Source organism: Wohlfahrtiimonas chitiniclastica (assembly GCF_002252325.1).
Taxonomy (GTDB): domain Bacteria; phylum Pseudomonadota; class Gammaproteobacteria; order Cardiobacteriales; family Wohlfahrtiimonadaceae; genus Wohlfahrtiimonas; species Wohlfahrtiimonas chitiniclastica.
In genome coordinates this window covers 1-177,914 of the sequence record NZ_NEFL01000004.1, presented here as the reverse complement: position 1 = coordinate 177,914, position 177,914 = coordinate 1, and the positions used below count along the sequence as shown (strand labels likewise).

General features: G+C 44.6%; 149 protein-coding genes, 4 tRNA genes, 1 pseudogene and 1 riboswitch. Of the genes and pseudogenes, 68 read left to right on the top strand and 86 right to left on the bottom strand.

The features are described 5' to 3' along the window. Window positions 1-500 precede the first annotated feature (500 nt). Complete coding sequence (locus B9T10_RS10085; RefSeq protein ID WP_094538391.1) at window positions 501-2,504, top strand: TonB-dependent copper receptor; 2,004 nt, start codon at window positions 501-503, stop codon at window positions 2,502-2,504. A 6-nt stretch (window positions 2,505-2,510) separates the two neighbouring features. Further along, window positions 2,511-3,269, top strand: a complete 759-nt coding sequence (locus B9T10_RS10080; RefSeq protein ID WP_094538390.1) for an energy transducer TonB — start codon at window positions 2,511-2,513, stop codon at window positions 3,267-3,269. A gap of 53 nt (window positions 3,270-3,322) precedes the next feature. Here B9T10_RS10080 and tsaB read toward each other — a convergent pair whose 3' ends face one another. Genes tsaB through ettA form a run of 3 tightly spaced genes read right to left on the bottom strand, consistent with a single transcriptional unit; the run spans window position 3,323 to window position 5,910 of the window. Further along, entirely contained in the window at window positions 3,323-4,039 is a 717-nt protein-coding gene (gene tsaB, locus B9T10_RS10075; protein ID WP_008316129.1) for a tRNA (adenosine(37)-N6)-threonylcarbamoyltransferase complex dimerization subunit type 1 TsaB, read from the bottom strand. Next, window positions 4,036-4,212 carry a zinc-finger domain-containing protein gene (locus tag B9T10_RS10070; protein WP_008316128.1) on the bottom strand — a complete coding sequence of 59 codons (177 nt, stop codon included), beginning with the start codon at window positions 4,210-4,212 and terminating at the stop codon, window positions 4,036-4,038. Before B9T10_RS10070 ends, tsaB begins: the two co-directional genes overlap by 4 nt. Window positions 4,213-4,242: 30 nt before the next feature. After that, window positions 4,243-5,910: an energy-dependent translational throttle protein EttA gene (gene ettA / locus B9T10_RS10065; protein ID WP_008316127.1), complete on the bottom strand. Its 1,668-nt coding sequence runs from the start codon at window positions 5,908-5,910 to the stop codon at window positions 4,243-4,245. Between the two features lie 211 nt (window positions 5,911-6,121). On the opposite strand from ettA, the gene B9T10_RS10060 reads away from it, so the two are divergent. The 4 genes from B9T10_RS10060 to B9T10_RS10045 are packed head-to-tail and all read left to right on the top strand — an operon-like array spanning window position 6,122 to window position 11,574. Further along, the gene (locus B9T10_RS10060) at window positions 6,122-7,195 is read left to right on the top strand and encodes an HlyD family secretion protein (protein ID WP_094538389.1); all 1,074 of its coding nucleotides are present in this window, start codon (window positions 6,122-6,124) and stop codon (window positions 7,193-7,195) included. An 18-nt stretch (window positions 7,196-7,213) separates the two neighbouring features. Beyond that, window positions 7,214-9,940, top strand: coding sequence for a ribosome-associated ATPase/putative transporter RbbA (gene rbbA / locus B9T10_RS10055; protein WP_094538388.1), 2,727 nt, complete (start codon window positions 7,214-7,216; stop codon window positions 9,938-9,940). A gap of 1 nt (window position 9,941) precedes the next feature. Further along, the gene (locus B9T10_RS10050; protein WP_008316124.1) at window positions 9,942-11,072 is read left to right on the top strand and encodes an ABC transporter permease; all 1,131 of its coding nucleotides are present in this window, start codon (window positions 9,942-9,944) and stop codon (window positions 11,070-11,072) included. A 22-nt stretch (window positions 11,073-11,094) separates the two neighbouring features. Beyond that, on the top strand, window positions 11,095-11,574 hold the full coding sequence (locus tag B9T10_RS10045) for a hypothetical protein (protein ID WP_094491838.1): 480 nt from the start codon (window positions 11,095-11,097) through the stop codon (window positions 11,572-11,574). A gap of 23 nt (window positions 11,575-11,597) precedes the next feature. Here the strand turns inward: B9T10_RS10045 and queG are convergent, their stop codons facing one another. Continuing rightward, complete coding sequence (queG, locus tag B9T10_RS10040; protein ID WP_008316122.1) at window positions 11,598-12,668, bottom strand: tRNA epoxyqueuosine(34) reductase QueG; 1,071 nt, start codon at window positions 12,666-12,668, stop codon at window positions 11,598-11,600. After that, window positions 12,665-13,162 (bottom strand): pantetheine-phosphate adenylyltransferase, encoded by a 498-nt coding sequence (coaD, locus tag B9T10_RS10035; RefSeq protein ID WP_063455441.1) that lies wholly within the window; start codon window positions 13,160-13,162, stop codon window positions 12,665-12,667. Before coaD ends, queG begins: the two co-directional genes overlap by 4 nt. Window positions 13,163-13,206: 44 nt before the next feature. On the opposite strand from coaD, the gene B9T10_RS10030 reads away from it, so the two are divergent. From B9T10_RS10030 to uvrC, 4 genes are all read left to right on the top strand, one after another. Then, window positions 13,207-13,974 carry a methyltransferase domain-containing protein gene (locus tag B9T10_RS10030; protein WP_063455440.1) on the top strand — a complete coding sequence of 256 codons (768 nt, stop codon included), beginning with the start codon at window positions 13,207-13,209 and terminating at the stop codon, window positions 13,972-13,974. A gap of 88 nt (window positions 13,975-14,062) precedes the next feature. Next, the gene (locus tag B9T10_RS10025; RefSeq protein WP_008316118.1) at window positions 14,063-14,377 is read left to right on the top strand and encodes a HesB/IscA family protein; all 315 of its coding nucleotides are present in this window, start codon (window positions 14,063-14,065) and stop codon (window positions 14,375-14,377) included. Window positions 14,378-14,389: 12 nt separating this feature from the next. After that, window positions 14,390-16,171 carry an N-acetylglutaminylglutamine amidotransferase gene (locus tag B9T10_RS10020; RefSeq protein ID WP_094538387.1) on the top strand — a complete coding sequence of 594 codons (1,782 nt, stop codon included), beginning with the start codon at window positions 14,390-14,392 and terminating at the stop codon, window positions 16,169-16,171. A gap of 3 nt (window positions 16,172-16,174) precedes the next feature. Next, window positions 16,175-17,980: an excinuclease ABC subunit UvrC gene (uvrC, locus tag B9T10_RS10015; protein ID WP_094538386.1), complete on the top strand. Its 1,806-nt coding sequence runs from the start codon at window positions 16,175-16,177 to the stop codon at window positions 17,978-17,980. A 21-nt stretch (window positions 17,981-18,001) separates the two neighbouring features. On the opposite strand, the gene B9T10_RS10010 is transcribed toward uvrC, so the two are convergent. The 18 genes from B9T10_RS10010 to ndhC all read right to left on the bottom strand — a co-directional run bounded on the left by B9T10_RS10010 (window position 18,002) and on the right by ndhC (window position 36,044). Continuing rightward, a complete protein-coding gene (locus B9T10_RS10010; RefSeq protein WP_094538385.1) occupies window positions 18,002-18,580 on the bottom strand; it encodes an anthranilate synthase component II in 579 nt (192 codons plus the stop codon). 2 nt (window positions 18,581-18,582) lie between these two features. Then, window positions 18,583-20,379: an aminodeoxychorismate synthase component I gene (gene pabB, locus B9T10_RS10005; RefSeq protein ID WP_094538384.1), complete on the bottom strand. Its 1,797-nt coding sequence runs from the start codon at window positions 20,377-20,379 to the stop codon at window positions 18,583-18,585. Window positions 20,380-20,384: 5 nt separating this feature from the next. Further along, entirely contained in the window at window positions 20,385-20,843 is a 459-nt protein-coding gene (locus B9T10_RS10000) for a hypothetical protein (RefSeq protein ID WP_094538383.1), read from the bottom strand. Window positions 20,844-20,982: 139 nt separating this feature from the next. Then, a complete protein-coding gene (gene mog / locus B9T10_RS09995; protein WP_094538382.1) occupies window positions 20,983-21,546 on the bottom strand; it encodes a molybdopterin adenylyltransferase in 564 nt (187 codons plus the stop codon). Between the two features lie 9 nt (window positions 21,547-21,555). Further along, window positions 21,556-23,001: an NADH-quinone oxidoreductase subunit N gene (locus B9T10_RS09990; protein WP_008316104.1), complete on the bottom strand. Its 1,446-nt coding sequence runs from the start codon at window positions 22,999-23,001 to the stop codon at window positions 21,556-21,558. 16 nt (window positions 23,002-23,017) lie between these two features. Next, entirely contained in the window at window positions 23,018-24,541 is a 1,524-nt protein-coding gene (locus B9T10_RS09985; RefSeq protein ID WP_008316103.1) for an NADH-quinone oxidoreductase subunit M, read from the bottom strand. 10 nt (window positions 24,542-24,551) lie between these two features. Continuing rightward, complete coding sequence (gene nuoL, locus B9T10_RS09980) at window positions 24,552-26,552, bottom strand: NADH-quinone oxidoreductase subunit L (RefSeq protein WP_008316102.1); 2,001 nt, start codon at window positions 26,550-26,552, stop codon at window positions 24,552-24,554. Window positions 26,553-26,556: 4 nt separating this feature from the next. Continuing rightward, window positions 26,557-26,889, bottom strand: a complete 333-nt coding sequence (gene nuoK / locus B9T10_RS09975; protein WP_008316101.1) for an NADH-quinone oxidoreductase subunit NuoK — start codon at window positions 26,887-26,889, stop codon at window positions 26,557-26,559. A 2-nt stretch (window positions 26,890-26,891) separates the two neighbouring features. Then, the gene (locus B9T10_RS09970; protein ID WP_008316100.1) at window positions 26,892-27,557 is read right to left on the bottom strand and encodes an NADH-quinone oxidoreductase subunit J; all 666 of its coding nucleotides are present in this window, start codon (window positions 27,555-27,557) and stop codon (window positions 26,892-26,894) included. 12 nt (window positions 27,558-27,569) lie between these two features. Beyond that, window positions 27,570-28,061, bottom strand: coding sequence for an NADH-quinone oxidoreductase subunit NuoI (gene nuoI / locus B9T10_RS09965; protein ID WP_008316099.1), 492 nt, complete (start codon window positions 28,059-28,061; stop codon window positions 27,570-27,572). A gap of 14 nt (window positions 28,062-28,075) precedes the next feature. Further along, the gene (gene nuoH, locus B9T10_RS09960) at window positions 28,076-29,119 is read right to left on the bottom strand and encodes an NADH-quinone oxidoreductase subunit NuoH (RefSeq protein WP_008316098.1); all 1,044 of its coding nucleotides are present in this window, start codon (window positions 29,117-29,119) and stop codon (window positions 28,076-28,078) included. 3 nt (window positions 29,120-29,122) lie between these two features. After that, window positions 29,123-31,423: an NADH-quinone oxidoreductase subunit NuoG gene (gene nuoG, locus B9T10_RS09955; RefSeq protein WP_094538381.1), complete on the bottom strand. Its 2,301-nt coding sequence runs from the start codon at window positions 31,421-31,423 to the stop codon at window positions 29,123-29,125. Beyond that, a complete protein-coding gene (gene nuoF, locus B9T10_RS09950) occupies window positions 31,423-32,706 on the bottom strand; it encodes an NADH-quinone oxidoreductase subunit NuoF (RefSeq protein WP_063455431.1) in 1,284 nt (427 codons plus the stop codon). The genes nuoG and nuoF overlap by 1 nt, the downstream gene beginning before the upstream one ends. Further along, a complete protein-coding gene (locus B9T10_RS09945; RefSeq protein ID WP_008316093.1) occupies window positions 32,706-33,221 on the bottom strand; it encodes an NADH-quinone oxidoreductase subunit NuoE family protein in 516 nt (171 codons plus the stop codon). The genes nuoF and B9T10_RS09945 overlap by 1 nt, the downstream gene beginning before the upstream one ends. Window positions 33,222-33,250: 29 nt before the next feature. Beyond that, window positions 33,251-34,501 (bottom strand): NADH-quinone oxidoreductase subunit D, encoded by a 1,251-nt coding sequence (locus B9T10_RS09940; protein WP_008316092.1) that lies wholly within the window; start codon window positions 34,499-34,501, stop codon window positions 33,251-33,253. Beyond that, window positions 34,501-35,196: an NADH-quinone oxidoreductase subunit C gene (locus B9T10_RS09935; protein WP_063503845.1), complete on the bottom strand. Its 696-nt coding sequence runs from the start codon at window positions 35,194-35,196 to the stop codon at window positions 34,501-34,503. The genes B9T10_RS09940 and B9T10_RS09935 overlap by 1 nt, the downstream gene beginning before the upstream one ends. 9 nt (window positions 35,197-35,205) lie before the next feature. After that, complete coding sequence (locus tag B9T10_RS09930; protein WP_008316088.1) at window positions 35,206-35,691, bottom strand: NuoB/complex I 20 kDa subunit family protein; 486 nt, start codon at window positions 35,689-35,691, stop codon at window positions 35,206-35,208. After that, on the bottom strand, window positions 35,682-36,044 hold the full coding sequence (gene ndhC / locus B9T10_RS09925) for an NADH-quinone oxidoreductase subunit A (RefSeq protein ID WP_026165777.1): 363 nt from the start codon (window positions 36,042-36,044) through the stop codon (window positions 35,682-35,684). Before ndhC ends, B9T10_RS09930 begins: the two co-directional genes overlap by 10 nt. Window positions 36,045-36,224: 180 nt before the next feature. Between ndhC and B9T10_RS09920 the strand changes: the two genes are divergently transcribed. The 3 genes from B9T10_RS09920 (at window position 36,225) to B9T10_RS09910 (ending at window position 39,770) form a co-directional block, all read left to right on the top strand. Beyond that, window positions 36,225-37,424 (top strand): amidohydrolase, encoded by a 1,200-nt coding sequence (locus tag B9T10_RS09920; RefSeq protein ID WP_094538380.1) that lies wholly within the window; start codon window positions 36,225-36,227, stop codon window positions 37,422-37,424. A gap of 58 nt (window positions 37,425-37,482) precedes the next feature. Further along, window positions 37,483-37,974, top strand: coding sequence for a DUF4124 domain-containing protein (locus tag B9T10_RS09915; RefSeq protein ID WP_246782113.1), 492 nt, complete (start codon window positions 37,483-37,485; stop codon window positions 37,972-37,974). A gap of 92 nt (window positions 37,975-38,066) precedes the next feature. After that, entirely contained in the window at window positions 38,067-39,770 is a 1,704-nt protein-coding gene (locus B9T10_RS09910; RefSeq protein ID WP_094538379.1) for a proline--tRNA ligase, read from the top strand. Window positions 39,771-39,881: 111 nt separating this feature from the next. Here B9T10_RS09910 and tsf read toward each other — a convergent pair whose 3' ends face one another. Further along, window positions 39,882-40,757 carry a translation elongation factor Ts gene (gene tsf, locus B9T10_RS09905; protein WP_008316080.1) on the bottom strand — a complete coding sequence of 292 codons (876 nt, stop codon included), beginning with the start codon at window positions 40,755-40,757 and terminating at the stop codon, window positions 39,882-39,884. A gap of 108 nt (window positions 40,758-40,865) precedes the next feature. Continuing rightward, window positions 40,866-41,621 (bottom strand): 30S ribosomal protein S2, encoded by a 756-nt coding sequence (gene rpsB / locus B9T10_RS09900; protein ID WP_008316079.1) that lies wholly within the window; start codon window positions 41,619-41,621, stop codon window positions 40,866-40,868. Between the two features lie 280 nt (window positions 41,622-41,901). Here rpsB and hemE point away from each other — a divergent pair, with 280 nt between their 5' ends. The 4 genes from hemE to argA all read left to right on the top strand — a co-directional run bounded on the left by hemE (window position 41,902) and on the right by argA (window position 45,161). Beyond that, window positions 41,902-42,960 carry a uroporphyrinogen decarboxylase gene (gene hemE, locus B9T10_RS09895; RefSeq protein WP_008316078.1) on the top strand — a complete coding sequence of 353 codons (1,059 nt, stop codon included), beginning with the start codon at window positions 41,902-41,904 and terminating at the stop codon, window positions 42,958-42,960. 11 nt (window positions 42,961-42,971) lie between these two features. Next, window positions 42,972-43,430 (top strand): NUDIX domain-containing protein, encoded by a 459-nt coding sequence (locus B9T10_RS09890; protein ID WP_008316077.1) that lies wholly within the window; start codon window positions 42,972-42,974, stop codon window positions 43,428-43,430. A gap of 100 nt (window positions 43,431-43,530) precedes the next feature. Beyond that, window positions 43,531-43,917 carry a response regulator gene (locus B9T10_RS09885; RefSeq protein ID WP_008316076.1) on the top strand — a complete coding sequence of 129 codons (387 nt, stop codon included), beginning with the start codon at window positions 43,531-43,533 and terminating at the stop codon, window positions 43,915-43,917. Then, the gene (gene argA / locus B9T10_RS09880) at window positions 43,917-45,161 is read left to right on the top strand and encodes an amino-acid N-acetyltransferase (protein WP_246782193.1); all 1,245 of its coding nucleotides are present in this window, start codon (window positions 43,917-43,919) and stop codon (window positions 45,159-45,161) included. The genes B9T10_RS09885 and argA overlap by 1 nt, the downstream gene beginning before the upstream one ends. Here the strand turns inward: argA and rsmD are convergent. The 7 genes from rsmD to B9T10_RS09845 form a co-directional block, all read right to left on the bottom strand. Further along, window positions 45,144-45,710, bottom strand: coding sequence for a 16S rRNA (guanine(966)-N(2))-methyltransferase RsmD (gene rsmD / locus B9T10_RS09875; RefSeq protein ID WP_246782192.1), 567 nt, complete (start codon window positions 45,708-45,710; stop codon window positions 45,144-45,146). The two genes, argA and rsmD, sit on opposite strands and share 18 nt — an antisense overlap. Next, complete coding sequence (locus B9T10_RS09870) at window positions 45,710-46,435, bottom strand: lysophospholipid acyltransferase family protein (RefSeq protein WP_063503851.1); 726 nt, start codon at window positions 46,433-46,435, stop codon at window positions 45,710-45,712. The genes rsmD and B9T10_RS09870 overlap by 1 nt, the downstream gene beginning before the upstream one ends. After that, window positions 46,432-46,983, bottom strand: a complete 552-nt coding sequence (gmhB, locus tag B9T10_RS09865) for a D-glycero-beta-D-manno-heptose 1,7-bisphosphate 7-phosphatase (RefSeq protein ID WP_008316072.1) — start codon at window positions 46,981-46,983, stop codon at window positions 46,432-46,434. The genes B9T10_RS09870 and gmhB overlap by 4 nt, the downstream gene beginning before the upstream one ends. A 1-nt stretch (window position 46,984) precedes the next feature. Continuing rightward, window positions 46,985-49,057, bottom strand: coding sequence for a glycine--tRNA ligase subunit beta (glyS, locus tag B9T10_RS09860; RefSeq protein ID WP_094538376.1), 2,073 nt, complete (start codon window positions 49,055-49,057; stop codon window positions 46,985-46,987). 73 nt (window positions 49,058-49,130) lie between these two features. Beyond that, the gene (gltX, locus tag B9T10_RS09855) at window positions 49,131-50,540 is read right to left on the bottom strand and encodes a glutamate--tRNA ligase (protein ID WP_063455423.1); all 1,410 of its coding nucleotides are present in this window, start codon (window positions 50,538-50,540) and stop codon (window positions 49,131-49,133) included. Between the two features lie 117 nt (window positions 50,541-50,657). After that, window positions 50,658-51,401 carry a twin-arginine translocase subunit TatC gene (gene tatC, locus B9T10_RS09850; protein ID WP_008316067.1) on the bottom strand — a complete coding sequence of 248 codons (744 nt, stop codon included), beginning with the start codon at window positions 51,399-51,401 and terminating at the stop codon, window positions 50,658-50,660. Window positions 51,402-51,405: 4 nt separating this feature from the next. Continuing rightward, window positions 51,406-52,200 carry a cytochrome C assembly family protein gene (locus B9T10_RS09845; protein ID WP_233491635.1) on the bottom strand — a complete coding sequence of 265 codons (795 nt, stop codon included), beginning with the start codon at window positions 52,198-52,200 and terminating at the stop codon, window positions 51,406-51,408. A 113-nt stretch (window positions 52,201-52,313) separates the two neighbouring features. Between B9T10_RS09845 and ffh the strand changes: the two genes are divergently transcribed. The 3 genes from ffh (at window position 52,314) to B9T10_RS09830 (ending at window position 54,987) form a co-directional block, all read left to right on the top strand. After that, a complete protein-coding gene (ffh, locus tag B9T10_RS09840; protein ID WP_008316063.1) occupies window positions 52,314-53,669 on the top strand; it encodes a signal recognition particle protein in 1,356 nt (451 codons plus the stop codon). Between the two features lie 15 nt (window positions 53,670-53,684). Beyond that, on the top strand, window positions 53,685-54,659 hold the full coding sequence (locus B9T10_RS09835; protein WP_094538375.1) for a S49 family peptidase: 975 nt from the start codon (window positions 53,685-53,687) through the stop codon (window positions 54,657-54,659). A 76-nt stretch (window positions 54,660-54,735) separates the two neighbouring features. Continuing rightward, window positions 54,736-54,987, top strand: a complete 252-nt coding sequence (locus B9T10_RS09830) for a hypothetical protein (RefSeq protein ID WP_008316059.1) — start codon at window positions 54,736-54,738, stop codon at window positions 54,985-54,987. On the opposite strand, the gene folB is transcribed toward B9T10_RS09830, so the two are convergent. After that, a complete protein-coding gene (folB, locus tag B9T10_RS09825; protein WP_008316058.1) occupies window positions 54,984-55,346 on the bottom strand; it encodes a dihydroneopterin aldolase in 363 nt (120 codons plus the stop codon). The genes B9T10_RS09830 and folB overlap by 4 nt on opposite strands. Window positions 55,347-55,368: 22 nt before the next feature. Further along, window positions 55,369-56,445: a prephenate dehydratase gene (pheA, locus tag B9T10_RS09820; protein WP_008316057.1), complete on the bottom strand. Its 1,077-nt coding sequence runs from the start codon at window positions 56,443-56,445 to the stop codon at window positions 55,369-55,371. A 145-nt stretch (window positions 56,446-56,590) separates the two neighbouring features. On the opposite strand from pheA, the gene B9T10_RS09815 reads away from it, so the two are divergent. From B9T10_RS09815 to gyrB, 4 genes are all read left to right on the top strand, one after another. Next, the gene (locus tag B9T10_RS09815) at window positions 56,591-56,950 is read left to right on the top strand and encodes a response regulator (protein WP_008316056.1); all 360 of its coding nucleotides are present in this window, start codon (window positions 56,591-56,593) and stop codon (window positions 56,948-56,950) included. 19 nt (window positions 56,951-56,969) lie between these two features. After that, window positions 56,970-58,070 (top strand): DNA polymerase III subunit beta, encoded by a 1,101-nt coding sequence (gene dnaN / locus B9T10_RS09810; protein ID WP_008316055.1) that lies wholly within the window; start codon window positions 56,970-56,972, stop codon window positions 58,068-58,070. 1 nt (window position 58,071) lies between these two features. Next, a complete protein-coding gene (gene recF, locus B9T10_RS09805) occupies window positions 58,072-59,163 on the top strand; it encodes a DNA replication/repair protein RecF (RefSeq protein WP_094538374.1) in 1,092 nt (363 codons plus the stop codon). 62 nt (window positions 59,164-59,225) lie between these two features. After that, window positions 59,226-61,634: a DNA topoisomerase (ATP-hydrolyzing) subunit B gene (gyrB, locus tag B9T10_RS09800; protein ID WP_094538373.1), complete on the top strand. Its 2,409-nt coding sequence runs from the start codon at window positions 59,226-59,228 to the stop codon at window positions 61,632-61,634. An 80-nt stretch (window positions 61,635-61,714) separates the two neighbouring features. On the opposite strand, the gene B9T10_RS09795 is transcribed toward gyrB, so the two are convergent. From B9T10_RS09795 to glmU, 5 genes are all read right to left on the bottom strand, one after another. Next, window positions 61,715-63,010: a cytochrome c gene (locus B9T10_RS09795; RefSeq protein WP_094538372.1), complete on the bottom strand. Its 1,296-nt coding sequence runs from the start codon at window positions 63,008-63,010 to the stop codon at window positions 61,715-61,717. A 1-nt stretch (window position 63,011) separates the two neighbouring features. Next, window positions 63,012-64,910, bottom strand: coding sequence for an NAD(P)-binding protein (locus B9T10_RS09790; RefSeq protein ID WP_094538371.1), 1,899 nt, complete (start codon window positions 64,908-64,910; stop codon window positions 63,012-63,014). 147 nt (window positions 64,911-65,057) lie between these two features. After that, the gene (locus tag B9T10_RS09785) at window positions 65,058-66,368 is read right to left on the bottom strand and encodes a ferredoxin reductase family protein (RefSeq protein ID WP_094538370.1); all 1,311 of its coding nucleotides are present in this window, start codon (window positions 66,366-66,368) and stop codon (window positions 65,058-65,060) included. A gap of 92 nt (window positions 66,369-66,460) precedes the next feature. Beyond that, entirely contained in the window at window positions 66,461-66,778 is a 318-nt protein-coding gene (locus B9T10_RS09780) for a c-type cytochrome (RefSeq protein WP_008316046.1), read from the bottom strand. Window positions 66,779-66,871: 93 nt separating this feature from the next. Beyond that, window positions 66,872-68,239: a bifunctional UDP-N-acetylglucosamine diphosphorylase/glucosamine-1-phosphate N-acetyltransferase GlmU gene (glmU, locus tag B9T10_RS09775; protein WP_094538369.1), complete on the bottom strand. Its 1,368-nt coding sequence runs from the start codon at window positions 68,237-68,239 to the stop codon at window positions 66,872-66,874. Window positions 68,240-68,384: 145 nt separating this feature from the next. Here glmU and argF point away from each other — a divergent pair, with 145 nt between their 5' ends. The 5 genes from argF to nfsB are packed head-to-tail and all read left to right on the top strand — an operon-like array spanning window position 68,385 to window position 72,013. Further along, complete coding sequence (gene argF / locus B9T10_RS09770; protein ID WP_094538368.1) at window positions 68,385-69,389, top strand: ornithine carbamoyltransferase; 1,005 nt, start codon at window positions 68,385-68,387, stop codon at window positions 69,387-69,389. A 50-nt stretch (window positions 69,390-69,439) separates the two neighbouring features. Beyond that, window positions 69,440-70,075, top strand: coding sequence for a peptidylprolyl isomerase (locus B9T10_RS09765; protein ID WP_094538367.1), 636 nt, complete (start codon window positions 69,440-69,442; stop codon window positions 70,073-70,075). Between the two features lie 26 nt (window positions 70,076-70,101). Continuing rightward, a complete protein-coding gene (locus tag B9T10_RS09760) occupies window positions 70,102-70,602 on the top strand; it encodes a peptidylprolyl isomerase (protein WP_008316042.1) in 501 nt (166 codons plus the stop codon). Continuing rightward, a complete protein-coding gene (locus tag B9T10_RS09755; protein WP_246782195.1) occupies window positions 70,583-71,359 on the top strand; it encodes a UDP-2,3-diacylglucosamine diphosphatase in 777 nt (258 codons plus the stop codon). Before B9T10_RS09760 ends, B9T10_RS09755 begins: the two co-directional genes overlap by 20 nt. Before the next feature lie 9 nt (window positions 71,360-71,368). Next, window positions 71,369-72,013 (top strand): oxygen-insensitive NAD(P)H nitroreductase, encoded by a 645-nt coding sequence (nfsB, locus tag B9T10_RS09750; protein WP_094538365.1) that lies wholly within the window; start codon window positions 71,369-71,371, stop codon window positions 72,011-72,013. Between the two features lie 45 nt (window positions 72,014-72,058). Here nfsB and thiE read toward each other — a convergent pair whose 3' ends face one another. The 6 genes from thiE to B9T10_RS09720 all read right to left on the bottom strand — a co-directional run bounded on the left by thiE (window position 72,059) and on the right by B9T10_RS09720 (window position 75,918). Next, window positions 72,059-72,709 (bottom strand): thiamine phosphate synthase, encoded by a 651-nt coding sequence (thiE, locus tag B9T10_RS09745; protein ID WP_094538364.1) that lies wholly within the window; start codon window positions 72,707-72,709, stop codon window positions 72,059-72,061. Next, complete coding sequence (gene thiD, locus B9T10_RS09740; RefSeq protein WP_094538363.1) at window positions 72,706-73,515, bottom strand: bifunctional hydroxymethylpyrimidine kinase/phosphomethylpyrimidine kinase; 810 nt, start codon at window positions 73,513-73,515, stop codon at window positions 72,706-72,708. Before thiD ends, thiE begins: the two co-directional genes overlap by 4 nt. 9 nt (window positions 73,516-73,524) lie before the next feature. Next, the gene (gene thiM / locus B9T10_RS09735; protein ID WP_094538362.1) at window positions 73,525-74,307 is read right to left on the bottom strand and encodes a hydroxyethylthiazole kinase; all 783 of its coding nucleotides are present in this window, start codon (window positions 74,305-74,307) and stop codon (window positions 73,525-73,527) included. Window positions 74,308-74,332: 25 nt separating this feature from the next. Next, a riboswitch (TPP riboswitch) is annotated at window positions 74,333-74,428 on the bottom strand. Window positions 74,429-74,440: 12 nt separating this feature from the next. After that, window positions 74,441-75,148, bottom strand: coding sequence for a fumarate/nitrate reduction transcriptional regulator Fnr (fnr, locus tag B9T10_RS09730; RefSeq protein ID WP_051028017.1), 708 nt, complete (start codon window positions 75,146-75,148; stop codon window positions 74,441-74,443). A gap of 93 nt (window positions 75,149-75,241) precedes the next feature. Then, window positions 75,242-75,601 (bottom strand): DMT family transporter, encoded by a 360-nt coding sequence (locus B9T10_RS09725; protein ID WP_008316032.1) that lies wholly within the window; start codon window positions 75,599-75,601, stop codon window positions 75,242-75,244. A gap of 2 nt (window positions 75,602-75,603) precedes the next feature. Next, window positions 75,604-75,918 carry a DMT family transporter gene (locus tag B9T10_RS09720; protein ID WP_008316030.1) on the bottom strand — a complete coding sequence of 105 codons (315 nt, stop codon included), beginning with the start codon at window positions 75,916-75,918 and terminating at the stop codon, window positions 75,604-75,606. Between the two features lie 274 nt (window positions 75,919-76,192). Between B9T10_RS09720 and B9T10_RS10335 the strand changes: the two genes are divergently transcribed. From B9T10_RS10335 to B9T10_RS09700, 4 genes are all read left to right on the top strand, one after another. Then, a complete protein-coding gene (locus tag B9T10_RS10335; protein WP_094538361.1) occupies window positions 76,193-77,152 on the top strand; it encodes a sulfite exporter TauE/SafE family protein in 960 nt (319 codons plus the stop codon). Between the two features lie 92 nt (window positions 77,153-77,244). After that, window positions 77,245-77,919 (top strand): MBL fold metallo-hydrolase, encoded by a 675-nt coding sequence (locus B9T10_RS09710; protein WP_094538360.1) that lies wholly within the window; start codon window positions 77,245-77,247, stop codon window positions 77,917-77,919. Window positions 77,920-77,944: 25 nt separating this feature from the next. Next, complete coding sequence (locus tag B9T10_RS09705) at window positions 77,945-79,360, top strand: L-cystine transporter (protein ID WP_018122932.1); 1,416 nt, start codon at window positions 77,945-77,947, stop codon at window positions 79,358-79,360. Window positions 79,361-79,370: 10 nt separating this feature from the next. Continuing rightward, complete coding sequence (locus tag B9T10_RS09700; protein ID WP_094538359.1) at window positions 79,371-80,705, top strand: CoA-disulfide reductase; 1,335 nt, start codon at window positions 79,371-79,373, stop codon at window positions 80,703-80,705. 49 nt (window positions 80,706-80,754) lie between these two features. Here B9T10_RS09700 and B9T10_RS09695 read toward each other — a convergent pair whose 3' ends face one another. After that, complete coding sequence (locus B9T10_RS09695) at window positions 80,755-85,530, bottom strand: alpha-2-macroglobulin family protein (RefSeq protein ID WP_094538358.1); 4,776 nt, start codon at window positions 85,528-85,530, stop codon at window positions 80,755-80,757. Between the two features lie 386 nt (window positions 85,531-85,916). On the opposite strand from B9T10_RS09695, the gene B9T10_RS09690 reads away from it, so the two are divergent. The 4 genes from B9T10_RS09690 (at window position 85,917) to B9T10_RS09675 (ending at window position 92,064) form a co-directional block, all read left to right on the top strand. After that, window positions 85,917-87,362 carry a catalase gene (locus B9T10_RS09690; RefSeq protein ID WP_094538357.1) on the top strand — a complete coding sequence of 482 codons (1,446 nt, stop codon included), beginning with the start codon at window positions 85,917-85,919 and terminating at the stop codon, window positions 87,360-87,362. Between the two features lie 106 nt (window positions 87,363-87,468). Continuing rightward, complete coding sequence (pbpC, locus tag B9T10_RS09685) at window positions 87,469-89,595, top strand: penicillin-binding protein 1C (protein ID WP_246782191.1); 2,127 nt, start codon at window positions 87,469-87,471, stop codon at window positions 89,593-89,595. A gap of 43 nt (window positions 89,596-89,638) precedes the next feature. Continuing rightward, a complete protein-coding gene (locus B9T10_RS09680; RefSeq protein WP_094491871.1) occupies window positions 89,639-91,540 on the top strand; it encodes an FUSC family protein in 1,902 nt (633 codons plus the stop codon). Continuing rightward, on the top strand, window positions 91,537-92,064 hold the full coding sequence (locus tag B9T10_RS09675) for a GNAT family N-acetyltransferase (protein WP_008316019.1): 528 nt from the start codon (window positions 91,537-91,539) through the stop codon (window positions 92,062-92,064). Before B9T10_RS09680 ends, B9T10_RS09675 begins: the two co-directional genes overlap by 4 nt. On the opposite strand, the gene B9T10_RS09670 is transcribed toward B9T10_RS09675, so the two are convergent. The 3 genes and pseudogenes from B9T10_RS09670 to bioB form a co-directional block, all read right to left on the bottom strand. Next, window positions 92,061-92,456, bottom strand: coding sequence for a type II secretion system protein GspG (locus B9T10_RS09670; protein ID WP_063455402.1), 396 nt, complete (start codon window positions 92,454-92,456; stop codon window positions 92,061-92,063). The two genes, B9T10_RS09675 and B9T10_RS09670, sit on opposite strands and share 4 nt — an antisense overlap. 3 nt (window positions 92,457-92,459) lie before the next feature. Further along, window positions 92,460-93,737, bottom strand: a complete 1,278-nt coding sequence (gene aroA / locus B9T10_RS09665) for a 3-phosphoshikimate 1-carboxyvinyltransferase (protein WP_094538355.1) — start codon at window positions 93,735-93,737, stop codon at window positions 92,460-92,462. A gap of 139 nt (window positions 93,738-93,876) precedes the next feature. Continuing rightward, a pseudogene (gene bioB / locus B9T10_RS09660) lies at window positions 93,877-94,809 on the bottom strand (biotin synthase BioB); the annotation flags it as partial. Window positions 94,810-94,981: 172 nt separating this feature from the next. On the opposite strand from bioB, the gene B9T10_RS09655 reads away from it, so the two are divergent. Then, a complete protein-coding gene (locus B9T10_RS09655) occupies window positions 94,982-95,677 on the top strand; it encodes a HEPN domain-containing protein (RefSeq protein WP_063455400.1) in 696 nt (231 codons plus the stop codon). A gap of 54 nt (window positions 95,678-95,731) precedes the next feature. Here the strand turns inward: B9T10_RS09655 and clpB are convergent, their stop codons facing one another. Together clpB and B9T10_RS09645 are read right to left on the bottom strand one after the other, a co-directional pair. After that, on the bottom strand, window positions 95,732-98,335 hold the full coding sequence (gene clpB, locus B9T10_RS09650) for an ATP-dependent chaperone ClpB (protein WP_008316014.1): 2,604 nt from the start codon (window positions 98,333-98,335) through the stop codon (window positions 95,732-95,734). Window positions 98,336-98,579: 244 nt separating this feature from the next. Continuing rightward, a complete protein-coding gene (locus B9T10_RS09645; protein ID WP_008316013.1) occupies window positions 98,580-98,783 on the bottom strand; it encodes a cold-shock protein in 204 nt (67 codons plus the stop codon). A gap of 289 nt (window positions 98,784-99,072) precedes the next feature. Here B9T10_RS09645 and folK point away from each other — a divergent pair, with 289 nt between their 5' ends. Beyond that, the gene (gene folK / locus B9T10_RS09640; protein ID WP_008316012.1) at window positions 99,073-99,561 is read left to right on the top strand and encodes a 2-amino-4-hydroxy-6-hydroxymethyldihydropteridine diphosphokinase; all 489 of its coding nucleotides are present in this window, start codon (window positions 99,073-99,075) and stop codon (window positions 99,559-99,561) included. Here the strand turns inward: folK and B9T10_RS09635 are convergent. Both B9T10_RS09635 and B9T10_RS09630 read right to left on the bottom strand, forming a co-directional pair. Then, complete coding sequence (locus B9T10_RS09635; protein ID WP_063455399.1) at window positions 99,558-100,823, bottom strand: MFS transporter; 1,266 nt, start codon at window positions 100,821-100,823, stop codon at window positions 99,558-99,560. The two genes, folK and B9T10_RS09635, sit on opposite strands and share 4 nt — an antisense overlap. Before the next feature lie 145 nt (window positions 100,824-100,968). Next, a complete protein-coding gene (locus B9T10_RS09630) occupies window positions 100,969-101,655 on the bottom strand; it encodes a metal-binding protein ZinT (protein WP_094494027.1) in 687 nt (228 codons plus the stop codon). Window positions 101,656-101,857: 202 nt separating this feature from the next. Here B9T10_RS09630 and B9T10_RS09625 point away from each other — a divergent pair, with 202 nt between their 5' ends. Continuing rightward, window positions 101,858-102,601, top strand: a complete 744-nt coding sequence (locus B9T10_RS09625) for a M48 family metallopeptidase (protein WP_094494028.1) — start codon at window positions 101,858-101,860, stop codon at window positions 102,599-102,601. Between the two features lie 54 nt (window positions 102,602-102,655). Here B9T10_RS09625 and queA read toward each other — a convergent pair whose 3' ends face one another. From queA to B9T10_RS09605, 4 genes are read right to left on the bottom strand one after another with little or no spacing between them, the layout of a single operon-like run. Continuing rightward, on the bottom strand, window positions 102,656-103,678 hold the full coding sequence (gene queA, locus B9T10_RS09620) for a tRNA preQ1(34) S-adenosylmethionine ribosyltransferase-isomerase QueA (protein ID WP_094538354.1): 1,023 nt from the start codon (window positions 103,676-103,678) through the stop codon (window positions 102,656-102,658). Then, window positions 103,668-104,909 (bottom strand): diaminopimelate decarboxylase, encoded by a 1,242-nt coding sequence (gene lysA, locus B9T10_RS09615; protein ID WP_094538353.1) that lies wholly within the window; start codon window positions 104,907-104,909, stop codon window positions 103,668-103,670. The genes queA and lysA overlap by 11 nt, the downstream gene beginning before the upstream one ends. Next, window positions 104,910-105,029 carry an LPS translocon maturation chaperone LptM gene (gene lptM, locus B9T10_RS10370; protein WP_018122949.1) on the bottom strand — a complete coding sequence of 40 codons (120 nt, stop codon included), beginning with the start codon at window positions 105,027-105,029 and terminating at the stop codon, window positions 104,910-104,912. A 33-nt stretch (window positions 105,030-105,062) separates the two neighbouring features. Beyond that, window positions 105,063-106,010, bottom strand: coding sequence for an asparaginase (locus B9T10_RS09605; protein ID WP_094538352.1), 948 nt, complete (start codon window positions 106,008-106,010; stop codon window positions 105,063-105,065). A 181-nt stretch (window positions 106,011-106,191) separates the two neighbouring features. Here B9T10_RS09605 and B9T10_RS09600 point away from each other — a divergent pair. From B9T10_RS09600 to B9T10_RS09580, 5 genes are all read left to right on the top strand, one after another. Beyond that, a tRNA-Lys gene (locus B9T10_RS09600) sits at window positions 106,192-106,267 on the top strand. 56 nt (window positions 106,268-106,323) lie between these two features. After that, window positions 106,324-106,399, top strand: a tRNA-Lys gene (locus B9T10_RS09595). Between the two features lie 55 nt (window positions 106,400-106,454). Next, complete coding sequence (locus B9T10_RS09590; RefSeq protein ID WP_094538351.1) at window positions 106,455-108,191, top strand: GNAT family N-acetyltransferase; 1,737 nt, start codon at window positions 106,455-106,457, stop codon at window positions 108,189-108,191. Between the two features lie 78 nt (window positions 108,192-108,269). After that, window positions 108,270-108,345: transfer RNA gene (locus B9T10_RS09585), tRNA-Thr, on the top strand. Between the two features lie 82 nt (window positions 108,346-108,427). After that, window positions 108,428-109,249 (top strand): endonuclease/exonuclease/phosphatase family protein, encoded by an 822-nt coding sequence (locus B9T10_RS09580; protein WP_039950035.1) that lies wholly within the window; start codon window positions 108,428-108,430, stop codon window positions 109,247-109,249. Here the strand turns inward: B9T10_RS09580 and rdgB are convergent. Beyond that, window positions 109,218-109,829 (bottom strand): RdgB/HAM1 family non-canonical purine NTP pyrophosphatase, encoded by a 612-nt coding sequence (gene rdgB / locus B9T10_RS09575; RefSeq protein ID WP_094538350.1) that lies wholly within the window; start codon window positions 109,827-109,829, stop codon window positions 109,218-109,220. The genes B9T10_RS09580 and rdgB overlap by 32 nt on opposite strands. After that, window positions 109,829-110,593, bottom strand: a complete 765-nt coding sequence (locus B9T10_RS09570) for a transporter substrate-binding domain-containing protein (RefSeq protein WP_008315998.1) — start codon at window positions 110,591-110,593, stop codon at window positions 109,829-109,831. The genes rdgB and B9T10_RS09570 overlap by 1 nt, the downstream gene beginning before the upstream one ends. An 842-nt stretch (window positions 110,594-111,435) precedes the next feature. Between B9T10_RS09570 and B9T10_RS09565 the strand changes: the two genes are divergently transcribed. The 11 genes from B9T10_RS09565 to B9T10_RS09515 all read left to right on the top strand — a co-directional run bounded on the left by B9T10_RS09565 (window position 111,436) and on the right by B9T10_RS09515 (window position 120,340). Further along, complete coding sequence (locus B9T10_RS09565) at window positions 111,436-111,747, top strand: hypothetical protein (RefSeq protein WP_008315996.1); 312 nt, start codon at window positions 111,436-111,438, stop codon at window positions 111,745-111,747. A 14-nt stretch (window positions 111,748-111,761) separates the two neighbouring features. Further along, window positions 111,762-112,145, top strand: coding sequence for a hypothetical protein (locus tag B9T10_RS09560; RefSeq protein ID WP_094538349.1), 384 nt, complete (start codon window positions 111,762-111,764; stop codon window positions 112,143-112,145). Next, complete coding sequence (locus B9T10_RS09555; RefSeq protein ID WP_246782190.1) at window positions 112,130-113,350, top strand: extracellular solute-binding protein; 1,221 nt, start codon at window positions 112,130-112,132, stop codon at window positions 113,348-113,350. The genes B9T10_RS09560 and B9T10_RS09555 overlap by 16 nt, the downstream gene beginning before the upstream one ends. Before the next feature lie 50 nt (window positions 113,351-113,400). Continuing rightward, window positions 113,401-113,477: transfer RNA gene (locus B9T10_RS09550), tRNA-Met, on the top strand. 66 nt (window positions 113,478-113,543) lie between these two features. After that, window positions 113,544-114,056 (top strand): ribosome maturation factor RimP, encoded by a 513-nt coding sequence (gene rimP, locus B9T10_RS09545; RefSeq protein WP_094538348.1) that lies wholly within the window; start codon window positions 113,544-113,546, stop codon window positions 114,054-114,056. Between the two features lie 22 nt (window positions 114,057-114,078). Then, on the top strand, window positions 114,079-115,569 hold the full coding sequence (gene nusA / locus B9T10_RS09540) for a transcription termination factor NusA (RefSeq protein ID WP_008315992.1): 1,491 nt from the start codon (window positions 114,079-114,081) through the stop codon (window positions 115,567-115,569). A 10-nt stretch (window positions 115,570-115,579) separates the two neighbouring features. Beyond that, window positions 115,580-118,273: a translation initiation factor IF-2 gene (infB, locus tag B9T10_RS09535; protein WP_094538347.1), complete on the top strand. Its 2,694-nt coding sequence runs from the start codon at window positions 115,580-115,582 to the stop codon at window positions 118,271-118,273. Window positions 118,274-118,286: 13 nt separating this feature from the next. Continuing rightward, on the top strand, window positions 118,287-118,664 hold the full coding sequence (gene rbfA, locus B9T10_RS09530; RefSeq protein WP_008315990.1) for a 30S ribosome-binding factor RbfA: 378 nt from the start codon (window positions 118,287-118,289) through the stop codon (window positions 118,662-118,664). Continuing rightward, window positions 118,657-119,571: a tRNA pseudouridine(55) synthase TruB gene (truB, locus tag B9T10_RS09525; protein ID WP_008315989.1), complete on the top strand. Its 915-nt coding sequence runs from the start codon at window positions 118,657-118,659 to the stop codon at window positions 119,569-119,571. The genes rbfA and truB overlap by 8 nt, the downstream gene beginning before the upstream one ends. Before the next feature lie 81 nt (window positions 119,572-119,652). Beyond that, the gene (locus B9T10_RS09520) at window positions 119,653-119,946 is read left to right on the top strand and encodes a hypothetical protein (protein WP_063455391.1); all 294 of its coding nucleotides are present in this window, start codon (window positions 119,653-119,655) and stop codon (window positions 119,944-119,946) included. Between the two features lie 7 nt (window positions 119,947-119,953). After that, the gene (locus B9T10_RS09515; protein ID WP_094538346.1) at window positions 119,954-120,340 is read left to right on the top strand and encodes a hypothetical protein; all 387 of its coding nucleotides are present in this window, start codon (window positions 119,954-119,956) and stop codon (window positions 120,338-120,340) included. Between the two features lie 51 nt (window positions 120,341-120,391). On the opposite strand, the gene eno is transcribed toward B9T10_RS09515, so the two are convergent. The 14 genes from eno to B9T10_RS09445 all read right to left on the bottom strand — a co-directional run bounded on the left by eno (window position 120,392) and on the right by B9T10_RS09445 (window position 132,780). After that, window positions 120,392-121,678, bottom strand: a complete 1,287-nt coding sequence (eno, locus tag B9T10_RS09510) for a phosphopyruvate hydratase (RefSeq protein WP_008315985.1) — start codon at window positions 121,676-121,678, stop codon at window positions 120,392-120,394. Window positions 121,679-121,758: 80 nt separating this feature from the next. Beyond that, the gene (gene pyrB / locus B9T10_RS09505) at window positions 121,759-122,778 is read right to left on the bottom strand and encodes an aspartate carbamoyltransferase (protein WP_094538345.1); all 1,020 of its coding nucleotides are present in this window, start codon (window positions 122,776-122,778) and stop codon (window positions 121,759-121,761) included. A 65-nt stretch (window positions 122,779-122,843) separates the two neighbouring features. Continuing rightward, the gene (locus B9T10_RS09500) at window positions 122,844-124,121 is read right to left on the bottom strand and encodes a citrate synthase (RefSeq protein WP_008315983.1); all 1,278 of its coding nucleotides are present in this window, start codon (window positions 124,119-124,121) and stop codon (window positions 122,844-122,846) included. Between the two features lie 160 nt (window positions 124,122-124,281). Continuing rightward, window positions 124,282-124,524, bottom strand: coding sequence for a type B 50S ribosomal protein L31 (locus B9T10_RS09495; protein ID WP_008315982.1), 243 nt, complete (start codon window positions 124,522-124,524; stop codon window positions 124,282-124,284). Window positions 124,525-124,625: 101 nt separating this feature from the next. Beyond that, a complete protein-coding gene (rho, locus tag B9T10_RS09490; protein WP_008315981.1) occupies window positions 124,626-125,882 on the bottom strand; it encodes a transcription termination factor Rho in 1,257 nt (418 codons plus the stop codon). 167 nt (window positions 125,883-126,049) lie between these two features. Beyond that, the gene (locus B9T10_RS09485; RefSeq protein ID WP_008315979.1) at window positions 126,050-126,721 is read right to left on the bottom strand and encodes a DedA family protein; all 672 of its coding nucleotides are present in this window, start codon (window positions 126,719-126,721) and stop codon (window positions 126,050-126,052) included. Between the two features lie 15 nt (window positions 126,722-126,736). Further along, entirely contained in the window at window positions 126,737-127,420 is a 684-nt protein-coding gene (lolD, locus tag B9T10_RS09480; RefSeq protein ID WP_008315977.1) for a lipoprotein-releasing ABC transporter ATP-binding protein LolD, read from the bottom strand. Then, a complete protein-coding gene (locus tag B9T10_RS09475; RefSeq protein ID WP_018122963.1) occupies window positions 127,413-128,666 on the bottom strand; it encodes a lipoprotein-releasing ABC transporter permease subunit in 1,254 nt (417 codons plus the stop codon). The genes lolD and B9T10_RS09475 overlap by 8 nt, the downstream gene beginning before the upstream one ends. After that, window positions 128,659-129,927 carry a lipoprotein-releasing ABC transporter permease subunit gene (locus B9T10_RS09470; RefSeq protein ID WP_246782189.1) on the bottom strand — a complete coding sequence of 423 codons (1,269 nt, stop codon included), beginning with the start codon at window positions 129,925-129,927 and terminating at the stop codon, window positions 128,659-128,661. The genes B9T10_RS09475 and B9T10_RS09470 overlap by 8 nt, the downstream gene beginning before the upstream one ends. Next, entirely contained in the window at window positions 129,924-130,502 is a 579-nt protein-coding gene (scpB, locus tag B9T10_RS09465; RefSeq protein WP_008315976.1) for an SMC-Scp complex subunit ScpB, read from the bottom strand. The genes B9T10_RS09470 and scpB overlap by 4 nt, the downstream gene beginning before the upstream one ends. Then, window positions 130,499-131,530, bottom strand: coding sequence for a DNA polymerase III subunit delta (gene holA, locus B9T10_RS09460; RefSeq protein ID WP_008315975.1), 1,032 nt, complete (start codon window positions 131,528-131,530; stop codon window positions 130,499-130,501). Before holA ends, scpB begins: the two co-directional genes overlap by 4 nt. 63 nt (window positions 131,531-131,593) lie before the next feature. Then, window positions 131,594-132,061, bottom strand: coding sequence for a protein-export chaperone SecB (gene secB / locus B9T10_RS09455; protein ID WP_063455385.1), 468 nt, complete (start codon window positions 132,059-132,061; stop codon window positions 131,594-131,596). 25 nt (window positions 132,062-132,086) lie between these two features. After that, window positions 132,087-132,338 carry a glutaredoxin 3 gene (gene grxC, locus B9T10_RS09450; protein WP_008315973.1) on the bottom strand — a complete coding sequence of 84 codons (252 nt, stop codon included), beginning with the start codon at window positions 132,336-132,338 and terminating at the stop codon, window positions 132,087-132,089. Window positions 132,339-132,348: 10 nt separating this feature from the next. Then, window positions 132,349-132,780: a rhodanese-like domain-containing protein gene (locus tag B9T10_RS09445; protein WP_008315972.1), complete on the bottom strand. Its 432-nt coding sequence runs from the start codon at window positions 132,778-132,780 to the stop codon at window positions 132,349-132,351. 162 nt (window positions 132,781-132,942) lie between these two features. Between B9T10_RS09445 and B9T10_RS09440 the strand changes: the two genes are divergently transcribed. Both B9T10_RS09440 and B9T10_RS09435 read left to right on the top strand, forming a co-directional pair. After that, window positions 132,943-135,906: a hypothetical protein gene (locus B9T10_RS09440; RefSeq protein ID WP_094538343.1), complete on the top strand. Its 2,964-nt coding sequence runs from the start codon at window positions 132,943-132,945 to the stop codon at window positions 135,904-135,906. Window positions 135,907-135,914: 8 nt separating this feature from the next. Next, window positions 135,915-136,604, top strand: a complete 690-nt coding sequence (locus B9T10_RS09435) for a DUF421 domain-containing protein (protein WP_094494039.1) — start codon at window positions 135,915-135,917, stop codon at window positions 136,602-136,604. A 38-nt stretch (window positions 136,605-136,642) separates the two neighbouring features. Here the strand turns inward: B9T10_RS09435 and B9T10_RS09430 are convergent, their stop codons facing one another. The 8 genes from B9T10_RS09430 to B9T10_RS09395 form a co-directional block, all read right to left on the bottom strand. Next, a complete protein-coding gene (locus B9T10_RS09430) occupies window positions 136,643-137,365 on the bottom strand; it encodes an outer membrane protein (RefSeq protein ID WP_094538342.1) in 723 nt (240 codons plus the stop codon). A gap of 313 nt (window positions 137,366-137,678) precedes the next feature. Further along, window positions 137,679-138,530 (bottom strand): DMT family transporter, encoded by an 852-nt coding sequence (locus tag B9T10_RS09425; RefSeq protein WP_008315967.1) that lies wholly within the window; start codon window positions 138,528-138,530, stop codon window positions 137,679-137,681. A 44-nt stretch (window positions 138,531-138,574) separates the two neighbouring features. Next, window positions 138,575-139,516 (bottom strand): DMT family transporter, encoded by a 942-nt coding sequence (locus B9T10_RS09420; protein ID WP_094491888.1) that lies wholly within the window; start codon window positions 139,514-139,516, stop codon window positions 138,575-138,577. A gap of 174 nt (window positions 139,517-139,690) precedes the next feature. Next, complete coding sequence (locus B9T10_RS09415) at window positions 139,691-140,908, bottom strand: aminotransferase class V-fold PLP-dependent enzyme (RefSeq protein ID WP_094538341.1); 1,218 nt, start codon at window positions 140,906-140,908, stop codon at window positions 139,691-139,693. Window positions 140,909-140,921: 13 nt separating this feature from the next. Further along, window positions 140,922-142,013 carry a SufB/SufD family protein gene (locus B9T10_RS09410; RefSeq protein WP_094538340.1) on the bottom strand — a complete coding sequence of 364 codons (1,092 nt, stop codon included), beginning with the start codon at window positions 142,011-142,013 and terminating at the stop codon, window positions 140,922-140,924. An 11-nt stretch (window positions 142,014-142,024) separates the two neighbouring features. Next, on the bottom strand, window positions 142,025-142,792 hold the full coding sequence (gene sufC, locus B9T10_RS09405) for a Fe-S cluster assembly ATPase SufC (protein ID WP_008315961.1): 768 nt from the start codon (window positions 142,790-142,792) through the stop codon (window positions 142,025-142,027). 22 nt (window positions 142,793-142,814) lie between these two features. After that, the gene (sufB, locus tag B9T10_RS09400; protein WP_094538339.1) at window positions 142,815-144,263 is read right to left on the bottom strand and encodes a Fe-S cluster assembly protein SufB; all 1,449 of its coding nucleotides are present in this window, start codon (window positions 144,261-144,263) and stop codon (window positions 142,815-142,817) included. 10 nt (window positions 144,264-144,273) lie between these two features. Beyond that, window positions 144,274-144,726 (bottom strand): SUF system Fe-S cluster assembly regulator, encoded by a 453-nt coding sequence (locus tag B9T10_RS09395; RefSeq protein WP_008315959.1) that lies wholly within the window; start codon window positions 144,724-144,726, stop codon window positions 144,274-144,276. A 252-nt stretch (window positions 144,727-144,978) separates the two neighbouring features. On the opposite strand from B9T10_RS09395, the gene B9T10_RS09390 reads away from it, so the two are divergent. Further along, window positions 144,979-145,548, top strand: a complete 570-nt coding sequence (locus B9T10_RS09390) for a YagU family protein (protein WP_008315958.1) — start codon at window positions 144,979-144,981, stop codon at window positions 145,546-145,548. 223 nt (window positions 145,549-145,771) lie between these two features. Then, window positions 145,772-159,220: an ESPR-type extended signal peptide-containing protein gene (locus B9T10_RS09385; RefSeq protein ID WP_143695673.1), complete on the top strand. Its 13,449-nt coding sequence runs from the start codon at window positions 145,772-145,774 to the stop codon at window positions 159,218-159,220. Window positions 159,221-159,309: 89 nt separating this feature from the next. Here B9T10_RS09385 and rlmKL read toward each other — a convergent pair whose 3' ends face one another. Further along, the gene (gene rlmKL, locus B9T10_RS09380; protein ID WP_094538338.1) at window positions 159,310-161,511 is read right to left on the bottom strand and encodes a bifunctional 23S rRNA (guanine(2069)-N(7))-methyltransferase RlmK/23S rRNA (guanine(2445)-N(2))-methyltransferase RlmL; all 2,202 of its coding nucleotides are present in this window, start codon (window positions 161,509-161,511) and stop codon (window positions 159,310-159,312) included. A 154-nt stretch (window positions 161,512-161,665) separates the two neighbouring features. Here rlmKL and mfd point away from each other — a divergent pair, with 154 nt between their 5' ends. Then, entirely contained in the window at window positions 161,666-165,034 is a 3,369-nt protein-coding gene (mfd, locus tag B9T10_RS09375; protein WP_094538337.1) for a transcription-repair coupling factor, read from the top strand. Between the two features lie 7 nt (window positions 165,035-165,041). Here the strand turns inward: mfd and B9T10_RS09370 are convergent, their stop codons facing one another. Next, window positions 165,042-165,884, bottom strand: coding sequence for a hypothetical protein (locus tag B9T10_RS09370; protein ID WP_008315952.1), 843 nt, complete (start codon window positions 165,882-165,884; stop codon window positions 165,042-165,044). Window positions 165,885-166,009: 125 nt separating this feature from the next. Between B9T10_RS09370 and fbaA the strand changes: the two genes are divergently transcribed. Both fbaA and rlmB read left to right on the top strand, forming a co-directional pair. Continuing rightward, complete coding sequence (gene fbaA, locus B9T10_RS09365; RefSeq protein ID WP_008315951.1) at window positions 166,010-167,086, top strand: class II fructose-bisphosphate aldolase; 1,077 nt, start codon at window positions 166,010-166,012, stop codon at window positions 167,084-167,086. A gap of 73 nt (window positions 167,087-167,159) precedes the next feature. After that, the gene (gene rlmB, locus B9T10_RS09360) at window positions 167,160-167,906 is read left to right on the top strand and encodes a 23S rRNA (guanosine(2251)-2'-O)-methyltransferase RlmB (RefSeq protein WP_008315950.1); all 747 of its coding nucleotides are present in this window, start codon (window positions 167,160-167,162) and stop codon (window positions 167,904-167,906) included. A gap of 28 nt (window positions 167,907-167,934) precedes the next feature. Here rlmB and B9T10_RS09355 read toward each other — a convergent pair whose 3' ends face one another. Both B9T10_RS09355 and B9T10_RS09350 read right to left on the bottom strand, forming a co-directional pair. After that, window positions 167,935-168,195, bottom strand: coding sequence for a hypothetical protein (locus B9T10_RS09355; RefSeq protein ID WP_008315949.1), 261 nt, complete (start codon window positions 168,193-168,195; stop codon window positions 167,935-167,937). Between the two features lie 41 nt (window positions 168,196-168,236). Continuing rightward, the gene (locus B9T10_RS09350; protein ID WP_094538336.1) at window positions 168,237-169,169 is read right to left on the bottom strand and encodes a 2-hydroxyacid dehydrogenase; all 933 of its coding nucleotides are present in this window, start codon (window positions 169,167-169,169) and stop codon (window positions 168,237-168,239) included. 220 nt (window positions 169,170-169,389) lie between these two features. Between B9T10_RS09350 and B9T10_RS09345 the strand changes: the two genes are divergently transcribed. Genes B9T10_RS09345 through B9T10_RS09335 form a run of 3 tightly spaced genes read left to right on the top strand, consistent with a single transcriptional unit; the run spans window position 169,390 to window position 174,474 of the window. Continuing rightward, window positions 169,390-172,683 carry a FimV/HubP family polar landmark protein gene (locus tag B9T10_RS09345; RefSeq protein WP_094538335.1) on the top strand — a complete coding sequence of 1,098 codons (3,294 nt, stop codon included), beginning with the start codon at window positions 169,390-169,392 and terminating at the stop codon, window positions 172,681-172,683. A 55-nt stretch (window positions 172,684-172,738) separates the two neighbouring features. Further along, window positions 172,739-173,689, top strand: coding sequence for an EF-P lysine aminoacylase EpmA (gene epmA / locus B9T10_RS09340; RefSeq protein WP_094538334.1), 951 nt, complete (start codon window positions 172,739-172,741; stop codon window positions 173,687-173,689). 35 nt (window positions 173,690-173,724) lie between these two features. Beyond that, window positions 173,725-174,474, top strand: a complete 750-nt coding sequence (locus B9T10_RS09335) for an SDR family NAD(P)-dependent oxidoreductase (protein WP_094538333.1) — start codon at window positions 173,725-173,727, stop codon at window positions 174,472-174,474. On the opposite strand, the gene alr is transcribed toward B9T10_RS09335, so the two are convergent. Then, window positions 174,471-175,538, bottom strand: coding sequence for an alanine racemase (gene alr, locus B9T10_RS09330; protein WP_094538332.1), 1,068 nt, complete (start codon window positions 175,536-175,538; stop codon window positions 174,471-174,473). The genes B9T10_RS09335 and alr overlap by 4 nt on opposite strands. A gap of 142 nt (window positions 175,539-175,680) precedes the next feature. Between alr and ygfZ the strand changes: the two genes are divergently transcribed. Both ygfZ and B9T10_RS09320 read left to right on the top strand, forming a co-directional pair. Further along, window positions 175,681-176,358, top strand: coding sequence for a CAF17-like 4Fe-4S cluster assembly/insertion protein YgfZ (gene ygfZ, locus B9T10_RS09325; protein ID WP_008315938.1), 678 nt, complete (start codon window positions 175,681-175,683; stop codon window positions 176,356-176,358). Between the two features lie 13 nt (window positions 176,359-176,371). Next, window positions 176,372-177,400, top strand: a complete 1,029-nt coding sequence (locus tag B9T10_RS09320; protein ID WP_063503900.1) for a 6-phosphofructokinase — start codon at window positions 176,372-176,374, stop codon at window positions 177,398-177,400. Window positions 177,401-177,914 lie beyond the last annotated feature (514 nt).

Sequence of the window (177,914 nt, the reverse complement as noted above, 5' to 3'; positions counted from 1 at the left end):
TTTTTTCAGCGAGGGAGACTTAAACAACCATCTCAACCTCTCAAAACCCTTCAAACTCACCGCTTTTCAGCAGCGCCTCGTTCAGAAGAGGTGCTCATTATAGATAAATTCAGAGAGGTGTCAACACTCTTTTTCAATTAATTTTAAAGTATTTCACAAAAACCATATTTAACAACAAGATAAAGCATAAAAATAATTGAAATTAATTGCATCCAAGCCCTAAGATTCAACAGCGCACCTAATATTTCATGCAATTTTCATCATCAACCACACTATATCATCCGCTGTCTAGCCATCATTTATAATGATTCTTAACACTTTTTATCCATTAATAACAATCATACTTACTTTATTAAACAAATAACCTGCTATGATTCTTCGCCATTGATTATAAGAATCAATGATCTACATATGTAGTCAATTGATTACAACTGTAGACAGATGGTTACACTTGTAGTCACACACAGCATTCATCATTATTTTTTTGGATATGGTTCAATATGAAACAAACACTATTATATACAGCGGTGGCCACACTTCTTTTACAAGGCGCCTACGCACAAGAGACACAACAAACAGAGGCTGAGCAAACACTCGATGACATCCAAGTGATCGCAAAAATCTCTGATCAACCAAATGTGCAAGTGATCAACCCAAAAGAAGCGATTCAGCCAGTGCCTGCACAAGATGGTGCTGAATTATTAAAACTCATTCCAAACATGAGCATTGCCAGAAAAGGTGGCGGTGGCGGCGAACCTGTGTTTCGTGGCTTAGGCGGCTCACGTCTTCGCATTTTAAGCAATGACCACATGATCCTTGGCGGCTGCGGTGGTCGTATGGATCCACCTACTGCTTATATTTATCCAGAATCCTATGATGAAGTGATTTTCATTAAAGGCCCACAAACCGTTTTATATGGCCCAGGCAACATTGCCGGCGTGGCACGCTTTGTGCGCAATGATCGTAAATTTGATGAATTCACCACACAATTTAATGGCTCACTCTTAGGTGGATCATTTGACCGCCTTGAATCTTATGCCGATGCCATCATTGGCACAACATGGGGCTGGGTACATGCGAACGCCACTTATAATAAATCAAACAACTATAAAGATGGCGCAGGCAATAAAGTTCACTCTAAATATAAAAGAGAGAGCCAAACGCTAGAATTAGGCTTAACACCCACGGAAAATACATTGATTGAATTGGGCTATGATCGCAGCCGCGGTCACACTTATTATGCGGATCGCATGATGGATGGCGTCAAATTTGACCGTGACAGCTGGCGCATCAAGGTTAAACAAGAGAATCTCACCGAATGGCTCACAAAAGTGCAGTTTGAATACAGCCACAATAAGATTGACCATGTGATGGACAACTACTCCTTCCGTGAAGTGATTGGCAAAGGCAAACACAACATGAAAATGTATGCCGTCAGCAATCCTGCTCGCACCACGCAAACGGCTAAACTCTTTGCAGAATTGGCATTCGGTGATACACACACCGTTGTGGGCATGGATTGGTTTGCCGATCGTCATAAATTACGCATGACAGGCATGAAACCCGCCTTGGGCATGGCGCAAAATTACGTGAACATGCCATATCAATTGAATCAAAAGTTCAAAAACATTGGCGTATTTGCTGAAACCACTTGGTACATCAATGATGACAATAAATTAGTGGCCGGTTACCGCCATGATCGCAATGATGCGAAATACAATCCTAATTTTGGTATGGGCGCAAAACTCCCTGCAAATCTACACAATCAGCGTTACAACTTAGATTCGGCATTCATTCGCTATGAACACGCCATCAATGACTGGACATTGCACGCAGGTTACGGCATGGCACAGCGTGCCCCTGATTTCTGGGAACGCAGCCGCGGCAATGGTGCGCTGTTATCTAAAGAAACGAACCATGAATTGGATTTTGGCGTGTTGTATCAAACCGATGAATTGGCATTCACAACCACCGCATTCATCAGCCACATCAGCGATTATATTTTGATTGATCAAGACAATGCACGCAACATCAGCGCAGATCGCTACGGCGCAGAAGCCCAAGTTCAATGGAACTTTGCACCGAATTGGACATTAAGCAGCAGCCTTGCCTATACCCACGGTAAAAACAAAACCGATGGCAAAGCCCTAGCACAAATTGCCCCATTAGAATGGACCACCGGTTTAAACTGGAGCAATGAGCAATTCAGCGCAGGTGCCGTTTGGCGTGTAGTGGATTCACAAAATCGCTTTGCCAAAGGTCAAGGCAATATCTTTGGTGCAGACTCAGGGCCAAGCGCTGGCTTTGGCGTGGTTTCTTTAAACGCAGGTTGGAAAATCCGCAAAGAAGTGACTTTATTGGCAGGCGTTGATAACGTCTTTAATAAAAACTACTCAGAGTTTGTGAGCCGCAGCGCACAAGACACATTAACGTATCAACCACAAAACTTCCGCGTCAATGAACCGGGTCGTCGCGCTTGGTTGCGTTTGAATGTGAATTTCTAATTTGCAATGAAACTTGCAGAGGTTGCAGTGCTTGCCATCGTGGCGGGGGGACATTATTTTGTGATCCAGCATTGGTTCAATGCTAAGGATCATGTCTCCTCATCTGTGCCACTTGCGGGCACTGCACTTGAAGTTGCTTGGTTTACGCTGCCAGAAGCCTCCGCGCCTGATTTATCTGTTGATAATACAACCCTCCCCCAGGACAACAGTCAGGCACCGGAACTTCTGGCAGTGCAAAGCTCGTTAGATGATACCTTTACTGTCGAACAAAAGCCACAAAAGTTAAAAGAAATTCAACAAATTGACGCACCCGAACCCGTGATGCCGACCGCAAAATCACAAGAAGTGCCCACAGAAAATGCGCGTTCCACAAAAAATAAAACTGCGAAACAACCACATGCAAAACCCACAGGTCGAACATCCGGCACTGGCACGCGCGCCACAAAAACCGTCAATGGCGGTGGCAATGGTACACAGTTTTCCCCGCCCTCTCATCAAGGCGCAGCCCTTGGCAATCGCCGCCCGAAATATCCTGAACAATCCCTACGCAAAAAAGAGCAAGGCCGCGTAACTTTAATTGCCCATGTGCTCCCTTCTGGCAAAGCAAGCCATGTCTCCATCAAACAGAGCAGCGGATTTACGCGCTTAGACAATGCGGCACAAAAAGCGGCTGAAAAATATCATTATCGCCCGGCAATGCAACATGGCAAACCGATTGCCTATGATTACACCTTTACCATTACATTTTCCATTCAACAAAAATGATTTGGTGAAAATGCAGGGCATAAAAAAACCTCATCATTGATGAGGTTTTGCATTTACTTCTCGTCTTTTTGTGCCCGCTGGGCTTTTTGCTCTTCCACCGTCAGCGCAATGTTGTTGCGCAGATAACTTGGTGAGATTTGATCTGCATGTAATCCCATGCCATTTTCCAAATCTTCAATGGCAAGCAATGCCACTTCACCAGCGCGTGGGTAAACATTTTTCTCAATCAACTCAGGGGATAATGCTTCCACCCAATTTGGTGCCACATCCCAGCCATTCCCTGCGCCAATGATGTTGCCTAAACCCACAATGCCACTGAAATTTGGGATGTCTGCAATTGGTGTCACTGCCTCTGGCAATACCGTCACCACTTGTTTATTCTCCAAGCGATAAACGCCCCAATAGACTTCTTTCATTTTGGCATCGAGCATCACAAGCACGGTGCGATCCGGATGGGTATCGAGCACTTGCTGTGCCATCGCCATCAATGATGACACAGGCACAATCGGTAAATCCATCGCCGCGCCAATGCCTTGCATAAAGGCACACGCAACGCGCAATCCCGCAAAACTGCCCGGGCCTGCCCCAAAGGCAAGACCGGTCAATTCGTTGATGTCAACTTCTGCTTCTTTCATCACCTCGTCCACCATGGGTTTTAATAACTCAATGTGTTTACGCGGTGCCACTAAGTAGCGCTCAATCAATTCACCTTCGACGTAGAGCGCGGCAGAACAAGCTTCTGTGGAGGTATCAATGGCTAAAACTTTCACTGTTCATCATCCATCGTATAGACGTCGCCACAATATGGACAACTGACAGAACCATCCGCATTCAGCGCTAAATACACGCGTGGATGTAAATTCCACACATCTACATTCTCTGGCGGACAACAGACAATCACTTCTCTATTCTCTACATGATGAGTCTCAGGATGAGCTTTCATTCGATATCTCCCTTAGATTAGCTGGATTAATTAACGAGAAATTGGTTTATATTTCAAACGATGAGGTTGATCCGCATCCATGCCTAAGCGACGTTTACGATCCACTTCATAATCTGCATAGTTCCCTTGGAACCATTCAACGTGTGAGTTACCTTCAAACGCTAAGATGTGTGATGCCACGCGATCTAAGAACCAACGGTCATGCGAGATCACCACAACGCAGCCTGCAAAGGCTAAGATGGCATCTTCAAGCGCACGTAAGGTTTCAACGTCTAAGTCGTTCGTCGGTTCATCGAGGAGGATGACGTTACCGCCAGAGCGCAATACTTTGGCTAAATGCACACGGTTGCGCTCACCACCGGATAAATCTTTGATGAATTTTTGCTGATCTGAACCTTTGAAGTTAAAGCGACCACAATACGCGCGTGATGGGATTTCATACGTACCCACGCGAATGATGTCTTGCCCTTCTGAGATCTCTTCCCAAACGGTCTTGCTGCCATCTAATGTATCACGGCTTTGATCCACGTACGCCAATTTAACGGTATCACCCACACGGAATGTCCCTTCATCTGGCTGCAATTGACCCGTCATCAATTTAAAGAGTGTGGATTTACCCGCACCATTTGGACCAATCACGCCCACAATGCCACCGCGTGGTAAGTTAAAGCTTAAGTTTTCATACAACAATTTGTCGCCAAATGCTTTGGCCACATCCGTTGCTTCAATCACCAATTCACCTAAACGAGGACCGGCTGGAATATAGATTTCCATGGTTTCATTACGTTTTTGGAATTCTTGGCTTTCAAGCTCTTCAAAGCGCTGAATACGTGCTTTAGATTTCGCCTGACGACCTTTGGCATTTTGACGCACCCATTCAAGCTCTTGCTTCAATGTTTTTGCAAAGGCTTCTTCTTGTTTTTGTTCAGTTTCTAAACGCTTGTTCTTTTGCTCTAACCAGTTGGAGTAGTTGCCTTCCCATGGAATACCATGTCCGCGGTCAAGCTCTAAAATCCAACCTGCAACATTGTCTAAGAAGTAACGGTCATGCGTCACCGCAACAACAGTGCCTGGATAATCATGCAAGAAGCGCTCTAACCATGCCACAGATTCAGCATCTAAGTGGTTCGTTGGTTCATCGAGCAACAACATGTCAGGTTTAGACAATAATAATTTACACAAAGCCACGCGGCGTTTTTCACCACCGGATAATACCGTCACATCTGCATCCATTGGCGGTAAGCGAAGGGCATCGGCAGCGATTTCTAATTGGCGCTCTAAAGCATGGCCATCAACTGTGCTTAAGAAAGATTCCAACTCCGCTTGTTTAGAGGCTAACGCATCAAAGTCCGCATCCGGTTCAGCATATGCTGCATACACTTGATCTAACGCTGCTAACGCTTCTTTGATTGGGCCAAGGGCTTGTTCTAAGTTACCACGAACGTCTGTGGTTTCATCTAATTGTGGTTCTTGGGCTAAATAACCAATTTTAATGCCTGTTTGTGGACGCGCCTCACCTTGGAACTCTTTATCCACACCTGCCATGATCTTCAATAATGTGGACTTACCTGCACCATTGAGACCTAAAATACCGATTTTTGCACCCGGGAAGAAAGATAAAGAAATATTTTTTAAAATTTCTTTCTTCGGCGGGACAATCTTGCTTACACGATTCATCGTATAGATAAACTGCGCCATATGATTTGCTTTCCTTACTTAAAATAAAACAGTCCACATTTTACCCTATTCATTCTAAAAACGCTTGTTTTCCATCCGATCGCGTCAATTACAGCGCCCATGCATAGATTTTAATGGTCAATCATGGCTATTTTGTGCAAAAAATGATACGTTTATAGTGTTAAAGATTCAAAAATTATCATATAAAAATCAATACACACGGAGGCGTTTTATGCGTTCATCTTTTAGTCCTAAAGCCATCTTTGGCATCATTGTTGCGATCGTGATTCTCGCGGCAACCTATTGGTATTTTTCTCGCGATGATCTCGAAGGCATTGTGGTCAGCAATGGCCGCATTGAAGTGACACCACTCGACATCTCCACAAAATTACCCGGTCGCATCGAAACCATTTTAGCCGATGAAGGCGATTATGTAGAAAAGGGTGAAGTCGTTGCCATCATGCAGCTTGACTCATTAGAAGCCCAGCTCAATGAAGCAAAAGCCCATCATCAACAAGCGATTCATCAATCAAATAGTGCAAAAGCCATCATTGCGGCAAGAGAGAGCGATAAAGCAGCGGCACAAGCGGCCGTTTCTGCCAAGCAAAGCCAATTGTATGCAGCAGAGCGCAAGTTAAAGCGCATCAAAACATTGACGGCAAAAGGCGCAACCACTGAACAAGATTTAGATGATCAAGAAGCTTATACCAAAGTTTTGCAGTCAGAAATTGATACAGCCGATGCCAAAGTACAAGCGGCACAATCTGCCATTGAAGCGGCTAAAGCACAATATGTGGCCACTGAATCCCAAATCAAAGCCGCGCAAGCCACGATTGATCGCATTGAGGCAGACATTAAAGATGCCAAATTAACAGCCCCAGTCTTTGGGCGCATTCAATATCGCATTGCAGAACCGGGCGAAGTCTTACCTGCGGGCGGTAAAGTCTTAAACTTATTAGATCTCTCTAAAGTGAACATGACGTTCTTCTTACCAACCAAAGCCATCATGCCACTTGTGGCGGGTGAAAAAGATGGCACAGAAGTGCGCATTGTTTTAGATTCCGTGCCTGAATATGTCTTACCTGCACACATCACATTCATTTCTGCTGAAGCACAATTCACCCCAAAAACTGTCCAAACCGATGATGAGCGCGAAAAACTCATGTATCGCGTTAAAGCCACTTTTGATCCTGAGTTATTGCAAAAGTATCAAAAATACATCAAAACCGGTGTGACGGGTAAAGCGTACATCAAGTTAAATGATGATCAACCTTGGCCTGAAGCCTTGAACATCCATTTATTCTAAACTTGATAAGGAGATAACATGGCTCATCCATCTGTGGTTTCGGTGAGTGATCTCACACTCAAATATGGACAAATTGTCGCTCTTGACCATTTATCCATAGAGATTCCAAGCAACATCATCATTGGGCTCATTGGCCCAGATGGCGTCGGCAAATCGAGCTTGTTGTCTCTGATTTCTGGTGCGCGTGCCATTCAAACGGGTGAAGTGATCGTCTTAGGCGGCAACATGCGCGATAAAAAAGTGCGCGATGACATCGGACCACGCATTGCTTACATGCCTCAAGGCTTAGGGAAAAATCTATATCCCACACTCTCTGTTGAAGAGAATCTACAATTCTTCGGCCGTCTCTTTGGGCACGATGCGAAAGAGCGCCGCGAACGGATTGATGATTTAACCAAAAGCACTGGCTTATATCCATTTTTAGCGCGCCCTGCTGGTAAACTCTCGGGCGGTATGAAACAAAAGCTCGGCTTATGCTGCGCGTTGATCCATGATCCTGATCTACTCATTTTAGATGAACCCACCACGGGTGTGGATCCTTTAGCCCGCGCGCAATTTTGGGATTTGATTGATCGCATTCGTTTAGAGCGCCCACAAATGAGCGTCATTGTCGCCACCGCTTACATGGATGAAGCCCAACGCTTTGACTGGCTGATTGCCATGGATGATGGCAAAATTTTGGATACAGGCTCACCGACCGAGTTGCTCACAAAAACAAATAGTGATGATCTTGAAAGCGCCTTCATTAAACTGTTGCCAGAAGCAAAACGCGAAAACTATGAAGCAGTGGTGGTGCCGCCATTAAACATTGATGAGAGCGCGCCGATTGCCATCAAAGCCAAAGACCTCACCATGCGCTTTGGGGATTTTACGGCGGTGGATCATGTGAATTTCGAGATCCACAAAGGGGAAATCTTCGGCTTTTTGGGCTCAAATGGTTGCGGTAAATCCACCACCATGAAGATGCTGACAGGTTTATTGCCTGCAACTGAAGGCAAAGCGTGGCTCTTTGGAAAAGAAGTGGATCCTGAAGATTTAGACACACGCCGGCGCGTCGGCTATATGTCCCAAGCCTTCTCTTTGTACAGTGAATTAACCGTGCTGCAAAATTTAGAATTGCATGCGCGCCTCTTTCATGTGCCAGAGGCAGAAATTCCGGCACGCGTGGATGAAATGGTCAAACGTTTTGATCTTGAATCCGTACTTCATGCGCTCCCCGATGACATTCCCCTTGGCATGCGTCAGCGTTTATCCCTAGCCGTTGCCATGGTGCATAAACCTGAACTCCTTATTTTAGATGAACCCACCTCCGGTGTGGATCCTGTGGCGCGCGATAATTTCTGGCGCTTACTCATTGATTTATCACGCAATGATGGCGTCACCATTTTTATCTCCACACACTTTATGAATGAGGCATTGCGCTGTGATCGCATGTCCATGATGCACGCAGGCAAAGTGCTTGACAGCGATACTCCAAAAAATCTCATCAAAAAACAAGGCACGCACACACTCGAAGAAGCCTTCATTAAATATCTGATTGATGCAGGCGCAGGGACAGATACCAATCAAGAAAGCAAACCCCTTGTGCAAGAAGAGAGCTTACCCACAGAGCCCCAAAAGCGCTTTAGCATTCAGCGCATGCTCAGTTACACATGGCGCGAAGCCTTAGAACTCAAGCGCGATCCCATCCGTGCGACGCTTGCCCTACTCGGCTCAATGATTTTAATGATCGCCATTGGCTTTGGCATCACGCTCGATGTGGAAAATCTGCCATATGCTGTCTTTGATCGTGATCAAACCACATTGAGCAATCATTACATCAGCAATATTGAGGGTTCGCGATACTTTACGGAGAAAGCGCCCATTCATAGCTATGAAGAGCTCGATGCACGAATGCAAAGCGGCGACATAGCTTTAGCCATCGAAATTCCCGGTAACTTTGCCCGCGATGTGGCCAAAGGCTTACCCGTATCCATTGGCGTTTGGATGGATGGCGCGATGCCAAAGCGTGCGGAAACCATCCGCGGTTATGTGCAAGGCTTGCATCAAGGCTGGCTCATCAATACTGCGAAATATGAATATGGTGTGGACATTAACCCTGATTTTAATGTGGAGATGCGTTATCGCTATAATCCAGACATCAAGAGCATTCAAGCGATTGTCCCTGCGGTGATTCCCATTTTACTCCTGCTCATTCCCTCAATGCTCACTGCCCTTTCTGTGGTGCGTGAAAAAGAGATGGGTTCAATCATCAATCTATATGTAACGCCTGTTACGAAGCTCGAATTTTTATTGGGCAAACAGCTGCCGTATATGGCCATTTCCATGCTCAACTATTTTCTGATGGTGATTTTAGCCATTTACTTCTTTGGCGTGCCGCTTAAAGGCAGTTTGCTTGCCCTCACGTTTGTGACGTTTTTGTTCTGCATTTTCTCCACAGGTTTTGGGCTGTTTGCCTCAACCCTCACGAAAAGTCAGATTGGCGCCATTTTCTTTACGGTGATTGGTACATTGATTCCAGCCATTCAATTCTCAGGGCTCATTAATCCTGTGTCATCGTTGAGCACCTTTGGCAATATCATGGGCAACATCTATCCGACGGCGCACATGCTCACAGCAACGCGTGGCGTCTTCAGTAAGGCACTGCACATCAACTCCCTTGGCCATGAGTTTATGGTGCTCATCATTGCTGCCCCCGTCATCATTCTCGCGAGCGTAGTGCTGCTCAAAAAACAGGAGCGTTGATATGATTGCACGAAAAATTTCCAACATTTATCGTTTAGGTGTTAAAGAGCTCTGGAGCCTCATTCGTGACCCCATCTTATTGATATTGATTGCGTTTACCTTTACTGTCTCCGTTTATACCGCGGCAACGGCAATGCCAGATGGCCTTAAAAATGCCACCATTGTGTTTGTGGATGAAGATCGCTCCACTTTATCAAACCGCATTAAAACGGCATTTTATCCACCGCAATTCATCACGCCCTATAACATCTCTTTAAGCGAGATGGATCGCGGGCTAGATAAAGGCGATTACACCTTTGTGGTGAACATTCCGCCCTATTTTCAGCGCGATGTGCTCGCAGGTAAGCAGCCCTCTATTCAGCTCAATATTGATGCCACACGCATGTCCCAAGCCTTTACGGGCAATATGATAGTCAATCAAATCATCAATGGTGAGGTGACAGAGTATTTAGACCGCGTGCGTCAGCCGGCAGAATATCCCGTGATGATTGAAGAACGCATGCGCTTTAACCCAAATTTGACCGCATCATGGTTTGGGGCACTGATTGAGATCATTAACCTCATCACCTTGCTTGCCATCATTTTAACGGGTGCTGCCCTCATTCGTGAACGCGAAAAAGGCACGGTTGAACATCTCTTAGTCATGCCACTCACGCCTTTTGAGATCATGCTCTCGAAAATCTGGTCGATGGGCATGGTGGTGCTTGTTTCTGCCACATTGTCCCTCATTTTCATCGTGCAAGGGGTGCTTGATGTGCCCATCATTGGCTCAATCCCACTCTTTTTATTGGGTTCAGTGCTGCATCTATTTGCCATGAGCTCCATTGGCATTTATTTAGCCACCGTGGCGCGCAACATGCCACAATTTGGTATGCTCATGCTCCTTGTTTTGGTGCCCCTGCAAATGCTTTCTGGCGGTATGACGCCGCGCGAAAGTATGCCAGAGGCCATTCAGGACATTATGGTGATTGCACCGACCACACATTTTATTGAATTGGGCAAAGCCATCTTGTTTAAAGATGCTTCGATGGCAATTGTCTGGCCACAATTTTTAATGCTATTGCTGATTGGCAGTGTGTTCTTTTATTTCGCCCACCAACGATTCAGAGCCACCATCAGTCGCATGGCCTAACCATAACATCAAGGAAAAAACCATGATTCAGATCGATAACCTACCTTATATTATTGGTTCGCCTTTAGATTTAGTGCGCATCATTCAGCAAATTGTCAAAGATGAGGATCACGCCCTCTATTATTTGGGGTTAAGCAGCCCAAGTGATGTGGAAAATTGTATCGATCAAGCGGCCCTTGACATTGCACGCAATCCACTCATTGCGCTCTACTTTGCGTGCATTGATTATGGCCCAAATGATGGTGAAATCTTGGTGTACCATGTGCCCAATCATGCAGTTGTCAAAGGCAACATCACTCAAGATGCCGCGTTACAATTGACTGAGCGTGGCACATTTGTCTTTGTCAATGATCAACAAAACAATGCAGCGCGCCTTGCCCATGACAGTTTGACGAATGCACCGATTGAAATCATTGTGGATCAAGCGGCAAAACCGCACATCATCCGCGAATTAGATAAGCTTGGCATCTCAACACAAACGCTATTTCCTGAGATGATCTAAATGAAAAAGAATAAAAAAGGGCATCAAAGCCCTTTTTTATTGTGCTGCTGTTTGAGTGCCCAATCAATGTGTTCGCGCACAAATGCTTCATCTGACTCAAGGGCTTCAAGCGCCGCCACAATCCTTGGATCATAATTGGCATTGCCTAAAGCCACCGTGATGTTACGAATGAACCGCGCATGCCCAATGCGACGAATCGGCATCCCTTCTGTTTTCTTCAAAAACGTGGTTTCACTCCAACGCAATAGGTCTAAAAGCGCAATGTCATTGAGAGAATGGCGCGGCTTAAAGTCATCCACAATCTCATGATTGGCAAAGCGATTCCACGGACAAAAAAGCTGACAATCATCACAACCAAAAATACGATTGCCCATCATTGGGCGAAGTTCCTCATCAATCGCCCCAAAGTGCTCAATGGTTAAATAGGAAATACAGCGGCGCGCATCCACTTCATATGGGGAAACAATGGCGCCCGTTGGGCACTTTTGAATGCATTTAGTGCAGCGCCCGCAATGCTTATCCACAACAGTGCTTGGAATCACGATCGGCAACGAGATAAACAGTTCCCCCAAGAAAAAGTATGAACCTTTCTCGCGATCAATGATCAATGTATTTTTGCCACTAAAACCGAGCCCAGATCGCTCTGCCAATTCGCGCTCTAAAATCGGTGCGCTGTCCGTAAAAGCACGAAAGGTGACCGCTTCATCGGGAAATTGCTCTGCGATCCATTGCCCAAGTTGCGTTAAACGCTTACGAATCACATTGTGATAGTCGCGCCCTAATGCATAGCGAGCAATATAAGCGCGCTGATCCTCTTTGAGCGTTGCCATCGCTTCATCATTGTTATGATAATACGGCAAACGTATCGTTAAAATACTTTTCGTGTGTTCCATCAGCGCCATCGGGTTAAAGCGCAAATCCCCATGTTTCGATAAATAATCCATGCCACCGTGATAACCTTTGGCCAGCCATGCTTCATAATAAGCTTTGACTTCCGTTAAAGGTTTAGGCGTTTGACTGCTGATGTGGGTAAACCCTAGGGCTTCTGCTTTCTCTTTGAGGGCTTGAATGAAAGCGGGATCATCACACGTCATTCGGACCCACGCAATTTACGATGCAATTCTGCTTCCACCAATGGATGGATAAAGTCGCTCACTTCACCTTTTAAGCGGTAAGCCTCTTTGATCATCGTAGAAGAGATGAAAGAGTATTTTTCTGATGGTGTTAAAAATAGGGTTTCCACTTCAGGGCGCAAGCAACGATTTAAACTCGCCATTTGAAATTCATATTCAAAATCTGAAACCGCGCGTAAACCACGAATGATCACATCCGCTTTCACTGCCTGCATATAATGAACGAGCAAGGAATGAAAGCCTTGCACCTCAATGTTTGGGCAATCTTCAAAGATTTGGCGCGCCATGTTAATGCGCTCTTCCACTGAAAAAAGTGGGCGTTTAGAAGGTGAAACCTCGCTGGCAACCGCCACAATCACTTTGTCAAAAATGCGCGCCGCACGTTTGGCAATGTCAATGTGCCCATTGGTGATGGGATCAAAGGTTCCCGGATAAACCGCGATTGTTTGTGTCATAATAAGCCTTTTATTTCCACAGATATAGGGTGTTATTATATCGTATGTCCGTTTCAATTCCTCGTGCATTATTGCACAAAAATCCTGACTGCTTAGCTGAGCACCTCTTTTTGCACCATGAAATTGCAGAGCGCATGCTCTCGTATTTGGCAGAAAATCCAAATTTTAAGCCCACGCAAATTCTCGAAATGGGGCGCATCGATGATGTCCTTAAAGCTTGCTGTCAGGCAACGTATCCCGATGCGGCGTTTGATGTGCTCGATTATGAGGCGCAATTGCCACTGCGTGCGGATCTTGTCATTAGCAATCTATTTTTACAAGATGCCCCAAACATTGAAACCGCCATTGCCACGATGAAGGATCATTTAAATCCGAATGGTAAAATCTTCATGAGCACCGCAGGGCTTGAGAGCTTTGCAAACTGCATCATGCCTGATGGTCCTGAATTTAATGATTATCCTGACATCAAGCGTCTTGGGGATTATCTGCATTCACAAGGATTCATTGATGTGATTGTGCATGTGGAAAAAATCACACTGCAATACAATCAATTAGATGCGATGCTCAAAGATCTTCGCGTTGCTGGCGGCCGCGTTGCTCGTCCTCTGATGAAAGGTTTACGCACCCGCGCATGGTACGAATCTTGGGCAAAGCATATGGACAAAGCAAAAACCGATGGCATTTATGACATTGAGATCGAAATTCTCTATGCGCATGCACAAATGCCGCCATTACGTGCCGCAAGCTTAAACCAAGACAATGAAGCCCACTTTGACATAAAGCATTTAAAACATCGTAAGCGCTTTGAGTAACATCTCATTTGCACTCCCCTTTAAAAGTACTAAAATAATACGGATTAGCGAGTGCTATACTTCAATCAGTCATTATCAGGAGTTCTCTATGTTTTCGGTCACAGATTCAGCATTTAAACAATTAGACGCGCAATTAGCCGCCGCGGCGGAAAAGTACATCAACATTGCCATCCGTAAATCTGGCTGTTCAGGCTATCGCTATTTCATTGAATTGTGTGATGATATTGAAGGTAAACTCATCATTACAGAAACACCTGTCACCATCGTGACGGATCAAGCGAATGAACCTTACATTCAAAATGTCACGCTTGATTATGTGCAAGAAGGGCTCAATCGCAGCTTTAAATTCAGCAACCCCGATGCGAAAAGCGAATGTGGTTGTGGCGAAAGCTTCATGTTTTAAGGAGAATACTCTATGTGCGGAATTGCAGGCATTTTAAGCTTCACCCATCAGCGACCTGAAGCGGCGCTTCTTGAAAAAATGAGCGAGCCGTTGCGCCGCCGTGGCCCCGATGGCGGACACATTGTATGTGAAGGTCCATTAGGCTTTGCCCATCGTCGCCTTGGCATCATCGATGTGAAAGCTCGCGCGGATCAACCTTTGAAAGATGCGGCAACCGGCTGCATCATCGTCTTTAACGGCACCATTTATAACTATCGTGAATTGCGCAGCGTTTTAAAAGACAAAGGCCACACATTCACGACAGAAAGCGACACCGAAGTTTTATTAAAATCCTACATCGAATGGGGCGACAAATGTTTAACCCATTTAGTGGGCATGTTTGCCTTTGCGGTGTGGGATCCACGTATTCAAAAACTCTTTGTGGCACGTGATCGCATCGGCATTAAGCCTTTGTACTTCTCCCATGGTCAACAAAATTTCCTCTTTGCATCCAATACTCAGAGCTTATTGGCCTCTCAATTAGTGGATACAAACATCAACCCAATTGCTTTGCAATACATGTACACATTGCATGCAGTGGTGCCAGCGCCTTACACCATTTTCAAAGGCATTCATAAATTAAAACCTGCCCACTATTTATGGGTGGATTTAACGGGCAAAATTGAAGAGTTTCAATATTGGTCACTCAATGCAGAAAATCAGCACAAAGATTGGGATGATCGCGATTGGAAAGATGCCATTGAAGAGAAACTTCGCACCGCCGTGCGCCGCCGTTTATTGGCAGCAGATGTGGATGTGGGCGTTTTATTGTCAGGCGGTTTAGATTCCTCGTTAATCGTTGCCCTTGCCCATGAAGAAGGCGTGAAAAATTTACCCACCTTCTCCATCGGCTTTGAAGATCAGCCAGAAGAGAAAGGTTCTGAATTTGAATTCTCTGATCAAGTGGTGGAACGCTATCAAACAGATCACTACAAATATTTGATCGAAAATGGTCAAGCCTTAACACGCTTACCTGAAGCTGTGGCACAGATGTCCGAACCGCTCTTTGGACAAGATGCCATCGGCTTTTATTTGTTGTCTGAAAAAGTCTCGCAACATGTGCGTGTGGTGCAAAGTGGCCAAGGCGCGGATGAAGTCTTTGGCGGTTATTTCTGGTATCCACAAATGGCACACAGCGAAGAGCGTGATCCATTATTACGCTTTAGCCAATTCTATTTTGACCGCGATTATCCTGAGCTTTGCAACACTTTTGCCCCGAAATTCCAAATGGATGACATCGTGGGTGAATATGTACGTGATCAATTGACCAAACCTTTTGCCTCAAGTTATTTAGATCAAGTGTTCCGCTTTGACACCACCACGCTCATTGTGGATGATCCCGTCAAACGTGTGGATAACATGACAATGGCGCATGGTTTAGAGGCGCGCGTGCCATTTTTAGATCATGAGTTGGTGGAATTAGCGGCAAGCATGCCAGATCACTATAAATTGATGCAAGGTGGCAAAGGCATTTTAAAAGAGATTGCCCGCGGTAAAGTGCCAGACAGCATCATTGATCGCCCGAAAGCCTATTTCCCGATGCCTGCCCTTAAATATGTGCGCGGCGAATTTTATGACATGATGCGCGATGCATTGACCAGTTCAGCGGCGATTGAGCGCGGCATTTTCAATCCTGAATATGTCACACGCTTGTTAGATCATCCGGAAGCGAAAGAGAACTTTACGCGCATTCAAGGCTCTAAATTGTGGCATTGTGCTTTGCTTGAAATTTGGTTACAAAAAGTTTTACCGTAAATCATGTTTGATTCGGCGGCGTTTTTAAAAACTGTTCCCACAAAACCTGGCATCTACATCATGCGAGATGCCAGCGATGTGATCATCTATGTGGGCAAGGCCAAAAACTTAAAAAACCGCTTATCAAGTTACTTTCGAGCGTCCGGATTGTCCACAAAGACGATGGCGCTCGTCAGTCACATTGCCAGCATTGAAGTCACCATCACCAACAGTGAAAATGATGCACTGCGCTTAGAAAGTAACCTCATCAAAAAGCATCGCCCACGTTATAACGTGAGCCTGATTGATGATAAAAGTTACCCTTATATTTATCTTTCACTCGGGCAATATCCGCGCTTAGCCTATTACCGTGGCAGCAAAAAACATAAAGGGCGTTATTTTGGTCCTTATCCTTCCTCTTCTGTGGTGCGTGACACATTAGATTTAATGAAAAAACTCTTTTTGATTCGCCAATGTGAGGATTCTGTCTTTAAACACAGAACGCGTCCTTGCCTGCAATATCAAATCAAACGATGCAGCGCGCCATGCGTCAATAAAATTACGCCCGAGCAATATCAAAAAGATGTGCACAATGCCGTGCTTTTTTTAGAAGGCAACTCCCAAACATTAATCAGCGAATTGGTCAGCCGCATGCAGCAATGCGTGGCGGATTTAAAGTTTGAAGCCGCTGCCATCATTCGTGATCAAATCAAAGCGCTGCAAGCGGTGCAATCCACCAATGACATTGAGCAAGGCAGCGCGTCCCTTGATTTGATTGTCCATGCAGAAAAAGGTGCACTTCATGCGGTGGAAGTGCTCACCATTCGTGATGGGCGCGTGTTGGGCGCACGGGCTTATTTCCCCAAAGTGCCAAGCAATACAGATGCATCAGAGATTCTACAAAGCTTTATTGAGCAATATTATGATGCGGCACGCTTGCCGCCCAGCCACATCATTCTCAACCATGCATTGAGCCTTGAAAACGGCGCGTGGCTTGAAAGCCATTTAAGTGAATTGAGCCACCGAAAAATTTCGATTGCCCATCATGTCAAAGGGCAACGCGCTCGTTGGCTAGATTTGGCGCACAAAAATGCTGAGCAAGCCATCGAGATTAAATTAGCAGGTGCCAGTAACATCCAGCATCGTTTACAAGAATTGGCGGATTTACTCCATTTGCCTGAGATCGAGCGCATTGAGTGCTTTGACATTTCCCACAGTTTTGGTGAAAAAACGGTGGCTTCCGATGTGGTGTACACCAAAGAGGGATTGACGAAAAAATTCTATCGCCGTTTTAACATTGAAGGCATCACAGGGGGCGATGATTACGCTGCGATGCGCCAAGCCATCACGCGCCGCTTTAGCCATACTGAGGACAATCCATTGCCAGACATTTTGCTCATCGATGGCGGTAAAAACCAATTGCAAGTGGGCATTGATGTGATGCGTGAGCTTGGCATTGATTCGGTTGTCTTAATTGGCGTTGCCAAAGGCGAAGGCAGAAAGGTTGGCTTAGAAACACTATGGAAAGCTGGTGATGACACGCCAATTGACATTGAAAGCACCAGCGCTGCCTTTCATCTTATTACTCAAATTCGTGATGAAGCGCACCGCTTTGCCATTGAAGGGCACCGATCGCAGCGCGATAAATTGCGCCGTCGATCAGTATTAGAAGACATTAAAGGCATTGGCCCACAGCGAAGAGCCACGTTACTCAGCCATTTTGGCGGGCTCTCTGCCCTAAAAAATGCCACCATTGAGGACATTGCCAAAGTGCCTGGCATCAGTGACAGCTTAGCAAAAGTGATTCATGAGGCATTGCATGAGGAGTGATTCACGCCATCATCGCACACATCAACATCGGCGCAAAAAGTTTGCCAGCATTAAGTGACCATAATCCGTCAAAATCGATTCAGGGTGAAATTGCACGCCCTCAACATCATAAAGTTTATGACGAATGCCCATGATTTCACGTTTGCCATGTGCCGTTGTGTAAGATGCACTCACCTCTAAACAATCAGGCAATGTGGCATCATCCACAATCAACGAATGATAACGCGCCACTTTAATGGGGTTCGGTACACCACTGAAAACACCCATGCCATCGTGATCTATCAAGGATGTTTTACCATGCATTACGCGCTCAGCATGCACAATGCTTGCGCCATACACCTCTGCAATGCACTCATGCCCAAGGCAAATGCCCAAAATGGGAATGCGCCCAGCAAACTGGCGAATCAATTCAAGCGTAATGCCTGAATCCTGCGGCGTGCCAGGTCCTGGCGATAAAATAAACGCATCAATTGGCAATTGTTCTAATGCCTCGATGGTAATCTGATCATTCTTATAAACAACGGGCGGATGCCCCAATTGATGCAAATACGCCACAACGTTGTAAGTGAAAGAATCATAATTATCGATTAAACAGATCATGCTCACACCTTTAATCTCACATCTACACAGCCGCGCACAGAGTTTGTCAGTACAATGCGATCTGCCGTTTGAATGTCTTGGGGATACAGCAGTTTTTCCATGCATGCATTGCCCAATGCCTGAAGCCATGCTTGACGCATCACGCCCTCAACAATGCCACTTGTCACTGGTGGCGTGTACCAATGTCCATTCTTTTCAATGAAGACATTATGAAACGAGCCTTCGGTGATTTCCCCGCGCTCATTGATCAATAACGCATCATAGCAATCATGCTGCTTCGCGGCTTCATATGCTTTGTAATATAAAGTACGTTCTGTGGTTTTATGGGGAAACAGTGGGTGTTTTGAATCCACTGTGACATCACTGATGATGATTTCTAGCGGCGCTTGATGTTCAATGATTGGTGAATGGATCAGCTCAAAATCCCCTTTTTGATCCACCACTAAACGAATTTTCTGATCTTCTGTCAATGGCTGTGCGACCACATCTGCCAGTGCTGCTTGAATGTCAGAAATCTGCCCCGTAAAGCCTAAATCTGCCATAGAATTTGCTAAACGGGTTAAATGCATCTCTAAACGGGCAATGCTCGCGGTTTGATGCATCAAGCGCATGGACTCAATGAGCTGAACATTTGGCGCCATGCCCGTTAAAAAGCGCGCCTTTAATAAACACTCTTGATACTCTTCCCTGCACACTGAATCAGCAATGATGCCACCGCCGACACCTAAGCGTGCTTGCCCATCTTCATCAATCACGCACGTGCGAATCGGCACATTAAAACACATGTCATTGTCTGGCGTGATGTAGCCAATTGCGCCCGTGTATATACCTCGTGGTGCATCTTCGATCTGTTCGATGATCTCCATCGTGCGGATTTTAGGGGCACCTGTAATGGAGCCACAAGGGAATAAATTGGTGAAAATGTCCGTGATGCTGATGTCCGTAGCCACTTGCCCTGTTACGGTGGAAATCATTTGATGCACCGTTTCATAACTTTGTATCTCAAACAAACGATTGACTGAAACGGTGCCCGGCACTGTGATGCGGCTCATATCATTGCGAATCAAATCCACAATCATCACATTTTCTGACAAGGTTTTTTCATCCGCTCGCATGTGCTGCAAAATGGCTTGATCTTCTGCTTCACTTTTCCCACGGGCAAAGGTGCCTTTCATGGGTTTAGACTCAATCCATTGTCCTTTTTTACGAAAAAAAAGCTCAGGAGAAATCGATAAAATCGTGGCTTCAGGCAATTTCAGCAGTGCGCCATACTCAACTTTTTGTCGTTGACGCAATTGTTTATACAAGGCAAAAGGATGACCTTTAACAGTAAAATCATAATGCGTTGTGAAATTGATTTGATAGGTATTGCCATCGGTGATGTTTTGCTGGATCACCTCAAATTTTTTGGCATATTCATCTTCACTCAATGCAAAGGTCAGCCCTTCAATGCGTGCTCGATCACATTCGAGCGCGTCAAAATAGCGCTGTAACTGATTTTGTGTGATGCGTTCTGCCGTTTTAAAGGCATACATGTGCAGCAAAATGGCATCTTGCGTGCTTGTGCTATGGTCAAACCATTGACGATCCACCGTGTAATAACCTGCCTCATAACTCACATAGCCCGCCACATAATGACCACTTTGGCGAAGGTTATCGAGGGTTTTGAATGCCTCAGACAGCTCTCGTCCATCACGGCAAATGACTTCTGCCACCGGTGAATGGAACAGCCAAGCTGCTTCATCGGCAGTTTTGGTGTTTTCTAATAAAATAAAGCAATCGTGATCAAGCAAATTCATGGCAACTAAAATGTTTCGGTGATGTCAAAATCCGTGATTTCATAAATGAGTTCGTAGAGCATCTCTTCGCCCACATCTTCATATGATTCATCCACAAAGGGAAAGCCTAAATGCTGCTCTTCGGGTAAATACGCGCCCATATTGCCAGCGACTTGCTGCTCTGCCTCGATCCATTGGCGCGTGAGTTCACCATTGTCATAATGCTCAAACCATAAGCCTTCGGCGTCATCATTCACCGCAAAAAAGTAAAGATTGTGCCCTGTGGATAATTTTTTTAATGTGCGGGCAAAACTCTCTTCAAAGCAATGATCGACCGGCATACAGACAAATGTCCATTCGCCATGGCTGACGCTCACCGCTTGATTTTGCAACACAGTATCGTATAGATCATGCTGCTGCTCCACCGCAGAGAAATGGTTGGCTAACTCCGAAAACTTCGGCGCGAAAACGATGGCGATGTCCATATACAATCCTATCCACAGAAAATGAAGCAAGGGCGATATTGTAGTACAACCTGCCATGAATTGCTCAGAGGAAACGCGAATTTATTTCGCCCATAAAAAATGCTTCCCGAAGGAAGCATTCATTGGTGCGATGAATCGCCTATTTTTTCTTTGGTCGAAATGCCTGACAATGCGCAGGATCCGTCTCCATGAAAGGCGCGCCAATCAAATCTAAACAGTAAGGAATCGCTGAGAAAATCCCATGAACGATCACTTCGTTGTTTTCACCGCGCACGCCGCCTAATGTTTCAGCAATCGCTTTAGGGCGACCAGGCAGATTCACAATCAAGCTTTGTCCGCGAATCACTGCCACTTGGCGCGATAAAATCGCCGTTGGCACATAATAAAGACTGATTTGACGCATCTGTTCGCCAAAGCCTGGCATCTCTTTATCGGCAACCGCTAAAGTTGCCTCTGGCGTCACATCACAAATGGCAGGACCGGTGCCGCCTGTGGTCAACACAAGCGAGCACCCTTCATCATCCACTAAACGCTTTAATGTGGCTTCGATCTCTGCTTGTGTATCGGCGATCAATGCATCCACAAACGTCATTGGCGTCGTCACTGCTTGCTCTAACCACGCTTTTAAGGCTGGCAATCCCTCATCTTGATAGATGCCGGCACTTGCGCGATCACTGATAGAAACTAAACCAATTTTCATCATACTTTTTCCTTAAATCAATAATGTGGGAACAAATCCTAACAATACTAACAAGAAAACGTTGGCAGAGAAAATCACTTGTGAGCCATAACATGGCGTAATGGTGATGTTTGCATTGTCATCGGCTTGATCAAAGAACATCACTTTAATGACGCGTAAGTAGTAGAACAAGCCCACTACAGATGCCAATAAACCAATGATCACTAAGAAACCATAACCGGATTGATAGGCATTTTCTAACACAAAGAATTTCGCCACAAAGCCCACAAATGGCGGAATGCCACCCATTGACAACATGATCAATGCCATGAGCACACCTAAGTAACCATGCTGACGACCAAAGCCTTTTAAGTCAGAGATTTCAGAGATGGATTGACCATTTTTATTGACCAACAAAATGAAACCAAACGCTGCAATCGTGGTGAATGCATAAGTGATGGCGTAGAAATAACCTGTCGCAGGAATGTTCAAATCATTGCCCGCATACAAGCCTAATAACATAAAGCCTGCATGTGATACGGCTGAATAACCCAACATGCGGCGAAGGTTCGTTTGACGAAGTGCCACAAAGTTACCGATCACAAAGGATAAGATGATCACAATCGCAAGCATCTGTTGCCATTGTTCCGTCACTTGGTAACCTGCCACCATTAACATGGAGTAACCCATTGCCATCGCAGCAATTTTAGGCGCAGCACCGATGAACATTGCAACAGGCGCAGGTGCACCTTCGTACACATCGGGCACCCATGCATGAAATGGTGCCACACCAAGTTTAAAGGCAATGCCCACAACGATGAAGACCAATGAAAAGGTCAATAGCATGATGCTTTGATCAAAGTTTTGGCTCGCAATTGAAGAGATCGCTTGACCAATCACTTGAAGATTCAAGGATTGACCCACGCCATACAACAATGCCATACCAAAGAGTAAAATGGCAGAAGCCATCGCACCCATCACAAAGTATTTCATCGCAGCTTCAGTCGCTTTGCCATCTTTACGGTTAAATGCCACCAATGCGTACATCGGTAAAGACATCAACTCTAATCCTAAATACACCATCAATAAAGTATTGGCAGACACCAACACCAACATGCCAATGGTGGATAAAAGAATCAAGACGTAATATTCAGCGTGATCTAAATTGGTTTCAGACAATTTAGGGAAGCTGTAAATTAAGCCAAGCAGCACCACAAGCAACATCGCGCTTTTGAGCTGACCATTGATGCCTGTGAGCACAATTTCACTGTTCCAGAAATACAAAGGCTCTGTGCCTGCTGGCACCACTGTCAACAACACAACGAATGCCGCTAAAATCGCAACCATACTCACAAGATGGATCGTCATGATGCGACTTTGCTTGCTGATGCACTCAAGTAAGAGAATGCCCACCACTGCAACTGTCAGAATGATCTCTGGCAAGATTGCAATAAAGTCCATTGAAGTTAATACGCTCATAATGATTTAATCCTTTCTATGGCTGTCCATTGATCATTGGAAGACTGGTTAACAGGTGATCGATGGATGCCTGCATCACATTTGCAAGTGGCGCTGGCCACACACCTAAGACAATAATGAAGATTGCCAACATCGCGAGTAAGAAGTATTCACGACCGTTTAGATCCTTCAACTCTTTAACATGTTGATGCACCGCTTCCCCTAAAATCACACGTTTGGTGAGCCATAAGTTATAGCCCGCACTTAAGATCAATGAGGTTGCCACAGCAATCGTGATGTAAATGCCATAATGGAAGCTTGCCAATAACACCCAGAACTCACCAATGAAGCCCGATGTGCCTGGTAAACCCGAGTTGGCCATGGCAAAGAAGATGAAGAATGCACCAAAGATTGGCATAGAGTTGATCACGCCGCCGTAATCAGCAATTTCACGTGAATGAACGCGGTCATACAACACACCGATGGACAAGAACATCGCTGCGGATACAAAACCATGAGAGATCATCTGCATCATACCGCCTTGGATCGCCATTTGATTGGCCGCCATTGGCGCATCTAAGAAAGCGACCGGCAATACAAACCCTAAAGTCACAAAGCCCATGTGCGCAATCGATGAATAAGCGATCAATTTTTTCATGTCTTTTTGGGCAAGTGCCACAAATGAGATGTAAATGATTGCGATGATGCTCATGGCAATGATCATCGGTGCAAAGAAGGCAATCCCTTCAGGCACGATTGGCAACATGAAACGTAAGAAACCATAACCACCAATTTTAAGTGTAATGGCTGCTAAGATCACAGAACCGCCAGTAGGCGCTTCAACGTGCGCAGAGGGCAACCATGTGTGCACAGGCCACATGGGCACTTTAACCGCAAAACCGGCTAAGAATGCCAATAACAACCATTTTTGTTGGCTCAACGAGAGATCTAAATCTGCAAAGTTGGCAATGGAAAAGGTTGTATTATTCGACTGCATGTATAAGTAGATGATGCCCACTAACAAGAAGATCGAACCTAAGAAGGTGTATAAGAAAAATTTCAATGCCGCTTGAACACGATTAGGTCCGCCCCAAATGCCGATGATTAAGAACATCGGAATCAACATCGCCTCAAAGAAGACATAGAACAAGATGGAATCCATCGCCGCGAACACACCATTCATTAAGCCTGCCATGATGAGGAAGGCACCTAAATATTGGTGACGCTTATAGGTGATCACATCCCAACCGGCAATCACAACCACCACAGTCATGAAGCTCGTTAACAGGATAAATGGCATGGATAAACCATCCACCCCTAAATGGTAGTTGATCCCCAATGTTGGAATCCATTGTTTTAATTCTACAAACTGCATGGCTGCGGTCTCTGAGTTAAAGAGACCGTAAAGCGGCAATGAAAGCACTAATGTGACAAGACTCGCGAGGAGTGCGAACATTCGCACTCGACACGCATTTTTATCACCGATTAATAGTGTCACGATGCCCGTGATAATGGGCACCCAAATCACTAAACTTAACCAAGGCATATTTTCGATACTCATCATTATGTCCTTATTTAAAAATGATTACCCAAGTCATCAATACCACCAAACCAAATGCCATTAAGTAGGCGGAATGGAAGAGATAACCGGTTTGAAGTTTTCTAAATACGCCACCTAATTTAGACATTAACGTAGCAGAACCATATACAGCTGTTTGATCGATCAAGCGATCGTCCACATTCTTCCAGAAGAAGCGGCCTAAGCCCACTGCCCCATCGGCAATGTATTTCTGGTTGAAATCATCAAAGTAGTATTTATTGGTGAACACTTTGAGGATGCCAGTGCGATCTAACGCTGATAAGTATGCTGTTTCCACCGTTGGTTTTTTCAAGTAAGCATACCAAGCAAAGAAACCACCAATGATGGCTAACCATACAGGGACAGAGACAAAGCCATGTAAACCCATGTGCCAAACGCTGCCAAATTCTTCAGCCACTTTTGCCATTGCAGGGTGTGCACTGCTGACTGTGATCGCATCTTGTAAGAATGTGCCCATGATGAAGTCTTTGGCCACCAAAACACCCACCAATAATGATGGAATGGCCAATAGAATCAATGGAACCGTCACAACAGCTGGCGACTCATGCGGTTCATGTGCCACAAAACCTTCTTTATGATCATGCTCACCCATCGTTGGGTCTACTTGATAACGAGGTTTACCGTGGAACACTAAGAAGTATAAACGCAATGAATACACCGCTGTGATGAACACACTCGCCACCACGGAGAAGTAAGCAAAGCCGCTGCCAAAGATCGTGCTGTTTTCAACCGCAAGGATGATGGCATCTTTTGAGAAGTAACCGGAGAAGAATGGTGTACCAATCAATGCCAATGTCCCGATCAAACAAGTGAACCATGTGATTGGCATCTTCTTACGAAGGCCGCCCATAAAGCGCATGTCTTGTTGATGGTGCATGCCAATGATGACAGAACCTGCCGCTAAGAAGAGCAATGCTTTAAAGAATGCATGTGTCATTAAATGGAACACCGCCGCTGAGTAAGCTGATGCACCTAAAGCAACGGTCATATAGCCTAATTGTGATAATGTTGAATAAGCCACCACGCGTTTGATGTCATTTTGGAAAATACCCAAAATACCCATGAACAATGCAGTGATCGCACCGATGATCATGATGAAGGATAAAGCTGCATCAGACAACTCAAAGATTGGAGATAAACGAGACACCATGAAGATACCCGCTGTGACCATCGTTGCCGCATGGATCAATGCTGAAATTGGCGTCGGGCCTTCCATGGAGTCAGGCAACCAAACATGTAATGGCACCTGTGCGGATTTACCCATCGCACCGATGAATAAGAAGATCGCTGCAAAGGTGATCACGCTCCATTCTGTGCCTAAGAACGCAAATTTTTGTGTGAGGAAACTGCCTTCTTTCACGCTCTCAAAGATGTCTGCATAATGCAAGTGACCGGTTAAGTAAACCATACAAGCAATCCCGACGATGAAGCCAAAGTCACCCACGCGGTTGACGATGAAGGCTTTCATGTTTGCATAGGTTGCCGTTGGGCGCTTAAACCAGAAACCAATCAATAAGTAAGACACTAAACCCACCGCTTCCCAACCAAAGAAGAGTTGCATGAGGTTATTTGACATTACAAGCATCAACATTGAGAAGGTAAAGAGCGAAATATAACTGAAGAAACGGTTATAACCCGGATCACCTTTCATGTAGCCGATGGAATAGATGTGCACCATTAATGAGACAAACGTCACCACAACGAGCATCATCGCTGTTAAGTTATCCACAAGGAAACCCACCGCGACGGCTAAATTACCCACGCTCATCCATTCGTAAACGTTGCCATTAAAGGTTGGCACTTCGCCAGTGCCATGCAAATACAATACATAACCAGACAATGCCGCAGAGACCGCCACTAAAGCGATGGTCACAGTGTGCGCCATTCTGTTTGAGATCACACGGCATAAAAGCCCTGCGAACGCCGCGCCAATGAGCGGTAAAAATGCGATTAATAGATAGATCGTTTTCATTGCATTATCCTTTTAACTCATCCATTTCATCGACATTGATGGTTTGACGTTTTCTATACACCAAAACAAGGATGGCTAAACCAATGGCAATCTCTGCCGCGGCCACCGCAAGGGTGAATAGAACGAACACCTGACCGGCAGGATCTTCCGTCGTTGGCATCATAAAGTTGCCAGAGAATTTAGAAAACGCGACGAATAAAATATTCGAGGCCAATAACATCAACTCAATGGACATCAATAACACAACGATATTTTTACGATTGATGAATATACCCGCCATCCCAAGACAGAACACTGTACTGGCCAGCATAATATAATCGGTTACCAACAATTGCATGTTTAGCCCTCCCCTTTTTCAGTCGCGGGTGCTTCTACAGGAAGCGCTTCCCACTTGGAAGGTTCCATTTTCACCACTTGTAATCGATCTTCTGGATGCGCTTTGAGTTGCTCACTCACTGGCGTAAATCTTGTGTACGCACGACGTGGACGAAGCGTTAAGCTAATGGCAGCAATCATACCCACCAATAAAATGAGGGCAACGATCTCAAAGGCATAAATGTAATGGGTGTATAAGAATAAGCCCAATTGCTTTGTGTTGCTGTAGCTTGCAGCCATTGCGCCATCAATCACTTGTGCAGCATATGGATGCGTTTCTTGGAACAAAGATTGTTTACCCACCAATACCATCGCCATTTCAACGATCATAATGAGGGTCAGTACAATGCCAAGGGGTAAATACTTCACAAAACCTTGTTTGACAAGCTCTGTGGAAATATCAATCATCATCACCACAAAGAGGAAGAGCACCATCACAGCGCCCACATAAATCACAATTAAGGCGAGTCCTAAAAACTCAGCTTGAATGAGCATCCATGTGGCACTTGTGGTCACAAAGCACAAAATCAAATGCATCACCGCAGTGACGGGATTGCGTGCTGTGATCACTCTCACCGCTGAATAGATCAAGATGAGTGCAAAAACATAAAATAGAATCTTTAATAACATCTGCAGCCTCCCTTAGCGAAATTTCGCGTCTGCTGCGCGATCCTTAGCGATTTGAGGTTCTAAACGATCCCCTAATGCTAAGAGTTTTTCTTTACACATAATGTTGTCGCCCTTCTCTTCCATGTGATAGTCAAAGGTGCGCGTCAATACGATGGAATCGACCGGACACGCTTCTTCACACAAACCACAGAAGATGCATTTAAAGAGATCAATGTCATAACGCGTGGTGCGGCGAGTGCCATCTTCACGTTCGGTAGACTCAATGTTGATCGCTTGTGCTGGGCACGCAGATTCACACAATTTACAGGCGATGCAGCGCTCTTCCCCGTTCGGGTAACGGCGCAATGCATGCAATCCTCTAAAACGTGGTGATTGTGGTGTCTTCTCTTCGGGATAACTGATGGTGATTTTCGGGCGAAACATATAACGAAATGTAATCGCCAACCCTTTTCTCAACTCTAATAAAGAGAAGGTTGCATAGATTGATTTTAATTTCTTAAACATTGCTAATTCCTACTCTATTGAAACCAATAGTGAATACCGAGCGCATACAACACGATCACGAAGAAAATCCAACCAATGGTCAATGGGATGAACACCTTCCAACCTAGACGCATGATTTGGTCATAACGGTATCTTGGGAATGTCGCTCTTAACCAGATGTAAGTGAAGAGGAAAAACGACATTTTGATCACCATCCAGAACAGACCATTTTCACCGATCACCGGAATGCTTTCGATGCCAGGAATGCCTGCAAATGGCGACAACCAACCGCCAAAGAATAAGAGTGAGGCCAATGCTGCCACTAAAATCATGTTCGCGTATTCTGCTAAAAAGAAGCAGGCAAAGCCTGTGCCTGAATATTCCACGTGGAAACCGGCCACGATTTCAGACTCACCTTCCACTAAGTCAAACGGTGCGCGGTTTGTTTCGGCAACGCCTGCGATGAAGTATAAAACTGCCATGGGCAATAATGGGATGAAATACCATCTTAAAATGCTCATGCCTGCTTGACCTTCAACGATCTTCGTAAAGTTCATTGAGCCTGCCAACATGATGACGCTGATTAAGGCAAAGCCCATCGCCAATTCATAAGAGATCACCTGTGCACCACTTCGGATGGCACTGATCATGGCGTATTTAGAGTTCGATGCCCAACCGGCTAAAATGATGGCATACACACCTAAAGAGGTCATTGCCAAGACATAAAGTACGCCGGCATCAATGTTTGATGCCACCAATCCATCTGAAAATGGAATCACTGCCCACGCAGCAAATGCCGTGGTCACAATGATGATTGGCGAGAGCACGAAAAAGACTTTATTGGCAGATGAAGGAATGATCCACTCTTTAAAAACCATTTTAATCAAGTCTGCAAACGGCTGAAGTAAACCAAAAGGTCCCACGCGGTTTGGCCCTAAACGCACATGCATGAAACCAAGCACGCGGCGTTCTGCATATGTCATATATGCCACCGCGATCACCACTGGCAAAATCACTGCCAAGGTTTTCAAAAAGGCCCAGACGAGCGGGTAATCAATAATCGCTTTAATCATATCCATGGCTTACCCCTCGATCGCTTCGTAATAATCAATCATCAAACCATACTCCCTTGGGATGCGTAGGCAATTGGCGGCCATTTTTGCCGTTGAGCGCACGCCAAACTCTTGCCCTTCAATCACCCATTGTGTTTGCGTGATGGACAAATCACCCGTCACGCGTTTACGTGGGGCAAGTGGCGTGGCTTGTAAGGCTTCACTGCGTCGTGCATAAGCATCCATTGAATAGATGGATTCCATTGGCACAGCCACTAACGCATCATTGCGCCAATCTTTCACACGTAAATTATTGGCATAAGGCATTTGATTGCCCTGCCCTGCTGTGGACAATGCCGCTTGATGATCGGCCAATACATCAGCACACGTCACATAATCAAAGCCTGATAATTCAAACTCATTGCCAAGCACGCGTAAAATTTTCCAAAGCGGTTTTGCATCAAACAACGGCTCAGCAGCCGCTTTGACCGTTTGCAATGTGCCTTGAACGTTCATTAAACTGCCATCGGTTTCACCCCATGCAGCTGCAGGTAAAATGATGGTGGCCAGATCTAACAATGCTTCAGAGGCAAACGGCGTCAATGCCACCACAAGCTCCGCTTGCTTAAGGGCAGTGAGTGCTGCTTTGCGCTCAATGAAATCATGTTCAGGATCAATCGCGCCCACTAAAATATAAGCTTTTAAGCCATCTGTGAGCATTTGATGCGTATTGCCTTTTGCAACACCCGCTAAATAAGCGCCAGTTAAGTTTGCGCCTTCTGATAAATAACCGAATGCACCATGTGATGCTGTGGCAATATTTTGTGCCAACGCTCTGATCACAGAGAAATCAGGATGTGAAACGGCATCTTTACCGAGCACAATCCAGTGTTTACCTTCTTGCATAAAGAGCTGAGCGGCACGTGCAACATCCACATCTGTGGTGGCGTTATTCACAATTGCACTCAATTCTGGTGCAATCGCAGTGCCCGTGTGGCCGGCAACCGTTTTTAAAATCACAGACAACACATTCACCCAATCTTTCGGTGAAGTGATGAGTGCTTCAGTGGGGTGCAATTGATCCGTATCATATGCATTGAGCATGGCAACTTTTGCGCCATTTTTCACAGCTGTACGAATGTCAATGGCTAAAACTGGCATCTCTAAACGTGGATCTGCGCCCACTAAGAAGATGGCATCTAACGCTTTAACCTCTGCAATCGGCAAACCTAAACTTCTAAAGGCAGGTTCAACCGCATCACTCGTGAAATCCATTTGACGTAAACGCGAATCGATTTTGTTGATGCCCAACCCTTTGGCCAATTTTGCAGTCAATAACTGCTCTTCCACTGTCGCACTTGGGGAGACAAAAATGCCCACTTGATCAGCGCCAAAGTTTTTCACTGCACCTTCAATGGCCATGCGCGTGGCTTTTAAACCACTGAGCCAATCGGTTTTGACCAATTGTTGTTTTTCATTTTGAATCATGGGTGCTTGTGTGCGATCAACACTGAAGTTCGCTTCATAGCTAAAGCGATCACGGTCGGCAATCCACACTTGGTTAATGGCTTCGTTTTCACGTGACACCACACGCGCAATTTTGCCGCGCAATGTATGAATGGACGTATTTGTGCCTAAACCATCGTGAATGCTGACGGAATGGTGTTCTTTATATTCCCAAGGTCTGCCTTGGAATTTAGAAGGCTTCGCCGTCAATGCGCCCACCGGACATAAATCAATGATGTTGCCGGAGACTTCTGAGGTCATCGAATGCTTGACATAGGTGGTGATCTCTAAGCGATCCCCACGATCGACGCCGCCTAATTCACGAATGCCCGCGATCTCTTCCCCAAAACGCACACAACGCGTACATTGAATGCAGCGGTTCATGTAAGTTTCAACGAGTGGACCGATGTTAATTTTCTCGTAATGGCGCTTCTCTTCGATGTATGTGGAGTGCTTTTGACCAAATTCCACAGAATTATCTTGTAACTCACACTCACCGCCTTGATCACACACTGGGCAATCTAATGGGTGATTGATGAGCAAAAACTCCATCACAGATTTTTGTGCCGCGCGCGCTTTTTCATTGCGCGTACGAATGATCATGCCATCGGCAATTTGTGTGGCACACGCTGGCATGGGTTTTGGCATTCTTTCGATGTCCACTAAACACATGCGGCAGCTTGCGGCGATGGATAATTTATCGTGATAACAAAAGCGCGGAATCGGAATGCCGACTTCATCTGCCACATCAATGACAGAGCGCCCCGCCTCTGCTTCAAACTTTTTGCCATCTATTTCGATGGAGAGCATTTTTTTCTCAGTCATTATTCCGCTCCTTCAACCATAGATCGACCATGCTCAATGTAATATGCAAATTCATGGCCAAAATGTTTGATGAAACTCAATACAGGCATTGCTGCTGCATCCCCTAATGCACAAATGGTGCGTCCGCCAATGTTGTTGGCAATGTGCTCTAAGCGCTCTAAATCTTCAGGCACACCTTTGCCTTGCAAAATGCGATCAACAACGCGATACAACCAACCGGTGCCCTCACGGCACGGCGTACATTGTCCGCAAGATTCACTGAAGTAAAAGCGTGATAAACAGCGGAGCGCTTTAACCATATCTGTGGTTTCATCCATCACGATCACAGCGCCTGAACCGAGCATTGAGCCCGTAACTTTTGCAATCGAATCATAATCCATGTTCGCTTGCATCATTAAATCACCCGGCACAACTGGCACAGAAGATCCACCCGGAATCACCGCTTTTAATTGACGACCTTTCCAAACGCCGCCACATAAATCCAATAATTCAGAAAATGGCGTGCCCAATGCAATTTCATAGTTGCCAGGTTTTTCAATATGACCAGAGACGGCAAATAATTTTTGTCCGCCTGCACCCGGAATCCCAAGGTTGGCAAACCATTCAGGACCATTGCGAATGATGCGACCCACCGATGATAATGATTCAGTATTATTAATGGTGGTGGGTTGACCGTATAAGCCCACAGCCGCTGGAAATGGCGGTTTAAAGCGTGGCTGACCTTTTTTCCCTTCTAAAGATTCTAAAAGCGCAGTCTCTTCACCACAAATATACGCACCTGCGCCAATTGCGGGGTGAATGTCCACAGAAATGCCAGTGCCTTTGATGTTTTCACCAAGTAAACCTGCCGCATACGCTTCATCTAATGCACCTTGGAAACGAATCGCTGGCTCATCTAAGAACTCACCACGCATATAGTTATATGCGTGGCGTGCGCCCATGGCATAACTTGCGATCGCCATACCTTCCACCAATGCATGTGGATTGAAGCGCAAAATATCACGATCCTTACAAGTACCGGGCTCTGACTCATCCGAGTTACACACCACATAACGCGTGATGCCTTCACCTTTTGGCATGAAGCTCCACTTCACACCTGTTGGGAAGCCTGCACCCCCACGACCACGCAGCCCGGAGGCTTTGACCATCTCAATCACTTCTTCACGCGTCAATTCACCGTTTAAAATACGGCGCCAGGCATCATAACCCCCTAAGCTTTCATAGGTTTTGATGGACCATGGGTTCTCGTGACCAAGTGTAAAATAACAAACTTGATTCATCATCAGTGTTCACCCTTTTCTGCACTTGCTGCAATTGCATCTAATATTTCATCGATCTTATCAATCGTGATGTTTTCATAATAAACATGATTGATCTGCATCGCCGGTGCGTAGCTACAAGCGGCTAAGCACTCTTCTTCTTTCTTCAAGTAGAAAACGCCATCAGCCGTTGATTCGCCGGCTTTAATGCCAAGCTTGTTTTCAACGTGGGCCAAGATTTTCTCACCGCCGCGCAACATACAAGAGATGTTGGTGCACACTGAAATGGAGTTTTTACCACATGGTTTTGTTTCATACATGGAGTAAAAAGTTGCCACTTCATACACAGCGATCGGTGGCAAACCTAAATAATCGGCCACGGCATCCATCAACTCAGTGGTTAAATAACCATTATTATCATGCTGAACTTCTCTTAAAGCAGCTAAAAGCGCAGACTGTTTACGATCTTCTGGGAAATGCTTCAACCATTTGTCGATCTCTTGTCGTGAACGCTCCGTTAAAATTTCTTTTGCACTCATAATCTATGCCTTAATTCAGTTATCAATATTTAACGATCGATGTCGCCGAACACTAAGTCTAATGTCCCGATGACGGCGATCAAATCCCCAAGCATATGACCTTTCGTCAAAGTCTCTAACGCTGCTAAATGTGGGAAGCCCGCAGGTCGCACCTTCATTCGATAAGGTTTATTCGCGCCATCTGAAATCAAGTAAACGCCCATTTCACCTTTTGGATGTTCAATGGCGGCGTACACTTCACCTTCTGGCACACAATAACCTTCTGAATACAATTTAAACTGCTGGATCAAGTCTTCCATGGACTCTTTCATCTCAGCGCGTTTTGGTGGCGAAACCACACTCTCTTCGAGCATGACTGGCCCTGGGTTTTCTGCAAGCCACTGTGCACACTGTCTGATGATGCGGTTTGATTGATACATCTCTTCTACACGCACTAAGAAGCGGTCATAACAGTCGCCGTTTTTACCCACAGGAATGTCAAAATCTAAATATTCATACGCAGCATAAGGCTGAGTTTTACGTAAGTCCCAAGCCACGCCAGAACCACGGAGCATTGGGCCAGTTAAACCTAAGTTCATCGCCTCTTCAGCCGTCACTGTGCCAATGCCCACCACACGTTGTTTCCAAATGCGGTTTTCAAATAGGAGGGTTTTATACTCTTCGATGTGTTTTTCAAAGCGGTGGGTAAAATCGATCACAAAGTCTGTAAACGATTCACGTGGCTTATTTAAGCGATCCACTTTTTTCTGATTTCTAAATTTATTGACTTCATATTTTGGCATCACATCCGGAATGTCTTTTGCCACGCCGCCCGGACGATAGAAGAACTGATGCAAACGTGCGCCAGTTGTGGCTTCACACATATCCATCAAGTCTTCACGATCACGGAAGCAGTACAACAACATGCCCATCGCGCCTAAGTCAATCCCGTGGGCACCTAACCACATCAAATGGTTTTGCAAACGGTAAATCTCATCAAAGAGCGAACGAATGTATTTCGCACGAATCGGTGGCTCGATGCCAAGCGCCTTTTCAATCGCCAATACATACGTGTGTTCATTACACATGCACGATGAGTAGTCCATGCGATCCATATAACCAATCGATTGATTATAAGGTTTGGCTTCTGCCAATTTTTCTGTCCCACGATGCAACAAGCCGATGTGAGGATCGGCGCGCATAATGGTTTCACCATTGAGTTCTAGAATCAGGCGCAATACACCATGCGCCGCCGGATGCTGAGGACCAAAGTTTAAAGTATAGTTTTCAATGTTTGCCATTAGTTCAGCTCCTCTTTGCGAATCACACGCGGAATGACAACGCGCGACTCAATGGTCACCGGTTGATACACCACACGCTCTAACTCTGGGTCATACCAAATCTCAACGCGCCCTGTTAATGGGAAGTCTTTACGAAGTGGGTGACCGATGAAACCATAGTCTGTCAAGATACGGCGCAAATCAGGATGGCCGTTAAAAACAATGCCAAACAAGTCAAACGCTTCACGCTCAAACCAGTTGGCACTTTTAAAGATGTCCACAACAGAATCCACCAATGGGAAGTTGTCATCTTTTGCATACGTTTTCACACGCACGCGCGCATTGCTATGCATCGATAATAGGTGATAAACCACGGCAAAACGGTTGGGCATCTCGCGGTTGGCACGCGCTTTCTCTAATGCCGCTTCATTTCTGCCCACAGCGCCTTCTTCAACTGCGCGGCTAAAGCCATGATTGCTGGCCTCCACATCCCATTCAGCGATGCCGTAAGCGGCGTAATCGACGCCACAAACATCCATCAACTGCCAAAATGGCATCTTGTCATTCTCTTTGAGTAACGACAATGTTTCGTGCAATTGGTCACTGTCCACCACGATGGTCAGTTCATCTCTGGCAATCTTGCTTGAGACAATGCGATCGCCTAATACTGACGATAATGTCGTTAAAATAGTTTCTGGTCTTAAAATAACCGACATCGTTTCCCCCTAGCTCAAACGCGCAATGGTGCTGGTGCGTTTAATTTTTTTGTGCAATTGTAAAATGCCGTAGATGAGCGCTTCAGGTGTTGGTGGACAACCTGGCACATACACATCAACGGGCACCACGCGATCAACGCCGCGCACAACTGCATAAGAATAGTGATAATAACCGCCGCCATTGGCACACGATCCCATGGATAATACCCATTTTGGCTCAGGCATTTGATCGTAAACCTTACGAAGTGCCACGGCCATTTTATTGGTCAGGGTTCCGGCCACAATCATTAAGTCTGATTGACGCGGTGAGGGTCTAAATACGGAGTTACCAAATCGGTCTAAGTCATAACGTGCGGCCGCTGTATGCATCATCTCAACCGCACAACATGCCAGCCCAAACGTCATTGGCCATAAGGATCCTGTGCGTGCCCAATTCATCGCGCTGTCTAGCGTTGTGGTCATGAATCCTTTATCTAAAGCACCTTCTATTCCCATTCTAATGCCCCTCTCTTCCACTCATATGCAAATCCCACAACGAGCAAAAATAGGAAAACTGAAACGGCGCTGATGCCCACCATTCCAACTTCTCGCCATACCACTGCCCATGGGATTAAAAATGCTAATTCTAAATCGAAAACAATAAATAAAATCGCCACTAGATAAAATCTAATGTCGAATTTCATGCGTGCATCTTCAAATGCTTCAAAGCCACATTCATAGGGAGATAATTTTTCAACAGTGTCTTTCTTGGGCGATAAGAAGTAACCCAAAGCAACTAAGATTATTCCAAAGATGAGGCTAAACCCAATAAAAACGAGTATCGGCAAATAATCCATCATAGCGATTATCCTCTTCTGATCAATTACAATTTGTTGGTGGCAAGCGTTACCTTGACTAGCGCCCTGCTGCAAATATGCTAGTAATGGCGTATTGCTTATTTTATTCTCACCGAAAAACCCTTCAACGATTTCCGGTTTTGACGGTACCATATAGTAACAGAAAATAACTCTTTTGGGAGATCACCAGATATGACCTTAAACTTTCTAGACGAAAATCAAGAAACAATCCAATGGTTCAAAAATCATACAAACGAATTTGTTGAACTGCGCCGCCATTTTCATGCACACCCTGAATTATCAAAAAAAGAGTTCTCAACTACCGAAAAAATCAACGAGTTACTTGAATCTTGGGGGATCTCGACAGATCGTTCATTTTTAGAGACTGGCGTTGTTGCCCTTTTGAAAAAAGGCACAAGCACCAAAAGGGTTGCACTGCGTGCGGATATAGATGCACTTCCAATTGACGAAAGCACCAATCTTAATTATAAGTCAAAAAGCGATGGAATCATGCACGCGTGCGGTCACGATGGGCATTTGACCATGTTATTGTTCGCCGCAAAGTACTTACAAGAAGAAGCTAATTTTGACGGGGAAATTTTGCTCATTTTTCAACCGAATGAAGAAGACAGCGCCGGCGCCCGCGATATGATCAAAGCGGGGCTCTTTCAAAAATACCCTGTCGATGCGGTTTATGCAATGCATAATTTTCCGGGTGCGCCCGTTGGGCAATTGCTCATCAAAGATGGCCCACAAATGGCAGGCACGGTTGCCATTGACATTGACCTTCATGGCGTCGGTTGTCATGCAGCCCATCCTTATAAAGGCGTCGATACCATTGTGATGGCAGCGCACCTGATTGTGGCTCTGCAAACCATCCCTGCCCGTAACTTATCGGCCATTGACAGCGCAATCATCACCATTGGCACCATTCATGGCGGCACAGCGCACAACGTGATTCCTGAAACCGTTAAACTCACCGGCACATTGCGTTACTTTGATCCTGTGGTGCGTGATACGGTCAAGCGCCGCATTCAGGAAGTCACCGATGGCATCTGCCAAACCTTTGGCGGACGCGCGGATGTGCGCTTAACTGAGGGTTACATTGCCACCATCAACCATACAAAAGAGACAGACATTGCCCTAAAAGCAGCACAAACCCTATTTGATGCTAAAGACATCGTGACCGATAAAGTACCCTCAATGGGCGCCGAAGATTTTGGTTTTATGCTTGCTGATCAAAAAGGTGCGTATGTGTATATAGGCAATGGGCATGATTCTTGTACGAATAAACTGCACAACGCAGGATTTGATTTTCATGATGATAACTTATTGTATGGTGGGGTTTATTGGACGACCCTTGCCCAATACTTTTTGGATAACGCACAGTAAGAATTATATGCTAATATGATCACTATTGAATCAATACACTAAAAGACAGCGAACAACTATGAAAAAATCGTTTTATATTTGTCTATTCATCCTCTGCTCCATGAGTGCACACGCACAGCAAATGTATCGTTGGACAGACAGTGAAGGCGTGGTGCATTACACCGAATATGCCCCTGAAGAGACCCGCGAACAGATTCTCAACTTCAAAGATAATGAAGAAAAATCTGCCCCTGCTTCTGTGAAAAAAGTGGACATCATGCGCACCAGTGCTGCCGTCTTAGTAGAAATGCCAAATGGCCGCAAAGCCGTCAGCAATGACAATGATGCGCCGGTTGCCACCAACTTAAGCGCCGCTCAAAAAATGAGTGAAATGACCTTCTGCCAAACGGTACAAGCGAATATTGCCACTTTTGAAGCATTGAAAAAAGGTGAAGTGGCATCCCTAATGTGGGTGTCGCGCCAAGGTGAAACCATCCCCATGAATGACACGCAAATCGATGCGCACTACAAAGCAAACATAGATAATTTAGAACAATATTGTTTACAATAGACGCCATCGAGTTCTATAGTGATTCAGCATTTTACAAATGGAGCTTTGCGGCTCCATTTTTTCGTTAATATTTTCTGTTGAGAAAGCAACTTATGAAAACCTCACATTTTCCATTGAGCACCACTAAAGAGTTTCCGAAAGATGCGGAAATTGTCTCCCATCAATTGATGATCAAATCCGGCATGATCCGCCGTTTGACTTCAGGTTTATACACTTGGGCACCGCTTGGTTTACGCGTACTGTCTAAAGTGGAAAACGTGGTGCGTGAAGAGATGAATAAAGCCGGCGCCCTTGAATTGTTGATGCCATTTGTTCAACCTGCTGAATTGTGGCAAGAATCGGGCCGCTGGGATAAATTCGGTAAGCAATTGTTGACCTTCAAAGATCGCCATGACAAAGATTATTGCTTAGGCCCAACTCATGAAGAAGTGGTGACAGACTATGCGCGCCAAGAGCTCAAAAGCTATCGTCAATTGCCGGTGAACTTCTATCAAATTCAATGGAAATTCCGTGATGAAATCCGCCCGCGTTTTGGCGTGATGCGCTCCCGTGAATTCTTAATGAAAGATGCGTACTCATTCCACATTGACAGCGCCTCTTTAGAAAAAGAGTATCAAAACATGTACAACGCCTACTGTGCAATTTTTGATCGCTTGCAATTAGAGTACCGCGCAGTATTGGCAGACTCAGGCGCCATCGGTGGCGATCGTTCACAAGAATTCCATGTCTTGGCCGATTCCGGTGAAGATGCCATCGTCATTTCTAACGGCTCAACCTATGCGGCAAACATTGAGCGCGCAGAAACGCATCGCGGTGAGAAATATGCCGCGCCCACACAAGCCTTTGAAAAAGTGGCAACGCCGAATGCGCGCTCTGTGGAAGATGTGGCAAAACAGTTAAATGTCCCCACAAGTCAAATCACTAAGACATTGATTGTGCATGGTGTGGATGGCAACCTCTTGGCAATTTGTTTGCGTGGCGACCATTCTTTGAATGAAGTCAAAGCTGAAAACTTTAAAGACATTGCAAGCCCACTTCGCTTTGCAACCGATGCAGAAATTATTGAAAAATTAGGTGTTTCCCCAGGTTCAATTGGCCCTGTGAATTTACCGATTCCTGTCTTGTTTGATCATGCCCTTTATTCATCTAGCGACTTCATTTGTGGCGCGAATGACAATGGCTTCCATTATGTGGGCGTGAACTTTGAACGCGATCTACCTTTAACAGAAACTTTTGACTTACGCAACATTGAAGAAGGCGATGTATCGCCCGATGGTCAAGGCACTGTCCGCTTCATCCGTGGGATTGAAGTCGGTCACATTTTCCAATTGGGCAATAAATACAGTCAAGCGATGAATGCTTCTGTTGTGAATGAAAATGGCGAGCAAACCTTTATGGAAATGGGTTGTTATGGCATTGGCGTTTCGCGCATTGTGGCATCTGCCATTGAGCAATCCCATGATGACAAAGGCATCATTTGGCCGGATGCCATGGCACCGTTCCAATTGTCATTGATTCCAATGAACTATCATAAATCTGAAATGGTTAAAGAGCTCACTGACAAATTGTATGCTGAGTTTATGGCGCGCGGCGTTGAAGTGTTATTGGAAGATCGCGACATTCGCCCAGGCAATGCCTTTAATGATCATGAACTCGTGGGCATTCCGCACCGTTTAGTGATTGGTGAACGTGGTCTTAAAAACAATGAGCTTGAATACAAAGGCCGTAAAGATGCTGAAAGCACCTTCATCTCTGTCGATTCTGCCATTGAATTTGTGATGGATCAATTGAAATAATTCATGCCATCTATCAAAAGCCGCGCAATTGATATTGTGCGGCTTGTTTAAATCGCACCCATAAAAAAACGCCTGACGATTCAGGCGTTTTTTGCATCAAGGATGTTTAAATTATTTATTTAAACCTGCTTGCGCCATGACTTCTGTTGCGAAATCGATTGTTTCGATTTCAACGCCTTCGCCTAATTCAAAGCGAACGAATGCAGTCACTTTCGCAGATTTAGATTTCAACAATTTGCCAACGCTCATGTCTGGATCTTTGATGAATGCTTGACCTTCTAAAGTCACTTCTTCTAAGTACTTACGAATGCGGCCTTCAACCATTTTTTCTACGATGTCAGCTGGCTTACCAGATTCAGCCGCTTGTGCTGAATAGATTTCGCGTTCTTTTTCTAACAATTCAGCAGGCACTTCTGATGCATCGATGCATACAGGGTTTGCAGCTGCGATGTGCATGGCAACATCTTTTGCTAACTCTTCATCGCCGCCTTGTACTTCAACGATTGCCGCGATGCGACCACCGTGAACGTAGCCACCGATTGTACCGGTTGCATTCAATACAGTTAAACGACGTACATTCATGTTTTCGCCGATTTTAGCGATCAAACCTTTACGCACTTCATCAACCGTTGAACCATTTAATGGTTGTGCTGCCAATTCTTCAACTGTGTTGACATCATTGTTCAATGCAATGTCAGCTGCGTCGTTTGCAAATTTCAAGAAGTCTTCGTTTTTAGTCACAAAGTCTGTTTCACAGTTCACTTCTAAAATTAATGCTTTCGTACCGTTTTGACGAACCAACAATAAGCCTTCAGCTGCAGCACGATCAGATTTTTTATCTGCTTTTGCTAAACCGTTTTTACGCATCAAATCGATCGCCGCTTCCATGTCGCCGTTCGTTTCAGTCAATGCTTTTTTACAATCCATCATTGCTGAACCAGTACGTTCACGGAGTTCTTTAACCATTGCAGCAGTAATATTTGCCATTTTAAAACCTCATTAAATTAATGAATATCACTAAAACAAAAGCGCCCAATCAACCATCTGTTTGCTCGGGCGACTTTCATTTAACGCTTTGAAACAATCTATGTTTGATTATGCTTCTGTCGCAACTTCAGTCGCTTCTACATAACCGTCTTTTTCAACGATTTCAGAAACTAATTTTGCGTTAGAACCACGACCTTCGATCACTGCATCAGCTGCTGCTTGTGCATACAATTGAATGGCACGGATCGCATCATCGTTACCTGGGATTACATAGTCAACACCTTCAGGTGAGTTGTTTGTATCCACAACAGCGATTACAGGAATACCCATTTTACGAGCTTCTGCAACGGCATTTTTTTCGTAGCCAACATCGATTACGAACAATGCATCAGGAATAGATGGCATGTCTTTGATACCGCCAAGGCTGCGCTCTAATTTTTCTAATTCGCGAGTCAATAAGATGCCTTCTTTCTTCGTTAAACGCTCAATTGAACCGTCTGCTTTCATCGCTTCAATTTCACGTAAACGCTTGATAGAGTTCTTAACAGTTTTGAAGTTTGTCAACATACCGCCTAACCAACGGTGATCAACGTATGGTTGACCTGCGCGAGTTGCTTCAGCTGCAACGATTTCTTGCGCTGCACGCTTAGTACCAACAAATAAAACGCGACCATTTTTTGCAGCGATGCTAGAAATTACATTCATGGCATCTTCAAATAAAGGCATTGTTTTTTCTAAGTTGATGATATGAATTTTTTGACGTTCACCAAAGATGTAAGTTTTCATCTGTGGATTCCAGTAACGAGTTTGGTGACCGAAGTGAACGCCAGCTTCAAGCATATCGCGCATTGTAACGTTTGACATATTGATTTCCTTTGAAATTTAGGGTTGAGCCTCCAAGCATATTTAAGCGGACTTTACAGCACCCAGCACTTAAACAGTTCAGCTTGTGAGTCGTTGAATAAAAAATACTTCTAGTTTTTGCCAAAATGAGCAAAAGATAGAAGCACGGCTTTATACCATGTGAGGCAAAAAAAATCAATTTCTTTCAAACAATAAGGGGTAATTAAACACCTTTTGCCTGACTACAAGATTGGCACTTTTCATGCTAGACTACACACATCAATATTTAAGGAATGTGAGTATGAATTATAAAAATGATTGCTTCATTAAAGCACTTTTGCGTGAGCCAACCCATCGTACACCTTGCTGGATGATGCGCCAAGCGGGTCGTTATTTACCTGAATATCGCGCAACGCGTGCGAAAGCTGGCAACTTTATGAATTTGTGCATGTCGCCTGAATTGGCCACAGAAGTCACATTGCAGCCCATTGACCGTTTCGGTTTTGATGCGGCCATTTTATTTTCTGACATTTTAACCATTCCTGATGCGATGGGTATGGACTTAACCTTTGTGGAAGGCAAAGGCCCGATCTTCCAAAAACCTTTAACCACAGAGGCACAAATCAAACAATTGCCAAAAGTGGGCATGGAAGAAGAGTTAGGTTACGTGATGGATGCTGTGCGCATGATCACGAAAGAACTTGACGGCCGCGTGCCTTTAATTGGTTTCTCAGGCAGCCCTTGGACACTTGCAACTTACATGCTTGAAGGCTCAAGCAGCAAAGAGTACACCAAAATCCGTGGTTTAATGTATTCAAACCCTGCCCTTTTACACACGTTGCTTGATCAATTGAGCGATGTGATCATCGATTATTTAAATGCACAAATCGTCAATGGTTGTGCTGCTGTACAGATCTTTGACACTTGGGGCGGCTTACTCAGCAAAGAGTGCTACAACGAATTCTCTCTGCGTTACATGAAGAAAATTTTAGCAGGCCTCATCAAAAACTATAAAGAGCAAGAAATTCCATCGATCATCTTTACTAAAAATGGTGGTGCATGGATCTCTGAACAAGCGAACAGCGGCGCAAATGCCATTGGTTTAGACTGGATGACAGATTTATCCCACGCACGCGCATTGGTGGGCGATAAAGTGGTGCTTCAAGGCAATATGGATCCTGCGGTATTGCTCAGCAATCCTGACGTTGTGCGCGCTGAAGTGAAAAAAGTTCTCGATAAGTTTGGCGTGGGCGGCGGTCACATCTTTAACTTAGGTCACGGTATTTTCCCTGGCATTGACCCTGAAAACGTCAAAGCAATGGTGGATGCAGTGCGCGAATTCAGTCCTGCCTATCACTAAAGAGAGTCACGATGCAACATGACAAACATTGGAGCGATGATGTAGAAATCTTCTCTTCAGGTGCCATCGTGGTTCGCATAGAACATAAAAGCTTTCGGTATTTACTGCTGAAAGCTTATAACTTTTGGGATTTCCCAAAAGGTCAGGTGGAATCTGGTGAAAGTGCCATAGAAGCAACCATTCGTGAAGTGGAAGAAGAGACCACCATTACGGACCTCAACTTTCGCTGGGGGCAAGAGTTTTATCAAACCCCCGCTTATTTTAAAGGTAAAAAAATTGCGCGCTATTATTTAGCCGAAACCCATCGTCATGAGATCTCGCTCCCCGTTAATCCGGAGCTCGGTCATCCTGAGCACAATGATTGGATCTGGGCAACCCGATCACAAGCCCTAAAATTGGTCACCCCGCGTGTGCGTGAAGCCATTTATTGGTCTGATCTTTTTTTAGCCCATGATCCTAGAATTGTATAAATGCGATAATTATCATGCTGTACACAAATTTATTTTACATTTATCCTAGTGTATAGTATGAAAACAGTAGCTCTATTACGAATGAACGGAGAATTACGAGATGGCAGCACCACTCACAAAAATCGTATGTATAGATGATGATCAGGACATCCTGAGCATCATCGAATTTTCTTTGTCTGAGGTTGGTGGTTTTGAGGTCTTAGCTTGCAATTCTGGCGCTGAAGCATTGGCTAAAGTGGATGCATTTGGGCCCCAACTCTTCTTAATTGATGTGATGATGCCCAATATGAGCGGCCCTGAATTGTTAGTGGAATTGCATAAGCAACCACAATACGCTTCAACCCCCGCCATATTTCTCACCGCAAATGCCAACTTTGCCGCCTATTCAGAGGCTAAACCGCCAAAACTTTTAGGCGTGTTAACCAAGCCTTTTGATCCGATGCAGTTGCCTGAGCGCATCCAAAAACTTTGGGATGAATTCATGTAATGAGGAATCAGACAATACTCTCAGTATTGCGTGATGCAGGACAATATTTCCACACCTATTCAGGCAGCACATTTGTTGTCTTGCTAGATCGCGTCGAGCATTCCGATGCCGCCTCCATCGCAGAAGACTTAGCGTTTTTATGCGCCCTTAACATCAAAATCATTCTCCTTGTCCCACCGATGCCGATTGGCAAAGCTGTGGTGATTGAGTCTGAAGAAGCCCTTGAAAAGTTAGTGATCGAAAGCCAAATTGCCCAGCGCAAAATGGAAACATTGCTCACACAAGCGTTTCATCAATACCGCATCACCACCAGCATTGTCTCTTGCAATGCGGTGACAGCGCGCCCATATGGCATTCATAACGGCGTGGATTTTGGCTATTTTGGTAAACCTCGCAGCATCAAAGGTGATGCCCTGAACAATCTCCTTGGCCATGCCCAATGCATGATGGTGCCAACGTTTGGCTATGCCTCAACGGGGGACACGTTCATCATGGATGGCTTAGAGATGGCAGAACGCATCGCAAGCCATTTGCAATGTGAAAAGCTTCTGATCTTGACAGAAAAAGCGCCAATTCTCCCACGAGAAATGAATGCGAATCTTGCCAAAGTCTTGATGCATGATGAGGCCTTATCCGACAAGCACAAAGCCATTTTGAGTCTCAGCATTCCTGCCATTGAAAGTGGCGTGGAGCGCGTGCACATTTTAAATGCCGCCACAGAAGGCGTGCTCATTTATGAGCTATTGACCCGTGATGGCGTCGGCGCAATGATCACCAATGAACCGTATGATGAGATCAAACCTGCGGAAATTGGGGACATTCAAGCCCTCAAGCATTTAATGCAACCCTGGGAAGACAATGGCACATTGAAAAAGCGCAGCATCAGTGAACTTGAAAAAGACATTGAACACTTTTTCCTCATGTTCCGTGATCATTCATTGATTGGTGCGGTGGCTTATTATCCTCATGCGGAATCAAAAACGGCTGAGCTTGCCTCGCTTTTAGTGCATCCTGATTATCGCAAAGCAAAAAAAGCCAATGCCCTGCTCCATTTTATTGAGCAAAAAGCCTTGGCCGATGGTTTAGATTCACTCTTTTTATTGACCACACAAACTGCGTTGTGGTTCATGGAAAATGGCTTTCAGGTGGCAGACATTGATCATTTGCCCCCGAAAAAGCTTGCCGAGTATGACTATACTCGCAATTCAAAAGTGCTGATCAAGCCGTTACGCTCGCACCCATAACGATACATTCGACTCTTTGGTGTTCATTTCACGATGAACACTGAAGCCTTCGATTGCCTCGATTTTCATGGCAAGGCTGCGTTCAATCACCAAATATCGCACTGATGCAAAGTGTGGGGAGGCTTGCAATGCCGTCAAGGCATTGGTTAACAGCTCTGGCAGGCCAAAGGGCGGATCTAAAAAGATCACACCATATGCTTGCCTCAAAGCTGCCACTTGCACCGCATCTTTATTAAGGAGCTGATAGCGCTCACGCTCTTTACAAATGCTCATCACATTTTGTTTGAGCATGGCAAAAGCTTCGCGATCTTTTTCCACAAACGTCACCGATTTTGCACCGCGTGAGAGTGCTTCCATGCCAAGGGCGCCGCTGCCTGCAAAAAGATCTAAACACGTTTGCCCAATGATGATCGGTTGTAACCAATTAAAGAGCGTTTCACGCATACGATTGCCCGTTGGGCGTAAACCCTCTTTGTCCATCACGGTTAATAAGCGTGAACGATAATCGCCGCCGATGATGCGAATGGTGTGAGATTGTGTCTTTTTCATTACGGTGCCAATGTCTGTTTTTTGTGAGATTCGATCCATTCAAACGTCGCATCATTGAGCTCTTGTACGCTCTTGCCTTCGCTTTCAATCAATGGACCAATGGTGACTTCAATGGTGCCTGGTTTCTTTAAAAGCTTACCGCGCGGCCATGCACAACCTGAGTTATGGCTCACCGGCAAAATGGGTGCTTTTAATTTAGATGCCACTAAAAATGCACCATTTTTATAAGGAATCGATTGATCCGGCGCAACGCGCGTCCCTTCTGGAAAAATGATGAGGGGAATGTGATCGGCTAAGCGCGCTTTGGCGCTGTCAATCATCATTTTTAGCGCTTTTTTGCCTTCAGAGCGATCGATTGCCACTGGGTTTAAACGCTTCAAACCTTGTCCGAAAATCGGAATGCGCAGCAACTCTTTTTTCAACACAAAGCAGTACACCGGAAAAATCACCGGATACAAAAAAGTCTCAAAGGTGGATTGATGGTTAGAGATGATGATCGCAGGGCGATCTTTGAGTAATGCAATGTTCTCAAGCCCATTGACCTTATATTTGACCCCCGCGATGATGCGTAACAGCGTTAAGGCCAAACCACACCATGCGCGAATCAAGGGATAATATTGGCGCTCAGGCATGAAGTATGACACTAAAATCATAAATGGGATGAAGATTACAGCGATCAAAATCAATGTAATGAAATAGAGTAACGATCGAATCCATTGGATCATATCAATTTTCCTAATAACGCTTGAACAAAAGCAGCTAAATTGGGATACACCGCGACATTTTGATGTTGTGCCAAGACTTTTGCTTGCTCGCTTTGCCCGTAACCTGTGGTGACTAAAATCGGCGTCACTCCTGCATTGAGCGCCGCTTGAACATCACTGAGTTTATCGCCCACAAAATAGGTGCGCTCACCTGCTTGAATACCAAACTCAGCTTTCAATGCATTGAGCATGCCGGGGTTCGGCTTATGGTCAGGATGCGTGCGCTCTAGTGCTGGGCAATAATAAAAAGCATCGATGTGTGCGCCCACTTTCGCGCACTCTCGATGCATTTTTTCCGTGATGCGCATCAGCATTGCTTCATCATACAATCCGCGGCCAATGCCACGCTGATTGCTCGCAACACCCACTTTAATGCCCGCTTGATTCAACGCTGCAATCGCACGCAACGATGACGCAATGGGCAACCATTCCTCCGGGCATTTGATGTAATCGGGGCTATCATCATTGATCACCCCGTCACGATCGAGCATCACTAATCGTGGCAACATTTTAGATGTCTTGCAACAAAGATAAATCCGCCATGTTTTTAAAATATTGGCGAATCAAGTTGAGCAAATGTAAGCGATTTTCACGCACCGCTAAATCATCACACATCACCATGGTTTCTGTAAAGAACTGGTCTAATGGCGCTGCTAATGTGGATAAATGCGACAACGTTGCCACATAATCATGCGCTTGCATTGCATCTTTCAAGGCAGGCTCAATGGATGAAATTGCTGCAAACAATGCCTTTTCAGCATCTTCTTGCAACAAGGCAGCATCGACAGTCATGGCCGCTTGATCTTTTAAGTTTTTCGTTAAAATGTTCGAGATGCGTTTATTCGACTGAATCAAGCTGTGGGCAGCATCCGTTGTTCTAAATGCGGTGATCGCACGAAGGCGACGCAAAATATCAAGCGGATTGTTTAAATCAAGGGCAGAAATCGACTCAAATGTATCGTGCGCAATGCCAAGCTCTGCCGTATAGGCTTTCATGCGCTCTAAAATATAGTTGAGCACTTTCTCTTCCACATCATCTTTTTGCAATGCTTGTGGCAAGTTCATGAATGCAACATTGATGAGATCTTTTAAGTCTAAATCAATCTCTTTTTCAATGGAGATGCGCAAAATACCCAAAGCCGCACGGCGCAAACTGTACGGATCGCGTGAACCGGTTGGGATTTGACCGATGGCAAAAATGCCCACGATCGTATCTAAACGCTCTGCAATCGCTAAGGCTTGGGCTTCTTTTGATTCAGGCAAACGGTCACCGGCAAATTTTGGCCAATACACTTGCTCTAAGGCATGAGCCGTGCGTGCATCTAAACCTTGTTCAAGGGCATAATATCGACCCATCGTGCCTTGTAATTCTGGGAATTCTTGCACCATGTTGCTCAATAAATCAGATTTATATAAGCTTGCCGCTTGTGCTGTAATCTCAACATCTGCACCGATTGATCGAGCAATCACGGCACTTAATGCCCCAACGCGATCCGTTTTATCTTTCTGTGAGCCCAACTGTGTTTGGAAAATCGTGGTGGCTAAACGGGGCAAATAATCTGCCAATGGGATTTTTTTATCTGAATTCCAGAAGAAATCCGCATCGCTAAAACGAGGACGAATCACGCGCTCATTCCCGCTGATCACCTCTTGTGGATTTTCGCTTTCAATGTTGCTCACAAAGCAGAAATAGCGCGTCAACTTGCCATCTTTATCCACAATTGGGAAATATTTTTGATTGTCCTGCATCGTGGAGATCAATGCTTCTTGTGGCACATCTAAAAAGTGTTCTTCAAATTGTCCCACCAACACAACTGGCCATTCCACAAGCGCCGTCACTTCATCTAATAACGCTGGCAACATAATCGCTTGACCATATTGTGCGGTGGCTTTTTCCACTTGTGCCACAATCGCCGCTTTACGGTCATTAAAGTTCGCCATCACTTTGCCATCGTTTAACAACAAGGCTTCATAATCACTCGGTGCATTAATGGTTAAAGTGCCTTCTGAATGAAAACGATGACCGCGAGTGGTGCGACCAGAAGTGACGCCCATGATTTCTGTTTCGATCACATCATTGCCATACAGCAACACAATCCAACGCACAGGGCGCACAAATTCAAATTCATTGGACTCCCAACGCATTCTTTTTGCGATCGGCAATTTATTGAGGGCATGGAGCAACATTTGTGGCACCAAATCCACTGTTTTTTGCCCTGAAATGGTTTCAGTGTATGCAAACCATTCGCCTTTATCGGTGGCAACGGTTTGCAATTCGCTCACATCCACGCCACAACCACGGGCAAAGCCTAACAATGCTTTGGTCGGTTCACCATCTTTCATGCCTGCTGAGACTGCAGGACCGCGTTTTTCATTCACATAATCGGCTTGCTGATCCATCAAGCCTTTAATCAATAAGCCAAAACGGCGCGGGGCAGCGAATACTTCACAAGCATCAAATGATAATTTCGCTTGTTGTAATTCTGCTTCGATCAATCCTTTGAAATCATTGGACAATGTGTTTAAAAACTTTGGTGGGAGCTCTTCGGTCCCAATTTCAATCAATAAGTCTGCTGTGCTCATGCGATCTCATCCATAAAAAGAAAAAACTATAATCCCTTAAGATTATAGTTTTTTAGTTGATTCGGTCAAAATTTTAACCAATTTTTGCAATTGCGGTCTCTAAACGCGCAAGCGTTCGCTCTTTACCCACGAGCATTAAGGTCTCATCTAAGTTTGGAGACTGCGCGCGGCCAACGATCGCTGTGCGTAGTGGCATGCCAATTTGTCCCATTTTGATGTTCATGGTTTTTGTTAAGGCTTTCATTGCACCTTTTAATTCTGCAGATTCCCAAACATCAAGCGCCGCTAAATCATCTTTGAGCGCCATCAATACAGGTTTACTCTCTGCGGTTAAATGGTGGGCAACGGATTCTTCATCATATGTTAATTCTGTCACATATAGGTACTGAATCATTTCGGCCAGTTCCACCATTGTTTGACAACGGGCAACGTGGGCTTTCACCGCTTCGGCTAAATATGCCATGTCTGTGGGTTCAATGCCTAAAGCATTTAAATAAGGCACCAACAATGTAGCTAAATCAGCGGGATCTTTTTCAATCATATAATGCTGATTGAGCCACAATAATTTACTGGTGTTAAAGGCGCTCGCGGCTTTGTTCACATCTTTTAGATCGAACAATTCAACCATTTCATCCCATGAGAAAATCTCTTGATCCCCGTGTGACCAACCTAAACGGATTAAGTAGTTCAATACCGCTTCTGGCAAATAACCTTCATCACGATATTGTGTCACGCTCACCGCACCATGACGTTTAGACAATTTTTGGCCATCATCCCCTAAAATCATCGCAACGTGTGCATATTGTGGCACAGGTGCATTTAAGGCTTTGAGGATATTGATTTGTCTTGGCGTGTTGTTGATGTGATCATCCCCACGCACAACATGTGTGATGCCCATGTCCATATCATCGATCACGACACAGAAATTATACGTCGGCGTACCATCTGGGCGCGCAATGATCAAATCATCTAATTCACTGTTTTGGAAGGTGATGGTGCCATGCACTAAATCATCAAAGCTTGTGGCGCCATCAATCGGGTTACGAAAACGCACCACAGGTTTAATGCCTTCAGGAATGGCAGGCAATACTTTACCGGCCTCAGGGCGCCATTTACCGTTATAACGTGGTTTTTCTTTGTTCGCTTCTGCTCGGTCACGCATCTCTTGTAATTCTTCTTGCGTACAGTAGCAATAGTAAGCGGTGCCCGCTTCTAACATTTCAGCGATCACTTCTTTATAACGATCAAAACGTTTGGTTTGATAAAAAGGACCTTCATCAAAATTTAAGCCCAACCAGTTTAAACCATCAATGATGGCAGCGACTGCTTCAGGGGTTGAACGCTCTAAATCCGTATCTTCAATGCGAAGCACTGTTTCGCCTTTGTTATGGTGCGCATATAAACAGGAATAAAGGGCAGTTCTCGCACCACCGATGTGTAAATAGCCCGTTGGAGAGGGTGCAAATCGCGTTCTAACTTTCATACTCATTTACTTTCTCGATTAAAATTGAACCTGCACATCAGCCATTCATGAATGGGCGCACAGGTATACATTAAAAAACAAACATCCTTCATTATACGCTTGTGAGACAATATTTCATTATTCCGAGCGTTTTAAGCGGCTTGCGATCCATAAACCTAATTCAAACAATAAGATGGTCACACCGGCAAACGCCACTTGAGATAAAACATCGGGCGGCGTCACCACAGCAGCCACCACAAAGGCGCCAATGATGATGTAAGGGCGTTTTGCTTTGATGTCCTTTGCGCTGATCACATCCATCAACACCAATAAAATGATGGCCACAGGCACTTCAAAGGCCACACCAAAAATGAAAAATAGACGCAGTACTACGGATAAATATTGTCCGATGTCGGTGGCCATCTCAACGCCATCGGGTGTTGTGCCCACTAAAAACTTCACCATCAAGGGCATCACCGCATAATAAGAAAAGAGCATGCCCGTATAAAAGAGCAAAATACTTGAGGCCAATAATGGAAACACCAAGCGCTTCTCTTTTTGATAGAGCCCTGGGGCAATGAAGCGCCAAATTTGATACACCACCCACGGCACCGCTAAGAAAAATGAGAGCCATAAGGTCAATTTAATCGGCACAATGAAGGGGGAGATGAGTTCTGTCGCGATCAATTTACTGCCCGCAGGCAATGCATTGATGAGCGGCTGGGCAATGAAGGTATAGATGTCATTTCTAAACCAAATCAAGCAAAAGAAGATGACGAAAACGCCCAATAATGCACGCAAAATGCAGGTTCTCAACTCCATCAAATGTTGAATGAGTGATTGTTGATTGAGGTTGTTATCTGTTGTGTTCTGATCTGTCATAACGCTAGGTTCTATTTAAAAGCAGTTCTTGAACCATTCTTGAGCCGGACACACCGACTAAAAGAACGATGAAGGCAATGAGCGCACACTTCGCCGCAGGTTTACCGCGCAATCCTCTAAAATGATGCAGCGCTAACAGTGTCACAAAGAGCACTAAAGAGACGATGGATAAAATCGAGCGATGGATGAACTGGCGGTCAAACCAGAGATCGGAAAATGGCAAGGCCGTCAATAAACTCAATGACAACAATACCGCACCAATGGCCATCAATTGAAACAACCATTTTTCCATGCTCATCAACGGTGGCAAATGGCTAAAAAAGTAGCCCGTGGGATTTTTCAAATAACTGTGACGCAGCACAATGATCGCAGCTTGAATCCCCACCACCATCAACACTGCATAAGCAATGATGGATAAAATGATGTGCAAACTTAAAATCGGGCGCGCGCCGCTCAAAGTGAGCTGCGAATGATAACTTTCTGACACCACCAAAGAGATGATGGCCAAAACCATCGCCACAATGGTCAAATCCGGATGCTTACGAGCATTCGGGAGCATGATCATCAACATTGCTAAAATCGTCAGGGAAAATGCATTGGCCGCCCCGATGTTGATGGCGCCACTGCCGATGGTTAATGCATGACTGAGCATCCAAGCATGAGAGATCACGCCAATCCAAGCAAAGGCGAGCGTGACATTGATGCTCTTTTTAGGCAATTTGCCCTTCACCCAGCACACCATACCCAATATTGCGATGAGGTAGCAGGCAATATTCACGATGAAAAGTAGCGTATTCATAACTTTATCTGTATCAACATTGTTGAAGAATGACTTTCAAGGAATGCCTAATTAAAGTAAACTAGGCGGCTAATAGACTATAATACACTAATTTATTTCATTTCTGAGGCATTATGTTTGAAAATTTAAGTGATCGTTTGCGCCAAACGATGAAATCGCTTCGCGGACAAGCAAGATTAACGGAAGACAACATTAAAGATGCTTTGCGTGAAGTGCGCATGGCGCTTTTAGAGGCGGACGTTGCCTTGCCAGTGGTGAAATCTTTCATCACTCGCGTCAAAGAGCGCGCCGTAGGCCGTGAAGTTCAAGGCAGTTTGAATCCAGGGCAAGTGCTCGTTAAAGTGGTGCATGAAGAACTCATCGAAGTGATGGGCGCTGAAAATGCAGAGCTTGATCTACGCACGCAGCCGCCAGCTGTCATTTTAATGGCAGGCTTACAAGGTGCGGGTAAAACCACCACCACAGGTAAATTGGCCGCTTTCTTAAAAGAGAAGAAAAACAAAAAAGTGATGGTGGTCAGTGCGGACGTTTATCGCCCTGCCGCGATCGAGCAGCTGAAAACCGTTGCGGGCAAAGTTGGCGCAGAATGGATTCCATCCGATGCTTCTGAAAAACCTGTCGACATCGTACTTCGTGCAAAAGATTGGGCGAAAAAAAGCGGTGCGGACATCCTTATTGTGGATACCGCGGGCCGTTTACACATTGATGAAGTGTTGATGGATGAGATCAAAAGCATTCATGCAGCCGTTGAGCCAATTGAAACGCTCTTTGTGGTCGATGCGATGACGGGTCAAGATGCCGTCAATACTGCTAAAGCCTTTGATCAAGCCTTACCTTTAACCGGTGTGATATTAACGAAAGTTGATGGTGATGCGCGCGGTGGTGCGGCATTATCTGTGCGCCAAATCACAGGTAAACCGATTAAATTCATCGGTATGGGCGAAAAATTAGATGCCCTCGATCCTTTCCATCCTGACCGCATGGCGTCGCGCATTTTAGACATGGGCGATGTGTTGAGTTTAGTGGAAGAGATTCAATCAAAAGTTGACCAAAACAAAGCGGCACAATTAACTGAGAAATTCAAAAAGAATCAACAATTTGATTTAGATGATTTCAAAACCCAAATGGAGCAAATGCTCAACATGGGCGGCATCAATACCTTCTTAGACAAATTGCCGGGCATGGGCGACATTTCACAAAAAGTGAAAGATAAAGCCGATGACTCAGTATTCCAAAAGAAAATTGCCATCATCAACTCCATGACGCCAAAAGAGCGCAAAGATTACAAATTGCTCAAAGGCCCTCGCCGCATGCGCATTGCCAACGGTTCTGGCTGTGATATTCAAGATGTGCACCGTTTGGTCAAAGAGTTCGAACAAATGCAACGCATGATGAAAGAGCTCAAAAAAGGTGGCATTGGTAAAGTGATGCGCACATTCCAAGGCTTAAAACAATTCATGCCCAAATAAGGAGATGTGGCAAACATGAGTGAAATGAAAGATTCTGCCCTCAATCAACAGTTGTATTCCGTGCTTGAAAAAACATTACAAGCAGGCGTCATTGAGCAACGCAGAAAACGCCGTTGGGGCATTTTCTTTAAAATCTTGTTTGCCATCTACTTTCTTTTTGTGATTGCGCTGATCACCGCCGGCCCAATGCTGGCCGATCAGCAAAAATATTTAGATGACAACGGTGAGCCTTTAACGGCTTACACCGCTGTGATTCGCATTGAAGGCGAGATTGCCGCATCCACAGATGCCAGCGCAGATCAAATCATCTCTGCCCTGAAAAAAGCCTTCAATGACCCAAAAGCCACAGCGATTGTGCTGCGCATCAATTCAGGTGGCGGATCGCCCGTGCAAAGTGGCTATGTGTATGATGAAATCAATCGTTTGAAAGCCTTGCACTCTAAAAAAGTGTACGCCGTGATTATGGACATTGGTGCATCGGGTGCGTATTACATTGCCTCTGCGGCCGATGAAATTTACGCAGATCGTGCAAGTTTAGTGGGTTCAATTGGCGTCACTGCTGCATCCTTTGGGTTTGTGGATGCCATGCACAAACTTGGTGTTGAGCGCCGTTTATACACATCTGGCGAGCATAAAGCCTTTTTAGATCCTTTCTCTCCACAAAATGCGTTGGAAACTGATTTTTGGAAAAATGTACTCAACACTGTGCACCTTCAATTCATCGATGCTGTGAAAAAAGGTCGCGGGGATCGCTTACAAAACAATCCTGAACTCTTCAGCGGCTTAATTTGGAGTGGTGAACAAGCGCTGCCTTTAGGTTTAATCGATGGCTTAGGCTCCACAAGTAGCTTAGCGCGCGATGTGATTAAAGCCCCTGCTTTGGTGGATTTCACTGTGGAAGAAACAGGGCTCAGCCGTTTTATGAAAAAAATTGGCACACAAGCTTTGACAGGATTGTTTACCTCTGCAAACACCGTGCAATTGCGATAATCTCCCTAAAAATGCGACTAATGGCTGATGTGTACTACACTAACTGCATTCCGCTCATTTAGGTCAAATAAAAACTATGGAAAAATTTTTCATGCGCTGCATCCATCAAACCGATGGTGAAGCCCTTGCTAAAAAACTCGCAAAAGTCTATGTCATGGTGCATTTAAAACTCAACCATACCCACTATGTCCGTGAGGAAAATGACGCCACATTAACAGAATTGGCCCATCATCTTGTGAGCAAGGTGGAAAGCAAAGCCGCCCAAACCAATGGGCGACATGCTGCAATTTTATCGGCGCTCTATTTAACAGATGATCCGATGATCTAAGCATAATCCGCACGCGTGCGGGTCATGGATAAGCCAACATAATCCGTAAAATCAATGGCATTGGGCTTTTTGAGCTCTAAATACAATGATTGTGTGCCATAGGTGGTGAGCACATGCTCAGCAATCGTTTCGGCCAATGTTTCCACCAATTGAAACGATGATGACTCAATCAACGCTTTGACGCTTTTTGAAACTTTCTCATAATCGAGCGCATCTGCAATGTCCTCAGTCGAGGCGGGCTTTTTATTGTCCCACGCCATTTCAAGCGAAATGATCACAGGCTGCTTAGCCACGCGCTCAAAATCATAAATGCCAATGATGGCCTCTGCCTTCAGATTGCGGATGATGACTGTATCCATATTCTAACCTTTTTTAAATGAATCAATAACGGGCTTTAGGATATGATCCCAAAATTTTCAGCAATGATGCCCGATTTTCAATTTCATTCAAGGCTTTTTGTACTTTAATGTCCGCTTGGTGCCCTAAAATATCAATATAAAAGAGGTAACCCCACATGGTGTGTTTCGCAGGGCGCGATTCGATGCGCGTCATCGTCACACTGTGAGCGGACAAAGGTTCGATCAATTGATTGAGCAAACCTGGGCGATCATTGGCCGACACAATGAAGGTGGTTTTATCATCGCCACTTTCAGGCACTTGCTTGTTGCCAATGACCAAAAAGCGCGTGGTGTTTGAGGTATCATCTTCAATGTAGCGCGCTAAAATCGGAATCTCATAAAATTTGGCCGCTTCTTCACTTGCGAGCGCTGCCGATGATTGTGGTTCTGCTTGTGATTGCTTTAAGGCTTCCACATTTGAATGACACGCGATGCGCTCTGCATTTGGCAAATGTTTATCTAACCAACCGCGGCATTGGGCTAAAGATTGCGGATGGGCAAAGACTTTTTTCACATCTTGCACCGTTTTGGCACTTGAAATTAGGTTCTGATGGATGCGAAGCGTTGTCTCCCCACAGATGGACAATGGCGTTTGCGCAAAGCAATCGAGCGTTAAATTCACCGCGCCTTCCGTTGAGTTTTCCACAGGCACCACCCCAAAATCCACCTGCCCTGTTTCAACGGCTCTGAACACATCTGGAATGGTGGCTTGTGGCACTAAATCAGCCGATCCGCCAAATTGCTTTTTCGCGGCCAATTCAGAAAATGTCTTCTCTGGGCCTAAGAACGCAATTTGTAAGGGTTTTTCTAAAGATAAACAAGTGGACATGATCTCGCGAAACAGTCGCGCAATTTCAGCATTTGGAATGGGTCCTTGGTTTTTCTCCATATAATTGGACAAAACTTGTGCCTCACGCTCAGGGCGATACATCTCAGTATCACCGCTCGCAATCTTAATGGCACCGATGGCCATCGCGTGCGTTGCGCGTTCATTCAATAATTTCAAAAGCTGTTGGTCGATACGATCAATCTCTGTGCGATGTGTTGCGATGGTGGACATGTGATTCTCTAATAATTGTAATGGGTGAATTCTCAACTTTACAAATTCCACAGATAAAGTCAATCACTCCGAAGATAAGCTATAAAAACTCTTTTTTTCTTGTATAATGTTTAATGGTGGCAGGTAACTTAAAAAGGGTGTATTCGTGGCTAAAATACTAATTGCGGATGATTCAAAATTACAAAAATTAGAAATTGCAAGATTCTTAAAAAAGTTAGGGCATATCGTGCTTGAAGCTCAAGACGGTTTTGAGGCCATTGATTTGGCCAATGTTCACCTTCCTGACTTAATTTTACTGGATGTTGTCATGCCATCTTGCAATGGTTTTAGTGCGTTGCGCAAAATTAAAAGCAATGAAAAAACACAACATATCCCCATCATGATGGTGAGCACCAAGAGCGAGGACATCGATAAAATCTGGGCGAGCAAACAAGGTGCGGTCGGATATATCACCAAACCGATTGATTTTGTGCTCTTAGAAGCTGAAATCAACAAGAACTTGTAATCATTGGAAAATTTTTATTATGGAATTAATCGTACAAAGAGAGCAGCTGTTACAACCGTTGCAAGCGTTAATTGGCGTGACCGAAAAGGGTCAAACGCTGCCTGTTTTAGCAAATGTTAAACTTCAGGTGAAAGAAGAGGAGATCATTCTCACCACGACTAACCTTGAGATTGAGCTGTCCTGTGCGCTGCCTTATCATTCAACTGCAACCGGTGGCACGACGATTCCTGCGAAAAAACTGCTCGACATCTTAAAAGCATTGCCCCATGGCATCGACATCCACATGATCCTTGAGCCCACAAAAGTGGAGATCAAGGCGGGTCGTTCTAAATTCTCTTTAGCGTGCTTACCACTTGAAGAGTTCCCTGTGTTAGATCACATCGACTTTAACAACACCTTAACCTTGCCAAAAGATCGCTTTCGATCCCTATTACAAAATGTTGCCTATGCCATGGCCACAGCAGATGTGCGTTATTTCTTAAATGGCATGCTCCTTGATGTGCAAGACTCATTGATCACAGCCGTGGCAACAGACGGTCACCGTTTAGCGTGTAGCCGTTATCCATTTGAAGATGCCACACATTTGACCAATCAATTCATCGTGCCACGCAAAGCGGTCGAAGAGTTGTTAAAACTCATCGAAAATGAAGCCGCACCTTTGCATTTGCAATTGAGCGACAACCATTTGCGCGTTGAGCTTGGCAGCATGATGTTCACCACAAAATTGATCGAGGGTAAATTCCCTGATTATAAACGTGTGATTCCACCGATTGGCGAAAAGATCATCATGGCCGATCGCTCTGAGATGATCGACTCTTTGATGCGCACCTCGATTTTATCCCAAGATAAATTCCGTGGCATTCGCATGAACATCTCCCACTGCCTCATTAAATTGGTGGCGCACAACCCTGAGCAAGAAGTGGCGGAAGAGGAAGTGGAAGTCAATTATCAAGGCGCTGATTTCATGATCGCCTTTAATGCGGCTTACATCACTGACATCTTCAAAAACATTGAAGGGGATATGGTGCAAATGAGCTTTACAGAAAATAACTCAAGCTGCCTCATTAAAAACCCTGAAGATGACAATGTTGATCACGTTGTGATGCCAATGCGCCTATAACGTGATCATTCAATCCTTAGCCGTTACAGGATTTAGAAATCTCACCGCGCAAACCCTCAATTTTCATCCGCGGTGCAATGTGTTTTATGGCGACAATGCCTCTGGTAAAACCAGTTTATTAGAGGCATTGTATTACTTATCTCATTTGCGCTCGTTTCGCCAACGAGAATTTAGCAAGATCATCCAAGAAGATCACACCTTTTTTCGCCTAGTGGCCAAATGCGATGATCACGCCCTGCCTCATATTATTGGCATTGAAACCCAAGCCAATCAGCACATCGTACGCATTGACGCCGAGCCGATCAAACAGCGCTCAACCCTTGCAAAAATGTTGCCTTGTCTGCAGCTTGATCCAGAAACCGGCAAACTCCTCACAGACAGCCCAAAGCTGCGCCGCCAATTTATGGATTGGGGATTGTTTCACACGCAGGCAGATTACAATCAATTATGGCAATACTATGAGCGCGTCCTTAAGCAACGCAACAGCTTGATTAAACAGCGGGGCAATCCAAAGCTCCTTGACACTTATGATGAGCTGTTAGCGAACTCAGGTGAAGCGATGACCAAGGCACGCACTGAATGGGTCGAGGCACTGTTTAAAACAGCAGAACCTTTACTCTCGCGCCTTGTTGCCCAACCCTTTGAGTGGTCGATGGAGTATAAAAAAGGCTTTTCCGGCGCCTCTTTACTCACCGACTTACAAACGCAGCGCGAAAAAGACATCATCATGGGGCACACGCGATCGGGTCCTCATCGCGGTGATTTTATCCTCAAAGCCAATGGTCACAATGTGGGGGAATATCTCTCACGCGGGCAAATTAAATTAGCAAGCATTGCGCTGACTTTAGCGCAAGCTGAACTCTTTCAAACCCATCATGAAACGCAAAACATCATTCTGTTGATGGATGATTTAAGTGCTGAATTAGACAAGCAGCATCGTGAGATTTTGCTCGAGGCATTTTTGAGCCTCAATGTGCAATTATTCATCACCTGTTTAGAGCCGTCGGAGTTTCCTGAGCTTAGAGAAAATCAGAAACTCACGGATTTTGCTAAGTTCAAGATATCTACAGGTTTTGTTCAAAAAATGGTATAATCTCCCGATTGTTTAATGCAACTAATTGCATGTTTCATCTAGAATTAAAAAAGGATATTTGCATGACCTCAACACAAGATAGTCCAAGCATTAAAGTACTGAAAGGATTAGATGCCGTTCGTAAACGCCCAGGCATGTACATTGGTGATACGGATGACGGTACAGGCTTACATCACATGGTGTTTGAGGTTGTTGACAACGCAATCGATGAAGCTTTAGCCGGCTATTGTGATGACATCACTGTCACCATTCATAAAGATGATTCCATCACCGTGACCGATAACGGCCGCGGGATTCCAACAAAAATGCACCCTGAAGAAGGCATCTCTTCTGCTGAAGTTGTCATGACGGTTTTGCATGCCGGTGGTAAGTTTGATGACAATGCCATCTCTGGCGGTCTTCATGGTGTGGGTGTTTCTGTTGTCAACGCCTTATCATCACATCTACATTTAACCATCAAGCAAGATGGCAAATTATTCGAACAAGAATACACTTTAGGCACGCCTCAATATCCATTGCGTGAAATTGGCACGGTTGATCCCGAAGAAACCGGCACAACGGTTTACTTTAAACCTAGCAGCGAAATCTTCACCATTACGGTATTTGATTATCAGATTCTTAAAAAGCGTTTACGTGAACTCTCCTTCTTAAACTCTGGCATTCGCATCCATTTAAAAGATGAGCGCTATGATTTAGAAGATATTTTTGAGTTCGAAGGCGGCATTCGCGCATTCGTTGAACACATCAACCGTAAAAAAACACCCATCAATCCATCTGTTTTCTACTGCGACAACAAACAAGACAATGTGATTGTCGAAGTGGCCTTGCAATGGACAACTGATTACCAAGAAAACGTGTACTGCTTCACCAATAACATCCCACAAAAAGATGGCGGTACGCATTTATTGGGCTTTAGAGCCGCCATTACACGCACATTGAACCAATACATGGAACAAAATGATCTTTTGAAAAAATCAAAAGTGAATACATCCGGTGAAGATGCGCGCGAAGGCTTAACTGCGGTGGTTTCTGTGAAGTTGCCAGGACCTAAATTCTCCTCACAAACCAAAGATAAATTGGTTTCCAGTGAAGTGCGCAGCGCCGTTGAAAGCGTTGTGAGCGCAAAAATTGCCGATTTCTTACAAGAAAATCCATCGGATGCCAAACTCATCACCGGTAAAATCATTGAAGCGGCGCGCGCCCGTGAAGCGGCTCGTAACGCCCGTGAATTGACGCGCCGTAAAAGCGCGTTAGACATCGCAGGTCTACCCGGTAAACTCACAGACTGCCAAGAGAAAGACCCTGCTTTGTCTGAACTTTTCATCGTGGAAGGGGATTCTGCAGGTGGCTCAGCAAAACAAGGCCGCAACCGTAAATTCCAAGCGATTTTGCCGTTAAAAGGTAAAATTCTTAACGTTGAGCGCGTGCGCTTTGACCGTATTTTACAATCCGCGGAAATTGGCACCCTCATCACAGCCCTTGGCTGCGGCATTGGTCGAGATGAATTTGATCTTGAGAAATTGCGTTATCATCGCATCATCATCATGACGGATGCGGACGTCGATGGCGCGCACATTCGCACATTATTGCTCACGTTCTTCTATCGTCAAATGCGCGAATTGGTGGAAAATGGTCACATCTACATTGCCCAGCCACCACTTTATAAAGTGCAAAAAGGTAAGCAAGAGATCTACATCAAAAATGAAGTGGAGCTTGTGCGCTTCTTCTTAAGCAATGCCTTAGACAACAGCCAAGTGTTTGCCAGCAAAGATGCGCCCGCGATGGCAACCTCACAAGTGGAAGAATTAGCACGCGCTGTTACAAATGTTGAGCAGCTCATTGAACGCATGAAATATGCGTATCCTGAGAAATTATTGACGGCCTTAACAGAAATCGCACCGCTTTCCATTGAAGCCTTAAGCTCAAATGACATTCAATCATGGATTGATGCACTCAATGCACAGCTTGAGAAAGAGCCTGAAGTGGGCATCTCTTATCAAGCGCACTTGATGCATGATGCAGAAGACAATGCACCCTATGTTGCTGTGAAAATGAAGCATTATGATCACGTGATCACCTATGATTTAGATGCACGCTTTATCCGCACTGTTGAGTATCAACGCATTGCAGAAGTGGCGAAAAAATTGCATGGCTTGATTGAAGCGGGCGCATATGTGACTTATAAAGAGAAAGCATACGCGATTAAGAGCTTTAAAGAAGGCATCGATTGGTTATTGAATGAAGCTAAAAAAGGCCAAGCGATCTCCCGTTATAAAGGTCTCGGTGAAATGAACGCCGAGCAGCTTTGGGAAACCACGATGGATCCTGATGTGCGCAGCTTATTACAAGTGCGCGTGGAAGATGCTCAAAAAGCGGATGAAACCTTCACCATGTTAATGGGCGATGAAGTAGAACCTCGCCGCGAATTCATCGAGGCGAATGCACAGTTGGTGGGAAATTTGGATATTTAATCCACTCCCTCTGAATCAAAAGCCCCAAATGCATCACAGCATTTGGGGCTTTTTTATGTGCTATGTTTCACGTGAAACATTTATGATGTTCTGCGCCACCTCAACAATAGCAAAATCAAAACACACACGGCAATGATGCCGCCAGCCATCACCCACCAGCCGCTCGCTACAAAGGGTTCTGCTTTAAGGGTTTTAATGTCACGCTCTGCCAATGGCACGCCATCATTGTTCCACGCTTCATTATCCACAATCACATTGGTGATTTGTGTGATCTCTTCATCCGTCAAACGATTGGCATAAGCTGGCATTTCATAGGGTAAGCGATCTGCTCGGTGCGCCGTTTGTGCCCCTTCAATCATCACCAATGCCACATTCATGGCATCGCCTTTTGTACCATAGCCACGATCACGCAATGCAGGCACGACGTTCTTTTCCCCCTGCCCTTGATCACCATGACACGTTGAGCATAAATCTTGATAAAGGCGCATGCCTTCATCACTGGGTTTCACGTGATCCGCACCACGAAAACGCGTTGGCATGGGCAATTGAATCTCTTTGAGATAAATGATCATACTCATCAAATCATCATCCGTCAGATGGCGCAAGCTAAAAGAGGTCACTTCACTCATCGGACCTGCAAAGGCATGTTGCTCATTGCGCCCATCTTTTAATAATTTGAGCAATTCATTCTCATCAATCTCACCTAAATGGCGCAAACTTGGCGCATACCAATGCCCCACTTGTCCGCCGGCTAAAAATTCTGGGGAAGCTTCTGTCAAACCCTCTTCCACCAAAGCAATGGAGCGTGGCGTATGACATGTGCCGCAATGCCCCAAACCTTGTACCAAATAAGCCCCGCGATTATACTCGGCACTTTTCGTCTCATCATATTGATACAACTCTGGCGATGTGAATAACTGATTCCAAATGGTCATTGGAAAGCGTAGATTCAACGGCCATTCAATCTCATTGGTGCGATTGGGCACAGCCACTGGCGCCACTTCATGCATGAAATAGTCATACAGTGCATGCATATCTTCATCATTGATTTTCGCATACGACACAAACGGCATGGCCGGATACAGCGCCTCACCATTTGGGCGCACGCCATCACGCATCGCTTTGGCAAAGTCCTCATACGTATAGTGGCCAATGCCATATGTGGTGTCTGGTGAAATATTGGTCGCATAAATGGTGCCAATTGGGGAAGCTAAACCATGACCACCCCCATAAGGTTGATCAGGATTCTGTGTGTGGCATGCCATGCAGTCACCTGCATGCGCTAAATATTCGCCGCGGCTCATCGGATTGGCACTGGCGATTGTCAAAGTGCTCCATAGCAACGTGGCGCTAAAAAGGTTCAATAAATTTTTCATCTTATGCGCGTCCTTGTTTGATCTCATCCACTGTACGATACGCTGCATCAATCGCAGCGTGAGCATATGCACCCCATTCAGAATCTGAGTTGGCGATGAAGATATTGCCAAAGGGTGCTTTTGAAACGGCCATCAATGCCTCAAACTCTGCCTCATCATCAAACAATGAATTTGGATAATAAGCATAACCGTGCGACCAACGATTGACTGTAATGCCCACAATGTCTGATTGCTGAAAACCATATGGCGTGAACATATTACCGAGTTGCTCACGGATGATGGCTTCATGATCTTCAAACGTCATGCCCAATAAATGCGCGCGCCCCATTGCCGCTTGGCGCGTGGCAGGCAAACCACTGCTTGGCATGGTGGGCACATAAATCATATGCAGCACCACAGGGTCGCTTGGCGATTGTGCATGCGTATATCCGCCCATAGAAACAGGATAATCCAATTTCACAGTGCTGTATGGCGAGCTTGGGCAATAGAGGTTGCTCACGCCAGCTTTGACAAAGCAAGACCAATCACGCAGCGCCACTTTGGTGTAGACCAGAGGCGCCTTCACATTGCGGCGCATTGCAGCTTTTTGTGCTTCTGGTAATGAGGGCACAATGAAAGGAATCATCATGTTATAACACGCCATGATGGTGGCATTCGCTTTGACTTTATGGGCTTTGCCATCGCGATAATAGACCACTTCTGTGGCTTGTTCATCATTATGTTCCACGTGGATCACTGTGGAATTTAAACGAATGCGCACATTGTTCTCAGCTCGATCAAGGGCATCATAATCAAAGCGTGCATTGACCACATCATGCATGGTTTTGCCGTTAGCCACCGCAGGAATCAAACGGCGCACGGTCAAACGAGCCAGCGATGCATTGCCATCTGGAAAATGATGAATGTATAAATCATCAATCGCCGCTTGCGCCTCTTCATCTAACGGCTCTAAATTCATGCCGCCAAAGCCTGGTAAAGTACAGGCGCGCGCATCACTGCAACTGATGGCATCAATGCCCACCGCCATAAAATCATGCGGCACTTGCTGAAACACTAAAATGGCTTGATCAGAGAGTTTGACGCGGTCACGCAAAAAGTCACGATAACTTGTGTGATCTAAATAGGCCATTTTCTCTTCGTGCGTCATCTCAGCTAGATAATCTGTTTGATCCTCATACAATGCCAATAATGCAGCTTTATCACTGCTGTTCACTGGAAAATCCGCCACAAATTCAGCATACGGGCGACCATTTTCTCGCCCACGCGGCACGTCATCGGCCACATTGTGGCTAGGATCACCCGCCACAATGGTATGACGACCAAAATGTTTTTGATCAAAATAGATGCCACGACTTAAACCTAAATCTGGATAAAAATTCACATCAAATTGCGCTTCAAGCTCCGTCAGATCCACGCCAATCTTTTGGATAAAGTCTGTGGCCTCTGCACTGTAAACAGAACGCGGCGATTGTAATGACTCACTGCCGCCATAGGTCAATAATGTGTCCTTCTCGGTCACAAATTCATTGCGCTTAGCATGGCCGCCAAAGTCATCATGATTGTCTAGGATGAGAATTTTTTGATTTTCCCCAAACACTTCTAAATAGCGATGCGCCGCCGCTAATCCACTGATGCCTGCCCCTACGATGATGAGATCATAGGTCTCTTCCACATCACCTGAGAGATCAAAAGTATCGGCTGCGCGCCCTAAACGGTGTGCCACTTCAAAAGAACCGTTGTGACTGCCACGCAGTCCTGTGAGTTTTGGGGGATAGTAATCTTCCCCATTTGCCATTGCAGCAATGTATTCAGAGGCATTCGCTAACTGTTGTAAGGGCGTCAAACCGGTTGCAATGGTGAGTGCAACGCCGTTTAAAAAGTCTCGACGAGTGATGGGCATAAAATTTCATCCTATTGATATAACAACAATCTTTTTAGGGCTTGGCCGAAAAAAGGAGGGCTACTTTATGGCTTTATGCCCATAACATCAAGTTTTTTTAGCCAAAAAAAATCCCAAGTCGCACTTGGGATATGGATAATCAATGAGTTATCTAAAATTAAATCGCTCTTGATGAAAGGTTGCTTTTGGTAAATGCTTCGGCAAGTCTTTGCGTAGGCTTTCGGCAAAAGGCTGTGGCCCACAAAACCACACCGCTTTTGCTTCGGGTGCTTTTGCCGCAATCTTATCCATTGTTAAAAATCCTGCCTCATCACTGATGTGTAGATGAAAACGAACATTCGGTAACTGATGGATCAATGCTTCGATATGAGCGACATCAATGGCCTCATGCGGCGCTTTAACACAATAATAAAAATCCACCTCGGGACGAATCTTAGGATTGTTCACCATCGCCTCTAACCATGCCATGAACGGCGTGATGCCAATCCCACCTGCCACCCAAACTTGTGGTGACTGATCATTGTATTGAAAGCAGCCATAAGGTCCTTCCACCGTCACTGTATCGCCAACATGTAAATTTGTCATCAATGAATGGGTATAATCGCCTAAATCCTTAATGGTCAAACGCACCTGTCCATTGCCTTGATCGGCACAAGACAATGTAAAAGGATGGGCGCCTTCAAGGGCACTCGTGCGCAAAAAGGCAAATTGCCCCGCTTGATGATGAAAGCTTTTGGGCAATTGGCATGTCACGTCAATGATTCCGTGATGATGTTTGATGTCAATGATGGTACCTTGATGTCTCACCCCTGCCCCAATTTTCCCCAGCATTGCCCACACAGCCGCCATAGAACCCACAACGGAAACCAGTACAATCAGCATGCCAACAGGCTGTGTCCAATAAGAAAATGGCATCAATACCAATGAATGAAATGCCAAAACAATGAAGACTGGCGCCATCAAACGATGCAAATGGCGCCAAATTTTATAAGAGAACTTTTGCCACAAGGTGATCACCAACATCACCATTAAAAAGTAGACCAAATATTCCCCAAGATCTTTCGCAATGCCAGAGAAACTTTTGAGCCACGCTTCAAAGCCAAACAATTCTGGTTTTGCCCCTTTGCCAGCCCCTGCCCCAAACAAATAAGCAAAAACAGGTTTACCCAACTTAATGAGATAATGGAACACCGCAAAGCCAATGGCAAAAATGCCCGCCCATTTATGCAGGGCATACATTTGATCTAAACCGCCAAACCAACGCTCTAAACAGCGCGGGCGAATCGAGAGCACTAAAATCAGTCCCATGAATAAAAAAGCCATGAGCCCTGATAAATAAATTAATTGCTTACGTAAAACCATCCCCGACCAAGTGAGGGGATGTTGATACAAATCAATGCCCCAAACCAGCAGAGCGAGAGTAATGATCCCGAGGATCATCAAGCGTTGTCTATTCATAACGAACCTTTATTGTATTAAAGTAGAAATCATCATTATTCGATGCGAAAAAAAACCGCGAAATCTCGCGGCTTTTAGCATTCAAGAGTGAATTACTCTTCGTGCATGATTTGTAATACTAAAGTTTCGATGTCTTCAGCAGGTACGTGTGCGTTAGGTGTCATTGGTACTTCACCCCAAACGCCTGAACCACCTTGAGTCACTTTAGTGATCAAGTATTCAACTGCGCCATCGTCATCTTTATACTTCTCATAAACTTCATCATAAGAAGGACCGATCACTTTTTCGCTTTGTTTGTGGCAAGCCAAACAACCGCTTTGCATTGCTAAATCGTGGTCGATTTGTGCAAATGCTTGAGAAGAAACAACACCAAAACCTAATAATGCCAATGTTAAAACATGTTTTTTCATTATGACAACCTCTTGATCAATATCAAAAACAAAAAAATTTACTACTCGTAACGAGGCATTTTACCATCGTTCCGTCAATTATTCCTCATAAATTTACTTTTTCGTGGGTCTGCGCCAATTTTGCACTTGGCGAAGCGTTGCACGCGTTAAGGCCAATGCCCCTTCAGTAATGGTTGAGGAAATAATACTGCCTGCACCAATCGTTGCCCCTTTTTTGATCTCAACTGGCGCCACAAGCGAACTGTTTGAGCCCACAAAAACATTGTCTTCAATGATGGTTTGATGCTTATTTGCCCCATCATAATTACAGGTGATGGTGCCCGCGCCAATGTTGACATCGCGGCCAATCGTTGCATCACCTAAATAGGTCAAGTGACTCGCTTTTGAGCCTTCCCCTAACGTAACATTTTTGGTTTCCACAAAGTTACCGACTTTGCTGTCCGCTTTTAAAATGCTATTCGTGCGTAATCTTGCAAATGGACCGATGGTGACATTGTCATAAAGTAATGAGTGCTCGATCATGGAGTATGGCAATATTGTCACATTGTCACACAATTTTGCCCCTTGAATCACAGAGCCCTGCCCGATGTGCACATTGTTCCCAAGAGACACCACGCCTTCTAGCGTCACATTTGGCTCAATGATGATGTCGGTGCCTTTAAGTTTAATCTCCCCACGAATGGTCACTGTCTCTGGGTTGATCAATGTTACGCCAGATAGCATCAATGCTTGACGACGTTCGTTTTGATAAATGGCTTCCAGCTCAGAGAGCTGCACGCGATCATTGACCCCACGAATCAAGGTGAAATCCCCAGAAACAGTGCGAATGCCAATGCCATCTTCACGGGCAAGCGTCACCACATCTGTTAAATAGTATTCTTTTTGCTGATTATTATTCTGCAAACGTGGCAATGTCGCATGCAAAACTTTGCTTGAAGCGGCAAACAGTCCGCTGTTGATTTCTGTGATCGCTTTTTGATCCGTGGATGCATCTTTTTCTTCCACAATTGCCATCATATTGCCCACATCATCGCGCACAATGCGACCATAACCATACGGTTGATCGGCTTTTACCGTCAGCCAGCACACATTTTGATCATCCACATTTGTGAGCATTTTTTCTAAGGTCGCTTGATCAATGAGCGGTGTATCTGCATACAAGACCAAAACATTACTGTCTTCAAGAATGCTCGGCAACGCATATTTCATGGCATCGCCTGTGCCTAAAAAGGTTTTTTGCTCAACCCATGTAATGTCTTGATCCGCGTGATAATGGGCTTTGAGCTTTTCCCCTTCGTGACCATAAATCACAATGAGCTGAGTCGGATTAAGCGCGCGCGCAGTATTGAGCACATGCGTCAGCATTGGCTGCCCGCCAATTTCGTGCAACGGTTTAGGTAAGTTTGATTTCATTCTCGTGCCTTTGCCGGCAGCGAGAATCACAACGGATAGAGCTTTCATAATGTCCCTCTTATTGTTTATGCATTGCAGCTGATTTTACACTATTTTAAGGGGGTAAATTAAAATGTGGCTAAAAAGGCTTGAAAATCTGAATTTGAGCAAGATATTATGAAAGAATTACCCATCATTATTTTAAGGAAACATTATGTCCACCCCACTTCATCAACGCCATTTGCTCACCCTCTTGAATCATACGCCAGAAGAGATCCGCTATTTACTCGATTTAGCCCGTGATTTAAAAGCAGCAAAGCGCCGCGGTGAAGAGACGCAGCAGCTCAAAGGTAAAAACATTGCCTTAATCTTTGAAAAAACCTCCACGCGTACGCGCTGTGCGTTTGAAGTTGCCGCCTACGATCAAGGGGCAAACGTGACCTATTTAGATCCTGTGAGCTCACAAGTGGGACACAAAGAGAGCATTGCAGATACCGCACGCGTGCTTGGGCGTTTTTATGATGCCATTGAATTTCGTGGTGCTGCCCACTCTATTGTGGAAGATTTAGCAAAATATGCTGGTGTGCCAATTTTTAATGGTTTAACAGATGAATTTCACCCCACGCAATCCTTAGCGGATGTATTAACGATTGAAGAGCACATCAACAAACCGTTGAGCGACGTTAAAATTGCTTATGTGGGTGATTCTGATAATAACGTTGCCATCTCATTGATGATCATCGCGGCTAAATTGGGCATGACCATTCACTTTGGCGCGCCAAAGAGTTTGATGCCAAACGATGAGATCATGCAAACGTGTCAAGCCATTGCTAAAGAAACAGGTGCCACCATCGAATGCTTTACAGATGCCAAAACAGCCGTGGATGGTGTTGATTTCATCTATACGGATGTGTGGTTATCCATGGGAGAATCTAAAGATAAATGGGCAGAGCGCATTACGGAACTTTTCCCGTATCAAGTCAATCAAGCCTTAATTGATGCCAGCCACAATCCGAATGTGAAATTCCTTCACTGCTTGCCTGCCTTCCATGATGATCAAACCGCAGAAGGTAAAAAACTCATGAAGGATTTTCCTGAATTATCTCAAGGGGTTGAAGTGACACACGAGGTATTTGAAGGCGCCCACTCCATCGTATTTGACCAAGCCGAAAACCGTTTGCACACCATTAAAGCAGTAATGGTCGCATCCTTAGCGTAAAATTGCGATAATCAATACCATTATAGATTCATCCATTGAGAGGATATGTTGTGTTAAAACGTTTATTGACCTTAGCTGGCGCATCTGTGCTCGCTTTCCAAGTGGCTGTGGCCGATGATGCTCAGCCCATTTTTGTGGAAATGATCACCAATAAAGGCAACATCACATTGGCGCTTGAACCTGAAAAAGCACCGAACACTGTCGGCAACTTCATTCAGTATGTGGTCGATGGCCATTATGATGATTTAATTTTCCATCGTGTGATTCCAGGCTTCATGATTCAAGGCGGCGGTTGGGACAGCAATTTAGTGCCCAAAGAGACGCGCGCACCAGTGAACATTGAATCGAATAATGGTTTATCGAATGATAAAGGCACCATTGCGATGGCCAGAACCAGTGATCCAAATTCTGCCACCAGCCAATTTTTCATCAATACGGTGGACAATGCCTATTTAAACTATCAAAGTGACAATAATCCAGGTTACACGGTTTTTGGACACGTTGTTGATGGCATGGATGTGGTCGAAGCCATTGAACAAGTGCCCACAAGCAACCGCGGCTTTGGGCGCAGTGATGTTCCCGTTGAGCCTGTGATCATTGAAAAAATGACTTTAATTGAAGCGCCAAAGACAGAAGCTTCGCCTGAAACAATCACCCCAGCGCCTGAGTCTGCACCTGCAGCTTAAGCCTCATCGAATCATTAGGAGACAACATGATCAAATTTCATACCAATCAAGGTTCTTTCACTGTTGAATTAGACCATGAAAATGCGCCAGTGACGGCAGAAAATTTTTTACAATATGCCAAAGATGGCTTTTTTGAAGGCACATTGTTTCACCGTGTGATCCCAGGTTTCATGGTGCAAGGCGGCGGTTTAGAGCCTGGCATGATCGACAAGCGCGATGGCCAACGTGCGCCGATTCAAAACGAAGCGAACAATGGTCTTAAAAATGTGCGCGGTTCTTTAGCCATGGCAAGAACCATGGATCCTCATTCAGCCACCAACCAATTTTTCATCAACACTGTGGACAATGGCTTTTTGAACTTCAAAAGCGAAACGCCACAAGGTTGGGGTTATGCTGTGTTTGGTAAAGTGGTCGATGGCATGGATGTGATTGATGCCATTGAAAAAGTGGAAACCACTTCTCGCCGCGGTCACGGTGATGTGCCTGTTGAAGACATCATCATTGAGCGTGTTGAAATCATTGACTAATCTATTAAAACCGAACGATGATCGCGTGGTGTATTTCATCAGCGATCTTCATTTAAGCGAGCGCTGCACAGATCTATGTGCGGCCTTCTTTGATTTCATCTCGAAAATTGAGGAAGATGCCACAGATCTCTTCATCTTGGGCGACTTTTTCAATTTTTGGGTGGGCGATGACATTGCAACGGATCTGACCGATGAGATTGCCCGCACGTTTAAAGCCTTATCAGACAAAGGCATTGCCATTCATTTTCAGCATGGTAATCGTGATTTTGCCGTGGGCGAGCAGTATGCCAATGCTTGTGGCATGTCCATCATCCCTGAGATTTATGCCCTGCCGTTTGCCCCTGACATTGTGGTGCTGCACGGGGATCAATTGTGCCTAGCCGACACGCAATATCAACGCTATCGCAACATCATTCGTCATCCTTGGATGATGAAACTTTTAAGGGCTTTGCCGCGCCGTTGTCGCCTTAAAATTGGCAATAAACTGCGCGAAACTAGCCAAGAATATCAACAACATGTGTGCTGTGAAGATGGACCTTGCCGCTGCGATGTGGATGAAGCGGCGATTGAATCCATTTTAGTGCAATATGGTGCATCGATCATGATTCATGGTCATACCCATAAACCAGCTGTACACACACAAATCCATGGCACACGTTGGGTGCTGAGCGATTGGGACACCCGCGGCGATTATCTGCGCTTAGATCAGTCGGGGCTCACGCGCCATACTTTTTCCATTGATCCACTGCATAAATAGGAGTTTTGTATGAATATTTTGGATGTTGTTCAATCCCGTAAAACTTGTAAAGCCTTTGATGCCACAAAACCATTATCAAAAGCGCAAATTGAAGGCATTAAAACATTATTGCGCTATGCACCCTCTTCCGTTAATTCTCAGCCTTGGCACTTCTTTTTGATCGAAAGCGACGATGCTAAAGCGCGCATTAAACCTGCAATGATGGAAGCAAACCAGGCAAAAGTCATGGATGCACCTTTAACGGTTGTGTTTGCCGTTTCGAACCATTTAGATGATGCTGCTTTATTGCACATTGCCGATCAAGAGGATCAAGATCAGCGCTATCCGACGCCAGACAACCGCGCGGCGAATGAACAAGGGCGCAAATTCTTTGTGGATTTAAACTCAAAAACCCGTGAAATGCAAAATCATTGGTGTGAGCGCCAAGCCTATATTGCCCTTGGCACATTGCTATTAGGCGCTGAAGCCCTTGGCATCAATGCAACGCCCATCGAAGGCTATTTCCCTGAAAAAATGGATGAAGTCTTAAATCTTCAAGAAAAAAATCTGCACAGCATTGTGGTGGTGACGCTTGGTTTTTCAAGCAAAGAAGATTACAACGCCACATTACCAAAATCACGCTTGCCTGAAGATGAGATTTTTACAGCGCTCTAAGTCATATTTCACCCATAAAAATCCCTGCCGTGGCAGGGATTTTTATTAATGATTCAATAACAGTCGATGAATGTCCGCTTTGCGATCGCTTGACTTCGTAATGGCAGAGATCACCGCAATGCCCTCCACTTTTGTGGATAACACAGAAGGCGCATTGTCCACCGTGATGCCGCCAATGGCGACTTTAGGCAGAGTCGGATAAGCTTTAATGCGTGCACTTAAACCTTGCGTACCAATGGCAGGTTCTGCATCTAATTTAGAAGTCGTGGGAAAAATAGGCCCAACGCCCACATAATCTAAGCCCGCAACTTCAGTCGCGGCCGCCAATTGCTCAAGCGTATTGACCGATAAACCCACATCAATGCCATGGGGTTTGACCATCGCGATGGTTTCTGCAATGGCTCGATCCGATTGCCCCACATGCACAGCATCGGCTTTGACTTCAATGGCCAGCGCCACATCATCATTGACAATGAAAGGAATGTCCGCACTTTTACACAATGCTTGCAGCGCTTTTGCCAATTGCACGCGCTCACTGTGTGCCGTCAATGAGCCTGTGCCCTTTTCCCGAAATTGATAACAGGTGATGCCGCTGATGATGGCACTTTGCAAAACAGAAGCCAAGGTTTCATCCTCTGCGATGTCTTGTGTGCCCGCCACAAAATAGAGGCGCAGCGCTTTATGCCAATTGATCATTCCACAGCTCCTAATTGACGATAGGCGGCATGATTGGTTGGTCCATGGCCATGCCCAACCTCAATGCCATGGACAATGGCAGATGTGATGAAGGCTTTAGCAATGCCAATGGCATCTTCTAAAGATTGCCCTTTGCCCACTTCTGCGGCAATGCAAGCAGAGAAAGTGCAACCTGTGCCATGCGTATCTTTTGTGGCATGGCGGCGACTGTCAAACCAAATGCCTTCGCCCTTTTCTGTCCAAAGAAAATCACGTGCGGATTCTACATTCAAAGAATGACCACCTTTGATGAGCACATTTTTTGCCCCAAGGGCTTGAATGTCTTTCGCCGCCTGTTCCATCGCTTCTTCTGTCGTGATGGCGCGATTTAAAATGGTTTCTGCTTCCGGAATGTTTGGCGTAATCAAGGTTGCGATCGGCAATAGATGATCAATCATCGCTTGTGTTGCTTCCGTTGCCATCAAAGATGCGCCGCCTTTGGCAATCATCACAGGATCAACAATCAAAGGCGCCGTGGAATGTGCTTTTAAATAATCACTGATGGCGATGATGTACTCGCTATTTAACAACATGCCCGTTTTAATGGCGCTTAAAGAAAAATCGCTGAACAATGCATCAAGCTGCGCAATGACGCCCTCAATCGGCACAGGATAAACGCCATGCACGCCAAGGGTATTTTGCGCCGTAATGGCAATGATCACAGAGGTGCCAAACACATCACGCTCTTGAAAAGTTTTTAAATCGGCTTGAATGCCCGCGCCACCGCCAGAATCAGAACCTGCAATGGTACACACTTGAGGAATCATATTATTCTCCTATTGAATCATTTTGATGCGTGCTTGATCAATGCCTGATAAAGCATACAACTGATCTAAAAAATGCATTTGAAACGAACCTGGCAATGGACTTTGCTCAAAGGCTTTATCACCAGCAATGCCATACAGTGCGTGCGCCATCGCAATGCTTTCTAATGAATTGTCCACACTTAAAAAGGCAGCGCACACGGCGGTCAATAAGCAACCCATGCCGGTCACTGTTGTCATGAGCGGCTGTCCATTTTCTACGCCAATCACCCGTTGACCATCACTGATCCAATCCGTTTGCCCGCTGATGGCAATTAAACAGTTAAAGCGCTGTGCTGCTTCCAACGCCAACTGTTTTAAATCATACTGACCATCACCACTGTCCACGCCTTTTGCTGCCCATTGAATGCCGCACAATGTAGCAATTTCGCCCGCATTGCCACGAATTAAAGTCATTTCGGTGGTGGATAATAGGCGCTCAATGCTTTTTTGACGATAATCACTCGCCCCGACGCCCACAGGATCTAACACCAAAGGATGGTCGTGCTCATTCGCAGAGCGACCTGCCAATAACATCGAATGGAAAACGGGAGATGTGAGTGTGCCAATGTTTAAAGCAGTGGCATGACAAATGGCGGTGATCTCAGCGGATTCTTCTTCCGCATACGCCATAATGGGCGAAGCGCCAAGGGCTAATAACCCATTGGCCACAAAGTTTGCCACCACTTGATTGGTCATATTGTGCACCAAAGGTGCGGCGGCTCTTAATGAACGTAAATACGCATCAGCATCCATAATGGACTCCTCATAGCGCCAACGTCGGGATGCGATCCCACATTCCCTACGCTGGCATTAACCAGATCAGGTAAAAGGGTTAGGCTCAGCCTTCTCAGCAAATGCACCCCCAGTGGACAATAAAGATGGTGGGCTATTTGACCATAGCGCGCAGTTTTTCCATCTCTAATAATTTGATTTCGCGATGATTCACTTGAATCAAGCCTTGCTCTTGTAAGCGTTTTAACAAACGGCTCACGGTTTCCACCGCTAAGCCTAAAAAGCTACCAATGTCCGAGCGGGACATGCTGAGCACAAACTCAGTTGCAGAATAACCACGGCGCGCAAAACGAGAAGAGAGGCTCAAGAAAAGTGCCACTAAACGCGCTTCTGCCGATTGTGAACCGACCATCATCAACAATTGTTCTTCAGAATGAAGCTCTTGACTCATGATGCGCAGCAATTGCTTAGATACGCCCGGAATCACTGCCGACAAATCTTCTAATCGATCATACGGCAATTCACACAAACTCGTGGTTTCAAGCGTACGAGCACCACAAGGATGCACACCCGTTGCCACCGCATCTAATCCGATGATTTCACCCGGCAGATAGAAACCTGTGACATATTCTGTGCCATCTGAGGCCACATTATATGTTTTCACAGAACCGGAACGAATGGCATACAACGATGTGAATCGATCCTCGGGAAGATATATATGCTTGCCACGTGGTAATGGTCGGCTATGACCTACAATTGACTCCAACTTAGTGAAATCATCCCCTTCTAACCCAACGGGAATACACAGCTGTTGCAAGCTACAATTGTTACATGCAATTTTTAGATTTCTCAATACAGACATATATTAACTTCACTTATTTATTAAATATTCAGACCCATAACCATTATTCTGATATTACCACAGAAATCATTCATTCCATGTATACCATCAGACTTAACTCAAATAACTGAGTCCACTCACGCCTAAAATGATCAAAAAGAGCCCAAAAGCCTTCTTACCGGTGAGTGGTTCTCTAAAAATCAAAACGCCAGAGAGTGACACCATCAAAGTTGATAAGCCTGACCAAACGGCATACCCGATGCTCACATCTAAACGTTTAAATATTATATTAATTAATACAAAAAAAATACTGTAGCCAATGACAACGCCAATGATGGGCTTTTTTCGCTTAAAACCATCCGACAACTTCAAGCAGATGGTACCGACAGTGCTGAATAAAATAGCGATTACTAGCATCAACCAAGGATTAAAACTTTCGATGAATTGAATAAAACCAGTAACGTATTCTGCCATATTTATTTAGAACCCAATATTAAGACGCCAAGGACGATCAGCGCTAGACAAATTGCAATCGGGATGGTGATCACCTCTTTATAGAAAAAGAGCCCGATCAAGAAGATCAATACCGCACCCGATGCTGACCAAATCGCATACGTGACGGCAACCTCCATTTTACGCAAGCAAAATGTAAAGCATAAAAATGAGACACCAAAAAACACCAACATCAAAACCACTGCCCACCATACGGTCAAGCCATGGGCTTCTTTCATCATGACGATCCCAAGCGCTTCAAAAATAATGGCACCAGCTAAGAGTAGTTTTGCAGGCATGTTCTTCTTTATATGTATTCAAAAGATTGTCATTCTAGCATTAAATCCTTCAATGTGTGACTTAATCGCATTTTCAAAAATAGATAAATTTTATGCGTTGCTCACTCAATTTTGAGCCTAAAGAATCTACAATTGTAGCCCAAAATCATCTACACTTGTAGCCCAAACCCCTCATTTTTACTTGCGTCAAGCCTTGTTGCTTTATTAAGACAAAAGCAAAAATTATGCTTATAATCACCCCACTTATGAACGATGAAAATAATGGGAGCAATCTATGGAATTAATCATCACGGCCTTTTTATTGGGTCTTTATGGCTCGGGTCATTGTATTTCGATGTGTGGCCCTGTGGTGGGGATCATTGGCATCAATACACAAAAAAATCATGTATCTTCCGCCTTTTTAACGAATCTTGGGCGCATCACAACCTATTCAATTTTAGGCATCATCGCTGCCATTTTAAGCATTGCCATCAATGACTTAAAGCCACTGCAAATGGTGATGCGTTATTTGGCAGCTGTATTGATGATCTTTGTGGCACTGCAATTTTTTGGCTTTCCCAAATTTTTAGGCTTCATTGAAAAACCCCTCAAAAGTTTAGCCGCCCCGATTACAAAGTTATCCCAAAAGCTCTTCCCGATCACAACGCCATTGCGCGCTTATCTCTCTGGCATGGTGTGGGGATTATTCCCATGCGGCATGGTGTATGCAGCGTTTGCCATCAGTTTGAATGCATCCACTTTCATTGAAGCACCGCTCATTATGTTTAGCTTTGGCGTCGGCACCTTTGCGGTCATGGTGTCCCTCTCCATTTTTGGAAACTATGCTGGCAAATGGCTCACATCTCCAAAATTGCGCGTGGCTGCGGGCATTTTGATTTTAGTGATGACGCTCTTTTACATCGTGCCAATGTTAATGGCAGATTTAGGCTTAAAAGAAGATGCCCATGCGCATCACGGTGGTCATGGTGACCACGGTATGATGATGGATCATGGTCAAATGAATCACGGCGCAATGGATCATAGCAACATGGACCATAGCCAAATGAATCATGACACAATGGATCACAGCAATATGGATCATAGCCAAATGAACCATAACACAATGGAACACAGCAATATGGATCATAGCCAAATGAACCATAACACAATGGAACACAGCAATATGGATCATAGCCAAATGAATCATGACACAATGGATCACAGCAATATGGATCATAGCCAGATGCATCATTAACACTGAAACTTAGTCATCACCCATGAAATGGTGCAATAATGGAATTCATCTGTTATTGCACTTTTTTTTGAAACTTTAATAAGGAAAATACGATGTCTTATCGCATTGATACAGAACTGTTTGGCCCTTACGAAAACTTTAGCCACATCATCATTGATGATGCCACACAAAAAGCTGTGGTGATTGATCCTGCATGGGATGCTGACTACATCATCGAACGCCTTGAGCGCTTAGGTGTCACTTTAGATGCCATTTGGCTCACCCATGGGCATCATGATCACACCAATGCCGTCGATGCCCTGCGCGCGCAATTACCCGTACCCATTTATGCCTCACAAATTGAGATCGATTTCATTAAAAATGAACCCTCAGCCCTCTTGAGCAAAGTATTTTTACCTTTGCCCGAAGATGTGCAGGGCTTTCATGATGGAGATCAATTATCCGTTGGCAACACCCATGTTAAAATTATCCACACACCCGGCCACAGCAGTGGTTCGGTCTGCTTTGAATTGACAGATGACTTGATCACGGGCGATACTATTTTCATCAACGGATGCGGGCGCGCGGACTTGCCCGGCTCGAATCCTGGTGACTTATATGAGTCCTTAAGAAAGATTGTTAAAACCGTGCCCCATCATGTGACACTTCATACGGGACACGCCTATGGACCGAGCGATACTGCAACACTTGCTTCACAGATTGAAAACAACCCATATTTAAAACGAGCGAATCGTCAAGAGTTTTTGGCCTATCGTATGAATCATTAGGTGGATCAATATTAAGGAGCCTATTATGAACAGTGTATTCATCACCCTCAGCAATCTGGCCGTCTTTGCGGCACTGTTGTATCTACTCTTTTGGATGCAAAAGAAATATTATTCATTCGCTAAACGCGTCTTTACCGCCCTTGGGCTCGGTGTGCTCTATGGCCTTGCCATGCACTTCTTATACACGAAAGGCGCGCCAAGCTTAGTCAATACCGTTGCCTACATTGACATTGTGGGCACCGGCTACGTCAAACTCTTACAAATGATCATCATGCCGCTCATCATGGTGTCATTGATCTCTGCCATCATTCGTTTAAAAGAGGGGTCTTCCCTTGGCAAAATCAGTGCGCTTTCCATCGGCATGCTCGTCATCACCACCATGATTGCAGCCTTTGTGGGCATTGTGGTGGCGCATCTCTTTGGCTTAACAGCTGAAGGCATGGTGGCAGGTTCTGCTGAAGCGGCGCGCGGTTCTTATTTAGAAGCCACACAAAGCAATTTAGGCAACCTCTCATTTGCCCAAATGATCATTGACTTCATTCCTGCCAACCCATTTTTAGACATGACGGGCGCACGCAAAACTTCAACCATCGCGGTTGTGATCTTCTCTGTGTTCATCGGCATTTCTGCGATGGGCGTTGCGAAGAAAAAGCCTGACCTTTTCAAATCATTTGAGCACTTTATGCAAGTGGCACACGCGATTGTGATGCGTTTAGTGACCATCATCTTACGCTTAACCCCATATGGTGTTTTAGCGTTGATGGCAAAAATGGTGACCATCTCTGAATTTGCAGAAATTGTTAAACTCATCAGCTTTGTGGCGGCTTCTTACGTTGCCTTGATCGCGATGTTCATCATTCATTTGATCATCATCACCGCCACCGGTTTAAACCCAATTCAATATGTGAAAAAAATCATCCCTGTATTGATTTTTGCCTTCACATCACGCAGCAGCGCCGCTTCCATTCCTTTTAACATTCGTACGCAAACTCAAGGTTTGGGCATTTCTGAAGGTGTGGCGAACTTCTCAGCATCCTTTGGGGCAACGATTGGTCAAAATGGTTGTGGCGGTATCTATCCTGCCATGCTTGCCTTTATGATTGCGCCAACGATGGGTGTTGATCCTTGGACGCTCAGCTTCATTTTACCGTTACTTGTGATCATTGCCATCAGCTCCTTTGGTGTGGCTGGCGTGGGCGGCGGTGCAACGTTTGCAGCCCTCATCGTGCTTTCTGCCATTGATTTCCCTGTGGCACTTGCCGGTTTATTGATCTCCATTGAACCTTTAATTGATATGGGTCGAACTGCGTTAAACGTTTCAGGCTCCATCACCGCCGGTACTGTCACTGCACGCGTTTTAGGTGAAATTGACACTGAAACTTTCAACAGCAATGAACAAGTGCAATTAGACTCAGACTCAAGCACAAATGAGTTAAACTAAGGAGGTCAGCATGAGAATCATCATCATTGGGGCGCAAGCTGCAGGCATGAGCGTTGCGGCGAAAGCTAAACGCATGGATAAAACGGCGGACATTGTGGTGTATGAAGCGAGCGACATCACCTCCTTTGGCGCTTGTGGGTTGCCCTATTATGTGGGCGGTGAGTTTGATGACCCAACTTATATGTCTGAATTGACGCCTGAGGATTTTGCCAAAAAAGGCATTACGGTCAAGACATTGCACACCGTTGAATCGATTGATCCTGCGGCAAAAACCCTTAAAGTCAGCCATGATGGCAAAACCTTTGAGGATCATTATGATCGCTTGATGATCGCAACCGGCGGCAGCGCCATCATTCCATCGATTGAAAATGTGACACTCAACAATGTTTTGACCCTCAAAACCATGAACGATGGTTTAGCATTGCGAGAGATTGTACGCACGGATGCCATCCAAACAGTGACAGTGATTGGCGCCGGTTTCATTGGACTTGAATTGGTGGAAGCCTTGGTTCACCTTGGCAAAACCGTTCATCTATTTGAGCGTGAAGATCGCATCATGCCTGAAGCTTTTGAGCCTGAATTGTCAGCATTATTGCTCAAAACTTTAGAGGATCATGAGTCCGTGCATGTGCACCTCAATGAGTCAGTCACGAAAATCGAAGGTGAGCATACAGTGACGGGCGTGACAACATCGCACGGTCACTATCCTTCTGATTTAGTGGTGGTGTGTACCGGTGTGCGCCCAAACACAGCTTTCTTGAAAGAGAGTGGTTTAGCAATGCTCCAAAATGGCGCGATTCGCACCAATGAATATGGGCAAACAAATGTTGAGCACATCTATGCAGCCGGTGATTGCGCCACCGTTTGGCATGCTCAGTTGCAGACAGATGTTTACTCACCTTTGGCAACGGGCGCAAATAAGCTTGGGCGCATCATTGGGGAAAACATTGTGGGCGGAAAAAAAGCCTTTAAAGGTCTACTCAATGCCGCCGCGGTACAGCTATTATCCGTGGAAGCTGGGCGCGTTGGGTTATCAAGTAAAGAGCTCGCTGCCCATAACATTCCCCATCAAAAAGTCATTTTGACGGATAAGAACCACGCCAACTACTGCAAAGGGCAAGCGATGCTCACCATTTTGCTCTTTTATCATCCTGACACTAAAGTGATTTTGGGTGCGCAAGTGTTTGGTGAAAATGGTGGTGCTGTCCATCGTATGCATGCTTTGAGTGTGGCGATCATGACAAAGCTCACCACCGATGATCTTGCCTTTTTAGACTTTGCTTATGCCCCGCCGTTTGCTCGCGTGTGGGATGCCTTAAACATTGCCGGCAGCATCGCAAAATAGTCGATTGACTGAATAAAAAAACCGCAGCTTGCTGCGGTTTTTTTATGATCTATGGTTTTGCCTCGATGCGATAACGCCCTTTGGTCACCATAATGTTTCGAAGCTCAGGAATGTACATATCCTCAAGCAACGTAATGGGCACTTGATAATCCCCCGGCACTTGCGCTTCTAACACATATGCAAAGCGATACGTTTCCCCAGCTTTCAGGTCAAACGCCGCCACATAGCGATCAAAGCGATACTCTTCATGCGTGAGCACATTGCGCGTTAAATTCGTGGCGTTGTACTGCTCATAAAATTCATCAACGTTGTCCGTCACTAAGTTTGGATTGACGAGCACAAAGCCTGTGGGCACAAAATCAGCGAGCAATGCATTCGGTAGATTCTTTTCAGATTTGAGCGTGACATACACCACAAAGCGCTCACCGACTGACAATGCTTGAGCATCGCCTGTCACATAATCTTTTGCAAAATCCACATTAAAATTGCGTGCATCTAAAGCCTTTGAAGGATAACCTGAGATTTCATACTCTAAAAAGAGCGGCTCTTCTGCTGTTAATTTGGCAATGTGATTGGCATTGATGGGCTCATCAGGCGTCACTTCATCGGCTTGACCATTGATCAATACAGATAACGGTACTGTATCCTCAATCGTATCGATGCCCACTTTAATGAGCGCATAGCGCTCTTGCGTACTGAAATATTGCTTTTGATTCAATGCATTATTGAGATCAACATTCAGCTGCTGAGTTTTGGCTACATCTGTAAACAAACCTTTCACCGTCAATTCATTGAGCACATTGATCGCATTTGCCAAAGCCGAAACACGCGTTTGATAAGCCCCAAAATCACGCTGCCAACCCATAAAATCTAAATGATTGAGATAATGGCGGGCAGCCGTTGGGTGACTTAGCATTAAGTTTGCCCCCGCTAAATAAACGCGACTCAAAGGACTCAATGTGGCTGTATAAGGCTCTAAAAATGCAATGTCCGCACTGAAGATTTTACCTTCACGTGCCAATAACCATACGCCATAACTTAAATGATTGAGCTCCGCTTCACCTAATAGATAAGCACCTTCATTGTTCGAGGCTTGATACGTTTCAGTTAAGCGCTGCTTCACATAACGCAATCCTTGATCCACCACCGTTGGGGAGACTAAACTTGGATCTTGCTTCGCCAATTGTGTTAAAAAGTCTAACGCATACACAGAGGTTGGGAAATAACTCTCCCCGGCTGTCCAAAATGAGAAACCACCATCCTCACGCTGACGATCAACCAACTGTTTGACCACATCGCGCAGCATCTCTTTTTCCCATGCGGCATACTCTAAGCGCGGACCATTCGCAGCTTGATGGCTCGCTTCATAATTGCGATACACCTGCTCTTTTTGACCATCTAACAAAGGATTGCTTTTAAACAACCATGGGAACGCTGCACTGGTTGTTTGCTCAGTACAACCATATGGATAACTGAATAAACCATCCGTATAAGAGAGCACATTCACTTGTGGGTGGCGCGATAATGTCAAACGCTCCTGATAATTGCGATCAAATGGATCTGTGAGTGCCGCATTTCTCACCCATGTTTGACCTTTAGGCAACAATTCACGTTGATATTGTGTGGTGCGCTCTGTGATGGGATCCGTTCCTAAGCGATAACTGCGCTCTGCTTGATAACTTTTTGCATCAATTGACAATGCAATGTCCGCGCCCTGTGTGTATTCAGGCAATGAAATCGGAATCAAATGCTGACGACTTTCGCCATCTTTTAACGTGACCCTTTCAGTAAAATCCAATGCCAATTCAGGGCTTGTGACATGAATCTTCACATCATCTTTTTCACCGCTTAAATTGTGCAAAGACAACGATACATTGCTCTCATCGCCCACGCGAATGAAGCGTGGCGTTACGATGTCCGCCACAATGGGCGCGCGAATGATCATTTTTTCTTGTTGCTCACCCATGCGATTGTTTGAAAAGACTTTCACCTCAACTTGCGCTTCGCCATTAAAATCAGGCAACAACAATGTCACTTCACCTTGCCCATTGTCATCTAAGGCAATGAGCTCACTCATCAGAGAAACGGTTTTCATCTCGGTCATATTATCAATGCTTAAACCATCTTCAGCGGATGCTTGACCATCTCCCCCGAATTTTGGCACCAATAATGCATAGGCACCACGTTTAAAGAGGCGATTGTAATAGTCGATGATGTCCACGTCATATTTTTGATGGGCAAAAAAGGCATCAAAAATGCTCATGGCACGTTCAGGAATCATGTTTAAAATGCCTTGATCTGTAATGCTTACAGTGGCATACAGTGACTCTTGATCTGCATTTGGGACAGAAATCTTAATGGTGGTTGGGCGATCCGGCAATGCCACTGTGGTTGCACTGACTTTTGGCGACAATAAACGATCCGCACGATTCAAATGAATGGGAATTAAGCCAAGTGAACGCACCACTTCTTTCTGCTTGGTGGTGGAGAGCAATAAACCCGATAAATAAAGATCATGACGATTCCAATCTGCATTTAATGGCACTTTAACTGTGGTTTGACCCTTTTTCACATTGAGATTTTGGGTGTACAGCAGTTGCCCGCCTTCTAACATCAACGTGAGATTACCATCTAAAGGCGCATCAATCGTCAGGGCAATGGTTTCACCCGTTTGATACGCCGCTTTATCGGTGGAAAGCGCCAAAGCATTGGGCTTCACCGCCGGCAATTGCCCAGATGATGTGCTTGACCATTCAGCACTGAATGGATATTGCGTCACCATGCGGGAAGATAAATCTTCCACCTCTAAAATATAATTGCCCCAACTGTTGGGATTGACTTGATAAGTGATGGGTTTGCCGGCTGCTTTCACCACTTTTTGTTCACGAATTTGATAATTGTAATTCTCATGGCAATCCCAGCCGCTGTTTGGGTTATAAACCCATGTGCAGGCGCTGTCCTTATACTTTAAGGTGAGTTTTAAATCACCTGTGCCATATTGTTGATTTTGCTTGGCAGTGAAAATCTCAAATGTGGCTTCTGCTCCATAGCCGAGCTCATTTTTTCCAAAGAGCGGACGAATCACAGGCACCACATTGGTGGGCCAAAAGTCTGTTTTAAAACTGCGCGTGATGCCACTGGTTTGACCATCTAACACCGTCACATTTGCCGCTAAACCCAAAACAGCAGAAACCGCAGGCAAACCTGATTCCACACCTAAAGATAAGCGTTGCTCGCCGTTACCTTCAGCATTTAATGTACTGTCATAAGTGATTTGATCCGTCACAGCATTGAATGGAAAATCGATTGTACCCACATACCAATCGGACTGACCTTTAAACGGTGTACGATTAACGCGTAAATCCCCTTGAATCTTCACGCCATTGTGACTGGCAGGCGCACCAAAAAGATAGTGGCTGTCCATGCCAAGCATCACATCATCACGCAGATCATATTGATCTTTCACGCCAGACAATGTCAGTGCCATGCGCTCTGGCATGAACTCTTCAATGAATAAATTTAACACACCATTGGGTTTTTCACTGGCGGCATCTGTACGCACTTCCACGCGATAACGCCCTGTTTTATCCGCAGCACTTGTGGATAAATGGGTTTGATAAAAACCCGCTTCAATGGATTCAACCGTATTGTCATACACCACTTTATGTTCAGGATTGATCAAACGGATGTTGATCGGTTGCTTTGGCAACATTTGCCCATCTTGATTGCGCAGTAAAATGTTCATGGGCATCGCCTCACCGGGGCGATAAAGCTCACGGTTACTGTAAACATACGCCACCTGATCACTGTATGGCGCACCATCTACGGCATAATCATTGAGATCAAGGGCAATTTCTTTCAATGGCAAAATGGAAACATCCGAGCCCTTTTTAGCCACCACAATGTCATCACGCGTTAATTTTTGTGGAATGCGACACACGCCCTCCTTAAACCAACACAAATCTTCAGTGATGGCAACTTTACCTTGATCATTGCGCCACACTTCAACCGTTGCCCCATCAATCGGCGTTCCTGTGGAAAATTGATTGCCCACAATCACGGTTTCATTCGGATACAAACGAGCATGCAGCCCCATATCCGTAATGAATAAAATGCGCGTGTCTAAATTGCGATTAATCTCGCCAGCAGCATTGACCGTCACAATGTATGCACCGGATGTAATGTTTTGATCCACCGGAATGTTGTGCAGTGTTTTTTTCGTGGTATCAATGTGGCTTGGGGCACGATAGCGGAAAATGCCCGCAGGTGTCATGTCTTTCACATAGCGGCTCAAATCCCATTGACTGATATTCGAGCCAATGTAAAAGCGTTCCAAAAATTGCGGCAAATTATCCAGTTTAAAAAACTCAATGTCCACCTCTTCCGTGCCCATCATCTCAATGCTGAGCGCACCTTGTGCAATTGGCATCACAGGACCTCTGCCCATGATTTTGACGGAGGAAGACGCTTCACCCACATATACATATTCACGATATTCATTGCCGCCGTTATCCTTAAATGATCCCGACTTCACTAAGTAATCGCCCGCGCCAATTGGATAATATGACAAGCGATAACCATCTTTACTCAAATGCCATTGACCCTTGGTGTCGGGTTTTCGCGTCCAATCTTCATAATCATATTTTTCAACCACAAAGAGCTTTTGCAATTGATCTTGTTTAAAAACTTGTGGATCATCAAAAAAAACCGTGACAGTTTCTTGATCATCGAATTTGGCTAAATTGATGGAAGCCACTTGAGCTTGTGCAAACATAGGCACAGCGGCCAAAGCTGTCATCAGCAGCGAGCGTTTCAGGGGGATCATAAAGTATCCTTGATATGGTTAAGTGCTCAAAATTATCGCAAATATTGTGAGCAATTACTATGTTATCCACAGGGAATATTTACTGGATGATATAACGGAAAAATCTTGTTTATCAGCATCATAAAGATTATTAATATAGAGATATCTGCCCTAGATCACACTTTTTACACAAAAAGTTACCCACATTTCCATATCACATAAATATTTGATATGGTTATTAATATATAAAATTTGCTGTATTTATGCACAAAGTTATCCACAGGCTGTGCAGACTCATAAATTTCCCTTATGAGGCTGCAAGATTCTCTTAATTAGCCTTTATGCTGTGTGATCGTTAGGATGGCTCTATAGATCAATCATCTGAATAACCAATAGAGGAGCTTCATATGTCAGAAAAATATTTAACCAGTGCCAACGGCGCCCCGATTGCCGATAACCAAAACTCCATCACTGCTGGCCGCCGTGGTCCTGTGAGTTTAGAAGATTACCATTTAGTAGAAAAATTGGCGCACTTTAACCGTGAAAACATCCCTGAACGTCGCGTACATGCCAAAGGTGGCGGTGCACATGGTTTATTTACCGTAACCCATGACATCACGCAATACAGCCATGCAGATTTATTCTCACAAGTGGGCAAAGAAACACCTGTATTCATGCGCTTTTCAACTGTGGGCGGTGAACGCGGTTCAGCCGATACAGCGCGCGATCCACGTGGCTTTGCCGTGAAATTTTACACACAAGAAGGCAACCTTGACGTTGTGGGCAATAATACGCCTGTTTTCTTCATCCGTGATGCCATCAAATTCCCTGATTTCATCCACACCCAAAAACGTGATCCACGCACCAACTTAAAATCACCGCGCGCCATGTGGGATTTTTGGTCTTTATCACCTGAATCTTTGCACCAAGTGACCATTTTATTCTCTGATCGTGGGATTCCAGATGGTTTCCGTCACATGCATGGTTATGGTAGCCATACTTACAGCTTAGTCAATAAAGATGGCGTGCGCACATGGATCAAATGGCACTTTAGAACCAAGCAAGGCATCAAAAACATTCATCCAAAAGATGCAGAAGTTTTAGGGGGCACCAACCCAGATTATGCGCAAGAAGATTTATATCATGCCATCGAGAGCGGCAATTACCCTAAATGGGGCGTATATATCCAAGTGATGAGCGAAGAGGAAGCCACCAATCGTGAAGAGAATCCTTTTGACGTCACAAAAGTGTGGTCACACAAAGAGCATCCTTTGATTGAAGTGGGTGAAATTGTGTTAAATCGCAATCCTGACAACTACTTTGCAGAAGTGGAACAAGTGGCCATGGCGCCAAGCAACGTGGTTCCGGGCACAGGTTTATCACCTGATAGAATGCTACAAGGTCGTATTTTTGCATATGCAGATGCGCAGCGTTATCGCATTGGCACCAACTATCAACAATTGCCAGTGAACGCACCAAAATGTCCATACCACAATTATCAACGTGATGGCGCCATGCGTTTTGATGGTAACCAAGGCAGTGCACCTAACTATGAACCCAATAGCTTCAGCGATGCGCCAAAGCAAACGGATCATAAAAATCCTGCTTACAATGTTGGGCAAGATGGTGCCGTTTATCAATACGATCATCGTGAAGATACGGATTATTACAGCCAAGCGGGTAACTTATTCCGTTTAATGAACGATGAGCAAAAACAATTGCTGATCGATAACTTAGTGGATTCTATGCGCACCGTTGATGAATACATTCAACGCCGTCAGATCGCCCATTTCCTTAAAGCGGATCAAGCTTACGGTGAAGGCGTCGCTAAAGGTCTTAACATCAAATTGTAATTGTCAGTACTCCCCCACTGACATCGAGTTTTGCCACATGCTTGCATGTGGCTTTTTTGATGGGAAATCCGCTACAATTAACTTCCTCTTCTCATTGATGCCTTTTATGCGTGCATTTATCCTTCGGCTCATCACCCTTCTTTGCGCCTCATTTGTGGGCTTAGTGCTGCTCTTGATTGCGGCATTCATGCTCTTTAACCATCGTTATCCTTTGTCGATTCCGAAAATTGAACCTTCGGTTGTGGTGGTGGATCAAAACGGTGAAGTGCTCAGGCAATTTGCCGATTCAGAAGGCATTTTCCGCCATTGGGTGACACTGGATGATGTGAATCCGAATTATCTCAATGCCTTGATTCACTATGAAGATCGCTATTTTTATCACCATTTTGGCATCAATCCCTTAGCCACATTGCGCGCCTTTGGGCAATGGGTGGGACACCGTAAAATCATCTCAGGGAGCTCAACCTTAACCATGCAAGTGGCGCGTCTACTCTATCCGCATGAACGCACTTTTATGGGTAAGATCGAACAGATGTTTCGAGCCATTCAGCTTGAGCAACAGCTGACGAAAGCAGAAATTTTAACCCTGTACATCAACATTGCACCAATGGGCGGCAACATCGAAGGGGTGCAGGCCGCCAGTTGGCGTTACTTTGGTAAAGATGCGGCGAGCCTTAACATTGCAGAAAGTGCATTATTGGTAGCATTACCACAGCGCCCGAGCGTGTATCGTCCGGATCATTCATTGACCAAAGCCATGTACGCACGCAATAAAGTCTTGGCACGTTTGGCAGATTTTGGCGAAATTTCTCCCACAGATGCCCTTCGCTATCAACAAGAACCCATTAATTACGCGCCCTCAAGCACGCAATTTTCAGCACCTTTATTGGCGGAAAATTTAAAGCAACAATCCGATCAACATGTGATCCACACAACGCTGGATGGTCAATTGCAACGCAAAATTGAATCCCTCCTTCACTCACAGAGTAAAACATGGCCTGATAAAGCCTCAGGTGCTGTGTTGGTGGTGAATAATCACACTCATTCAATTGCTGCCTATGTGGGCTCTGCTGACCTTTTTAATGCAGAGCGCTTTGGTTATGTGGACATGGTGACGGCAATTCGCTCGCCAGGCTCGACATTAAAGCCCTTTGCTTATGGCATGGCGATGGATTATGGCATCATCCATGAGGCGAGCCTCCTCACGGATGTGCGCCGCGGCTTTGATGGCTATTATCCCAAAAACTTTGACAATGAATTTAGGGGCGCTGTGCCAATGTTTCGCGCACTACAGCTCTCTTTAAATGTGCCGGTTGTGCAAGTGTTTCAACATTTAACGCCCCATTATTTCACCCAAAAATTGCGCCAAAGTGGCATTGAGCTCTCCATTGATTACGCAACCCTCAGCATGATTTTAGGCGGCGTTGGCATTTCGCTGTGGGAGCAAGTGCGCTTGTTTTCAAGTTTATCCACACAGGGACAAATTTATCCCATGACAGTTACGCCGAAAACCGTCACCAGTACCGGGCAAATTTTATCCCCAGAAGCCGCTTGGATCACCCATAAAATCCTCAGCCAAACACGACCTGCCAACCGTTTTAATCCCCGTCAAATTGCATGGAAAACGGGCACAAGTTATGGCTATCGCGATGGCTGGGCACTCGGGACAACCGCCGATTGGACGGTGGGCGTGTGGGTCGGTCGACCGGATGGTGTACCGAATGTGGGCGCGCTCGCCAATCGCTATGCAACGCCGCTCCTGTTTGATGTCTTTAATCTATTACCTAAAGATCAAACAACCCTCACAAAGCCGCGCGGCATTACAACAGAAACCATTTGTTGGCCAAGTGGCCGCAACATGACAGATGTACCGATTGAAGCGTGTGAACAGCAATACACCATCGATGCCATCAAAGGACAAACGCCGCCCACGCTCTATGATTCCCCAGGAGAAATGCCACATTTTGGTTGGCCGCAATTGCTCACGGATGCACCATTACTGCTGCAATCGGCAGAGATTGTCACACTACAAAACCAGAGCATCATTTATAAAAGCCCCCATTCGATTGCCTTGACAGCGCGTGGTAATCCGCCATTTCGTTGGTATTTAGATGGCCAATTGCTTGAGCACAATGCATTAGATGTCTCACGCTTAAGCCTTGGTCAACACACCTTAAGCGTGCAAGATCATGCGCAAAAAGTGCACCGCATTGTGTTTGAAGTGCGCGAGTGAGAAATGCCGTATAATGGTTCTTTAATGACGCATGAGGGCCACTATGAAAGATAAACTCTCGGCGATGATTCGCGAAGCCATCGCCGTCAACGAACGCTCATTTCCATGGGAACGCGCCATTGGTGCAGGCATTGCCATGACATTGCCCATATTCATCGGCTTATGGCTCAATCTTTTACCATATGGATTGATGGCAGGGCTTGGCGGCTTCACCTATCTCTATGCCTTTCGTTTGCCATATGCGCACCTATCTAAGCGCCTGTTGTTTGTCGGGGCAACGATTGTCCTCTCTTCATTGTTAGGCTCACTGACAGCGCCTTATCCGATTGCCGTTGCCGTCGTAATGGGTGCAATTGCTGCCGTGACCCTATTCATTTTTAATGCGCTAAAATTCATTGGCCCTTCTGCCATTTTCTTTGTGCTGATTTTTGCCCTTACGGCAGATATGCCACATGTGGACTTAGCTGGCGCATTGATGCGCGCAGGTTTAGTGAGTTTAGGCGCAATGCTCTCTTGGCTCATTGCCATGAGTGGCTTTTTGATTCATCCCCATCGCCCAGAGATTCAATCCCTACAAAAAGCGTATCAGCAACTCATTCAATTGACAGACAAAGCAGGCACCGATGCCTTTCATGGTGAAAAATATAAAGCCATGGCTTCGTTTAAGGAAGCTCATGAAACGTTAATGGCAGGGCGCTTGCCATGGTCACCCTCTGAAACTTATCGCCGCTTATTGCATTTGGCAGTTGCGGGCAATGAATATTTGATTGAGCTCTCCATTCGGGAAGAGCAATCTTCAAGCCCGATGCCAAAAGAGGCGCGCGATTATTTAACAGAGATTTTACGCAATCTCAAATCCTTAAAGCATGCATCCGCCTTACCAAAACCACCGGCTGATTTACCCCTTGTGGATAACTTTATCGCCATGCATGATGCTTTAACTGCACCGATTGCCACGCTCCCTGCCCTCACAGCGGATGATCAAGTGAGCATTCGCATGATTTTAGCCCAAGCCCTTGATCGCAATTCCTTGGTCTTTTTAACCGCTGTACGTTTTGGCATCATCACCACAATTGCCTCGCTCATTGCCCATGGCTTTGATTTTACGCGCTCTTATTGGATTCCGTTATCGTGTGTGGCGGTGATGTCTGGTGCATCGATGGTGGCAACGCTCCACAGAGCCCTTCAGCGTTCCCTTGGCACGATGATCGGGATCATCATCGCAAGTTTAATCCTCTATTTTGAACCCACAGGCTACCCAATTGCCCTCTTTATTTTGATCTTTACCATTATGACAGAGCTGTGCATCGTTAAAAATTATGGTTTAGCGGTGATCTTCATTACGCCCAATGCGCTATTGTTGGCAGAAACCATCTCCGCAGGGGATTTCTCCTTTGTGCACTTTGCAAGCGCGCGCATTTTAGATGTGGCCATCGGCAGCATCATCGGAATCATTGGCGTGATGATCATGGGTAAACGCTCAGCGTCTGTGCGCATGCCACGCATTTTGATGCGCACCCTTCGCAGTCAATCCCAAATGTTACTGTTGCTCTTTGGCCCACACAACGAAGATGCTGACGCGCAGCTTAAAATCCGCAGCCTAAAAATGCAAACCAACCTTGCCAACCTCACCGCGCTTTACACCGCAGCCATTGGGGAGATCCCAAAAAACAAAGCATTAATTGAATACTATTGGCCCATCATCTATTCACTTGATAAGCTATCGGTACTCCTTGAACGTGCTGCCCACATGCAACATCGCCCCACATTGAGCCCGCAAGCGTTGGCAAATTTACTCTATTTATTTGAGACATTGGCCAATCATGCCCAATCGTCCATGACGTATGAGCCTTTGCCCATTCCAGACCTTCCGGGCTTTTCGAGCATCGCAAAGGAAATTGATGTGTTACAATCCGCCTTTAAGTCAGAGACAACCGCAATATGATCGAACAACCGCATTTTGAAATACGATTAACCCGCAATGATGATTGCGAACATTTGCCTGAAGTGGAGCGCTCAGCTGCTGCGCGTTTTGCGAGCATCCCTGAATTGGCATGGATTGCAACGGCTGATGTCCATTCAGTGGAAGATCATCAGCGCTTTGTGACACAGAAAAATAGCTGGGTGGCCATTCATGATGATCAACCCATTGGTTTTATCAGTGGCGTTCAAATGCAAGATGCGTTTCATATTTGTGAGTTTTCCGTGCGCGAAGAGTGGCAAAGCCAAGGTGTTGGCAAAGCGCTCATGCAGGCGTTAGAAGCAGATATGGCAGATAAAAATGTCACCAATATTACACTCACCACCTTTAGAAAAGTGGAGTGGAATGGCCCGATGTATGAGCATTTAGGCTTTGTGGAAATTCCAGACACCGAGCTTTCCCTCTTTTTATTAGATGTGCTTGGCGAAGAGACTGAAGCGGGCTTTTTACCAGATCAGCGCTGTGCGATGCGTAAAACCCTCACTTAAGGTTGTGTGTCTTTTAAGCCATGCTTGCCATGTGATGAGATGATGTATTCACCATTTGAGGCTTCATAACGATACAATCGCCCCCAAGGATCGACAATCAAACGCTCAGCAATATAAGGCCCATGCCAATTGACTACTTGAGGATTCGTGATCAAGCTTTGTAAGCCCTGCTCTGTCGTAGGATAATGCCCCACATCTTTATAATAAAGATTGAGCGCCCCTTCAATGGAACGAATGTTCTGTTTGACTGATACCCATTTACTGTCATCATCAAAGCCCAAAAACTTTTGCCCTAAGATGGTGACCACAATGGCGATGATCACCGAAATGATCATCAATTCCACTAAAGACAATGAGCGCTTATAAAACGCCCCAAGTGCATGATTGACCATAAATCAGCGCACCAATGCTTTAAATTCATTAAAGTATGTGGGGAAAGTTTTATTCACGCATGCCGGATCTTCAATGATCACGGGCACTAAAAAGCTGCACAATGAAAAACACATCGCCATGCGGTGATCATCATATGTGCCAATCGAGACATTTTCATTGAGCTGATCAACAGGCGTAATGACCAGGTAATCTTCACCTTCTTCCACAATCGCGCCAAGTTTAGTGAGCTCTGTGGCCATGGCATGGATGCGATCGGTCTCTTTCACGCGCCAACTGCCAATGTTGCGAAGAGTGGTTGTGCCTTTGGCAAACAAAGCAAGCACAGCCAATGTCATGGCTGCATCGGGAATGTGATTGCAATCTAAATCAATGGCGCGCAATCCTGATGCAGGCTTTGTCACCACGACATGATGGCCATGCCACTCAACTTCTGCCCCCATCATTTCAAGGGCGCGCAAAAATTCCACATCGCCTTGAATGGTTTGTGTGCCGATGCCTTGCAACGTAATCTCACCGCCAATGGCGCCAAGGGCAGCAAAATAAGAGGCACTTGATGCATCACCTTCAACATCATAATGCGCCACCGCTTGATAAGTTTGCCCTGCCGGGATGTAAAACGATTGCCAATTGCGATTTTCCACCACAATGCCAAAGTCTTTGAGCATCGCTAAAGTAATGGTGATGTAAGGTTTTGAGATCAATTCGCCATCAATGTGAATGGTCATCGCCTTTTTTGTCATCGGGAGAGTTAAAAGAAGCGCCGTTAAAAATTGGCTAGACACCGAGCCTTTGACTGAAACTTCAGAATGCATCACCTCTGCATCAAAAATCTCAAGGGGCGGATAACCTTCGTTGTCTAAATAGTGGATCATTAACCCCATCGATTGCAAGGCTTCCACCAAATCTTTGATCGGACGTTCATGCATGCGAGGAATGCCGCGCAATACATAATGCCCTTGATTGAGGGCAAGCGCCGCCGTTAAAGAGCGAAATGCCGTGCCTGCATTGCCTAAAAAGAGTTCTGCCTCTTTATTTGGTAGATGACCTTGATTGCCTTCAATGATGCATTCTGTCGGGCTGATGGGTTCAATTTGAATGCCAAGCGTGAGTAAAGCTTCAGTCATATAGCGCACATCATCACTGTCTAATAAACCCTTCAAATGGGTTTTACCATCGGCCAATGCGGCTAATAATAGCGCACGATTTGAAATGCTTTTTGAGCCGGGTACGGTCATTGTCCCTGCTGCGTGTGTCACTTTAGAAAGCGCTAATGTTTCCATACATCACCCATTTGATCATCATTGAATTAGAAATATACAACATATCATACAAAAAGTGCCCTAAAGTTTAACACTGAAGGGCACTTGTGACTATGGTCTGATGTGTGGATCAACATGCATCGATCATTGGGCTCTCTGCAGGTGTTAAGTTCAAACGCTCAAAGAGTGCGTTGTCCACATCTTCATCCGCATTTGGGCTGGTTAATAATTTAGCGCCATAGAAAATGGAGTTAGCACCTGCCATAAAGCATAACGCTTGTAATTCAGAGCTCATGCTTTCACGGCCAGCCGATAAACGCACCATGGATTTTGGCATCATGATGCGCGCCACAGCAATCGTGCGCACAAAGTCAAAATCATCCACAGGATCATTGCCACCTAATGGCGTGCCTTGAATCGGGATCAAACGGTTAATGGGCACACTTTCTGGCGGTGTGAGCATGTTCGCTAATTGCACCAAAAGAGATGCGCGATCCTTTTGTGATTCGCCTAAACCGATGATGCCGCCTGAACAAATCTTCATGCCGGAGTTACGCACATGATCTAATGTATCTAAGCGGTTTTGATAATTATGCGTGGTGACAATTTCACCATAAAATTCAGGGGAAGTGTCTAAGTTATGATTGTAGTAATCTAAACCTGTATTTGCCAACTCATTTGCTTGCTCTGCTGTGAGTTGACCAAGCGTCATACAGGTTTCCATGCCAAGGCCTTTGACCTCTTCAATCATTTTTTTGATGTAAGGCATGTCACGAGGTTTCGGGTTACGCCAAGCTGCGCCCATACAAAAACGGCTCGCGCCATCTTCTTTCGCTTTTTTCGCAGCCTCAATGACTTTTTGCACTTCCATCAATTTTTCTGCTTCTAAACCTGTGTCATGATGCACGCTTTGCGAGCAATATTTACAGTCTTCAGAGCAGCGACCTGTTTTAATGGATAACAAACGGCTCACTTGAATTTTGGTTGGGTCAAAATGCTGACGATGCACCTGCTGGGCTTCGAACAATAATTCAAACAGTGGTTTTTTAAAGAGCGCATCGGCTTCTTCAATGGTCCAAACTTTTTTACTCATACGATTCTCAGATTAATAATAATGGTAACGCCCCATATCATAGAGGAAAGTTGGGCTGAATGTAAACCAGAATTAAATTCATATGATTTACATAACTCAGCCTCATCAAAATACCAATTGTGTTAAATTGTGATCATAAAAACCCATAAACAACAATCAAAATGAGGATGCTATGCATTATCTAAAAGTATTAGAAAAACAGTTCAAAGAAAAAAATGACAGCTTGCCTGCTGAAGTTCAACACCGCATTTATCGCACATTGAGTTGGCTCAACAGCGCCGAGCGTTTACGCACGCCCGTGCCACATCCAAGCAAACCGAATAAACATAAATTACCCGACACATTAGACATGCAATTTATGAATCTATGGGTGGCATTTAATGCCATTTATGCCTGCCAAGGGTTTCAGGATGATAAAGAGCGCTTTAAAGACTTCATCCACATCATGGTGCAAAAAGAGGGGGATAAATTAGAGAAGATTTTATGGGATTTATTCTCTTCTCAAATTCATATGTTCTTGAAAAATCACTACGCATTTCGCCCATTTTGGGATTATCACAATCAAGAAACCGATCAACCTGAAAGTTATTGGCGCGCTCGCTTTGAAGATGAAAACATTAAAGCAAATCAATCTCTTAAAAACCATGACACCAAAACATTGCTCCTCATTTTGTTTGAGCGCATTTATACCCTTCGCAATCAAATTTTTCATGGTGGCTCTAGCTTTGGCAGCCGTTTAAACCGCAAACAATTACAACAAGCCTGCGGTTTACTCAGTCATTTGGTGCCAGTGTTTGCCATTGTGGTGCTCAATAATCCTGAAGATCCCATTTGGGGTCGCCCATTTTATCCAGTGATTCATGATTGATAATGGGAAAATGGGCATAAAAAACCTCGGCAGTGCCGAGGTTTTTTGTGTCACTTATTCATGATGTTTCACGTGGAACGATAAATCATCGCCAATGAGCACATGATCTTTTGGCTTAAATTCACCATTTAAAAAAGATTTCGCCAATGGATTTTCTAGATGAATCTGAATCGCACGTTTCAATGGACGCGCACCAAAAACAGGATCATAACCCACTTCGCCCAACTCATCTAATGCACCATCTGTGATGGCCAACTCGATCTCTTGATCCGCTAAACGCTTGATCACGCGATCCACTTGTAATTTTGCAATCGAACGAATGTTCTCTTTATTAAGCGGATGGAAGACCACAATGTCATCAATACGGTTGATGAATTCAGGTCTAAAATGTTGCCCAACCACATCCATCACAGAGGCTTTAATCGCTTCGTATTGATCTTTCTCATCCATGTTCGAAAGCGCATGGGTTTGCTCTTGAATGATGCTCGAACCTAAGTTCGATGTCATCACAATCACCGTATTTTTAAAGTCCACGGTGCGGCCTTGGCCATCGGTTAAGCGACCATCATCAAGCACTTGTAAAAGAATGTTAAACACATCCGGATGCGCTTTTTCCACTTCATCCAACAAAATCACAGAATATGGACGGCGACGCACCGCTTCAGTTAAATAACCACCCTCTTCATAACCCACATAGCCTGGAGGCGCACCAATCAAGCGTGCCACGGAATGTTTCTCCATGAACTCGGACATATCAATGCGGATCATCGCGGCTTCTGAGTCAAACAAGAAGTTGGCCAATGCTTTGGTCAATTCTGTTTTACCGACACCCGTTGGCCCTAAAAATAGGAAGGAGCCAATCGGACGATTAGGATCAGACAAACCTGCACGAGAACGGCGCACAGCATCAGACACCGCAGAGATCGCCTCTTTTTGCCCAATCACTTGGTTCGCTAAGAAGCTTTCCATGTGCAACAATTTTTCGCGCTCACCTTCTAGCATGCGCGTGACCGGAATGCCTGTCCATTTAGAGACAATTTCTGCAATCTCTTCAGACGTCACATTCGTGCGCACGAGTTGATTTTTACGTTCAACATCCCCTTCGTTTGCTTGCGCTTCTTTAAGCTGTGCCTCTAATTCAGGAATGCGGCCATATTGCAACTCACTCATTTTCGCTAAATCCCCAGAGCGACGAGCCGCCTCCATTTCATTGCGCGCTTTTTCTAAGTCTTCCTTAATGGAAGTTGCGCCCTGCATCACGCTTTTCTCTTTTTTCCAAACCTCTTCAAGATCTGAATACTCTTTAGATAAGTCTTCGATCTCTTGCTCTAAAATTTCTAAGCGTTTTTTAGAGGCATCATCCTTCTCTTTTTTGATGGCTTCACGCTCGATTTTCAATTGAATCAAACGGCGATCTAATTTATCCATCTCTTCAGGTTTAGAGTCAATCTCCATGCGCACCAAACTTGCTGCTTCATCAATAAGATCAATCGCTTTATCCGGCAATTGACGGTCCGTAATGTAACGGTTTGATAAAGTTGCCGCAGCAACAATCGCAGGATCCGTAATTTCCACACCATGGTGGATCTCATAGCGCTCTTTTAAACCACGCAAAATGGCAATGGTGTCTTCCACTGTCGGCTCATCCACCAATACACGTTGGAAACGGCGCTCAAGGGCTGGATCTTTCTCAATGTATTGACGATATTCATCGAGCGTTGTCGCACCAATACAGTGCAACTCACCGCGTGATAATGCAGGTTTTAACATGTTGCCTGCATCCATTGCGCCATCGCCTTTACCTGCGCCCACCATTGTATGGATTTCATCAATGAATAAAATGATGCGGCCATCTTGTTTGCCAAGCTCATTGAGTACAGCTTTTAAGCGTTCTTCAAACTCCCCACGGAATTTTGCCCCCGCGATCAATGCGCCCATGTCTAAAGATAAAACGGATTTGTTTTTTAAGCCTTCTGGCACTTCGCCATTGACAATGCGCTGCGCTAAACCTTCGATGATGGCAGTTTTACCCACACCTGGCTCACCAATCAACACAGGGTTATTTTTTGTACGGCGTGACAAGACCTGAATGCAGCGACGAATCTCATCATCACGGCCAATCACAGGATCGAGTTTGCCCTCTTCAGCACGCTTTGTTAAATCTACGGTGTATTTAGAGAGTGCCTGACGGTTCTCTTCAGAATTTGCATCATTCACCGCTTCACCTCCGCGTAAATTGTCAATCACGGTTGATAATGTCTCTTTTTTCAAACCGGCATCTTTTAAAAGGTCGGTGAGCGCCCCTTTTTCTTCTAATATGCCAAGCAAAAAGATCTCTGAGGAGATGTATTGATCCCCACGCGCATTTGCGGCCTTTTCAGCGGCAATCAATGTGCGTTGAAACTCTTTGCTCACTTGAAAATCATTGGTGCCTTCAACTTGTGGCATTTTCTTGATCAATGCTTCAACATCATCGGTCAAACGGTTCACATTCACGCGACACTGACGCAAAATTGGCAACACAGAGCCATCTTTTTGCTTCAGCATGGCAAGCAAAACATGAGCGGGTTCTAAAAACTGGTTGTGATGCTCAATGGCAATGCTTTGAGCCTCGGATAGTGCTGATGTTAAGGTTGTTGTAAATTTTTCTGAACTCATCGTTGGTTCTCCTTATCAGTAATTTTTTATTAATCTTTGCTGACTAACATAATGGGACTGAAATTAAAAAAAACAAGAGCGATTCACAAAGTTATCCACAGCTTTTTTGAGGTGCAAAAAAACCCCGATCAGAACCGGGGTTTAATTCAATAGAAAGATACGTTTTAATACTTATATTCACTCTCAGTTGAGAACAATATCTTAAAACACATTTTCTTATTATATATCAGTGTAATAGAGTCTATTAAAGACCACGACAAACAGTAGTTTGTAAACCTTTGTCGCCTTCTTTAGCTTCGAATTCTACCTTCTGACCTTCCGCTAAAGTACGGAAGCCATCACCTTGAATCGTTGAAAAGTGAACGAATACATCTGGTGAACCATCTTCAGGAGTGATGAAACCAAAACCTTTAGACTCATTGAACCATTTTACAGTTCCGATACGCATATTTAACCTCAAACAAAGAGTGACTATATTCATAGTCGTTTTCAAACCACTTACCCAAATGGATAAGCCTCACCACAAATCTAATAGTGATGCTCATTACATTACGTGTTATTTGTATGCTTTGCAACAAAAATGATCAAATAAATGAAATATTAATCAAAATACCGCAACTGTGTCTTTGCTACGCTGTATCATAAAATACATAACCCATTGATATTAAAAGCGAGAGTTGCATGCAATAAAAAAGCGTATATGATGAGCTTTTGATCACCGAATTTCATCCATTATTATGCATTCATTATCAACCACCTACATTGCACTGGGCGCAAATCTTGAAAATCCAGTCGCACAGCTCACAACAGCCCTTGAAGAGATCGCACAATTACCCAATACTTCAATCATTCAATGTTCAAAATTCTATCGCACCAAACCCATAGGCCCAAAGCAGCCTGACATCATCAATGCAGTGATTGCCTTGCAAACCGCTTTATCACCTTATGAGCTTTTGCATGCCCTACAAGCCATTGAGCTCAAGCATGGACGCACGCGCACAGTTCGCTTTGGCGCGCGCACGCTCGACTTAGATGTATTACTTTATGAGGATTGGGTCAATGATGATTCCGCGCTCATTGTGCCTCATCCAAGAATGCACGAGCGCAATTTTGTGTTGATCCCCCTTTATGAAATTGCGCCCGATTTAATCTTGCCACAAGGTGCGATTGCCGATCTCATTGCCCGCAATGACCCTGAAGATTATGTGATTCCTTTAGATCTTTAAAGGCGAAAGCGCTTGGCCACAAAGCCTAAGGCAACGCCAAGCACACAAAGGAAAATCAGATAATGGGTGACAAAGTTCTCATTCAATTGCTCAGCGATCACGGGCACTAAAAATGTGGTGAGCCCACCAAAGAGTGCATTCCCAATGTTATAAGAAAAACCCATGCCTGATAAACGCACGCGCGGCTCATATAAACGCACAATGAAGATCGGCACACACGCCACTAAGCCTAAAAAGAGTGAGCTTGCCATATATAATAATGCAATCAGGGTGTGATCGCCGCCCTGCCCAAGAGCATTGAAGAAAATCGTGCTACTGATGCCTAAAATCGTCGCAAACACAATCATCGTGCGTGGCAAGCCAATCCGATCCACCAATAAGCCAGCAATCACGCTGCCAATGATGTTCATTGCCGTGGCCAACAATGCAATTTTATTGACAAAATCTGCAGGCAATCCATAAAGTTCTGACTTCATTAAATTTGGAATGAGCAGCACCATAATGACGCCTGTCATCAATAGCCACGTGCTCATGACGCCCCAAAAGCTCTCTTTTAAATATTTTTGCAGCACTGTTTTCATGGGGAATTCGCTGCTTTTTTTGCGCTCTTCTTTAAATTGTAAAAAGACCGGCGTTTCTTGCAATGAACGACGCAAATAGAGCGCCAATAACCCTAAGCCACCTCCAATGATGAAAGGAAAACGCCATGCATATGCGTGGATTTCAGCTTCCGTAAAAATGAAGTTCAATGAGGTGGAAATGGCATAACCAATGAACACCCCAAAGGTGAGCCCTGCAGCAATTAAACTATTGGCAAGCCCCATATGATGCGATTTGACATGCTCTGTGACAAAAACATGCGCGCTTGGCACTTCGCCCCCTAACGCGATCCCCTGCAATAAACGCATGCACAGCAATAAGAGCGGCGCCCAAACGCCAATGTCATCAAATGTGGGCAATAAACCGATGGCTAAGGTTGGCACTGCCATTAAAAAGAGCGAGATCATAAACATGCGTTTACGCCCCACAATGTCGCCAAAGGGCGCTAAAATCATGCCACTTAATGGGCGCACAAAATAGGCCACCGCATAGATGCCATAAATCATCATCAAAGAATCAAGTCCCGATTGCTCAGGGAAAAAGTGCTGTTTTAAAATGGGAATAAAGGTCAAAAAGACAATGAAATCATAAAACTCCAACGCGCCGCCTAATGAGGAGAGCGAGAGCGTTTTAATGTCTGACCGAGTCAATGCTTGTTTCATATCCATCCTAGAGTTGATCAACAAAATTCGCATCTTACTCCAAATGAATGGATTTTGCCCTGTGTTGCGGACATAAAAAAACCTCGTGATTACACGAGGCTTATGTTTGGATCAATGAATAAAATAAAGCAAAATATCCGTTTCATCAGTGCGCCAACATCTCTTCGACCACCTCTGCATTTGATAATGCATCAGGATAATAGGTCGGCCAATTGCTCAATTCATCAAACAACGCTTCTTGGGACTCATTGCCCATGTACAAATGGAAATGATCCGCCGCGCGAGGCTCAATGATGTGATCGCTGAACTGAATGAATAAAGGCGCACCTGAATCCTTTTGCTGACACTCAAAAAGATAGCGCACGCCACGGTTGCCCTTTCGATACGTTAAAATTTTATGCCCTGCAGGTGCATATTCACAAAATGTGGATTTTTCTTTCGCATGAAAGGCAATCACATTGCCATCAATCACAATGTTTTCCACATCGGTGGCATAACCTTTTGTGTAATATGCTTTGTACTCTTGTGCCGTTTGATCGCCTTTATCCGCCGCTTTTTTCTCCATCACAGCATCAAGCTCACCGCTTAAAATGAGTGGATAAACAGAACGCCATGCACCTTGCCAATCACTCAATGAACGATCTTTGACATCTTGATCCTCAAAATAGCCTTTGCTCGCTTGAATCTGTTTTTCCGTCATCGGAGCATGATGATGCCCATGATGGTGATGGCTATGATCGTGGTCATGATCATGCGAGCCGTGGGCAAATGCGCCAGAAAGTGATAAACCCATCGCCATCGATAGGGCCAATAACAACTGCTTATGCTGCATGTTACTCTCCTAAAAGTTAAAGGGATCAATGTTATAGCATAGGATTTTCTGTATTGACTGAACACTTTTTACGCAAACAAGAATCATTCTCATAACTGCCTTGATCCTGCAGGAATTTGCATCATTTTGCAGAATTTTTCTGTATAATTTGCACCATTCAAAACGTTTCACGTGAAACATTAACAACAATAATGAGGATCATATGCACACATCACGTTGGCTCATTGCATCGGCAGCACTTTTAACCTTAACGGCATGTAAAGGTTTATCCTTAGAAGATACGCTGTCTCTTGGCATGCAAAGCGCACAAATCATGTCGTTGTCTGACAATGACATCAAACAATTGACACAAAAATCCTGCCAAGAAATGGACTTGAAAAATAAAGTGGCACCGGCAAATAGCGCATATGCTCAGCGCCTCAATCGCATTGCCAATGCGCTTGGTCACAATGTCAATGGCACGCCTGTCAATTATAAAGTCTACCTAACCAATGATGTGAATGCATGGGCGATGGCCAATGGCTGCGTACGCGTTTACAGCGGCTTGATGGATAAAATGACGGACAATGAAATCCAAGGTGTGCTCGGTCATGAACTCGGTCATGTGGCGCTTGGGCACAGCAAAAAAAGCGTACAAGTGGCTTATGCAACAGAACTCGCGCGCAACACCATCGTCAAAACTGCCAACAGCTCCATTGCGGATTTAACGAGCTCACAATTGGGCGATTTGGCGCAAAAATTGGTGAATTCTCAATTCTCTCAATCCCAAGAATTGGCGGCGGACAACTTTTCGTATGATTATTTGAAAAAGCGCAACCTTAACCCAGCCGGCATCGCCTCTGCATTTGATAAATTAGGTGGTGGCAGCTCATTGCTCAGTACGCACCCAGCTTCATCAAAACGCTCGAACAACATTCGTCAGCGCATGTTGGCAGATCAAAAATAATCCATAAAAAAAGCCACCCATGAATGACTATGGATGGCTTTTTTAGTGTCATGCTTAAGGCATTAAAATCATCGCATCACCATAACTGAAGAAACGATATTGATCATCCACTGCATGTTGATAAATTTTCTGAATGCGTTCATAGCCCATAAAAGTGGACACAAGCACCATCAATGTGGATTTTGGCAAATGGAAATTGGTGATCAAAGCATCAATCACATGAAATTCAAAGCCTGGCTTGATGAAGATGTTTGTATCCCCTTCAAAGGCTTTGAACGTGCCATCAAGTGCAGCGGTTTCTAATGAGCGGCACACGGTTGTGCCCACAGCAATCACACGCTTACCTGCCGCTTTCGTGGCTAATATGCGATCAATGGCGGATTGTGGGACAGAGATCCACTCTTTATGCATCACATGCTGATCAAGCGCCTCTTCACGCACTGGCTTAAATGTACCGGCGCCGACATGAAGCGTCACTTCCACAAAGGATGCACCTTTCTCTTCAATCGCGTGCATCAACTCTTTCGTAAAATGCAAACCGGCCGTTGGCGCGGCAACAGCACCTTTCTCTTTACTGAAAACCGTTTGATAACGCTCTTTATCAAAATCACTGTCATCACGCACAATGTAAGGCGGCAATGGCATGTGCCCCATTTTTTCTAAAATGGGAAACACAGCACTACCATCGACCGTTTCAAAAATAAAGAAACTGTCATCTCTTGCCACCATTTTAAAGACAGGCTGATCTTCTACATAAATAATCTGCCCCTCTTTTGGCGATTTGCTTGCACGGGTTTGCGCTAAAAATGAGGTTTCACTCAATAAGCGCTCAACCAAAATCTCAACCGCCCCACCCGTTTCTTTATGGGCAAACACGCGCGCTGGCAATACGCGCGTATTGTTAATCACCAATAAATCACCCGGTTCAATATAGTCGATGATGTCTTTGAAAATTTTATCTTCAATCTCATCCCCTTTTGCCACCAACAAACGCGAGGATTCACGATCCTCTTTTGGAAACTGTGCGATCAACGATTCAGGTAAATGGTAATCGTAATCGGAAATTTTATCTTTCATCAAAACTCACTACTTTTTCATTGGCAAATAGATCTTCTAAGCGCTCGCGCTCACGAATCAAGTAAGCCTGATCTTGATCAATGAGGATTTCGGCGGCGCGTCCACGTGTATTATAGTTCGAACTCATCACAAAACCATATGCACCCGCTTGTTTGACCACTAAAATGTCACCGGCTGACAATGCCAAATCACGATTTTTACCCAAAAAGTCGCCAGTTTCACACACAGGTCCCACAATGTCATAGTTATGCACAGGCGCATCACTCGCTTGAGTTGCTTCAATGCGCATCCATGATTCATAAAGCGCCGGGCGAATCAAATCATTCATGGCAGCATCAACCACGGCAAAATGTTTGCCTTCATTCTCTTTTGTTAAAATCACTTCTGTTAATAAGTAACCAGAATCACCCACAATCGAGCGCCCTGGCTCCATCGTCATCATTAAATCGCGATCACCCAATTTTTCATAAATCATGTCCACCAAAGTTTGTGGTGTGATCAATGTTTCCCCTTGATAATCAATGCCAAGACCACCGCCCATGTCAAAATGCTCAAGCTCAATGCCCTTCTCTTTTAAGGCATCAATCAGTGTCAACATGCGATCAACCGCATCACAATACGGGGATAATTCCGTCAATTGTGAACCAATGTGGCAATCAATCCCTTTAATGGCAATGTGTGGCAATTGATGCGCCGCTTCATATAAACGCACGGCTTGATCATACGGAATGCCAAACTTATTTTCACGAAGGCCGGTAGAAATATAAGGGTGGGTTTTTGCATCCACATCAGGATTCACGCGAAATGAAATTGGCGCCATTAAACCTAATTTTCCAGCCTCTTCATTGAGCCTATAAAGCTCAGCTTCTGACTCCACATTAAAACAATGAATGCCCGTTTCTAACGCAAAGCGCAAATCTTCACGCGTTTTACCCACGCCTGAAAAAATCACCTTGGTCGGATCACCGCCCGCTTTTAACACACGCAATAATTCACCACGCGAGACAATGTCAAAACCTGCCCCTAAATCTGCCAATAAACGAATGACGGATAAATTGCTGTTCGCTTTCACGGCATAACAGACCAGATGCTTTCGTGCGCCAAAGGCATCTTGATAACGTTTGAACGCTTCTGTGATGCTTGCTTTTGAATACACATAAAGTGGGGTGCCGTAAGTTTTGACCAAATCTTCAATGGCCACTTGTTCAATGTGAGATGTCAATTGGGACATTTATCGCTCCGATGATGATTGTTGTTCTGTTGAATGTTGATCTGGTAAGTACAACGGTCCTTTTTGACCACAAGCGTGTAAAAAGAAGCTCAAACCCACCACACATAAAATCTTTTTCATAACTCTAATCTCTTGATTCCAATCAGGGAAAAATTATAACGAATTGTTGCAGCGAGCGCCATGCGCTAATAACTGCAAAACCAACCAAATGCGTGCTTTCGCAGGATGGCTATAAGGCGCGTGTAATAAACCATATTGATCATTCACCACTTTCCCTGCTCGCACGCGCGTTGTCAATACAACTGGGCAAGATGCGTGCATTAATACTGGCAATAAATTTTCATGCACCGTGCCATTGCCTGTGCCCACAATGATTAAACCCTCAACATTGGCCTCTAAAAGCGCTGTGAGCATGCGTGGATTGGCGGAGACATCACTGTAGACAATTTCCACCCAAGGATAGTCATCCTCTAGCATTGGCAATGCCTCAATACTAAGTTTCATTTTATCATCCACTTTAACATTCTTATAAAACTCCACTTTGCCGTTCAAAATATGACCAATTGCACCAAAATCATCTGCACAAAAACCATCCACTTTTAAGGTGTGTGACTTCACCACTTCATGCCCTACATAAATGGTGTTATTGATCACAGCCCATAAACCTGCAACGCCATGCGCTGCAACCTGTAAACTGTCCAATAAATTCAACGGACCATCTGCACTGATCGCAGTGGAAGGGCGCATTGCTGCTGTTAAGACGACAGGTTTAGTAAAATTGAGCGTCCATTCTAAAAAAACAGCACTCTCTTCTAACGTATCCGTACCATGAGTGATGACAATACCATCAACATCATCACGCACTAATTGCTGATTCACACATTCGGCCAATGCCTTAAGAATGGAAAAGCACATGTCTTTACTGTCAATCTGGCAAAGCTCAATGGTTTCAATCGTCATCTCTTCAGGCACAGGCAATCCATACAATAATTCAGCGGCCTTTTTTTCACCGGCTGCATAATTGACCAATTCTTGATCACTTGTGGCATTGCCTGCAATCGTGCCACCTGTGCCAATAATGACTATTTTTTTAGCATCCATGATCTTTTTTCCTTTTTTTCATCATAAAATTGCGTCTTAGTATGCCGGAATTTTCATCAAATGCATACAATATATCTTATTGATATTTCAATGATTTTAAAATTTATACAATTTTTTTAATTTTTTTTGTAAAAAAAGTTTGACGTTTATAATTATTTGCCTATAATAGCAAACCTCTGACGGGTCATTAGCTCAGTTGGTAGAGCAGTTGGCTTTTAACCAATTGGTCGAAGGTTCGAATCCTTCATGACCCACCAAATTCCAAAGCATCTAAATTATAGATGCTTTTCTTTTTCCGTTAGAGACAAATAACGGGTCATTAGCTCAGTTGGTAGAGCAGTTGGCTTTTAACCAATTGGTCGAAGGTTCGAATCCTTCATGACCCACCAAATTCCAAAAGCTTCTAGTCGTTGACTAGAGGCTTTTTTGCTATGTGGAGATTGTATGCGCACATTATGGGTGATTCATGCACATCAAACCGATGATTTATCAGACAATATCACTGCTTGGCAAACACAATGCCAAGATCTTGTGGTGCTCTCTGATGCGGCTGATTTACCGCATGCACATCCTTTAAAATATGCTAAAGCCTTGCTTGGACAAACATTGCCCGCACTCATTTTTGATGCCAGAGATGGCTTTGCGCTCGATTATTTTCTCTGTGCTGCGCACACCATCGAAGATAACGGCGCAATGGCCATCATCGCCCCTCATTTTAATGGAGATGATCCACAAAGTGCCCGTTTTCATAACACTTGCATCCCCACACCTCATTTTCAGCAACATTTAAATGCATGCTTAGCTCGCTATGCTCAACCCTTTGATTTAGAAAACATTCAGCACAATGCAATAACAGCAACAGACGTCATGCTCACAAATGAGCAACAGTACATCATTACACAGCTCAAAAACTTTTCCACAGGCATCCTGACCTTATTTGCACCGCGTGGTACAGGGAAATCGACGGTCATTGCTCATTTCTTACAAGCTGTGGATAACTTTGTGCTCACAGCACCAAATCAACCTTCCCTCAAACGTTATGCACAGCATGTGGATAACTTTAAGGCACCAGATGATCTTTTTTTGAACCATGCCCCTAAAAGTTTTGAGTGGCTCATCATCGAAGAGGCTGCACAAATGCCCATCGCACACTTGGAAAAATTGAGTGCTTTGGCGCATAAAGTTATCCTCATCTCCTCTGTGGATAACTATGAAGGTACAGGGCAAGGCCTTGCGCAAAAGTTGCACGCAATCCTCCCGATTGAGCAAGCCCTCACTTTAACAAAAAGCCAGCGCTTTGATGATCAAGATCCTTTAGCGCGCTTTTGCCAAGCCATCGCGCTACAAGAACCCTGTACAGAAAGTTTGCCAGAAGGCTTAAATCTCTATGATCATGATGGATTGACCGCGCTGCAAAGCCAGAGCGAGTACATTCAAGCACTCTATCAATTTCTCAACGCGCACCATTATCAAACCAATGCCCAAGATGTGCGCCGCCTGTTTGATGGGCACAATCAACTTTTTATTACAGATGTGCAGAACTCAACACTTCGCGGTGCCATTTGGGCGCTGAAAGAAGGCGAGTTATCCACAGATTTGGCTGTGGATATCTTTAATGGTTATCGTCGCCCGAAAGGTAATTTAGTGGTGCAAACTTTAGGGGCGCACAGCTATTATCCTGAACTCATGACCAAAAAAAGCCTGCGTGTTTCACGCATTGCGGTGGATCATGCCCATCGCCATCAAGGAATTGCGAGCAATATGCTCATGCACCTCATCGAATATGCCAAAGTTCATCAATATGATTTCATCTCCACAAGCTTTGGGCTCACAGAGGATTTACTGAGCTTTTGGCAACAAGCAGGCTTTACATGGGTGCACATGGGCACGCATCGCGATAAAACCACAGGCTTACATGCCGCCATTTTGCTGTATCCTTTGACCGATGCAATGCAAACATTGATCGAACGGATGGCACAAAAATGGCGCGCTGATGCATATCATTTGTTAGATGCGCCCTTTGTGCATACATCTGTACATCCTTGCCTACAAACCATTGCTAAACCTGCACCTTTTGATGCGTTAGATATCAAAATTTTAACCGCACATCAGCAACATAAAAAGCCTAAAGAAGCCGTATTTTCTGCATTACAGCGTCAAATCCTGCAAAATGATCAATAATTGATCATAATTTTCATCTAAAGAGGTTTGACAAACTGAAACCTTCTCCCTATAATGCAAACCTCTTCAAGAAACAACGCCGGTATAGCTCAGCTGGTAGAGCAACTGACTTGTAATCAGTAGGTCCTCAGTTCAATTCCGAGTGCCGGCACCATATTTAAAAACCCTGCTTAACGCAGGGTTTTTTTATGCCTGTGTGCTAAGATAAAATCATTATAATTATTTTCTGTGACGCCATGTTTAAATCCATACTCAATAAAATTCGCCACAAATACAGCCATTTTAAAGTTAATCACGTCAACATTTATGGCATTAAAAGCCCATATCATTTTGATCGACAGCGTGAGCAATACTGCATTAATGAGCCTGATGCCCACACCCTTGATCACACAGAGATTGTGCTTTATTCATGGAACATTTATAAACAAAAATTAAATGCAGCCATCGATGAGCTCTCCTATATGCTCAATAAAGCGGACATTGTCATGCTGCAAGAGGCTCGAGAGAGTGAAACATTGATGTCGCTGATCAGTAGCCACACTTTTAAAGCCATTCATGTGGTCGCCTTTAAAGACGGCCATTATGCCAATGGTGTGATGACCATTAGTAAAACAGCACCCATTTGTTACAGTGCACAAAAATATTCAGAGCCATGGATTCGTTTTCCAAAATCTGGGCTCATTGCCACTTATCCTTTATCAAATGGGCAACATTTGATGGTGGCCAATTTCCATGCGGTGAATTTTTCGTTGGGTTTAAAGGATTTTATGCAGCAACTTCGCACCATTTTTGACATTTTACAGCAACATACGGGTCCCATTGTCCTAGGGGGTGATTTTAATACCTGGCGAAAATCCCGCTATTTATATGTCAAAAGACTCATTCGCGAGCTCAATTTAAAAGAGATTCAATATCCCATCGATCAACGCACAAAAGTGATGGGTAAAGTTTTAGATCATATTTTTGTGCGCGGCTTACATGTTAAAGAGGCCAAAACGTATAACATTTCGGCCTCTGATCACAATCCTATTCGATTGAAGTTGTCGTGCGAAGAATGAATTTAAGCTGCTCTTTCATGTGCGCGAGTGCTTTTGCGCGATGAGAGATTTGATTTTTCTCAGCCAATTCAAGCTCTGCCATACTTTTACCTAATCCTTCAATGAAGAATAAAGGATCATAGCCAAAGCCGCCCGTGCCCACAGGTTCATGCAAAATGCGTCCATAAATGCGCCCTTCAGCAATGAGGGGGGTTGGATCTTCTGCATAACGCACAAAAGCAAGCACTGAGATAAAAAATGCGGCGCGATCTTTATCCTCAACACCTGTTAAGTTCTTTAATAATAAGCGATTATTCGCATCGTCTTCTTTCACAGGACTATAACGGGCTGAATGAATGCCAGGTGCACCTTTTAAGTACGGCACCACAATGCCAGAGTCATCGGCAATCGCAGGTAAGCCACTCTCTTTTGCAGCATGACGCGCCTTAATAATTGCATTTTCAATGAAACTTAGGCCACATTCATCGGCATCTTCGATGTTAAAATCACTTTGTGGTCGAACAACAATGTCCAATGACGAGAACAATTCATTGAACTCCCGAATCTTGCCTACATTATTACTCGCTAAAACGATTTCCATTATTCTGCACCATAAACGTCAATTGAGAAGTATTGATCTGCCACTTTTTGGTAGCTGCCATCTTTACGAGATTCAAGGATCGCTTCATTGAATTTTTCCATCAATGCATCATCTCCTTTACGTAGACCAATGCCGATGCCATCGCCAAATACCTCAGGATCATTATAATCAGGGCCCACAAATTCTAAAGATTTATCGTAACCTTTACGCAAATATCCATCATCTAAAGGTACGCTGTCTGCAAAGACTAAATCAATGCGACCAGAGTCTAAATCAAAGATGGCTTCATCTAAATTTCGGTAGCTACGAACATCTGCTAACTTGGCAAATTTCTCATTGGCGTAAGTTTCATGAATAGTTCCACTTTGAACACCAATGGATTTTCCTTTTAATACATCGTCTGTAATTTCTTTGTATTCACCAATGGGTGCTACAAATTTTGCAGGTGTTTGGTAGTACTTATTGGTGAAGTTAATGGCTTGTTTTCGTTGGTCTGTGATGGACATGGAGGCTAAAATCGCATCAATTTTTTTTGTATTCAATGATGGAATGAGGGCATCGAACTCAACTTGCACGATTTCACATTTCAATTTTGCCTTTTCACAGAATAAGTTAGCTAAATCTGGTTCAAAGCCACCAAGACTACGATCAGGGTTCATATAACTAAATGGAGGATAAGATCCTTCAATCCCAATTTTGATTGGTTCATTTGCTAAAGCGAGAGAACTCGTTAGGGCTAAGCCAAGCAATAGTTTTTTAATCATTGTGTATAACTCCTTTTATATTGATTAACCCTTTATATATATAGGATGATGATGAGTTTGACAAGTTATCCACAGCTTTTCATATTATTTCAATAAATTCAAATGGATAAATAAGATTTTGATTGTTAATAACTTATGTATAACTCTATGGATAAATTGTTTATAAATTTCCTCTGATTTTATCCACAAATTATTCATAGGCTTATTCACAGAGTTATCCACATCTTTATGCACAGATATTGCGAAACCTGTGGATAACTTTTTAGCCTTATGGATGAATCTTAAAAGTTATGCACAAGTGATTCACCAGTTGTGGATGATTGAGATCATTGTCTGTAATTTTTTCATCCGTTAGATAATTCATTGAAATGATTTTATGAATGATTGTTTAAAATTTAAACAATTGTCCATTTGTGTGTGCATTCAATTCTCTTTGGTTCTTCTATTTTTTATTAAGCTATATATATATTATAAATGATGATAAGGATTGCGAGTTATCCACAGGCTTGTGCATAACTTAATGAAATTAAAAATAAAAAAACCAAAAAAGTATGTGGATAACTATGTGTAAAACCCTATGGATTACTTTGGGATAACTATTGGCAAAACTTACCCACATTTCATTCACAGGCTTATCCGCAGAGTTATTCACAAAGTTATCCACAGGCTCAATATTGTGATGATTAAGAAATGTAAAGCGTAAAGATAGGTAAGGGTTGAAGGGGTTTGATAAATCAAACACGTCAATTGGCTAATTGATTGATCTTTCGAGTGGATTCTTTTTGTCTTTCTCACAAAAACTGAGGTAAAATACCCGCTTTAAGTCAATTGAAAATTGAATTATGAGCTCAAAAATTCCGACCGAATTGCTTGAAAAGTATCGTCAATCCTTTAGTGAAAAGGCCGAACAGTTAACATCATTGCTCGAGACGCTCAGCCATCAAGCGGCTAATGAGGGTGAACAAAGGGGTGAAAGCATCAAAGAACTTCACCATTTTGTTTACCAGCTAAGCAGTTCAGCCACAACGTATGAGTGCAAGGCGCTTGCGGATAAAACTCGCGAGTTTTTGAAAGTGGTGGAACAAGGCGATCTGAATGTACAGGCCACATTGACCTGTGGACAAGCGCTTGTTCATCTTCTTCAACATCCTTAATGATGAGGTAAATCATGGATCAACTCCAAATTTTGCAACCATTTTCCGACTGGGTTTCTGATGTTCTTGTGGATATTCCGGATGAAACCGTCGCCTATGTCTTTAACATTTATGAGGAAAATGACGCCTATTTGGTGGATATTACAGGCACCTCAACATTTGATGCAAGCTGTGAAGACTGGACCGATGACATCAATTGGGATTCAGGCAATGAGATGTTTATCATCCCTAAAGAGAATTTTGAGGGTGATTGGGAAGAGATTCATGATGCCATTGCTGAAACCTTAGAGGCGTTGATGGATGCCGAAGGCGAATTGTCCGATGCATTGTGTGATTCTGACGCTGTGGCAGTGGGCTTTATTGACGGTGAATTAGAAATCATATGGCAGGAAGAATGATCAAACCGCGCACGTTATCTAAAACCATCGGTGCATGCTTTGCACTGATGGCTGTGATGCCTGTCACTCATGCCTTGAGCATCAGTTATGATCAAGTCAATCATGCTGCAATGCCGCAAGCGGTTTTGTATCCTTTTGCCTATCAAGGCTTGGTCTCGATCCGAGAAAATCACTTTGCGGATCGATTGAGTCGTTTGCCTGAAGAGATTCCTGAATATTGGGATGTGGTGGCGGTTGGCCGCGATATTTTAGAGCAAGAGTGTCGTGACAAAGGGCGTTTGGCTGAGTTTGATTACAGCTATTTGCCGCACAAAGAGTTATTGACGCCTAGCGCTGTGCAAAAATGTGGTGTCGGTTTTAGTGTGCAAGGCATGACCCTCAACTATGCATTGATCCACAAATATGGCGTGCCGCCCACCTATTGGTCCGATTTATTTGATTTCAATCGTTACCCAGGTAAACGAGCATTGCCAAAGCAAGCGCGTTATTTGTTTGAAATCGTTCTGTTAGCCGATGGCGTCAAGCCGAGTTATTTGTATCCACTGTTGGCCACAAAAGCGGGGCAGGATCGTGCATTGGCGAAGTTAGATCAAATTTACGATGAAGTGATTTGGTGGAATGATGTCAATCGTCTCAAAGAGTGGCTAGATCAAGGTTTGGTGGTGATGTCTGTTGCGCCAGATGGTGCAATGCTGAGCAATGATGTGGATAACATTGGGGTGTCTCGCCATCAAGTGCTCTATGAGATGCGCTATTATGCATTGTTAAAATCTTCAAAAGCACCTGAAGTGAGTTATGCTTTCATTTCGTATGCGACGCAGCCTGATCAACAATTGAAATTGGCAGCCACCCAGTATTATGGCCCAACGATTCAGCAAGCCTGGCGATTATTGCCCAGTGAATCGGTTGAGTATGTGACGAATCACCCGCACAATTTGCAAGGTGGTATTTTGCTCAACTATGAATTTTATGCTGAGCATGGACAAGCGCTAGAGGATCGCTTCAATGCATGGTTGGCCACAAAAGAAGCCCCGGTGAAACGAGTTTCATTGGCCTCTGAGATGGAAAAACCTGTAGAAAATGCTGAAAATTTAGCGCAAGAAACAGAAGTGGATGCCATTATGTTAAATCCAGAGATGGAATTTATTGGCCCAGAAGTGATTGATTTTGTTGGTCCTAATCAAGTATTGCAACAAAATTTGTAATAAATATTTGCATTTTTAAGAAATTGCTGTATAGTTATGAACTTCACAGACGCGGGATGGAGCAGTCTGGTAGCTCGTCGGGCTCATAACCCGAAGGTCGTTGGTTCAAATCCGGCTCCCGCAACCAATTATAACGAAGCCCACTTGAAAAAAGTGGGCTTTTTCGTTGCTGAATCATTTTGGAGGTGTTGTTATGCGCAAGGATCCATTCGGACTCACAGAGTTACTCGAACCATCCATTACAGCGATGGGTTTCATTTTATGGGGCGTAGAATTTCATGCGAACTCCAAAAATGCACTATTACGCGTATACATTGATAAAGAAAATGGCGTGAATGTGGATGACTGCGCGCAAGTGAGTCATCAAATTGAAGGCCTATTAGACGTGAATGACCCAATCAGCACGCCCTATACGTTAGAAGTCTCTTCTCCTGGTTTAGATCGTGCATTTTTCTCATTAGAGCAAATGGCTGACTATTTAGGCTCAGAAGTGGAAGTGCAACTGATCAGCGTTGTGGAGAATCGTCGTCGTTTTAAAGGCATCATTGAAAGCATTGATGGCGACAACATCACCTTTGCCATTCCAAAAACCACGGGTAAAAAGGGTAAAGCAAAGCGTGCAGAAAACATTGAGAGTGATACTTTGACGGTCAATTATAGCTTGCTAGACAAAGTAAACCTTTCACCAACTTTTATCAAAAATTGATTGATTTAAAGAGAACAGAGCTATGAATAATAAAGAAGTGATGACAGTTGCAGAAACAGTATCCAATGAAAAAGGCGTTTCTCGCACAATTATTTTTGAAGCATTGGAATTGGCATTAGCAGCTGCAGCAAAGCGTTCTTACCCTGTTGAAGTAGACTTACGAATTGAAATTGACCAACGCACCGGTCATTATAAAACTTTCCGTCAATGGAAAGTGGTGCCAGATGATTTGCCAGCTGAAGAGCAAATGGCGACAAAACAAATTTCATTAGCGGCAGCACAGTTAGATGATCCTGATGTGCAAGTCGGTGACATCGTTGAAGAGGAAGTGGATAACATTCCATTTGCCCGCATCGGTGCTCAGACGGCTAAACAGATCATTTATCAAAAAGTGCGTGAAGCAGAGCGTCGCCAAATGGCTGAATTGTATAGCCAAAAATTGGGCCAATTGGTGCGTGGTACGGTTAAAAAAGTTGAACGCGGCAGTGTGTATGTGGATTTAGGCGACAACGTAGAAGCCTATTTACCAAAAGAGAACATGATTCCACGCGAAATGCTCAAAATGGGTGATCAAGTGCGTGCGATTTTAGAAGACATCGTACAAGATGTACGCGGTCCACAAATCGTATTGTCTCGCACCACACCAAAATTGATCAAAGCATTGTTTGAAATTGAAGTGCCAGAAATCAGCCAAGGCAGCATTGAAATCTTAAATGCAAGCCGTGATCCTGGTAGCCGTGCGAAAATCGCGGTGAAATCTTTTGACCAACGCATTGATCCTGTTGGGGCATGTGTGGGGATGCGCGGCTCTCGCGTGCAAAACATCACAAAAGAGTTAAATGGTGAACGTGTGGACATCATTTTATGGGATGATAATCCAATTCAGTTTGTGATCAATGCCATGAGCCCTGCTGAAGTGGTTTCCATTGTGGTGGATGAAGATCGTCACATGATGGACATCGCAGTCGATCAAGACAAATTGTCCCAAGCAATTGGTCGCAATGGTCAAAACGTGCGTTTAGCTTCTGAATTGACGGGCTGGGAACTCAATGTGATGAGCGCCGAAGAAGCAGAAAATAAACAGCAAAAAGAGACTTCACGCATCAGTCAATTGTTTGTTGATGAGCTTGAAGTGGATGAAGAAGTGGCAGAAATTCTAGTACGTGAAGGTTTCTCGTCCTTAGAAGAAGTGGCGTATGTGCCAATTGCAGAAATGCTTGAAATTGAAGAGTTTGACGAAGAGATCGTCGAAGCCCTTCGAGATGCAGCAAAAAATGCATTGGAATCTTACGCATCGTTGAAAAAAGAGTTAGGCGATAAAGCACCAAGTGCTGATTTGATTCAATTGTTGGAAGGTGATCATATTCTCGCCTATAAACTTGCTAAGAAAGGTGTCAGCACACCTGATGATCTGGCAGAATTAGCTTCAGATGAGTTGGCAGAAATGGCAGCGATTGATGAAGAAACTGCCAGTCAATATATCATGACAGCAAGACAGAGTTGGTTTGTATAGGGAGTGACATATGACAGAAAAAACAGAAGAAAAAGCACCAAGCAAAATCACATTGAAACGCAAAACTCATACTGAATTGAAAGTTGCCAGTGCGCCGGGTCAAGCGCGCACGGTGGCCGTTGAAGTTCGTAAGAAAAAAACGTATGTAAAACGTGATGCAGCAGCGCCTGTGGACTCAGAGATTGAGAACACAGCCGTAGAAGCGGTTGCAGAACAGGCAGAAACAGCGGTGCAAGCGCCAAAAGCTGCTCAAAAAGAGACACCAGTAACATCAGCGGCACCAGCCGCTGTTGCTCCATCTGCTGAACAAGTGGCCAAAGCGGCTGCAAAAGCAGAAGGTGAAGCAAAACAACAAGAGCGTTTACGTATTGCAAAGGAACGTGCAGAAGCCGAAGAGCGTGCAGCTAAAGAAGCGGTTGAGCGTCGTAAACTGCAAGAAGAACGTAAGCAAAACGAAGAAATTCAGAAAATTGCGGATGCAGCTCGTATGGCAAGTGAAAGTACAGTTTCTAAGGTACAAATTAGTTTTAACAATACCGATAAAACTGAAGATAAAAGTAAAAAGAAAGCATCAAACACTCCGAAAGGACAAGGTCAACATAAACCTAAGTCTGATGCACGTTCACACAAAAGAGATGACAAGAAAGTCTCTAATGTTGTGGTAGAGAAAAAAGCGAAACCTTCTGCACCAACAGGTGCAACAGCGCCTGCAGCAGATGCTGTGGCTGATCGCGCAAAAGAAGCGGCGAAAGTGCATCGTAAGAGCCCTCGCGACTTAGATGATTTGCGTGAAGATGGCAAAAAAGCCTCAGGCAAGCGTGGTAAAGAGAAAGGTCGCACACATTTTGATTATGATGATGAAGATGGTGGTAATCGTCGTGGCGGTGGTAAAAAACGCAAAATGGCACAACCGACAAAACATGGCTTTACGAAGCCTGTTGCCCCTCAAAAGGCTGAAGTTGTCTTAGGCGAAACCATCACTGTGGCTGATTTGGCACACAAAATGGCAGTGAAAGCCGCTGAAGTGATCAAAACCTTAATGAAAATGGGTTCAATGGTCACCATCAACCAAGTGTTAGATCAAGAAACTGCCGCAATTGTGGTGGAAGAAATGGGTCACGCTTACAAGCTTGTGAGTGAAAACGTGCTTGAAGAAGAGTTGATGCAAGGCTTTAACGAAAGTGATTTAGTGCCTGTCACGCGTCCACCTGTTGTGACGATCATGGGTCACGTAGATCATGGTAAAACCTCATTGCTTGACTACTTGCGTAAAGCACACGTGGTGAAAGGCGAAGCAGGCGGGATCACTCAGCACATCGGTGCTTATCATGTGACGACACCTAAAGGCGTGATCACCTTCTTAGATACTCCAGGACACAGTGCGTTTACCGCAATGCGTGCCCGTGGTGCGAAAGTGACAGACATCGTTGTCTTGGTGGTTGCTTCCGATGATGGCGTGATGCCACAAACCATCGAAGCCATTCAACATGCACGCGCTGCGAATGTGCCCATCATTGTGGCGGTGACAAAAATTGATAAGCCAACGGCGGATCGTGATCGCATCTTGTCTGAATTGTCTCAACAAGGCATCATTTCTGAAGATTGGGGCGGTGAAAACTTATTTGCTTTCGTATCGTCAAAATCTGGTGAAGGGATTGATAACTTATTAGATCAAATCTTAGTTCAAGCTGAAATCTTAGAATTAACAGCGGTTGCAGAAGGTCCTGCACGTGGTGCGGTGGTTGAATCTCGTTTAGATCGTGGCCGCGGTACAGTGGCAACGGTATTGGTTCAATCAGGTCTCTTGAAAAAAGGCGACATCGTTTTAGCGGGCTTAGAATACGGTAAAGTGCGTGCCTTGATCAATGAGAAAGGTCAGCAAGTGCCAGAAGCCGGTCCATCCATTCCTGTGGAAATCCTTGGTTTATCAGGGGTGCCAAATGCAGGTGATGAAGTGACTGTGGTGGCCGATGAACGTAAAGCACGTGAAATTGCGTTGTTCCGTCAAGGCAAATTCCGTGAAGTGAAATTGGCAAGACAACAAAAATCTAAATTAGAGAACTTGTTTGCGAACATCAGCGAAGGCGCAATGAACGTTGTGAACGTTGTGTTAAAAGCAGACGTTCAGGGTTCTGTTGAAGCGTTGATCAATGCATTAGAAGAGTTATCCACAGATGAAGTCTCTGTGAAAGTGGTTTCAAGTGGCGTAGGCGGTATCAACGAATCAGATGCGAACTTAGCAGTGGCATCAGATGCGATTGTAATCGGCTTTAACGTTCGTGCGGACAACTCAGCGAAGAAAATCATCGAAGATGAGGGCTTAGCACTTCATTACTACAGCATCATTTATGATGTGATCGATGAGATCAAAACTGCCTTGATCGGTAAGTTAGCGCCTGAATTCAAAGAAAGCATCATCGGTGTTGCCGAAGTGCGTGATGTGTTCAGATCACCGAAAATTGGTGCGATTGCAGGCTGTATGGTGACAGAAGGCTTGATCAAACGTAATAACCCAATTCGTGTATTGCGTGATAACATTGTGATCTATGAAGGTGCGTTAGAATCCCTCCGTCGCTTTAAAGATGATGTGAGCGAAGTGCGCATGGGCATGGAATGTGGTATTGGCGTTAAGAACTACAATGATGTTAAAGTGGGCGATCAAATCGAAGTTTATGAGCGCGTTCAAGTGGAGCGTACTCTCTAATTAGGAGGGAAACATGGCGAATATCTCAAGAACTCGTCGCATTGATGAGCAGCTAAAGCAAGAACTCTCTTTGTTGATTCGTAAAGAGATTGGTGATTCACGTGTCATGATGATCTCCATCACTTTAGTGAAAGTGGTGAGAGATCTATCCCAAGCTAAAGTTTTGGTGACCTATTTAGGACCGGTTGAAGAGCGCGCAGAAATGGTTGCGCTCCTCAATGAATATGCCCCGCTTTTCCAAAGAATGCTCGGCAAGGTCTTAAAACTACGTAAGATCCCAAAATTTGAATTTGTATACGATGAGCAGTTAGAGAAGGGCAATGAGTTATCAGCCTTGATCACAGAAGCTGTTCAAGAAGATGAAGCACGACACAAAGATCACGATGAGTAAAACAGCTAAAATCAAGCGCCGTCCATTGGATGGCGTTTTACTTTTAGATAAGCCAAAAGGCGTATCGAGTAATAATATTCTGCAGAAGGTCAAATATTTATATCGCGCTGTAAAAGCTGGGCATGCGGGCACATTAGATCCAATGGCCACAGGTTTATTGCCCATTTGCTTTGGGGAAGCGAGTAAATTTAACCATCAGCTTTTAAATAACCGCAAAACGTATCGTTTCACGTGTCGTTTAGGGGAAGCAACCCACACAGGCGATGCTGAGGGCGAAGTGATTGCGACAGCGATGATTCCTGAGTTATCCACAGCCTTATTAGAAACGGCGATGGTGAACTTTACGGGTGACATTCAGCAAATTCCACCGATGGTTTCAGCATTGCATCATGAAGGTAAACGCCTGTATGAGCTTGCGCGTGAAGGCATTGAGGTGGCGCGCCCTGCTCGCGACATCACCATTTATGCATTGACGCTGATTGAGTTTGATGATCACAGCTTTACGGCTGAAGTGACCTGCTCAAAAGGGACATATGTGCGTGTGTTAGCCGAAGACATTGCCAAATCCATCGGTACGCTTGGCCATTTAACCATGCTGCGCCGAACGGAAGTTGCGCCTTATTTTGCCCCAACGTTGATTACGATGGAAGATTTAGAGGCTGCGCTTTTAGAGAATCGTGCAGATGAGCTGTTATTGCCTGTTGATAGTGCAATTGCAGATTATCCCATTTTGATTTTCAATGAGGAAGAGACGGCGCGCTTGAAAAATGGGCAAAAGATTGCGTTTCCCCATGCATTAGATGAGCAATTTTATCGTTTATATGCGTATGATCAGACCTTTTTAGGTTTAGGAGAACGTCATTTACCCCATGTGATTAAGCCTTCGCGCTTGATTCAAATACAATGACGGATCAGAATAATTTGTTATAATCGACGCCTATTGATTAATCATCACCGTTGCACGAGCGATGGAAACGAAGGAATAGATATGTATAAAAAATTATTCACCGTCGGCGCATTTTGTTTAGGTTTGACGACACTGGCATCAGCAGAAGATGCCGTGATTAATAAATGTGTGGCAAAAGATCACAAAACCATCGTATATACAGAGTTTGATTGCCCAGATCATTATGACAGTGCAACGGAAGGCTGGCTCAGTGAAACGAATGTCACGGATGCCAATCGCTTTGGGGATGAATCCCTAGATTATGATTCAACAGGCACTGCCGCTCAGCGCTTAGAACAAGAGCCTGAGCCACCTCAATTACCGAAACCACAATAGGTAGTGTATGGGTCGCATTTTATGGGTGATGGCAGCCATGATGTTATCGGTCGCAATGGCAGATGTGCCAATGTTAGATGCATCGAGTGTTAAAAAACCAGAAAAACGCGCCGTGAATAAATGCGTAGATCCCAAAGGTGCCATTACTTATACGCAGTTTGCATGTGATGATGCATCGACAGCGGCGAAAGAGGGTTGGATCGAAGAGACCAACATCACGTATGCCAATGGTAGAAAATCCAAGCGTTCTGTAGCGAACACCATGCCTGATCATACAAATGACAGCGGTTTAGAGATTTTACAAAGTAGTTTTGAGAATCACTCTTTCTGGGAGTTATTCAGTGAAGGGATTAAATCGATGGCGACTCAGCGCGAGCGTTTACGGAACATTTAAAGCCAATAAAAAACCTCTGAATTTTCAGAGGTTTTTTGTTTTTAAGTGAAATTAGAATTTCACGCTTTTGAATGCATCTTTACCTGCATACACAGCATTGTCACCCAATTCATCTTCAATGCAGATCAAACGGTTGTATTTTGCAACGCGGTCAGAGCGGCACAATGAACCTGTTTTCAACTGTGTGCTAAGGGCAGCGGCAGCAAGATCTGCAATCGTTGTATCTGCGGTTTCACCTGAGCGGTGAGACACAACAGAGGTGTAGTTTGCATCATCTGCCATTTTGATGGCATCTAATGTTTCTGTTAATGTACCGATTTGGTTGAATTTGATCAAAATAGAGTTGGCAATGTTTTTATCGATGCCTTCTTTTAAGATTTTAGTGTTTGTGACAAATAAATCATCGCCCACCAATTGGATTTTATCGCCCAATTTTTGTGTGAGGATTGCCCAACCTTCCCAGTCAGCTTCATCCATGCCATCTTCGATGGTGATGATTGGATAACGTGCCACCCAATCGGCTAAGAAGTCAGCAAATTCAGCAGATGTGAAGGCTTTGCCTTCAGATTCTAAAACGTATTTACCATCTTTGTAGAACTCAGAAGATGCCACATCTAAACCTAAAAATACATCTTTACCAGGTGTATAGCCTGCTTTTTCAATGGCAGCCATGATCACTTCTAAAGCTTCTTCGTTAGAAGATAAGTTCGGTGCAAAGCCACCTTCATCACCGACAGTGGTCGCTAAACCACGGGCATTTAATACATCTTTAAGGGCATGGAAAATTTCAGCGCCACAACGCACTGCTTCTTTAAAAGAAGGCGCGCCCACTGGCAAGATCATGAATTCTTGGACATCCACAGAGTTATCCGCATGTGCGCCACCATTTAAGATGTTCATCATTGGCACAGGCAATACGTATTTTGTGGTGTCATTTAAATGACGATATAAAGGCACGCCTTTTTCGTTGGCAGCAGCATGCGCAACGGCTAAAGATACACCTAATAAAGCATTGGCGCCTAAGCGACCTTTGTTGTCTGTGCCATCTAATTCGATCAATACTTCGTCGATCGCTTTTTGATCATTGGCATCTAAACCTTTTAAAGCCGCTAAAATTTCGCCATTGATGTTTGCACAAGCTTTTAATACGCCTTTACCACCGTAACGAGATTGATCACCATCACGCAATTCGATGGCTTCACGGGCACCGGTTGATGCACCACTTGGCACAGCAGCTGTGCCTTTAACACCTGATTCTAAGGTTGCTTCAACCCAAACAGTTGGATTACCACGAGAATCAATGATTTCGCGCGCCACTAAATTTTTAATCGCTGACATACCTTTTCTCCTAAGAAGTTTTCACTGATGAACGAATGAATAAACGGCACAATTATAACCGATTCAACCACAAAACGTTATTAATGTAACGAATCGGGCGTGAACCAAGCCGTTGGCGTGATGGTTTTTTCGATCTCGTGATCCACCCCAAGCACCATGGCAAACAATGCCATGCGCGCAGGGACACCTGCATCCGATTGACGGAAGATGGCAAGACGTGGATCACCATCTAAATCATTGCTCAGATCATTGGCATTTTCGCGGCTGTCACGGGGCAATGGATGCATGATGATGGCATCTTTTAACGCATATTCATCGATCAATGCTTGATTGATGCGAAAGCTCAATTCAGGCTGGCGTGTCTCTTCACCTTGAGTGAAACGCTCTTTTTGAATGCGCGTGGCGTAAATGACATCATTGTTGTGAATGCCATCTTTGAGCTGATCAGTTTCAATCACTGTATGACCACGCTTGCGGGCAAATTCAACAATGTATTCAGGCATGCTTAAGAAATCAGGCGAGGCAAAGGTAAACGTGATGTTTTGATAAAGGGACATGAGTTTAACCAATGAGTGCACCGTGCGACCATAGCGCAAATCACCAATCATGGCGATGCGGCAATTGTCCATTGTTTTACCATTTTGTTTAAACTCATTGTGAATGGTGTAGGCATCTAACAGTGCTTGGGTCGGATGTTCACCCGCGCCATTGCCGGCATTAATGATGGGTGTATTGGTTGCGCCTGCCATTTTATGAATGGCTTCTTCTTCAGGATGACGCACCACAACCACATCAAAGTAACCAGAGATCACGCGCGCGGTGTCCTCAATGGATTCACCTTTAACAATCGAAGAGAAGGAAACCCCAGTTGTGTTAGAAACTTTACCGCCAAGGCGCATGAATGCTGCATCAAAGCTCAAACGCGTGCGCGTACTGGCTTCAAAGAATAGACTGCCCATAATGGCGCCTTCTAAAACATTTGTGCGTGCTTTGCCTTGTGCCACAGGTTGTAAAATATCTGCAAGTTCAAACAAACGGTTTAAAGTTTGAAGATCAAATTGTTCGCAAGATAATACAGCCTGCCCGTATAGTGTGTTCATAGTTGTCCTTCTAAATATCACGTTTTCCAAAAAAAACCGCCATATCTGGCGGTTATTCAAATCAATTAAATGTGTCGGAGTGTGTGTCCGATGTAGCGTTGTCTTGGACGAGAGATTTTCATCTTCGGATCGGAGATCATTTCGTTCCAATGGGTGATCCAACCAACTGTACGCGCCAATGCAAAGAGTGGTGTGAACATGTGTGTTGGGAAACCTAACGCTTTGTAGATGATGCCAGAGTAGAAGTCGACGTTTGGATATAAACGGCGCTCAATGAAGTATTCATCTTTCAATGCCATCTCTTCTAAACGTTTGGCCACTTCCATCAATGGATCATTGCCATATTTTGCGAGCACTTCATCGGCAATGCCTTTGATTAAGCGTGCGCGTGGGTCAAAGTTTTTATAAACGCGGTGACCAAAGCCCATCAAGCGGAATGGATCTTCTTTATCTTTTGCTTTTGCCACGTATTTATTAACATTTTCAACTGTGCCAATTTCATTGAGCATCGTCAATACCGCTTCATTCGCACCGCCGTGAGATGCACCCCATAAGCAAGAAATACCCGCTGAGATGGCCGCATATGGGTTCGCGCCAGAAGAGCCTGCCATACGTACTGTAGAGGTTGAAGCATTTTGCTCATGATCCGCATGTAAAATGAATAAAACGTCCATCGCTTTTTCAGCAATTGGATCGATTTCATAAGGGGCACATGGGGAGCTGAACATCATGTTTAAGAAGTTACCAGCATATGACAATGAGTTCGTTGGGTAAACCAGCGGCATACCGATGGAATGTTTGTATGCAGCCGCCACAATCGTTGGCATTTTTGAGATCAAGCGGTGTGCTGTGATCATACGGTGCTCAGGATTATGGATGTCTAATTTATCATGGTAGAAGCCTGCCATCGATGCAACGGTACCCGCTAAAATCGCCATTGGGTGGGAGTCATAACGGAAGCCTTGCAGGAAGACTTTTAGGTTTTCATGCATCATGCTGTGTGTCATGATGATGTTATGGAAGTCTGTGGACTCTTTTGCATCAGGCAATTGGCCATTGAAGATCAAGTAGCAAACGTCTAAGAAGTTTGATTTTTCAGCCAACTCTTCGATGGGATAACCACGATAGAGTAATTCGCCTTTGTCACCATCTAAGTATGTGATGGCGCTTTCACAGCTTGCTGTCGATACGAAACCAGGATCGTAGCTGAATAAATTCAAGGTGCGATTCATAGCTGCAATATCAACAACATCATCACCATATACTGACTCGAGGATTGGAAATTCCCCTTGTTGTTGTGTACGGTTGTCAATATAGGTAACGCTATTTCTATTAGTTGTCATTTTTTTCCTCCTTGTGATCTTAATTTTTTTAAGATCTAATCTATTTTAAACGTGTACTTGTGGTAACACATCCGACTAATATAAACGAGCTTGATCAACTTAGCAAAATTCTGATGCGCAAAAAAAAAGCATCGACTCGATGCTTTTCTTTTTGAACTGATTAACGACCGTATTTTTTACGGAAGCGATCAACACGACCTTCTGTATCCACAATGTTTTGTTTACCAGTGAAGAAAGGGTGTGATTGAGAAGAAACTTCAATTTTGTAAAGAGGGTATTCGTTACCATCTGTCCAAGTGATTGTTTCTTTAGTCGCGATTGTAGAACGCGTTAAAACTGCAAAGTCGCTAGAGCTGTCTTGGAAAACAACTGGGCGATAATTTGGATGACCTTCTGCTTTCATAATAAAAATCCAGTATTAAGTAAAATAAAACGGCTGATCAAAAGCCTACTTAGTTTAAAATAGCACAATATTCTAACAAAAAGATATTTTTTGCGCAATACTTAGCGTTTCATTGCATCAAAAAATGCTTGATTTGTCTTCGTTTCTTTGAGTCGCTCTAACACGAATTCCATGGACTGAATTTCATCCATCGGATACAAGATTTTACGAAGAATCCACATTTTTGTTAAGTCGTCAGGATCGGTTAAGAGTTCTTCTTTACGCGTGCCTGAACGGTTGATGTCAATGGCAGGGAAAATGCGTTTTTCTGCCACTGAACGGTCTAAGTGTAATTCAGAGTTACCTGTGCCTTTGAACTCTTCATAAATCACTTCGTCCATTTTTGAACCGGTGTCCACAAGGGCTGTGGCGATGATGGTTAAGCTGCCGCCATTTTCGATGTTACGGGCTGCACCAAAGAAGCGCTTAGGACGATGTAAGGCATTCGCATCCACGCCCCCAGATAACACTTTACCTGATGATGGCACCACAGCATTATAAGCGCGGGCTAAACGCGTGATGGAGTCTAATAAGATCACCACATCACGGTTGTGTTCCACCATGCGGCGCGCTTTTTCGATGACCATTTCTGCCACTTGTACATGGCGCACAGCAGGTTCATCGAAGGTTGAGGCAATCACATCACCACGCACTAAACGGCGCATTTCTGTCACCTCTTCAGGGCGTTCATCAATCAAGAGAACAATCAAATAACATTCAGGATGATTGCTTTCGATGGATTGGGCAATGTTTTGTAACATCACCGTTTTACCTGTTTTCGGTGGTGCCACGATTAAGCTACGCTGACCTTTACCAATGGGGGCAACCATGTCAATGAGGCGCGCTGTGATGTCTTCACTTGAACCATTACCACGCTCCATTTTAAGGAGTTCATTAGGGTGAATGGGCGTTAAGTTTTCAAAAGCCACTTTGCGCGTGGAGTTTTCCACAGGCTCATAGTTGATGGTGTCGACTTTCGCTAAAGAGAAATATTTTTCATTGTCTTTAGGGGGACGAATTTTGCCTGAAACCGTATCGCCTGTGCGTAAGTTAAACTTACGAATTTGCGATGGGCTGATGTAAACATCATCAGGACCGGCCATGTAGGAGCTGTCTGCGCCGCGTAAAAAGCCGTAACCGTCGTTGAGAATCTCTAACACGCCGTCACCGGTGATCTCTTCGCCATTTTTTGCATGGGCTTTTAAAATAGAGAAGATCAAGTCATGCTTTTTAGCACGGGCTATACCTTCTAGCTGCATTTCTTGAGCGATGCGAATCAGCTCAGCAGCAGGCATTTGTTTCAATTCAGTTAAGTTCATAGAGTATTTTTTGAGGTAAACAATAAAAGATAAGGAATACAGTCGCTTAGCGAAGAATGAGGGCTAAGGACATCAATCTTGGGGATTATTCAGTTCAGAAAGGAAAACTGTTATTTTTTAGTGCTGCGAATTTTATAAGTTTTACAGCAACTTTGCAAATAATCTCATCAACTTTTCTGTTTTTCATCCGCCTGTCCATTGCGATGTTCTATGTAGGCTTTGCCGATTTCATAGAGCATCGGTAAAATCGAAATGAAGATAATGCCAAGGACAATGATGGAGAAATTTTGTTTGATCCATGGAATGGTACCAAATAAATAGCCCGCACCGAGCATTAAGAACATCCATAATAGCGCACCTAAAATATTAAAGGTGGCAAAAGTTTTATAAGTCATTTTGCTCGCCCCTGCAACAAAAGGTGCAAATGTGCGCACGATTGGTACAAATCGTGCGATCACAATGGTCTTACTGCCATATTTTTCATAAAAATGGTGGGTTTTTTCTAGGTACTGTAATTTAAAAATTTTAGCCTCTTTCTTAAACACTTTTAAACCAAAGTAGTGGCCGATCTGATAATTGAGGGCATCGCCTAAAATGGCGGCCACCAATAATGTACCAAAGAGAATATAAATATTTAATAATCCCATCGCTGCTAATGCGCCTGCTGCGAACAATAAAGAATCACCCGGTAAAATCGGCGTCACCACCAAGCCTGTTTCACAAAAGATGATGGCGATTAAAATTAAATAGATCCAAAAGCCATATTGCTGCACCGCCACTTCGAGGTATTGATCTAAATGCAAAAAGAGATCCACAAACTGCATGAAAAAATCGTACATGATGAGTCCTGTTATTTATTGTTCTTGAATGAGTTGATGATTTGCTAAACGAAAACGATGATCCATTTTATGGGCAAGGGTTAAATCATGTGTCACCACCACAAGGGCGGTGCCGATCTCTTCATTGATCTCGCACATTAAATCAAACACAGCATGCGCATTGTCACTGTCAAGATTGCCGGTGGGTTCATCGGCTAAGACCGCTAAAGGCTCTGTGACCAATGCACGCGCAATCGCCACACGTTGGCGTTCACCGCCCGATAGGGCAGAGGGCTTATGTGACAAGCGGTGAGACAATCCCACGCGATTGAGCATTGATTGTGCACGTTCTGTGGCTTCTTTGACACTCATGCCGCCAATGATGCAGGGAATGGCAACATTATCCACCGCTGTAAATTCAGGCAGTAGATGATGAAATTGATAAATGAAGCCTAAATAACGGTTGCGCCAAACGCCGCGCGCTTTTTCTGAGCCTTGACTCAAGCAATGACCATTGAGCCACACTTCACCAGATGTTGGTTGATCAAGCCCAGATAACACATGCAGCAAGGTACTTTTTCCAGAACCTGATGCCCCAACAATCGCCACGCGATCTTTAGGCGCTAAGGTAAAATTCAGGGCATCAAAAATTTTGACCTCATTTTTATGGTCAATGTAGGATTTGGCCAAGTTTTTGGCCTCTAAAATCGGATCACTCATAACGTAATGCCTCAGCAGGTTGAGTTTTAGCGGCGCTCCATGCAGGATAGAGGGTGGCTAAACTGGCCAATAAAAATGCGATCAATGCGATCAATGCAATGTCGCCCACATTGATCACAGTGGGGATGTGGGAAAGGGGATAAACGCTCGGCTCAAACACGGTGTAACCCAAGAAGGACTCCAGCCAACCGATCAAACGATTGACATTGTATGTGATGAGTAAACCTAAACTTGTGCCAAGTAAAACGCCCCAAAAACCAATCACAATCCCTTGCACCATAAAAATGGCAAGGATCGAGCGTGGCGCAAGTCCTAAGGTTCTTAAAATGGCAATTTCTGAGCGCTTATCATTGACCACCATCACTAATGTTGACACCACATTAAACACTGCCACTGCAATGATCAAACTCATGATGACAAAAATGGTGCGTTTTTCTGTGTCGATCATTTTGGCCAGGGTGGCAAATTGATCCACCCAGCTGTAAATCAGGATGTCATTGTCTGCAAATTGATCCACAAGGTTCAATGCCGTTGGCCGCGCGATGCTTGGGTCTTTCAGTTTTAAACGGATGCCTTGGACTTCATCGCTGGGGATTTTAAAGATCTGATTGGCATCATCAATGTGAATGATCGCCATATTCGCATCATATTCATACATGCCCACGCTGAAAATATCCACCACTGTAAAGGCTTTGGTGCGCGGGATCACGGTTTCTGAATGGGGAGACACTTCAGGCGTAATCAGCATCACTTGCTCGCCAATGTGCGCATCTAATAGTTCCGCTAAATCTTTACCGAGGATCACATTGGCGCTGTCACCATTTAAGGCATCAAAGTTTGGCAAGATGTCAGAAACTTCAGATTGATACGTGGGATTCACGCCTTCAATGCGCACAGGTCGCATCAAACCATTGGCATTCATGAGCCCTTCACCATTGGTAAACGGCGCGCCTGCCAGCACATTTTCATCAAGGGCAGCGGTTTGATACAGTGTTTCCCAATCATCAAAATAACCGCTTTCTGCCCGTTTGACGATTTTAAGATCATACGCCATCGACGCGCTTACTTCTTGAATGCCTTGTTGAAAGCCATTCATGACGGAGAGCACCACAATAATGGCGGTGAGCCCAAGAGCAATGCCGCCAATAGAGACCAGTGAGATGAAAGAGATGAAGTTATTTTTGCGTTTTGCGCCAGTGTAGCGCAGCCCAATGGCAAGGCTTAACGGTTTAAAAAGCTTAATCATAACGCAGGGCCTCCGCCGGTTGAGTTTGGGCGGCTTTCCATGCCGGATAAAGGGTCGCTAAACTCGCAAGCCCAAAGGCAATGCCCGCCACAATGTAAATGTCACTCCACACCACCTCAGATGGAATCTCAAGCACATAAAATGCTTCACCCACATTGCTACCAAACAAGGATTCCACAGCGCTGACGATGTGATTCACATTCAACGCAATCAATAAGCCAAGTCCGATGCCAATCAATGCACCAAAAAAGCCAATGAACGTGCCTTGCACCATAAAGATCACCATGATTTGCATCGGTGACATGCCAAGGGTGCGTAAAATGGCAATTTCAGGGCGTTTCTCTGTCACCACCATGACAAGTGTGGAGACCACATTAAAAACAGCCACCGCCACAATGAGGCTCATGATGGTGAACATGGTGAGTTTTTCAATTTCGATCATTTTAAATAGGGTTTTGAACTCATCAATCCACGTGCTGACGCGATAATCATCGCCCAGTTTTTGCTGTAAGCGTTCTGCGGTTTCTCGCGCAATCATCGGATCAGTGAGTTTAAGGCGCACGCCTGAGACGCTGTTTTTTGGGATTTGATAAATGCGTCCGCTGTCTGATGCATTCATGATGCCCATCGTGGCATCATATTCATATTGCCCTAAGCGAAAAATACCCACCACTGTTAAACGTTTCATGCGTGGAATGGCACCTGCTGCGGTCACTTGGATTTTGGGCGTGATCAACGTCACGTGATCGCCAACACTGGCGCCAAGAGAGAGCGCTAAATCTGTGCCTAAAATGATGCCAAATTCACCGGGCTGTAAAATGGAGAAGTCACTGGCTGTGATGAAATCCGCGGTGATTTTATCGCTGATGGTGGAGACTTCCTCTTCATAAAGCGGATCAACCCCTTGGATTTTGATGGGGGCAAATTGTCCATTGGCCGCTAACAATCCTTCACCATTATTAAAGGGCGCACCCGCAATCACATTTGGCTCATGGCGCACGGCGTCATACACATTTTCCCAATCTTTCACAAAGCCTTGTGGATTGTGATCCGTGATGGCAATGTCATAAGCCATGGCTAAATTGCGTGCTTTGACCTCATTTTGAAAACCATTCATCACCGAGAGCACCACAATCATGGTCATCATGCCTAAGGCAATGCCACCGATTGAGATGAACGAGATGAATGAGATGAAATTTTTTTTGCGTTGAGCCCGCGTGTAGCGCAGGCCAATGTAGAGCGACAAGGGGCGAAACATCATGCCTCCTCTGTATCGAGTGATAACGCCATGTGTTCAACGGTGGATTCTAATTTCTCAAGTTCAATGAGGGGTGGCAGTTCACTCAATTGCTTGAGGTTAAAATCATCCAAAAATTGTTTGGTGGTGCCGTATAGATTTGGGCGCCCGGGCACTTCACGCTGACCGAGTACTTTAATCCATTCACGTTCAAGCAATGTTTTAATGATGTTGCTGCTGACGGCAACGCCGCGAATCTCTTCAATGTCCCCTCGGCTAATCGGTTGGCGGTAGGCAATCAATGCCAAGGTTTCAAGGAGCGCGCGGCTGTAGCGCTGTGGCTTTTCATCAAACAAGCGCGAAACCCATGGGGAGAATTGTTGCGGCACTTGAATGCGATAGCCTGAGGCCACCTCCACAAGTTCAACGCCACGCCCTTCTAATTGGTATTTCAACGCCGTGAGGGCTTCTTTAATGGCTTCGGTGCTTGGCTGTTCATGCAGCTCAAACAAGGCTTGCATGTCGGTGATTTTTAACGGGGTGCGAGCGGCACTTAAAATGGCCTCAAGCAGTACATTTAATGGCGGTAATGCATTCATAGATTGATCTCTGCACTTAACGGAAGAAGACGTTTGCCAGCGAAGGCAAAGGCGGTGCGCATGATGGCATTCCAAGGATTTTCGTTCAATTGACCTTTTGTGGCCAAATCAATTTGAACCACCATGCGGGTTAAATGGCGGATGCGCTGTGGACTTAAACGATTGAGGGCTTGGCGATACATGGCTTTTTGGCTGCCCCAAACGTCATTGAGCGCCATTTCCATTGTGGCGCCTTGTGCCATTTTGCTTTGCATGCGATGGATGAGGTTGATCTCTTTATGCAGTACCCAATTGACTAAAATGGGTGCATCACCCTCTGAGCGTAAACCTTGCAAAATTCGGTAAATGCGGGCAATGTCTGCCGTCAGTAGGGCTGAACTTAAATCAAATGCCACAAAGTTTGAGTTCTCGCTGCTAAGCTCAATGATCATCTCATGGGAAATCGGCGCATTGCCATATAAAAATTGTAACTGCGTTAGCAATTGTTCAATGGCTAAAAAGTTGCCTTCATTGTGCGCGCTGATGAACGCCACCGATTCAGGCAGTAAATTCACTTGCAATTGGCGGGCGCGCTCTTTGATCCATTGTGGTAATTTTGTGTGATCGGGTGGAAACACCGTGATCAGGCAACCGTTGCGCTCCACCATTTGCACCGTTTTATTTTTTTGGGCATTGCGATCAAGCTTTGGCATGGTGATGAGGTAAAAAAGATCCGAATGGGTTTGATCTAAACACTCATAGAGCTGCTTGAAAGTTTTGGCATCGGGCTTTTGGGTAAAGCGTAATTGGATGAGTTTTTCTGTCGAAAAAAGGGACAAACTTTGGCCGGTGGTTAAAATGTGCGACCAATCAAATTTATTGTCCACATCAAACACTTCACGCTCATAGCGCCCTAAATTCATGATGGCATTTTTGATGGTCTGCTCTGTGTTGAGCATCAACGCCGGTTCATCGCCTGTGATGAGACAATAGGGCAGGCGAATGATTTTGGGTAATTCTTTGGTAACGAAGTCCTGAGCAATCCGCATAATTTTTCATTCTCAAATAAAGAAAAACCCTCAAAAAGAGGGTTTTTGTGAATGCATGATGGATTATGCATTCCCTTCAGCTTGCATCTGTTCTAAACGTTGTGCGTAGAGCAAATCAAAGTTCACAGGGGCTAACGTTAATGGCGGGAAGCCTGCTTTTAACACCATAGAATCTAATGTTTCACGCGCGTATGGGAACAAAATGTTCGGGCAAAATGCGCCTTCCATGTGGCTGCGTTGTTCATCACTAAAGCCTTCAATGGTGAATACGCCTGCTTGCTCGATTTCCACTAAGTACAATACATCATCGCCGACTTTAGCAGTCACGGTTAAACGTAAGGCAACTTCTGTCAAACCATCATCGATTTGTGTGGCTAAGTTTGCTAACTGCACAGAGATCTCTGGTGCGGTTTCATTTTTAAAACACGCAGGTGCATTTGGCACTTCAACAGAGATGTTTTTATTGTATAACTTATGAACGTTAAAGATCGGACCTTCGTTCGCTGCTGCGTTTGCTGCATTCTCAGACATACGTTTTCCTTTATAAAGTGGTTAATTATTTTGCTAAGAGTGGATCTAAGCCGCCTTTGGCATTTAAGGCAACAAGGTCATCACAACCGCCAATGTGTTGATCATTGATGAAGATTTGTGGCACAGTGTCACGGCCTGAGCGAGATTTGCTCTCTTCCCACAATTTAGCGTCTTGATTCACATCATAGATGGTCACGTCCGCGCCTTTGCTTTTTAATAAATCTAATGCGCGTTTGCAATATGGGCAAGAAGGCATGTAATACATTTCAACTGACATTGTTCAACTCCTATTTTTTAGATGATTCAACAGGTAAATTTGCTTGTGTCCAAGCATTGATACCGCCTTGAAGTGAAAAGAGGCTCACATCAGGATGCTCTTTACGTAATTTTTCCACAGCCGCCGTTGAGGCAGATGCAGAGTCACAATATAAAACGATCACTTTATTTTTCAATGCGCTGCTGGTGGTGACTTTTGTGGATAATTGGTCCACTGGCATGTGTACTGCGCTTGGAATGTGGGCTCTTTTATAGGCATCAGCATCACGGATGTCTACAAATACCGCTTGATCGTCATTAGACAATTGTAACGCTTTCACAGAAGAGATCAAAAATGCTTTGGTTTTGATTGATTTTAATTCATTTAAAATGATCAGGACAAATACGATGGTTAAGCCTGCAAACCATATCAATTCAGCACGAAAGAATTCCAAAAAAGTCATAATGGTGAGATATCCTTAAGATCATACAAAAGTTATAAACGCCTTATTCTATCAGTAAACTTTATAAAAGAGTGAGAATAAATCGCAAAGCGCGCGATTTCAATTTGCGCAAAATGTGCCACAATGGCAGCTATTTTTTATGAAACTTTAAGGCTTTGATTTATGATCCGTTCGATGACGCAGTATGCCGCATTGTGTTCGCTTTTGAGCGTTCCTTATACGACGCTCAATCTAGCAGTGGCCGATCACGGTTCGGTGCCCACGCTTTTACATGCATCAAGCCTTGCCATCTCTGCGTTAATTTTAGAGGATGCATCCATGGAAAAAACATTGCGCCGTGCGGACAATGGCCATTTAAAGTCTATGTTAAAGGCTGCGCGCATTTATCATTTTGGTGATTTTGATCAGGACATTGAGTCGGACATAATGATGGCACAATATTGGTATGAGCGCGCGATCACAGAACATCCTAAAGATTATCGTGCATATTATGAACTCGCTGAATTGCTGCGCATCTCATCACCAAATGATCCTAATTTACTGTCCTATTATCAAAAAGCCACACAATTGACGGATACGGACATCGATGTCTTGTTATTTGCTGCGCGCTTTTTTGCAGAGCGCGGCTTAGATCAGCAAGCTTTGACGCAATATGAACGGGTCATTGCGCTCAATACCAGTGAATCGAGCACCTATTATGCCAAGCTCAGCAGCGCGCATCTTCTTAAATATGGCGGGCAGGGCGTTCAAAAAAATCCTAGAAAAGCCCATCAATATTATCTAGAGATCATTGCCAACAATTTTAATGATGCCGAGAGTTTTTATGAACTTGGGGATGATTATCAGCATGGCATTGGCACGGCTGTGGATCTGACGCAAGCAAAAGATTATTATCAGCGCTCATTTGATGGTCGGGCACGTTTGCCGCTCGGTCAATTATTGCTGCAATCTACGGATGAAGCACAGCGCGCAGAAGGGGTTGAGCAGGTGATTGCTGCAATGGCTTTGCCAGAAAATCGCCAAGCGGTGACGGACATTTTATTGCCATTACGCACTGAATATCCGGAAATTGCGGCATGGCTGTATGATCAAGCCGTTTATTCAGATCATCGCAATGGTTTTGATGCGCGTGCAGTGTTAAAAGAGGGCTGCGAAGCAAATGATCCCGATCATTGCTTTTATGAAGCGCTGTGGCAACTTGGCAACCGCGTGTATGAAAAAGAGGGCTTTGCCCGCATGCTCGCGTTTGCAACAGCGAATGATGAACGCGCAATGGCAAAGTTGATTGAGCATTATCATGATCAAAATGATGCACGCAATGAACTCAAATGGCTGAAAGCACGCGCAGATCTGTTACAGACAGAAGAAGCCTATGAAGCGGTGGCCTATTTTTATGTCAATGAAATGGATTACGATGAAGCTGTGATTTGGTATGGCAAAATTGATGCGCCATCTGAGGACATTGCCAGGAACTTTCAGCATGCCAAAAATGAAGCCGCATATTTTAAGCAGCGCGCCATTGCCGCAAAAACTGATTGGGAAGATGCAGAATTTATGGCAAGCATTTATCAGCGTCAAGGGCGATTTGATCAAGCCCTTGCCTTGCTTGAGCCTTGGGCACAGACGAAAGAGACCGCAGGGTACTTATTGGTAGATGCACTTGATCGTTCACAAACCCCCGAAAATTTACAGCGCGCCACGCAACATCATTTAAAGCGTGCAAAAGCAGGGGAAGACGCTGCCTATTATGAGTTGTATCAGCGATATGTACAAAACATTGATCCTACCATTACGCGGGAAGATGTGGTGGCATGGATGCAAGATTGGCAAGCGCTCGATGCGGATCAAAGCCGCTATTATATTGAGGAGCTTGAAGCTTATGATGAAGCCCTCAAGCAGCAAGATTTAGAAACATTGGCCAAAGCGTATCAATTTGGTTCTGGCATCCGAAAAGATGAGGCAAAATATTGGGCGCTCCTTGAAGAACTCAGTGCCCAAAACAATCAATGGGCATTGCAAACTTTGGCCTATGCTTACTATTATGGCGAGATTGAACCCCATGATTGGTCTAAAGCGGTGGCGCTGTATCAAAAGCTCAACGAACCTGATGAGGAAGCGACAGCGATCATGGCAGATTATGAGCGTTATTTTGTGCCTGCCGAACAAGGTGATGATGCAGCAAAGGAAGCGTTAGGGCGCTATTATGTCACCACTGAACCCTTTAAAAGTCGCCCAGATGATGTCAAAAAAGGGTTGGCATTGCTCAATCAAGCGGCAGCGGCTGGTAATGGTGATGCGATGCTGAGTTTGGCGGATTATTATGGTTATGAGGATTATGCGCCTTATTTACAATTAAAATGGTTAGAAGCTGCGGTGGATGCAGGCAATCACGAGGCGGCGTTAAAGTTGGCACAGCTTAAAATCATGCGCATGATGTATCCATTGGTCAATGAGGCTGAGCAAACGGGCATTGAAGATTTATTGACCTTTGCTGCACAAAAGCTTGAGGCGGCCAATGAAGCTTTGGTGGATTTTTATCTGTTGATGCATCAAGATGAGCGAGCAGAAGCACTGCTCGACACATTGCCATTAGCGACACAGCAATCATTGTATCCGAAGCTTGGAGAGTTTCATGCCACCGATACCGATGAGCATGCCAGTCACTTTAACAAGGCTGCACGCTATTATGACAAAGCATATCAAGGCGGCGATTTAATCTATGGCATTAAGTTGGCTGAACTTTATTGGCAAGGGGATCAAACCTTAGCGCGTGATGAGCAGCAGGCAACTGCATTGATGAATGCAGTGTTTAGTGCCATCATTGATTCACAGGCATTGTATTTATCGGACAATATTGTAGAGTCATTGTTACGCCTTCATCGAGAAGATGCCTTTGCGCGCGCATGGTTAAAGCGTTTATCCATTGAGGGCCATAGTTACGCTGCGGCACAATTGGCGCAAATGTATGCCAAAGAGGAAGATTATGCGAGTGCTTATCTGTATGCGAAAGTGGCAGGACATTGGTTTGCAGATGATTTAGCGAGCTATTTAACGCCAGCGGTGATTGAGGCATTAGATGCACGTGCACAACAGTTGGCCAAAGCAAAAGTGCCATCAGAATTCTAAGGAGCATTATGTTTGACTTGAGTTTACACATGCAAAGTTCCATGGTCATTAAATTGGTGGTGGGCATGCTGTGCGTTTTGATCTTTTTGCGGATTTCGGGTAAATCCCAAATGTCCCAAATGACGCCCACAGATGTGGTGAACTCTTTTGTCATTGGTGCCATTGTTGGGGGGACGATTTATGCGCCTGCATTGTCTGTGTGGCACATGGTGTTTGGCATTGTGGTGTGGACAATCATCAACCTTGGCATTCATAAACTTACGAAAATCCGCTTTTTCAGTGATCTGTTTTATGGTCGCGTGGTGTTTTTGGTGAAAGATGGCAAGCTTGATGTTAAAGCGATGAAGCAAAATAAAATCAATGCAGAGCAATTGACGGCTAAGCTTCGTGAGCAGCGGATTTTTAGCCTATTAGATGTGGATGATGTGCGCTTAGAAACCGATGGGCAGTTTACTGTATTTTTGAAAACAGAAGCATGTTTAGGCTTTTTACTCATCAATCAAGGCAGCATTTTAGAAGATAATTTGAAAGATGCGCAGCGCTCAAGCACCTGGCTTAAACAGGAAATGTTGAAATTAGGCTATGCCAATATTGAGGATTTATACTGCGTGGAATGGACGCCAAATCGCGGATTTTTTGTGGTGGACAATGAAGGCAATTCTTCTGGCATTACTGCAAAATCTGTGGATTTGAAATAAAAAAAGCACCCAATGGGTGCTTTTTGATGGTGATTCAATTAGAAGTTGTAAGTGATGCCAAGCATGATGTCATGAGATTTTGCACGTGTTTTAAAGGTTGTGGTGCTGTTGTCTTCACGGAAGGAAACTTTAGATTTCCCTGCATCCACATAACGGTAGCTTAAATCTAATGCTAAATCAGAATTCAATGCGTATTGAACACCAGCACCCACGCTCCATGCAAAGTTGTTAGAGCGGTGAGAGTTAGAGGCATTGAATGTATCTCCCCCCGCTTCATTGACATTCAATTTAACGGTTTGCTTCACATTTGCATAACCAATACCAGCAGACACGTAAGGCGTGAATGCGGACTCATTGGTAAAATCATAGTAAACATTGGCCATCACAGTATTGATGTTCAATTGATTAGAAACGCCTATCGTTTCAGGTTCACCAGGAATATTGAATGTTTCATTCGCTTTTGCTTTACCGCGTGCGGTGAAATCTAATTCAGCGCGAACTGGTAAGCCAAAGGCTTGAGAGAAGTTGTAACCAAAGGCAACGCCACCTGCAAATACGCTTTTGTTTTTGCTGCCTTTGCTGATTGATTCATTGTCTGCAGCATCGTCGCCATCAATGTATTCAGCTTTTTGTTTAGACATGTGAGTGATGGATGTGCCGATTTTACCGGTGACATAAAAACCAGTTTTGTCATTGTTTTGCGCATAAGCTGCGGAGGAAAGAGCGCCAACTAAGGAAACTGCAAGGATGATTTTTTTCATATAAATACCTTAATGATCAATAAAGTGATGGGCTTAACCCTTAACGCGCTAAAAAAAGCGGAGGCGATTATAAGACAATTTTTTTTTCAAACGCACGAATTTTTTCATGAGCATTAAAAAATTTTATAAAGCATTGTTCTGATGCATGATCAATATGATTGGCATTGTGTTTTTTAAGGCCAGAAAAAATGGCTGCTCAAGTTGAATGAGCAGCCACTGAAATATTTAGAATCTTTTAGATTGCATAAAAATTTTTTATGAAAAAAGGGTGAAATTACGTCATGTTATCAATGATATCACGATGAAAAGATGATCATTTTCGCTTAAAGACCAATAACAAACCACCACTGATGATCAGTACAGCCCCCATCCAACCCCAAATGCCTAAGCGTTCATGCCAAAAGAAGTGGGAGAGAATCGCGCCAAAGACGGCATTGAGGTAATAAAAGGGCGCTAAAAGGGATGCATCCGTCATTTGATTGGCCTTTGTCACCCACACTTGCCCAAGCGAGCCAAAAAATCCCATCAGCACAATGATGCCCCAAATGCGTAAATCCGTGGGTAAATTAAATTCTGTGAATGCTGCAAAAATCATGGCAGAGATGCAGCCGGTGAAAGAGAAATAAAAGACAATCTCTGAGCTGCCCGCCACTTTGCTCACGCGCTTGATGGCCACCATGGCAAGGGCCACAAAAATACCCGCAATGATGGGGATAAAAGAGAGGAGGGAAAATTGTGGTTTATCAGCACTTGCAAGCATCCATGAGCCGATCATTGCCAAAATAAAGCTTGGGATTAATACCCAAGTGAGTTTTTCTTTAAGCCAAATCGCGGCCAACAGTGGCACAAATAAAGGCGTCAATGAGCGCAGCACGGTGGCATCTGAGAGCGGTAAAACGGCTAAAGAGGTGAAAATGAGAATCATGCCAATTTGCCCAGAAAGGGAGCGAATGGCATGAAGCGGCAAGCGCTTGAATGAGTTTTTCACTTCACCGGTGAGCCAAAAAGCGGGCGCCACCCAAAGAAGGGTGACAAGGTTACGGAAAAAAACAATGGTGGCGGTGGATAACTCGCTGCCCAGCCATTTGATTGAGCTGTCCATCAGCGCAAAGGCCAATTGTGAGAGCACCACAAACAGGATGCCAACGAGCACTTTTTGATTCATGATTGATCCTAACGGTGGAAAAGTTTTTCAGTATAGCCCCAAAATCAAACGCGCTTGAGCACTTTAAGCATCGACTCGCCAATGACCATAAACATCGCCCCAAAAACCACCACGAAAACGCCAATGTAACCCAAGAGATTTAAATTTGGGTGCGCAAAAATATTGGGCCATAAAGTGGCAAAAAGCTCAGAAAAACATAGCGTGAAGAGCGGTGTTAAGGTGATGATGGTGCTCACTTTTGACACATCCCAATAGCGCATCGCTTCAGCTAAAGCGCCATAACCGAGCACCGTATTGAGTCCGCAATAGAGCAGCAAACAAAGTTGCAATGTCGAGAGATTAAAAATGGCGGAAAAATCGGCAAAGGGCATTAAGAACAGGATGCCAAGCGCATTGAGGATGAAGAGGATTTGTAGGGAGTTAAACTGTTTGAGGGCAACTTTTTGTGCCATTGCAAATAACACCCATGAAAATGCGGACAAAGCCGCCAATATCACGCCAAAAGCATAAGCATTGAAGGATGAAATCATTTCGAGCAAATTGCGGTTAAAAAAGAGCAATAACCCTGAAATAAGGATGCTCACGCCAATCATTTGCACAATGGAGAGGCGCTCTTTAAAGAAAATCACGCCCGCAAAAAGTAGCCCAACGCTCGATAATTGCATCACGATTTGTGACACCGTTGGCGTGGTATAACTGAGGGATGCGCTGAATAACACAAAGTTACCGATGATGCCAAGGGTCAGCACAGATAATAACAAGAGAGATTTTGGGTTTTTCGCGATGGTTTGAATGGGCAGTGATTTTTTGATGGCAAGGATTGGCCATAAAATGGCCAGCGAGATCACAAAACGATACCAAACCAAAGTCGGTGCATCGAGTGATTGCATGATTTCTTTGATGGCGATCGGCACATTGCCCCAAATGAACGCGGTGAATAAGGATAGGAAAAAACCAAGCTTAGCGCTTTTGATGGGAGTGCTCATGACGGTTGCTCGAAAAATAGGGTGCTTCATTATACGAGCGAAACTTAAGGCGGTCAGTAGGAATCTTTTGAATGAGGTTCTAAGAAATATTCTATGTAGATTCCGTCACAAGGTTTGATAAAACAAAACCCCAATCAATGATTGGGGTTTTTATAGATCTCAGGAAAATTGAATTTAGCTGAACATCTCAATGATTTTCTTTAAGCCATCGATCAATTGATCCACTTCTTCTTTGGTGTTGTACATGCCAAAGGACATGCGCGCCGTCGCAGGCACACCAAAGCGGCGCATGATGGGTTGAGCGCAGTGATGACCCACGCGAACCGCAACGCCAAAGTGATCAAGCATCGTGCCAATGTCATGAGGATGCACGCCTTTGACCACAAAAGAGATCACGCCCACTTTATTCGGTGCCGTGCCGATAATGCGCACTTCAGGAATTTTTGACAATTTTGCAGTGGCATAATCAAGCAGCTCTTTTTCATGGGCAGCGATGTAATCAAAGCCAATCTCTTGGACAAATTTAATCGCCGCTTCAAAGGCAATCACACCTGCAATGTTCGGCGTACCGGCTTCAAACTTATTGGGCAATGGTGCAAACGTGGTTTTTTCAAACGTCACTTCATCAATCATGTCGCCACCTGTTTGATAAGGCGGCATGGCATTGAGAAGATCTTTTTTACCATACACCACGCCAACGCCCGTTGGGCCATAGAGTTTGTGGGCAGAGAAGACGTAAAAATCCACATCTAATTGGGACACATTCAATGGCTCATGCACGATGCCTTGGGCACCATCCACCAAAATTTTTGCACCCACAGCATGGGCTTTTTGTGTGATGGTGGCAATGTCATTGATGGTGCCGAGCACGTTGGAAATTTGTGTGACGGCCACAATCTTAACGCGTTCGGTTAAGTTTGCATCCAAAAATGCCATGTCTAAACTGCCATCATCAAGCACAGGCACCACCAATAAATGGGCACCTTTGAGCTGACAAATCATCTGCCAAGGCACGATGTTCGCATGGTGCTCCATTTCAGTGATCATCACCTGATCCCCTTCTTTGAGCAACAAACCACCTAAACTGTGCGCCACTAAGTTGATGCTTTCAGTGGTGCCTTTTGTGAAGATGATTTCACGCGGATCATGGCTGCCGATTAAGTTGCACACCACTTTACGCACATTTTCATAACGCTCGGTGGATTCCTGACTGAAGAAGTACACGCCACGATGAATGTTGGCGTAATACTTCTCATAGACATTTTTTTCTGCTTCGATGACACACGTCGGCTTTTGCGCGGACGCGCCCGTATCTAAAAATATCACAGGTTTATCGTGAACTTTTTCCGATAAAATCGGGAAGGCTTGGCGAATTGTGTCGATCTTTGACATAAAAAATCCTCGATTATGCAGGGCGAACTGATGTTAAATCATTTTCCAATTGTTTGTGCATCCACTCTTTGACGGTTTCATGCTCGATCATGCCTAGGAATTCTGCGGCATAAGAGAGCAATAACATCGCTTGCGCTTCTTGTAACTCAATCCCGCGTGAGCGAAGATAAAAGAGTGACTCAGGCTCTAAGAAACCAACCGTTGCACCATGTGTACAGCGCACATCATCGGCATAGATTTCTAAGCGTGGAATGGTCATTGCACGGGCTTTATCGCTCAATAAAATGGAGCGTGTGAGCTGATTGGCATCGGTTTTTTGCGCATCTTGATGCACATTGATCATGCCATCAAATAGGGCATTGGCATTGTCCGCCAATAGGTTTTTGATGCTTTGCTCACTCGTACAATGTGGCACTTCATGGTGAAGTGTCATCACGTTTTCAAGCGATTGCTTGCCACTGCCTAAGTTGAGGGCAATGAAGTTTGAGTGAGACATTTCACCTTTTAAATGCACCGTGATGTCAGAGCGAACCACATCGCCGCCTGCTTGATAATGCAGAATGCTTGTGGCACTTTCTGCCGCTTGATCGCATTCAAACTCATAAAAGCTTGAAGCCATCTCAGGGTTTAAGCTCATTTTCAACCAGTTGAGCGTTGCGGCTTGTCCAACTTTAGCCGCCACTTTCGGGCTGGATAAATATTGACCTTTACCCGCTTCGACAAATAAAACCGTGAGTTTAGATTCATCGCCCACTTCTACAGAAATGTCTAGATCAGCGGTGCGTGCACCTTCTTCAGACACTGTGTAGTTGTAGATGACAAAAGGTGTCGCAATGTCCGTATTTGGAATCACTTTTAATTGAATCTTACCCTTTTCAAGGGTGATCAATACGCCTTCTGGCACTAAGTTTTCGTTGAACCATTGTGGGTTCACTTCACCATTGACGATGGTAAGCACAAAGCACTTTTCGGGCATTGTGTGATCCGTTGGCATCAATTGTGGGTAAGCTGCCACCGCGCCTTGCCATTCGGTCGATAAAACTCGTTTTAAAGGCGTCTCTCTCCAGCGTTCTAAGCGGAGATTATCCGTTAATGTTTGAAGCATGTTCAATTCCTTTATTCTTTACGAGAACCGCCTGCATTATCACCGCGGTAAGAGATGTAACCATTTTTTTCTAACTCAAGGGCTAAGGATTTATCGCCTGTGGCCACAATTTCACCATCAACTAACACGTGAACAACATCCGGTGAAACATAATTCAATAAACGTTGATAGTGCGTGATGAGCAAGAATGAACGTTGATCATCGCGAAGTGTGTTGATGCCATCAGAAATCACTTTAAGGGCATCGATGTCTAAGCCTGAATCCGTTTCATCTAATACGATCATGCTTGGTTCAAGCACGAGCATTTGTAAAATTTCGTTGCGTTTTTTCTCACCGCCAGAGAAGCCTTCATTCACAAAGCGCTTTAAGAACGCAGGGTCCATTTTGACCTTTTTCATGCGATCTTGTAAGAATTCGTAGAATTCTAATGCGTCCATTTCTTCTTGGCCACGTGCTTTACGAATGCTGTTCACAGCACTTTTCAAGAAGTACATGTTGTTCACGCCAGGCAATTCAGCAGGATGCTGGAAGCCTAAAAATAGACCTTTGTGCGCGCGCTCTTCAGGATCTAATTCTAAGATGTTTTCGCCATTTAACCAGATTTCGCCTTCTAAGATGTCATAACCATCTTTCCCTGCGATGATGTTCGATAATGTACTTTTACCAGAACCATTTGGCCCCATGATGGCGTGGATTTCGCCCGTTTTAACAGTTAAGCTCACGCCTTTTAAAATGATGTGATCTTCAACAGCTACTTTTAAATTTTTAATTTCTAACATTGCTTTGTTTCCCAATAACGATTTAACCAACGCTGCCTTCGAGTTTAAGCTCGATGAGTTTTTGTGCTTCTACGGCGAACTCCATCGGCAACTCTTGGAAAATTTCTTTACAGAAGCCATTCACAATCAAGCTGATGGCATCTTCCTGCGACAAACCTCTTTGCTGACAGTAAAACAACTGCTCTTCAGAGATTTTCGACGTGGAAGCTTCATGCTCAACTTTAGATTGTGAGTTACGCACATCAATATAAGGGAAGGTGTGCGCGCCACAACGATCACCCATTAACATGGAATCACATTGTGAATAGTTGTGCGAACCGGTTGCACCCGGATTGATGCGCACTTGGCCACGGTAGATATTTTGTGCAGTGCCAGCAGAGATCCCTTTAGAAATAATGGTAGAACGTGTGTTTTTACCAATGTGGATCATCTTTGTGCCCGTATCGGCTTGTTGGCAATCACGGGCAACGGCCACAGAATAGAACTCACCGACAGAATCATCACCTTTTAAAATGCAGCTTGGGTATTTCCATGTGATGGAAGAACCGGTTTCCACTTGTGTCCAAGAGATTTTTGATTTTCTACCTTGGCATAAACCGCGCTTGGTCACAAAGTTGTAGATGCCGCCCACACCATTTTTATCGCCAGGGTACCAGTTTTGTACCGTGGAATATTTGATGTTGGCTTCTTCAAGGGCAATGAGCTCAACAACCGCTGCATGCAATTGGTTTTCATCGCGCTGAGGTGCTGTACAGCCTTCTAAATAAGAGACATAGCTTTGATCATCTGCAATGATTAATGTGCGCTCAAATTGTCCGGTGTTTGCCGCATTGATGCGAAAATATGTGGACAATTCCATTGGGCAGCGCACGCCTTTAGGAATGTAAACAAATGAACCATCTGTGAACACAGCAGCATTTAACGCAGCAAAGAAGTTATCTTTATAAGAAACCACAGAGCCTAAATATTGTTTCACAAGCTCAGGGTATTCTTGTACCGCTTCACTGAATGAGCAGAAGATGATGCCTTGCTCGAGTAATTTGCCTTTATAGCTTGTGGCCACAGATACAGAGTCAAATACTGCATCGACGGCAACACCTGCTAACACTTCTTGCTCTTCTAATGGAATGCCTAAGCGTTCATAAGTGCGCAATAATTCAGGATCGACTTCATCTAAACTTTTCGGTGCTTCTTCTTTTAACTCAGATAAAGATTTTGGCGCAGAATAGTAAGAGATCGCTTGGTAATCAATTGGGGCAATGTTTAGATGCGCCCAATCTGGCATTTCCATCTCAAGCCATGCTGCATACGCTTTTAAGCGATAATCTAACAACCATTGTGGTTCTTTTTTCATTGCTGAAATTTTACGAATCACATCTTCATCTAAACCCGGTGGCAAGGTTTCCTGAGGGATTTCTGTGACGAATCCGTACGCGTACTCTTCCTCAGTTAATTTGTGAATTTGTTCCATAAATAACTCTCTAAACAGTAACTTTTGTGATGGGAATGACAACTTCTCTTTGACGCTCTCTATGAGGCAGTGCTGCCAAAGAAGCCAAGGATATGTTTGAAAATTCGCGCAATAGAATTTGATTGATGAGCGCCCAATGGGAGGTGAGTTCACAATGCTGTGATCGCTCACATGCTGAGTGATCCCCAACGCAGTCATTGATGGACATCGGTCCCTCAATGGCCACTAAAATCTCAAGGAGTGAAATGTCTTCTGGTTTTTTATTCAAAAGATAACCGCCTTGTGATCCTCGAATAGACGCAAGCAATGATTCTTTGGTGAGAATTTTCAAAATCTTACTGGTGAACGCAGGGCTCAAATGACACTCACTTGAAATCTGTGAGGCACTTTTTGCATCATCATGTTTAGCTAGGTGGGTCATGATGAGCAGAGCATAATCTGTTTCCCGTGTGATTTTTAACATTGAAATTTATAAATTCCCGCTTAAAGATTAAGATGCCAATAATATAGCACTGTTTCCGTTCTATTTGTACTCTAATAATGACAATCGGGATCATTAATAAACGCAATGAGGGCGTGTACTATGTCAACCGCATCGCTTAGAGCATTATATACAAATTCTCTAGCGCATAGAAAAAATTGATTGGAGCGGCTAAAAAAGAGGCGCAATAATAATGAGGCAACATCATTAACGATGAATAATCAGGAGAATCCTATGAAAAATTGTGATGTGTTACGCAACAAAACCAATCAAAAAGTGATCATCTGGACAACATTGGTGGGTGGCTTTATGAGCTCTTTGGTGAAATGGGGCTCGGAAGTGAACATGCCGCCGCGCATGCCAGGAGAAATCTCACCGCCAGGTGCGCACCTTGATGCTTGGTTCAGTTGGATGGGTTTTAATTCTCATTCGTTAGATTATGTCTATCAAGGCGTGCAAGTGCCGGGTGCTGTGACGCTCTATCATTGGCTCTTTAGTTTCGCCTTTGCCTTCTTGTACGTTTTGATGTCTGCTTACTGGCCACGCGTTCGTATGTGGTACGGGGCAATGTACGGTTTAGTGATCACGATTGTGATGCATGGTTTTTTCATTCCGTTATTGGGCTTTAGGAATCCTGCCTATGCTGAAGGGCAAGTGGGTTGGCTGTGGAACTTAAATGGCTATGAATTATGGAGTGAAATTTTAGGCCATGTGTATTGGTCAGTCTCCATTGAAATCTGTTTGATTGCTGTATTAGCCGTCTTAGCACGCCCAATTAAAGGTATGTGGATCGATCGAGCTTAACCCTCCATGGATGATCAGCCGCTGTTAAAGCGGCTTTTTTAATGAAAGATTAATAAAATTAATTAAATATACAGGCATATAAATAACAATAACCGATTTTAATATAAGAAAATTATTGGAAAAGCTTTTAGTTTTATTATAAATATAATACCCTTATTAATATAAGTTTAAATAATAATAAAACTATGCTTTGTAATTTCATTAATTAACATGGGTATTAAACATGAATAAAATATTTAAGGTTATCTGGAGTGTAAAATTACAGCGTAAAGTTGTGGCAAGTGAATACGCAAAAAGTTCGGGGGCAACGAGCAGTGTGACCGTCAGTGATGCATTGCCATCACAAGGCTTTAAATTCAATGCGTTGTGGAAAATTTTAGTCTTATCGGGATTATTGGTAGCACCATTAACGGCGCAGGCAAAATTTAATACAAATCAGCAAATTAAATATAACCTCAGCTCGAGCAATACACAAAGTGGTTCAGTCGAACTTAAACACCGTGCTTTAAACTCAAGCACTTTACTTTATCCTGCAAAATTAGAAACTCAATCAGTGAAGGATGGCGGGTATCTATATAATTATGCCACGGTATTGTTCAGACCTGAATTTTATTCAGCAACTGCGAATGATCTTACAAAAGAGTACTCATTTTTAGAGAGTCGATCCCCTGTGGATGGCGTGATGGCGATTTATGATGGGGCTTATAACCCTAAAGTGCCTTCAGAAAATGGCATGGTGGGGGATGATGATTATAATTCATTTGCTCCGGGGAGTGATGACCGCATCGTCACACCGAATGATTTTGGTCTCAATAAAAGTGATCTAGATTGTGGCACGGATCCTGCAAAAAATACCACAGCCTGCCCAGGATTGTTTGACGACCTTGTCAATGGTGATGCATATACCTTATGGTTCTCGACACATAAACCAGATCAAAGCTCAAGTTTATTAAAAGGCACCACAACTTTACATGTGGGTAGTGATGTGAAGGGCGCTGGTCCAGGGGGTGTCATCGGTGAATTTGCCAATCCCGCAGATTTGCAAGACATTGTCAAACGCGGGAGTGGCTCTACGGCTTGGGACAGCTATGATCTAAACTTTAAAGTGCGCCCAGATTTTAGAGGCGGCACCTTGCGTTTATATAAGCCTGAAACGCTCGGTTATGCTGCGAATGTATTTAATCAGCGTCAGAAGTTCACACTGTCCCATGATGCGAGCAATACATTAGATGCCAATGGTCACGATGCAGCATTTTTAAATGTGTGGAGTGATGTTGATGGGCAAAAAGGTGTCATCACGGTGGTGAACACTGCTAAAAATTTGGCAAATGTCACGTTTTCAGCGGCAAATACATTTTCAGGTGGGATGACCATTGGCAAGAATGTCAATGTGATTTTAGCCGATGGTGAATTGATCTCTCGTGGTAAAGAGGGGGACATGGTCACCACAAAAACTTTTGGTGATTTAGGCACCGGGTACGTTGACGTGCAACAAGGTGGTCAATACACCTTAGCAAAAGGCACTGCGACCACTTTTAATAATGTCTTAAAAGGCAGTGGCAATGTGGTGATCAATTTAACGGATCCGACATTGAAATTCTCTGTAGCAAAAACCACAGGGCATGATTTTACTGGCCAAGTGCAATTGAATTCAGGCACGCTGGATGCTTCAAAAAACAATTTATCTTTGGTCAATAAAGCCGGTGCGCAATTGGTGGTGCAAAACAAAGGTGTGTTGAACATCAATCAAGGTCCACAGGGCATCGCTGGCAACCTTAAATTAGATGGCGGTACAATCGGTGTGGCCTTAGGTTCTCAATTGTCAGTCAATACATTAAGTGTCAGCAATCAACCTAAATTGACAGTGGCGATTGATGATAAAAGCTTTAACCAAACGGGTAACTTAGTGGCGCAAAGCAATAATGCACAGCCCATGGACATCATTAAAGCCACCAATGTTGAAAAAAGCAGTATTGGACAGGCGCTTGAAGTTGCGCTTTATGGTCAAGATGGCAAACCTGTGGTGGGCAACAGCATATCTGTCGTATTAGACAATGGCTATGGCACGAAGGATTTGACGGCAAACTATGGCACGGGGGATGTGAAAGTCACAGACCGCGGCATTAATTTAGCATTGGGTTTAACATCCCTCAACAGTGGCTCAAAAGCCAAAATCAGCGCGCAAGATTTAACGGGTGCGCAAACCATGAATGCGTTATTAACGGGTAAGAATTTTGATTTCTATGGCAACGCAGCAGGATTGACAATTGCCAAGGCGAATACTTATACAGGTGCAACGAATATTGCCGCAGGCAAAGTGATCAGTGGCATTAACGAAAGCTTTGGTAAAACTTCACAGTTGAACGTTGCCACAGGTGCAACCCTTGATTTGGCAGGACATACACAAACCATTGCCAATGGTGGTCAGATCTCGGGTCAAGTATTAGGGCAAAAAGGTACATTGGCGCTGTCAGATGGTACGTTGGTGATCACGGATCAAGCGAAAGTCAGCGATGTCACCCTCAGCAGTAAAAAAAATAAAACCACTGTGAAATTTACCGGTGGTGATGCCACATTTAAAGGCAATATTGTCGATGCCATTGGCGTGACGCGTGATGGTACAAAAGGCACCACAACCACATTGGTGGGCAATATCAAAACCTCTGGCACCCTGAACATTCAAAATGGCCATTTACGCCTTGGGGATGGTCAATCGGCGATGGTTTTAGACAGTAACGTGGCCATCAACAACTCTGCAAGCCAATTGATTCTCGATTTAGGCAAAGATCACACCACCGCATTGAGAAGTGTGACAGGTCAGGGGCAGCTGATCAATCAATCGGGGAATTTAGACGTTCTCAACCCACAAAGTTACACCGGCGGCACGGTGATCAATAATGGCAAGGTGCTGGTGAAAAACTCAGGGGTGTTAGGGACAGGTGCGGTGCATGTGGCAAAAGGTGCTACATTAACGCTGCAAGAATTATTAAGTAAAAACTTCAATCAAGCGCTGACCGGTGATGGTGTGGTGGCCATTGATAGTAGAAATCAAACATTCAGTTTAGGAAAAAATGTCGGGAAAGGCTTTAAAGGTGAGTTTGACATCACAAGTTCAGAGATGGAAATTGATCAAAGCAACAGTGCGGTGTTTGGTCAAGCATCTTTGACGTTGAATGATCAGGCAAACTTAACGGTCTCTTCAGATGTGACTGCAAAAACCGTCACGTTAAACGATGGGGCAAACTTAAATTTAAGCGCCAATCCGACAACATTAAAGGCCAATGGCCAATTGTCTGTGGATGCATTGAAGTTAAATGCGGGACAAATCAACATTACGCTAGGCGATAATTCTGCCTCTGGCACACAAATCACTGATGGGCAAGAAGTGGATGCAGCAACGCTGTTTGATCAAGGCACAGGTCGTATTGACAGTATCAATTTGATCACATCAAATCAAGCTGTGACGCTCGATAAAACTGCGGTCATGGTTGATGGTCAAACTGTGGATGTGACGAAAGGTGATGAAATTGACACCACTAAAATGCTGAAACAAAATGGCCAAACGGTGGCTAAGGTGCATTATGGTGATGGCATCAGCACACAGCAGGGCACACAGCACGGATTATTTGTGACGCAAGGTTTACACTCTGTGGAAGCATTGAAGGATCAAAATATTGCCATTGCCACAACGGAAAAATCTAAAGATAAAACCTTTAACACTTTAGTCACCGGTGAAGGTGGCGTGTCGTTAGATGCCTCAAAAGGCACCATGAATTTTGGTCATGAAGGCAACAGCTATCAAGGTGGCACAACAGTGACAGCAGGCACAGTGAAGCTTGCTGAAAAAGAGGGCTTTGGTGTGGGTGCCATGACAGTGGCTAAAGATGCTGCGGTGGATTTGAATGGTCAGCAGCAAACCATCACCACATTAAACAACGAAGGCAGCCTAAATTTAAATCAGGGGGCATTGACAATCACGGGCAATACTGACATTGCGGGTGTGACGGGTGCCGGTCAATTGGCCATTCAAGGCGTCAGTACAGTGAAGACGGTGAATGAAGGACTCACGGCAAACATCGCCATTGATCAAACCGGTACGTTAAATCTAGATGTTGACAATGGTTTGGGTCAAGGACAAATGGCACTTGCCGGTACACTCAATGCGAACAGTGATTTAACGCTTGCTAATCAGCTCAGTGGTGCAGGGCAGTTGAACATCAATAAAGCAGTGACTTTGACCTCTAATAATGCGGCATTCACAGGTAACATCAACATTGATCAAGCGGGCACATTGACGGTGTCGGGTTTGCCACAATTGGGCAATGGTCAGAAGATTGAGATTGCCAAAGAAGGCGATTTGGTGCTCAATAAAATCAGTGGTGCTCTCAAGCAGGTGCTCAGCGGTGGTGGTGATGTGGTGATTGCTGATGGCAGTCAGATTACACTCACAGGTAATAACGCAGATTTTAGCGGTATTTATAAAGTGCAAGGTGTGCATCAAGTGCCAAGTACATTGACGGTCACGGATGCTCAGCAATTGGGCAAAGGACAGATTGAGGTCAATGACAATGGCGTGGTGGATGCGCAATACACAGGTAATTGGCAGACAAATGTGACCGGTACGGGCATTGTGAATGTTGCCGATCAGCATCAAATCACCCTCACAGATCCTAGCAAATTAGCGGACACTTTGACGGTGAATGTCAGTGAAAAAGGTCAATTGAATCTCAAGGATGATGCCTTTAATTCAGCGTTGACCGGCAGCGGGATTGTGAAGGTCGATGCAGATAAAGAGAACTTCACCTTTGGTGATAAAGTGGGCACGAAATTTGCCGGGACTTTTGACATTAACAATGCGAATTTCACGCTTTACCCAACGAATCATGCCATCGTGCAAAATGCAAACATCATCGCGAATGCAGGTTCAGTGATCAGCGTGGAAAGTCAAGGTGTGACTAAAACGAAAAACTTTACCTTAAATGATGGAGGTGTGCTCCATTTCACCGGTAAAATCAATGATCACTCCTCAGAAAGCGGCACTTTACAAGTGGCGGATTTGGTGTTGAACCAAGGTGGTTTGGTGAAGGTGGAGGCAGAGGGTTATCAGCCTGGGCAACCGAACATTCCATATGATGGCGGCAATTTAAGCGAAGAAGATCTCTTTAGCCGCAGCATTAAAGATCGCACATTGCAGTTGGTGTTTGCAGATCAAGTGACAAAAGCAGAGGATTTGGCCATTGAAATCAATGGTGAAAAAGTCCTGCTAGACGATGATCAAAACAGTGCAAATACTCGTGTCAATGTTAAGCAAAATGATGAAGTGGTGGGCGTTGTGGATTACACCAGCAACGCTGCAACGCAAAATGGTGATCAAAAAGGTTTATTCATCACCTCTGGTTTGCATCAAGTGGACATTTATGCCGGTAAAAATCTCGCAATGGCATCAACGGCTGGCTCAGAAAAAGAGAAAGTTGAACTCTTAGTCACGGGCGCAGGTGGCTTGGTGTTAAATGCTGCAAAGGCGAACATGCAGTTTGGTAACATTGGGAATACCTATAAAGGTGATACTAAAGTGACGGCCGGCACGGTCACCTTAATTGCAGACAATGCTTTTGGTGAAGCTGCGCATTTAGATGTTGCTCAAGGTGCGGTGGTGAATCTTGGCGGTAAAACACAAGAGATCAATCAGCTGAACAATAATGGCACGGTTGCCCTTGAAAAAGGGACATTAGAGATTACGGATGACAGTCAATTGCAAGGTCTAATTGGCGAAGGTCAATTGATCATTTCAGGCGGGGAAGCCACTGTAAATACTGTCAATCAGGGCTTAGCTGCAAATGTGACTGTGAAAGATACGGGCGCATTGAATTTGAATGTTCAAGATGGCTTAGGTCAAGGTGATTTTGTCATCGATGGCACTTTGAGTGTTGGTAAAGTTGAAACATTGAGCAATAACCTCAGTGGTCAGGGGAATATTAACATTCATGACTCTGTGGCATTGTCTGGGACAAATACCGAATTTACCGGCACAATGGATGTTCAAGCACAAAAAGCTGTGAGCATTAATGGCGCGACAAATTTAGGCAAAGCACAGCTGAAGTTAGGGGATCAAAGTGCATTGAACATCACCGGTACGGTGGGTGAGTTGCAAGGCTCAGTGACGGGCAATGGACAGGTTAACATCAAAGACAATGGTCAATTGATGATTAAAAAGCAAGATCAGTTCAGCAAAACTGTGGGCATGAATGTGGATAAAAATGCCACATTAAACCTTGAAACGACAGGGTTTGACTCAGCATTAACCGGTGAAGGTTTAGTAAGCATCAATGCGCAACAGGGTGATTTTGCTTTAGGTGAAAATGTGGGCAATGCCTTTGCGGGTACCGTAGCGATTGCCAATGGTCAGGTGGCATTGAATCAAGAGAATGCGCAAACCTTATCAAATGCGAATGTTGTATTAGATGCTGAGGGTCAATTGACCGTAGCCGCAGATGCTTCTGCAAAAACCATTGCTGTGAAAAAAGGCACGGTGAAATTAAGCGGGGATGCAACGACGGGTCAAGCAGAAGGTTTACTCACCACAGATACGCTCACCATTGATGGCGGCACAATTGATTTGACGGTCAAAGGCTTTGGCGATGGTACAGGGGCGATTGATGCAGAGACTGAATCGCTCTTTGAGTTGGCCTCTGACGGTAAACAGTTACAGTTCATTGCCACAAAAAATGCGCTCGACATCAGTCAAGCAAACATTGCATTAAATGGTCAAAATATGGCCGCAGGGACAGAGACTGACACCCGTACAGCCATTAATGCAGCCGGTGAGCAGGTTGCCAATGCGGTCTATAGCAATCGCATCAGCACGGCACAGAAAAATCAACATGGTCTTTTCTTAGATTCACATTTATCGAGCATCGATATTTTAGATCAGAAAAACCTTACCATTCGTGGTGAACAAGGGAAAACGCAAGATTTTTCCACCACCATGACGGGACAAGGGGCAGCCACTTTTGATGCAACACAGCAAGCATTGACCATCAGTGGGCAAAACAGTTACACCGGTGGCACCACTTTAGTGGGGGGTGTTGTGACGGCGAAAAATGGTCAAGCCTTTGGTGAGCAAGGTTCATTGAACATCAAAGAAGGTGCAACTTTGGCGCTTGGCGCTGATCTAACCGTGGGTCAAACAACGGCAGCGGGTGATGTATCATTGCAGGATCATGCATTGAGCTTTACAAAGGGCGACTCAACGTTAAGCGGTAAAGTCAGTGGCAATGGGCAATTGAATGTGATGCAAAACAGCACATTGAATGTCTCAGATGCAGCAGATTTAGGCACTGCAAAATTACAAATTGCCAAAGATGGTCGCACGAACATTGATAAAACAAGCGATTATACCTTTAATCAAGCATTATCTGGTGAGGGTGAATTAAAACTCAGTGCAGCCGGCAATCAATTGTCGATCGGCGATCAAGTGGGCAATGACTTTAAAGGCACTTTGTTGGTTGAATCTGGCAAATTATCCGTTGATGGCACAAAACTGCAAGGCAGTAGCTTGAGTGTAGAGAAAGGTTCTGAAGTGACCATTCTTAAAGACACCACGCACAAAAATGTGACGGTCAATGGTGGTGACTTGATTTTTGAAGAAGGCAATTCACCTGAACGCGCTGATGGCATCATCACTGCGGAGAATCTTAACTTGAACAACGGCACGGTTTCCATTGAAGTGAAAAAGGATTGGACAACCACAACGCCCACAGATGGCATTACGTTAGAACAGTTGTTAGAGCCTACGCATTTGTATCAATTAGGCCAAGCCTCTGGCAATATCAGCATCAGTCAAAAAGATATGACACTGGATTTGATCATCAATGGTCAACACATCGATAACATGACAAAACCTGTGCAACATACGGTGACATTAGAGGGTGGCCGTAAGGTATTGGTGGATCAAAACTATTTCCTAGGACATGATCAATTGATCACACAAAATGGCCAAGGGGGTAAAGGTTTATACGCCAAATACGGCAATCAAAAATTGACGTTTGTCGATGGTCTAGATAACGGTAAAGATCAAAACATTGATACAGGTGGCAGCACCGTTTCAGGGGGTGATGGCGGTGTTGATAACAGTGGCACCATCAATACGGGTGGCGGCAACACTGAAACCGACAAAGGTGACATTGACAATAAGCCAAGCGGTACCATCAATACTGGCGGCGGTGATGTGACCAATAACGGCAATGGTAATACTAACAATGGTGGCACCATCAATACCGGCGGCGGTGATGTGACCAATAAAGGCGATGGTGACATTAACAATGACCCTGGTGGTACCATCATCACCGATGGTGGTAATGTTGGCACGGATAATGGCAACATCAACAACAAAGGTGAGATTGATACCTCTAAACCGAATGAAAAAGGTGGCGATGTCATCGCAGGAAAAGACATCAATAACACTGATCTAGGTACTGGGAACTCGAAAGATGGCACGATTACCACGGGCGGCGGTCAAGTGGTTGCAGGCGGTGACTTGAACAACAGAGGTGACATTGATACATCCTCACCAAAAGATGATCAAGGCCATACGATTGTCGATAACAATGGCAATACAATTCCAGGTGGTCATGTGGATGTGGGCGGCGTTTTGGTCAATGGTGATCCAGATGGTCAGCCAAATACAGGCACGATTCATACCGGTGGCGGTGATGTAACGGTGACGGGTACAAAACCAGATGGTACACCTGTACAACCCGGCGACAATGCCTTAACGAACAATAAAGGCAGCGATATTGATACAGGTGGTATGACCGATCCGCAAGGCAAACCATTGCCAGGCGGCAATGTGGTGGTGAAAAATGGCGACATTGACAACCACGGCACCATCAATACAGATGGTGGCAATGTGGGCACTGACAATGGCAACATCAAAAACCATGACACAGGCACCATTACCACAGGTGGCGGTGATGTAACGGTGGGTGGTAAAGATACGACACTGACCAATGATGGCAGCATTCATACCGGTGGGGGTAATACCACAACGAATGATGGCGACATCAATAACAATCCAGGCGGCACCATCATCACTGACGGTGGGAAAGTTGAAGCCGGCGGTGATCACAACATCAACAACAAAGGTGAGATTGATACCTCTAAACCGAATGAAAAAGGTGGCGATGTCATCGCAGGAAAAGACATCAATAACACTGATCTAGGTACTGGGAACTCGAAAGATGGCACCATCACTACAGGCGGCGGTCAAGTGGTTGCAGGCGGTGACTTGAACAACAAAGGTGACATTGATACCTCCTCACCGAAAGATGATCAAGGTCACACTATCGTCGACAACAATGGCAACCCAATTCCAGGTGGTCATGTGGATGTGGGCGGCGTTTTGGTCAATGGCGATAAAGATGGTCAGCCAAATACAGGTACGATTCATACCGGTGGCGGTGATGTGACGGTTGCAGGTAATAAGAATGGTACAGATTTGAAACCTGGTGACAATGCCTTAACGAATAATAAAGGCAGTGACATCAACACAGGTGGCATGACCGATCCGCAAGGCAAACCATTGCCAGGTGGGGATGTTGTGGTGAACAATGGCGACATTGACAACCACGGCACCATTGCAACAGAAGGTGGTAAGGTGGGTACTGACAATGGCAACATCAAAAACCACGACACAGGCACCATTACCACAGGGGGCGGTGAAGTCACATCTAGCGGTAATTTAGAGAATACAGGTCAAGTGGACACTGCTGCACCGAAAGATGATCAAGGCCATACCATTGTGGATAACAATGGCCAGCCGGCGAAAGGTGGCGATGTGAATGTGGGTGGCATCTTAATCAATGGTGATAAAGATGGCCAGCCAAGCACGGGTACGATTCATACCGGTGGCGGTAATGTGACGGTGACGGGTACAAAACCAGATGGTACACCTGTACAACCCGGCGACAATGCCTTAACGAATAATAAAGGCAGCGACATCAACACGGGCGGTATGACCGATCCACAAGGCAAACCATTGCCAGGCGGCAATGTGGTGGTGAACAATGGTGATTTAGATAATGCTGGCACCATTACAACTGAAGGCGGTGACATCTCTGTGGACAATGGCAGCATCATTAACCATGATACTGGTACCATCACCACAGGTGGCGGCAACATTGCTGTCAATAAAGATGTGAACAATGATGGTTTGATTGATTTAGGGGGTGGGGAGATGACGGTTGAAGGCAACTTCAACAACAATGCGCCTAAAGGCACCCTCATCATTGGTCAAAAAGAGGATGGTTCAGCAGGTAAAGTTGAGGTGGATAAAAACTTCAATAATACCGGTAAAGTGGACTTTGGCGGTGGTGAGTTGGTGATTAAAGACACCGGTTCAACCTCTTCAGACGGCGGCTTAACAGGCGATGGTACATTGACCATCAATCGAGATGCAGGCTTTACCGTGAAGGGCAAAAATGACGATTTAGGCAAAGGCACGAACGTCAACATTGCGGATAAAGGTACTGTGACCATCGAGCAAGGCGGTAGCTTAGGCGGTGCGACGATTGATAACAGCGGCGAATTAACGTTGCAAGGTGATAAAGTTGATGACAATGCTGTGAAAAATCGCATCACCGGTAAAGGTCACATCACGATTGAAGCTGCGCCAAACACCACACAAGGTAAAGTGGAATTGGCTGGAGACAATCAAGGCTTTGGCGGTGAAATCAGTGTGACTGAGTATGGTGATCTCATCATCCGTAATGATATGAACCGCTTAGGTGGCAAAGATACGGTGGTGGATTTATCGGGTCAGCCTTCTAATTTAACCATCATTGATGTGCCCACAGGTGACAATGCCAGCCATGAGATGAATCAAACCATCAAAGGCTCTGGCAATATCAACTTTGACAACAGCAAAGTGAACATCACCTCAGAAAATACGGACTTTAAAGGCCAAATCAATTTGAATCAAGGCAGTGAAGTGAGCATTACAGACAATGCACGCTTAGGATCACCCACAGATGTGATGATCGATGATACCAGTGGCTTGGTGTTAGATGGCTTTAAAGATGATCAATTGACGGCAAAAGTTGGGGGCAGTGGTGATTTAATCTTCACAAATGGCACCAAACTTGACAGTGACAAAGTGACCATCGGTGATGACATTGGCTTTAATTTGCGTGATCAAGACACTGTCTTAAATGGTCAGGATGGCGAATTTAACCATCGCTTGAAAGGTAAAGGTTCATTCAATGTGACGGGTAATGGCGGTGACTTCACGCTAGGTGAGCACGTGGGCAATGAATTTGCAGGCACTGTGAATTTAGAGAACACGAAGTTCACCCTCACAGATGGCAGCGCCGATGCATTAGGACATGCCACTTTGAACATCAACAAAGATGCACAAATGAACTTTGGGGATCACAAAGGGGATGTGCATTTAGATCAACTGCATTTACAAGAAGGTTCATTGGTGTTCAATAATGGTGTACACCAAGATTGGGCAGTGATTGAATCAAATAACGTGGTGCATGTTGATACCTTAGATTTGAGTCAGCAAAAAGGTGGCATCACGGTTGAGAAATTCTTGCATACATTAGATCCATCCGTGAAAGGCAATCGCCTCATTGAATTAAATGTGGGCGAGCCTGCCTTCCAATTATTGGCCACAAAAAATGGGGTTAAAGGTGCATTGACCAGCGATTTGGCCTTGACACTTAAAGATGATCAAGGCGCTGAGATCAGCACGCCAAGTGTTTTGAATTTGACAAACAAGGGTACAGTGGCCACTGGCACAGACACAGTGGTGGCAGAAGGTTCATTTGATTATGGTTTAAGTACAGGTGCGAATGAAGATGGTTTATATGTGAGCTATCAAATGAAAGACCTCACCATTTTAGATGGCAACACTGTGGCGATTGAAGGTGTGCAAGGTCGTAACAATACATTGACGGCCAATATTGGTGAGCGCGGCGGCAAAGGTGGCATTGAAATCCATAATGATGCTGCCAATAATGCTGTGACTTTATCTGGCAAAAACACCTTCAGTGGTGATGCGACTGTCATCTCAGGTGGCTTGAAAGTGGTGGGCAATGAGGCGTTAGGCAATGCCAATCGCTTAGTTTTAGAGCAAGGTACATTCTTTGATCTCAATGGCACCACGCAAAAAGCCAACTCAGTCAGCATCGCAGAGGGCGCAAGCTTCTATGGTACAGGCACCATGCAAGGTGACTTTATGAACCAAGGTTTGGTGCAAGTGGGTCGCCCTGCTTCAAGCAATGGTCAAATGCGCATGCAAGCTGTGGCAGCACCTTCACCGGTGACGCTAGAGGTCAAAGGCAACTTCACGAATGCCAACACCATTGATTTGCGAGGTCAAGCAGTGGGTAATGCCTTGGTGATCCATGGTAACTATGTGGGTCAAAATGGCTTACTGAACATGAATGTGGCACGTCATGGTCAAACAGTGAATGCGGATCAATTGGTGATCACAGGACATGCCAGCGGCCAAACGAAAGTGACGGTGTATGACATCTCAGGTTTACTTGGCACAGTGGATGATGCCGGTGTGAAACTCATCAGTACAGGCGGTTCAGATGCCCATGCCTTCACGTTAGGTAACTTAGTGACGCAAGGTGCTTATCAGTATCAATTGACGCAAGCGGATAAAGATTGGTTCTTAAAATCTTTAACCACGCGCCCAGATACCGGTAACAACTTGTCCAATACTGGCTCGACAACACAATCGCAAGTGCCTGGTTTAGGTGGCCCTGGTTTTGGTGGCGGTTTGATCAATGGGGCGGGCGGTTTACGTTCATTGTCACGTTTACAAGCAGGCGGTTCATCGAGTGAAGATGCTGTGTTCTTAGACAGCAGTTTATGGAACACAACGGCAGGCGGTAAACACAAAGGCCGCACATCGGGTGGCACTGTGCACTATGATTATGATTACTACAACACCACCTTCGGTGGTGATCAGCTCATGCGTGCGGGCAATAGTTTAGTGCAGCTCGGTGTGTTCATCGGTACGATGGAAGCGAAGTCTGATTCTCACAGCATCATTTCAGGCAGCCATGGTAAAGGTAAAGTGACCGGTCAAACTTACGGTATTTACGGTTCATGGTATGCAGATGGTAATAATCCATTGACGCCATATGTGGATGGTATTCTCTCTTATGGTAGTTATAAGAATAAGATCACCACAGAAGGCAATCCGCAAGATTCGTATCGCTCACATGTGTGGAGCTTCACATTGCAAGGGGGTTACCCGATTGACTTAGGCAACAACCTTGTGATCGAGCCACAAGCACAAATCACGTACTTAGATTTCAGTGCGAAAGATTATGTGGATGTCGGTGGTACGCGTGTTTCACAATCCTTGAAAGGGGATGTGGTCGGTCGAGTTGGTGCCTTCATTTATCCAAAAGATGGCGACATCAGACCGTATGCGGGTATGAACCTTTGGTATGATGATACTCGAGCAGTTGTGTATCACAACAATGATCGCAATGAAGGCTACAAAGGTGGCTTGATGTATGAAGCAAAAGCGGGTGTGGGTGCACGTTTAGATAAAAACTTCTCCCTCTCTGTGGATGCAAACTATCGTCAAGGCAAGCATAAAGCGAAAGATTACGGTGCAAGCCTCACCTTGAAATACACCTTCTAACCGGTGAACAAAAAGCCCCTCATTTGAGGGGCTTTTTTTATGGTTGTGATGCATGCATTATCCATGCCACATCTGATGATGTGACTGGCTTATGCGTTTTTATGGCGAATCAAATAACACTGTCTGATTTTTGGATCACGGGCAAAATCCATTGGCAATGTTTCACGTGAAACATCTTGAATGTCATACTCTTCAAACAATGTAGGCTCCATTTTAAAGTTACGCAAATTCGTTGAGAAGATGAGTAAACCCTCTTTAGTCAGCAATGTCATCGCGTCATTGATGAGGCGAATGTGATCGCGCTGAATGTCTAACACATCGCTCATGCGTTTTGAGTTAGAGAACGAAGGCGGATCCATAAAGATCAAATCATAACGTGCATCACGCTTTTTCATCAAAGGTAAGGCTTCGATGTGGGCGGCGGTTTGTGTGAGCCATTCTAAAACATCTTTTTGAATGAATTGATACGCTTTGCCATTAAAACCATTGAGGGCAAAGTTATTTTCTGCCCATTTTAAATAGGTTTTAGACATATCCACCGTGGTGACTGCTTTTGCGCCGCCTGCAGCGGCAAAGATGCTTGCGCTGCCAGTGTAAGCAAACAGATTGAGAAAATTCGTATTTTTGGCTTTCTCTTGGATCATTTTGCGCACATTGCGATGATCTAAGAATAAGCCTGTGTCTAAATAATTGACCAAATTCACCCAGAATTTAGAACCGTTTTCTTCCACCGCAAAAAAGTCGCCTTGGGCATTCTCTTTTTCATACTGCTCGGTGCCTTTTTTACGTTCACGCAATTTAAAGTGAATGTTTTCAGGTTTTAAATCACTAAAGACGATTGGGACAATCGCTTTGATTTTCTCTAAGCGCTTGGCAGCTTTTTCAGGATCAATGCTTTTTGGGGCTTTGTATTCATAAATCACCAGAGATTGATCATAACGATCGATCGCGACATTGAATTCAGGCAAGTCAGAATCATAAGTGCGATAACACATGACATGATTTTGCTTGGCCCATTTTTCCCATTTTTTACGATTCTTGGTGAGGCGGTTAAAGAAGTCAATGCCACCTTCACTCATGATCTCGTCATGATCACGTTTCTCTTGGCGCTCTTCAGCCGCTTTACGATCCACGAAATATTGTGGTTCGATGGCAAATTGCAAATACACGCACTCTAACGCACCGTTGTAAAATTTATTGACTTTACGGGCGCGCAATCCCATTTGTTTACCAAGCTCCACATCAGAGGTGATGATGCCTGCTTCATAGCCTTCATAAGCACGCAGCCAATCGCCAAGGGCAATGTATGTGGATTTGAGCTCTTCTTTTTCGCCTAAGCGCTCACCATATGGTGGGTTGGTGACGATCAAACCTTTTTCGGACATGTCCGCAGGTTTTTTAAAATGTTCAAACATTTGATGGGCAAAGGACATGTTTTTTAAAACGCCTGCGCGATCCGCATTGGCTTTGGTGATGCCGATCATGCGTGCATTGCGCTCAACGCCATAGAGTTTGCCTTGATAGGTGTTTGCGCCCACTTCAGCGCGATGCTTGGCAATTTTAATGCATTCACCCCAAGTGTGTTCATTGTGACCGCGCCAGTTTTCAAAGCCAAAACTACGGCGGAAAAGCCCGGGCGCAATGTCACGCGCCATCAATGCCGCTTCAATCAAAATGGTACCTGCGCCGCACAATGGATCAATAAAATCTTGATGTTCTTTAGCTTTCTCTGGCCATTTTGAGCGATACAAAAGGGCAGCGGCTAAATTTTCTTTAATCGGTGCAACGCCTTGCTCTGTACGAAAGCCGCGCTTGTGTAAAGGTTCGCCGCTTAAATCTAAATAGAGCGTGTAGGCTGTGTCTTGAATGTGCACATAAAAACGCAAGTCAGGATCTGTTTTTTCAACCGATGGGCGGCCGCCTGTCGTCATATCAAAATAATCCACAATCGCATCTTTCACGCGCTGCGCGGCATATTGTGTGTGGATGTGTTGGGCGCGCTTTGTGGTCACTTGGATCACAAATGTGCTTCGATCTGACATGTGGGTGGACCACGGAAAACCTGAGAGCTGACGATGCAGATCGTCTAAATCCTTCATCGAGCCTGCTTTGAGCTGCAATAACACACGAGAACCGCAGCGCGTCCAGAGCAGTGCTTGATAAGCCTCTTTGAGTCCACCTTCAAAGCGCACGCCAGTTGCATCGCTTGTCGATTCGATGCCTAAAGCTGCGAGTTCATCGATAACATAGGGCGCTAAGCCTTGTGCGCAAGTAATAAAAAAAGAGGACATGTATCAATCACCATAAATTTTTGTATTCAACAAATTATTATAACGAAAGATTGGGCAACTTGTCTGATTTAACGTGCAGAATCATGAGTTTTTCACTTGTATTCATAGGGCAATTCGCTGACAATGATGCTTTCATCACACTTCAAAAAAGATTATGGCTAAACAAAAAGCATTTGTGGTTGATTCAGCATCGGTACCTTCAACGATCAAAACGGTGGATTGGTCTGTGGCCAATGGCGCCGCGTTTGCCCATCAGTTGCAAAATGCCGCAAAAAATAGCACGCAAACCTTGGTGGTCATTGTGGAGAATATGCAGCAAGCAGAAAGCTTGGTGCAGGATTTGGCGTTTTTTGATCATCATGCGGTGCTCTTTCCTGATACGGAAACCTTGCCTTATGATGCCTTTTCCCCACAGTTGAACATCATCTCTGCGCGTTTATCGGCTCTAGCACGCTTGCGTCAAAGATTGATTGATACGCTTGTGGTGACAATCCCAACCTTGATGCAACGCATTGCGCCGCCGCGCTTTTTAGATGGTCACAGTCTATTGTTAAAGCCCAATGATCACGTGGATCGTGAAGCATGGCGCTTAGGGCTAGAAGCCAGCGGTTATCAACATGTTAAACAAGTGATGGAGCCCGGTGAATTTACCATTCGTGGCGGTATTATTGATCTTTTTCCAATGGGCATTGCATCGCCCATTCGCATTGAATTGTTTGATGATGAAGTGGAAACCATTCGCACGTTTGACCCAGAAACACAGCGCACGCTTGAAACATTGACCGAACTCTCGATTTTGCCAGCCCGTGAATTTGAAATGAGCAAAATTGCCCTTGAACGTTTTGAGAAGAAATTTAAAGAGACATTTGAGGTCGATACGACAAAATGCGCACTGTATCAAGAGATCATGCAGGGCAATTTGCCCGCAGGTATTGAAAATTATCTGCCCCTATTTTTTGATAAAACAGCGACGTTGTTTGATTATTTGACGGAGCACACGACATTTGTGCTCTATCCTGAATTGTTTAAAAGTGGCGAGCAATTTCAAAAACTCATCGATAGCCGCTATGAGCGTTATCGTCATGATGTGAAAAAACCGCTATTATCGCCGATGCGCTTATATTTGAATGTATTAGGGCTTGAAGAGTTATTGAGTCAGCGCCCTAAAATTCAAGTGACTTTTACACATGAAGCGCCGGCAATCACGCAGATCAATCAAGTGCCAGAATGGTTAGCGCAACACAAAGACAATGCGTTGATCATCACCACAGAGACGCATGGCCGCCGTGAAATGCTGTTAGAGCGCTTAAAAAGTTTGGCGCTCTCGCCGAAAATTGCTGATGATTTTGTGACGTTTGCAAAAAATCCCGCGCCGTTTGCTGTGATGGTGGGCGCGCTGAGTGAAGGCTTTCGTTATGATCATCAATTTGCCATTGTGACGGAAAATGGGCTCCTTGGCGTGCCCATGCAAACAGGGCGCAAGAAACAGCAAAAAACGGTGGATGTGAAATCAATGCTCACGAGCATTGATCACCTTAAAGAGGGTGATCCCATCGTGCATTTAAAGCATGGCGTCGGTCGCTATGTGGGGCTTGATAACATTGATGACAATGAGCTCCTTGTGATCGAATACAAAGGCAATGGGCGCTTATACATTCCGATCACGGATTTAAATGATCTCTCTTTATACACAGGTGGCTCAAAAGAGAATGCGCCGTGGCACAAGTTGGGCTCGGATCAGTGGGAGAAGGTGTGTAAAAAAGCTTCTGAAAAGATTCATGACACGGCTGCAGAATTGCTAGACATTTATTCCCGTAGAGAATTACAAAAAGCCCACGGCATGGCGATTGTGCCGGAATATGATGATTTTGCCAAAAGCTTCCCATTTCAAACGACGCCCGATCAGCAGCGCGCCATTGATGATGTCTTAAGTGACTTAACAGTGGGTAAAATGGATCGCATCATTTGTGGGGATGTGGGCTTTGGGAAAACAGAAGTGGCGATGCGCGCGGCATTCATGGCAGTGATGAATGGTTATCAAGTGGCGGTTTTGGCACCAACGACGTTATTAGCTGAGCAACATGTCCAAGATTTTATGGATCGCTTTGCCGATTGGCCTGTCAAAATTGCCGGTTTATCGCGCTTTAGAAGCACCAAAGAAACCAAACAAACCCTTGCGCTCCTCGCTGAGGGGCAAGTTGATATTGTGATCGGTACGCACAAAATTCTCTCTAAAGATGTGCACTTTAAAAATCTTGGGCTCATTGTGATCGATGAAGAACATCGCTTTGGGGTGAAACATAAAGAGAAACTCAAATCCCTGCGCACAGAGGTGAATTTACTGACGATGACGGCAACGCCCATTCCACGCACGTTGAATATGGGGCTGTCTGGGTTGAGGGAACTGTCCATCATCGCAACGCCGCCGGTGGAGCGCATTGCGGTCAAAACCTTTGTCAATCAATGGAATGATGAATTAATGGTGGAAGCCATGAACCGCGAATTAAAACGCGGTGGGCAATTGTACATTTTGCACAATGAAGTGGACACCATTGAGTTGATGCAAGCCACGATTGAGCGCTTAATGCCCGGCATCACCATTGGCATTGCCCATGGTCAGATGAAAGAGGCGGAGCTTGAGCAAGTGATGCTCGATTTTTATCATCATCGCATTCAAGTGTTATTGTGCACCACGATTGTCGAATCAGGGATTGATGTGCCCAATGCCAATACGATGATCATTAATCGCGCGGATAAACTTGGGCTTGCACAGTTGCATCAGTTGCGCGGTCGCGTTGGGCGTTCTCATCAGCGTGCGTACTGTTATTTGATTGTACCGCCAGCGCGTGAGATGACTAAAGATGCCATTAAACGCATTGAAGCTTTAACAGAAACCGAAACATTGGGCGCAGGCTTTATGATTGCCAACCATGATTTAGAGATTCGTGGCGCAGGCGAGTTGCTCGGGGAATCCCAAAGCGGACAGATTACGGAGATGGGTTTCTCGTTGTATATGGAGCTTTTGACCCGCGCGGTGGAAGCGATTAAACGCGGCGAAACTCTGGATGTCAATCAACCCTTTAAACAAGGCATGGAAGTGACGCTGGGTTTGCCTGCGCTCATTCCTGAAGATTATATTATGGACATTCCGACGCGATTGTCCCTTTATAAACGCATCGCGAGCGCTGAAGATATGAGTGCGTTAAATGACATTCATATTGAGATGATTGATCGCTTTGGGCTATTGCCAGAGCAGGCGAAACGCCTCTTTAAAATTGCAGAGATTAAATTAAAAGCTGCGCCGCTGAATCTTGAAAAAATTGAGGCAAACAATGAAGGCATTCGCATTGTCTTTGGCGCGAAACCGAACATCAATTTACGCACATTGGTGGATTTGATTCAGAAAAAGCCTGATTTTTACCAATTGCAAGGGCAAGAGGTGCTGCGTTATCGTTTTCCATTAGAAGAGGAGGCACTGCGCATTGAGACAGTGCTGCATTTGATTGGAAAGCTTGCGCCATAATTGTGGCTCAGTACACTTCAGGATTAATAAAATCAATCTCATAAACCGTGAAAAACCTCGGCTGAATCACAGTTTCATTGTTTTCGGTGATGGCTTGATAGCCCAAACATTTGCGGGCATCGCACGCTTCTAAATACAGTGAGGTGCCGTTAACTTTGATGTGCTCAGGCAGGTGCTCAAAAGATTTTGAGCGCATGATGCTCTCCACCTCTTTAGCATGATAAGTGCCAAGGCGTCCGGCCACCGATTCCATCAATAAAATGAACATGATGAAGATCACAAACAAATAGGTGATGCCAAGGATGATGAAAGCAATGTCATGGAGCACTGCTTTTTCCTTCTTTTGCATGTGAAATTTTTCGGGCAATAGATGGCTTAAATGGTGCAAGGTTATGTGAAAATGCTTGGTGAATAAAAAAGGAATCAGGAGAGCATAGAGCACAATCATCAGCACTTGGGTGCTCAAAGATAGCCCATGTAAGCTAAAGATAAAGGGGCTGAGCAGCACAAAGGTTGCGATGAATAATGACCATGAAAATTCTTGATTGGCGATTTTCTCTAAACTGTGGCGAAATAGAAAAACGCCCGCTGTGATGATGCCAATGGCAAAAAAGAGCAGGGTGAGCAGTAAAATGACTAAGGTTTTGTTCTCCACCACATCGAGCCACAAGGATGATTCAATCGGAATGAAAGGCAGATGAAAGGTGGAAAAATATGCCATTTTGTACGCATAAATGGCAATGTTGAACAAAAACAGCGCCGCCGCAGGAATCACAAGCACAGAAATCGCTTTGAGTGCATTGATGATGTCAGAGTGGATTTTCTTTGGATTATCTAAATAGTCATTCATGGCATGTCCAATGGTTTTTTTATCGGATTATTATGTGGATTAAGTTTAGATTATCATGACGAAAAAATCTTCTGTTGTGCTAGAATGTGGCGAGAAATGATTAGTAATTTTAGGAGATCGATCAAATGGCTAAAATTTTAGATGCAGTAAAACCAGGTGTATTGTTTGGTGATGATGTACAAAAAGTATTTGAAATCGCAAAAGCAGAAGGTTTTGCATTGCCAGCTGTGAACGTGGTGAACACAGAATCCATCAACGGTGTGTTAGAAGCGGCTGCTAAAGCCAAATCACCAGTGATCATTCAGTTCTCTAACGGCGGCGCTCAATTCTTTATTGGTAAAGGATTGAAATTAGAAGGCCATGAAGCGGCGATTCGCGGTGCAGTTGCAGGTGCTAAGTATGTACATGCAGTGGCTGAAGCATACGGTGTCCCTGTGATTTTACACACAGACCATGCAGCAAGAAAATTGTTACCATGGATCGATGGCTTATTAGATGCCGGCGAAGTTTTCTTTAAAGAAACAGGTAAACCATTATTCTCCTCTCACATGATCGATTTATCTGAAGAGTCATTAGAAGAGAACATTGCAACGTCAGCTCAATATTTAGAGCGCATGGCAAAATTAGGCATGACGCTTGAAATCGAATTAGGTTGCACAGGCGGTGAAGAAGATGGCGTAGATAACACAGACATCGACAACTCATTGCTTTACACACAACCTGCTGATGTTGCGTATGCGTATGAACAATTGATCAAAATCAGCCCACGCTTTACGATTGCAGCCTCTTTCGGCAACGTGCATGGCGTTTATAAGCCTGGCAACGTGCGTTTGACGCCAGCGATTTTAGACAACTCACAAAAATATGTGTCTGAAAAATTCAATTTACCTGCAAAAAGCTTAGACTTCGTATTCCACGGCGGTTCAGGTTCTGATTTGCAAGACATCCGCGATGCAATCTCTTTTGGTGTGATCAAAATGAACATCGATACAGATACACAGTGGGCAACTTGGAAAGGCGTGTTAGGTTATTACAACGAGTACAAAGACTATTTACAAGGTCAGTTGGGCAATCCTGAAGGTGCGGATAAACCTAATAAAAAATACTATGATCCACGTGCATGGTTGCGTGCAGGTCAAGTGACTTTGGTTGAACGCGTACTTGAAGCTTATGAAGCATTAAATGCGATGAACCGCAATTAATTGACAATAATGCCAATGAAAAACCGCACTGTGTGCGGTTTTTTTGCTGATGATAATGGAATAAGGTGAAAAGATGAGCAATGCAACAATGTGGATTCATGGCTTTCATGCAGTGGAGGCGGCGTTTGATGAGGGCTCTGTCGTACAGGTTTGGCTCAATGATCAACGCTTAGATAAACGTGCCCAAGCGTTTTTAAATCGCATTCAAGATAAAAAAATCCCTGTGAACATGGTGAACCAAAAGATGTTGGAAACCAAAGTTGGGGAAGCGCGTCATCAAGGGATTGCGGCAGAAGTGCGCGTGCAATCGGCTAAAAATGAAAATCATTTGCATGATTTATTAGAAGCAAATTCCGCGCCATTTTTATTGATTTTAGATGGCGTGACTGATCCACACAACGTGGGTGCATGTTTACGAAGTGCAGAAGCCTTTGGGGTGGATGCAGTGATTGTGCCAAAAGATCGTGCCTGTGGATTGACGCCAATTGTGCGTAAAATCTCAAGCGGCAGCTCTGAGCGCGTGCCATTCATTGAGGTGACAAACTTAGCGCGCACCATTGATGATTTAAAAGAGCGCGGCGTTTGGTTGGCAGGTTTAGCCGGTGAAGCCACTGAAACCATTTATCAAGCGAATTTAACCGGTGCCCTTGCCATCATCATGGGTTCAGAAGGGGAAGGCATGCGCCGCTTAACACGTGAAGCGTGTGATTTTCTCTTAAAAATTCCGATGGAAGGACGCATTGAAAGTTTGAACGTTTCTGTGGCAACGGGGGCTGTCTTGTCTGAGAGCCATCGTCAGCGCATCACAAAACGCAAATAACAAAAAACCGCCGATGGGCGGTTTTTGATTAATCTGGCACGGTTCGTTGGTATTTTTCTGCTTTTTGACGAGATTCCACATCAGATTTGATGCGTTCTTCATGTGGACGCAATGCCACCGCGCCAATGAAGCCTGTGAAAAAGAGTAAAAAGCCAAGGGGCGCAATCATGGTGGTCAAATACATGCCCACATCTTGATAGCCAATGATGATGAGCGGCAAGCCCACCACAAGCCCTAAGCCCGTTAAGAAAATGCCAAGATAAAAGATGAACGTGTTAAATTTTAGCATGGTGACCTCGCAATGGTTTAACCCGTTCATCATATCATAAGTTAATATCCGCGGTTTAAATCCACTAAGTTATTCGGCAGCTTTCCTTCGCGCACTAAGCGAAAGTTTTCAGCCACTTGTTCACTCGCTGTGATCGGATTGGTCATTGCGGCAACATGTGGCGTAATTTCAATGGCCGCTTCATCCCAAAAAGGGTGATCCTTCGGTAAAGGCTCAGTGTCAAACACATCAAGGAGCGCGCCGCTGATGTGCCCACTTTGAATCGCTTCCAATAAATCAGCTTCTTTAACATGTCCGCCGCGGGCAGGATTGATGAGATAAGCACCTTTTGGCAACATCGCAAAAGTGTCACGATTTAAAATGTGTTGCGTCTCTGGCGTTAATGGCAATAGGCAAACAAGAATGTTGCATTGGCTTAAAAACTCAGGTAATTGATCTTGACCGTGATAAATGCTGGCATCTTTCTCTTTAGGTGGCGTATTTTTCCAACCAATCACATGAAAACCATACGCTTTTAATGTATTGGCGACGTAACTGCCAAGTTCACCCAATCCAAGAACGCCAATGGTTAAATCTTGTGGCAAAATTCGGCTGCGCATGTGCCATTCTTTATTGACCTGATCACGATTGTAATATTGCATATTGCGGCAAGCTTTAAGCGCACCATAGAGTGCATATTCCGCCATTTGCTCTTTCATATCATGATCCACAATGCGTGCAATGATGGTGCCTTCAGGGATGCTTTTGCACTCTAAAATGTGATCAATGCCCATGCCGGTTGATTGCACGAACTTTAAATTTGGCAGTTGTTTGAAATCTTCATCATTTGCTTTCCATGCCAATACGGATGTGATTTCGGATAAATCACCTGGATTGTCTTTCGTGCGAAGGTCTAATGTAGGGTCAATGGCATGTAAATTTTTAATCCATTGGTTAAAATTTGGCAATACTGTGCTGAGACATAAAATAGCCATCAGGTTCTCCTCCTCTTGTTGTGGTTATATTTTTGTGATTGTCCGTACACTATAGTAGTGTATGGAAATGATACCGACATTAAATTGATCTTAGTTAGTTATAATATGGCATTTTTTACAACAGATTTTCAAAATTTTCGTTAGAATGGCGGTTATTTAAAATTTTAAAACTCGCTCTAATGTGTTAGAGACGAATCATATTGAGTACTCGGAACAAACTATGATAAGAAAAAATATTTTGGCCATCGCATTGTTAGGTGTCTTTGGGCTATCGCATGCGGCAGATGTTGAGAACTTAAGAACCATCTCCTATTTAAATGAGCCTTTGCGCTTACAGGCAGATGTGATCGGGGAAGGGGATGTGATACTTGCGGAGCGCACGGAGTATTTAAGATTAAATCATCCGATTCCCACTTATGATTTATCCGTCAATGTGGTGGAAGAAGAGGGTAAAAAGCAATTGGTGGTCACCACGACAGAAGAGGTGGAAACCCCAGCGTTAACATTGTTGCTTGAAAGCCGCGATGAAAATAATCGCCGCCAATTGTTTGAATTGCCGATTTTATTAGACATTCGCCCGGAACCTGCTGCGGAGGTTGCAGAAATTGAGATCGATGGCGTCAGCATGGATGCAGATCAAGTGGCTGAATCCACAAATCAAGTGACATTATCGGATGTACCTGTGGTGGCGCCTGTTGCCCCAAAAGTTGCCGATGCGAAAGATGCAGACACGCAACCAAAAGTGGCAGAAGTGAAAAAGCCTGTTGAAAAAGCTGCGGTTAAAGCAGAACAGGCTCAAAAAAAGGTTGATAAAGCATCAACAGATAAAAAAGCGGACAAACCTGCAAAAGTTGAAGCAAAAGCACCAAAAGCACAGAGCCACTTAAAGAATACCGTTGATCCTGCGCTTGTGAAGCGTTATGGTCCCGTTGAAGCGGGTGAAACCATGTGGAGCATTGCCAATAAAGTGCGTCCTGCTCACATCCCTCCCCAAAAGATGATTGAAATCATCAAAAAACACAATCCCTCAGCCTTTACACCTGCGGGTGTATTGCGTGCAGATGTCACGTTGATCATTCCTGTGGAAACACCTAAGAAACAGCACAATTTTGTGAAGGCAGAGGCCACCACAGAAGCGGTGGGCTTTATTTATGAATTGCCTGCACCACCAGCATCTGCCAGTGGATCTTTAGCGCCAACAGCTGCCAATGTTGCACCGGCTGCCGTTGCCGCTGAAGTTGTCGATAATGATGGTGCCGTCACTGAAACTGTGGTCACCGATGAAGTGCCTGTGAAAGTGGTGCATCCGGTCAATAGTCCAGCCAATGACATGACAGTGATTTCACCGAGTGAACCATCCATTGCAGCTGTGAATGATGTTCCTGCCGATGTTGCACCCGCTGAGCCACAAGTAGAGGCACAAGGCGATGAGATGAGTGCATCGGTTGCCACTGAAACGGTGGATGTGACAACACCTGCACAAAGTGAAAACGTGACGGCAAGCGTGGCTGAGGTGACAGAATCTGTGGCCAATGTTGCACCTGCAAAACCAAAAGTCTTTATGGTGGAAGAGCCGGAAGAAGAGCCTGGCATCATTGAGATCATTTTTGACAACATTATGTACGTGGGCGGTGGTGCATTAATTTTATTGTTGGCCATTTTAGCGATTGTGGCGATGCGTCGTCGTCAAGCGGGGGAAGGTTCAACCGATAAAGCGCCAAAAGCACCGAAAGAGAAAAAAGCGAAAAAAGGCAAAAAATCTGAAGCACCAGCTGAGGAATCGGTGATCGCTGAAGAAATCATCGAAGAGACACCTAAAAAAGGTGCACCGCAAGTGAAATCAGCATCTGCAAAAGCTGCGGCAGCCGCTGCCATTGCTGCGCCAGTTGCAGCGGTGCTCAGTTCAGAAGGGGCAAGTCCAGCGAAAGATGGCACTGAGATCCAAAGTTTAGACTTTGATTTCTCCTTCACAGAAGAGAAGCCACAAGCTGCAGCTGCGACTCAAGATGCTGAAGATGACATGGCGGCACTGGATTTTGATCTCTCTTTTGCAGCACCAGCAGCAGCTGTGACTGCAGCCGCGGTGGCAACTGCACCTAAAACAGATGAAAAACCACAAGAAGCAGAGTTTGACACGCTGGATTTTGATTTCTCATTTGATGCGCCCAGTGAAATACCGTCCACAGCAGTGGAAACGGCGGCAGCAGCTGAACCTGAAATGGGCGGCTTAGAGTTTGATTTATCTGGCTTTGAAGCGCCTAAAGCTGAGGCTGAGGCAGAAAGCGTTGAAGAGATGCCAACATTTGACACGTTAGAATTTGATGGCGTGTTAGATTTCACAGGTCGCAATACAGAAGAGGCACCGGCAGAATCTGAGCCTGTGGTAGAAGCAGTTGAAGCAGCAGTGGCAACGGTTGAGCCAGCGATGGATTTTGAGCCGATTGCATTTGATCCCATTGCTGTTGAAGAAGTCACGCCATCAGATGAACCTGAGGCTGTGAGTTTTGGTGAGAACAATCCATTGTTTGTTTCACAAGATTCAGACAGCGGTGCAATTGAAGCGATTGCCAGTGAAGAAAACAATGATCCCACCGCTGAGATTACAGAATATGTGAGCTTTGGGGATTTGATCGACACAGCACAAACCACATTGGCCAATGATGAACAAGTGGCAGACATTTCAGCGATTGATTTGGCAAAATTTGAAGAAGATGACGCCATTGAGTTTGCCGATTTAATGGAAGTTTCCACCGAAGAAGTGGACCATAATTTAGATTTAAGCTTTGTGGCGGATGTCGATGACAATGAAGCCGGTCATGAATTCTTAGAATCCTTAGATTTCAGTGCGCCTGCAGACATTGATCCAATTGGCGATTCTGTGAAAGACAATGTTGCGAAAGCCGAAGAGTCTTTAGAGCACATTCGTACCGTGGAATCTGTGGCTGTACCAGAAGTTGCGGACATGCCTGAGATCATCACAGAAGAGATTGTGACCAATACAGAAATTGCCGAAGCCCCACAAATGATGGATGCTGTGGATGAAATGGATTTCCCAAGCTTTGATTTATCTGAGTTTGAAGCGCCCATTGCTGAAACGATTGAAACGGTCGATGCATTTGAAGGCATGGAGCCTTTAGAAGAGATTGAGTTGATTGACATTCCAGCATTCACTGAGTCAACGCCTGAACCTGTGATCATCACAGAACCTGTGGCAACAGCGCCTGCTGCGCCTATAGTGGAAACAGTCGTAGAGGCAGCGCCAGTTGTTGCACCGATTGCGCCCACTGTGATTGAAAAAGAGGTGATGGTTGAAAAGCCTGTGGTTCAAGTGGTGGAAGTGCCTGTGGCTGAAGCATCAGAAGATGATGAGTCCGAGCAAATTAAGTTAGAATTGGCAGAGGCTTATATTGATTTTGATCCAAGTTTGGCCAAACCGCTTTTAGAAGAGGTGGTGCGTGATGGTAATCCATCGCAAGTGGCGAGAGCCGAAGCGCTTCTGAGTAAGATCAATTAATACATTTACAACACATAAAGCCTAGAAGATTCTAGGCTTTTTTATTGAGGTCATTATGCAAGAGAAGGTGATGCGCCGCGCGAAGATGCTGCGCGCCATTCGTGAATATTTTCATCAAGATGCAGTGCTTGAAGTGGATACGCCCATCATGAGTCAATTTGGTAACAGCGATCCGGCACTGTTAAATTTTATGAGCACATTCAATGGTCCGGGGAAGCTCTATCGGCACACCACATATTTGATCACTTCGCCTGAATATCACATGAAGCGTTTGCTCGCTCATCAATCAGGTTCGATCTATTATTTAGGCAAAGTATTTCGTGATGGTGAGTTAAGCCCACGGCACACGCCAGAATTCACGATGCTCGAATGGTATCGTGTGAATTATGATCTTTTTGAATTGACTCAAGAGGTGATTCATTTGATCCGCATGCTCTCAAAGCAGCACATCGAAGTGGTGGAATACAGTTATTTGACGCTCTTTATGGAAAAGCTTGCCCTCAATCCTTTCATGGCAACTGAGAAAGAGCTGGATGCTGTATTAAAAACGCAGGGTGTTTCCCTTGCATTTACACCGCAAACGAAAGATGAATATTTAGATTTAATCATGAGCCACCTCATTGAGCCAACGTTTGATCCTGATGTGATCACGGTGCTCCATAGTTATCCGGCCTCTCAAGCATCTTTAGCAAAAATCACCCAAGATTGCGCTGGCAATGCCATTGGCAAACGCTTTGAAGTGTATTGGCATGGGTTAGAATTGGCCAATGGTTATGAGGAATTAACGGATCCCATCGAACAGCGTGCCCGTTTTGAAGCAGAAAATCAAGTGCGCACGCAATATGGTTTAGCACCTGTTGCGATCGATGAACTCTTTTTACAAGAGATGGCCAGCATGCCAGCGCTGGTCAGCGGTGTTGCCATGGGGATTGATCGCCTCTTGATGGCGGCGACAAATACACATAACATCAATGATGTGATCTTATTTCCCTTTGAAGAGAGTTAAGCATCATTCACCATAAATTACTTAGGAGGTTGCAAATGAATGTCGTGATTACAGGTGTATCGGCAGGTTTTGGGCAAGAGATGGCGCGCGTGTTTGCATCGCATGGTCATCATGTGATTGGCATTGCAAGGCGCACAGAACGTTTAGCGGCGTTGAAAACAGAGTTAAAAGCGCAATTTACAGGCTTCACATTAGATGTTGCCGATCGCGTAGCCGCCACACAAGTGGTGGATGAGATCATCGAAACCTTTGGACAAGTGGATATCCTCATCAATAATGCAGGTTTAGCCCTTGGCATGGAAACGGCTGATCAAGCCAATTTTGAGGATTGGGCAACGATGGTGAACACCAATGTGATGGGGCTCATCTCTTTAACGCAACTCTTTTTACCGCACATGGTGGCAAAAAATGAGGGATACATCATTAATATGGGTTCAACTGCGGGCAGTTGGCCGTATGCTGGCGGCAATGTGTATGGTGCCACAAAAGCTTTTGTGAAACAGTTCAGTTTAAATTTGCGTGCTGATTTATTTGGCAAACGCATTCGTGTGACAAATGTGGAACCCGGTTTATGTGGGGAAACAGAGTTTTCCAATGTGCGCTTTAAAGGGGATGATGATAAAGCGGCAGCACTGTATGATAAAGCTGAGCCTTTAACCGGTAAGGATATTGCGGAGATTGTGTTTTGGCTCGCAAACCAGCCAAAACACATCAATATTAACCGCATTGAAGTGATGCCAACGAGCCAAAGCTTCGCTGGCCTTAAAGTTCATTACGATGATTAATCGATCACATTAAAGTGAATGCGTGCCGCTAAATGGGTGAAGATGGTGTAGGGAATGGTGCCTGCCCATTGAGCGACATATTCAATCGGTAAGGCTTCGCCAAATAAAATGACTTCGCGATCCCATTTTGACTCTGGCACAGCGCTTAAATCCACCATGAACATATCCATGGCAACGCGCCCAATGATTGGGGCTTTATAACCATCGATGAGCACATAAGCCTCTTTGCTCACCTCACGCGGATAACCATCCGCATAGCCACATGCCACAACGCCCACAGGTAAATCATGGGGCGCTGTGAATGTTGCGCCATAACCCACATGTTCGCCCGCTTTGATGTGATTGACATGAATGATTTTAGAACGCAATTCTAAAATGGGTTTTAAACCGATGCTTTCAGCGGTTTGATCATCAAAGGGTGAGGCACCATATAATGCTAAACCTGCGCGAACAATGGATTGCTTAGGTTTTTGATCATCAAAAATATTGGCAGAGTTTGAAATGCTTGCACTGAGATGCTGCGGTAAATTTGCCATCAATGCCAATTGTGTGCGTGTTTTGGTGTCATCAGCTTCATCGGCGCACGCTAAATGGGTCATCAATTGAATGCTTTTCACATTCTCTGAGTCTTTGAGGGCTTGATAATAATGCCCCAACTCTTCAGGGCGGATGCCAAGGCGGTTCATGCCGCTGTTGATTTTGATGAATACATCAATCGGATTCATGAGTTTTGCATCTAATAAGCCATTGAGCTGATGTGCATTACCAATGGCAGGGATAAAATTAAACTCATCACATAAATGATATTCATGATGCTCAAAGACACCTTCGAGTAGAATAATGGGAGTGTTAGACAATGTGCGAATGGTTTCGGCCTCTTCAATCGCGGCGACCGCAAAGAAGTTGACCACATGTTCTAAAATGGGCACCATCAATGCCACGCGATGCCCATAAGCATTGGCTTTGAGTACGGTGCACAATTGACTGTTTGGGGCTTTCTGCTGTAAAAACGCCACATTATGCAGTAAAGCGCTTTTTGAGAGATAAGCTTTTAGCGGACGCATATTAACCTCGGTTTGGTAGTTAGTATAATCATGAAGCGCAAAGATTATGATACGAAAAGGAAATGGGTGCAAATCTATCCGATCAAAAGGTAGAATGCCGCTATACTGATACTCAATCGATGAACACAAATGAGGTGAAAAGATGATGGAATTTGCAAAATTGGTGGTCAAAGGCATTGATGCCCGTAATTTCCTCCATGGTCAATTGACGGCAGACATGGATCATTTAGACTATTTATATGCTCATGAAGGCAATTCTGGTTTAGCGGGTTTATGTAATATTAAAGGGCGATTAGAAGCGGTGTTTTGGATCAATCGCGTGGACTCTGAAACCTTTGATCTTTACTTGCCAAAAGAGATCAGCGAAGCGATCGCAACACTGTTAAAGCGCTATCTGTTTAGATCTAAAGTGACCATTGACGTGGCTGATGTCGATGAGACTGAAGCAATGCAAATGATCCCAAGTGAACCCATTCCATGGATTGTGGCAGCAACGCAAGGTAAATATGTGCCACAAATGGTGAGTTTAGATGTATTAAAAGGTGTGCATCCGCGTAAAGGTTGTTACATTGGTCAAGAGATTGTGACGCGCCTACGTGATTTGGGTAAAAATAAAAAACGCCTCGGGCAAGTGGCTTTAAATGGGCAACACGTTAATATTGGTGACACAATTTATGCCCATAATGAAGTGGCGGGTGAAGTGGTGTGTGTGAAAGATGATGAGGCATTGGCAGTATTGGTGCTTGCTGAATTGGTGCAGCCGTTAAAAATTGAAACAGACATCACAGTTCGCCATGTTTGGAAAAATGAAGACGAATAAAAAGGAAGGGTTCATGAGTAAACATATTGGTGTGTTAACTGCAGGCGGTGATTGTCAGGGGTTAAATGCTGCATTAAGAGCAGTGGCACTGACAGCTTTCCAAGAAGGATGGAAAGTGACCGGTATTCATGATGGCTTTTTAGGCTTAGCCGAAGGCTGCATTAAACCTCTAGAAAAAGCGGATGTGAGCCCAATCATCGGCCTAGGTGGGACGATTTTGGGCACCGGTCGAGGTGGCGGTCGTGCAAAAGGGACAGAAGAGGCCGTTGAAAACTGTGTCAAAAGCTTTAATGACTTAGGATTAGATGCATTGGTGTGTTTAGGTGGTGATGGTACACAACGCTTCTCTTATGAGTTGGCGAAAAAAGGCGTGCCGATTGTGACGTTGCCAAAAACCATTGATAACGACATTGCACAAACGGACATCACCTTTGGCTATGATACGGCAGTGCAAGTGTCTGTGATGGCGCTTGATCGTTTACGCACCACGGCAGATTCCCATCATCGCTTGATGATTTTAGAAGTGATGGGGCGCGATGCAGGTTGGTTGGCAGCCGGTGCAGCTTTAGCGGGCGGCGCGGACATTTGTTTGGTGCCAGAGATTCCTTATTCAACAACAGCGATTGTTAAATCCTTAAAAGCACAAATTTATGAGCACAAAGCGGCATTATTAGTTGTGGCAGAAGGTGCAATCTCACAAGAGGATGCATTGCTTGGCTTAAAACCTAAAAAACATGTGGCAGCGATGCGTTTAGTGGATCAGATTCCTGAATTGACTGGCATTGAAGCGCGCTTGACCACATTAGGTTATGTGAGCCGTGGTGGTACGCCAACAGCAGGCGATCGTATTTTTGCCACACAATGTGGCAGTAAAGCCATTGAATACTTAAAAGCAGGCATCACTGGTGTGATGGTGGCCAGTCAAGGGGGCGCGTTAGTTCCTGTACCTTTAGAAAAGGTGGCTGGGCGTCCAAGATTATTACCAAGAGATCATTCTATGGTGAAAACTTTGCAATCCATTGGCGTATGTATGGGCATTTAGTGCGCAATGCATGAAAAAATCACCCCGGTATTGAAGAAATATTGGGGTTTTTTGTATCAAGCAACATGAAAAATTGCATTAAATCTAAGGGTAGATGGTTGTGAAGCAGGCTTGGATGCAATTAATTTCAATTATTTTCAAGCTCTATCTCATTGTTAAATATGTTATTTGTGAAATACTTTAAAATTAATTGAAAAAGGGTGTTGACACCTCTCTGAATTTATCTATAATGAGCACCTCTTCTGAACGAGGCGCTGCTGAAAAGCGGTGAGTTTGAAGGGTTTTGAGAGGTTAAGATAGTTGTTTAAATCTCCCTCGCTGAAAAAACTTTTCAAATTAGGTGTTGACAAATGATTTAGATCATGTAAAATAGCCTGCTCTTCACGGGGTTGAGTCACTTGACTCCCTCGAGTTCTTTAACAGATTAATCTTAAGTGGTTTGTGTGGGAGCTTGTATTGAAGTGATTACAGAAATACAAGTTTCGAACCAAATCAATTCCAGCGTATATTTTAT

Excerpts from the sequence above, each read along its gene's own strand:
- B9T10_RS10085 (WP_094538391.1), top strand. The coding sequence starts at position 501 with ATGAAACAAACACTATTATATACAGCGGTGGCCACACTTCTTTTACAA.
- B9T10_RS10080 (WP_094538390.1), top strand. The coding sequence starts at position 2,511 with ATGAAACTTGCAGAGGTTGCAGTGCTTGCCATCGTGGCGGGGGGACAT.
- B9T10_RS10070 (WP_008316128.1), bottom strand. The coding sequence starts at position 4,212 with ATGAAAGCTCATCCTGAGACTCATCATGTAGAGAATAGAGAAGTGATT.
- ettA (WP_008316127.1), bottom strand. The coding sequence starts at position 5,910 with ATGGCGCAGTTTATCTATACGATGAATCGTGTAAGCAAGATTGTCCCG.
- B9T10_RS10060 (WP_094538389.1), top strand. The coding sequence starts at position 6,122 with ATGCGTTCATCTTTTAGTCCTAAAGCCATCTTTGGCATCATTGTTGCG.
- rbbA (WP_094538388.1), top strand. The coding sequence starts at position 7,214 with ATGGCTCATCCATCTGTGGTTTCGGTGAGTGATCTCACACTCAAATAT.
- B9T10_RS10050 (WP_008316124.1), top strand. The coding sequence starts at position 9,942 with ATGATTGCACGAAAAATTTCCAACATTTATCGTTTAGGTGTTAAAGAG.
- B9T10_RS10045 (WP_094491838.1), top strand. The coding sequence starts at position 11,095 with ATGATTCAGATCGATAACCTACCTTATATTATTGGTTCGCCTTTAGAT.
- queG (WP_008316122.1), bottom strand. The coding sequence starts at position 12,668 with ATGACGTGTGATGATCCCGCTTTCATTCAAGCCCTCAAAGAGAAAGCA.
- coaD (WP_063455441.1), bottom strand. The coding sequence starts at position 13,162 with ATGACACAAACAATCGCGGTTTATCCGGGAACCTTTGATCCCATCACC.
- B9T10_RS10030 (WP_063455440.1), top strand. The coding sequence starts at position 13,207 with ATGTCCGTTTCAATTCCTCGTGCATTATTGCACAAAAATCCTGACTGC.
- B9T10_RS10025 (WP_008316118.1), top strand. The coding sequence starts at position 14,063 with ATGTTTTCGGTCACAGATTCAGCATTTAAACAATTAGACGCGCAATTA.
- B9T10_RS10020 (WP_094538387.1), top strand. The coding sequence starts at position 14,390 with ATGTGCGGAATTGCAGGCATTTTAAGCTTCACCCATCAGCGACCTGAA.
- uvrC (WP_094538386.1), top strand. The coding sequence starts at position 16,175 with ATGTTTGATTCGGCGGCGTTTTTAAAAACTGTTCCCACAAAACCTGGC.
- B9T10_RS10010 (WP_094538385.1), bottom strand. The coding sequence starts at position 18,580 with ATGATCTGTTTAATCGATAATTATGATTCTTTCACTTACAACGTTGTG.
- pabB (WP_094538384.1), bottom strand. The coding sequence starts at position 20,379 with ATGAATTTGCTTGATCACGATTGCTTTATTTTATTAGAAAACACCAAA.
- B9T10_RS10000 (WP_094538383.1), bottom strand. The coding sequence starts at position 20,843 with ATGGACATCGCCATCGTTTTCGCGCCGAAGTTTTCGGAGTTAGCCAAC.
- mog (WP_094538382.1), bottom strand. The coding sequence starts at position 21,546 with ATGATGAAAATTGGTTTAGTTTCTATCAGTGATCGCGCAAGTGCCGGC.
- B9T10_RS09990 (WP_008316104.1), bottom strand. The coding sequence starts at position 23,001 with ATGAGCGTATTAACTTCAATGGACTTTATTGCAATCTTGCCAGAGATC.
- B9T10_RS09985 (WP_008316103.1), bottom strand. The coding sequence starts at position 24,541 with ATGAGTATCGAAAATATGCCTTGGTTAAGTTTAGTGATTTGGGTGCCC.
- nuoL (WP_008316102.1), bottom strand. The coding sequence starts at position 26,552 with ATGAAAACGATCTATCTATTAATCGCATTTTTACCGCTCATTGGCGCG.
- nuoK (WP_008316101.1), bottom strand. The coding sequence starts at position 26,889 with ATGCAATTGTTGGTAACCGATTATATTATGCTGGCCAGTACAGTGTTC.
- B9T10_RS09970 (WP_008316100.1), bottom strand. The coding sequence starts at position 27,557 with ATGTTATTAAAGATTCTATTTTATGTTTTTGCACTCATCTTGATCTAT.
- nuoI (WP_008316099.1), bottom strand. The coding sequence starts at position 28,061 with ATGTTTAAGAAATTAAAATCAATCTATGCAACCTTCTCTTTATTAGAG.
- nuoH (WP_008316098.1), bottom strand. The coding sequence starts at position 29,119 with ATGGATATGATTAAAGCGATTATTGATTACCCGCTCGTCTGGGCCTTT.
- nuoG (WP_094538381.1), bottom strand. The coding sequence starts at position 31,423 with ATGACTGAGAAAAAAATGCTCTCCATCGAAATAGATGGCAAAAAGTTT.
- nuoF (WP_063455431.1), bottom strand. The coding sequence starts at position 32,706 with ATGATGAATCAAGTTTGTTATTTTACACTTGGTCACGAGAACCCATGG.
- B9T10_RS09945 (WP_008316093.1), bottom strand. The coding sequence starts at position 33,221 with ATGAGTGCAAAAGAAATTTTAACGGAGCGTTCACGACAAGAGATCGAC.
- B9T10_RS09940 (WP_008316092.1), bottom strand. The coding sequence starts at position 34,501 with ATGGCAAACATTGAAAACTATACTTTAAACTTTGGTCCTCAGCATCCG.
- B9T10_RS09935 (WP_063503845.1), bottom strand. The coding sequence starts at position 35,196 with ATGTCGGTTATTTTAAGACCAGAAACTATTTTAACGACATTATCGTCA.
- B9T10_RS09930 (WP_008316088.1), bottom strand. The coding sequence starts at position 35,691 with ATGGGAATAGAAGGTGCTTTAGATAAAGGATTCATGACCACAACGCTA.
- B9T10_RS09920 (WP_094538380.1), top strand. The coding sequence starts at position 36,225 with ATGACCTTAAACTTTCTAGACGAAAATCAAGAAACAATCCAATGGTTC.
- B9T10_RS09915 (WP_246782113.1), top strand. The coding sequence starts at position 37,483 with ATGAAAAAATCGTTTTATATTTGTCTATTCATCCTCTGCTCCATGAGT.
- B9T10_RS09910 (WP_094538379.1), top strand. The coding sequence starts at position 38,067 with ATGAAAACCTCACATTTTCCATTGAGCACCACTAAAGAGTTTCCGAAA.
- tsf (WP_008316080.1), bottom strand. The coding sequence starts at position 40,757 with ATGGCAAATATTACTGCTGCAATGGTTAAAGAACTCCGTGAACGTACT.
- rpsB (WP_008316079.1), bottom strand. The coding sequence starts at position 41,621 with ATGTCAAACGTTACAATGCGCGATATGCTTGAAGCTGGCGTTCACTTC.
- hemE (WP_008316078.1), top strand. The coding sequence starts at position 41,902 with ATGAATTATAAAAATGATTGCTTCATTAAAGCACTTTTGCGTGAGCCA.
- B9T10_RS09890 (WP_008316077.1), top strand. The coding sequence starts at position 42,972 with ATGCAACATGACAAACATTGGAGCGATGATGTAGAAATCTTCTCTTCA.
- B9T10_RS09885 (WP_008316076.1), top strand. The coding sequence starts at position 43,531 with ATGGCAGCACCACTCACAAAAATCGTATGTATAGATGATGATCAGGAC.
- argA (WP_246782193.1), top strand. The coding sequence starts at position 43,917 with ATGAGGAATCAGACAATACTCTCAGTATTGCGTGATGCAGGACAATAT.
- rsmD (WP_246782192.1), bottom strand. The coding sequence starts at position 45,710 with ATGAAAAAGACACAATCTCACACCATTCGCATCATCGGCGGCGATTAT.
- B9T10_RS09870 (WP_063503851.1), bottom strand. The coding sequence starts at position 46,435 with ATGATCCAATGGATTCGATCGTTACTCTATTTCATTACATTGATTTTG.
- gmhB (WP_008316072.1), bottom strand. The coding sequence starts at position 46,983 with ATGTTGCCACGATTAGTGATGCTCGATCGTGACGGGGTGATCAATGAT.
- glyS (WP_094538376.1), bottom strand. The coding sequence starts at position 49,057 with ATGAGCACAGCAGACTTATTGATTGAAATTGGGACCGAAGAGCTCCCA.
- gltX (WP_063455423.1), bottom strand. The coding sequence starts at position 50,540 with ATGAAAGTTAGAACGCGATTTGCACCCTCTCCAACGGGCTATTTACAC.
- tatC (WP_008316067.1), bottom strand. The coding sequence starts at position 51,401 with ATGACAGATCAGAACACAACAGATAACAACCTCAATCAACAATCACTC.
- B9T10_RS09845 (WP_233491635.1), bottom strand. The coding sequence starts at position 52,200 with ATGAATACGCTACTTTTCATCGTGAATATTGCCTGCTACCTCATCGCA.
- ffh (WP_008316063.1), top strand. The coding sequence starts at position 52,314 with ATGTTTGAAAATTTAAGTGATCGTTTGCGCCAAACGATGAAATCGCTT.
- B9T10_RS09835 (WP_094538375.1), top strand. The coding sequence starts at position 53,685 with ATGAGTGAAATGAAAGATTCTGCCCTCAATCAACAGTTGTATTCCGTG.
- B9T10_RS09830 (WP_008316059.1), top strand. The coding sequence starts at position 54,736 with ATGGAAAAATTTTTCATGCGCTGCATCCATCAAACCGATGGTGAAGCC.
- folB (WP_008316058.1), bottom strand. The coding sequence starts at position 55,346 with ATGGATACAGTCATCATCCGCAATCTGAAGGCAGAGGCCATCATTGGC.
- pheA (WP_008316057.1), bottom strand. The coding sequence starts at position 56,445 with ATGTCCACCATCGCAACACATCGCACAGAGATTGATCGTATCGACCAA.
- dnaN (WP_008316055.1), top strand. The coding sequence starts at position 56,970 with ATGGAATTAATCGTACAAAGAGAGCAGCTGTTACAACCGTTGCAAGCG.
- gyrB (WP_094538373.1), top strand. The coding sequence starts at position 59,226 with ATGACCTCAACACAAGATAGTCCAAGCATTAAAGTACTGAAAGGATTA.
- B9T10_RS09795 (WP_094538372.1), bottom strand. The coding sequence starts at position 63,010 with ATGAAAAATTTATTGAACCTTTTTAGCGCCACGTTGCTATGGAGCACT.
- B9T10_RS09790 (WP_094538371.1), bottom strand. The coding sequence starts at position 64,910 with ATGCCCATCACTCGTCGAGACTTTTTAAACGGCGTTGCACTCACCATT.
- B9T10_RS09785 (WP_094538370.1), bottom strand. The coding sequence starts at position 66,368 with ATGAATAGACAACGCTTGATGATCCTCGGGATCATTACTCTCGCTCTG.
- B9T10_RS09780 (WP_008316046.1), bottom strand. The coding sequence starts at position 66,778 with ATGAAAAAACATGTTTTAACATTGGCATTATTAGGTTTTGGTGTTGTT.
- glmU (WP_094538369.1), bottom strand. The coding sequence starts at position 68,239 with ATGAAAGCTCTATCCGTTGTGATTCTCGCTGCCGGCAAAGGCACGAGA.
- argF (WP_094538368.1), top strand. The coding sequence starts at position 68,385 with ATGTCCACCCCACTTCATCAACGCCATTTGCTCACCCTCTTGAATCAT.
- B9T10_RS09760 (WP_008316042.1), top strand. The coding sequence starts at position 70,102 with ATGATCAAATTTCATACCAATCAAGGTTCTTTCACTGTTGAATTAGAC.
- nfsB (WP_094538365.1), top strand. The coding sequence starts at position 71,369 with ATGAATATTTTGGATGTTGTTCAATCCCGTAAAACTTGTAAAGCCTTT.
- thiE (WP_094538364.1), bottom strand. The coding sequence starts at position 72,709 with ATGATCAATTGGCATAAAGCGCTGCGCCTCTATTTTGTGGCGGGCACA.
- thiD (WP_094538363.1), bottom strand. The coding sequence starts at position 73,515 with ATGATTCCTCAAGTGTGTACCATTGCAGGTTCTGATTCTGGCGGTGGC.
- thiM (WP_094538362.1), bottom strand. The coding sequence starts at position 74,307 with ATGGATGCTGATGCGTATTTACGTTCATTAAGAGCCGCCGCACCTTTG.
- fnr (WP_051028017.1), bottom strand. The coding sequence starts at position 75,148 with ATGTCTGTATTGAGAAATCTAAAAATTGCATGTAACAATTGTAGCTTG.
- B9T10_RS09725 (WP_008316032.1), bottom strand. The coding sequence starts at position 75,601 with ATGGCAGAATACGTTACTGGTTTTATTCAATTCATCGAAAGTTTTAAT.
- B9T10_RS09720 (WP_008316030.1), bottom strand. The coding sequence starts at position 75,918 with ATGCCTGCAAAACTACTCTTAGCTGGTGCCATTATTTTTGAAGCGCTT.
- B9T10_RS10335 (WP_094538361.1), top strand. The coding sequence starts at position 76,193 with ATGGAATTAATCATCACGGCCTTTTTATTGGGTCTTTATGGCTCGGGT.
- B9T10_RS09710 (WP_094538360.1), top strand. The coding sequence starts at position 77,245 with ATGTCTTATCGCATTGATACAGAACTGTTTGGCCCTTACGAAAACTTT.
- B9T10_RS09705 (WP_018122932.1), top strand. The coding sequence starts at position 77,945 with ATGAACAGTGTATTCATCACCCTCAGCAATCTGGCCGTCTTTGCGGCA.
- B9T10_RS09700 (WP_094538359.1), top strand. The coding sequence starts at position 79,371 with ATGAGAATCATCATCATTGGGGCGCAAGCTGCAGGCATGAGCGTTGCG.
- B9T10_RS09695 (WP_094538358.1), bottom strand. The coding sequence starts at position 85,530 with ATGATCCCCCTGAAACGCTCGCTGCTGATGACAGCTTTGGCCGCTGTG.
- B9T10_RS09690 (WP_094538357.1), top strand. The coding sequence starts at position 85,917 with ATGTCAGAAAAATATTTAACCAGTGCCAACGGCGCCCCGATTGCCGAT.
- pbpC (WP_246782191.1), top strand. The coding sequence starts at position 87,469 with ATGCGTGCATTTATCCTTCGGCTCATCACCCTTCTTTGCGCCTCATTT.
- B9T10_RS09680 (WP_094491871.1), top strand. The coding sequence starts at position 89,639 with ATGAAAGATAAACTCTCGGCGATGATTCGCGAAGCCATCGCCGTCAAC.
- B9T10_RS09675 (WP_008316019.1), top strand. The coding sequence starts at position 91,537 with ATGATCGAACAACCGCATTTTGAAATACGATTAACCCGCAATGATGAT.
- B9T10_RS09670 (WP_063455402.1), bottom strand. The coding sequence starts at position 92,456 with ATGGTCAATCATGCACTTGGGGCGTTTTATAAGCGCTCATTGTCTTTA.
- aroA (WP_094538355.1), bottom strand. The coding sequence starts at position 93,737 with ATGGAAACATTAGCGCTTTCTAAAGTGACACACGCAGCAGGGACAATG.
- B9T10_RS09655 (WP_063455400.1), top strand. The coding sequence starts at position 94,982 with ATGCATTATCTAAAAGTATTAGAAAAACAGTTCAAAGAAAAAAATGAC.
- clpB (WP_008316014.1), bottom strand. The coding sequence starts at position 98,335 with ATGAGTTCAGAAAAATTTACAACAACCTTAACATCAGCACTATCCGAG.
- B9T10_RS09645 (WP_008316013.1), bottom strand. The coding sequence starts at position 98,783 with ATGCGTATCGGAACTGTAAAATGGTTCAATGAGTCTAAAGGTTTTGGT.
- folK (WP_008316012.1), top strand. The coding sequence starts at position 99,073 with ATGCATTCATTATCAACCACCTACATTGCACTGGGCGCAAATCTTGAA.
- B9T10_RS09635 (WP_063455399.1), bottom strand. The coding sequence starts at position 100,823 with ATGAAACAAGCATTGACTCGGTCAGACATTAAAACGCTCTCGCTCTCC.
- B9T10_RS09630 (WP_094494027.1), bottom strand. The coding sequence starts at position 101,655 with ATGCAGCATAAGCAGTTGTTATTGGCCCTATCGATGGCGATGGGTTTA.
- B9T10_RS09625 (WP_094494028.1), top strand. The coding sequence starts at position 101,858 with ATGCACACATCACGTTGGCTCATTGCATCGGCAGCACTTTTAACCTTA.
- queA (WP_094538354.1), bottom strand. The coding sequence starts at position 103,678 with ATGAAAGATAAAATTTCCGATTACGATTACCATTTACCTGAATCGTTG.
- lysA (WP_094538353.1), bottom strand. The coding sequence starts at position 104,909 with ATGTCCCAATTGACATCTCACATTGAACAAGTGGCCATTGAAGATTTG.
- lptM (WP_018122949.1), bottom strand. The coding sequence starts at position 105,029 with ATGAAAAAGATTTTATGTGTGGTGGGTTTGAGCTTCTTTTTACACGCT.
- B9T10_RS09605 (WP_094538352.1), bottom strand. The coding sequence starts at position 106,010 with ATGGATGCTAAAAAAATAGTCATTATTGGCACAGGTGGCACGATTGCA.
- B9T10_RS09590 (WP_094538351.1), top strand. The coding sequence starts at position 106,455 with ATGCGCACATTATGGGTGATTCATGCACATCAAACCGATGATTTATCA.
- B9T10_RS09580 (WP_039950035.1), top strand. The coding sequence starts at position 108,428 with ATGTTTAAATCCATACTCAATAAAATTCGCCACAAATACAGCCATTTT.
- rdgB (WP_094538350.1), bottom strand. The coding sequence starts at position 109,829 with ATGGAAATCGTTTTAGCGAGTAATAATGTAGGCAAGATTCGGGAGTTC.
- B9T10_RS09570 (WP_008315998.1), bottom strand. The coding sequence starts at position 110,593 with ATGATTAAAAAACTATTGCTTGGCTTAGCCCTAACGAGTTCTCTCGCT.
- B9T10_RS09565 (WP_008315996.1), top strand. The coding sequence starts at position 111,436 with ATGAGCTCAAAAATTCCGACCGAATTGCTTGAAAAGTATCGTCAATCC.
- B9T10_RS09560 (WP_094538349.1), top strand. The coding sequence starts at position 111,762 with ATGGATCAACTCCAAATTTTGCAACCATTTTCCGACTGGGTTTCTGAT.
- B9T10_RS09555 (WP_246782190.1), top strand. The coding sequence starts at position 112,130 with ATGGCAGGAAGAATGATCAAACCGCGCACGTTATCTAAAACCATCGGT.
- rimP (WP_094538348.1), top strand. The coding sequence starts at position 113,544 with ATGCGCAAGGATCCATTCGGACTCACAGAGTTACTCGAACCATCCATT.
- nusA (WP_008315992.1), top strand. The coding sequence starts at position 114,079 with ATGAATAATAAAGAAGTGATGACAGTTGCAGAAACAGTATCCAATGAA.
- infB (WP_094538347.1), top strand. The coding sequence starts at position 115,580 with ATGACAGAAAAAACAGAAGAAAAAGCACCAAGCAAAATCACATTGAAA.
- rbfA (WP_008315990.1), top strand. The coding sequence starts at position 118,287 with ATGGCGAATATCTCAAGAACTCGTCGCATTGATGAGCAGCTAAAGCAA.
- truB (WP_008315989.1), top strand. The coding sequence starts at position 118,657 with ATGAGTAAAACAGCTAAAATCAAGCGCCGTCCATTGGATGGCGTTTTA.
- B9T10_RS09520 (WP_063455391.1), top strand. The coding sequence starts at position 119,653 with ATGTATAAAAAATTATTCACCGTCGGCGCATTTTGTTTAGGTTTGACG.
- B9T10_RS09515 (WP_094538346.1), top strand. The coding sequence starts at position 119,954 with ATGGGTCGCATTTTATGGGTGATGGCAGCCATGATGTTATCGGTCGCA.
- eno (WP_008315985.1), bottom strand. The coding sequence starts at position 121,678 with ATGTCAGCGATTAAAAATTTAGTGGCGCGCGAAATCATTGATTCTCGT.
- pyrB (WP_094538345.1), bottom strand. The coding sequence starts at position 122,778 with ATGAACACACTATACGGGCAGGCTGTATTATCTTGCGAACAATTTGAT.
- B9T10_RS09500 (WP_008315983.1), bottom strand. The coding sequence starts at position 124,121 with ATGACAACTAATAGAAATAGCGTTACCTATATTGACAACCGTACACAA.
- B9T10_RS09495 (WP_008315982.1), bottom strand. The coding sequence starts at position 124,524 with ATGAAAGCAGAAGGTCATCCAAATTATCGCCCAGTTGTTTTCCAAGAC.
- rho (WP_008315981.1), bottom strand. The coding sequence starts at position 125,882 with ATGAACTTAACTGAATTGAAACAAATGCCTGCTGCTGAGCTGATTCGC.
- B9T10_RS09485 (WP_008315979.1), bottom strand. The coding sequence starts at position 126,721 with ATGTACGATTTTTTCATGCAGTTTGTGGATCTCTTTTTGCATTTAGAT.
- lolD (WP_008315977.1), bottom strand. The coding sequence starts at position 127,420 with ATGAGTGATCCGATTTTAGAGGCCAAAAACTTGGCCAAATCCTACATT.
- B9T10_RS09475 (WP_018122963.1), bottom strand. The coding sequence starts at position 128,666 with ATGATTAAGCTTTTTAAACCGTTAAGCCTTGCCATTGGGCTGCGCTAC.
- B9T10_RS09470 (WP_246782189.1), bottom strand. The coding sequence starts at position 129,927 with ATGATGTTTCGCCCCTTGTCGCTCTACATTGGCCTGCGCTACACGCGG.
- scpB (WP_008315976.1), bottom strand. The coding sequence starts at position 130,502 with ATGAATGCATTACCGCCATTAAATGTACTGCTTGAGGCCATTTTAAGT.
- holA (WP_008315975.1), bottom strand. The coding sequence starts at position 131,530 with ATGCGGATTGCTCAGGACTTCGTTACCAAAGAATTACCCAAAATCATT.
- secB (WP_063455385.1), bottom strand. The coding sequence starts at position 132,061 with ATGTCTGAGAATGCAGCAAACGCAGCAGCGAACGAAGGTCCGATCTTT.
- grxC (WP_008315973.1), bottom strand. The coding sequence starts at position 132,338 with ATGTCAGTTGAAATGTATTACATGCCTTCTTGCCCATATTGCAAACGC.
- B9T10_RS09445 (WP_008315972.1), bottom strand. The coding sequence starts at position 132,780 with ATGACTTTTTTGGAATTCTTTCGTGCTGAATTGATATGGTTTGCAGGC.
- B9T10_RS09440 (WP_094538343.1), top strand. The coding sequence starts at position 132,943 with ATGATCCGTTCGATGACGCAGTATGCCGCATTGTGTTCGCTTTTGAGC.
- B9T10_RS09435 (WP_094494039.1), top strand. The coding sequence starts at position 135,915 with ATGTTTGACTTGAGTTTACACATGCAAAGTTCCATGGTCATTAAATTG.
- B9T10_RS09430 (WP_094538342.1), bottom strand. The coding sequence starts at position 137,365 with ATGAAAAAAATCATCCTTGCAGTTTCCTTAGTTGGCGCTCTTTCCTCC.
- B9T10_RS09425 (WP_008315967.1), bottom strand. The coding sequence starts at position 138,530 with ATGAATCAAAAAGTGCTCGTTGGCATCCTGTTTGTGGTGCTCTCACAA.
- B9T10_RS09420 (WP_094491888.1), bottom strand. The coding sequence starts at position 139,516 with ATGAGCACTCCCATCAAAAGCGCTAAGCTTGGTTTTTTCCTATCCTTA.
- B9T10_RS09415 (WP_094538341.1), bottom strand. The coding sequence starts at position 140,908 with ATGTCAAAGATCGACACAATTCGCCAAGCCTTCCCGATTTTATCGGAA.
- B9T10_RS09410 (WP_094538340.1), bottom strand. The coding sequence starts at position 142,013 with ATGCTTCAAACATTAACGGATAATCTCCGCTTAGAACGCTGGAGAGAG.
- sufC (WP_008315961.1), bottom strand. The coding sequence starts at position 142,792 with ATGTTAGAAATTAAAAATTTAAAAGTAGCTGTTGAAGATCACATCATT.
- sufB (WP_094538339.1), bottom strand. The coding sequence starts at position 144,263 with ATGGAACAAATTCACAAATTAACTGAGGAAGAGTACGCGTACGGATTC.
- B9T10_RS09395 (WP_008315959.1), bottom strand. The coding sequence starts at position 144,726 with ATGTTAAAAATCACACGGGAAACAGATTATGCTCTGCTCATCATGACC.
- B9T10_RS09390 (WP_008315958.1), top strand. The coding sequence starts at position 144,979 with ATGAAAAATTGTGATGTGTTACGCAACAAAACCAATCAAAAAGTGATC.
- B9T10_RS09385 (WP_143695673.1), top strand. The coding sequence starts at position 145,772 with ATGAATAAAATATTTAAGGTTATCTGGAGTGTAAAATTACAGCGTAAA.
- rlmKL (WP_094538338.1), bottom strand. The coding sequence starts at position 161,511 with ATGTCCTCTTTTTTTATTACTTGCGCACAAGGCTTAGCGCCCTATGTT.
- mfd (WP_094538337.1), top strand. The coding sequence starts at position 161,666 with ATGGCTAAACAAAAAGCATTTGTGGTTGATTCAGCATCGGTACCTTCA.
- B9T10_RS09370 (WP_008315952.1), bottom strand. The coding sequence starts at position 165,884 with ATGAATGACTATTTAGATAATCCAAAGAAAATCCACTCTGACATCATC.
- fbaA (WP_008315951.1), top strand. The coding sequence starts at position 166,010 with ATGGCTAAAATTTTAGATGCAGTAAAACCAGGTGTATTGTTTGGTGAT.
- rlmB (WP_008315950.1), top strand. The coding sequence starts at position 167,160 with ATGAGCAATGCAACAATGTGGATTCATGGCTTTCATGCAGTGGAGGCG.
- B9T10_RS09355 (WP_008315949.1), bottom strand. The coding sequence starts at position 168,195 with ATGCTAAAATTTAACACGTTCATCTTTTATCTTGGCATTTTCTTAACG.
- B9T10_RS09350 (WP_094538336.1), bottom strand. The coding sequence starts at position 169,169 with ATGGCTATTTTATGTCTCAGCACAGTATTGCCAAATTTTAACCAATGG.
- B9T10_RS09345 (WP_094538335.1), top strand. The coding sequence starts at position 169,390 with ATGATAAGAAAAAATATTTTGGCCATCGCATTGTTAGGTGTCTTTGGG.
- epmA (WP_094538334.1), top strand. The coding sequence starts at position 172,739 with ATGCAAGAGAAGGTGATGCGCCGCGCGAAGATGCTGCGCGCCATTCGT.
- B9T10_RS09335 (WP_094538333.1), top strand. The coding sequence starts at position 173,725 with ATGAATGTCGTGATTACAGGTGTATCGGCAGGTTTTGGGCAAGAGATG.
- alr (WP_094538332.1), bottom strand. The coding sequence starts at position 175,538 with ATGCGTCCGCTAAAAGCTTATCTCTCAAAAAGCGCTTTACTGCATAAT.
- ygfZ (WP_008315938.1), top strand. The coding sequence starts at position 175,681 with ATGATGGAATTTGCAAAATTGGTGGTCAAAGGCATTGATGCCCGTAAT.
- B9T10_RS09320 (WP_063503900.1), top strand. The coding sequence starts at position 176,372 with ATGAGTAAACATATTGGTGTGTTAACTGCAGGCGGTGATTGTCAGGGG.